The 224,277-nt window shown below is 56.3% G+C and carries 225 protein-coding genes and 17 pseudogenes; 108 read left to right on the top strand and 134 right to left on the bottom strand.

Annotated features, from left to right (window positions below):
* Positions 1 to 43 precede the first annotated feature (43 nt).
* Both FHS21_RS13240 and FHS21_RS13235 read right to left on the bottom strand, forming a co-directional pair.
* Positions 44 to 1,720 carry a M28 family metallopeptidase gene (locus FHS21_RS13240; RefSeq protein WP_183662189.1) on the bottom strand — a complete coding sequence of 559 codons (1,677 nt, stop codon included), beginning with the start codon at positions 1,718 to 1,720 and terminating at the stop codon, positions 44 to 46.
* A complete protein-coding gene (locus FHS21_RS13235) occupies positions 1,713 to 3,137 on the bottom strand; it encodes a M20 family metallopeptidase (RefSeq protein ID WP_183662187.1) in 1,425 nt (474 codons plus the stop codon). The genes FHS21_RS13240 and FHS21_RS13235 overlap by 8 nt, the downstream gene beginning before the upstream one ends.
* A gap of 164 nt (positions 3,138 to 3,301) precedes the next feature.
* Here FHS21_RS13235 and FHS21_RS13230 point away from each other — a divergent pair, with 164 nt between their 5' ends.
* The 4 genes from FHS21_RS13230 (at position 3,302) to FHS21_RS13215 (ending at position 5,344) form a co-directional block, all read left to right on the top strand.
* Positions 3,302 to 3,934, top strand: a complete 633-nt coding sequence (locus tag FHS21_RS13230) for a GntR family transcriptional regulator (protein WP_183662185.1) — start codon at positions 3,302 to 3,304, stop codon at positions 3,932 to 3,934.
* Positions 3,935 to 4,005: 71 nt separating this feature from the next.
* Positions 4,006 to 4,320, top strand: a complete 315-nt coding sequence (locus FHS21_RS13225; protein WP_112531932.1) for an ArsR/SmtB family transcription factor — start codon at positions 4,006 to 4,008, stop codon at positions 4,318 to 4,320.
* Positions 4,317 to 4,673 carry an SRPBCC family protein gene (locus FHS21_RS13220; RefSeq protein WP_112531933.1) on the top strand — a complete coding sequence of 119 codons (357 nt, stop codon included), beginning with the start codon at positions 4,317 to 4,319 and terminating at the stop codon, positions 4,671 to 4,673. The genes FHS21_RS13225 and FHS21_RS13220 overlap by 4 nt, the downstream gene beginning before the upstream one ends.
* A 38-nt stretch (positions 4,674 to 4,711) precedes the next feature.
* Complete coding sequence (locus FHS21_RS13215; RefSeq protein ID WP_183662183.1) at positions 4,712 to 5,344, top strand: ATP-dependent Clp protease proteolytic subunit; 633 nt, start codon at positions 4,712 to 4,714, stop codon at positions 5,342 to 5,344.
* Between the two features lie 218 nt (positions 5,345 to 5,562).
* On the opposite strand, the gene FHS21_RS13210 is transcribed toward FHS21_RS13215, so the two are convergent.
* The 3 genes from FHS21_RS13210 to FHS21_RS13200 form a co-directional block, all read right to left on the bottom strand.
* A complete protein-coding gene (locus FHS21_RS13210) occupies positions 5,563 to 7,395 on the bottom strand; it encodes an SLC13 family permease (RefSeq protein WP_183662181.1) in 1,833 nt (610 codons plus the stop codon).
* Positions 7,396 to 7,478: 83 nt separating this feature from the next.
* Positions 7,479 to 8,681: a M20/M25/M40 family metallo-hydrolase gene (locus FHS21_RS13205; RefSeq protein ID WP_376772103.1), complete on the bottom strand. Its 1,203-nt coding sequence runs from the start codon at positions 8,679 to 8,681 to the stop codon at positions 7,479 to 7,481.
* Between the two features lie 49 nt (positions 8,682 to 8,730).
* Positions 8,731 to 10,281, bottom strand: a complete 1,551-nt coding sequence (locus FHS21_RS13200) for an AbgT family transporter (protein ID WP_112531937.1) — start codon at positions 10,279 to 10,281, stop codon at positions 8,731 to 8,733.
* A 617-nt stretch (positions 10,282 to 10,898) separates the two neighbouring features.
* On the opposite strand from FHS21_RS13200, the gene FHS21_RS13195 reads away from it, so the two are divergent.
* The 6 genes from FHS21_RS13195 (at position 10,899) to FHS21_RS13175 (ending at position 16,578) form a co-directional block, all read left to right on the top strand.
* Positions 10,899 to 12,575: an alpha/beta hydrolase gene (locus FHS21_RS13195; protein ID WP_183662179.1), complete on the top strand. Its 1,677-nt coding sequence runs from the start codon at positions 10,899 to 10,901 to the stop codon at positions 12,573 to 12,575.
* 146 nt (positions 12,576 to 12,721) lie between these two features.
* Positions 12,722 to 13,213: a DUF1269 domain-containing protein gene (locus FHS21_RS13190; RefSeq protein WP_183662177.1), complete on the top strand. Its 492-nt coding sequence runs from the start codon at positions 12,722 to 12,724 to the stop codon at positions 13,211 to 13,213.
* A gap of 173 nt (positions 13,214 to 13,386) precedes the next feature.
* Positions 13,387 to 14,433 carry an AI-2E family transporter gene (locus tag FHS21_RS13185; RefSeq protein ID WP_246411011.1) on the top strand — a complete coding sequence of 349 codons (1,047 nt, stop codon included), beginning with the start codon at positions 13,387 to 13,389 and terminating at the stop codon, positions 14,431 to 14,433.
* A gap of 262 nt (positions 14,434 to 14,695) precedes the next feature.
* Positions 14,696 to 15,847 (top strand): helix-turn-helix domain-containing protein, encoded by a 1,152-nt coding sequence (locus tag FHS21_RS13180; RefSeq protein WP_183662175.1) that lies wholly within the window; start codon positions 14,696 to 14,698, stop codon positions 15,845 to 15,847.
* A 25-nt stretch (positions 15,848 to 15,872) separates the two neighbouring features.
* Complete coding sequence (locus tag FHS21_RS31190; RefSeq protein WP_281386096.1) at positions 15,873 to 15,998, top strand: hypothetical protein; 126 nt, start codon at positions 15,873 to 15,875, stop codon at positions 15,996 to 15,998.
* Positions 15,999 to 16,071: 73 nt separating this feature from the next.
* Complete coding sequence (locus tag FHS21_RS13175; RefSeq protein ID WP_158482296.1) at positions 16,072 to 16,578, top strand: hypothetical protein; 507 nt, start codon at positions 16,072 to 16,074, stop codon at positions 16,576 to 16,578.
* A 308-nt stretch (positions 16,579 to 16,886) separates the two neighbouring features.
* On the opposite strand, the gene FHS21_RS13170 is transcribed toward FHS21_RS13175, so the two are convergent.
* The gene (locus FHS21_RS13170) at positions 16,887 to 17,330 is read right to left on the bottom strand and encodes an SRPBCC family protein (RefSeq protein ID WP_112532430.1); all 444 of its coding nucleotides are present in this window, start codon (positions 17,328 to 17,330) and stop codon (positions 16,887 to 16,889) included.
* A 439-nt stretch (positions 17,331 to 17,769) separates the two neighbouring features.
* Between FHS21_RS13170 and FHS21_RS13165 the strand changes: the two genes are divergently transcribed.
* From FHS21_RS13165 to FHS21_RS13145, 5 genes are all read left to right on the top strand, one after another.
* A complete protein-coding gene (locus FHS21_RS13165; RefSeq protein ID WP_183662172.1) occupies positions 17,770 to 19,587 on the top strand; it encodes an SARP family transcriptional regulator in 1,818 nt (605 codons plus the stop codon).
* A 47-nt stretch (positions 19,588 to 19,634) separates the two neighbouring features.
* Positions 19,635 to 20,570 (top strand): phosphatase PAP2 family protein, encoded by a 936-nt coding sequence (locus FHS21_RS13160; protein ID WP_112532428.1) that lies wholly within the window; start codon positions 19,635 to 19,637, stop codon positions 20,568 to 20,570.
* A gap of 50 nt (positions 20,571 to 20,620) precedes the next feature.
* The gene (locus tag FHS21_RS13155) at positions 20,621 to 22,321 is read left to right on the top strand and encodes a S8 family serine peptidase (RefSeq protein WP_183662170.1); all 1,701 of its coding nucleotides are present in this window, start codon (positions 20,621 to 20,623) and stop codon (positions 22,319 to 22,321) included.
* Between the two features lie 97 nt (positions 22,322 to 22,418).
* Positions 22,419 to 23,051 (top strand): hypothetical protein, encoded by a 633-nt coding sequence (locus FHS21_RS13150; protein WP_183662168.1) that lies wholly within the window; start codon positions 22,419 to 22,421, stop codon positions 23,049 to 23,051.
* Between the two features lie 50 nt (positions 23,052 to 23,101).
* Complete coding sequence (locus FHS21_RS13145) at positions 23,102 to 23,857, top strand: response regulator transcription factor (protein WP_112532425.1); 756 nt, start codon at positions 23,102 to 23,104, stop codon at positions 23,855 to 23,857.
* Between the two features lie 209 nt (positions 23,858 to 24,066).
* Here the strand turns inward: FHS21_RS13145 and FHS21_RS13140 are convergent, their stop codons facing one another.
* From FHS21_RS13140 to FHS21_RS13115, 6 genes are all read right to left on the bottom strand, one after another.
* Positions 24,067 to 25,413, bottom strand: coding sequence for a ComEC/Rec2 family competence protein (locus FHS21_RS13140; protein ID WP_183662166.1), 1,347 nt, complete (start codon positions 25,411 to 25,413; stop codon positions 24,067 to 24,069).
* A complete protein-coding gene (locus tag FHS21_RS13135) occupies positions 25,395 to 27,260 on the bottom strand; it encodes a gluzincin family metallopeptidase (protein WP_183662164.1) in 1,866 nt (621 codons plus the stop codon). Before FHS21_RS13135 ends, FHS21_RS13140 begins: the two co-directional genes overlap by 19 nt.
* A gap of 8 nt (positions 27,261 to 27,268) precedes the next feature.
* Positions 27,269 to 28,102, bottom strand: a complete 834-nt coding sequence (locus tag FHS21_RS13130; protein WP_183662162.1) for a S1/P1 nuclease — start codon at positions 28,100 to 28,102, stop codon at positions 27,269 to 27,271.
* A 224-nt stretch (positions 28,103 to 28,326) separates the two neighbouring features.
* Positions 28,327 to 29,079 (bottom strand): SDR family oxidoreductase, encoded by a 753-nt coding sequence (locus tag FHS21_RS13125; RefSeq protein WP_183662160.1) that lies wholly within the window; start codon positions 29,077 to 29,079, stop codon positions 28,327 to 28,329.
* Positions 29,080 to 29,160: 81 nt separating this feature from the next.
* Positions 29,161 to 29,568, bottom strand: a complete 408-nt coding sequence (locus FHS21_RS13120) for a cupin domain-containing protein (protein ID WP_183662158.1) — start codon at positions 29,566 to 29,568, stop codon at positions 29,161 to 29,163.
* A 74-nt stretch (positions 29,569 to 29,642) separates the two neighbouring features.
* Entirely contained in the window at positions 29,643 to 30,398 is a 756-nt protein-coding gene (locus FHS21_RS13115) for an SDR family oxidoreductase (protein ID WP_112532420.1), read from the bottom strand.
* 419 nt (positions 30,399 to 30,817) lie between these two features.
* On the opposite strand from FHS21_RS13115, the gene FHS21_RS13110 reads away from it, so the two are divergent.
* From FHS21_RS13110 to FHS21_RS13090, 5 genes are all read left to right on the top strand, one after another.
* Positions 30,818 to 31,465 carry an RrF2 family transcriptional regulator gene (locus FHS21_RS13110; RefSeq protein WP_112532419.1) on the top strand — a complete coding sequence of 216 codons (648 nt, stop codon included), beginning with the start codon at positions 30,818 to 30,820 and terminating at the stop codon, positions 31,463 to 31,465.
* A gap of 27 nt (positions 31,466 to 31,492) precedes the next feature.
* A complete protein-coding gene (locus FHS21_RS13105; RefSeq protein WP_112532418.1) occupies positions 31,493 to 32,170 on the top strand; it encodes a response regulator transcription factor in 678 nt (225 codons plus the stop codon).
* Positions 32,171 to 32,220: 50 nt separating this feature from the next.
* The gene (locus FHS21_RS13100) at positions 32,221 to 32,661 is read left to right on the top strand and encodes a response regulator transcription factor (RefSeq protein WP_112532417.1); all 441 of its coding nucleotides are present in this window, start codon (positions 32,221 to 32,223) and stop codon (positions 32,659 to 32,661) included.
* 56 nt (positions 32,662 to 32,717) lie between these two features.
* On the top strand, positions 32,718 to 34,472 hold the full coding sequence (locus FHS21_RS13095) for an ATP-binding protein (protein WP_112532416.1): 1,755 nt from the start codon (positions 32,718 to 32,720) through the stop codon (positions 34,470 to 34,472).
* A gap of 280 nt (positions 34,473 to 34,752) precedes the next feature.
* Entirely contained in the window at positions 34,753 to 35,586 is an 834-nt protein-coding gene (locus FHS21_RS13090; RefSeq protein ID WP_162702133.1) for a class I SAM-dependent methyltransferase, read from the top strand.
* Positions 35,587 to 35,649: 63 nt separating this feature from the next.
* Here the strand turns inward: FHS21_RS13090 and FHS21_RS30670 are convergent.
* The 4 genes and pseudogenes from FHS21_RS30670 to FHS21_RS13075 all read right to left on the bottom strand — a co-directional run.
* Positions 35,650 to 35,979, bottom strand: a pseudogene (locus FHS21_RS30670) (ATP-binding cassette domain-containing protein); the annotation flags it as partial.
* 459 nt (positions 35,980 to 36,438) lie between these two features.
* A complete protein-coding gene (gene arsH / locus FHS21_RS13085; protein WP_183662156.1) occupies positions 36,439 to 37,167 on the bottom strand; it encodes an arsenical resistance protein ArsH in 729 nt (242 codons plus the stop codon).
* The gene (gene arsC, locus FHS21_RS13080; protein WP_183662148.1) at positions 37,142 to 37,564 is read right to left on the bottom strand and encodes an arsenate reductase (glutaredoxin); all 423 of its coding nucleotides are present in this window, start codon (positions 37,562 to 37,564) and stop codon (positions 37,142 to 37,144) included. Before arsC ends, arsH begins: the two co-directional genes overlap by 26 nt.
* Before the next feature lie 86 nt (positions 37,565 to 37,650).
* A pseudogene (locus FHS21_RS13075) lies at positions 37,651 to 38,007 on the bottom strand (winged helix-turn-helix domain-containing protein).
* 344 nt (positions 38,008 to 38,351) lie between these two features.
* Here FHS21_RS13075 and FHS21_RS13070 point away from each other — a divergent pair.
* The gene (locus FHS21_RS13070) at positions 38,352 to 39,461 is read left to right on the top strand and encodes an NADH:flavin oxidoreductase/NADH oxidase (protein WP_183662146.1); all 1,110 of its coding nucleotides are present in this window, start codon (positions 38,352 to 38,354) and stop codon (positions 39,459 to 39,461) included.
* Positions 39,462 to 39,482: 21 nt separating this feature from the next.
* Here the strand turns inward: FHS21_RS13070 and FHS21_RS13065 are convergent, their stop codons facing one another.
* From FHS21_RS13065 to FHS21_RS13045, 5 genes are all read right to left on the bottom strand, one after another.
* On the bottom strand, positions 39,483 to 40,943 hold the full coding sequence (locus tag FHS21_RS13065; RefSeq protein ID WP_183662144.1) for a sensor domain-containing diguanylate cyclase: 1,461 nt from the start codon (positions 40,941 to 40,943) through the stop codon (positions 39,483 to 39,485).
* 166 nt (positions 40,944 to 41,109) lie between these two features.
* The gene (locus FHS21_RS13060) at positions 41,110 to 41,829 is read right to left on the bottom strand and encodes a Bax inhibitor-1/YccA family protein (RefSeq protein WP_112532409.1); all 720 of its coding nucleotides are present in this window, start codon (positions 41,827 to 41,829) and stop codon (positions 41,110 to 41,112) included.
* A 22-nt stretch (positions 41,830 to 41,851) separates the two neighbouring features.
* Positions 41,852 to 42,625: an anti-sigma factor family protein gene (locus FHS21_RS13055; RefSeq protein ID WP_112532408.1), complete on the bottom strand. Its 774-nt coding sequence runs from the start codon at positions 42,623 to 42,625 to the stop codon at positions 41,852 to 41,854.
* Positions 42,618 to 43,151, bottom strand: a complete 534-nt coding sequence (locus tag FHS21_RS13050) for a sigma-70 family RNA polymerase sigma factor (protein ID WP_112532407.1) — start codon at positions 43,149 to 43,151, stop codon at positions 42,618 to 42,620. Before FHS21_RS13050 ends, FHS21_RS13055 begins: the two co-directional genes overlap by 8 nt.
* 75 nt (positions 43,152 to 43,226) lie before the next feature.
* The gene (locus FHS21_RS13045; RefSeq protein WP_183662137.1) at positions 43,227 to 44,249 is read right to left on the bottom strand and encodes an AI-2E family transporter; all 1,023 of its coding nucleotides are present in this window, start codon (positions 44,247 to 44,249) and stop codon (positions 43,227 to 43,229) included.
* A gap of 222 nt (positions 44,250 to 44,471) precedes the next feature.
* On the opposite strand from FHS21_RS13045, the gene FHS21_RS13040 reads away from it, so the two are divergent.
* The gene (locus FHS21_RS13040; protein ID WP_112532405.1) at positions 44,472 to 44,813 is read left to right on the top strand and encodes a PilZ domain-containing protein; all 342 of its coding nucleotides are present in this window, start codon (positions 44,472 to 44,474) and stop codon (positions 44,811 to 44,813) included.
* Here FHS21_RS13040 and FHS21_RS13035 read toward each other — a convergent pair.
* From FHS21_RS13035 to FHS21_RS12865, 35 genes are all read right to left on the bottom strand, one after another.
* A complete protein-coding gene (locus tag FHS21_RS13035; protein ID WP_112532404.1) occupies positions 44,801 to 45,286 on the bottom strand; it encodes a hypothetical protein in 486 nt (161 codons plus the stop codon). The two genes, FHS21_RS13040 and FHS21_RS13035, sit on opposite strands and share 13 nt — an antisense overlap.
* On the bottom strand, positions 45,283 to 45,699 hold the full coding sequence (locus FHS21_RS13030; protein WP_246411009.1) for a flagellar protein FlgN: 417 nt from the start codon (positions 45,697 to 45,699) through the stop codon (positions 45,283 to 45,285). Before FHS21_RS13030 ends, FHS21_RS13035 begins: the two co-directional genes overlap by 4 nt.
* Before the next feature lie 39 nt (positions 45,700 to 45,738).
* Positions 45,739 to 46,320 (bottom strand): rod-binding protein, encoded by a 582-nt coding sequence (locus FHS21_RS13025; RefSeq protein WP_112532435.1) that lies wholly within the window; start codon positions 46,318 to 46,320, stop codon positions 45,739 to 45,741.
* Between the two features lie 75 nt (positions 46,321 to 46,395).
* Positions 46,396 to 46,800, bottom strand: a complete 405-nt coding sequence (locus tag FHS21_RS13020; protein ID WP_112532403.1) for a hypothetical protein — start codon at positions 46,798 to 46,800, stop codon at positions 46,396 to 46,398.
* Positions 46,801 to 46,803: 3 nt separating this feature from the next.
* Positions 46,804 to 47,553, bottom strand: coding sequence for a flagellar biosynthetic protein FliR (gene fliR / locus FHS21_RS13015; RefSeq protein WP_183662135.1), 750 nt, complete (start codon positions 47,551 to 47,553; stop codon positions 46,804 to 46,806).
* A gap of 10 nt (positions 47,554 to 47,563) precedes the next feature.
* Positions 47,564 to 49,654, bottom strand: a complete 2,091-nt coding sequence (gene flhA, locus FHS21_RS13010) for a flagellar biosynthesis protein FlhA (protein ID WP_183662133.1) — start codon at positions 49,652 to 49,654, stop codon at positions 47,564 to 47,566.
* Positions 49,655 to 49,730: 76 nt separating this feature from the next.
* Positions 49,731 to 49,997, bottom strand: a complete 267-nt coding sequence (locus FHS21_RS13005) for a flagellar biosynthetic protein FliQ (protein WP_106718371.1) — start codon at positions 49,995 to 49,997, stop codon at positions 49,731 to 49,733.
* Positions 49,990 to 50,397, bottom strand: a complete 408-nt coding sequence (flgD, locus tag FHS21_RS13000; protein ID WP_112532400.1) for a flagellar hook assembly protein FlgD — start codon at positions 50,395 to 50,397, stop codon at positions 49,990 to 49,992. Before flgD ends, FHS21_RS13005 begins: the two co-directional genes overlap by 8 nt.
* The gene (flbT, locus tag FHS21_RS12995; RefSeq protein ID WP_183662132.1) at positions 50,394 to 50,834 is read right to left on the bottom strand and encodes a flagellar biosynthesis repressor FlbT; all 441 of its coding nucleotides are present in this window, start codon (positions 50,832 to 50,834) and stop codon (positions 50,394 to 50,396) included. The genes flgD and flbT overlap by 4 nt, the downstream gene beginning before the upstream one ends.
* 2 nt (positions 50,835 to 50,836) lie before the next feature.
* Positions 50,837 to 51,181, bottom strand: coding sequence for a flagellar biosynthesis regulator FlaF (gene flaF / locus FHS21_RS12990; RefSeq protein WP_112532398.1), 345 nt, complete (start codon positions 51,179 to 51,181; stop codon positions 50,837 to 50,839).
* 45 nt (positions 51,182 to 51,226) lie between these two features.
* A complete protein-coding gene (locus tag FHS21_RS12985) occupies positions 51,227 to 52,276 on the bottom strand; it encodes a flagellar hook-associated family protein (RefSeq protein WP_112532397.1) in 1,050 nt (349 codons plus the stop codon).
* Positions 52,277 to 52,278: 2 nt separating this feature from the next.
* Positions 52,279 to 53,745 (bottom strand): flagellar hook-associated protein FlgK, encoded by a 1,467-nt coding sequence (gene flgK, locus FHS21_RS12980; protein ID WP_112532396.1) that lies wholly within the window; start codon positions 53,743 to 53,745, stop codon positions 52,279 to 52,281.
* A gap of 31 nt (positions 53,746 to 53,776) precedes the next feature.
* Complete coding sequence (locus tag FHS21_RS12975; protein ID WP_112532395.1) at positions 53,777 to 55,039, bottom strand: flagellar hook protein FlgE; 1,263 nt, start codon at positions 55,037 to 55,039, stop codon at positions 53,777 to 53,779.
* Between the two features lie 139 nt (positions 55,040 to 55,178).
* Positions 55,179 to 55,850: a flagellar transcriptional regulator FtcR gene (ftcR, locus tag FHS21_RS12970; RefSeq protein WP_112532394.1), complete on the bottom strand. Its 672-nt coding sequence runs from the start codon at positions 55,848 to 55,850 to the stop codon at positions 55,179 to 55,181.
* Positions 55,851 to 56,089: 239 nt separating this feature from the next.
* Complete coding sequence (locus tag FHS21_RS12965) at positions 56,090 to 56,641, bottom strand: transglycosylase SLT domain-containing protein (protein WP_246411008.1); 552 nt, start codon at positions 56,639 to 56,641, stop codon at positions 56,090 to 56,092.
* The gene (locus tag FHS21_RS12960; RefSeq protein WP_183662131.1) at positions 56,613 to 57,833 is read right to left on the bottom strand and encodes a flagellar hook-length control protein FliK; all 1,221 of its coding nucleotides are present in this window, start codon (positions 57,831 to 57,833) and stop codon (positions 56,613 to 56,615) included. Before FHS21_RS12960 ends, FHS21_RS12965 begins: the two co-directional genes overlap by 29 nt.
* The gene (locus tag FHS21_RS12955; RefSeq protein ID WP_183662130.1) at positions 57,830 to 59,032 is read right to left on the bottom strand and encodes a MotC family chemotaxis protein; all 1,203 of its coding nucleotides are present in this window, start codon (positions 59,030 to 59,032) and stop codon (positions 57,830 to 57,832) included. Before FHS21_RS12955 ends, FHS21_RS12960 begins: the two co-directional genes overlap by 4 nt.
* Positions 59,029 to 60,273, bottom strand: a complete 1,245-nt coding sequence (locus FHS21_RS12950; protein ID WP_183662129.1) for a MotB family protein — start codon at positions 60,271 to 60,273, stop codon at positions 59,029 to 59,031. Before FHS21_RS12950 ends, FHS21_RS12955 begins: the two co-directional genes overlap by 4 nt.
* On the bottom strand, positions 60,263 to 60,928 hold the full coding sequence (locus FHS21_RS12945) for a hypothetical protein (protein ID WP_183662128.1): 666 nt from the start codon (positions 60,926 to 60,928) through the stop codon (positions 60,263 to 60,265). Before FHS21_RS12945 ends, FHS21_RS12950 begins: the two co-directional genes overlap by 11 nt.
* The gene (gene fliF / locus FHS21_RS12940; RefSeq protein ID WP_183662126.1) at positions 60,928 to 62,571 is read right to left on the bottom strand and encodes a flagellar basal-body MS-ring/collar protein FliF; all 1,644 of its coding nucleotides are present in this window, start codon (positions 62,569 to 62,571) and stop codon (positions 60,928 to 60,930) included. Before fliF ends, FHS21_RS12945 begins: the two co-directional genes overlap by 1 nt.
* 141 nt (positions 62,572 to 62,712) lie before the next feature.
* Entirely contained in the window at positions 62,713 to 63,504 is a 792-nt protein-coding gene (locus FHS21_RS12935) for a flagellin N-terminal helical domain-containing protein (protein ID WP_183662125.1), read from the bottom strand.
* A gap of 185 nt (positions 63,505 to 63,689) precedes the next feature.
* Positions 63,690 to 64,424 (bottom strand): flagellar type III secretion system pore protein FliP, encoded by a 735-nt coding sequence (gene fliP, locus FHS21_RS12930; protein WP_183662123.1) that lies wholly within the window; start codon positions 64,422 to 64,424, stop codon positions 63,690 to 63,692.
* Entirely contained in the window at positions 64,421 to 64,894 is a 474-nt protein-coding gene (locus FHS21_RS12925) for a flagellar basal body-associated FliL family protein (protein ID WP_183662121.1), read from the bottom strand. The genes fliP and FHS21_RS12925 overlap by 4 nt, the downstream gene beginning before the upstream one ends.
* Positions 64,895 to 64,902: 8 nt before the next feature.
* Positions 64,903 to 65,616, bottom strand: a complete 714-nt coding sequence (gene flgH / locus FHS21_RS12920; protein WP_183662119.1) for a flagellar basal body L-ring protein FlgH — start codon at positions 65,614 to 65,616, stop codon at positions 64,903 to 64,905.
* On the bottom strand, positions 65,613 to 66,146 hold the full coding sequence (locus tag FHS21_RS12915) for a MotE family protein (protein ID WP_312879871.1): 534 nt from the start codon (positions 66,144 to 66,146) through the stop codon (positions 65,613 to 65,615). The genes flgH and FHS21_RS12915 overlap by 4 nt, the downstream gene beginning before the upstream one ends.
* Positions 66,143 to 67,384 carry a flagellar basal body P-ring protein FlgI gene (locus FHS21_RS12910; protein ID WP_112532384.1) on the bottom strand — a complete coding sequence of 414 codons (1,242 nt, stop codon included), beginning with the start codon at positions 67,382 to 67,384 and terminating at the stop codon, positions 66,143 to 66,145. The genes FHS21_RS12915 and FHS21_RS12910 overlap by 4 nt, the downstream gene beginning before the upstream one ends.
* Complete coding sequence (flgA, locus tag FHS21_RS12905; protein ID WP_312879876.1) at positions 67,384 to 67,836, bottom strand: flagellar basal body P-ring formation chaperone FlgA; 453 nt, start codon at positions 67,834 to 67,836, stop codon at positions 67,384 to 67,386. The genes FHS21_RS12910 and flgA overlap by 1 nt, the downstream gene beginning before the upstream one ends.
* A gap of 38 nt (positions 67,837 to 67,874) precedes the next feature.
* The gene (gene flgG / locus FHS21_RS12900; protein WP_112551526.1) at positions 67,875 to 68,663 is read right to left on the bottom strand and encodes a flagellar basal-body rod protein FlgG; all 789 of its coding nucleotides are present in this window, start codon (positions 68,661 to 68,663) and stop codon (positions 67,875 to 67,877) included.
* A 9-nt stretch (positions 68,664 to 68,672) separates the two neighbouring features.
* The gene (gene fliE / locus FHS21_RS12895) at positions 68,673 to 68,990 is read right to left on the bottom strand and encodes a flagellar hook-basal body complex protein FliE (protein ID WP_112532381.1); all 318 of its coding nucleotides are present in this window, start codon (positions 68,988 to 68,990) and stop codon (positions 68,673 to 68,675) included.
* Positions 68,990 to 69,409, bottom strand: coding sequence for a flagellar basal body rod protein FlgC (flgC, locus tag FHS21_RS12890; RefSeq protein ID WP_112532380.1), 420 nt, complete (start codon positions 69,407 to 69,409; stop codon positions 68,990 to 68,992). Before flgC ends, fliE begins: the two co-directional genes overlap by 1 nt.
* 1 nt (position 69,410) lies before the next feature.
* Complete coding sequence (gene flgB, locus FHS21_RS12885) at positions 69,411 to 69,791, bottom strand: flagellar basal body rod protein FlgB (RefSeq protein ID WP_183662117.1); 381 nt, start codon at positions 69,789 to 69,791, stop codon at positions 69,411 to 69,413.
* A gap of 110 nt (positions 69,792 to 69,901) precedes the next feature.
* On the bottom strand, positions 69,902 to 70,468 hold the full coding sequence (locus FHS21_RS12880) for a hypothetical protein (RefSeq protein WP_246411007.1): 567 nt from the start codon (positions 70,466 to 70,468) through the stop codon (positions 69,902 to 69,904).
* On the bottom strand, positions 70,465 to 71,841 hold the full coding sequence (fliI, locus tag FHS21_RS12875) for a flagellar protein export ATPase FliI (protein WP_183662115.1): 1,377 nt from the start codon (positions 71,839 to 71,841) through the stop codon (positions 70,465 to 70,467). Before fliI ends, FHS21_RS12880 begins: the two co-directional genes overlap by 4 nt.
* A 13-nt stretch (positions 71,842 to 71,854) precedes the next feature.
* Positions 71,855 to 72,580, bottom strand: a complete 726-nt coding sequence (gene flgF, locus FHS21_RS12870; protein ID WP_183662113.1) for a flagellar basal-body rod protein FlgF — start codon at positions 72,578 to 72,580, stop codon at positions 71,855 to 71,857.
* Positions 72,577 to 73,359 carry a DUF1217 domain-containing protein gene (locus FHS21_RS12865; protein WP_183662111.1) on the bottom strand — a complete coding sequence of 261 codons (783 nt, stop codon included), beginning with the start codon at positions 73,357 to 73,359 and terminating at the stop codon, positions 72,577 to 72,579. The genes flgF and FHS21_RS12865 overlap by 4 nt, the downstream gene beginning before the upstream one ends.
* 161 nt (positions 73,360 to 73,520) lie before the next feature.
* Between FHS21_RS12865 and motA the strand changes: the two genes are divergently transcribed.
* From motA to FHS21_RS12830, 7 genes are read left to right on the top strand one after another with little or no spacing between them, the layout of a single operon-like run.
* Complete coding sequence (gene motA, locus FHS21_RS12860; protein WP_112532375.1) at positions 73,521 to 74,402, top strand: flagellar motor stator protein MotA; 882 nt, start codon at positions 73,521 to 73,523, stop codon at positions 74,400 to 74,402.
* 7 nt (positions 74,403 to 74,409) lie between these two features.
* Positions 74,410 to 75,348 (top strand): FliM/FliN family flagellar motor switch protein, encoded by a 939-nt coding sequence (locus FHS21_RS30665; RefSeq protein ID WP_112532374.1) that lies wholly within the window; start codon positions 74,410 to 74,412, stop codon positions 75,346 to 75,348.
* Positions 75,329 to 75,787, top strand: coding sequence for a BAB2_0123 family type IV secretion system effector (locus tag FHS21_RS12850; RefSeq protein ID WP_183662109.1), 459 nt, complete (start codon positions 75,329 to 75,331; stop codon positions 75,785 to 75,787). Before FHS21_RS30665 ends, FHS21_RS12850 begins: the two co-directional genes overlap by 20 nt.
* An 18-nt stretch (positions 75,788 to 75,805) precedes the next feature.
* Positions 75,806 to 76,159: a flagellar motor switch protein FliN gene (gene fliN, locus FHS21_RS12845; RefSeq protein ID WP_112532372.1), complete on the top strand. Its 354-nt coding sequence runs from the start codon at positions 75,806 to 75,808 to the stop codon at positions 76,157 to 76,159.
* A gap of 38 nt (positions 76,160 to 76,197) precedes the next feature.
* Positions 76,198 to 77,226 (top strand): flagellar motor switch protein FliG, encoded by a 1,029-nt coding sequence (locus FHS21_RS12840; RefSeq protein WP_183662107.1) that lies wholly within the window; start codon positions 76,198 to 76,200, stop codon positions 77,224 to 77,226.
* A gap of 17 nt (positions 77,227 to 77,243) precedes the next feature.
* The gene (locus FHS21_RS12835; RefSeq protein ID WP_183662105.1) at positions 77,244 to 78,308 is read left to right on the top strand and encodes an EscU/YscU/HrcU family type III secretion system export apparatus switch protein; all 1,065 of its coding nucleotides are present in this window, start codon (positions 77,244 to 77,246) and stop codon (positions 78,306 to 78,308) included.
* A 26-nt stretch (positions 78,309 to 78,334) separates the two neighbouring features.
* Positions 78,335 to 78,766, top strand: coding sequence for a BspJ family T4SS effector nucleomodulin (locus tag FHS21_RS12830; protein ID WP_183662103.1), 432 nt, complete (start codon positions 78,335 to 78,337; stop codon positions 78,764 to 78,766).
* A gap of 2 nt (positions 78,767 to 78,768) precedes the next feature.
* On the opposite strand, the gene FHS21_RS12825 is transcribed toward FHS21_RS12830, so the two are convergent.
* On the bottom strand, positions 78,769 to 79,560 hold the full coding sequence (locus FHS21_RS12825) for a helix-turn-helix transcriptional regulator (RefSeq protein ID WP_112532368.1): 792 nt from the start codon (positions 79,558 to 79,560) through the stop codon (positions 78,769 to 78,771).
* Positions 79,561 to 79,876: 316 nt separating this feature from the next.
* On the opposite strand from FHS21_RS12825, the gene FHS21_RS12820 reads away from it, so the two are divergent.
* Positions 79,877 to 81,031, top strand: a complete 1,155-nt coding sequence (locus FHS21_RS12820; protein ID WP_183662101.1) for a DUF3095 domain-containing protein — start codon at positions 79,877 to 79,879, stop codon at positions 81,029 to 81,031.
* Positions 81,032 to 81,043: 12 nt separating this feature from the next.
* Here FHS21_RS12820 and FHS21_RS12815 read toward each other — a convergent pair whose 3' ends face one another.
* Positions 81,044 to 82,381 (bottom strand): nucleotide sugar dehydrogenase, encoded by a 1,338-nt coding sequence (locus FHS21_RS12815; RefSeq protein ID WP_112532366.1) that lies wholly within the window; start codon positions 82,379 to 82,381, stop codon positions 81,044 to 81,046.
* Positions 82,382 to 82,813: 432 nt separating this feature from the next.
* On the opposite strand from FHS21_RS12815, the gene FHS21_RS12810 reads away from it, so the two are divergent.
* The 11 genes from FHS21_RS12810 to FHS21_RS12760 all read left to right on the top strand — a co-directional run bounded on the left by FHS21_RS12810 (position 82,814) and on the right by FHS21_RS12760 (position 98,486).
* Positions 82,814 to 84,157, top strand: a complete 1,344-nt coding sequence (locus tag FHS21_RS12810; RefSeq protein ID WP_112532365.1) for an adenylate/guanylate cyclase domain-containing protein — start codon at positions 82,814 to 82,816, stop codon at positions 84,155 to 84,157.
* Positions 84,158 to 84,174: 17 nt separating this feature from the next.
* Positions 84,175 to 85,113, top strand: coding sequence for a polysaccharide lyase family 20 protein (locus FHS21_RS12805; protein ID WP_376772105.1), 939 nt, complete (start codon positions 84,175 to 84,177; stop codon positions 85,111 to 85,113).
* 195 nt (positions 85,114 to 85,308) lie between these two features.
* The gene (locus FHS21_RS12800; RefSeq protein WP_183662093.1) at positions 85,309 to 87,198 is read left to right on the top strand and encodes an ABC transporter ATP-binding protein; all 1,890 of its coding nucleotides are present in this window, start codon (positions 85,309 to 85,311) and stop codon (positions 87,196 to 87,198) included.
* Positions 87,192 to 89,117, top strand: a complete 1,926-nt coding sequence (locus FHS21_RS12795) for an ABC transporter substrate-binding protein (protein ID WP_112532362.1) — start codon at positions 87,192 to 87,194, stop codon at positions 89,115 to 89,117. Before FHS21_RS12800 ends, FHS21_RS12795 begins: the two co-directional genes overlap by 7 nt.
* A 4-nt stretch (positions 89,118 to 89,121) precedes the next feature.
* Positions 89,122 to 90,120, top strand: a complete 999-nt coding sequence (locus tag FHS21_RS12790; protein ID WP_112532361.1) for an ABC transporter permease — start codon at positions 89,122 to 89,124, stop codon at positions 90,118 to 90,120.
* Positions 90,117 to 91,292: an ABC transporter permease gene (locus FHS21_RS12785; RefSeq protein ID WP_112532360.1), complete on the top strand. Its 1,176-nt coding sequence runs from the start codon at positions 90,117 to 90,119 to the stop codon at positions 91,290 to 91,292. Before FHS21_RS12790 ends, FHS21_RS12785 begins: the two co-directional genes overlap by 4 nt.
* An 86-nt stretch (positions 91,293 to 91,378) precedes the next feature.
* Positions 91,379 to 92,590 (top strand): glycosyltransferase family protein, encoded by a 1,212-nt coding sequence (locus FHS21_RS12780; protein ID WP_112532359.1) that lies wholly within the window; start codon positions 91,379 to 91,381, stop codon positions 92,588 to 92,590.
* A gap of 10 nt (positions 92,591 to 92,600) precedes the next feature.
* Complete coding sequence (locus FHS21_RS12775) at positions 92,601 to 93,845, top strand: glycosyltransferase (RefSeq protein ID WP_112532358.1); 1,245 nt, start codon at positions 92,601 to 92,603, stop codon at positions 93,843 to 93,845.
* On the top strand, positions 93,842 to 94,972 hold the full coding sequence (locus tag FHS21_RS12770; protein WP_183662090.1) for a glycosyltransferase family protein: 1,131 nt from the start codon (positions 93,842 to 93,844) through the stop codon (positions 94,970 to 94,972). Before FHS21_RS12775 ends, FHS21_RS12770 begins: the two co-directional genes overlap by 4 nt.
* Positions 94,973 to 95,218: 246 nt before the next feature.
* On the top strand, positions 95,219 to 97,933 hold the full coding sequence (locus tag FHS21_RS12765) for an ABC transporter ATP-binding protein (RefSeq protein ID WP_112532357.1): 2,715 nt from the start codon (positions 95,219 to 95,221) through the stop codon (positions 97,931 to 97,933).
* Positions 97,934 to 98,021: 88 nt separating this feature from the next.
* Positions 98,022 to 98,486 carry a cyclic nucleotide-binding domain-containing protein gene (locus tag FHS21_RS12760; RefSeq protein WP_112532356.1) on the top strand — a complete coding sequence of 155 codons (465 nt, stop codon included), beginning with the start codon at positions 98,022 to 98,024 and terminating at the stop codon, positions 98,484 to 98,486.
* Positions 98,487 to 98,522: 36 nt separating this feature from the next.
* Here FHS21_RS12760 and FHS21_RS12755 read toward each other — a convergent pair whose 3' ends face one another.
* Positions 98,523 to 100,292 (bottom strand): metallophosphoesterase family protein, encoded by a 1,770-nt coding sequence (locus FHS21_RS12755; protein WP_112532355.1) that lies wholly within the window; start codon positions 100,290 to 100,292, stop codon positions 98,523 to 98,525.
* 215 nt (positions 100,293 to 100,507) lie between these two features.
* Here FHS21_RS12755 and FHS21_RS12750 point away from each other — a divergent pair, with 215 nt between their 5' ends.
* On the top strand, positions 100,508 to 101,338 hold the full coding sequence (locus tag FHS21_RS12750) for an MBL fold metallo-hydrolase (protein ID WP_183662088.1): 831 nt from the start codon (positions 100,508 to 100,510) through the stop codon (positions 101,336 to 101,338).
* Here FHS21_RS12750 and FHS21_RS12745 read toward each other — a convergent pair.
* Genes FHS21_RS12745 through FHS21_RS12735 form a run of 3 tightly spaced genes read right to left on the bottom strand, consistent with a single transcriptional unit; the run spans position 101,335 to position 103,337 of the window.
* Positions 101,335 to 102,087 (bottom strand): polysaccharide deacetylase family protein, encoded by a 753-nt coding sequence (locus FHS21_RS12745; protein WP_183662086.1) that lies wholly within the window; start codon positions 102,085 to 102,087, stop codon positions 101,335 to 101,337. The genes FHS21_RS12750 and FHS21_RS12745 overlap by 4 nt on opposite strands.
* Positions 102,077 to 103,171 (bottom strand): glycosyltransferase family 4 protein, encoded by a 1,095-nt coding sequence (locus FHS21_RS12740; RefSeq protein ID WP_183662084.1) that lies wholly within the window; start codon positions 103,169 to 103,171, stop codon positions 102,077 to 102,079. The genes FHS21_RS12745 and FHS21_RS12740 overlap by 11 nt, the downstream gene beginning before the upstream one ends.
* The gene (locus FHS21_RS12735; RefSeq protein ID WP_183662284.1) at positions 103,077 to 103,337 is read right to left on the bottom strand and encodes a hypothetical protein; all 261 of its coding nucleotides are present in this window, start codon (positions 103,335 to 103,337) and stop codon (positions 103,077 to 103,079) included. The genes FHS21_RS12740 and FHS21_RS12735 overlap by 95 nt, the downstream gene beginning before the upstream one ends.
* Here FHS21_RS12735 and FHS21_RS12730 point away from each other — a divergent pair.
* Complete coding sequence (locus tag FHS21_RS12730; RefSeq protein ID WP_183662082.1) at positions 103,336 to 105,072, top strand: adenylate/guanylate cyclase domain-containing protein; 1,737 nt, start codon at positions 103,336 to 103,338, stop codon at positions 105,070 to 105,072. The two genes, FHS21_RS12735 and FHS21_RS12730, sit on opposite strands and share 2 nt — an antisense overlap.
* Before the next feature lie 82 nt (positions 105,073 to 105,154).
* Positions 105,155 to 106,027, top strand: coding sequence for an FkbM family methyltransferase (locus FHS21_RS12725; RefSeq protein ID WP_183662080.1), 873 nt, complete (start codon positions 105,155 to 105,157; stop codon positions 106,025 to 106,027).
* On the opposite strand, the gene FHS21_RS12720 is transcribed toward FHS21_RS12725, so the two are convergent.
* The 11 genes from FHS21_RS12720 to FHS21_RS12670 all read right to left on the bottom strand — a co-directional run bounded on the left by FHS21_RS12720 (position 106,007) and on the right by FHS21_RS12670 (position 116,516).
* The gene (locus FHS21_RS12720; protein WP_183662078.1) at positions 106,007 to 106,489 is read right to left on the bottom strand and encodes a class I SAM-dependent methyltransferase; all 483 of its coding nucleotides are present in this window, start codon (positions 106,487 to 106,489) and stop codon (positions 106,007 to 106,009) included. The two genes, FHS21_RS12725 and FHS21_RS12720, sit on opposite strands and share 21 nt — an antisense overlap.
* Before the next feature lie 108 nt (positions 106,490 to 106,597).
* The gene (gene repC / locus FHS21_RS12715) at positions 106,598 to 107,878 is read right to left on the bottom strand and encodes a plasmid replication protein RepC (RefSeq protein ID WP_183662076.1); all 1,281 of its coding nucleotides are present in this window, start codon (positions 107,876 to 107,878) and stop codon (positions 106,598 to 106,600) included.
* Positions 107,879 to 108,035: 157 nt separating this feature from the next.
* Complete coding sequence (repB, locus tag FHS21_RS12710; RefSeq protein ID WP_112532432.1) at positions 108,036 to 109,043, bottom strand: plasmid partitioning protein RepB; 1,008 nt, start codon at positions 109,041 to 109,043, stop codon at positions 108,036 to 108,038.
* Positions 109,040 to 110,263 (bottom strand): plasmid partitioning protein RepA, encoded by a 1,224-nt coding sequence (repA, locus tag FHS21_RS12705; protein WP_112532347.1) that lies wholly within the window; start codon positions 110,261 to 110,263, stop codon positions 109,040 to 109,042. The genes repB and repA overlap by 4 nt, the downstream gene beginning before the upstream one ends.
* Before the next feature lie 415 nt (positions 110,264 to 110,678).
* Positions 110,679 to 111,518 (bottom strand): transporter substrate-binding domain-containing protein, encoded by an 840-nt coding sequence (locus FHS21_RS12700; RefSeq protein WP_183662074.1) that lies wholly within the window; start codon positions 111,516 to 111,518, stop codon positions 110,679 to 110,681.
* The gene (alr, locus tag FHS21_RS12695; RefSeq protein WP_183662072.1) at positions 111,511 to 112,704 is read right to left on the bottom strand and encodes an alanine racemase; all 1,194 of its coding nucleotides are present in this window, start codon (positions 112,702 to 112,704) and stop codon (positions 111,511 to 111,513) included. Before alr ends, FHS21_RS12700 begins: the two co-directional genes overlap by 8 nt.
* The gene (locus tag FHS21_RS12690) at positions 112,701 to 113,459 is read right to left on the bottom strand and encodes an ABC transporter permease (protein WP_112532344.1); all 759 of its coding nucleotides are present in this window, start codon (positions 113,457 to 113,459) and stop codon (positions 112,701 to 112,703) included. The genes alr and FHS21_RS12690 overlap by 4 nt, the downstream gene beginning before the upstream one ends.
* A gap of 10 nt (positions 113,460 to 113,469) precedes the next feature.
* Positions 113,470 to 114,147 (bottom strand): ABC transporter permease, encoded by a 678-nt coding sequence (locus tag FHS21_RS12685; protein WP_112532343.1) that lies wholly within the window; start codon positions 114,145 to 114,147, stop codon positions 113,470 to 113,472.
* Positions 114,144 to 114,914 carry an ABC transporter ATP-binding protein gene (locus tag FHS21_RS12680; RefSeq protein ID WP_183662260.1) on the bottom strand — a complete coding sequence of 257 codons (771 nt, stop codon included), beginning with the start codon at positions 114,912 to 114,914 and terminating at the stop codon, positions 114,144 to 114,146. The genes FHS21_RS12685 and FHS21_RS12680 overlap by 4 nt, the downstream gene beginning before the upstream one ends.
* 136 nt (positions 114,915 to 115,050) lie before the next feature.
* Positions 115,051 to 115,947, bottom strand: coding sequence for an AraC family transcriptional regulator (locus FHS21_RS12675; RefSeq protein WP_183662070.1), 897 nt, complete (start codon positions 115,945 to 115,947; stop codon positions 115,051 to 115,053).
* A complete protein-coding gene (locus tag FHS21_RS12670) occupies positions 115,944 to 116,516 on the bottom strand; it encodes a helix-turn-helix domain-containing protein (RefSeq protein WP_183662068.1) in 573 nt (190 codons plus the stop codon). The genes FHS21_RS12675 and FHS21_RS12670 overlap by 4 nt, the downstream gene beginning before the upstream one ends.
* 368 nt (positions 116,517 to 116,884) lie before the next feature.
* Here FHS21_RS12670 and FHS21_RS12665 point away from each other — a divergent pair, with 368 nt between their 5' ends.
* Positions 116,885 to 117,106 carry a helix-turn-helix domain-containing protein gene (locus FHS21_RS12665; RefSeq protein WP_183662066.1) on the top strand — a complete coding sequence of 74 codons (222 nt, stop codon included), beginning with the start codon at positions 116,885 to 116,887 and terminating at the stop codon, positions 117,104 to 117,106.
* 443 nt (positions 117,107 to 117,549) lie between these two features.
* On the opposite strand, the gene FHS21_RS12660 is transcribed toward FHS21_RS12665, so the two are convergent.
* Both FHS21_RS12660 and FHS21_RS12655 read right to left on the bottom strand, forming a co-directional pair.
* Positions 117,550 to 118,746 carry an MFS transporter gene (locus FHS21_RS12660; RefSeq protein WP_246411016.1) on the bottom strand — a complete coding sequence of 399 codons (1,197 nt, stop codon included), beginning with the start codon at positions 118,744 to 118,746 and terminating at the stop codon, positions 117,550 to 117,552.
* A 119-nt stretch (positions 118,747 to 118,865) separates the two neighbouring features.
* Complete coding sequence (locus FHS21_RS12655) at positions 118,866 to 119,738, bottom strand: AraC family transcriptional regulator (RefSeq protein ID WP_210283504.1); 873 nt, start codon at positions 119,736 to 119,738, stop codon at positions 118,866 to 118,868.
* A 255-nt stretch (positions 119,739 to 119,993) separates the two neighbouring features.
* Here FHS21_RS12655 and FHS21_RS12650 point away from each other — a divergent pair, with 255 nt between their 5' ends.
* A complete protein-coding gene (locus FHS21_RS12650; protein ID WP_183662062.1) occupies positions 119,994 to 120,980 on the top strand; it encodes a class I SAM-dependent methyltransferase in 987 nt (328 codons plus the stop codon).
* 436 nt (positions 120,981 to 121,416) lie between these two features.
* Here FHS21_RS12650 and FHS21_RS12645 read toward each other — a convergent pair whose 3' ends face one another.
* Entirely contained in the window at positions 121,417 to 121,890 is a 474-nt protein-coding gene (locus tag FHS21_RS12645) for a helix-turn-helix domain-containing protein (protein ID WP_183662060.1), read from the bottom strand.
* A gap of 702 nt (positions 121,891 to 122,592) precedes the next feature.
* A pseudogene (locus FHS21_RS30660) lies at positions 122,593 to 122,750 on the bottom strand (thermonuclease family protein); the annotation flags it as partial.
* Between FHS21_RS30660 and FHS21_RS12640 the strand changes: the two are divergent.
* Positions 122,725 to 122,895, top strand: coding sequence for a hypothetical protein (locus tag FHS21_RS12640; protein WP_376772106.1), 171 nt, complete (start codon positions 122,725 to 122,727; stop codon positions 122,893 to 122,895). The pseudogene FHS21_RS30660 and the gene FHS21_RS12640 overlap by 26 nt on opposite strands.
* On the top strand, positions 122,892 to 123,272 hold the full coding sequence (locus tag FHS21_RS12635) for a hypothetical protein (RefSeq protein WP_246411006.1): 381 nt from the start codon (positions 122,892 to 122,894) through the stop codon (positions 123,270 to 123,272). The genes FHS21_RS12640 and FHS21_RS12635 overlap by 4 nt, the downstream gene beginning before the upstream one ends.
* Here the strand turns inward: FHS21_RS12635 and FHS21_RS12630 are convergent.
* Positions 123,248 to 123,484, bottom strand: a complete 237-nt coding sequence (locus FHS21_RS12630; RefSeq protein ID WP_183662283.1) for a hypothetical protein — start codon at positions 123,482 to 123,484, stop codon at positions 123,248 to 123,250. The two genes, FHS21_RS12635 and FHS21_RS12630, sit on opposite strands and share 25 nt — an antisense overlap.
* Positions 123,485 to 123,755: 271 nt before the next feature.
* Here FHS21_RS12630 and FHS21_RS12625 point away from each other — a divergent pair, with 271 nt between their 5' ends.
* The 3 genes and pseudogenes from FHS21_RS12625 (at position 123,756) to FHS21_RS12615 (ending at position 125,684) form a co-directional block, all read left to right on the top strand.
* Positions 123,756 to 124,958 carry a DUF1173 domain-containing protein gene (locus tag FHS21_RS12625; protein ID WP_183662059.1) on the top strand — a complete coding sequence of 401 codons (1,203 nt, stop codon included), beginning with the start codon at positions 123,756 to 123,758 and terminating at the stop codon, positions 124,956 to 124,958.
* Positions 124,959 to 125,056: 98 nt separating this feature from the next.
* A pseudogene (locus FHS21_RS31525) lies at positions 125,057 to 125,386 on the top strand (WGR domain-containing protein).
* Positions 125,387 to 125,405: 19 nt separating this feature from the next.
* The gene (locus FHS21_RS12615) at positions 125,406 to 125,684 is read left to right on the top strand and encodes an HU family DNA-binding protein (protein ID WP_183662058.1); all 279 of its coding nucleotides are present in this window, start codon (positions 125,406 to 125,408) and stop codon (positions 125,682 to 125,684) included.
* A 45-nt stretch (positions 125,685 to 125,729) separates the two neighbouring features.
* Here FHS21_RS12615 and FHS21_RS12610 read toward each other — a convergent pair whose 3' ends face one another.
* The 5 genes from FHS21_RS12610 to FHS21_RS12590 all read right to left on the bottom strand — a co-directional run bounded on the left by FHS21_RS12610 (position 125,730) and on the right by FHS21_RS12590 (position 130,626).
* Positions 125,730 to 126,041: a DUF736 domain-containing protein gene (locus FHS21_RS12610; protein WP_114431863.1), complete on the bottom strand. Its 312-nt coding sequence runs from the start codon at positions 126,039 to 126,041 to the stop codon at positions 125,730 to 125,732.
* A 563-nt stretch (positions 126,042 to 126,604) separates the two neighbouring features.
* Positions 126,605 to 127,534: an ArdC family protein gene (locus FHS21_RS12605; protein WP_183662057.1), complete on the bottom strand. Its 930-nt coding sequence runs from the start codon at positions 127,532 to 127,534 to the stop codon at positions 126,605 to 126,607.
* A 300-nt stretch (positions 127,535 to 127,834) separates the two neighbouring features.
* A complete protein-coding gene (locus FHS21_RS12600) occupies positions 127,835 to 128,416 on the bottom strand; it encodes a hypothetical protein (protein WP_183662056.1) in 582 nt (193 codons plus the stop codon).
* A 688-nt stretch (positions 128,417 to 129,104) separates the two neighbouring features.
* Positions 129,105 to 129,341 carry a hypothetical protein gene (locus tag FHS21_RS12595; RefSeq protein WP_183662055.1) on the bottom strand — a complete coding sequence of 79 codons (237 nt, stop codon included), beginning with the start codon at positions 129,339 to 129,341 and terminating at the stop codon, positions 129,105 to 129,107.
* A gap of 364 nt (positions 129,342 to 129,705) precedes the next feature.
* Positions 129,706 to 130,626 carry a DUF3991 and toprim domain-containing protein gene (locus FHS21_RS12590; protein ID WP_183662054.1) on the bottom strand — a complete coding sequence of 307 codons (921 nt, stop codon included), beginning with the start codon at positions 130,624 to 130,626 and terminating at the stop codon, positions 129,706 to 129,708.
* A gap of 244 nt (positions 130,627 to 130,870) precedes the next feature.
* Between FHS21_RS12590 and FHS21_RS31330 the strand changes: the two genes are divergently transcribed.
* On the top strand, positions 130,871 to 131,122 hold the full coding sequence (locus FHS21_RS31330; RefSeq protein ID WP_162702094.1) for a hypothetical protein: 252 nt from the start codon (positions 130,871 to 130,873) through the stop codon (positions 131,120 to 131,122).
* A gap of 251 nt (positions 131,123 to 131,373) precedes the next feature.
* On the opposite strand, the gene FHS21_RS12580 is transcribed toward FHS21_RS31330, so the two are convergent.
* Positions 131,374 to 132,696: an alpha/beta hydrolase gene (locus FHS21_RS12580; RefSeq protein WP_183662051.1), complete on the bottom strand. Its 1,323-nt coding sequence runs from the start codon at positions 132,694 to 132,696 to the stop codon at positions 131,374 to 131,376.
* 100 nt (positions 132,697 to 132,796) lie between these two features.
* Entirely contained in the window at positions 132,797 to 133,819 is a 1,023-nt protein-coding gene (locus tag FHS21_RS12575; protein WP_183662049.1) for an ABC transporter substrate-binding protein, read from the bottom strand.
* A 768-nt stretch (positions 133,820 to 134,587) separates the two neighbouring features.
* On the opposite strand from FHS21_RS12575, the gene FHS21_RS12570 reads away from it, so the two are divergent.
* A complete protein-coding gene (locus tag FHS21_RS12570; protein WP_183662047.1) occupies positions 134,588 to 135,907 on the top strand; it encodes a chloride channel protein in 1,320 nt (439 codons plus the stop codon).
* Between the two features lie 65 nt (positions 135,908 to 135,972).
* Here FHS21_RS12570 and FHS21_RS12565 read toward each other — a convergent pair whose 3' ends face one another.
* Positions 135,973 to 136,662, bottom strand: coding sequence for a haloacid dehalogenase type II (locus FHS21_RS12565; RefSeq protein ID WP_183662045.1), 690 nt, complete (start codon positions 136,660 to 136,662; stop codon positions 135,973 to 135,975).
* Between the two features lie 497 nt (positions 136,663 to 137,159).
* Positions 137,160 to 140,594, bottom strand: coding sequence for an autotransporter family protein (locus tag FHS21_RS12560; protein WP_183662043.1), 3,435 nt, complete (start codon positions 140,592 to 140,594; stop codon positions 137,160 to 137,162).
* 505 nt (positions 140,595 to 141,099) lie between these two features.
* Here FHS21_RS12560 and FHS21_RS12555 point away from each other — a divergent pair.
* From FHS21_RS12555 to FHS21_RS12535, 5 genes and pseudogenes are all read left to right on the top strand, one after another.
* Positions 141,100 to 141,238, top strand: a pseudogene (locus FHS21_RS12555) (cell division protein FtsZ); the annotation flags it as partial.
* 293 nt (positions 141,239 to 141,531) lie between these two features.
* The gene (locus tag FHS21_RS12550; RefSeq protein WP_183662041.1) at positions 141,532 to 141,852 is read left to right on the top strand and encodes a hypothetical protein; all 321 of its coding nucleotides are present in this window, start codon (positions 141,532 to 141,534) and stop codon (positions 141,850 to 141,852) included.
* Positions 141,853 to 141,923: 71 nt separating this feature from the next.
* Entirely contained in the window at positions 141,924 to 142,166 is a 243-nt protein-coding gene (locus FHS21_RS12545; RefSeq protein WP_183662039.1) for a hypothetical protein, read from the top strand.
* Positions 142,159 to 142,422 (top strand): hypothetical protein, encoded by a 264-nt coding sequence (locus FHS21_RS12540; RefSeq protein ID WP_183662037.1) that lies wholly within the window; start codon positions 142,159 to 142,161, stop codon positions 142,420 to 142,422. Before FHS21_RS12545 ends, FHS21_RS12540 begins: the two co-directional genes overlap by 8 nt.
* A 482-nt stretch (positions 142,423 to 142,904) precedes the next feature.
* A complete protein-coding gene (locus FHS21_RS12535) occupies positions 142,905 to 143,978 on the top strand; it encodes a sensor histidine kinase (protein ID WP_183662035.1) in 1,074 nt (357 codons plus the stop codon).
* A gap of 905 nt (positions 143,979 to 144,883) precedes the next feature.
* Here the strand turns inward: FHS21_RS12535 and FHS21_RS12530 are convergent.
* The 4 genes and pseudogenes from FHS21_RS12530 to FHS21_RS12520 form a co-directional block, all read right to left on the bottom strand.
* The gene (locus FHS21_RS12530) at positions 144,884 to 147,061 is read right to left on the bottom strand and encodes a sensor domain-containing protein (protein WP_246411004.1); all 2,178 of its coding nucleotides are present in this window, start codon (positions 147,059 to 147,061) and stop codon (positions 144,884 to 144,886) included.
* A gap of 226 nt (positions 147,062 to 147,287) precedes the next feature.
* On the bottom strand, positions 147,288 to 147,572 hold the full coding sequence (locus FHS21_RS12525) for a hypothetical protein (RefSeq protein ID WP_112532082.1): 285 nt from the start codon (positions 147,570 to 147,572) through the stop codon (positions 147,288 to 147,290).
* A 486-nt stretch (positions 147,573 to 148,058) separates the two neighbouring features.
* Positions 148,059 to 148,211: pseudogene (locus FHS21_RS30650) on the bottom strand (type II toxin-antitoxin system VapC family toxin); the annotation flags it as partial.
* A 14-nt stretch (positions 148,212 to 148,225) separates the two neighbouring features.
* Positions 148,226 to 148,417, bottom strand: a pseudogene (locus FHS21_RS12520) (type II toxin-antitoxin system VapB family antitoxin); the annotation flags it as partial.
* A 490-nt stretch (positions 148,418 to 148,907) separates the two neighbouring features.
* Between FHS21_RS12520 and FHS21_RS12515 the strand changes: the two are divergent.
* The 4 genes from FHS21_RS12515 to FHS21_RS12500 all read left to right on the top strand — a co-directional run bounded on the left by FHS21_RS12515 (position 148,908) and on the right by FHS21_RS12500 (position 152,226).
* Positions 148,908 to 150,143, top strand: coding sequence for an MFS transporter (locus FHS21_RS12515; RefSeq protein ID WP_183662033.1), 1,236 nt, complete (start codon positions 148,908 to 148,910; stop codon positions 150,141 to 150,143).
* Positions 150,144 to 150,286: 143 nt separating this feature from the next.
* Positions 150,287 to 151,084, top strand: coding sequence for a DJ-1/PfpI family protein (locus FHS21_RS12510; RefSeq protein WP_183662031.1), 798 nt, complete (start codon positions 150,287 to 150,289; stop codon positions 151,082 to 151,084).
* A gap of 63 nt (positions 151,085 to 151,147) precedes the next feature.
* Positions 151,148 to 151,900, top strand: coding sequence for an alpha/beta fold hydrolase (locus FHS21_RS12505; protein ID WP_112532128.1), 753 nt, complete (start codon positions 151,148 to 151,150; stop codon positions 151,898 to 151,900).
* 20 nt (positions 151,901 to 151,920) lie between these two features.
* On the top strand, positions 151,921 to 152,226 hold the full coding sequence (locus FHS21_RS12500) for a putative quinol monooxygenase (protein ID WP_112532085.1): 306 nt from the start codon (positions 151,921 to 151,923) through the stop codon (positions 152,224 to 152,226).
* A 36-nt stretch (positions 152,227 to 152,262) separates the two neighbouring features.
* Here FHS21_RS12500 and FHS21_RS12495 read toward each other — a convergent pair whose 3' ends face one another.
* The gene (locus FHS21_RS12495; RefSeq protein WP_183662029.1) at positions 152,263 to 155,040 is read right to left on the bottom strand and encodes an ATP-binding protein; all 2,778 of its coding nucleotides are present in this window, start codon (positions 155,038 to 155,040) and stop codon (positions 152,263 to 152,265) included.
* A 676-nt stretch (positions 155,041 to 155,716) separates the two neighbouring features.
* Here FHS21_RS12495 and FHS21_RS12490 point away from each other — a divergent pair.
* From FHS21_RS12490 to FHS21_RS12460, 7 genes are all read left to right on the top strand, one after another.
* A complete protein-coding gene (locus FHS21_RS12490; protein ID WP_112532087.1) occupies positions 155,717 to 156,145 on the top strand; it encodes a GlcG/HbpS family heme-binding protein in 429 nt (142 codons plus the stop codon).
* 425 nt (positions 156,146 to 156,570) lie between these two features.
* Positions 156,571 to 157,032, top strand: coding sequence for a (2Fe-2S)-binding protein (locus FHS21_RS12485; RefSeq protein WP_112532089.1), 462 nt, complete (start codon positions 156,571 to 156,573; stop codon positions 157,030 to 157,032).
* Position 157,033: 1 nt separating this feature from the next.
* A complete protein-coding gene (locus FHS21_RS12480; protein WP_183662027.1) occupies positions 157,034 to 159,292 on the top strand; it encodes a xanthine dehydrogenase family protein molybdopterin-binding subunit in 2,259 nt (752 codons plus the stop codon).
* Between the two features lie 9 nt (positions 159,293 to 159,301).
* On the top strand, positions 159,302 to 159,931 hold the full coding sequence (locus FHS21_RS12475; protein WP_112532091.1) for a hypothetical protein: 630 nt from the start codon (positions 159,302 to 159,304) through the stop codon (positions 159,929 to 159,931).
* A gap of 192 nt (positions 159,932 to 160,123) precedes the next feature.
* Positions 160,124 to 160,528 (top strand): GFA family protein, encoded by a 405-nt coding sequence (locus FHS21_RS12470; RefSeq protein ID WP_183662024.1) that lies wholly within the window; start codon positions 160,124 to 160,126, stop codon positions 160,526 to 160,528.
* 159 nt (positions 160,529 to 160,687) lie between these two features.
* On the top strand, positions 160,688 to 161,917 hold the full coding sequence (locus FHS21_RS12465) for an MFS transporter (protein WP_112532093.1): 1,230 nt from the start codon (positions 160,688 to 160,690) through the stop codon (positions 161,915 to 161,917).
* Positions 161,918 to 162,056: 139 nt separating this feature from the next.
* A complete protein-coding gene (locus FHS21_RS12460; RefSeq protein WP_112532094.1) occupies positions 162,057 to 163,757 on the top strand; it encodes an FAD-dependent oxidoreductase in 1,701 nt (566 codons plus the stop codon).
* Between the two features lie 109 nt (positions 163,758 to 163,866).
* Here FHS21_RS12460 and FHS21_RS12455 read toward each other — a convergent pair whose 3' ends face one another.
* Complete coding sequence (locus FHS21_RS12455; protein ID WP_183662022.1) at positions 163,867 to 164,052, bottom strand: nuclear transport factor 2-like protein; 186 nt, start codon at positions 164,050 to 164,052, stop codon at positions 163,867 to 163,869.
* A 128-nt stretch (positions 164,053 to 164,180) separates the two neighbouring features.
* Positions 164,181 to 165,020 carry an oxidoreductase gene (locus FHS21_RS12450; protein ID WP_112532096.1) on the bottom strand — a complete coding sequence of 280 codons (840 nt, stop codon included), beginning with the start codon at positions 165,018 to 165,020 and terminating at the stop codon, positions 164,181 to 164,183.
* 101 nt (positions 165,021 to 165,121) lie between these two features.
* On the opposite strand from FHS21_RS12450, the gene FHS21_RS12445 reads away from it, so the two are divergent.
* Positions 165,122 to 166,012, top strand: coding sequence for a LysR family transcriptional regulator (locus FHS21_RS12445; protein WP_112532097.1), 891 nt, complete (start codon positions 165,122 to 165,124; stop codon positions 166,010 to 166,012).
* Between the two features lie 299 nt (positions 166,013 to 166,311).
* Here the strand turns inward: FHS21_RS12445 and FHS21_RS12440 are convergent, their stop codons facing one another.
* From FHS21_RS12440 to FHS21_RS12430, 3 genes are read right to left on the bottom strand one after another with little or no spacing between them, the layout of a single operon-like run.
* On the bottom strand, positions 166,312 to 166,689 hold the full coding sequence (locus FHS21_RS12440) for a HipA N-terminal domain-containing protein (RefSeq protein WP_312879869.1): 378 nt from the start codon (positions 166,687 to 166,689) through the stop codon (positions 166,312 to 166,314).
* Positions 166,686 to 166,904 carry a helix-turn-helix domain-containing protein gene (locus FHS21_RS12435; protein WP_183662253.1) on the bottom strand — a complete coding sequence of 73 codons (219 nt, stop codon included), beginning with the start codon at positions 166,902 to 166,904 and terminating at the stop codon, positions 166,686 to 166,688. The genes FHS21_RS12440 and FHS21_RS12435 overlap by 4 nt, the downstream gene beginning before the upstream one ends.
* A gap of 59 nt (positions 166,905 to 166,963) precedes the next feature.
* The gene (locus FHS21_RS12430) at positions 166,964 to 168,229 is read right to left on the bottom strand and encodes a DUF763 domain-containing protein (RefSeq protein ID WP_183662020.1); all 1,266 of its coding nucleotides are present in this window, start codon (positions 168,227 to 168,229) and stop codon (positions 166,964 to 166,966) included.
* 1,159 nt (positions 168,230 to 169,388) lie between these two features.
* Between FHS21_RS12430 and FHS21_RS12425 the strand changes: the two genes are divergently transcribed.
* From FHS21_RS12425 to FHS21_RS12415, 3 genes are all read left to right on the top strand, one after another.
* A complete protein-coding gene (locus FHS21_RS12425; RefSeq protein WP_112532101.1) occupies positions 169,389 to 170,063 on the top strand; it encodes an SOS response-associated peptidase in 675 nt (224 codons plus the stop codon).
* A gap of 93 nt (positions 170,064 to 170,156) precedes the next feature.
* Complete coding sequence (locus FHS21_RS12420) at positions 170,157 to 170,507, top strand: hypothetical protein (protein WP_183662018.1); 351 nt, start codon at positions 170,157 to 170,159, stop codon at positions 170,505 to 170,507.
* Entirely contained in the window at positions 170,498 to 170,698 is a 201-nt protein-coding gene (locus FHS21_RS12415; protein WP_183662016.1) for a hypothetical protein, read from the top strand. Before FHS21_RS12420 ends, FHS21_RS12415 begins: the two co-directional genes overlap by 10 nt.
* Before the next feature lie 98 nt (positions 170,699 to 170,796).
* On the opposite strand, the gene FHS21_RS12410 is transcribed toward FHS21_RS12415, so the two are convergent.
* Positions 170,797 to 171,024: a hypothetical protein gene (locus FHS21_RS12410; protein ID WP_112532104.1), complete on the bottom strand. Its 228-nt coding sequence runs from the start codon at positions 171,022 to 171,024 to the stop codon at positions 170,797 to 170,799.
* Between the two features lie 11 nt (positions 171,025 to 171,035).
* Positions 171,036 to 171,215: a DUF3606 domain-containing protein gene (locus tag FHS21_RS12405; RefSeq protein ID WP_112532105.1), complete on the bottom strand. Its 180-nt coding sequence runs from the start codon at positions 171,213 to 171,215 to the stop codon at positions 171,036 to 171,038.
* A 388-nt stretch (positions 171,216 to 171,603) separates the two neighbouring features.
* Between FHS21_RS12405 and FHS21_RS12400 the strand changes: the two genes are divergently transcribed.
* From FHS21_RS12400 to FHS21_RS31775, 4 genes and pseudogenes are all read left to right on the top strand, one after another.
* Positions 171,604 to 172,287 carry a DUF1194 domain-containing protein gene (locus FHS21_RS12400; protein WP_246411003.1) on the top strand — a complete coding sequence of 228 codons (684 nt, stop codon included), beginning with the start codon at positions 171,604 to 171,606 and terminating at the stop codon, positions 172,285 to 172,287.
* A gap of 553 nt (positions 172,288 to 172,840) precedes the next feature.
* The gene (locus FHS21_RS12395; RefSeq protein WP_112532107.1) at positions 172,841 to 173,095 is read left to right on the top strand and encodes a hypothetical protein; all 255 of its coding nucleotides are present in this window, start codon (positions 172,841 to 172,843) and stop codon (positions 173,093 to 173,095) included.
* On the top strand, positions 173,092 to 173,523 hold the full coding sequence (locus tag FHS21_RS12390) for a hypothetical protein (protein WP_112532108.1): 432 nt from the start codon (positions 173,092 to 173,094) through the stop codon (positions 173,521 to 173,523). Before FHS21_RS12395 ends, FHS21_RS12390 begins: the two co-directional genes overlap by 4 nt.
* A gap of 154 nt (positions 173,524 to 173,677) precedes the next feature.
* Positions 173,678 to 173,793: pseudogene (locus tag FHS21_RS31775) on the top strand (IS30 family transposase); the annotation flags it as partial.
* A 460-nt stretch (positions 173,794 to 174,253) separates the two neighbouring features.
* Here FHS21_RS31775 and FHS21_RS12380 read toward each other — a convergent pair.
* Positions 174,254 to 174,469 (bottom strand): hypothetical protein, encoded by a 216-nt coding sequence (locus tag FHS21_RS12380; protein ID WP_112532111.1) that lies wholly within the window; start codon positions 174,467 to 174,469, stop codon positions 174,254 to 174,256.
* 284 nt (positions 174,470 to 174,753) lie between these two features.
* Here FHS21_RS12380 and FHS21_RS12375 point away from each other — a divergent pair, with 284 nt between their 5' ends.
* Positions 174,754 to 174,918: a hypothetical protein gene (locus tag FHS21_RS12375; protein ID WP_246411022.1), complete on the top strand. Its 165-nt coding sequence runs from the start codon at positions 174,754 to 174,756 to the stop codon at positions 174,916 to 174,918.
* A gap of 1,040 nt (positions 174,919 to 175,958) precedes the next feature.
* Here FHS21_RS12375 and FHS21_RS31520 read toward each other — a convergent pair.
* Positions 175,959 to 176,213, bottom strand: a complete 255-nt coding sequence (locus tag FHS21_RS31520) for a DUF982 domain-containing protein (RefSeq protein WP_112532114.1) — start codon at positions 176,211 to 176,213, stop codon at positions 175,959 to 175,961.
* Between the two features lie 424 nt (positions 176,214 to 176,637).
* Here FHS21_RS31520 and FHS21_RS31515 point away from each other — a divergent pair, with 424 nt between their 5' ends.
* Positions 176,638 to 176,955 carry a DUF982 domain-containing protein gene (locus tag FHS21_RS31515; protein ID WP_112532115.1) on the top strand — a complete coding sequence of 106 codons (318 nt, stop codon included), beginning with the start codon at positions 176,638 to 176,640 and terminating at the stop codon, positions 176,953 to 176,955.
* A 325-nt stretch (positions 176,956 to 177,280) separates the two neighbouring features.
* Here FHS21_RS31515 and FHS21_RS12360 read toward each other — a convergent pair whose 3' ends face one another.
* Positions 177,281 to 181,723: an autotransporter outer membrane beta-barrel domain-containing protein gene (locus FHS21_RS12360; protein WP_183662014.1), complete on the bottom strand. Its 4,443-nt coding sequence runs from the start codon at positions 181,721 to 181,723 to the stop codon at positions 177,281 to 177,283.
* Positions 181,724 to 181,895: 172 nt separating this feature from the next.
* On the opposite strand from FHS21_RS12360, the gene FHS21_RS12355 reads away from it, so the two are divergent.
* The 6 genes from FHS21_RS12355 to FHS21_RS12330 all read left to right on the top strand — a co-directional run bounded on the left by FHS21_RS12355 (position 181,896) and on the right by FHS21_RS12330 (position 184,140).
* Positions 181,896 to 182,228 (top strand): DUF982 domain-containing protein, encoded by a 333-nt coding sequence (locus FHS21_RS12355; protein WP_183662012.1) that lies wholly within the window; start codon positions 181,896 to 181,898, stop codon positions 182,226 to 182,228.
* A complete protein-coding gene (locus tag FHS21_RS12350) occupies positions 182,216 to 182,485 on the top strand; it encodes a hypothetical protein (RefSeq protein ID WP_183662011.1) in 270 nt (89 codons plus the stop codon). Before FHS21_RS12355 ends, FHS21_RS12350 begins: the two co-directional genes overlap by 13 nt.
* Positions 182,486 to 182,963: 478 nt before the next feature.
* Positions 182,964 to 183,200 carry a DUF982 domain-containing protein gene (locus FHS21_RS31510; protein WP_183662009.1) on the top strand — a complete coding sequence of 79 codons (237 nt, stop codon included), beginning with the start codon at positions 182,964 to 182,966 and terminating at the stop codon, positions 183,198 to 183,200.
* A 222-nt stretch (positions 183,201 to 183,422) separates the two neighbouring features.
* The gene (locus FHS21_RS12340) at positions 183,423 to 183,665 is read left to right on the top strand and encodes a hypothetical protein (protein WP_183662007.1); all 243 of its coding nucleotides are present in this window, start codon (positions 183,423 to 183,425) and stop codon (positions 183,663 to 183,665) included.
* Between the two features lie 105 nt (positions 183,666 to 183,770).
* Entirely contained in the window at positions 183,771 to 183,986 is a 216-nt protein-coding gene (locus tag FHS21_RS12335; protein ID WP_112532121.1) for a hypothetical protein, read from the top strand.
* Between the two features lie 4 nt (positions 183,987 to 183,990).
* On the top strand, positions 183,991 to 184,140 hold the full coding sequence (locus tag FHS21_RS12330) for a hypothetical protein (RefSeq protein ID WP_183662005.1): 150 nt from the start codon (positions 183,991 to 183,993) through the stop codon (positions 184,138 to 184,140).
* Between the two features lie 69 nt (positions 184,141 to 184,209).
* Here the strand turns inward: FHS21_RS12330 and FHS21_RS12325 are convergent, their stop codons facing one another.
* Positions 184,210 to 184,653: a divalent metal cation transporter gene (locus FHS21_RS12325; protein ID WP_312879868.1), complete on the bottom strand. Its 444-nt coding sequence runs from the start codon at positions 184,651 to 184,653 to the stop codon at positions 184,210 to 184,212.
* Positions 184,654 to 184,732: 79 nt separating this feature from the next.
* Between FHS21_RS12325 and FHS21_RS31505 the strand changes: the two are divergent.
* The 3 genes and pseudogenes from FHS21_RS31505 to FHS21_RS12315 all read left to right on the top strand — a co-directional run.
* Positions 184,733 to 185,068 (top strand): annotated as a pseudogene (locus FHS21_RS31505) (hypothetical protein); the annotation flags it as partial.
* Between the two features lie 32 nt (positions 185,069 to 185,100).
* The gene (locus FHS21_RS31500) at positions 185,101 to 185,253 is read left to right on the top strand and encodes an ATP dependent DNA ligase (RefSeq protein ID WP_376772104.1); all 153 of its coding nucleotides are present in this window, start codon (positions 185,101 to 185,103) and stop codon (positions 185,251 to 185,253) included.
* A gap of 1,173 nt (positions 185,254 to 186,426) precedes the next feature.
* Positions 186,427 to 186,681, top strand: coding sequence for a hypothetical protein (locus FHS21_RS12315; protein WP_112532523.1), 255 nt, complete (start codon positions 186,427 to 186,429; stop codon positions 186,679 to 186,681).
* A 436-nt stretch (positions 186,682 to 187,117) separates the two neighbouring features.
* Here FHS21_RS12315 and FHS21_RS12310 read toward each other — a convergent pair whose 3' ends face one another.
* The 5 genes and pseudogenes from FHS21_RS12310 to FHS21_RS31325 form a co-directional block, all read right to left on the bottom strand.
* Positions 187,118 to 187,348 carry a hypothetical protein gene (locus FHS21_RS12310; protein ID WP_158482309.1) on the bottom strand — a complete coding sequence of 77 codons (231 nt, stop codon included), beginning with the start codon at positions 187,346 to 187,348 and terminating at the stop codon, positions 187,118 to 187,120.
* A complete protein-coding gene (locus FHS21_RS12305) occupies positions 187,345 to 187,701 on the bottom strand; it encodes a hypothetical protein (RefSeq protein ID WP_112532521.1) in 357 nt (118 codons plus the stop codon). The genes FHS21_RS12310 and FHS21_RS12305 overlap by 4 nt, the downstream gene beginning before the upstream one ends.
* A gap of 113 nt (positions 187,702 to 187,814) precedes the next feature.
* Positions 187,815 to 187,910 (bottom strand): annotated as a pseudogene (locus FHS21_RS12300) (BA14K family protein); the annotation flags it as partial.
* 471 nt (positions 187,911 to 188,381) lie between these two features.
* A pseudogene (locus FHS21_RS31495) lies at positions 188,382 to 188,724 on the bottom strand (DUF2213 domain-containing protein); the annotation flags it as partial.
* Positions 188,634 to 188,843, bottom strand: coding sequence for a DUF2213 domain-containing protein (locus FHS21_RS31325; RefSeq protein WP_312879867.1), 210 nt, complete (start codon positions 188,841 to 188,843; stop codon positions 188,634 to 188,636). The pseudogene FHS21_RS31495 and the gene FHS21_RS31325, both read right to left, overlap by 91 nt.
* Positions 188,844 to 188,960: 117 nt before the next feature.
* On the opposite strand from FHS21_RS31325, the gene FHS21_RS12290 reads away from it, so the two are divergent.
* The 8 genes and pseudogenes from FHS21_RS12290 (at position 188,961) to FHS21_RS12255 (ending at position 193,918) form a co-directional block, all read left to right on the top strand.
* Positions 188,961 to 189,347, top strand: a complete 387-nt coding sequence (locus FHS21_RS12290; protein ID WP_183662001.1) for an ester cyclase — start codon at positions 188,961 to 188,963, stop codon at positions 189,345 to 189,347.
* Between the two features lie 434 nt (positions 189,348 to 189,781).
* Positions 189,782 to 190,143: pseudogene (locus tag FHS21_RS12285) on the top strand (VOC family protein).
* 110 nt (positions 190,144 to 190,253) lie between these two features.
* Positions 190,254 to 190,676, top strand: coding sequence for a hypothetical protein (locus FHS21_RS12280; protein WP_183661999.1), 423 nt, complete (start codon positions 190,254 to 190,256; stop codon positions 190,674 to 190,676).
* Between the two features lie 408 nt (positions 190,677 to 191,084).
* Positions 191,085 to 191,774, top strand: a complete 690-nt coding sequence (locus FHS21_RS12275; RefSeq protein ID WP_246411002.1) for a LexA family transcriptional regulator — start codon at positions 191,085 to 191,087, stop codon at positions 191,772 to 191,774.
* Positions 191,774 to 192,010, top strand: a complete 237-nt coding sequence (locus FHS21_RS12270) for a hypothetical protein (RefSeq protein WP_112532518.1) — start codon at positions 191,774 to 191,776, stop codon at positions 192,008 to 192,010. Before FHS21_RS12275 ends, FHS21_RS12270 begins: the two co-directional genes overlap by 1 nt.
* A gap of 5 nt (positions 192,011 to 192,015) precedes the next feature.
* Positions 192,016 to 192,315 carry a hypothetical protein gene (locus tag FHS21_RS12265; RefSeq protein WP_183661997.1) on the top strand — a complete coding sequence of 100 codons (300 nt, stop codon included), beginning with the start codon at positions 192,016 to 192,018 and terminating at the stop codon, positions 192,313 to 192,315.
* A 443-nt stretch (positions 192,316 to 192,758) separates the two neighbouring features.
* Entirely contained in the window at positions 192,759 to 192,971 is a 213-nt protein-coding gene (locus FHS21_RS12260; protein ID WP_112532515.1) for a hypothetical protein, read from the top strand.
* A gap of 761 nt (positions 192,972 to 193,732) precedes the next feature.
* Complete coding sequence (locus tag FHS21_RS12255) at positions 193,733 to 193,918, top strand: hypothetical protein (protein ID WP_183661996.1); 186 nt, start codon at positions 193,733 to 193,735, stop codon at positions 193,916 to 193,918.
* A gap of 42 nt (positions 193,919 to 193,960) precedes the next feature.
* Here the strand turns inward: FHS21_RS12255 and FHS21_RS12250 are convergent.
* The 3 genes and pseudogenes from FHS21_RS12250 to FHS21_RS12240 all read right to left on the bottom strand — a co-directional run.
* A pseudogene (locus FHS21_RS12250) lies at positions 193,961 to 194,344 on the bottom strand (cysteine hydrolase family protein); the annotation flags it as partial.
* A gap of 242 nt (positions 194,345 to 194,586) precedes the next feature.
* The gene (locus FHS21_RS12245; protein ID WP_112532512.1) at positions 194,587 to 194,856 is read right to left on the bottom strand and encodes a hypothetical protein; all 270 of its coding nucleotides are present in this window, start codon (positions 194,854 to 194,856) and stop codon (positions 194,587 to 194,589) included.
* 43 nt (positions 194,857 to 194,899) lie between these two features.
* Positions 194,900 to 195,047 (bottom strand): annotated as a pseudogene (locus tag FHS21_RS12240) (CsbD family protein).
* Positions 195,048 to 195,219: 172 nt separating this feature from the next.
* Here FHS21_RS12240 and FHS21_RS12235 point away from each other — a divergent pair.
* The 4 genes and pseudogenes from FHS21_RS12235 (at position 195,220) to FHS21_RS12230 (ending at position 196,240) form a co-directional block, all read left to right on the top strand.
* On the top strand, positions 195,220 to 195,636 hold the full coding sequence (locus FHS21_RS12235) for a GTP pyrophosphokinase (RefSeq protein ID WP_112532511.1): 417 nt from the start codon (positions 195,220 to 195,222) through the stop codon (positions 195,634 to 195,636).
* Between the two features lie 31 nt (positions 195,637 to 195,667).
* On the top strand, positions 195,668 to 195,772 hold the full coding sequence (locus FHS21_RS31320) for a DUF6766 family protein (RefSeq protein WP_312879866.1): 105 nt from the start codon (positions 195,668 to 195,670) through the stop codon (positions 195,770 to 195,772).
* 15 nt (positions 195,773 to 195,787) lie between these two features.
* Positions 195,788 to 195,874, top strand: a pseudogene (locus FHS21_RS31490) (DUF6766 family protein); the annotation flags it as partial.
* Positions 195,875 to 196,240, top strand: a complete 366-nt coding sequence (locus tag FHS21_RS12230; protein WP_183661995.1) for a hypothetical protein — start codon at positions 195,875 to 195,877, stop codon at positions 196,238 to 196,240.
* A gap of 123 nt (positions 196,241 to 196,363) precedes the next feature.
* Here the strand turns inward: FHS21_RS12230 and FHS21_RS12225 are convergent, their stop codons facing one another.
* The 8 genes from FHS21_RS12225 to FHS21_RS12190 all read right to left on the bottom strand — a co-directional run bounded on the left by FHS21_RS12225 (position 196,364) and on the right by FHS21_RS12190 (position 204,295).
* Positions 196,364 to 196,573 carry a cold-shock protein gene (locus tag FHS21_RS12225; RefSeq protein ID WP_162702154.1) on the bottom strand — a complete coding sequence of 70 codons (210 nt, stop codon included), beginning with the start codon at positions 196,571 to 196,573 and terminating at the stop codon, positions 196,364 to 196,366.
* Positions 196,574 to 197,370: 797 nt separating this feature from the next.
* Positions 197,371 to 197,559: a hypothetical protein gene (locus FHS21_RS12220; RefSeq protein ID WP_183661994.1), complete on the bottom strand. Its 189-nt coding sequence runs from the start codon at positions 197,557 to 197,559 to the stop codon at positions 197,371 to 197,373.
* Between the two features lie 220 nt (positions 197,560 to 197,779).
* Complete coding sequence (locus FHS21_RS12215; protein ID WP_183661992.1) at positions 197,780 to 198,136, bottom strand: hypothetical protein; 357 nt, start codon at positions 198,134 to 198,136, stop codon at positions 197,780 to 197,782.
* Between the two features lie 199 nt (positions 198,137 to 198,335).
* Positions 198,336 to 200,540, bottom strand: coding sequence for a xanthine dehydrogenase family protein molybdopterin-binding subunit (locus FHS21_RS12210; RefSeq protein ID WP_183661990.1), 2,205 nt, complete (start codon positions 200,538 to 200,540; stop codon positions 198,336 to 198,338).
* An 8-nt stretch (positions 200,541 to 200,548) separates the two neighbouring features.
* On the bottom strand, positions 200,549 to 201,568 hold the full coding sequence (locus FHS21_RS12205) for an FAD binding domain-containing protein (RefSeq protein WP_112532505.1): 1,020 nt from the start codon (positions 201,566 to 201,568) through the stop codon (positions 200,549 to 200,551).
* The gene (locus FHS21_RS12200) at positions 201,565 to 202,068 is read right to left on the bottom strand and encodes a (2Fe-2S)-binding protein (RefSeq protein WP_112532504.1); all 504 of its coding nucleotides are present in this window, start codon (positions 202,066 to 202,068) and stop codon (positions 201,565 to 201,567) included. The genes FHS21_RS12205 and FHS21_RS12200 overlap by 4 nt, the downstream gene beginning before the upstream one ends.
* Positions 202,069 to 202,335: 267 nt before the next feature.
* Positions 202,336 to 203,343 (bottom strand): phosphotransferase enzyme family protein, encoded by a 1,008-nt coding sequence (locus FHS21_RS12195; RefSeq protein ID WP_162713644.1) that lies wholly within the window; start codon positions 203,341 to 203,343, stop codon positions 202,336 to 202,338.
* Between the two features lie 25 nt (positions 203,344 to 203,368).
* Positions 203,369 to 204,295, bottom strand: a complete 927-nt coding sequence (locus FHS21_RS12190; protein ID WP_183661988.1) for a S66 peptidase family protein — start codon at positions 204,293 to 204,295, stop codon at positions 203,369 to 203,371.
* Between the two features lie 620 nt (positions 204,296 to 204,915).
* Here FHS21_RS12190 and FHS21_RS31180 point away from each other — a divergent pair.
* From FHS21_RS31180 to FHS21_RS12175, 3 genes are all read left to right on the top strand, one after another.
* Positions 204,916 to 205,107 (top strand): DUF4167 domain-containing protein, encoded by a 192-nt coding sequence (locus tag FHS21_RS31180; RefSeq protein WP_112532500.1) that lies wholly within the window; start codon positions 204,916 to 204,918, stop codon positions 205,105 to 205,107.
* A gap of 125 nt (positions 205,108 to 205,232) precedes the next feature.
* Positions 205,233 to 205,496, top strand: coding sequence for a hypothetical protein (locus FHS21_RS12180; RefSeq protein WP_158482313.1), 264 nt, complete (start codon positions 205,233 to 205,235; stop codon positions 205,494 to 205,496).
* A 946-nt stretch (positions 205,497 to 206,442) separates the two neighbouring features.
* The gene (locus tag FHS21_RS12175; protein WP_246411001.1) at positions 206,443 to 206,994 is read left to right on the top strand and encodes a L,D-transpeptidase; all 552 of its coding nucleotides are present in this window, start codon (positions 206,443 to 206,445) and stop codon (positions 206,992 to 206,994) included.
* Positions 206,995 to 207,092: 98 nt separating this feature from the next.
* On the opposite strand, the gene FHS21_RS12170 is transcribed toward FHS21_RS12175, so the two are convergent.
* Positions 207,093 to 207,965, bottom strand: a complete 873-nt coding sequence (locus tag FHS21_RS12170; protein ID WP_183661986.1) for a LysR family transcriptional regulator — start codon at positions 207,963 to 207,965, stop codon at positions 207,093 to 207,095.
* 389 nt (positions 207,966 to 208,354) lie between these two features.
* Between FHS21_RS12170 and FHS21_RS12165 the strand changes: the two genes are divergently transcribed.
* A complete protein-coding gene (locus FHS21_RS12165) occupies positions 208,355 to 208,540 on the top strand; it encodes a hypothetical protein (protein WP_183661984.1) in 186 nt (61 codons plus the stop codon).
* Between the two features lie 267 nt (positions 208,541 to 208,807).
* On the opposite strand, the gene FHS21_RS12160 is transcribed toward FHS21_RS12165, so the two are convergent.
* Positions 208,808 to 209,428, bottom strand: coding sequence for a DUF6064 family protein (locus tag FHS21_RS12160; RefSeq protein ID WP_183661982.1), 621 nt, complete (start codon positions 209,426 to 209,428; stop codon positions 208,808 to 208,810).
* Positions 209,429 to 209,498: 70 nt separating this feature from the next.
* Complete coding sequence (locus FHS21_RS12155) at positions 209,499 to 210,428, bottom strand: aldo/keto reductase (RefSeq protein ID WP_183661980.1); 930 nt, start codon at positions 210,426 to 210,428, stop codon at positions 209,499 to 209,501.
* A gap of 339 nt (positions 210,429 to 210,767) precedes the next feature.
* Here FHS21_RS12155 and FHS21_RS12150 point away from each other — a divergent pair, with 339 nt between their 5' ends.
* A complete protein-coding gene (locus FHS21_RS12150; RefSeq protein ID WP_112529940.1) occupies positions 210,768 to 211,631 on the top strand; it encodes an alpha/beta fold hydrolase in 864 nt (287 codons plus the stop codon).
* Positions 211,632 to 212,311: 680 nt separating this feature from the next.
* Here the strand turns inward: FHS21_RS12150 and FHS21_RS12145 are convergent.
* The 6 genes from FHS21_RS12145 to FHS21_RS12120 all read right to left on the bottom strand — a co-directional run bounded on the left by FHS21_RS12145 (position 212,312) and on the right by FHS21_RS12120 (position 217,203).
* Complete coding sequence (locus FHS21_RS12145) at positions 212,312 to 212,899, bottom strand: sigma-70 family RNA polymerase sigma factor (RefSeq protein WP_112529936.1); 588 nt, start codon at positions 212,897 to 212,899, stop codon at positions 212,312 to 212,314.
* Between the two features lie 261 nt (positions 212,900 to 213,160).
* Positions 213,161 to 213,298 carry a hypothetical protein gene (locus FHS21_RS12140; protein WP_162701924.1) on the bottom strand — a complete coding sequence of 46 codons (138 nt, stop codon included), beginning with the start codon at positions 213,296 to 213,298 and terminating at the stop codon, positions 213,161 to 213,163.
* 131 nt (positions 213,299 to 213,429) lie between these two features.
* A complete protein-coding gene (locus tag FHS21_RS12135; protein WP_112529934.1) occupies positions 213,430 to 213,684 on the bottom strand; it encodes a DUF6894 family protein in 255 nt (84 codons plus the stop codon).
* Positions 213,685 to 213,745: 61 nt separating this feature from the next.
* Positions 213,746 to 214,243 (bottom strand): YciE/YciF ferroxidase family protein, encoded by a 498-nt coding sequence (locus FHS21_RS12130; protein ID WP_112529932.1) that lies wholly within the window; start codon positions 214,241 to 214,243, stop codon positions 213,746 to 213,748.
* 292 nt (positions 214,244 to 214,535) lie between these two features.
* On the bottom strand, positions 214,536 to 215,186 hold the full coding sequence (locus FHS21_RS12125) for a Crp/Fnr family transcriptional regulator (RefSeq protein WP_246410999.1): 651 nt from the start codon (positions 215,184 to 215,186) through the stop codon (positions 214,536 to 214,538).
* A gap of 112 nt (positions 215,187 to 215,298) precedes the next feature.
* Positions 215,299 to 217,203 carry a hybrid sensor histidine kinase/response regulator gene (locus FHS21_RS12120; protein ID WP_183661978.1) on the bottom strand — a complete coding sequence of 635 codons (1,905 nt, stop codon included), beginning with the start codon at positions 217,201 to 217,203 and terminating at the stop codon, positions 215,299 to 215,301.
* 171 nt (positions 217,204 to 217,374) lie between these two features.
* Between FHS21_RS12120 and FHS21_RS30640 the strand changes: the two are divergent.
* Together FHS21_RS30640 and FHS21_RS12115 are read left to right on the top strand one after the other, a co-directional pair.
* Positions 217,375 to 217,618: pseudogene (locus tag FHS21_RS30640) on the top strand (plasmid stabilization protein).
* Positions 217,619 to 217,643: 25 nt separating this feature from the next.
* Positions 217,644 to 218,156: a cupin domain-containing protein gene (locus tag FHS21_RS12115; protein WP_183661976.1), complete on the top strand. Its 513-nt coding sequence runs from the start codon at positions 217,644 to 217,646 to the stop codon at positions 218,154 to 218,156.
* A 748-nt stretch (positions 218,157 to 218,904) separates the two neighbouring features.
* Here the strand turns inward: FHS21_RS12115 and FHS21_RS12110 are convergent.
* The 4 genes from FHS21_RS12110 to FHS21_RS12095 form a co-directional block, all read right to left on the bottom strand.
* Positions 218,905 to 219,069 carry an NUDIX hydrolase gene (locus tag FHS21_RS12110; protein ID WP_162701923.1) on the bottom strand — a complete coding sequence of 55 codons (165 nt, stop codon included), beginning with the start codon at positions 219,067 to 219,069 and terminating at the stop codon, positions 218,905 to 218,907.
* A 27-nt stretch (positions 219,070 to 219,096) separates the two neighbouring features.
* Positions 219,097 to 219,495: a hypothetical protein gene (locus tag FHS21_RS12105; protein WP_183661974.1), complete on the bottom strand. Its 399-nt coding sequence runs from the start codon at positions 219,493 to 219,495 to the stop codon at positions 219,097 to 219,099.
* Positions 219,496 to 219,614: 119 nt separating this feature from the next.
* Positions 219,615 to 220,067 (bottom strand): hypothetical protein, encoded by a 453-nt coding sequence (locus tag FHS21_RS12100; protein WP_112529955.1) that lies wholly within the window; start codon positions 220,065 to 220,067, stop codon positions 219,615 to 219,617.
* Between the two features lie 291 nt (positions 220,068 to 220,358).
* A complete protein-coding gene (locus FHS21_RS12095) occupies positions 220,359 to 220,910 on the bottom strand; it encodes a DNA-3-methyladenine glycosylase (protein WP_183661972.1) in 552 nt (183 codons plus the stop codon).
* 215 nt (positions 220,911 to 221,125) lie between these two features.
* Between FHS21_RS12095 and FHS21_RS12090 the strand changes: the two genes are divergently transcribed.
* Complete coding sequence (locus tag FHS21_RS12090) at positions 221,126 to 222,040, top strand: hypothetical protein (RefSeq protein WP_112529919.1); 915 nt, start codon at positions 221,126 to 221,128, stop codon at positions 222,038 to 222,040.
* Between the two features lie 271 nt (positions 222,041 to 222,311).
* On the opposite strand, the gene FHS21_RS12085 is transcribed toward FHS21_RS12090, so the two are convergent.
* Both FHS21_RS12085 and FHS21_RS12080 read right to left on the bottom strand, forming a co-directional pair.
* On the bottom strand, positions 222,312 to 222,527 hold the full coding sequence (locus FHS21_RS12085; RefSeq protein ID WP_183661970.1) for a hypothetical protein: 216 nt from the start codon (positions 222,525 to 222,527) through the stop codon (positions 222,312 to 222,314).
* Positions 222,528 to 222,582: 55 nt separating this feature from the next.
* Positions 222,583 to 223,745: pseudogene (locus FHS21_RS12080) on the bottom strand (MFS transporter).
* Positions 223,746 to 224,277 lie beyond the last annotated feature (532 nt).

Below are 224,277 nucleotides of genomic sequence, written 5' to 3'. Positions count from 1 at the left end.
GGAGGCTGCAAGGCCTCATTTATTCGCGGTTGTCAGGCCGCGTTCAGATCAGCACCGCCTCCAGTTCCGCATTCGCTTCCCGCAAGGCATGGGAAATGCGATTGCGCGTTTGACGCGCGTGCACCGCATAAAACGGCAGCTCGGCAGAACCTTCCGGATGCCGCGCAAGTTGCCTTATCCCCTCCAATGATGGCCAGGCGGGATGCGGCAACGCTGAATCGTGATGGAAGCGTTCGCCGGTCGTATAGTTGAGCGGGACAAGCCGGCGCGACGCGCGCACAAGCGCCGCATTGATACGCGAGGCTTCTGCATCCGTAACGCTCTTCGACGTCGCAAGCAGGCTTGCCGCATTGTCCCGGAGAGCTGACACACCAGTTTGGAGGGCGCTGATATCCAGCCTGTCGCCGAGCTGCTGCTTGAGGTGCGCGATTTCGTCAGCAAATGCACTGGCGTAAGCCGTATAATCATAAGGCAGGATAGGAGACGTCAGTAGCTGTCGCAGAACCCGAAGCACGATCCCTGTATCGCGAACAAGGTTCTTCGGATCGATGTGCTCGATCGTGTCATGCGGCGTATGCCACCACCAGCCGAGCGCCGTCAGCATTTTCACGGGTCCCGGCGGCTGATGGCTGAGACTCCCGAACATTGAAGGAATGCCAATGCCCCAGAACGACTGGTCAGCAGCCCGACCATGGCGACGCCCGGCATGTTTCTGCCCACTGATGGCCTCGACTGCATCGAAAGCCACTGCCTTCAACTCGTCGACCACACCTGAGTTGGTGAGCACGCTTGCTCCTTCACCGCCCGTCGAGTCCACATTGATGTGGGCGATACAGCGCTGCTCCAGCTCGTTCCAATACTCATCCGCATACCATGCCGAACCTGAATAGCGCCCATGCGAGTGGCCCGACCAGAAGCAGATGCGGAGCCCTCTGCGCCATTCGCCGCGATGAGCGGCAAGCAGGCGCGCAGTCTCCAGCATCGTCGCATTGGCGCCGCCATTATCCATGACGCCGTAGTGCCATGTGTCGTGATGGCCCGAGAAAAGCACGAACGGCTCATCTGCTTTGCCGGCTAAGGAACTCAATTCGGCGACCAGCAGGGGCGTTTTGCGCCAACCCGTATCGACCTCGGTCTGGATGGAGACATTGACCGCCTCCCCTAGCTCGCAGCGCCTGCGCAGTTCCGCCCCTACATCATTCGGTACGGAACAGATGACCGTGGACGGGAGATTTGGGCGTGTATGCTGTGAGGGGCTGCCCCACACAGGCGACACACACATTTCGTAGAGGTGTTCGTTAGGACTGATATGAAGCTGGCCGATCGCGCCGGCGGCGCTGGCGAGCGCAGCGACCTCTTCGGTCGCTATACCATCGACAAGGACGATTTTCCCGGCAACTTTCGCAGCGCTGAACTCCGCCGCCGTGCCTTCGCCTACGTAGAGCAGTTCAGCCGAAACGCCGGGCGTGGAAACGGACATCGAATGGGTGATGCAGGGCAGCATCCTGCCACCCACAATGACACGTGCCCTGCCCGGCAAGCTGATAAAGGCATCGTGCTGGACAAGCTGGGTATCATAGCCATACCCCGCGATCTGCGCTTGCAGATAGCGGAAGCTTTCAAGTTCTTCAGCCGTACCGGACAGTTTTACTCTCCGCGAAAACTCGCGAATATGTACCATCAGCTGGTCGGTGTCCGGTTCCAAGCCTGTCTCAGACATCCGTGTTCTCCGGCAATGGCGGCTCGACGTCATCCGGTATGGGATTGATGAACGGCGTGCCGTCCAGACGCTGCCGATGGTCGGCTTTGGCGGCTTCGATAAAATTCGGGTTGGCAAGCAGCTCGATGGCTGTCGCGGCCATCACTTTCGCAGCATGTTCCATGCCCTTGTGCGCTGCAGGCAGCTTGCCCTGGGCAACCAGCTGCCATGAATGTCCCGGCGTGCCGATAGCATATGTCGCCCCGCGCATCTGAACTGTCGGAACAACCCAGCTTACCGTCCCCACATCTGTCGAGCCGACGATCGATCCGTCGCCGCTTTCGGGGGGGAAAATGCTGTCACACAGCGCTTGGCCCTTCTTGGGAGTCACGTTAAACCGCTTGTAGGAGGATACGATGTCCTCTTGCGAGAACGTCTCCTGAAATTTCCGCGCAGTCTCATGATCGGCCGCATTGAAATCCGGGGGGCCGAGGCGCTCCAGCTGCGAATGCATCAAGGCTTCGAGCGGCGTGTTGCCGACAAGATTGGCATCGCCACTGATAATGCGGCTGCGTACGGTGGTTTCGGTCATTAGAGCCGCGCCATCCGCAACCTTCTTGACCCGCGCGACAAGGCTGTTGAGTTCGGGCAGGTCACTGGCCCGTACCAGGTAGCGTACCGTTGCCCGGGCCTGAACGACATTCGGAGCAGAACCACCTGCGTCGGTGACGGCATAGTGGATACGTGCGCTCGATGGCATATGCTCGCGCATGTAGTTCACGCCGACATTCATCAATTCGACAGCATCCAGGGCGCTGCGGCCCAGATGCGGCGTTGCCGAGGCGTGCGACGCACGGCCGCTGAAATGGAAATTGATTTCGTTGCAGGCAAGCGAGATCGGATTGTTCACGCCGGCGAAAGCTGCCGGATGCCAGGAAATGGCAATGTCGACGTCGTCGAATACGCCGGCACGCACCATAAAGCCCTTGGACGAACCGCCCTCTTCAGCGGGACAGCCGTAGTAACGTACGCGCCCCTTCAGTCCGTTTTTCACCAGATAGTCCTTGACCGCAGCTGCCGCCAGCATCGATCCCGACCCGAGAAGGTTGTGACCACAGCCATGGCCATTTCCGCCTTCGACCATTGGCCGCTCTTCGGCCAGTCCTGCAACCTGGCTGAGGCCGGGGAGCGCGTCGAATTCGCCGAGAATGGCGATGATTGGTCCGCCTTCTCCCGCTTCGCCCATGACTGCCGTGGGCAGATTGGCAATACCGCGGGTGACGCGAAACCCTTCCTTTTCGAGCAGGTGGGCGTGCTCTTCCGACGAGCGGTATTCTTCGTAATTCGTCTCTGGCGTCTCCCATACGCGATCGCTCAATTCAAAGAACGCATCGCGCTTGGCTTCAACGATTTCCCAGACCTCTCCCGAATTTCTCATGATTTCCCAATTGGCTGTTTTATGATAGTAACCAAAATTGGCACCAATTTAGACGCAAATATTTTTTACGCAACCTCTGGGTAAAATTATTTGTCTGGCGTACATCTCGTAAGGGACCACGGCCCTAAAGAAATATGCATTTCGATGGAATACGGGGAAGGCGAATGAGTGAAGCGAAAGCGAAAACAAAGTCACAGCTCAAGGTCGTCGATGTTACCGATTTGATCCTGCACGATATTCTTGCTGGCGTGCTCGCTCCGGGCGTGTGGCTGAAACAGATCGATCTCGAACAGCGCTACCAAAGCAGCAGACCGGAAGTGCGGCGCGCGCTCGACAGGCTGGTACAAAGACGGCTGGTCGAACATGTTCCCAATCGCGGCTACCACGTGTTCGAGCCCGATGGCCGCCAGGCAACGGAAGTGAGCGACATTCGTGTCATCCTTGAAACGGCGGTCGCGGACAAGATCGTTGCCAATGCCTCGGAACTGACTACGAAAAAGCTCCGCGACCTTGCACACCGTTTTGACGATCTTATTATGAGCGGAACGATGATCGAGCTTTACGAAGCCAATCTCGCGTTCCACCGCGAATTGCTTGCGCTCTGCGGCAACAGCGAACTGGTGAACCTTGTTACCGAAATCCGCCAAAGGACCTCGTCAGCGCCGGTGTCACAGTGGAAAACACGCGCGCGGATTGAACAATCGTCACGGGAGCATCACCAGATGATCGATGCTCTGGCAGCGAAGGATATCGAAGAACTGAAACGCGTGACCGTATTGCACATCAAGCAGATGTAACGGCCTGCGATCTGTCACATTTGGATATTGTCCCCGTTGCAAATCATATAAGTATGTGCTTATGTATTTGCATGAGCGAAACAGAGTTTTTCAAGGCGCTGGCCGACCCGACAAGACGCGCCGTCTTCGAACGGCTGGCCGATGGCGAGATGAACGCCACGGACTTGCGGCAAGGATTTGACTTGTCGCAGCCCGCCATGTCGCAGCATCTGGCTGTCCTGCGCACGGCTGGACTGATCGCGGAACAGAAACATGGCAGGAATGTCCTCTATCGGATCAACCCCGATGGCGTGGCCCGAATCCATCAATGGCTTAGCCGTTACAATGCGTTCTGGCCAAGCCGTGTGGATGACCTGAAGCAGCTTCTCAAGGAGATGGATCAATGACACGCAAGACCGATGCGAGCATAAATCTCACTTATGAACTGGAGGCTGCTCCATCTAAAGTGTGGCGAGCTTTAACCGTACCGGAATATGTGTCGCAATGGCTGAAGCGACCCGCGGGCAAGGACGATGCTCCGGAGAAAAGTACGCTGGAGCCATCCTTCGAACTCCATCTGATTTCCGCCGATCCTGATACGCGCGTGCGCTATAGAATCAAGGACAACGATGCCATTAGTGTCGTTACATTCCAGATCGGGGCGAATGGTACTGGCGGCACAACCTTCAGTATTGTGCATGAACTTGCGATGAGCGCAGCCAACAGCAATAGCCAGAAACTTCTGCGCGCAGCGGCCTGAAAAGTACCACTCTGAACACCACTGAAAGGAGGTCGCCGATGCGCGACATGATGCAACTCGTCCCTATGGTCGTGGAACAATCCAGCCGCGGCGAACGATCATTCGATATTTACTCACGCTTGCTACGCGAACGTATCGTGTTCCTGAATGGTCAGGTCGAGGACGGAATGGCGGCACTCATCTGCGCGCAATTGCTGTTTCTGGAATCGGAAAGCCCCACGAAACCGGTTTCAATGTACATCAACTCGCCCGGCGGTGTCATCACCAGTGGTCTGGCGATCTACGACACAATGCAGTTCATCACCTGCCCCGTCGCAACCTTGTGCATGGGGACAGCGCGGTCCATGGGTTCTTTCCTTCTTATGGCTGGTGAACCTGGTCAGCGCACTGCATTGGCGAATTCAAGTCTTCATGTGCATCAGCCACTCGGTGGATTTCAGGGACAGGCCTCTGACATCTTCATCCATGCGGAAGAAATGCGCCAGACCAAGCACCGAATGATCAGCCTTTACGCGCAGCATTGCGGGCGATCGTTCGAGGATGTGGAAAAGACATTGGATCGAGATCACTTCATGACCGCGGAGGAAGCCAGACAATGGGGCCTTGTTGACACGGTTCTGTCAAAGCGGCCTGGGGTCGAGCTCCCTCCCGCCGGCAGGCCCTTTGATTGATCCACTGCGTGTAGCAATGCGGATATACGTTTGACCGGAACCAGGTCCATTGCGCAAGTTCCTGTTCGATACCAGCAAGCGCCTCGACCTTTCGCTTTACGCAGAAAAAGCCCGATAGCCGACACACAGAACTGCACCATGCGAGTAGGTTATTTGCCTTTGCCGCTCATCGTTTCGGTGTAGACGCTGCGCCACTTGCCCACCTTCAAGACCTGTTATCAGAAACGCCAGATCAACGGCACGATGAAAACAGAAACCACAAAAAACCAGATCAGCAGCGGCAAGCCGAGCTTCCAGTAATCGCTGAATGCGTAGCCGCCCGGGCCCATAACCATCAAATTCGTCGGCGTGGCGATTGGCGTCAGAAACGCCGCTGCCGCCGCCACCGCCGTGCTCATGAGCACGGGTCGGGGCGAGATACCCATTGCCGTCGCAGCCGCGACACCGATCGGGATGACGATCAGTGCGGTTGCCGTGTTGCTGATGAGCTGCCCCATCACCGCGGTCAAAATAAACAGCCCCGCAAGCAGCGCTACAGGTCCGGCATCGCCGACGAAATTGACGAGATGTTCCGCCATCAGCTTTGCCGCCCCTGTTTCCACCATCGCAGTGGAAAGCGGCATCATCGCGCCCACGAGGATCACCGTCGTCCAGCCAATGGCACGATAGGCTTGCTCGACATTCATGATCCCTGACAGGACAATCGCACCGGCAGCAAGCAGTCCGGATACCGCCGGCGGCACAATGCCGGTCGCGAGGAGTAAGACCATTGCAATCAAGATAATGATAGCCTGGCGGGCGCCGGGGCCCATGGGGACGGCCTGACGACGAACCAGCTCCGGTGAATTGACCACAAGAACGTCTGGATCGTCGAGGTGAACGTCAAGGGCCTTCCAGGTTCCCTGAAGCAGCATGGTGTCACCCGCTTGCAGCTCGATACCGCCGGCGCCCTTGGCTTTGACGGCGGCGGTTTCCAGGCCCGGGCGCTGCACCGCCAGAACGATCAGGTCGCCACTTTCGGTGACCATGCCAGGAAAAACCTTCTCCCCGATAAGACCCGAGCGTGGCGGGATGACAACTTCAGCAAGCCCGGAGCTGCGATTGAACAGCGTGTCCTCGCCTTGGCCGGCCGCCTTCTCATCCCGAAATGCAAGATGCATCTGCGCCGCAAATGCTGCGGCCACGTCGCCTTCTCCGCGTATCAGCAGATGGTCTCCTTCGGCCACGAGGGGCCGGCGCAGTGGTCCGGCGGTTTCGCCCTCCTGTATGGCGACCAGCTGCAGCCCCGGATGCGCCGATAGGTCGATCCCTGACGACGGCACACCCACATAGGGTGAGCTTGCACGGACCCGCAGCTGGTAGATTCCGCTAGCAAGCCCATATTGCTCGACCAAGGTTTTGGCGTGACGGCTGAAATCGGCCGGCATGGTGGCGCCGTTGCGCTCGGGAAGCAGCTGCTTTCCGAACAGCACGATGATGGCCATGGTTCCAGCCAGAAGTGGCACGCCCACAAGCGCGAACTCGAAGAAGCCGAAGCCGCCCGCCCCCGCGTCAAGACCAGCTTCCGACACCAGCACGTTGACCGGTGTTCCGGTTAAGGCAAGCATCGAGCCGGCATGCGCGGAGAAAACCAGCGGCATGAGCAATTGCGACGAATTGCGCTTGAGGCGGACGGCGATCACAACCACGACCGGCAGAAGCGCTGCGACGGCGCCATTGACGCTGATCAGGGCGGTCAGCAGCGATACCAGCCCCATTTTCAGCAGCAAAAGGCGCGTCCGGCTTTCTTCGCCCGCACCGCGGATGAGCAACTGCCCGGCCCAGGCGGTGACCCCGGTGACCTCGAGCCCGGAGCTGACAACAAAGAGCGACGCAATGAAGATGACCGCCGGATCACCGAAGCCACCAAGCGCCTGGTTAATCGTCAGCACGCCGGTCGCCCACAGTGCCAATGCGGTCAGCATGGCCACAACGACGACTGGCAACTTGTTCCAGACGAACAAAACCACGGCAACGGCTATAATGGTGGCTGTGTATGCTATCGGGCTCAATCGTTCAGTTCCTCATTTGGCCCTGATCGGGCTGTCCAACCCGGACGCGCCAGCCACGCACGTCAGACGGCCTGGCAAGACCTCTAGTCATCGAGCGTCGCCATGAGCACGCCGATACGGCAGCCCTTTTCAAACTCCGCAAGGTTCACATATTCCTTGATGGTATGGATCTCTGCCTGGCCGGAACCGATGGTAATGGTGGGAACGCCATGCTTGTCGAGCCAGTTGGCGTCCAGGCCGCCGTTGGAGAAAACCAGGACTGGCTCGATGCCGAGCGCCTTGAGTGCCTTGGTTGCCCGCTGCACGATCGGAGTGTCCTTGCCGAGTTCGAACGGTGGATAGGAAGTCACATGGCTGAATTTCAGCTCCGCTGTGCCGCCAGCGTCATCCGTGACCTCCCTTTGCGCTTTGGTGAATGCCTCTTCATATCCCTTGGCGATTTTCGTCGCGAAGGCGGATTCAGGACTGCGCGCCTCACCCTTGATGAAGGCATAGTCGGTCACGACGTTCGTCGCGTCGCCGGCGGGCTTGTTGTCCTTGCCGCCGAAGATACCGACATTGCTCGTGCCCCGACCGTCTGACTTGACGACCTTGCCGAACCAGCCGGCACGCCGCGCTTCGGCAAGCGCCAGCGCTCCGACCATCGTTGCCGATATGCCCTTTTCGGGCGCAACACCCGCATGTGAGGCGCGGCCGGTGATTTCCGCTTCCCAATTCTCCTGGCCGACGGCGCCAATGATCAGGTCGGAAGCCATCTGGCCATCGACATTGATGCACATGACGGCACCGCCGAGATCGGCCGGGTTGAGCTCCCGCGCACCGTGCAGGCCGCTTTCCTCGCGCACGGTGAACAACAGCGTTATTGGCGGATGCGGCAGTTTGTTCTTGAGAAGTGTTTCGGCGACCACGACGAGAACCGCGACGCCGGTCCGGGCATCGCCGCCGAGCGCGGTGGTACCGTCCGAGACGATGCGGTCGCCCTCTCGACGCGGCTTTGCCCCTGCACAGAGCGGCACGGTGTCGAGGTGGGTGGAAAAGAGAAGCCGCGGTCCTGGCCGTGTTCCGGGCAGATCCACGATCAGATTGCCTGTTTCGGTCGGTAGCGGAATACGTTTGTTGGCGTCGTCGAAACGCATCGCCGACTCCGGCACGCCGACCTTCTTCAGAGCGTCGCTGACCGCAGCGGCAATGTTGGCTTCTTGTCCGGTTACGCCTTCGACCGAGAGGAACCGCATCAGGTGATCTTCCGCGGCCGCGACGTCGAGGGGAATAGAGTTGTTGCTCATGATATCCATCCGATCATTTTGTTGTAATCGATGAAATGTCCGTCGTTCGCTACAGGCCCCACGGCAGCCCGAGGGCCTTCCAGACCGCAAAGAGAGCCGTCCACAGCACGAACATCAAAACGACATAGGGAAGCATCAGTGAGACGATGGTGCCGACGCCCGCGGACTTGTCATATTTCTGGGCGAAGCCGACGACGAGCGCAAAATAGGCATTGAGCGGGGTGATCGCGTTCATCGGCGAATCGCCAACGCGATAGGCTGCAAGGACTGCTTCCGGCTCGACCCCGAGCTTCATGAGAAGCGGCACAAAGACGGGGGCGAAGATCGCCCACTTGGCAATTGCGCCGGTCAGCAACAGGTCGATGATCGCAACGACGACGATAAAGCCGATCAGCAGTGGCAGGGCGCCAATATTTGCCGCCTGCAGTGCGCCGGAAAGGCTGAGTGCCATGACCGTGCCTATGTTGGTGTAGGTGAAATAGGAGACGAACTGGCTGAGGACGAAGAACAGGAAGATTGTTCCGCCCATGTTCTTGATCGACTTCTCAATTGCGGCGATCACCTCCGATAATGTCCGCAAGGTGCCCGCGCCAATGCCGTAAGTCCACCCCGTCACCAGAAACATAAGCATGATAAGCGCGATCAGCCCATTCATGAATGGGGAATTGCCGATCAGCTCGCCGGTTTCAGGATTGCGCAACGGCGCCCCACTGGGAAGCGTCAACAGCAGGAATACCACCAGGAGGCCTATGAGGCCGTAGAGCGCAAACCGCAAACCACGTGATTCCTGCTCGGACAGCACGGCTCCTTGATCCGGAACGGCTCCGTCAGCCGACGCCTCCGGCTTGTATTCGCCCAGCCGCGGCGAGATCATGCGGTCCGTGATGAATGCGATAATGAAAGTCAGGAAGATCACAGACGCGATGGAGAACCAGACATTCGACGCCAGCCCGATCGATCGCGCGGGATCGACCAGCCGTGCTGCATCGTTGGTGAATTCCACGAGGACCGCATCGAGTGGCTTGATCAGCATGTTGACCGTAAAAGCACCGGCAACCGCCGCAAAACCGAGCGCCAGACCAGCCAGCGGATGTCTTCCGACTGCCATATAGGCGACGCCGGCGAGCGGTATAAGGACCAGATAACCGGCATCTGCTGCGATACTTGCAAGGATGCCCACGAAGGCCAGGATATAGGTCAGGGCCCAGCGCGGCGAAACGATGACGAGTTTGCGTATCAACGCTGTGACCAGACCGGACTCCTCGGCCACGCCCGCACCGATCATGGCGGCGATCATAAGCCCGACCGCCGTGAAACTCATGAAGTTGGGAATGAGCGAGGCGTAGAGGAAGCGGATGCCTTCCACGTTCAGAAGGCTGCGTATTTCCGTTGAAGCGGTTTCGATTTCGTGGGTGTCCGGGTTGATGCGCTCAAAACTGACCGCCGCCCCGAAGGCACCGAGAATGGCCGACAGGACGATAACAATGCCGATCAGGATGAGGAAGATGATGACGGGATGGGGAACCATGTTTCCCACTCTCTCGACGCCATCAAGCAGTCTTTGCATCACGGTCTTTGGCGCGGTATTGGCAGTGGTCATTTCAGGTCTCCCGTTAAGTCAACCGATTGCGCCCAGCTGTTCGAAGGACACCAGGTGTGATGGCGCGGTTTACTGGCTTGCTCAATCTGTGTCGCCAAGACGATAAGCTGCGGTGAACGGTACCGTCCCAGTATATTCCGCCGAAGCATCGCAGAAAATCGTTGGGGGGTTGGACCGCCAATGATCGGATCAGGTACCGATGCCGGCTCCCCTTTCAGTTATCGCACTTGCAAGCGACAGGCCGAAGATAAAACTAAACGCCTCCTCTACCCTTATGCGAAGGTCACCAATCTTGAGGCCTGCGACAAGTGCCGCAAGCACAGTGGCGCGAATATAGTGGTGCTCCAATCATCAGTGATAGGCATGGAATCCCAAAACCAAGCTCTCAGTTCAAATTTCCCGCATTCCATGCATTGATCCGCATCAAGGGTATTTCGCCTGTGTCAGGATCGTCTAATCAATGGCCATCGCTTCAACAACGAATAATTGACGACTGAATGGTTAATATCACCGTGACACCCGTTGGAAATTGACATCACTTCAACAAGACAGGGGGTCTATGCATTGCGTCACTGCGGTCGACTTCAAACTGCCATCTCTCGTCGAGGGGGAACACGATGAAAGCTTATATTTCAGTCTTGGCAAAGTCGTTCTCAGCCGTTGGTCTGCTTGTCGGTATTGTCTTCTTTGCCACATCCCTTACGCCTAGCCTCATGCCACGCTCTTTCCTGGTTCAGGGCGCACTCTCTGGATTCTGCGCAGCGCTCGGCTACGGTGTGGGCGTGGCAGCCGTGTGGCTCTGGCGCTATCTGGAAATTCCGGTTCCACGCGCGCCGGTTCAGAAAGCCGCCAAATGGATTGCTGTCATCCTGTGTATTGGAACCGCCGGCGTTTTTCTGTGGAAGGCAGCCGAATGGCAAAACACCGTGCGGCGCCTCATGGGACTTGGGCCGGTCGAAAGCGTGGAACCAATTGAACTTGCGGCCATTGCGCTCGGTATTTTTCTGGTGGTCATTTTGCTCGCCCGCCTCTTCAAGCGGACATTCCGGCTCTTCTCGCGCTGGCTGAACCGCCTCGTGCCGCGCCGTGTGTCCAAGGTCATTGGCGGTGTTCTGGCGATAGCACTCTTCTGGTCGGTGGCCCAGGGTGTCCTGTTCAAGGTCGTTTTGCGTATGGTCGACACATCCTTTCGCGAACTCGATGCCAGGATCGATGACGGCTCGATACGCCCCTCGGATTCCACAAAACCTGGCGGCCCGGGCTCGGTCCTCGACTGGCAGAACCTGGGACGGCAAGGGCGCGCGTTTATCGCATCTGGACCTACCGGTGCGCAGATTGGCAGTTTCTTCAACGCAAAAGCGCTGGATCCCGTTCGTGTCTATGTCGGGTTGAATTCCGCGGAGACGGTCGATGAACGAGCGCGCCTCGCGCTTGAAGAATTGAAGCGTGATGGCGGGTTCGAACGATCGGCGTTGATTATCATCGTTCCGACGGGAACAGGATGGGTCGATCCGGAGGGTATCGACACGGTCGAGTATCTACATCATGGCGATATCGCCAGCGTCGCCGTGCAATATTCCTATCTCAGCAGTTGGCTATCCTTGCTCGTGGAGCCGGGCTACGGCGCCGAAGCAGGCCAGGCGCTCTTTCGCGAAGTATACCGCCACTGGACTACGCTCCCGCGTGACAGCCGACCCAAACTGTACTTGTATGGCCTGAGCCTGGGCGCGATGAACTCCGAACTTTCGGCCCATCTCTACGATGTTATCGGCGATCCTTTCCAAGGCGCCCTGTGGAGCGGTCCACCTTTCCAGAGCCGCATCTGGAACTCCGTGACGGCTGGCCGAAATCCCGGTTCGCCGGCATGGCTGCCGCGCTTCCGCGACAATTCAATCATACGGTTCACCAACCAGAACAATGCGCTCGATATCCCCGGTGCCGTCTGGGGACCTCTTCGCATCGTCTATCTCCAATATGCCAGCGATCCCGTGACGTTCTTCGATTTTCACGCGCTCTATCGGGAGCCGGATTGGATGAAGAGCCCGCGTGGTCCCGATGTCTCGCCAAGCCTCCGCTGGATTCCAGGTGTCACAATGCTGCAGCTCCTGTTCGACATGGCAATCGCCACGACCTCGCCGATGGGATACGGTCATGTCTACGCCCCGGACCATTACATCGACGGCTGGGTTGCCGTTACGGCCCCGCAAAACATTCAACCGGAAGATGTTTCTCGCCTGAAGGCATTTTTCTTCGAACGGTCGCGCAGCGCCGACAATCCGCCACCAGGTGATTGACCGTTCAGGTGCGACCGCTCCTCAATGGAAAAAGAAACACAATGCATAGCTGTGGGATTCATGGCTAATCTCTTCGACCTGTCGGGCACGATATAGTTTGTTGCAGCGCGTCCCAGCGTTAGTCACCCTAGAGAACCGGAGGCAACATGTCTGATCTTATCGTGATCGTCTATCCCACCGAACCCAAAGCCGAAGAGGTGCGCAATCGGCTCCTCGAACTCCAGAAAGAATATCTGATCACGCTCGGCGACGCCGTCATCGCCACCAAGACAGATGCGGGCAAAATCAAGCTCAACCAGTTGGTGAGCACGACAGCAGCCGGCGCGGTATCCGGCAGTTTCTGGGGTTTGCTGATTGGCGTCCTTTTTCTCAATCCGCTGATCGGCGCCGCAGTCGGCGCTGCATCCGGTGCCCTCGGCGGGGCGTTGACGGATGTCGGCATAAACGACAACTTCATGAAGGATCTCGCGGCCAATATTCAGCCTGGAAACGCCGCCCTGTTCGTGCTCGTGCAGTCGATGACGGCCGACAAGGTCCTGAAGGATATTTCGCATTACGGCGGTGTTGTTCTCAAAACTTCGTTGGATGAAACCAAGGAGCAGGTTCTGCGCGACGCGTTGCAAAAGGCCACATCTTGACCTTTGGCAGTCGGACACAGTCCATGTGCTCACCTGCAGGACCCATCTTCGAGGGAATTATCGAGATGGTTTGGGGAGCCGTCGGCGAATGGCCGTGGTCCATTGGCCAAAGGTCTTCGCCTTGCGCTCCCGGGTAGGCCGGGATCATTGGCTATGGGGCGGGTAGGCAAGGCATGGCAGTTCAATATGCAAAACCGATGATCGGCTACCTCGCGACCGGCATCCTGGTTCTCGCGCTGCTTCGTTTCGGCCAGGCAATCTTCATACCGTTCGCCTTCTCCCTTTTCGTCATCGCCCTCGTTGCGCCACTCCAGCTCAGGTTGCAGTGCTGGATGCCCAAACTACTTGCCCTGTTTGTGACGCTCTCTTCAACAATCTTCATCATCGTCGCCGTCGGATCCTCGGTGACTTGGGGCCTGAGCAGGCTTGGCCAATGGCTTTTCGTCAATGCCCGCAGATTCCAGGATGTATATGTCCACTGGACCGGCTGGCTGGAGGAACACGGCATTGCCATCGCAGGTCCACTCGCCGACCGTTTCGACGTGACATGGCTGGTGAGCTTTACCCAGGGGTTGGCCGGGCGCCTCAATAGTTTCGCGGGATTTGCCTTGCTGGTCTTTGTTTTCGTCATGCTTGGCCTCCTGGAAATAGAGGATTTCGCCAAGCGTCTTCGCTCTCCTGCCCTACAACCGCAGGGCATGAACATGCTTCATGCCAATCGCGAAATTTCAAAGAAACTGCGCCGGTTCATGCTCGTGCGCACGTTTGCCAGCGTCTTGACCGGGTTGATCGTCTGGGCATTCGCCTATTTCGCAGGCCTCGATCTGGCGGCTGCCTGGGGCGCAATTGCCTTCACCCTCAACTACATACCGTTCCTTGGACCATTCGTGGCGACTGTCCTTCCGACGCTTTTTGCCATGGGCCAATTTGATTCCTGGCAGATGGCACTGGCTGTGTTTGTCGGACTGAACCTGATCCAATTTCTGATCGGTAGCTATCTTGAGCCCCGTTTAACGGGCGCATCCTTGGCAATCTCGCCTTTCGCCGTGATTTTTTCGGTCTTCTTCTGGAGCTTCATGTGGGGGGTTCCAGGCGCATTCATCGGCGTCCCCATTCTCATCGCGTTCATCATCTACTGTGAGAAATCCTCCGTGGCGAAATGGATTGCCGTGTTGCTGTCGGCCAGGTCTTCTGAAAATTCCGACAAAGCTTCGACCTAATATCCAACGTTCACAGGCACGTCCTGTAAATTATACAAATTGTTTCGTAACAGTTACGTACTGAACAGACCGCAGTGGTTGTGCCACACTTGTGAAGTCGAGCATTTGTAACTGCGCGATACCTTACTCTTGTGGTTTTTTGGAGCAGCCATGCCTGTACTTCCCCCAACAAAATGGATCGAAGTACTATTATGCTCGTCTCTAACAATGAGACAGCGCCCCCTATTTGCACGTTGTACCGGGTACGACAAATGGTGAAATCATGAACGCGCATGATCATATCGCGCCATCGGATGTATCGCTCGATCGAAACTTTGCACACGCGGCAGCGGGGTCTGCCATCAACTGCCCTCCTCCGCAACCGAAGCGGACGTCGTCCGGCGCATTTTCTATTCCCGCGTTCAAGTTTGATACCAGCGGCGTGCCGATTGACCATCAGTATGAATCCTGGCGCAATAGCTTCTCGTCGATGCTCGAGCTTGGCGAATGCAGGGACACGTCTCGTGGCTTTGAAGGGAAGCAGACGGTCTGGGATCTCGGCAGCCTGGCGTTCTCGCGGATCAGAACCAGCGCACTCGAGTTTGCAAGTGTCCCAGGTCACACGCGCAGGGAAACGCTCGATCACTGGGCATTGACCCTTCCACTCGACGGCTCGATCAGCACCGAGGGTCCGGCAGGAGGCTTTCAAGGCGGCGCCGGCATCGTCCAGGTCCATTCGCTGGGGCGCTGGTTTGAGGGGAGCGTAACAGATAGCGACATGCTGGTGCTTTTTGTTCCCCGAGATTCCGATCCAGAAGTGGCTCGTGCCCTCAGCGCGGCCGAATTCTCCTCTGTCGACACGGCTATGGGACGGCTATTGTCCGATTACTTTATCGGATTGGCCAAGCGGCTGCCGGCGGTCGAGGCCGACAATCTCCCTGAACTCGTGGGCGCGACGCAGGCGATGATCCGGGCGTGCCTGCTGCCATCTCCAGGCAACATCGAGGAGGCTCAGGCACCTATCGCCCGCGTGTTGCTCGAAAAGGCACGCCATATAGTGCAATCCAGATTGTTCGATCCATCATTCAATGCCAAGGTCTTGCGGCGTGACCTCGCGATTTCACGCACCGGGCTTTACCGGATGTTCGAGCCGTTCGGCGGCGTGATGCATTACCTGCAGCACCAGCGTCTCCTCGATGCACACGCAGCATTGGCGGACCCGAACGACAAACGCCGTATTATTGAGATCGCCGAGCAGCGCTGTTTCAGTGATGGCGCAGAGTTCAGCCGGGCATTCAAGAGGGAATTCGGCTATACGCCAAGCGAAGTGAGAGCAGGCCGCAAGAGCGGTGTGCCAAGCAGACCGGCCGGCGAAATCGCCACCGCAGCTCCGGAAGAACGCCTCGGATTGCTGCTACGCAAGCTTCACGGTTGATCTGTAACAAGCGATCGGGTTTTCGATGCGTCATGATGATCTGGACGAGCGGCTGAGAAAACTCGGCGTGAATGTTGGGCCCTTCACCTTCACCGTCGTGTTCCTGATCGGTGTTGCAGCTGCGATCGGTATCGGTTGGCTCCTGTATTAACGGTCGCGCTGCCAACGGTTGAAATTGTGCATTTTTGACCGCCTTGTCCGCAATGCCGAAGGGGATGATTCCAATGTTTGAAAATGACGACTGGAAGCTGGCTATCGAAGATACGCGATTTCGGCAGAATGCTATCGTTGCTCTCATATCTTCGAGCAATAACCAGGCGCTTGGACTTCTCCGGCTATTTTCTGTCATCGCCCTTGCCACGGCGACCGGCGCTGTTACGTCCCTTGCAGCAGGCGAGTTTTCTCCAACGGTTGGCTGGGAACTTGCGTCCTTGACGCTGGTTTTGGTGTGGTCGTCCTGGCAGTGCTTTCAGGCCCTCGAAGTCGGGGACATTGATCTGCCGGGTCGCAATGCCGAATTCTGGCTGCTCGCCGCCGATAACGAAAACGACCGGCCCACATTTTCCCGCCAATACCTCGAAATCTTCAAGGAGCGGTACCAGACGAACCGCCGGGTAAGCGAACGGCAAGCCCGCGCGCTTCGAAAAGCAAAGCTGGGGGGAATAATAGCACCGCTGATTGGCATAGGCGTGGGCGCGCTCCTGGCCTTCTTCCAAGCATATTCTCTTTGAACTTGGAGAAGGCCGGCGAGCAGTTGGCCTCTTTGACAGCGCTTTATCCCGGCGTCTGTGAGGAATTGAGCGACCTTCAAAAATACATCGCAAACAAGGGCATCAACTGGGGATGCGCAGGCGGTGAAGCCGCCTGCTTCTCTCCCAATGTATATGCTAAATGCTGGGTTGTGATGTCGCAACCTGGATCATTGCCGCTCATACGGCGCGTTCCCCTACGGTCCGGGGCATCCGCCGCAACTACCAGTTTGCTTTGAAATGGGTGCCGCGAACAGCCATTACCTCGCAGCCACTGCACGTCTGATGTGCTATTCGTTGATCTCCGGCTCGACGAGTCTTGCCAAGTTTTTCAGCGACTCCTGCCATCCGAGATAACAAGCCTCCGGTGGAATGACGTCCGGCACGCCGGCCTGTGTTATATGGAGCTCGGTCCCGACCGACACTTTGGTCAGCGTCACGGTTACTTCCATTTCGCCAGGCAGGTTGGGGTCGTCGAATTTGTCCGTGTAACGCAAACGTTCACCAGGAACCAGCTCGAGATATTCGCCACCAAACGCGTGGCTATTGCCAGTCGTAAAGTTCCGGAAGGACATTTTGAACGTGCCGCCGACCTTTGCTTCTGAGTGATGCACCGTACAAGCAAAACCGTTGGGGGGAAGCCACTTGGCGAGCGCGTCTGCCTCGATGAATGCCCGATAAACCTTGTCCGGATTTGTTGCCAGAACGCGGTGCAATCGTATGGTATTCGGCATGGTTGTCATCCTCCTGAATTTGCCGGAATAGGCCCTTAGGACGAGCGAGACTTTGCCAATCCGACATCGTTGTTGAAAAAATTTGCGCGACCGTAGACGAGCTGCCGGCGCTCTAACGAGTTCGCACCGCACCCACCGATCAAAAATGCTCCTGTAACCCACACCTCCTTATTTTTTTGACCACAATTCACGCTGGTTTCACGCTGGAATAACAGTGGAATTGTATTCCCCGTAAGTCAGCCAGCTTAGCTGACGTCAAGGAAATGATGGGAGCGGAATAGTGTACAACATTTCGGGAATAAGCATTCCTGTTTACCCGCGCGGGCTCCCAATACACGCAAACGTATTGCCAAAGTTGTGTTTTGTGCCAAAGTTAGAGCGAGAGCCCAAGCACAAGCAAGATAAAGCAATCCATGAGGCTACTCGGGGACCCACGCTGATGGACCGCAGTCAGCACAGCGAAGCGGCTTATCGCATGTACCTTATTGGACCCTTCGCGATCACTGATCCGGAGGGCAAGGTTCTGACGCCTAAATCCCAAAAGTCTCAAGCGATCCTTGCCATGCTGGCGGTCTCCCTAAGGGGATCACGTTCGAGAGTTTGGCTTCGTGACAAGCTTTGGAGCGACAGACCTGAAGACCAGGCCTCTGCCAGTCTTCGCCAGGCATTGCTCGATATCAGGAAATGCCTGGGTGATGCACGCGATATCCTGGTGGCTGACAAGAACACCGTCTCGCTTCGCATGGACCGCATACGGCTGGATATCGACGAAATCCTGACCGAGGGCCATACGGCAGGAAATGACGAACTGGCTGCTGAACATTTTCTCGAAGGGGTCGACGTCAGAGACCCCGAATTCGAGGAGTGGCTGACACTGGAGCGACAGGTCTGGCAGCGCCGATACGATGAGGGACAATTCCAGCAAAAATTTGAACCAAAGCTTGAGCTGGCGCGTCAGAACCAGGAACCGACGCCACTCGTTCCTTTAACGGCGATCAATCCGGGCAAGAATGGTGGAACGGCAAATGGAGCGGCGAACGATAGAGCTGGTGACTCGATTTCCAACGTCAATTCGAGACAATGGGTAGTCGCGATCCTGCCCTCGCGCATCGCCGGACAAAGCGAAAACGGACAGATTCTTGCGTCAGGCGTGACGAATCTCATCGCAAAATCGCTTGTCGAGGGAACTGATATCCGTGTCACTGATTTCTCCTTCGGCGGACGGCCTGGGGCGAACTCGTCGAATGGTAGCGAAATCTCGCTGGCAACACCCCTCGGCATACAACTGGAACTGACACTCGCCAGTCAAACCGCCCTTATCGTGGTGAGCATTCTGCGTTTGACCGATCATAGCCTGATCTGGAAAGACAGTTGCATCGCCGACCGCCTGCCCCTGGAAAGAGGCGAAACCAGTCAGTTGCATGGGCTAATCAATCACTTGATCGATGAAGTCAACGGTAGCTTTCTTTTCCGCGGCGAAGGAGGAAAGCTGGAGCGCGAAACCACTCTGATCGAGGCGGTCAACTCGGTCTTTCGATTGTCTCGGGAGGATCTTGATAGAGCGGAACGCATCCTTCACAACATTGCTGCTGAGCGGCCCTCCTCCTCGGTTTATGCGTGGCTCGCCTTTATCAGGACTTTCCGGGTTGGACAGCGTTTCAATGCCTACGACTCAACGATAGTCGAAGAAGCCCAATTCTACGCCCGTAAGGCATTGGAGTTGGACGCCAACAATTCCATCGCACTTGCTCTCGTTGGGCACGTTCATTCATTCCTGTTTTGCGAATACGACTATGCCGCGGGACTGTTCGAACGAGCAATCAAGCTCAACCCAGCACAACCACTCGGTTGGGACCTTTATTCCATGTTGCATTGTTACGCCGGGCAGCCTGAAAAGGCGTTGGCCATGGCCAACTGGGTTCAAAACCTGGGGTTTTACAGTGTGCACAAGTATTATTTCGACACGACAAAGTGCATCAGTGCGGCCCTCGCCGGTGATCACGCAGCCGCCATTTCTGCGGGTGAAGACGCGCTGAAGATGCGTCCTGATTTCAATTCTCTCTTGCGCTACATGGCAGCAAGTCATGCACATCGCGATGAGATGGAGTTGGCGGGAAAGTATGTAGAGCGGCTCGAAGCTGTCGAACCGAATTTCTCTATCGAGTCCCTCAAGGACAATCGCTACCCGCTGTTAAAAACTGGGGGAGGCAAGATGCTGATCGCCGGACTTACCAAGGCCGGTGTCAAGCTCCGGTAATTCTTCCTCAATCAAAATTCGGTTCGAATGGATGAAGGATACGCGAAATGGTCAACGTTGCTCCGCAATCACCGCTGATACAGTTCCTGAACAATTTTCGATTTGAGGTCGATGCCGATCACGTATCGCCCTGCCCACCTTTGCCGTTCGCCGAGGTTGACCCAGCGATGGATGGAGCCGGTATCGCCATCCCGGGCGCGCCCATAGCCGGAGCCGCCACGGCGAGCGGCGGTGTTGCCAACAAATCGGTACTGAACAAATCCTCCCTAAACAAAAACAAGAACAAGAACAAAACCTCATTCGGCGGAATCAGCACCGGCAATGCACAATTGATACCTGCATTCCAACTGCGAAGGCTCCACCAACAACCTTCCCGGAACGCTTTTACCGCCGCCGCTCGGTTTACGTGGGAAATGCTCGACATTACTCCACCACCAGGCCCCGACTTCACTCGTCTTGAAACCAAAGTGATGCTGTCGATGCAGAAGCGCGACCGCGAAAGGGCCAGACGACTCCAGGATATTCAACAGGAAGCCGCGCTATCGGTCGCCGAGTTTACACGGCCGCTCTATATCGAGAACATAGCAGGGTTCGAACAGACTGAGGCACTTTTTCAAAATATCCTGACAGCGTGCGAATATGTGGGTCTCATCTACAAGAACAAGTTCAATCGCCTGCGACCCAGTCAGTTTGAACCGCGGCTGCGACCCCTTCTGGCAGTCCCCGCGCACGAATCGTATCAAAGCAATCATGCGTTCCAATGCTTTTCCATTGTATTCGCATTCAACACGATCCTTCCCGAGCATCCCGCGACCGAAGAGTTGGCACGAATTGCCCAAAATGTTGCAGAAAATCGTGAATGGGCCGGCCTGCACTATCCGAGCGATACGAAAGCAGGACGTGATCTGGCCCGTCGGTTTGCACCTTATCTGAGAGATGCGTTCGCCGCGACGTATAACGCGGTACACAAGGAATGGGTGTGAAGGATGTGCATTCAGCTTCAGTGATTCCTCCAGCGTAAATGAGGTTAAAGATGGCCCTCCTCCAATCCGACAACACAAAGGCTGCACCTGCCGGCTATTATTATCTCTGGCATTTGGCTGCTCTGGGAGTGATTACCGCGGACTTCGGATCCTCGAGTGGTCTGATCCCTCCCAACAATGAAAGTGCGCTGCGCATCACGCCTTCTCCTGTTGTTTCCGGCTCTGTCTGGGACACCATTGCAGGTGTGGCTTCGATTTCGCCCGCAAGGGTAGCGCTCATTGACGTCGGCATATCTCCAGATCACCCGAACCTGGCAACCCGGATCGATCAGAATGCTTCTATTGACCTGGCAACGCACAGATACGGTGCGCGTGCGCTGGCCATCCTCGACGATACAAACAGTACCTATAAGGAGGAGAAACAGGCGTTCTTTGCCGAACTCGACATATCCGGACTCGGAAACCTCGGACTATCGGTTGATGACAAGGAATACCTGGACGATATTGTGGCGGAGTATGCCGGTTCATATGGCGTTCTGCGCCGGATCCTCGATTCGAACACGATGTTTGCAGCTCACGGCACCGCCTGTGCCGGTTTGATCGTGGCCGAGCCTGCCGCCTTGCCATCGGAGGACGGCGCTCCGTCTCTACCGGAAGACATCTTTACGAGTCCGGATTCGACCGGGACCCATCCCAACAAAAATCCCAATTTGTTACCGTATTTTGGCGCTGATCCTTTTTCGCGCCTCGTCAATATTACGACTTCGTTCGAAGACAATGCCGTACAGTTCATTGCCGCATTCCTTTATGCATATTCGCAGAACGTTGACGTCATTGTCATGCCACGCGGCATACCCGATCCGAAGCGAAGCGCCATGCAGCCCAAGAACGAATTGAAGGCGGACTTGGAACGCTGGGCCAACCGTGATGCTGCGGATCTATTCGCGCGCATCGCCCTGGCAGAACAGGGACCAGGGGAACTCGAGCCCAAGGCAACGCAGCTGGGTTCCAATCCGGACCGCATATGGACGATCCTCGAACATTTGATCATTGGTGTGAGCCGAAAGATTCCGGTGATCTGCGCTGCCGGCAACAGCGGCGAAAGCCAGCTCATCTATCCAGCGAGCCTTGCAGCTCCCGACAACGGGATTGTCGCCGTCGGCGCAGTCACGGTTGAAGGTTTCCGGTCCGGCTACAGCAATTATGGTGAAGGTCTAACCCTCGTTGCACCCTCTGATGATGGCGAGGTATTCAATCGCCATCAATTGCGGATCAATCGGCTGTCTCCCTTGATCGCCAAGCATGAATATAACGCGGATCCCGGCAAGGAATATTGCTATTCGCAGTTCAGCCTTCTCAGCACGGACCTTCCGGGTGTCTTTGGTTATGATGAAGGAAAAGCGCCTTGGTCCTCACTGCTTCCCTCTGCAAATAATCCCGGCATTGGTGGCGGTTACTATACCAGCTTTGGCGGTACGTCAGGGGCCGCAGCCTTGGTCGGCGGCGTCGCGGCTCTCGTGCAACGGGCCCATCGTGCCGTTCACAGTGGGTCAGGCAAGCTAGACGGTATAGCTGTCAAGTCTATCCTCGAGGAAGCGTCCAGCCGAAGCAGCAATGTTGGACCGGGTTTTCGTCCTCTCACACCCGACTGCATGAATGCGGACAACGAAGATGTCATCGATCCCAGGTATTTCTTTGGAGCGGGACTCCTTAACGCCGCCGCGGCTGTCGATGTAGTGCTGAACAGTTGACACAAAGCCCGACAAAACATCCAAAAAGGACCCGCCCGCGGGTCCTTTTTACGTTTTATCCTTCATTTTTGACGGTGCATTGACGGTCAGACAGCGCTTGAGCGACGCCTCCCCCGGTAATATCGACCAATACTCCGGTAACACAATAGATCCGGAGATCAATCGATCTGCGGGAGGAAAAACCGATGTCAACAGTTCTTACCAGAAAATACCGGTGGTCATCATTTGCCAGATTGATCAAGCGGCCGAAATTGCCAGCGGGCTTGTGCCTCACTTACAAAAGCGTCAAAGCATCCATGGAGCGGGAGATCCGACTTATTCATATCTCGATCTTAACTCCAGTGCAGAGACCCGTTTTTCGACCGTGTCCAATTGTCAACAACGTGACTGGGCAGCACCAGCAACGGACATGCCGCGGCAGTTCTCGCTATTTTCGATGAGCTCGACTGAAGCGAGTATCTGCCTGGCAATTCATAATCGGAGCTCGACGTACATGGTTTTAAAGCGTGAAATATCGATAGACGAATGGGAAGCACTGAACCGCCTGTCACAGGGCGAAACGATCCGGCGAATAGATGGTCGCGCGGTTCAACGCCTAACTGAGATCGGCGCACTGCGAAGCAGAGGAGGAGAAATCAAACTCTCCTACGCCGCAATGCAGCTTTTGATCGAACGCTCGGCACGTATTTGCCGCGCCCGAAACGGCGACAGCAAAACGTGGTGCAATTGAATTTCAATGTTGCAAGCACGTGTCAATGAGTAGTTTTTGGGGACAAGAAAATGTCAGGAATTATGTATGAACGAATACCGGATGCTGATCACGCCGTATACAATCGGCATGCGGCGGCCCGCCGTGCAGCGTTCCACATCGCATCGACAGAACCCCGTCCACAACGGACCCTTGCCATTATTGACGGACGTGCCATTGCTCGAGAGCAGCTTTCCAGGGGGCTTATATCGAATGGGCTTGGACTGCGCATGGCTACCTATGGCTCTGTCGAAGATATAGAGGCATATGAAGCGACGGCATTTTCGGTTATCCTTGTATGCGTCGACGACTCAAGATTCATGGATAATTCCATTGTGCTCGAAATCGGGGCGCTTGTTCGGAGATTTCCGAAGGTCCCAGTCATTGTTCAGGCAAAACTATGCGGATTTCAGCAAATCCTGAGCGTTCTCCAGCAAGGTGCCCATGGCTACCTTCCAGGCAATGCCGGAATATCTGTTTGCATCGAAGCAATATCGATGGCGTTGGCAGGAGGTGTTTTCGTCGCGGCCAAGAACCTGCATGATATTCAAAGCATCCTCGGAACCAACCACCATCAGTCCAAGCGTTTGGAAATGTTCACACGACGGGAACGTGAGGTCATCGAAGTCCTGCGGCAGGGAAAGGCAAACAAAACGATTGCCTATGCCCTCAGGCTTGCTCCAAACACTGTGAAAGTTCACGTTCGCAATATCCTCAAGAAGGTTCGGGCGACGAACCGGGCGGAAGCAATTTACAAAATCAACGCCATGTTTGATGAGATCGCATAGAGCGCCGTTCGGCAGCAAGAATAGAACGCCGTTGGGGGCGACGGGGGCCGCTCCTGCATCTGACCCTCCCCCTTTGTGGGAGGGTCTTTTTTCCACGCGCCTGTAGTACTATGACCACCTTGAGCGGAACCTGACCGCAGACCCGGTTTTCCAAAGTGCAGATACCAGACGGGCCATTGTGCCTCATCACAACGCCTTCAGGTACAACATCAAGCTGAAATCTCGATATCGATAAAGCCCCGATCGCTCAACATATCTTCCAAATCCGTGCGTAGAGGCTGTGGGGAGGCAAACCAGGTTTGCTCGAACTCGTCGAACTTGTTGATCAGCGACGTATTGATATGGGCGCTTTTGAACGCCCTGGCATAGTCTCGCTTGGTCGCAACCCGGCTGCCGAGCTCCACCAGCAAATCCGCCTTCGGTATGGTTTTGTATTGACCACGGCGGGTAGAAACGCCGGCGGACGCGATTGGGGTACCATTCTTCGGCAGGATGGCGTTCAGAATGTGGAGCGGCTCATTTGGCTTGGCGGGATCGCGCAGCGGATTGTCATTCCATGGTGTAGCGTTTTCGCTGCCATGGTGGCCGATTTTCAGAAAATCCAGCGGCTTGGCCAACACGGGATGTCGCTTGTTCCACATGACATTCCACGAACCGTTGGCCTCGCCTTCATCATAACGCGCGTCCCATTCAGCATCGCCGACAAATAGCAGCCGCTTACCCTTCCATTCTATGAGCAGAACGACGCTGGTATTGTTCGTCACCTTGCCATCGAGATCGGCGAAGGCGAGTGCTGTCGACAGCATTCGCGACTGCAACCGCCGGAAATCGGCCGCGGCGATATTGGTCGGGAGAGGCGTGGATTTTGAAGGCGCCGTGTTCGGCGCCGTGAATTTTGCAACGGCGTCCATGACGGACATGACACCGTGCATTGACGGGTTTTCAGGTTTGCCCAGATAATAAAGGTCAATGTCGTTTTCCGGTCCAAGAATCCGCAATGCTGCATTTTTCAAGGGCAGCTTGAGCTTATCATCGGTGTCCATGCCCGCATGAACATAGACCGGCTTGATATTGTTTTTTACGGGAATGGTCTTTTGCAATGTCTCCACCGCCACATCGTTCGTTGCTGCATAGGCCGCGAAGAGACCTTCCAGTTCCGGACTGAAGTTGAGGTGCTGCGCCTGCTTGATCATGCCGCCGGCGAAAGCATGGAGCTGTCGGGCGTTCCTGGCCTCCGGATGATCGGGATCCATCGCGGCGCTCATCCACAATGCGCCGACAGAAAAGTCAGCCCAGGGATCCGGCGTGAAACCCAGGATATGGTCCTTGTGCTGATGCGTGACAATGAGCAGATCAAGCCGCTTCTTGGCTCCATCGTCAGGTAGCATGATCTTCAGCTTTTCGAGCGCGGCCGTGAGGTAGTCCAAGCCGCTTAGCGAGCCGCAATCGATGAGAATGTGAAAATCGCGGCCGTCCTCATGCCCGTCGGGAATCCGGCAATAGATGCAGTCGCCAAGGCCGACGTCAAACATGCGTATCAGGAGCTTACCTGCCATTGCCGGCCTCCAATGTCGTCGTCCTCGATATCGTCGTGAATGGCAAAATGCGGCGAAAGCTGAAAACGCACTTCGCCGTCGACGCGGTTGAACCCGAATGGCGGGATGGCACGGGCCAGGAGACCAAGCTCGCCGCCGACGGTCTCGCCGATCATGCCCGATTTGATCCGTGCCGCCAGAGCATCGAGAAATGCCTCGCGACGCTTGCGCCCGGCGTTGCGCTCGGCGCGTTGCTCGCGGCTGTTACCAAGCTCCTCGCTGCCGGGTTTGCGTGCCCAATGGATCTGGTTGCCATTCTGGTCCAGGACGAGCGTTGCACCGCACAGCATACTCGTTCGCTCACCGGCAAAGCGGCCGAAGCGCTCGCCCTCGAGTGCGACATCTTCCCGCCATATGTATTGCACGACGATCTGGTCGGGAAGTTGCCGCGATTCCGTTGTCAGCTTTTTGGCGCGAACGATCTCGGTGATGATGAGGTCGGCGTTGGGGGGAATGAACAGATCGGCACGATTGTCATCGAGAAAACGATAGGCACCGCCGCGCGATGCACCGATCGAGTCGATGTCATGGTAAATGGTCAGTTCAGGGCGATTGAAGACAGCGTCCGGTTCCAAGAGGGACGCGCGATCCGCTTCATCGAGAATACCGCGCTCGACAAATACATTGAACATCATCTCGCGATAGCCATCGGGATCAGTTGGATTTGACACCTCTTCGGCGCGCAACACCGCCAAAGCATAGTCACGGAACGCAACTTCGCATGGCGGCAGAAAATCCAGCGGCTGTATCGCCATCATCTGCATGCGTTGGATCGTGTACCAGAAGGCATTTGGCAGTGATGGCTTGCTCTTCGGATTATCCTTAAAGCGTTGGTCCATCCGTTCCTTGTATTTGCCAAAGAGCCTGACCATGATGTCGAAACAGGCTCCCGTCAGCACCTGCGAAATGCGGTGAGGCTGGAGATCGTTCTTTATGTCACTCATTGTCAATTTGTTAGCGGCGGTGCGCAGATAAGGCTGACCGATGACCGCATTGCCGAACTCCTGTGCCAAGGATGACAACAGGGTTCCACCAGCAAGGTCAGCGCTCTCCTTGATCATCGCTTTACGGAAATCATTGTTGCGAAAGGCCATGAGAATAGCGGTCAGATCGCCAACGAACTCGTGGAAGCCTGCCGTTAGCGGCAAAACGGATTCATAATAACAGGGTCTCAACCCGTCCAGAACCGCGTGACCGAATTCGTGATTGACGATGTCGCTGGACTGGCAGGTGAAGATGCGCCCATCCTCCCCGTCGAACCAATAAAATTGCAGCGATTTGCTCTGACGATCATAGTAGGCGTTTTCGCCATAGCCGGCATGCGGCACCACAATCAGCCGGTTGCCTTCGAAAGCCCAGGTAATCCGGCGGCCAAGAGCAAAGCCGCTCTCGAAAAAGTCGAGCGTATGCTGGACGGTTGCCCACACGCTGAGCTGGCGAAACTGCGGTAGCTTGCTGGTGTTCTCGTCGAGGATACGCCCGTTCGGTGCGACAAAGGCATTGGCCTTGCTATCCCAGACAGCAGGCGCTTCCAGGGTGTTGGAAGTCGCATCGTAATCGACCACAGCAAAACGAGCACTGGTCGGTCCGTCCCGCAAGCCCGGCTCCCACGGCACAAAGAAGTTCTGATCAATGGCCGCGGCAGGATTGTTCTTCGCCACAAGCGGGTCTTTGAAATAGACATCGATCTGCAGGCGAAGGTCGGTGTCCTTCTGCACCTCCAATGGCAAGAAACGCCGTGCACCATAAAGCCTCCGGCGCGTTTCCGGCGAAAGCCGGTGCTTGTTTTCTGGGGTTTTTCTCGCCATCAGATCCCCTATTCCTGTCCCGCCGGACAGTCACCCTTAGCAAAGGCGTCGTTCAAGGTTTTGGCAAGGCGCAAACCGGCGCGACTGTGTTGTGTATCAAGAACTGGAAGATTTACCCGCCGATAGTCGTCGTCGCGCACACCATCGGCCGGGACAGAGCGCATGATATTGATAGCGAGCTGATGGCTCTCATTGGCCCAATCGATTGTCGTTCCGCAAGTCACTGAATTGGCGTCTGCGATTTTCAGCCAACTATTCTCAAGGCGTTCCACGTAGCTGCCCCATGACCATACGGTCTTGTCAATGAGAGTAACATCCCAGAGAGCATGAAGGCTGGTAGTGAAAGGAATATTGCCGTTGACGCCTTTCTGGGCGACGACCGTGACCTTGACGCAGTTGCCGCCTTCTTCGTCGATGGCGTGCAGGGGTTGGTGCAAGTCGCTGAGGAAATGCACGAGGAATTTTAGCGCGCGCCGGCGTGGTTCGAGTGGAAGAGAGGGACAGGCAACAATACCGAGCTGTCTATTTATAGCGGCGATAATGCACTCGCCATCAGACGCATCAAGAACGCAGTCGCCCGCGGGATCATAACCGGGAGCTGTTCGAGGGATATCGGCGAAGTGCCATCTGGTGGTGGTCTTGTCTCCAGCCCGTTCGTCGTCGGCCCAACTGGCACTCGAGGCCAACGATGCGCCGCTGCGAGGCAAGTCTGCGACATGCTGCAATGTCAGAGGGGCTAGCCGGGCGATTTCGGCGATAATGGAATGACCCGAAGGTCCCCAGGCGAAGGCCACATTCATGGCGGCGAGCAGAAGCGCGACAGTCAATGCAATGCGGCGCATTCCCGAAGCCCTCCGCTCTCTTAAATCATGCTCTGGAATACTCCCCCAAATAGTTCTCATGATCAAGCAGCTTGCAACTGCGGGCAGTCATGATTGTCGTCCAGAAGAGGATGAACTTAGCCGGCAAATCTGTTGTGGTGGTTTGGTCTGCATTGCCCACGAACGAGCCGTTCACCCACGCGAGAGGGAGACTAGCTCGAGCCATACACCTGGAACGTCAACCTCTAACTGGCCATCGAGCGGTACAGCCAGTCGCCGTAGCGCATCGAACCAACATGCGTGTCCTTGAGTGGAAGCAGTGTGTCGTCATTTAATTCGACGCCGTAGTAGCGCGCGCTGTTGTCAGTAATGACCTGGCGTGTGTCTTCGTTTGCTGCGAGGTGGATCCGAGCAATTTCATCGAGCCCAAACTGCTCGGGCCCGCTGATCTCCACGGTACCGTTCCTTGCCGCCCCCATCGCCAATTCTGTCAGCATTTCGGCGACGTTGTAGGCAGCTATTGGCCTTACCGATGCCGACGGGAGCCGAAAGGCATCTCCCTCTGCTCCCATGTCGACCACGCCGCTGATAAACTCGAAGAATTGCGTGGAATGGAGGATGGTGAAGGGTCTGCGCGCTGCCCGGATAAGATTTTCCTGCACCATCTTCGCACGGAAATAATCGCTCTCGACAAGGCGAGGTGTCCCCACCACGGAAAGCGCGACGTAGTGCCTAACCCCGGTCTCTGCTGAGACGGCCAACAAGTTCCGGGTAGACGTCTTGAAGAAATCCAGGGCCGAGCCATCACCGAACGACTCGGCGTTGGTGACGTCGATGACAACATCAGCTCCCGTCATAGCTTCCCTGAGACCTTTCCCCGTCACGCTGTTGATTCCGAGGGAAGTGGATGCCGCTGCCACTTCGACGCCTACCTGTTCAAGTTTTTCCACGAGGTGCGTCCCGACGCGTCCTGTCGCTCCCATAATCGTGACTCTCATCAACTTGATCCCTCTCGCAGCTGTTGCTAGGCGCGCCCGATACGAAGCGACGACCAGCAGACCATTGGATCCGCCATGGTGTCACTTCACCGGCATGACAACCGGAGCGTCCTTGGTCTTGAGCAAAACGACGATGAATTTCGCGGGTTCAGTCGTGCTCGCGTTGCGGCTGACCAGGTGAATGTCGGAAGGGCTTTCGTAGAAGGTGTCTCCCGGTGACAAGGTGACCTCCTTTTCTCCCTTGACCTGCATCACGATCGAGCCCTCGAGGACATAGACGAATGCATTTGCGTCGTGCTTGTGAATTGGTGAAGAGCCTCCACCCTCATACACCACCGATATCATCAGGCCCTCCTTTCCGGGATAATTCGGCAGGTCCTTTTGCATGAGGGGCGTGACTTTTGCACTATCTTCAGCAGCAATGGCTGGCAAGGTGCCGAGCACGCAAGCTGAAGCCGACACAAACAGCGCTAACAAAGCTGACTTCATTGTCGTAATCCCTTTGGTTGTTGATTCATGTGCGTTCGAAACCTGGGCTAAAGACAGGTTGTTCGATGGTTGGCTCAATTCGGCTGTTGAGAGTGACGGAGCCAATCCTCAAAGCCAACTTTGCCAAGCCGCGCACCGTTGCCGGGCACGATCGACTGATCGTTGAGTTCGGACCCGAAATAACGCGCATGGACATCTGCCTCGACCGTCCGCGGATCGTTGGCCGCTTTCAGATACCGGGCAATGATTTCATTCATGGGAGCTCGCTCGGGACCCGCAATCTCGATCGTCCCGTTGAGCGGCTTGCCGACGGCTACGTCTGCCATCGCGTCGGCAACGTCGTCCGATGCGATGGGCTGGAAGGCTGCAGGAGACAGGCGAGCAACGGTGCCGACGGTTGCTTCATCGGCAATGCCCTTCAGAAATTCCATAAATTGAGTGGAATGAACGATTGTGTATGGAATGGGCGATTCCTTGATGATCCTCTCCTGGGCAAGTTTAGCCCTGAAGTAGCCATTTTCCGGCAGCCGCTCCGTTCCCACGATAGAAAGGGCAATGTGGTGCTTTACACCAGCCTTGGCTTCTGCGGCGAGCAGATTGCGGCCCGATGTTTCGAAGAATTCGAGCACAGCCTTGTCTTCCCACGAAGGCGCATTTGCAAGGTCAACAACCACCTCGGCGCCGACCAGCGCATCCGCCAGGCCTTCGCCGGTGATGGTGTTGACACCGGTGTTTGGCGATACGGCGAGAACCTCGTGGCCTTCATTGCGCAGACGTACGGCGGTCTTGGATCCGATGAGCCCGGTTCCACCGATAATAACAATTTTCATAACTTATCTCCTCGTTTGGCCTTTGAGGCTAGTGACTCTATCGCTTCGGAGCATGGCTGGGGAGACAAAAACATTCCATCGTGCAAGGGGGTGGGTCGCTCTAATCGCCGGGGTTAGTCGACCCATCCTCAAGTTTAGGAACGTGTGACACGAGGGCTGGCGATCGGGACGCGAGCAGTCGATTTTCGTGATGTGTCTGCGTGATGTGTGGATTGCAGAAAAAAGGCCATAGCTGGCCATCGGATTTCATGGCGAGCGTCGTCCGCACCGGCTGTGTTGTGATATCCAGATTTCAATGCTGTTTTCGCCGGCCAGTTGCCTGGTATCATCGGATCCCCTTGTAGATTCGTCCGCTGAACGAAAGTCCGCAGCACAAAAAACTCTGGCGTTTTATAACACGGACGTGTAGGAGAGGTGTTATGAACACCAACCCGACAAAGCCCAGGGATCTCATTGATACAGCGGCCCACAGTGCCCGGCCGCCGAGCCTGTATGGCGCGACGGTCGAATATGGCATCCACTGCATGATGTATTTGATCCAGCCGCGTGCAAAGCCCGTGAGCAGCCGTGATCTTGCCGAACTGCAAGGCGTTCCAGTGACATTGATGGCGAGAATTATGCCGCGGCTTGAAAAAGCCGGGATCGTTGTTTCGACCAGTGGCATCAATGGCGGATATAGGCTTGCCAAAGAGCCACGGGAGGTAACGGTGCTCGATATTGTCGATGCCATCGATGGCCGCAAAAATCTCTTCGACTGCAAGGATGTGCGCGAGAATTGCCTTCTGTTTGGCGGCGCGCCGCCAGCCTGGATAACCAACGGCGTGTGCGGGATTCACGCCGTGATGCTGCGTGCCCAAAAAAGCATGCGCAAGGAGATGGCGCGCACGACGCTTGAAGACCTTTCGGGTGCCTTTGGTGACCTGGCTCCAGCACAGTTTGGCGAAGACGTCGGTGCATGGCTCGACAATCGCGCGACCAACCGGGAAGTTACGCGCATTTCGGCAGTCAAAGACAGTTCAAGGAAAAGAGTACGGCGCGGCCAGCAGAATTTGAAACCGCAGGCATAAGTCGTGCAACGTTTTGGAGTATGGCAAATGAACGTTTCGTTGGGAAATGCAATCGCCACCATTGAAGCTCGTCCCGAGACGGAACCCCTGGTGCTGGTCGTGGATGATGATGAATCGGTGCGGCTCTCGATCTGTGAACTGCTGGAATCGGTGGACATTGATACGGCGGGGTTTGGCTCCACCCAGGCACTGTTGGACGCGGACATTCTGGACAGACCAGGCTGCATGATTCTCGACGTGCGAATGCCAGGTGCTAGCGGTCTTGATTTCCAGACCCGCCTGGCCGCCAATGGTATCTCTGCCTCCATCATCTTTCTGACCGGTCATGGCGATATTCCAATGACAGTTCAGGCGATGAAGGCAGGTGCGATCGAATTTCTGACCAAGCCTGTGCGCGATCAGACCCTGCTCGATGCGGTAAACAAGGCCATTGAAATTGACAAGGAGAGGCGCGCCGAGCAACTCACAACCAAGGCGAATATGGCGCTTTATGCGACGCTCACCCTTCGTGAGCGTCAAGTCATGGAAGCCGTGGTGCGGGGTGCACTGAGCAAACAGATCGCATTCGATCTCAACATTTCAGAAATCACGGTCAAGCTTCATCGAAGCAGTGTGATGCGCAAGATGAAGACGCCCTTCATCACCCATCTTGTTCGCGCCTGGCAGTCGATACCAGCGGATATGCGTGATGACTACCGGGCCTAGACTTTCGTATGGATTTGATGAGGCAGTGATCAAGCAGATACTAAACCGCCGTGACGAAAGTCCACTGTGTGAAAGTTTGCGAATTGACCCTTACCCCAATCATTGCAGTCGTCGACGACGATTTGAGTATTTGCAACGCCTTGGCCGAATTGCTCGAGGTGTTCGATGTCAAGTGCCAGATATTCGACCGTCCGGAAAAGATTCTGGCTGCACATACAAGAGGGCGGTTCGACTGCCTCATCACCGATCTCAACATGAAAGGCATGAGCGGACTGGAGCTTCAGGAGAAGCTGTCTGCCGCCGATCCCGACTTGCCCATCATCTTCATGTCGGCCCAGTTAGCCCCCGAAGCAAAGGCCCGGGCATTGCGTCTCGGCGCCGTCGCCTTTTTGAATAAGCCGATCAGTGACGATGTTCTACACGGGCATATTATTTCAGCTCTCAATCGACGATCAATGGATAAGCCGGATGATTTGCCCCGAGAGCCGTAACAGGACCGTTTCATAGAATTAAATATCATCGACCATCGCTCGGAGAGAGGTCGCCAATGGAATCAGTCGATTATCCCACACAAGGAGGCCAACCGCCTACGCAGGCTGCTATCGGACAGGTTGCCTACTGGCAATTCAATGTGACGCGCGCACGAGCTTTGCTTGAAAGCATGGATGCAGCCTGCCCCGGCAGGGATCAGGAATGGCAACCCGATCGATTGGATATGTTGCTCTCTGCCGTCCGGATTTTGGACGTCAACGATGAAGCAATCCGTCTGTTCGGCCTGCCCGCAGACCGGGACAAAGTATTGGACCGTCCAATTGCAAGCCTCTGGCCCGAACAAAGCCGTGCTGCCCTCGGCGATCTGCTCACAACAGTCGCCGCCTCTGCTCATAAAGGAACGGTAGCACGAGAAATCCCCACCGTGGGTCGGTTGCAGCATGTCGTTCTGACAGGCTGGAAGGCTTTTGATCCAAGATGCGCGGACACCGTATTCGTCTCTGTCAGGGCAACCTTGAATGCACCGAATGCTGTCATCGAACTCGAAGCGAGCCAGAAACGCTATCGGAACATGATTTCCTCCCTGCCCATTCCTGTCTGGCAGATCGACGCCCGGCCGGCAGGGCGCATATTTGACCGCCTTCGCGCTAATGGCATCACTGACATGGCCTCATATTCGGATGAACATCCGGAGATCGTCAAACTTGCATGCGATATTGTACAAGTCTTCGACGTCAACAAAGAGGCCATGGTCCTCTTCGGCGGGAAGCACCGCTCAGAATTCATCGGGTCGGTAAAATACCTGTTTTCAACCACACCCGGCGCGACGAAACGCGTGATGCTGGCGCATTTTTCAGGTGTCAGGAATCATGTGGAAGAGTTGAAGGTAAGGACCTTCGATGGCCGGCTGCTCGATGTACTGTTGTTGATGACCTTCCCGGTACCAGGCGAGCGCCTCGATACGACAATCCTCATGATGATCGACAACACCGCTCGTCTTGAAGCAGAGGCAAAATTGCGAAAAATCGAAGCCGACTTTTCCCATGCAGCGCGTCTTTCCACATTGGGCGAAATGACGACCTCGATAGCGCATGAAATCAAGCAGCCGCTTTCGGCCATCCTGATGAACGCTCAGACGAGCCTGCGATATCTCAGGCGGGCCGAGCCAAATCTTGGCAAGGTAGACATCCTCACATCCCGTGTCGTTGAAAGCGCACAGCGCGCGGGCGATATTATCGGCCGGATTCAGGATATGGCCGGCAAGCGTGAGGCCACCTCTACTTTGCTTGATTTCAATGATGTCATTCGTCAGTGCGTGGTGTTCCTGCGCCACGAAAGCGAGGATAAGGGCGTTGTCATTACGACAAAGCTGCAACAGGATCTTCCCGCTGTCCGGGGTGATCGCATCCAGCTGCAACAGGTGATCGTCAACTTGATCGTTAACAGCATCCAAGCCATGAAGAAGGCTCCTCACGTGCACCGCGACATTTATCTCGAAACGCGACTGGACGTGAACGCTCGTGTCGTATTCTCGATCAGAGATACAGGGACTGGTATCCCGGTTGATCATTTAGATCAGATATTCGATGGATTCTTTACAACAAAGGAAGGCGGACTGGGGATAGGGCTGGCCATCTGCCAGTCAATTATCAAAGCTCACGGGGGCGAGATAGCTGCTGCAAACCGTCCGGAAGGTGGAGCGATGTTCGGTTTCTCAATTCCGACAACAGCCATGGGTCAACTCCAAAGTGCGCAGTCGCTCGGTACGTTCCCTGAGCGACAGGACGACATAGTCCCTCGTATAATTTAATCTCTCGTCACGCATCATCACAGCTTCAAACCGATATGGCACGCCAGCAGCGATGCCGATAAGGCCACCATTGAGGTCATCATCAACGATCACTTCACTTTCTTGTCCGATGGCATGGCGCCGACACATCTGCCTAGAAACAATCTCGTAGTTGAGCGATAATTACGGTGGCTAAACTGCCGCCATGGCGTGCTGATCATCCCGGACCATGCCCGAGAGCGAGGTATGTTCTCCAGCTATACCACGCCATAGGGTGCGGTCTAATAGCAGGGAGGTAATCATGAAGAAACTGGAGAACGCGGTAGCAAGTCACTACGGCAGAGCGGGACTGCTGGAGGCCATTTTAGCTGGACTGAAGACCCTTGGGGCTGATCTGGACAATCTCCAGCCCATTGATCTGGCACCAGTTGACGAGTTCCACACAGCCGGCCGGTTGACCACGGTAAAGGCGCTGAAGATGATGCCGCTCAAGGCAGGAATGCACGTGCTGGACGCCGGATGCGGCCTTGGCGGAACAGCACGGCTACTGGCGAAAGAATATGGGTGCCGTGTCACCGGTATCGATCTCACACCGCAATATGTCGAGGTTGCCCAAGCCCTAACCGACCGGATGCAGCTCACTGGACAGTGCGCTTTTCAGGTTGGCAGTGTCACCTCGATGCCGTTTCCGGATGCTGTGTTCGACGCGGCCGTGAGTTTTCATGCGGCCATGAATATCCGCGAACGCGACCGATTCTACGCCGAATTGGCCCGCGTGATGCGGTCCGGCGCACCGCTATGCGTGTTCGACGTCATGAAGGGTCCGTCGCCAGGTATGATCTACCCCGAGCCGTGGGCGGAAAGCGAGGCAACCAGTTTCCTCAAGTCCCCCGCGCAGACAAGTGACCTCCTCGTCGAGGCCGGATTTCTTATCGACAAAGAGGTAAGCCTGCGGGAGTTTGCCAGGCAATTCTTTCGAGAGGTCTTGGCGAAGGCTGCCAGTGCAAATGCTCCTCCACCCCTGGGGCTTCACCTTTTGACCGGAACCAATGCACCTGAAAAGTTCTCAAACTACGCAAAGGCGCTCGAGAACCATCAGATCGATCCGGTGATACTTATTGCACGGCGCAAATGATTTGCTTCGGTATTGGCTGAAGCCCGGCTGTCACGGTTCTTCGACGCCGCGCCATCAGCGGCCTCAACCAAAGCGACCCGTAATATACTCAAGGGACCTCTTGTCTTGCGGCTGGTTGAATATGTCGGTTGTCGGACCGAACGCGATCAGTTTCCCCGGGTGCATGAACGCAGTATTGCTCGATATGCGTGCCGCTTGCAGCATGTTGTGGGTGACACTGACGATTGTGAACTTGAGTATCTCGATCAGTTCCTCGATACGGGCCGTCGATCCAGTGCGGATGTGGACTCGCCGAGCAGAAGGACCTCAAGCCGTACGGCAATTCCGCGCACGAGTCCGCCTGAGAGGCTCAGGGCCGCTCGCCAGCAACTTGTCCTTGACCTCGTCCCATAGCGTTAACGGAAGTCGGGAGGACCCTTCAGTTGTCGTGACCTCAGCGAAAGTTGGTTGTCCAGGTCGACAAATGCCCCCAGAAAACTATCGCAGCGACTGCAAACGATGGCACTGGAATCGCACAAGTTGCGCCGCACCGCGATCATGATCGCTTTGCAGTTTTGACATTCGAACTCAGGATAATCGGAATTTGCCATAGGAGAATTTTATTACAGTTCTATACGATGCGCGATTCAGGAATTTGGGTTAGGCAATTCGGCTAGGATGCGCCAGGCCTGCCGCTTCGGGTGGCCGTATCGTCTGGAAGGCCCGACTTCTGCTCAGCTCAACCTGTCATTCTGTGTTGCGGCACTCCTGCTTGAAGGCGACGTTTTTGTCGAACAATTTGACGGCAGCTGCGTTACGGACGAAAGGCGCATCGCGCTTTCGCGGTACGATGCGAGGTCAAAGATTGAAGGCTCAGACTGCTAACCTGGAATTTACTCGCTGCTCAAGCTCTGCCGCACTTTCTTTACGTTCGCTATACCGGTCAGTCAGATAGCCCGACACGTCGCGGGTCAGAAGCGTAAACTTGACCAACTCTTCCATGACATCGACGACCCGGTCGTAGTAGGCCGATGGCTTCATACGACCCTGTTCGTCGAATTCCTGATAGGCTTTCGCCACAGATGACTGGTTGGGTATTGTAATCATACGCATCCAGCGCCCGAGTACCCGCATCTGGTTGACGGCGTTAAATGATTGCGAGCCACCCGAGACCTGCATGACTGCGAGCGTACGCCCCTGCGTTGGCCTGATCGAACCCATTGCAAGAGGTATCCAATCGATCTGCGATTTCATCACGCCTGTCATCGCCCCATGCCGTTCCGGACTTGTCCAGACCTGGCCTTCCGACCACAATGAAAGCTCACGCAGCTCCTGCACCTTGGGGTGATCAATTGGAGCGTCATCCGGAAGCGGCAATCCGGCTGGATCGTAAATGCGGATCTCAGCACCGAAATGTTGCAGCAGCCGCGCCGCCTCCTGTGTCAGCAAACGGCTATAGGAAATCTTGCGCAATGAACCGCAGAGCAAGAGTATTTTTGGCGCATGCGAGGATTTTGGTGCGGCCAACTTGGACGCATCGACCTTGTGCAGAGCCTGTTTCAAAGTGTTTGGCAGATCAGACAACGCGTCTTCCTTTTGCATCGATGACGGCCTCGCCATCCTCTTTGGTAAACGCCCCCTTTTGCGGCTGCGGCAGAATACCCAGTACCAGCTCGGATGGACGGCTCAATCGCACACCCATCTCAGTCACCACAAATGGGCGATTTATCAGGATCGGATGGGCTTCCATGGCATCAAGCAACTGTTCGTCAGTCAATGACATATCATCCAGACCAAGTTCAGCAAAGGGCGTACCCTTTGCGCGAATGGCTTCGCGGACAGTCAGCCCAGCTCTTCGAATCAAGTCTTTGAGTTCCTGGCGCGCAGGCGGCGACTTCAGATATTCGATGATCGTCGGCTCGATGCCCGCGTTGCGAATGAGAGCCAGCGTGTTGCGCGACGTGCCGCAAGAGGGATTGTGATAGATGGTAACGGCCATTAAACAGTCCTTTCGATTTTCTGGAAGTTCTGCACGTCCGCGCCGCGCTCGTGCCAATTTTTACTGCAACATCACCCGAACGTCGATCAGGACGCCAAAGCCGCCCCTGCAATCCGACAGGTCACGCATGAAGCCCCCGGTTTTCCTTTGGGACAGCAGGGAACGATATCGGCTAACAGCGGCGCACAGATATCGGGATGTCCGGCACAACAATCTTTCAGCAAGAAGTTAATTGCTTCGCGCAGGTTTATTGAACGGCTCTGTCGCTCAGAGGAAATCAACCCGCTCGCAACAGGATCGCGAGATGGGTAGACATGGTGTTCTGCGGAACGTCGAGGAGGCCAGACACCTCTCCAGCCGCGATCCCATCCGGCTCATGCATCCTCCATGCGGGTTGGCTGGGCAAGAGCCGAAAAAGCTTCGATTGTTTGTTCTTTTTTCATATATCTGGATTTATCGATGCGTTAGAAAATGTCAAGAGCGGATTGTCGGTCTTAGGTTAAAATCAACGGCTGCATTCTTGCGTTTTCTGATGCCAGACTCCCAGCTCAGAAGTCGGAGAGAAGGCGGATTGCTTCCACTTGACCGCTGAAGTGCCGGCTCTCAGGGCTTTTTTCTGAATCGTGCAGATGTCACTGCCGAGCACAAGCCGCTTCTGCTCATTACGAACCCGTTACTTGACTTCCGGCGGGCAGCATCCATTTGTTCAATGTCAAATTCAAAAGAACCTGCTGCGACGAAACTCCCAATTTCGCAACGCAGCTACTCGAAAAGTTGAGGTCATATAATGAGCCAGTTGTTTCAACCGCTGCGATTGGATTCGCTCGAACTCTCAAACAGGATCATAATCGCTCCCATGTGCCAGTATTCCGCCGAAGATGGCTCGGCGTCCGGCTGGCACATGATGCATCTCGGCCACCTTGCCCTGTCTGGCGCCGGCTTGCTGGTCACGGAAGCTACCGCAGTTACGCCTGAAGGACGCATCTCTCCCCGCGATCTCGGGCTTTACTCCGACGACAATGAGGCAGCACTCGGGCGTGTTGTCGCCGCGATCCGGGACTATTCGCCGATACCCATCGCAGTGCAGCTGGCCCACGCCGGGCGAAAGGCATCAACCCACGTGCCATGGGAAGGCGGCAAACAGATTGCGCCAAATGAGCCGACTGGCTGGAAAACCGTAGCCCCTTCACCGGTGCCCTATCTGGATGAGTACGATGTTCCAACGGCATTGGATGGCGCTGGTCTTGATCGCATACGGGATGCGTTCGTCAAGGCAGCGAAACGCGCCGACAGGATCGGTATCGACGGTATCGAAATTCATGGAGCCCATGGATATCTGCTGCACGAGTTCCTGTCACCGCTCTCGAACAGGCGCGAAGACAAGTATGGTGGAAGTCTGGAAAACCGAATGCGCTTCCCTCTCGAAGTGTTCGAGGCAGTACGGGCAGCGTTTCCCGCCAACAAGCCGGTCTGGATACGCGTTTCCGCTTCCGACTGGGTCGATGGTGGATGGGACGTCGAGAGCACCGTGATCTTTGCAAAGGAATTGGAGGCGCGCGGTTGTGCCGCCGTCCACGTCAGCAGTGGCGGTCTTTCGCCCCTGCAGAAAATGCCGGTTGAACCCAACTATCAGGTTCCATTCGCGCGGCGTATCAAGGCCGAGGTGAAAATGCCCGTCATTGCTGTCGGACTCATCACCGAGGCGAAACAGGCAGAAGACATTATTGCCAACGGTGACGCCGATGCGATCGCGCTTGCACGTGCAATCCTCTACGATCCCCGCTGGCCCTGGCATGCAGCGGCGGAACTTGGCGCGCAGGTGGTGGCTCCCGAACAATATTGGCGATCCCAGCCCCGGAATCATGCGGATCTGTTTAAAATCCCCCAAACGGCCTGAGTTAACCGCGGGCGTTCGTAACTAGTCGAGGTTGCGACGCTCGTTCTCTGACGAATAATGCGAACGCTTGTCTTCGTACATCAGCAGATCGGCGCGCTTGGCCACAGCTTCCATCTTCTCTCCGACATTACTGGTGGCCCAGCCGATCGATATGTTCAGGGGTATATTGGAATAATACTGGTTGTTGATTTCGATAAGGCTGCGGATTTCATCGATCATGCTTGCGCAGCCAAGCTCATCGACGGCCGGGAGCAGAATAGCAAATTCATCGCCGCCAATACGCGCAGCGTAGCAGGGAGGCTTGACGGCTCCACCCAGCACTTCTCCAACCCGCCGCAACAGACCGTCTCCGACGCCATGCCCCCACTGATCATTGATCACCTTCAATCCGTTGAGGTCGAGGATGATGATCGATACGGGATGGAATTCACGACGTTCGAGCCTGTTCAACTCGTCCACGTAGAACGCGCGATTGTAAAGCTTGGTGAGCACATCATGCTTGCCGAGATATTCGAGATAGGCTTCGGCCTTCTTGCGTGCTGTGATATCGGTCAAGGATATCTGGACCAATGACCAATCCTGTTCGTGGCCCGGCAGAACCGAAAATTGCAGCAGCACATGGCGTTCGGTACCGTCGAGCGCGTAATTTACGGTCTCGCGCTGATGGAAGAGGTTGCCATTCCAGAGTTCGATAAGCTGTTCCCTGAAATGCACATCCATCCCATCCCTGAAAATATCAGGAAGCCTGCGCAACAATGTCAATTTGTCGGGTGCGAGAAACAGTCTGAGCGTCTCGTTGTTGACATCGATGACGCGGATCTCGCTTGCACATTGTCCAACAAATTCAGGATGGACATCGGTAAACACACGAAAATCGGTAATGCCCTGCTCCCGCACTTCATCAAGCAAACGCTTGATGCGGCTGAAATCTTCCACCCAAAGAGATACAGGAGAATATTCGAACAACCCTTCCGCGTAGCGCTTGCTCTCAATCTGCTGCCGCCGCGCGTCCTCGCGCTCGGTTACATCTTCGATGGAAAGCAATACCCGCGTCCACGAACCTTCATATCCTGGTAAAACTGCGCCTCGAAGCTGAATATCCAGCCGGCGGCCCGCCAGCGTATAGTTCACCGTGTCACTGGAGAATTCGGTATCGCCATCCCACAGAGCGGACAGCTCCTGTATATGCGACTGCAGCATGTCGTCGCGAAAGATAGAGTCGAGATTGCCGGTCAGGTGGTTGAAGTCATTCGCTTCGAAAAGAGCAAGCGTCTTCTTGTTCACCTTGAGAACGCGGATCAGGCTTGAGCATTCCTTTATCCGGCCCTCGTCCTCACGCAGATAGGATCTGATATCGGTGACGCCCGATTGCCTCCATTTCTCGAACAGATGCTTGACGCCACTGAAATCCTCCAGCCATAACGAGATCGGCGCGAGATCGAATGTCTCGATATCGGCGTGATGATCGACATGCTCATTCATATAGCGCGAATCTCTCGGCTGGTTCCTCTACCAGCAGGTATCTATATGAACGATATTCACTGAACAATCGTTACCTTGTGCAGAACGAACGCGTAAAGAGCACGCCGATCTGCATCCCACTGTACAGACGCCTTGAGGGCGCCTGCACAGGATTGCTACCCTATCGCTATTCTTCCCGCTGACCGGTCAGGCTGAGCAGCAGCTGGAAGAGGTTAATGAAGTTCAGGTAGAGCGAAAAAGCCCCGAACACAGCCAACTTCTGCTGCGATTCCGAATCGTAGCTTTCGGCAAACTGTTCCTTGATTGACTGCGTGTCCCAAGCCGTCAAACCGATGAACACCAGAACGCCGGCAACCGAGACAACGAACTGCAGCATCGAGGAGCCGAGGAAAATGTTGACGACACTCGCCACGACAACACCGATCAGACCCATAATCAGGAACGAGCTGAACTGGGAGAGATCACGCTTGGTTGTATAACCATAAAGGCTGGTGGCACCGAACATCGTGGCCGCGATGAAGAATGTGCGGGCGATGCTGGTTCCGGTAAAGACCAGGAAGATCGACGCCAGCGATAGCCCCATGACCGCGCAGAATGCCCAGAACATGGCCTGTGCCGATGCTGCCGACATGGTTTGCATCTTGAACGAGAAGAACATCACGAAGGCGAGCGGCGCCAGCATGACGACCCATTTCAGAGGGGTCGAAAAGATGGGAACATAAAGCGCCGGTGTCGAGGCGACGACGAATGCAACAACGCCTGTCAGAACAAGGCCTAAACCCATATAATTGTAGATGCGCAGCATATGCTGGCGCAGTCCTTCATCGAACAATGCAGCCGACTGTCCGCGCGCTGTACCCATTTCATAGCGAAGTGGTGTATTCATGATTGTGGATCCTCTTGGTTAATCAATAAAGGGTCGTTACAAGCTGCGACGCAGCGGTTTCGAGATCGGTCGGGCTTGCATTCGAAACGAGCGCATAGGCAACATCGCCAATCTGGAAATAAGCCGCTGAGCTATCGCCCACGCGCACTGCTTTTGGCTTCACGACATCGAAACTGCCGGGGCGAACCGCGAAAAGCGAGAGCCGTCCCATGTCCGCGGATGTGATTTCCATCTCGACACTTGGCCCGAAAGCTGATGGGAAAAGCTGGACATCATTGACGATCCAACGGTCCAAAAGTTGTGGCATGGTGATAGCGGTGGCCGCACGTATTTCCGCAGGATCGTAACTATTCACCTCAGACTGCGACTTCATCTCTGCCCTGACCAGGGACGTCTTGTGGGCCATCACCGCATCCGAAACATAAGCTGGCGGCGGTGTCGAGGCAACGACCTGCGAGATGGTGAGCGGGCCAAAACCGGCATGTGCCAACCACCCGAGACCGACAAGAACGGCGACCGCGGCAACACGTTGTAAATTGCCAAGCAGCCGGTTTCGCATAAGGCCACGTTCAAGGCGACGCGCCGCTTCGCTCGTCTCCGGCGATCCCTTGCTGTGCATGCCGGTTAGCGCCAGCCGCAATTCGTCCCTCGCCTGCAGATCCGACATGACGCGGGCAGCCTGCTCGGGATGATGCGAGAGGTAACGGGCGATCTCGATGCGGCGGCCCGCATCCAGCTGGTCGTCGACATAGGCATCAAGGTCGGCCTCAACGACAGGGTCAATCGCGTCACTCATCGCGGCCTCCAACAATTTTCAGATGTGCGGCTTTGCCGGGTTGCTCGGCCTCGAGAGACCGCAGTGTCGCACGCGCGCGGCCAATTCTGGACATCAGCGTGCCAATCGGTATCCCCAAGGTTGCTGCGGCTTCTTCGTAGGAGAGACCTTCGATCGCTACCAAATGCAGAGCGGCGCGCTGCTCTTCGGGCAGCGAAAAGAAGGCATCCCTGACCTCCATTAACCGCATGGAATGCTCCTGCGGCGGCTGGAGGATGGTTTCGGCAATGACTGCCAAGGTATCCCCGCGGCGCGCTTCCGACTGGCTTGAACGCTTGCTGTCGATAAAACCATTATGCAGGATCGACAAAAGCCAGCCCTTCAGGTTTCCGCCATTGCGAAAATGATTGCGCCGCTCGTAAGCGCGCACCAGCGTATCCTGCACAAGGTCTTCCGCGTCGGTCTCGTTGCGGGTGAGCGAACGCGCATACCGGCGCAACGATCCAAGCTGGCCGACTACATCAAAACGGGGTTTCGGACTCTCCATAGGGCGTATACGGACCTGCGGCGGATTTATTCCCTGCCATCGGGAAATTATATCACGCGACCGCAAATTTGCGGCCTAGATCAGGCTCTGTTTTTTAAGTTCGTCCTTGAGATAGGCATAGTAAATCGGGGCGGCGATGAGGCCAGCGATGCCGAACCAGGCTTCCAGCACGATCATTGCGAGGAGCAATTCCCATGCGCGCGATTTTATTCGCGATCCGATGATCCTGGCATTAAGGAAATATTCGAGCTTGTGGATGATTACCAGGAAGGCGAGCGAACCCACTGCGGCAACAAAGGAAACACTGAGTGCCACGACGACAATCACAGTGTTGGAGATCAAATTGCCGATAACAGGAAGAAGACCCGCAATAAACGTGACCGCAATCATGGTCTTGACGAGCGGCAGGTGAACGCCAAAAAATGGCAGGATTACAACAAGATAGATGGCCGTGAAAATTGTGTTCAATGCCGAGATTCGAAGCTGCGAGAACACGATATTGCGAAATGCCGCGCTTAATAGCTCGATACGTTCCCGAAGGGCAATCGCGAGTGGGCCCGGTTCGCGTGATGCCGCAACGGAAGAACTGAGCGCGATCATTCCCCCGATTACCATTCCGACAATGATTCGAACCAGGAGAACGCCAAGTTCCCGGCCAACGAGCTGAAGCTGGCCCGCATGTTCCCGCAGCCACTTTGAAGCCAGCGTTTCGAGTTCTTCAAGATTTGACGGGAAATAATCGCGGGCCCAATTCGGCAGATGTAGCTGGGCGGTATCGATGATTTCCGCCATCTTTTGGAAAAGCGATATTATACCTTCGTCGGAACCATCGGTGAGCAGTGCCATGCTGCTCATGACAGCGGCGACAATCACCAAGATGAAGATCAGCGCCAGCATTGCCAACGCTATGGTTTTTGCCAGATGTCCGGAAATGCCCAGTCTACCGAGCAATGGAGCCGAATAATGGACGAGGTTGTAAACGAGCAGTCCTGAGAGGAGAGCCGATAGCAAGCCTAGTTCAAGCACAGCGACGAGCGCAATGAACGACAAAATGTAGGAGGCAATTCGGAGCCTGGTGGCGGTTGGCAAGTGTGTCACCTGAGGGGCTGTCAATATTCAGCTGTACGTACTCTTGAAAACGTCCGCGACGCAAGCACCATCGATGCAGGCACGCAAATCTTCGAAATCTTGAGCGGTGTATCCGATTAAAGCATAACGGATTTGCAATTGTTTGCCTCTACAAGCGACGAATGAACCGCCGGTATGAAAGTCGTCCGTGCGCCTTTTTTACCAGCTTCTATTCGGGCCAAGCGAAGTCACATGCCATTTTACCAAACGAACAGCAATGCGGAGAAGCGAGTCGAGCAGCGCAAGCGAACACGATTGCGCTCCGGCAAACTCGTCGCGCTTGATGGGCATTTTCTGACCGAATGTCATTTTCAAAACCTGGCCGGTGGCGGCGCCAAGATCAGGGTTGTCAGCCAAACCACCGTCCCCAGTCGCTTCTGGCTGTTCGATGATCAATATAGCGGCGCATTGATCGCGGAAGTCGTCTGGCGCCAGGACATGGAACTTGGCGTGCGGTTCGTCGAGGATCCTGACGTCACACCGTTGACGGACACAATTTTGCGCACGCTTGCCGGCAAGTACTATTCACTTTGAGGTGATTGACGCTCCAGGCCCTTGGTGTTCTGGTCGCGGATTTCCTTGGCAGTTATGTAATTGAACTGCTCAACGAGCAGGTCCTTCACCAATGGCTGCGGAAATCGTGCATTGATACCGTCAATGATCGATTTCTTGACATCATCGAACTTGACTTCCTGAATGTTCTTAACGTCCGAATAATGCCCGTAGAACTGGCTAAAAATCTCGTCATTGATGAAATAGGATACCGGAATCTTGAAGGACGCGTTCACGGTGTGGTCCAGTGTATAGGCGAGCTGAGACACTACATAACCCTGAACGGCGTTGTCCACGATGATCGGAACACTGAAGACTTCGGTCTTGCCATCATCCAGTGCCTCCTGAGCGTTGGGTGCAACGGCTGCTGTCGCCGAATTCTGCCAGACGGCAAAATACAGGGATCCCAGTGCAACGACGCCGATCCACAGACCGATCAGCACAATACGGATCATGCACCGAGCCCATTTCTGACCTGGCTCGCAGTATACGTTCCGTCGGCTTCCTGTGTCTCAAGCGCATCGCGGATAATTCCCGCGAGCTCCGTCACTGCGCGCAAATGCAATTTGATAGCATCGCAATTGCGATCAAGCTTCTGACGCAGGCTATCGAGAACCGGCTGGAGCGTCTTAAGTGCGCGCGTATCGACGGTCTTCACCGCCTTGCCCATCGCCTTGTTGAAATCACGTAGCCCGCGGCTCTTGTTGGCGTTGATATTTGCAAGATCTACCAACTGACCTTCGAGAAGCAGCCGTGTCTCGCGCTCCACGACATCTTCCAAACGACGGATGGCGAAAAGGACGGGCTCCAGCGCCGGTTCGGGCACATTGCTGCGGTTCTGATCATTGGTCATTATTTCTATTTCCATATCTATCTCTCCAATCTCATCGGCCTTGATAGTCGCGCGCTAACTCTGCCTCGAGTTGTCAACGCTTTCCGTTGATTTTAAGTGCTTGTGAATGAGCTGGCGTTGGATCTGGTACAAAATGACATTTGAATCCTGGTTTTGAAAATGTTGCTGATCTATGGACATCTCCGAAGCTGCTCCCTCAGCTTGCGCTGCGGCTTCAGACTTCGCCTTTTTGGCGCTCTGCTGCTCCAACATGCGGGCGACGCCTATGCCGCCGGCATCGGCCATCTTGTTGGCGACAGCTTCGGCCATCATCGATTTCCAGTAGTCTCCGGCAATTCCTTCGCCGAAGACTGCCTGATTGTCTCCCGTGAACATGGATTCGACAAAGGATTGCAGCATAAAAGCTTCGAACTTTTTGAATGCAGCGTTCGGTGCATGGGTTACGCTACCGGCAACAGAGCCACGTGTCGAAGCCGGTTGCTGCATGGAGGCAAAGTTCTCACGTGACAGCTGCATCTGTGCCGCGACGCGATCCGAAGCGATGCTTCGCAACTTCTCCAGGGAGGTTCGCAACGTATCCGGATCGGCTGCCATGGCAACATCCAATACCAGATCGGAAGGTGGATTAATGGCCATCGATTCCCGTTCCATCCTGTTTCATTGCATGCACCCTACCTTCCCAAACTTACGGGAGGCTTGAGCCTTGCGTCTTCAGATTGCAGGTCTGCCAAGCAGATGTCCCATATATTCGTCCGTTTCGTCCGCGACTTCTGCGCGCGATATTGCCTTCGCCAAATCATGAAGTCGGCTATCCAGCGTATCGAGCGTTCGCGACGTTTTCAGCAGATTCCGTTTGGCTTCGACCATCTGTTCTGACAACTGAGCCTGAAGTGACTTGTTGGCTTCAAGGCGCTTCATAATAATATGCACAGGAACAAACGCTGTTGTATCCACGGCAAAACGATCTTCCTGCATCCTGAAGAGAGCCTTATTCTCCTCCTGGATCGCAGCTTGCTTTGCGTTGAGGCGTGACAGCTCCAGCTCATGGCGCGCTTTGGCGAGCTTTTGCAGCCTGATCAATCCGAGATAGGATGTCCGGAATGCGTTCGTTGTCATCGCTCAAAAGTTCCTCAGATACATTCCGGCCTCATTGGTGAAAAAACGCAGAAGGTCGGACATGCTGAAATAGAGCAGCATCAGCCCGCCCGCGAGGACGAAGGGCAATGAAATGAAATAAACGGGAATCGATGGCGTGAGCTTGTTGATCAGTCCCACCGCAATATTGACCACGACGGCGAAGACGATGAAGGGCGCTGCGATGCGTATGGTGCTCATGAACGCCTTGGACAGCGTGTCGGTCAGGTTGACCATCGCCGTTGCCGGCTGGAAGATCCCGTCCACTGGAATTGCCGAATAGGATGAAAGCAGCGCACGCAACACCTCCAGATGCAGGTCTGATACGAAGAACAGACACAGCGCGGAGAGCGTGATCAGACTTGCAATGGCTGCCTGCGGTTCTTCCGATTCAATGGCGCGTTCTGGTGCGCCTGAATATCCGGTCGCCATCGCCATCGCATTGGCCATGAATTGCAGTGCCCAAAAGTAGAGGCGCGACAAAATGCCGATGAACGCGCCAACGATCGCTTCAATTACGATTATTCGCATCAGCATCAACGGGGCCGACTTTGCCGCTGGAGTGACCTGCGGCAGCACCAGCGGCATGACCATGAGTGAGCAGGCGAGCGCCAGGAAAAGGCGTATTTGCATGGGAATGCGTGGACTGGAAATGCCCGGCATGATCATCAGGCAGGCTCCCACGCGGGCAAAAACAAGCAGGGCCGCAATGATGCTATCGCTCAGTGGCGGCACGTTTAAAGCCTCACGAAATAGTGCCGAGGGAACGCACCTCTACGCCCCGCGCGATCTCGACATGCGACAGGACTGACAATGTCGCGAACAGGCGCTCGATGATCATTCTGATGTATGGCCGCGCTTCCGGCGAAGCGACGAGGACGAAGCGCTCGCCCGCGTCAAGGTGCTTGCGGATCGCCACACTCGCTTCATTGCCGAACTGCTCCAGCAGACGCGGATCGATGTCGAATTCCGTAATCTCCCCCTTGGCATCCCGTTTTAGGCTCTGGTGGAAAACCAGATCCCAACGATTGCCGAGACGCAAGACCGAAAGAACGCCATTGTCGGCAAGGTCGCCGCAGATCTGCTGGGCCATACGCATCCGCACATGTTCGACGATCATTTCCGAGCGGCGGATATGCGGCGCCACTTCCGCTATTGCTTCGAGGATGAGATTCAGATTGCGGATCGACACCCGTTCCGTCAGCAGCAGCTTGAGAACCGCCTGCAGGCCAGAATAGGAGAGATGCGCAGGGCAAATATCGTCGAGCAATTTGCGGTATTCGGGTCCAAGGCGGTCCAACAGCGCACGCATGTCCTTGTAGGAAAGCAGCTGCGCCAGATTGTTGCGGACGATCTCGCTGAGATGCGTCAGCAATACGGAGAGATTATCGACCGTCATGTAGTTGTCGCGCTTGAGGTCCGCGGCAAAGATTTCCGGAACGGAGTATGCCTTCATGCCGAAGGCCGGTTCCCTCACCTCTTCGCCCGGCACATGCGGGGGTGGCCGGTCACCGGGAATAACCAGGATTTCACCGACCCGCAGCTCATGCGAAGCCACAACTGTCCCATGGATTTTGATCCGGTATGTCTTGGGTGGCAGGAGAAAATCGTCTGTAACTTTGATCTCCGGGACTACAAAACCATACTCAACCGCAAATTTCTTGCGCATCTTGTTGACGCGATGCGCAAGTTCAAGCTGCGATGCGAGCAGTCTTGCCGAGATTTGCTTGCCAAGACAGAGCTCGATCTGCGCGGTTTCAAGCGAGGCCCTGACAGAATCCCGGTCTTCCTGTTCCGCATGTTTCTGCTTCAGCGCGATTTCGGCCTGTGCAGCAGCGGCCACCTTGGCGAGCTTGCGCGGGACAGATACGCCAATCGCCACAAGTCCAGCCGCAAGCACGAAAAACGGAAATGCAGGCAGCCCGGGCAAGATGCCGAGCACGAATAGTAGCAAGGCAGCGACGAAGAGCGCTTTCGGATAAGCACCAAGCTGACCAAAGACGGCCTTGTCGGTTGAACCGCGCGTCCCGCCTTTAGAGACGAGAAGACCGGCTGCCAGCGATACGATCAATGCCGGGATTTGGGTGACGAGACCATCGCCGACAGAGAGCTTGGTAAAGACATCGGCAGCCTCGCTGACTTCCATGCCATGCCGCGTCACACCGATGATAATACCGCCAAAGATGTTGACGGCGGTAATGATGAGGCCGGCAATGGCGTCACCACGCACGAATTTTGAAGCACCGTCCATCGATCCGAAGAAGGCGCTTTCTTCTTCGAGTTCGCGCCGCCGGTGCTGTGCTTCCTTCTCGTTGATCAGGCCGGACGAAAGATCCGCATCGATGGCCATCTGCTTGCCGGGAATGGCGTCAAGCGTGAAGCGCGCACCAACTTCGGCGATACGCGTGGCGCCCTTGGTGATAACGAGAAAATTGACGATGATAAGAATGGCGAAGACCACCAGACCGATGACGAAATCACCGCCCATGACAAACTGCGAAAAGCCATGGATGACCTGGCCGGCTGCGGCGTACCCTTCATCGCCATGTGTGAGGATGACACGCGTCGTCGCAATATTGAGCGACAGGCGCATCATTGTCGCAATCAGAAGCACCGTCGGAAAGGCAGAGAAATCGAGAGGCCGCTGGATCCACAGCGACACCATCAGGATGAGAACGGACAGGGCAATGGAGAACGCCAGACCAATATCGAGAATGATTGGTGAAACGGGCAGGAAAAGAACCGTCAGGATGATGACGATGCCGAGAGCAAGGCCAACATCGCTGCCCGTCAGATAGCCCTTGTCGCCCAATCGTTTTACTGCGGCTTGCTGCACGGCATTCTCCTGTTGTCACGGGGACAATAGATACCGAAGCTTGTGCGAAGCCAACGCGAGCGCGTGGCGGACCGCGTCAGAAACCTTTCTCTATCCGAGAATAGGTCAGCAGCGTCAGCGTGTTGATCTGTGAACCAACGAACGGAGCGGTCAATGCAAGAACCGCCAGGATGACGAGGATCTTGGGGACGAAGGTGAGTGTGATTTCCTGTATTTGTGTCAGTGCCTGAAACAGTGCAATGCAGACCCCGGCCAGCATCGCGGCCCCGACCGCCGGGCCAGAGGCAACGATGACCGTCCAGATAGCCTGATTGACGATATCGAGTGCGTCCGCCTCATTCATTGCCGGCCGAAATGACGATGCCGGCAGTGATTGGAAGCTGGGCGCCACCCACGAGTGTTGCAATCATGCCGTCACTGTAGATGCGCACGGACTCGACAACGCCCTTGACGGTACCGTCAGCGCTTGTGACGGTCCGGCCAATGATACCATCGGCCTGTGACAAAGACGAACTCGCAAGCAACTGGTCCAGCTTGGTGTTGGTCTGAACCGCTTGTTCAACACTCGAAAACTGCGCGAGCTGGGAGATTTGCTGCGTCGCATCCATCGGCTCGGTTGGATCCTGGTTTTTCATTTCTGCAACGAGAAGTTTCAGGAACGCCTGATAGTCGACGCCAGGTCCGGTAGCCTTGGACGTATCTGTCGTATCGGCCTGTGTTCCTACGGGAGGGATCGTGGTCATGCGGTTGCCTCCGGCCTGACGGCCTGTTGTGTTTGAGAGGAAATGGTCGGGTCTGCTGAACCGAAAAGAATCTGTGCTTCCAGCGCGTAGAGCAATCGGATCGATTTCAGAGCGTCGAACACACGTTCGTTGCACATCATCTCATCGATCAGCTTCAATTCTTTCAGCATCTGCGGGTTTTCGAACGTTGCAAGGAGTGACGCCAGCATACGCTTGAATGTGCGGTTGGCCTCCGCCTTCATTGCAGGATTGATCAGCATGATCTGTGCAGCGAAATAGAGCTGCCGCAGGGGCGTTGTCGTCTGATCCGCCTGCATGACGTGGCTTTCGAGAAGAAAGCTGACATCGTTCATGAATTCGATGGAAACCTTGCGGTCAACGCGCAAGACTGCCCCATTCACGTAGACTTTTTCACCGGCACGCAACGAGAGTTTCATGGTCAAAGCCCGTCGCGAATGGTCTTGGTGATATCAATAATGCTGTCGTAGTCTCGCGAGGTCTCCTGCCGGATGGCCTCCAGTTCCCGCAAAATGAACAGGCCGATCGAAATGAGTGATGCCCGCAATTGCTGGGGCAATCCATTGGCAGGACTGCCGAGATCTTCGATCACGATCATCCACAGACGCGACGTAAAATACACTGCTTCAACGCCTTTATAGGAATAGCCGCGTTCATCGCGAGCCGCTTCCAGCATTATGATCGACTGATCGAACAAGGAGCGTTCCCGCTCCTTGGCTTCGTCAGCACCATCGTTCATGATGTCGTCGTATCGGGCCTGGTACATGTGCTTTTCCGGCTTTTAACAAACGCGGCTATCGCATTCGTTGTTTTACTTCAGGTAATTGAGCAGGCTCAGGCTCTGGATCTTCACGGTCAAGGCATAGGAAGCATCAATCTGGGTCCTCAACGCCTCAACCCGGTTGGCGGCCTCAAACGGGTCCACCGCCTCCAGATCGAGAACCGAGCTATTGAGAACATTGATCTGTACTGTCAGCCGGTCAGTCGCGTCCTTTGTCCGGGCTTGGGCGTTGCCCAGGAAGGACTGAGCACCCGCCAGTAAAGTAGAGTTCTGGTTGGTCGTCTCAGCGACCTTGTCGATCACCGTGTCAAATGCTGCCTGATTGAGGCCGATGTCACCGAGTTCCGCCATCATTGTGTAGCTCATTGCGAGCTGGCGGAATCCCGCATTGTTGGCGCTAACCGACGTCTCCGCCAGCTCGGTTGGCGCAATCCGGCTCTTGACGAGCGTATCCGACGCCGAGGACCAATTGGCCGACCAGGAAGCGGAACCGAATTGCGCCGCGAGCGACGTGTCCAGGTAGGTTTTCATGTCTGCGGCGCTGATATTTGCTACCTGCGGGTCAGTGGTCGGGAAGCCGAAATAATCCTGAAACGACTGCAACACAGCGGCCTTGGCGGGATCCCCTGCGGAGCCGTAGTCACCCAGCGGCTTTACGTCAGTGTTCTCTCCCGCGAAAATATACTCACCATTATAGCTGGTGTTGATGAGGTCGGTGGCGGTCTGCAACAGGCCCTTCGCTTTGTCGACGATGATCGAACGGCCCTCGCTCGCCCCGCGCATCGCCGTCACATTTCCGAGAAAATCCTGCGATCCCTTGATGACATTGCTCAAGGCATCTTGAGAGGCTTTCATGCGTTCAGAAATCAGCCCATTGGTCTGGGTCAAAACTGTCAGCCGATCGTGCTCTTTGCGCAGAGAAATCGACTGGCCCGTGCGGCTTCCAAGGGTAAGCCCTGTGTCGAAAACAAAACCCGTTGTGGCTTCCTGATTCGCCTTGACCAGTTCTGCCTGGGCCTTGGCGATGATATTACGCGTCGAGTTGGAAAGCATATAGGATGAAACCGACTGGGTCTTCATATCTATCTCACCGCCTGAAAGAGTTCGTTCAACATGGCGTCAACCGCGGAGATGATCTGCGCCGATGCCTTATAGGAATGTTCGAGATCGAGCATCGACGCCATCTCCGTGTCGATATTCACGCCACTGGTATTGGAAATGGCGTCCTCGGCACGCGATGCCAGAACGGTGTTGTACTCATTGGTCTGGGTTATGGATTTGCGCTTGGTCTCAAGCGAACTGATCGTGGCCGCAGAAAAATCAAGGAGACTTTTCCCATCGCCGGCGGCTGCATCCGGATCGTAGTTGCGAGGCGCCGAGATAGAACCGATGAGATCCTGGAGGCGCGCTGAAAATCCTGCCGAGCCGTCGGGATTCTGTACGTAGTCTGCGCCTGCCGCCCCGCCATCGCGCAAAAGCGCGGGATTGCCGCCTTCGGTCAGGATGAAGGCGGCAGAAACCTTGATTGTACCGGCAATGCCCGGGAGAATCGCCGCGTCCGCCGGCATCGTCGGTGCACCTGAATAGGTGAACAGGCCGGGCACCGTCGGTAGCGTCGCCGGTGTCTTCTGGTCCTTTTCCGCGAACATGCTGACGAGGCTGCGCGCTATCTCGTCGAGCTGGTTTTGATAGGCCGGTGCCGTGTCGTCGCGCAATTGCAACAAGCCGCTGAGGCGGCCAGTGCCATAGGGCTGCTGAAATGTTCCATGCGACAGCGGTACCCCATCGACATAGACATCGTTGCCGCCTGTACCGGCGCTGAATGCGCTGGTCGGTGTGAAGCTGACCGTGCGCGGTGAACCTTCGAAAAGAGTCACACCGGATTCGGCAAACACCACCATGTCGTTATCGCCGCGGACGAGTGTCGTGATGCCGATCTCGCCTGACATCTGCTTCAGCAGGCCATCGCGCTGGTCGAGATAGTCCGAGACGTCTGTGCCGGAACGCGTACCGTTGATGATCCGGTTGTTGACGGTCTCGAACTGCGCCAGCAGCGCGTTCAGATTCTTCACGGAATCGCCGATGTCGTTGTCGGCATCCTGGCGCAGCTTCTGTGTTTCTTCCGTACCCTTGTTCAGCGCGTTGGCGAGTTCTGTCGCCTTGGTGACAGCAGATTCCCCAACTGACGTGTTGCCGGGCTGCGAGGCGTAGAGCTGCAATGAATCGCGCAAGTCCCCAAGCAGCGAACTTGGTGATCCGGATGCATCATCGGCCGAATAGATCCCCGACAGCCGGTCGAGACCAGCCTGCAACGTGTTGGACGCGTTATACTGGCTGTTGCTTTCAATGAATTTGGACAGAAGCGCGGAGTCGGCCGAGCGGGTCATGGAAAGATAGGTCGATCCGTTTGGCCCGCTCACGACGGAACCAATACGCCGCGTAAAATCAGGATCGTTGGCGCCCGCGATGTTCCGGGAGACCAGCGCTGTCTGTTTCGATACGGTATTGAGAGCACTCTGAGCAGTAAGGAGCGCCGAAGTTAGTGACATGCCCTGTGTCCATTCGCCATTAGAAGTTCAGCTATCTTTTCAGATTGACCAGCACATCCATCAAATCCGCGCCTGTCTGAAAGACCTTCGAATTTGCTGTGTAGCTTCTCTGGGATTCGATCATTTCCGTCAGTTCCTGCGCGATGTCGGCATTTGACTCTTCCAGCGCCCCGGATGTCAGCGTGCCAAAGCTGCCGCTACCGGCAAAGCCAAGCTGGACATCGCCGGATTCGGCGCTCGGGGAGAACACATTGCCTGTCATAACAAGCAGGTTGTCGGGACTTGGAACGTCGGCCAGCGCAATCTGGTAGATGGCCCGTTTCGCACCATTCTTGTAGATGGCGGTTACGGTGCCATCATCGGCGATGCTGACATTCTCGATTGGGCTTGGTGTATTGCCGTCGATCTTTACCTCGATAGGTGTGTAGTCACCCGCCAGCTGTTTTGTCGCAGAAAAGTCGATTTCCAGCGCCTGTCCGTTTGGCACAGGAACCGAGATCGACTTGTCAGCAGAAGTGAGCTTGCCGGTGACGGCATCGAACGTGTAATTTTCCGTCGCCAACGGTGCGGCAGGAGTATAGGGAAACCCACCGGCGGCCGAGGCATTGGCATGATTATAGGCGGCAACTTCCCAGGTATTGTCTGCGGTCTTGGTAAAGTAGAGATCAACGACGACGACGTTACCGAGATTGTCGAATGTCTGCACGGATGTCTTGGCCGTATATTGAGCTGACGCGGTGGCATTTGTCGGCGGGCGGTCAGCTGCGGCAACGATCGAAGCGCCGGCCGGGAGATTGGCCGTGAAGATCCCTGTCTTGCTCGGATCGGCGATCAGGTCATTTTGAGCGATGTTGACCTTTTCGAGCCCCTGAAAGCCATTGGCAACCGGATTGACGTTGCCGTTGACCACAGGATAACCCATCAGATAGTAGCCGGCCGAATTGACAAGGTTGCCTTGCGCATCAGGGACGAATGAACCGGCGCGCGTCAGATAGGGCGTATCGTCGGCATTGCCGACGATGAAGAAGCCATTGCCTTTCAGCGCAAGGTCGGTCGAAGAAGTCGTAAAGCGCTGCGAGCCATCATCCGAGATATGGTGGCGAACGACCGTTTCGACACCACCGGAATTATAAGCCCCGCCAGAGCTTGGCAACACCAGCGATGCGAACTGTGTGCTGGCGCGCTTGTAGCCGGTCGTGCTGGAGTTGGCGATGTTGTCCGCCACGGTCGACAGCCTGTTGGCCTGAGCATTCATGCCCGACACACCGGTTCGCATCATTCCATAGAGGCTCATTTCCGTCTCCTTGCACCGTGATTCCGTTCAAAATCGTTAGCGCGCAATACTTGCGCGAAGCTGACGTTCATATGGTGTCACTGGGAAATACTTGAATTTCGACTTGACCGCCGACGGCGGTCAAAGTTGCTCTGGCAGGTTAGTCCAGATTGATGCAGTAGCCGAGAAAGCGCTTGGAATCGATCGGATCATAACCAAGTTGCTCACGCAGCTTTTTGCGAAGCTTGCTGATGTGGCTCTCAACGACACTTTCCTCGACATCGCTGTCGAAAATGCCGTAGATCGCGCTGAATATCTGCGCCTTGTTCAGGCGCCGCCCGCGATTGGCAATCAAATATTCAAGTATTCGACGCTCCCGCCGCGGCAGAGAAAAATCAAGCCCATTGACCTGCGGATCGCGGCCGTCAGAAAATACCCGGATCGGGCCTACCTGCGTTCCCGCATCGCCACTGCCATAGCGGCGGCGAATGGCATTGATTCGCGCCAGTATCTCTCGCACATGCATCGGCTTGCGAACCACATCGTCGACACCCGCCTGGAAAAGCTCCAGCGTGTGTTCCAATGACTGCGTCTCATTGACAGCGATGACCGGCGCTGAGCAGCGCTCCCGAATTTTTTGTGGAAACTGGCTGCGATTGACACATTCTCCTATGAGAAATGCCTCGACCGCCATAATATCGTTTTTCTGAACTGTGGCGACCCAATCGCCAAAATCGTCCGGAGTAAAACCTGTTGTTGTTATGCCCTCACGGGCGAACCACGCCGAATACCCACTCGTCACCAGACTTCGTTCGTCGACGACTACAATCACTGCCCCACCTTCCGAATCATTTATTTTGCCCCAAGCAACACACAACTAGCGGGGTCGATGACTCGGCGACAATTCCCAATATATTGTACCTAATTTATTGGGAGACCTAAATAATTCGGATTAGATGAATTCTCGGGGAGATTGGCAGGTCCTGCGCCGGCAGGATCATTACCAATTTGAACTTTACAAAATATGACTATGAAGACAAATTCACGTTTTATTACCAAGTATTAACACCGTCACTTATCGCAAAACATTCGCGCCTTCGGCGTCCAGTTGCCGAAACCGGCAGCCACCATATTTTCCATTACCCGGCAAACATATTGCTTCTGGGCCGGGTCGTTGTTGGGCCCCGCGTGATAGCGCGCAACCGCCATGGTCCAACCGCCTTCGCGTGCTCTCAGCTCTTTTAGAAATCGCGCGGCGTAATCCACATTGGCGGCAGGGTTCAACATTGCCTCTACAGACGCGAATTTGCTGGCGTGAAAATAGTGATTGATCTGCATGCATCCGATATCGATGAGCTTTGCTCCCCGCGCGTGCGCCTCGTTGAATTTGGCAATGGCAGCTGCCGCTGACGGCATAAAAACTGCTTTGCCTTCTATATTCATCGCATAGGGCTGGAGCGAGTCCTTGCGCCCGGTTTCGGTCAAACCCACCGCGTAGAGAATCCCGATAGGAATATCGTACTTCGTCGAGGCATGCTGCATTTGCCGCTCGCAGAGATTTTCCGCCGAGGCAGGCTGCAACGCGAGAAAAAGGCTAGACAACCAACCCGCGTGAAAGGCCATACTCGATATCCGGACCAGTTGCCTTCTCCACATGCTCATCGGATCGCATCTCTCCAAAGGGCCATTGATTGCCGGAACGGTCACCGGGCGCGCCCTGGAATCCTGGTTGACCCTGACCGCTGGGTCGCCCACCGGACTGCTGATCCTGCGCGGACGGGTTCTGCTGCCCTGTCTGTGTGCTCGAGGCGGCGCCGGAGCGATCAATGACCGAGATGGTGACTGAGGAGGCATCATCTGCCGCACCCGCCCGCTGCAAGGCCTTACTGAGCATGTCATGGTCCTTGGCCAGATGTTCTGCCATAGCCGGGTTTTCTGCCATCAACTGGATATGCATGCCTTCGGGCGTCAGACGCATGCGCGCCGTTACCGTTCCAAGTTCGATGGGTTGAAGCTGAATCACCAGCGTTCTGACGCCCGGCATGCTGCGATCAGAAAGAACCTGGACATCGGTTATCGGCAGGCGGGAGGTTTGTACTGGCACCGAATTGTTCGACGCAGTCGCACCGGGTTTTGCCTCAGCGTGAATCGACGGCGACGGCGCGGACGTAGCCGCCTCAACAGGCGCGGTGTATTCCACCGGGGCGGCCTTGGTGCTCACCTTGGGTTTCGGTGCCTCAGGGGCCTGGGTCGCTGGCGCAACGTCCTGCCCGCCTTGCGAGACTAATTTGCCGGGTTCCTGTTTGTCCTGCAACGCAGCGGCTAGCTGCGTATCCGCGACGGCTTTCAGATCGGTCTTCCCGGGCTTTTTATCGGGCACGGATATCTCGGCCGGTTTTTCGCTTTGCTGATCCGCCTCGACGAATTGCATGGGTTCTGCAACCAAATCGGCTTTGGATGACGTCCTGGCGTTGGTGACGGATTGTGGCTCTTCGCCATTTTCGTGCTGCTGGCGGTCGAGCAGCTGTTCGAAAGCAAGAATTGCCTGCCCGAAGATGCCTTGAGCGGGAGCGTCCGGGATATCCTTTTTCTCGTCCGGCTGCGCGGTATCCCGCGATTCCGCCATGCTCTTGTCCGGCTTTGCATTCTCGTTGTTAAGCTTCAGCTTCGGGCCAATCGCCCTCACCATGGAATTGAAATCTGAACGTAGATCCTTGTCCCTTGCCGGCGTTTGGTCGGGCATATCGTCCTTGCCCTTGTCGCGGACAATGGCGTCAAGCATTGTCTTGAGTGGCATCTGAGCTCCAATGGTCATTTCCTGGCCTTCCCGAGAAGCGCGTCGATAGCGTCGAGTTTCTTGCGTGTCTCATCGATCATTGGATCGACGGATTCGACTGGAGCTGCCCTAGCGCTGCCAGGCTCGGCGGTTGCAACGGCATTGCCCGTGACTGAAGCCTTCTGCAGTCCATCCATCCCCGGAATTGGTTGCGCAAGAATCTTGTTTGCCATCACGATCGCAGCCTCCAGGAGATTGATGTCCCGACCATGCAGACGGTCTCGCGGCAGATTCGAAAGCATGAACTTGGCGTCGCCGGTCTTGTCGGATCCAACATTGCTGACCGCCAGATAAAGCTTGGCTTGCGTGTCGTCTGTTTTAAGCACAGTTGAAAGTGCGTCAGCCTGTTCCGACGCAAATCGTGCCCGCTGCATATCGCCATCCACGATCGCACCTCGGGCAATGCGCAGGTAGAAAGGCAAGCGGGCGCCGGGCCACGCCAAGGAGGCCATTTCTTCGATCTCCTGATTGCTGATCTTGTCCTTGATCACCATCAAAGCGTCGACCAGCTGGCGAAAGAAGTCCTCCGAATAGGGAGAGAGGGCGAAGCGTTGCAGATAATTCCGCGCCAACAACCTGACCTTGTCCTTGTCGCCAAGACGTGCCGCGATCATAAGCCCACGCCGTAGCGCCGCCTCCTCCAGCAGCGTTCCCGGTGCGTTGAGGCGTATATAATCGAGCCGCTTGAGTGCAGTGCCCGCGTCGATGCCCGCAAGCTGCGTCGCCGTGACCAGATAGATCGATGCGACAAGCTCGATGGGAACATTGGGCGGCAGTTCCTGGAAATTCTCGATAATGCGCAGCGTATCGCCCTCGGCATAAGCCAGAGACCCCGCCACGAGTTTGGGATCGACCTGACCGAGATTTGCCGAGGTCAATATGGTGCGAACGACCTCCGGATTGCCGCCATTTAGGAGATAAATGAAAATGGCGTAGACATTTGCCGGCTTCGACCAGACTTCCGGCCTGGCAAGCTGTAGCTGCTCAGCAATATGGCCGAGCACGCGATTGAGCATCGGCAATGCTTCCGGCTTTCCCGACGCCACCTGATCCTGCAGCATGCGCATGGACCGCACCAGCATGTAGGGCTCAGGTGAGGGCATGGCAGCATGCGCCGTCGTCAGCGGCATACTGATCAGGCCGAACAACAACCAGCGGATGGTTTGCCGTGCGATCATCTGGGAGCAGTCTTCAGAAAGATGTCGATGCGCCGGTTCTGGGCAGCGTAAGGATCTGCCGGAATCTTTGGATCGCGGTCGGCATAGCCTTCAACGCGCAGGATACGCTTGGCGTTAAGACCACCACGCGTCAGCATATAATAAGCCATGTGCGCCCGCGCGGATGACAGGCGCCAATTGTCATAGGTTTCGCTTTTGAACGGTCGCGCATCGGTATGTCCGCTGATGACGACGTCGCCCTTGCGGGTGGCAATGATCTTGGCGATTTCATCGAGCACCTGCACCACGCGCTTGTCGGGCTTGGCCGATCCTATGGCAAACATGCCATAATCAGCCTTGTCGGTGAGCTGGATCATGACGCCATCTTCAGTGGGGACGACCGAAATGTCAGGCGCTTTTTCATCCGGGCTTGCGCCCGTTTTCTTCGAAATCTCGGCTGCAAGTTCACGGGCAGCACTGATCTCAGCCGCGCCGGGCTTTTCGTCCTTCGCAGCCGCTGCCTTCCCGGCATCCGGCTTGACATCATTGGATGTAGCAGCTTTTGCATCGGCCTGCGGTTCGCCAGCGGCCATTCGTTTCTCCAGCGCCACCTGCTTTACTTGCACGTTTGCATCAGAAGCCTCATTCGGCTTTGGCGCCATCGCTTTGTCCTGGGATGGAGGTGACGTTACCGGACTGTCCGTCAGGGGGAAAATCTCATCCTCTACGCGGGTCGACCAGTAGTTGGGATTGAATGGGTCGCGATAGGCGTCTCCGCCCTCGGCACCTGTCGATGGACCGGCGCGATTGGAACCGCCCTCCCCCGCTGCAGAACGATTTTGCAGGACACCGGACTCCGTGGCGATCTCGGCAAGCACGGCATACGGATCTTTGAAAATCTGACGTTCTTCGGTCGCAGGCGGTGATTGAACCTGCTTTTCGTTGCGCGCACTTTTGGTTTCGGCATCGGTCGCATCCAGGCTTTCAAAGCGAACCTTGCCCTCCTGGTTGTCGGTTTCCTCGATGCCCTTCGGCCTCGACTGCCGGTCCATCAGTTTGACCGGATTGAAATAGGCGGCAACGGCGGCCTTCGTTTCCTCGTTGGCCGCATTGATGAGCCACATGACAAGAAAGAAGGCCATCATCGCGGTCATAAAATCCGCATAGGCTATTTTCCAGACTCCGCCGTGATGACCCTCTTCATGTTCACGGCCGCGCCGGACAATTATGATTTCACGGTGCGTTTCCGGATCAATGTTCATTGGCGGTGTCTCTCAACGCGTCGATGAGGCGGCCAAGCCGTGTCTCGACCACTGCATCATCCAGTTTCATTGACAATTCCGATTGGCCAGATTCCCAGAAGGTGCAACGCATCTGATCGATCTCCGGCCGCATACGAAGCACGTCGAGAAGATGGGATGGACCGGAAATTTCGATGCTGACAGCGGCGAATTGCTTGGTCATCCGTTCCACCTCCTGAGCAAATGCTTCGACAGTGCGTTCGCGCAAGCGCTCTTCGACTAAAGGCGCCAGAACAGCAGCGAGCGACCCCGAAAGGTCCGATGAAATTGCGGCCAGACCGTCGCCGATCTGCTCCGCCATGCGCGTGCCGGTTTGTTGCATGAAGAGCACTTCAGCGGCGGCCAGCTGATCCTGGAACTCCCTCTCAAGCCGGATTTTCTCGGCCTCGAACAGCACCGCGGCCTCCGCCTGGCCGGATTCGCGCCCCGCAACAAATGCCTCCTTGATCTTCAACTCGTAGTCGATAAGTTCGACAACATTCTCGGATGGCTCCTCGATCTTTGCCAACAAGTCGGCTCGTTCCCTGCTCACGGCCGCAAAGACAGTGACGCGGTCCGCTGGCACGTGCTTCGGCGTGAAATCAGTCAGCACACTGGCGACAGAGCGAGCGACCATCAGGCTGCCTCGTGAACCCATTGTTTCAGGATAGCCGCGACCCGTTCTTCATCCATGTCGATCATCTGCTCCAGACGATTTTGCGCGGGCACACGCATGCGTCGTCTGAGTTCGCTCAGATCATCATATGGCAGGCTGTGTTCCGCACGGGCCTGCGCCACGACCGGAAGATTAGACGCAGGTGCCAAACCTGGAACCGGAAGGTTCGAACTTGCGGCGAGTTGCAGAGCGTCTTGCGGCTTGTTCAATTCACGCATCAGGGGGCGGACTCCGAACCAAAGCACAAGCCCCACTGCAGCGATCAGCGCAGCGGCGTTGATGAAACTGCCGGCTTGGCGGAAGATCATCTCGGATACCGGCGTTGAAGCAGGCGCCAGCTGTTCGTCTGAAGCCTCCATGAAATTGACCGCAGTCACATTAATCACGTCGCCACGCTTCTGGTCGAGACCCGCCGCTGTTGCGACAAGTTCGGTGATTTTTGCTATCTGCTGCTCCAGGAATTTGTCCGGAGCCGGCGTCACGCCGGCCGTTGCCAGCAGGCGCGCCTGATCGATGACGACTGCGATCGAAAGCCGCTTGATCTGATAACTGTCGCTGGTCGTCGAGACTGTCTTCGAGTTCAACTCGTAATTGGTCAGTTCTTCTCGCTTGTCGGTCTTTTCTGTAGAACTGTCACCGTTCTTGCTGGCGATTTCTTCCTGCGGAATGTTCTGTTCGACACCCGTTGCATTGTCGCTGGTCGAATTCTTCGAATCGCCGCTCTCGCGCACCACCCGCACCGAACGTTCCACACGCGATTCCGGATCAAAGACCGTCTCGTTGGTCTGGCGGCGATCCGTGTCGAGCGCGACCTGAACGCTGGTCTGGAAATGGCCAACGCCAAGATAAGGCGCGAGCGCCTTGCGGATGTTCTCATCCACCGACGCTGAAACATTCTGTTCGAGCGTCGCCGACATCACTGCACCCGCATTCGTGCCGTCATCCTTCGAGGCAAGAAGACGGCCATTGGTATCGAGAATGGTGACTTCCGCAGCGGTAAGCTGCGGCACCGCGGCAGCAACAAGCTGGCGGATCGACTGTGCCGATTCGATGGCGAAGTCGCCTTCCGTACGAATGACAACCGAGGCGGATGGCGCCTGATCGCCACGCCGGAAGCTTCCCTTTTCCGGCAAGACGATATGAACGCGGGCGGCCTTGATACCGCGGATTGCCTGAATGGTGCGGGAAATTTCACCCTCGAGCGCTCGAACCCGGGTAATCTCCTGCATGAACGATGTGAGGCCGAGCGAGCCCATATTGTCGAACAGCTCGTAACCGGCATTGTTGCTGGTGGGCAGACCTTTTTCCGCAAGGTACATGCGTGCCTGATCCGCCTTGCCAAAGGCCACGAGAATGGAGGTGCCGTCGGATTTCACATCGAAGGGAATGCCGGCTTCGCCAAGCGCCATGCCCATGCGGTTAACATCGTCGCGGCTGAGACCGACATACAGCGTCTCGTATTGCGGCCGGTTGAGGTAAAGGCTTGATACAAGAATGGCGCTGAACAGCGTGATGCCAATGATCCCAAGAGCAATGAGCCGCCTTGCGCCAAGCTTCTGCATCGCCGTGCCGAGCTGCGCAAATGTCTGTCTTATGTTTTCCATCAATTCCCACCACCGTCGCGTGATGGAACCATAGAGCGCGAAGCTTGCGCGAAGTTAGAGCCTCGTGTCGGAGCGTTATTGCAAAACAAAAAGGGCCACGCGCGAGCGTGACCCTAGTCTGAATTAGAAAAATTATGGTTATTAGCCGCGGAACAGCGACAGGATGCTCTGGTTGCTGGAGTTGGCAATCGAGAGCGCCTGGATACCCAGCTGCTGCTGAACCTGAAGAGCCGACAAACGTGCGGATTCTGCGTTCATGTCAGCATCGACGAGCTGGCCAACACCGCGATCGATTGCGTCCATCAAATTGCTCGTGAAGCTCTGCTGTGTGTCGATGCGGGTCTTAACAGAACCGTAAGCAGCAGCCGCAGCTTTCATGTTGGTGATAGCCGTTCCCATAAGAACGGAACTATTCACGGTCGTGGCGTCGCCAATCTCAGTTTCGAGGTCGAAGGCGGCAACGGTCAGCGTGCTCACGCCGGTCACCGAATCATAGCCCGTCACGACGTCCTGGTCTGCTCCGGCTGCTGACAGTAGATTGACGCCCTGGAAAGTCGCGCCCTTCGCCATTTCGACGATCTGGGCCTTCATCTGAGCGATGTCGGCGTCGATGATCGTGGCGTCGGTGCCGGGAGTTTCCTTGGCGACATACTTCGCCTGGATCTTCTGGGCGAGGTCGATAGCGCTGGTCAATGCAGTGTAAGCAGTATCAACGATTGACGCGCCGAGGCCGAGACCGTCCTTGACTGCGGAAAGAGCGGAATTCTGCGTGCGCATGCCGGTCGCGATTGACCAGTAAGCGGCATTGTCGGAAGCCGTAGAAACGCGCTGGCCGGTAGCGATACGGTCCTGCGTGGTCGCAAGGTTCTTGTTGGTTGTGTTGAGTGTCTGCAGCGCAGTCATTGCTGATGCGTTTGTAAGAATGCTGGTCATAGGATGAAGCCCCTGATGAGATATTTGGATCGGGACATATCGGATTTTACCGATTTGACGGAGCGGCATGATGCCTATTGTCTTGATGACAACCCGTCATGGCGTGATGAGTACGACATAAGTATTACAGTTTCAATAACGCAAAACGTTAATTTTTTCTTCTTGGGTTAATGGCTGAAAACCGTTCAGGAAAACGAGCGGATCAGGCTGCCGACGAGGATATTCCAGCCATCGATGAGCACGAAAAACAGGATCTTGAAGGGGAGCGACAACACCGTTGGCGGCAGCATCATCATGCCCATCGACATTGTCAGCGTCGCAACGATGAGGTCGATCACCAGAAAGGGCAATACGATCAGGAAGCCGATCTCGAAACCGCGGCGCAGTTCAGAAATCATGAAGGCCGGAATGAGGATGCGCATGTCGACGACGTCATTGGCCTTGGTGCGAAATGACTCGTCCGCCAGGTCCTCGAAGAGGCGCAGATCCTTGTCGCGCACCTGTCGCAGCATGAACTCGCGAAATGGTGTGGCGATCTCGTTGATCGCCACTTCCTGGGTAATCTGATTGTTGACCAGCGGCTGGACGCCATTTTGCCAGGCTCGATCGAATACAGGCGCCATGACATAGAATGTCATGAACAAGGCAAGGCTGATCATCACCAGGTTAGCCGGTGTCGTCTGCAGGCCCAAGCCTGAGCGCAGCATCGAAAAGGCAATGGCGAAGCGGGTGAAGCTGGTCACCATGATCAAGAGGCCCGGTGCGATGGACAGCACCGTCAGCGCCGCCAGCATCTGCATGATCTGGCCGCTGGTCGATGCACTGCCGGGCGGGAGCAAACCGTCGAGCAGCGAGGTTTGCGCCATCGCGGTCCCGCTGAGTACCAGGAGTAACGCAGGCGTCAGATAACGTCTTTTCATTCCATCACCAGCGCCCAGATATAGACTTTTTCGATCTTGCCTTGGGAGCGTATCACCGCGCGCTCCTGCAAATCAGTCCTCAGATACTCGATACCTGCGGGACCACGCAGCTGCATCAAATTGACGGTTCTCATGAAAGCCGTGAAATCGCCAGCGACCGTGGCGGCAAGCTCATCGGAGACTTTTTCGCCAGGGCGCGCCACGACGCCAGCTTCGAGCCTGATCCACACGTCCTGCGGTATCTTGATGTTGGTGAGTATTGGTTTCAGCGGAACGACGCTGCCGGTAGGCATTTCCGCTGCGGTGGCCGGTTTTTCACCCTCGGGCTTGGCGGCTTCCGCAAGGCCAAGTCGGCCACCAAGCAACCATCCACCACCCGCTGCGATAAGCGTCAGCACCGCAACGACACCGATCAGCGCGACAATCGAAGGGCCTTTCGGGGCAGATGAAGTATCTTCAGAAACGCTCATTATCAATCCTAGATCGGCGAGACGGTGTCGAGTATCTGCTGGCCCCAAGGCGGCTGTTGCACCTCGCTCTGGCGTCCGCGTCCCCCATAGAAGATCCGCGCCTCGGCAATCTTGTCGTATGGAATTCTGTTCAGATTCGTGATGTCCCTGGGACGGACCACGCCCGCCACATTAAGAACCCGCAACTCGTTGTTGACACCGATTTCCTGCGAGCCCCGGATAACCATGTTGCCGTTCGGCAGAATAGCGGTGACGATCGCTGCAACCTGGAGATTGATCTTTTCCGACCGGTCGATCTTGCCTTCGCCCTTTGATCGGCTATCCGAATTCAGGTCGAGATTGCCGCTGATATCGCTCGGCGACACTCCGCTGCCGCCTATGTCAGCGGACAATCCATAGCCAGAGGATGCTACACGCGACCGGTCAGACTTGTTGTCCAGCTTTGCCTTGTCATCAATCGTGATGTCGACGGTCAGCACGTCACCGGGATTGGTCGCCCGCGGATCACGGAAGAAGCTTGCCTGACTATCCCGCCAGAGCGAATATTTTTGTGGCCGCGGTTGCGACGGGTAGTAAGCCGGGTCAGCAACATTGAAGCCTTGGCCAACGCCTGTGCCGACCGGTGACATTTCGGGCGCGCGATTGAAATCGCGCAGGTTGTTGGCGCAGCCTGCAAGACAGAGAACACCGACAAGAGCGATTGCTTGGGCCGCTTTTTTCATTGGGCGGTTCTTTCTGCTGCTGGAACAATGCGCGACCCGACGATAACCCGGGCAAGCTTCGATGATTTTTCCGCAGGCATTTCATTTAAAATGACACTGGAGACGCGGGGATTAAGTTTGAGAAGAAGTGCTGCCGCGGCCTCGTCGCCAAGCAGCGCCATCTGCGCTGCCGCTGCGTCCGGCCGCATCTTGGAGATGATGCCGACAAGGGAATCTTCAGCCTTGTCGATAAACTCGTCGCGCCGCTTCAGCCAGACTTCATATTCCTTGCGCTTGGCATCGAGCTGCTCGATGCGGCTGTCAATGTCGGCGCGAAGCTGTGCCAATTCGCGTGTCTGCATGGCATAGCGTTCATCAGCTGCCTTGTCGCTGATGTTGGTGCAATAGCGGTCAATCTCCTGACCGCTCTCTTCCTTGGCTGCCGTTTCCTGCGAAAGACCATGGGTAACAGGCAGCAACAGAGCCGAAGTGAAGACAAGTGCAGTAATACTCGACCTGATCGATTTCTTCCTGCCTGATACCATAATCATTGGACCACCAGCTCCGCATGCAATGCGCCCGCCGTCTTGATACCCTGCAGGATCGCGATAATTCCCTGTGGTTTGACGCCGATCTGGTTCAACCCTTTAACGAGACTTTCGAGATCGGTACCACCGAGAATCCCGAGCTTCGACGTCTGTGTTGCATCGATGGTCGTGTTCGGCTCGACTGCCGTCACGCCATCGGAAAAAGGCTCGGGCTGGACGATCGTCGGTGTCTCGGTGACGCGCACCGACAAGCTGCCATGGCTGATTGCAACACGCGAAATCCGCACTTTCTCACCGATCACCACCGTGCCGGTACGCTCGTCGACGACAACGCGCGCGACCTCATCAGTCACGACCGGCAGGCCCTCGATTTCGGCAAGGAACCGTGTTGCGGAAATATTCTTTGGCCTGCGCAGGCGGATCGACTTTGAGTCGCGTTCTTTCGCAACCGGCTGGTTGTAACGGCGTTTGGCAAAGGCATTGATCGTGTCGGTGATGCGTACGGCTGTCGTGAAGTCCGCCTCGCGCAATTCAACCACAAGCTCGTCCTGGCCGAAATTACCGGTCACTTCCTTTTCAACGAGCGCGCCGTTCGGAATGCGGCCACTGGTCGGAACGCCTTGGGTCAAGGTCTCAGCCTGTCCCGAAGCCACGAACCCGGAGACGACCATATTACCCTGTGCAACAGCATAGGTCTGACCATCGGCCGCGGCCAGCGGCGTCATCACCAGTGTTCCGCCGGCAAGCGATGTCGCGTCACCGAGGGAGGAAACCGTAATATCGATGCGTGAGCCACGTCCGGCAAAGGGTGGCAGGTTGGCGGTAACGATAACCGCCGCGACATTCTTCACGCGCGAGGACCCTGGAGGTGGGCTAATACCGAGATTGTCGAGCATGGCGCGCAAGGATTGTTCGGTGAAGGGTGCACTGCGCAGGCTATCGCCGGTCCCATTCAAGCCTATGACGAGACCATAGCCGACGAGCTGATTTTCGCGCACGCCCTGAATGTTGGCGATATCCTTCAAGCGGGCAATCGCCCCGCCTTCCCCCAAAGGCGACGCGGCACCGCCCCAGTGCCCGTCATCGCCTCTCTGCAGTGCGGCTTGCGCTTCAGCCTTTCGCCATGCAGCCTTGGCTTCGCCAGCTGTGCCATACAGTTTGGCGTTCGGCGACGGCTCCGCTGCCTTCACGACCACCGTACCTGCCAGTATGCCCACAAGGAGCGCGGCTGTAAAACGCATCATTGCATCCCGACCTGGATGCTGCCGTCAGCCAACACCGTGCCGGAGACGATGATGCCGCTGTCCATATTACGTACCTTGATGAAGTCGCCAGCGTGTCCGGCTTCCATCGGCGAACCTTTGGCGGTGATGACCAATGTGCCCGTGCTGTACACCAGAGCTACCGGAACACCGCGCTCGACCAGATCAGGCTCATTCAATGCATTGACCAGAATTGGCTGTCCCGGCAGCAGGGTACGGCGTGCCACCTTGCCGACAAGCTGTTGCGAAGACAGGACATATTGGCCCGCTGCACTTGCTCTGATGGTAAAGTATTTTTCGTGAAGTCCTGTGCCGCCGATTATTTCGCCCGGGTAGATAATCTGCGATGGAACGAGAAACGCTATGCGGTCGGCATAGGCGGCAAACGCAAACGGCCAGACGCAGCCGGCCAGGGCCACTATGCGAATGATATTTTTGGCCGAGTACGTTGCCACCTTCATCATGTTCCTTAGCGCAGGTTCTTTGAAACGACTTGAGCCATTTCGTCCGCAGCCTGAATCACCTTCGAATTCATCTCGTAGGCGCGCTGCGCCGTGATCAGATCAGTGATTTCCTTGACCGGATCGACGTTGGAATTCTCCAGATAGGCTTGCTTCAACGTTGCAAACCCAGGATCGCCCGGGACACCGACAACTGCATCTCCTGAAGCATCCGTCTGCTTGTAGAGATTGTCGCCAAGCGGTTCCAACCCAGCCTCGTTGGCGAAATTGGCGATCGTCAGCTGGCCGAGATCGACAAGTGCCGTCTGATCGGCCATTTTCGCAAACACCTGGCCCGTATCGGTAATTTTGACCTCGATCGCATCCGTCGGGACAATGATGTTCGGTTCGACCAGATTTCCATCGAGCGTCACCAGTTGGCCGGTACTGTTCGTGTTGAATGCGCCGGCCCGGCTGTACAGCGTCTCGCCAGCCGGGTTCTGGATCTGGAACCATCCGCGGCCGACCAGCGCCACATCGAACGGGTTGCCCGTTTGGTTGAGCCCGCCCTGGATATGCAGATTGCGCACTGCCGATGTCTGAACACCCAGCCCGACCATTGCCCCTTCTGGAATGATGCTTTGGTTCGCCGCATTGGGCACGCCTGCGGTACGTTCTGCCTGATACAGCAGATCCGAAAATTCCGCCTTGGCGCGTTTGAATCCCGTTGTATTGATGTTGGCGATGTTATTGGCAATCACTTCCAGATTGAGCTGCTGGGCATTCATGCCGGTTGCAGCAATAGTAAGCGCTTTCATCGTTGATCCTTAGATAGGCATGCGGCTGATTTCGAGATAGGCCTGGACGATCTTGTCACGGATGGCGATGGCCGTTTGCAGCGACTGTTCCGCATCCATGACCGCATTCACGACGTCGCGGGTCGGCACGTCACCGGTCATACTCTTCATCGAAACCGCTTCGGCACCTTCAAGCTTGTTACTGACCGATCCTGCCAGTTGTGACAGAACATTGCCGAATGAAGACGGGCCAGCGGTTGCAGTGGGGGACGCTGCGCCTGGGGCTACGGTCTCCGCCAAATTCGAGAGGGCGTTCCGCGTGGAAACACTGAGAAGTTGGTCTATCATCAGGAATTCCTCAAAAGGTCGACAGTCATGGCAATCAGTTCGCGTGCTTGCTTGACGACTTGGAGATTGGCTTCATAGGAGCGATTGGCTTCACGCATGTCCGCCATTTCAACGACCATGCTGACATTGGGCAATTTCACATAGCCATTGGCATCGGCTGCCGGATGGCTCGGGTCATATTCTTCGGTAAAGGCGGAGGTATCCTTGCCGACTTCTGCAATGCGTACTGTTTCGACGCCGGTGGCGCGATCAAGCTCTGTCGCAAAGGAAACCGTCTTGCGTCGATAAGGGTCGCTGCCTGCGGTCTTGCCCGTCGACTGTGCATTGGCGAGATTTTCCGAAACAATGCGCAGGCGCGTCGATTGGGCGGAAAGACCGGATGCGGCGACTTTGAGGGCGGCTTGCAACGGATCGGACATTCTAGCTCTTTACCGCCGACAGCATCATGCGGTGAAACGCTTTCACGATGCTGGTGTTGAGAGAGAACTGACGGTTGATCTCGCCGGATTTCACCATTTCCTCCTCGAGGCTGACCGTATTTTTGGAGTGATTCTGCTCGGTCACCGCATCCTTGCGCAGCGCTGTCGCGCTGATGCCGGACGCATTAATCTCAAGATGTTTGGGATCGGTCGCAGCCATGGTCAGCTGCGTTTGTTCCAGCACATCCTTGAACGGCTCGACATCGCGTGCCTTGAAGCCCGGCGTATTCGCATTGGCCACATTTCCTGAGATCGCCGCCTGCCTCACCGAGAGCCATTCAGCCTGACGTGATGCCAGCTCGAACAGATGGATGCCCTGCATGTCTTTCCTCGCACGTCTGACCCGGTTAATCTTGCCTTAACCTATGCTTTCAAACTTGCGTGAGACTTGCGGCCCGATCCGCCAGGAACTTATGTTCAAAACGAAGTTCACTAGTTGGTGCGAGCGATCACATCGCCGTCAGATGTCTTGATTTGCCAAGCGTCCTTGCCATCACCACGTTCAATAGCGACGAGCTTGCTTCCATCCGGGAGGGTTGCGCCTTTTTCGACGAACCAGTAGCCGGTATCGTCTTCGATCATAACCAGGCCACCAACGATTTCGCGTAACAGAAAAACCGGTTTGCGGGGAAACGGCTGCTTGCTGGCCTCTTCGATGCTGGTTGTCCGGTCTTCCTTCAGATCCGCGGTCGTGGCGGTTGTCATGGGATCAAGTTCCTCGCTCGGTTTGCCCGGCGAGGCTCCGTTCCTGCCATGGGTCTCACGTACGACCTTCTGATTGGTCCGGTTGAGCGGATCATTGACCTTTTTGCCCGAGGATTCGAGCCTCGGGCGCGCGTCGAGAACGTCGAAGTACATGACGAAGGGCAGCACGAAACTGGCGACCGCCAGCACGAACCCGGCGCTCTTCAAATAACCGTCAAAGCGTTTATCGCGCGGACGAACTGCCCTGGGCTCAGCGGCTGCCGATTTCGCGAGCGGCGCCTGTTGTTTCGTCATGATGGCTCCTTTGGTCGCAGCGATGCCGCAAGGTCGTTGTAAGGGTCTTGCGAGAGTGGCGACGTCGGCGTTTGCTGCATGGCGTCATAGATGAGAGGGACAAGATTGACCGCCTGATCGATGAGAACATCGCTTCCCGCCTGATACGCGCCGATCATGCGCAGATCGCGCGTTTCTTCATAACGCGCGACGAGGCCGCGCAGACTGGTCACCAATTTCTGTTGTTCTGTAGTCCAGTTATGCTGTGCAAGACGAGAGATGGAACCGAGAATATCGACTGCAGGGAACCGTCCCCGCGCCGCGATGCCACGATCAAGAACGATATGGCCGTCAAGCGTGCCGCGAATGGCATCGGAGATAGGATCATTGTGGTCGTCGCCGTCGACAAGAACCGCATAGATGCCGGTAATGGTGCCGCCGCTTTCGAGACCAGGTCCGGCGCGTTCGAGCAGGCGCGGCAACTGACTGAAGACGCTTGGTGGATAACCGCGCGATACCGGTGGTTCGCCCGCCGCGATGGCGATTTCCCGCGCTGCATGGGCAAAGCGCGTGATGGAATCAACGATCAGCAGAACATTCTCGCCGCGATCACGGAAATATTCTGCAATCGCCGTTGCCGTATTGGGTGCAAGCCGGCGCATCATCGGGCTTTCGTCGCCCGTGGCGATGACCGCGATGGTTTTTTCGCGCTTCCCGGCCATCGTGTCTTCAAGCATGTCCCGTACTTCGCGCCCGCGCTCGCCGGTCAGGGCCAGCACGACCGTATCGAAGTCGGTGGCTTTCGTCATCATGGCGAGCAGTGTGGATTTGCCAACGCCAGACCCGGCGAAAACGCCCATGCGCTGGCCGAAGCACATCGGCATGAAGACGTCGACGACATTGACGCCGGTGCGCAGTCCCCTTTCCACCCGGCCACGATTCATCGCTGACGGTGCCGGGCAATCCACAGGTTTCGGATCGGTTCCGGCTGATAATGGTCCCTTACTGTCGAGTGGATAACCCAGAGCACTGATCACCCTGCCCTTCCAGTCGGGTGCAGGAGCGATGCGCAACGGTCCTTCCGGGAAGACCGGTGTTCCAAGCGATGGCACGATGCGGTCATCGAACGGCTTGATCAGCACTCTTGTCTGTTCGAGCCGGACAACCTCGGCCGGGTGGAGCTGGCTGTCAGCACGGATTGCCACGATGTCGCCGAGTTGAACCTTGTCCGAAATCCCACGAACCCCGATGGCGGAGCGTGACACCTCATTGACATAGCCGCCGACAACAACCGGATTTCGCTCCTGGACAATCTGCGACACGATCCTTGCCAGCGTCTCAAGGCTGCCCGTCCGTTGGCGTATCGTAGGCAAGGCTGCTTCAAGCGACTGCATGGTCAAACGGCGATCACGTCTTCGATCCGAGCGTCTTTATGGCTTCGGAGAACGTATTCTCACTGCCGCGAAGCAAAGCGTCAACACGTTCGAAAGCGCGTGATACGCTCATCAACCGTGTCATTTCGCTGATTGCGTCGACGTTCGACCCTTCGATCGAACCCTGAATTACACCGGCATTGGGATTGTCGATGGCAGGCTGCGCCGCCACATCAGGAATGACCGAAGAATTGTCGAAATAGGTCAGCTTGGCGTTCGGGCTGATGGTAAAAAGACCGATCGCGCCCAGTTGCTTGCCGTTTTGATAGACCGCGCCATCCGAGGAGATATCCGGCGGTCCACCATTGGGATCGATCGTCAACGGCTGCCCGCCCGCATCGAGAATTGGATAGCCCTTCACGGAGAGGAGTTCGCCTGTGGTCGACATCTGCATACGACCATCGCGCGTATAGACCTGACCGGCCGGCGACTGGAGGGAGAACCAAACGTCGCCTTTTGCAGCCACATCCAGTGGATTGCCTGTCTGGGTGATCGGACCGGCTTCGGTCTTGATATAGCTCTCACCGGCCGTAACGAAACTTGAGTTTTCCGCGGCTTTCGACACCATTGCCTCGAACTTCATGCCTGTGGCGCGAAAGCCAGGCGTCGACATGTTGGCGACATTGTGAGCCAGCGCATCGAGCCGGCGCTCCAGTGAAATTTGTGCCGAAAGCCCAACATAGATCGAATTTTCCATCAACGACCACCCAGCTTGAAGGATTGCAGGGTCGCGAGAATGCTTGCCGATATCCCGATCGTTGAGGTTCCGCCGAGCAGCAAGGATGGTGCGCTCGCAGCGGTGGAAGGATTGTTCATCTCATACATGGCAGTGAACCGCGTCAACAGCTTCTCGAGTTTGGCTGGGTCCTTGAGATCCTTCAGATCAAGTTTGTCCTCGACCAGTTTGGCCTGCCGGTCGATGTCGAGATTGGACATCTGTGCCGGCATGTTGAAGGTTGCCTGGAAGACCTGCAGAAGCGCCTTGTCACCAAGTATCTCGAAAGCATTGGTAATGGTCGGCGCCTTGCGAGCGAAATACAGTGCCAGCCGCACGCCCTCATTCTGCTGACCCGTCTCGACCTCAAGCGTCTGGCGCACATATTTGTCGACGATGGGCTGCTTCACTTCAGGCTGGGCGGTTGTCTTGTCGCCAAGCTTGACGAAATTGAATCTCGTCGCGAGTTCCTTGTAACGGGGGTCCGTAAGCTTGTTGGCGAAACTGTCGGGATTGTCGATGCCTTCGGTGAGTACCTTGCGGATGAAGGCTTTGGCATAGGCCATATCTTCAAGCCCGAACGCCTTCAATGCATAATTGTACAGCTTCGTGTCTTTCATGAAATCGTCGAGGGATTTCACATTGCCTATATTTTTCAGATAGTAATCGCTCTCACGCTGAACGATCGGCTCCTTGGAGACGCGGGCGAGCGAGCGCGGCAAGTCGGCGGCAATGAGCCTATAGCCCGTCATCGTATTGATCATGATGCGCCTTTCCTGAAAACGTTTGGCTCCTATGTGTCAAATCAAGCTTGCCTGAAGCTGGCGGTACGGATCCTCGCGCCACAGGGCCAACTCCCATTGCTGCAAGGTTCACGCAAGCCGACGCTGTTAGCGCTCTATCGATAAACGTGCAGGAGAGCGTCTTGGGTATTCTTGTTGGACTCGTCGTGACGATGGGATGTCTTCTCGGCGGATTTATCGCAATGGGAGGCCATGTTGCCGTGCTCATGCAACCTTGGGAATTCGTCATCATCGGCGGCTCTGCGCTCGGCACCTTCCTGGTGGCCAATCCGTTTTCGGCGGTCAAGGATACAGGTCGGGCTTGTATGGAAGCCTTTACGAACAAGATTCCCAAGCAGCGGGATTACCTTGATGTGCTCGGGGTCCTTTACGCCCTGATGCGGGAATTGCGTGCCAAGTCGCGCAATGAGGTTGAGGTTCACATTGACAACCCAACGGAATCAACAATTTTCCAATCCTTTCCGAGCGTGCTCAAGAACCACGATCTGACCCATTTCATCTGCGATTATTGCCGTCTCATTATCATCGGCAATGCGCGCTCGCATGAGATCGAAGCCTTGATGGACGAAGAGATCCACACCATCTCCCGTGACAAGCTCAAACCCTATAATGCCATGGTCAGCGTCTCCGAAGGCCTTCCGGCACTGGGCATCGTCGCGGCCGTACTCGGTGTGATCAAGGCCATGGGTGCGCTAAACGAATCGCCGGAGGTGCTCGGCCATTTGATAGGCGCGGCACTGGTCGGAACCTTCGCCGGTATTTTTCTCTCCTATGGCGTCGTCGGCCCGATCGCCACCAAGATCAAGACCACCCGTGAGAAGCAAAACCGTCTCTACATGATCGTCAAGCAGACGTTGCTTGCTTATATGAATGGCGCTCTGCCGCAAATTGCGCTGGAGTACGGCCGCAAGACCATTTCCGCCTATGATCGCCCGTCCATCGATGTTGTCGAGCAGGAAACGCTGACGCCATCGGCCCCTGCCCCGTTACAGCAAGCGGCGTAAGACGATCATGGAGGTTGAAGTCGAACAGAGACGACCGGACGCACTCGCAGAGAACATTCTGCGGGCCGCAGGCCTCTCGGTGGATGACCTTAAATCGCTGGAAGCAGTCTTCCGCGATCTTGCGGGTTCATTCGGTTCAAGGGTTGCAGCTCAAACAGACGTCGCAATAGGTGCGGAATTCATCCGCATTGAAGCGCTTGAGAAGGATGCGATCGGCGAGAACCTCCTGCGAGCCAGCCTCGTCGGTATGGTTCCGGTTGCCAAGTGGGGATCACGCCTGATGCTCGCTGCAGATCGCAACTTTATCGACTGCGGTATTGAAGCACTGTTCGGTTCCGGCGCGAGTCCCGACATTGGCGCTGCGGCGCGCCCGCTGACCTCCGTCGACCTTGGCATCGCCGGACAAATATTCAGCGATGTTACCGCTTCGCTCGATCATATCTTCTCGGCCGGCGGCGAGCCGCTTTTCCAGATCGGCGACCTGGTCGAGACCGTGCATCTTGCACCAGGTGCGGTCACGGAAACACGCATGATCTGCTGCACGATCGCCTTGAAAGCTACGGGCCGCTCCGGTCAGATCCTGATCCTTTTGCCGCGATCCAGTTTCAAGCCAATGCAGGAAGCAATTGCCCGGTTGCTTCGCCAGCCTGCACATCATTCCGATCCTGCATGGGCCAAGAAACTGCGGCTCGAAGTCAGTCGTGCCCGCATTGATGTTGAAGCCTATCTGCAGCAAGGTTCGATGACGCTCGAACAAGTCGCCCTGTTGCAGCCCGGTCAGGTGTTGTATTTGCCCAAGGACGCAATCGACCAGGTCCGTCTGCGCAGCGGTAAACAGGCGCTCTACAAATGTCGGCTTGGCAAAGCGGGCAGCGCATTCACCGTGCGGATCACCGATTCCGTCAATGAAGAAGAGGATCTCCTCGATGAGCTTGCCGCTGATTAACTTCATTTCGATCGCGCTGACGGCGGTATCGCTCGTTGTCTTCTTTGCGGCGCTGCGCAGGGCCAACCGGCTCACAACTATGAGCCGCATCATGGCGCATCAAGTTGCCAGCTCTGCCGCAAACCTGCAGCAGGCGCTCGCGATCCTGCAGGCGGAGCGGGAAACCTGCCGCGACGAGAGCGTCCGGCTTGAGGCCAGGCTGAAGGATTCGGATCGTGTGCGTTCCGAAATCACCCGCGCCATCGACCTCGTCGAACGGGCCAAAAATGATCTCAAGGATAATGTCAGGGTGATGCCGATACCTGTTCAGCAATCAGATATTGCCCCGGCAATGCCCGCGCTCGTTGCCAAGGCCGCACCGGTGGCTTCCGCAAAGAATCTCCCTGTATTCGTCAACCGCATCGTGCGCAGTGCCGATGTGGCAAGCGCCGTCCTCTAACGCTGGGCTCTCCAAATCATGGCCATATCCGACAAGAACTCCATTGAAGACGAACTCAACGAAGCGATCGAAGATTTGAAGCGTGATGATCCGCAGCCAAACCGCAAATCGGGAGGCACGAAGCCCAACATCGATCTCATTATGGGCATCCCGGTGGATGTCCAGGTCGTGCTCGGCAGTACATCGATGCCCGTCGCCAATCTTATGAAGCTTGGCCGCGGCGCCGTTGTCACCCTGGACAAGCAGATCGGCGATCCGGTGGATATCGTCGTCAATGGCAGGGTTATCGCCCGCGGGGAAGTCATCGTTCTTGAGGACGATTCCTCTCGCTTCGGCGTCAGCCTCACCGAGGTTATCGGCAGCGGCATCTGATCCAAAATTCACACCACAACTCTTGGAAGCCGGGCCGCATGAGCGATCAAGAAATACCTCAAAGTTCAAGCGCCATCATGGATCTGTCAGGTCCCGAAAAGGTGGCGGCATTGCTCGTTGCCATCGGGCGGCCATCCGCATCGCGGCTTCTCAAGCATTTCACCGCCGATGATCTGCGTTCGCTAGCCGGCCACGCGCGCAAGCTCGAACCGATCACGCCGGGTGATTTCGAAGAGCTGGTCAAGCAGTTCGAAAACGCCTTTGCCGATGGCGCGCCGGTATCCGAGGCCGGGATGCGCTTCGAAGGACTGTTACGCGAAACGCTCTCAGCCGACGAGGCCAGCGCCGTCATCGAGAACCGGCGTCCGGAATTGGTGACGCAGGAGTCGGTGTGGGATCAGCTGCCACGCATTCCAACCGACGTGCTTCATGCCTATCTGACCGCACAACATCCGCAGGTAAGCGCCTATGTTATTTCCCGCCTGCCGTCGGATATTGCTGCCAAACTCCTGATTCGTTTCGATGCAGCTGCGCGGAGCGCCATCATACAGCGCACGTTGCACATTCGTCAGGTTGGCCCAGCCGTTTCGACAATGCTGGAGGGCATCCTGCAGCGCGAAGTCACCGGCAAGGACAATACAAGTTCCGAAAAGAGCCATCATGGAACGATCGCCAATATCATCAATCAGCTGGAAAAATCCGAAATCGACGAATTGCTTGCGGGCCTGACCGATCTGGGTGCTGACGATCTCGCCAAGATCAAAGCCAAGCTGTTCACCTTCGAGGATATCGTGCGCATATCACAGCGCGCGCGGCTTGTTCTCTTCGACGAAATCCAGACCGACGTGGTCACGACAGCCTTGCACGGCTGCGAACCGCAGCTACAGGAACTCATCTTGCAGTCACTGTCCACCCGCGGGCGGCGCATGGTGGAAACCGAACTTTCCAGCCAGACCAACATCAACGCCAATGCGGTGACAGAAGCACGGCGTACAATTGCCCGCACGGCTATTGTGCTCGCAGATCGTGGCGACCTCAAACTCGAAGCCGAAGAGCCTGCAGCGTGAGGCGAGTTCGCTAGCCAATGGCAGATACGGCCGACAAGGAAAGCAAAACCGAGGAAGCCACTGAGAAAAAGATCAGTGATGCAATTGAAAAGGGCAATCTGCCTTTCTCCCGGGAAGCACCAATCCTCGCGTCGATCATCGCTTTTCTCATCATAATGGTATTCGTCGTTGTACCCAGCGGCGCCAAGCTTGCCTTGTTTCTTTCAGAACTAATGGATAAATCCGACGATTGGCGGCTCAACAGTGCCGACGATGCGCGACAATTATTTGGCATTATCGGCTCCGCGGTCGGCTTGGCCTTGCTGCCGGTCCTCATCATCGTCCCTGGCGCAGGTATCCTCGCATCTGTCCTGCAGAACGCGCCTCGCATCGTCTTCGACCGCATCCAGCCGGAAGCGTCGCGCGTTTCCATCGTCAAGGGCTGGTCGCGTCTTTTCGGTTCAGCAGGCCGCGTCGAGTTCCTCAAATCCTTTTTGAAATTTGCCGCCGCGAGCATCATCGTCTTCATGATCTTCTTTAAGGACAGCCATTTCTTCATCGACGCGATCATCACCGAGCCGAACCAGTTGCCCGAACTCATCCGCACGCATATCGTGCGCCTGCTTTCCTCCGTAGCGATTGCCGTTACCGTGCTTGCGGCATTCGACCTTGCCTGGACGCGTGTTCACTGGCGCAGCGAACTTCGCATGACACGCCAGGAGATCAAAGACGAACACAAACAGGCAGAAGGCGACCCGCTGCTCAAATCGCGCTTGCGTTCACTTGGCCGCGACCGGGCGCGTCAGCGCATGATCGCATCGGTCCCGACTGCCACACTGATCGTCGCAAATCCGACACACTTCTCGGTTGCTCTGCGTTACAATCCTGTCAAAGACGGGGCACCCGTCGTTGTGGCAAAGGGTCAAGATATCATCGCCCTCAAGATCAGGGAGATCGCCGAGGCGCATGACATACCCATATTCGAGAATATCCAATTGGCGCGATCACTTTATAAGCAGGTCCAGGTCAATCACGTGATAGCTCCGGAATTTTATAAGGCGGTCGCCGAACTCATTCAATTTGTTAATGGACGCCGTAAATAATTGCCTAAATTCAAGCGGATCAGTATATGAAGAGAACACAATATTCCGTTGCCCGCGTCGAGATCATCTCCGTGCATCTGCAGGAAGTCATACACGATCTTCGCCTGGTGGATGTCGCAGACTATATCGCCTTCATTCGTTGCGAACTGTTCGGCAATATTGCCGACATCGTCAATTCTGCGACGGAACTGACCTTTTACCCCAATACACTTACCTTCGGCCTCGGTGGCGAGTACATACTCGACTGGAATTCAACGCCAAAAGTGATGCTTGATCTGGAATTCAGCAATATGGGCGTGAATGCTTATTTCAGATTGACCCTGTCATCCGATTCCAGCGAAATCGACTTGCATCACGTTCGATTTTCCGAAACGGGCAAAAGTCCGGCCGATAATACGGCTCTGCTCGCGGCAGCATTCGACAACGCCCGGCTGCCACAACTGACTGCACCCGAATAGTTTCAGAACCTGCTGGCGATGGCTGGCATCTCGATAACGCCCAGGGCCAGGGCCGTCGCCACCGTTGATGTACGATTGGAGCAACCCAGCTTGTTCTTGGCGTTCTGCAGATAGGTCACTACGGTCCAGCGGGCGATGTTGAGAATCTCGCCAATTTCGCCGTCGGTTTTGCCGTTGGCGGCCCAGTACAAACAATCCATTTCGCGTTTCGTCAACAGCTTCGCGACAACCGCTGCAAGACCCGGATTACGATTGCCATGCAGCACATTGTGCAGGCGCGTCGAAACGGTCGCCAACCGCTTTCGCATCCCGTCCACGAATGCAACTTCATGTGCCGGTTCAATGTCGAAAGTAAAAAGCGTAACGCCGCGAAAGCCATGTGCATTCGAAACATCGACAGCCAGGTAGAGATTACCCAAACCACGCAACTCGCAATCGCGCAGAAAGTGTCTCACCTCTAGCGACAATCCACCCTCTGCTGCGAGGTTGCGGATGGTGCCAGGTGCATTTCCATGTTGTCCAGATGCCCTTGCGGCCTGCATGATCGGATCAATCGAGAAGTAGTTCTTGGCTGCATAGCGCATCACCCATTTCGTCGGCACAGTGGTGAGCACGGATATATCCGGAGCAGGACCGCGATAAGGGCCAGGCTGATCGCTATGGCCAACATGCGTGATGTGGCGGCAATTCAGCTGCTGCCTGATGCCAACAAGCATTTCAAGGGTGTCGTGCTTGACGGCCCCACTTATAAAACCTTCTTCGAAATCCGGAAAGTGGGCCAGATTAAAATGCATCGTGGGAGTGAACCATTCCTCTTGGCAGCAAAAATATGCCAGTATCCTCGTTAAAATTTAAAAATTCGAACTGGTTGAAAAGGGCACAGAATCAATAATGTGCACATGGTTGCACTACCTTTGCCCGAGGCACAAGTCGATGAACTATTGTATTCTTGCTTTGTCACATTTTTACAACGCAACAGCAATCTCCCGTTGATAATCGCTTGTCCTGCTCTCTCGTTCAGGAGGCCGTTGTTTTTCCATTATAAGTCCAGACATCACACAATGCAGTTCGCCCATCGCTCGCCACTTTGGATTGTGCTAACCCTTATGCATGACCACAGAAACATCTGGCGACTTCTTCGAAACGCTCCCTGTCTTCGAACACTTCGAGGGTGTTTCGGACCCCGGCAACTATAAGCCACTCCCGGATGACTGGGTGTTGGCAACGGCCGATATTGTTGAGTCGACCCTCGCGATCAAGGCGGGACGCTACAAGGCTGTAAACATGGCCGGCGTGAGTGTCATCTCTGCTCTCCTCAACGTGCTCGACAGGAAAAACTATCCCTTTGTTTTCGGTGGCGACGGGGCATTGGTGGCACTACCGGCATTCACCGTTCCGCGCGCTCGCGAAGCGCTGGCAGCTGTACAATCCTGGGTTGCCGATGAACTACAGTTAAACCTGCGTGCCGCCCTTGTCCCCATGCGCGATATCCGCAATGAGGGTCTTGATGTGCGGGTCGCCCGCTTCAGGGTGAGCCCCGACGTTTCTTACGCGATGTTTGCCGGTGGTGGGGCGAGTTGGGCGGAAGCGCAGATGAAAGCAGGCGCCTACGCGATCGAACCTGCTCCTTCCGGTACGAGGCCTGACCTGACCGGTCTTTCCTGCCGTTGGAATCCGATTGAGGCACGCAACGGCGAAATCATGTCGATCATCGCAGTGCCGGGGCCATCAGGTGCCAGCAAGGAATTCCAGACGCTTGTCAGCGATATCGTTGCCGTTACAGCCGAGCAGAGCCGCGGCGCCCACCCGCTTCCCGCCGAAGGCCCGCCGATAAACTTGTTGATCAAGGGTGTCGATGTCGAAGCGCGGGCCACCGCCCCGGTGGGTAAACGCCTTTCGCGCAAACTCGCGATTATCGGACAGATTATTTTAACTTTTCTGCTCGACAGGCTCGGACTTACTGCGGGCGGCTTCGATCCCAAGCGCTACAAAATCGAATTGTCGCAAAATTCCGATTTCCGCAAATTCGACGACGGCCTCAAGATGACCATCGACATCGATGGCCAGCGTTCGCACCGCATCGAAATGCTGCTCGAAAACGCTGCGAAAGCGGGCATCGTTCAATATGGCTTGCACCGGCAGGATGCCGCGCTGATTACCTGTTTCGTGCCGACGCCACGCGCCCACGACCACATTCACTTTATCGATGGCGCAATGGGTGGCTATGCTATGGCAGCAAGCAATCTGAAAGCGAAAATGTCTTAGGACGCCGGTCGGTCACGCCTTTACAACATGCTCGGCCATTAGCCCCAGCCTGGTAAAGACATTCCGCGTATCGAGGATGAGAGGCGCCCATTTCGCGAGAGCGGCGTAGTCAACGCGATCATGATCGGTCGAGATCAAAATGGCATCGTAGGATCTGATTGAAGTCTCGTTGAGGTCCACCGACCTGCGACCCTTCAACGCCATGTATTCACGCGTTGTCGGGATTTCGTCAACGAAAGGATCATGATAATCCGCTGTTCCACCACGTTCCTCGATGATCTCGATCAGCCGCAATGACGGGCTCTCGCGGATATCCGGCACATTCTTCTTGTAGGCCAGTCCCAGGACAAGAATACGACAACGGCTGAGCGCCTTGCCTGCCCGAACATCAAGCGCCTCCGCAAGCTTGCTTACGACATGGCGCGGCATGGCGGAATTGATTTCACCGGCCAGCTCGATGAACCTTGTCGGTAGCTCATATTCACGCGACTTCCACGTCAGATAAAACGGATCGATGGGAATGCAATGGCCGCCGAGTCCCGGCCCAGGATAGAAGGGCATATAGCCAAAAGGCTTGGTCTTCGCTGCTTCGATGACCTCCCAAACATCAATACCCATTGCCGCGTAGACAGTCTTGAGTTCGTTGACGAGCGCGATGTTGACCGATCTGAAGATGTTTTCCGTGAGCTTGACCGCTTCCGCTGTCGCATTGGACGAGACCGGCACCACGGTTTTTACCGCCGCACCATAAAAGGCCTGCATCAACTCGCGTGCCTCCCCGCCGTCGCCCGCAACGATTTTCGGGATCGTGGCAGTCTGGAAGTCGCGATTGCCAGGATCTTCGCGTTCCGGCGAAAATCCGAGGAAAAAGTCCGTGCCGGATCTGAGACCGGTTTTTTCCAGGATTGTCTTGACCACCTCGTCGGTCGTGCCGGGATAGGTCGTCGACTCAAGCACGACCAGTTGCCCGGGGCGCAAGGCCGCCGCAATCGAGCGGCAAGTCGCCTCGACAAAGGAAAGATCTGGATCGCGATGTTTCGTCAGCGGCGTCGGCACGCAGATGATGATGACATCGCACTTTGCAAGTTCGGAAAAGTCACTTGTCGAGCCAAACCTTTTCGCGGCCATTTCGGTTTTGAGAGCCTCGTCCGTTACCGCTTCGATATAGGAGCGCCCCGCATCGAGCGAGACTTTCTTGCCCGGATCGATATCGAAGCCGGTAACGGCAAAACCGCTGCGCGCCAGAGTGATCGCAAGCGGCAATCCGACGTAGCCAAGCCCTATAACACCGGCGTGGGCCTGCCGCGTTGAGATTTTACCGGAAAGGTCGGAAAAAGGGGACGAAGCCAATATGTTCTTTCTTGTACAAGCGCCGCTGCCGGCTATCGGGTCGGTTTTAGATGGCCGCTACGACGTTGGCTGTCAAGCGTGGACGGTCGCGACCTGTCTCGAAGATTCTTCAAGAAATCAGGCCGCATGTCTGTCGACAGGTTGCTCACGATCAAGTGACAATTGCCTATTGTTTCGATCGGGCAAGATGCCCATTTGAGAAAACGCAAACAACGACTGACAGAGGACCTCCCGCCGAACTACCCGCCTGAGCTGTATCGGATCGGAGAGATTGCGGTGTTATCACCCTGTCGCCGACGTTGACACCACTATCCGATTCGCTCATCTTCCTCGCGTTCTCTGACAAGTCCGTGCGATCGATCACGCTTGCTTGGGAGCAACGACTGGGTGCGGGAAAGTGGACGTGGCTCGCATTTGCAAGGACGACAACGGATGAGCACGACCGAATTTGACGTATCCAGCATACTTCTCGACAAGGTAGCCGATTGGCTCACACAAACTTCGCTTGCCGGGGAAAATCTGGAGACCATTGTGCGCGGCTTTTGCGAACGTATCGCAGCGGCGGGCCTCCCGATCGCCCGCGTCAATCTCTCGTTTTCAATGCTGCATCCGCTCTACGATGCGTTGGGATTCACCTGGAAACGCGCGAGTGGCATGAGTGTTGAAGGGTACCGGCACGACCCGGCCGGAAAGCCTGAACGCTTCCTGCTCAGCCCCTACTTCTATCTTCTCAGCAACAATCTGGAACATTTGCGGCGACGCATCGACGTCGATGGACAACTCGAATTCCCGGTCCTCGACGAGTTGAAACAGGAAGGTGTCACCGATTATCTCGCTTTCTTGCAGCCTTTTGGCGGTCAGTCGACGCAGGGCATGATGGGTTCCTGGTCAACCGACAGCAAGGAAGGGTTTAGCGATGCCATGATCGCGGCGCTCCTGCGATTGCAAAACCATCTGGCAGTTGCCGCGAAAATGGCTGTCCTCGGCAAACTCGCTGATAACATGCTGACCACATATCTCGGCGGCAATGCCGGCAAGCGCGTCCTGAACGGCCAGATCAGGCGTGGTGATGGCGACACGATAAGAGCCGCTCTCGTCATGGGCGATATGCGCGAGTCTACCGTCCTGGCCGAAAAAGAGGGCCGGCAGGCCTATATAGATACGCTCAATCATTTTTTTGATGCTATTGCGGCCCCGTTCAATCGGGGTGGCGGCGAAATTCTCAGCTTTATGGGCGACGGCTTTTTGGCGGTCTATCCCTGCGGTCGTCACAAGGATCCGTCGAAGATTGCTTGCCAAACCGCTCTCAACGCGGTGTTCAAGGCGCAGGCCCGTGTCGCAGAACTCAACAAGGAGCGGCGCAAGGACGGTCTTGGCGATATTCGCTATGGCATTGGCCTGCACGTCGGTAACGTCATGTTTGGCAATGTCGGTCTGAAAGACCGCTTGACTTTCTCGGCTTTCGGCTCTGCCGTAAACGAAGTGCAGCGCTTGCAGGGCCTCACCAAAAAATATTCGCGCGAGGTTATCGCCAGTCAGGCATTTGCCACCTATTGTGGTGGCGACTGGGTCACCTTGGGCGAGGAAAAATTGCGCGGTGTTGGACAGAAAGTCACGGTTCTATTGCCAAAATCTTCTGAACAAACAGCCCAGCTTGACGATGCGTATGATCAGGTCACCTATGATGGCCTGTCAGATGCAGAACAGGTTATGCTGTTGCATCGCGATGCCAAGACCCAGGAACGGCGGCCCATGATAGACAAATTCATGCAATGACAGGAAAGATCATCGCGATGGCTCTCCTTGCCGCAACTCTCAACCTATCTGATGCGGCAGCAGAGCCAGGAGGCGACACGCTTTTCGATGGTTTCGACGGCAAGGATTTTGCGGCAAGTGGCGGACTTTACTACCGCAAGAATCTCGAGCAGCGGGCTGGTAGTTTCGAGTTCCAGTCCGACGTCAAGCAGACCGGTACGGGCGCCCTGAAGCTGAGCGTCAGGCCATTTTGCCCAAACGTCAAACAGAACTGCAGTGAACGGGCAGAGATCTGGGAGAAAACCGACCGTCGTGTGCCCTATAGCGAAGGGGTCTGGTATGGTTTTGCCGTCAAGTTCGCCGATCCAATTCCAGAAGGCGACCATCGCTATCTTATCGCGCAATGGAAGCGTGAGATCGGGCCCGACGCGGTCGGTGATTTCAGTCCTTTCCTGGCGCTGCGCCTGAACCAGGGCAAACTGTTCGCGACCGTCGAAACCAATTATGTCGCGTCTTCCAAAGCGGAAGGGACGGGTACTATCCAGGCCTGCGCAAACACCCAGACGCCGGTCTGGTTCCGGCCGGACACAAACCAGATGCGCGCACTCATAGCAACCGACGGGAACTGGACACCTCAGGACGGCAGCCAGTTCAATAGCTGCACCGATGCGATCACCGTGACCGATCATGGCAACAAACTGCCTTCGCCAGATTCCGGCTGGATTGATTTTGCCATTTACACAAAGCCCGGTCCTGACGGGTCCGGCCATATCGAGATTTTCGCCAACAAGAAATGGATCGTGACAGTCAAAGGGCATATCGGTCACGGCGACAACGGCCTTGGTAAAAATCAGTATTTCAAATTCGGTCCTTATCGAGCTGCCGATAAGACTGAGTGGACCCTATATTACGATAATTTCCGCCGCTCGCCGCGCTGTGAAGACGTGCTTGGTCCGGGGATTTGTCCCGCACCTTGATTGTTTTTAATAGATCTCGAATTTCCAAGACGCCATATCGCTTTGAATTCCGTGCAAAGCTGATCATCGCACAGCCTCCGCCAAAGGTATGCGATGCTATCGGCACATAGAGCCAGCTAGACTCCCCCAAAGCCGTGCGATAGGTTCAATTTTAAGTGAGCAACGAACAAGGCTCCGAGGGAACAATTGGCTGAAATGAAGTCGGAATCTGATCTGTTGCGTATCGAAAATCTCGGCATTTCGTTTTCGATGCTTGGCGGACGTTTGCAAGTCGTCAAGGGCGCCAACCTGCGCGTTCTCCCGGGAAAAGTAACTGCTCTGGTCGGTGAATCCGGTTCGGGAAAGTCTGTTATCAGTCAGTCCGTTATGGGAATCCTGCCCAATACGGCAAAGGTCACCGGGAAAATACTGTTCACTGATCCAATCGACGGCAGAAGCACGGATATTCTGCAATTGTCACGCGATGGGCCTGAAATTCGGGCGTTACGCGGCAGCCGCATGGCGAAAATCTTTCAGGAGCCGATGACATCGCTGTCTCCGCTGCACACCGTTGGCAATCAGATCAGCGAAGTCCTGGCCATCCACACCGACGCGACAAAGGACGAACGACGGGCCAAAACCGAAGAAATGCTTGGACTCGTCGGCTTTGCCAAGCCAAGTCGCACCTATGACATGTATCCGTTCGAGCTTTCTGGTGGTATGCGCCAGCGTGCCATGATTGCTATGGCGCTCATCTGCCGTCCTGCCCTCCTCATCGCCGATGAGCCGACCACGGCGCTCGATGTGACGATCCAGGCACAGATCCTCGAACTGCTGCGCGATCTCCAGCACAAGCTGAACATGGCAATGCTGCTCATCACCCATGATCTCGGCGTCGTCGCCAATATGGCCGACGAGGTGGTGGTCATCTATCACGGTGAGATCATGGAGGCAGGACCAGTCGAGGCCATATACCGTCGGCCGCAGCATCCCTATCTGAAAGGCCTCATGGCTGCCGTACCCCATTTCGACATGAAGCCTGGTGAACGCTTGAAGGCACTGCGCGAGGTCCCGGTCAATTCGAACACATTGTGGGCAAAGAAAAAGCAGATCGAAAACGCGCCGGAAATTCTTCTTTCCGTTCGCGACCTGGTGAAAGCCTATGGCATCCGCAAATCGGGCCTGTTTGGCAAGCAGGACAAGACCTTGGTCAAAGCGGTGGACGGCATCAGCTTCGATATCAGGCGCGGCGAATGCCTCGGTCTTGTCGGCGAGAGCGGCAGCGGCAAAACCACGGTCAGCAAAATATTGATGCGCGCTATCACACCCGACAGCGGCTCCGTCACCTTTGATGACGGCAGGGGCAAGATCGATGTTCTCAAGGCGCAGGGCGACGAGCTCATGGAGTTGCGCACCCGCATCCAGATGGTGTTCCAGGATCCGGTCTCATCGCTCTCACCGCGCATGACCGTGCAGAACATCCTCAGCGAACCGCTGGAGATCCATGGACTTGGCGACAATGCTTACCGTCTGGAGAAGGTGCGCGCGCTGATGCAGGCCATCGGTCTCGACCAGCGCTATCTCAACCGCTATCCACACAGTTTTTCCGGCGGTCAGCGCCAGCGCATAGGTATCGCCCGTGCTCTTGCGCTTGGGCCGCAACTCTTAATTTGCGACGAGCCCGTCTCAGCGCTGGACGTTTCAGTTCAGGCGCAGATCCTCAATCTTCTCAAGGACCTGCAGAAGGAACTCGGGCTCACTTATCTGTTCATTTCTCACAACCTTGCCGTTGTCGACTATATGGCGGACCGTATTGCCGTCATGTGTGGAGGAAGGATTGTCGAGATAGCACCGCGCGAAATAATACTTCGTGACCCGGTTCATCCCTACACGCGCTCGCTGCTGGCGGCTGTGCCTTTTCCCGATCTGGACAGGCCGCTTGACTTCGAGACATTGAAGATGGGTGGCGCTTCGGACCAACACTCCTGGGGTGCCCAGTTCGCCGGTGACGGCGACAGTGAGACCCTGGCTCCAGCCGATCTGGGTGGCGGCCATCTCGTCCTGGCGCACCGCAATGCCGATGCAAGGGAGTTACGTTCGTGGTAACGCGCCGCACTGTCCTTGGTACTTTTGGCCTCGGTGCGCTGGGTTGTGCGATGCTGCCGAGCCTGGCAAATGCCGCCGACCGCGATATTGAGCCGGAATATCTTGCGGAGCAATTGCGCGCGCGCAGTTTGCCCCCCCTTTCCCAACGATTGCCAAAGCGGCCGCGCATTGTGCGCCTCAAGCAAATGGGGCGCACCCCAGGGCAATATGGCGGAACGGTTCGCACGATCATCGGCAGTGCCAAAGATATACGGTTCATGACCATTTACGGTTATGCGCGGCTGATTGGCTATGACGAACGTCTGGTTTTCCAGCCTGATATTCTTGAGGGCTTTCAGTCCGAAAACGACACCGTGTTCACTTTCACGCTCCGCGAAGGCCACAAATGGTCGGACGGGTCTCCATTTACCGTCGATGATTTCCGCTATTGGTGGGAGGACGTCCTGCTCAATAAGGATCTGACACCTGGCGGTGGCTCCATGGTGTTGCGCGTCGATGGAAATCTGCCGCGCTTTGAAGTCCTCGACGAATGGACCATCCGCTACTCCTGGGACAAGCCAAATCCGGACTTCTTGCCAAATCTCGCCGGGCCGCAGCCTTTGGTTCTCGTCGGGCCATCAGCCTATCTCAAGCAGTTCCACAAGGACTATCAGGACCAATTCAGGCTTTCCGCCTTGATGCAGGAACAGCGGGTGAAGAAGTGGGCTGACCTTCATATCAAAATGTCACGAACCTACCGGCCGGAGAATCCCAAGTTGCCAACGCTTGATCCGTGGCGAAACACGACAGCGCCGCCGGCGGAGCAATTCATCTTCGAACGCAACCCGTTCTTCCACCGCGTCGACGAAAACGGCCGTCAACTACCCTATATCGACCGCTTCGTGCTCAATGTCAGTTCATCCTCTATCATTCCCGCGAAAACGGGCGCAGGAGAAAGTGACCTGCAGGCAACCGGCATCGATTTTGCTGACTACACCTTTCTGAAGGACGCGGAAGACCGCTATCCTGTGAAGGTTGATTTGTGGAAAATGACTCGCGGCTCGCGCGTTGCAATCCTGCCGAATCTCAATTGCGGCGATGACGTCTGGCGTGGGCTGTTTCGTGACGTGCGGGTGCGACGGGCTTTGTCGCTTGCCATCGACCGGCACGAAATTAATATGGCGGTGTTTTACGGTCTCGGCGTTCCCAGTGCTGATACACTTTTGCCCGAAAGTCCTCTGTTCAAGCCCGAGTATGCTAATGCGTGGATCGATCACGATACGGAACGGGCCAACGCGCTTCTTGACGAGGCCGGATTGCAAAATCGCGATGCGGACGGCATTCGCCTGCTCCCGGACGGCCGGCTAGCCGAGATCACAATCGAAACGCCGGGCGAGAGCTCCGTGGATACGGATGTGCTTGAACTCGTCACGGATCACTGGCGCAAGATCGGAATCGCGCTGTTCATTCGCACATCCCAGCGCGACATTTTCCGCAGCCGTGCCATGGGCGGGCGCATCATGATGTCGATCTGGTATGGCATGGACAACGGCGTGGCAACTGCCGACATGAACCCGGGACAGCTGGCGCCCACGATGGACGATCAGCTGCAATGGCCGCTCTGGGGAATGCATTACCTGTCGCATGGCAGCCAGGGCAAGGCAGCGGACCTTCCTGAAGCGATTGCGCTTACCGAGCTTTTGGGGCGCTGGCAGCGATCCGCCCACATGGCGGAGCGCACTGAAATCTGGCAGCAGATGCTGGCCATCTATACCCAGCAGGTATTTTCGATTGGGCTTGTCAATGGCACGCTGCAACCGATCGTGCGTACATCACGTTTGCAGAACGTTCCCGAAAAGGGCCTCTACGGATTTGATCCCACATGCTATCTCGGCATTTACATGCCTGATACTTTCTGGCTGAGCGGGGAGCAGGTCTAAAGAAATGCTGCGTTATATACTTTGGCGTATTGCTGCGATGATCCCCACCCTCTTGGTCATCTCGGCCCTGGTCTTTACCATTATCGAGTTGCCGCCCGGCAATTTCTTCGAAAGCCAGATCGCGGAGCTCCGTGCCCAGGGCGAAACCGTCAATCTGCAGGAGATTGAGGAACTGCGCCACCAGTATGGTTTCGACCGACCGCCTGTGCTGCGTTATTTTCATTGGCTAGGCGGCATGCTTCAGGGTGATTTCGGCTATTCCTTCGAGTACCAGCTGCCCGTGAGCGAGGTGGTGGGAGAACGGATGTGGCTGACAATCCTCGTCTCTTTCGTCACTATCTTGTTCACTTGGGTCATCGCCTTTCCTATCGGCATGTACTCAGCCACACATCAATACAGCTGGAGCGACTATGGCCTGACGTTGTTCGGGCTTCTCGGCATTGCCATCCCCAATTTCATGCTGGCGCTCATACTGATGTACTTCGCCAATATCTGGTTCGGCACATCGATTGGCCATTTGATGGATCAGAAGTTTCTGGGCGAACCGATGAGCTGGGAAAAAGCGCGGTCTATTCTTTCCCATCTGTGGATTCCAGTCATTATCGTTGGCACAGCGGGCACAGCCGGCATGATCCGGCGTTTGCGCGCCAACCTCCTGGACGAGTTACAAAAGCAATATGTGATGACGGCGCGCGCCAAAGGGCTTCACCCGTTCCGCACGCTGGTCAAGTACCCGCTTCGAATGGCGCTGAACTTCTTCGTTTCCGATATCGGTTCCATATTGCCCTCGATCATCTCCGGCGCTGAAATCACCGCGATCGTTCTTTCATTGGAAACAACCGGCCCGATGCTGATCAAGGCCTTGCAAAGTCAGGATATGTATCTTGCAGGCTCCTTTTTGATGTTCCTTGCACTCCTGACGGTCATCGGCGTGCTCATATCGGATATTGCGCTTGCCTTTCTTGATCCGCGCATTCGCTTGCAAGGCAGGAGTACCAAGTGACGGCACCGCTTCCTCCGCCCGGCGCGCCCCTGCAACATTACGTTTCCACCGCCCCGTTCGATCCCATGTCGATCGAGGCGATGACGGATGCGCAGGCGAAAATCCATCTTGCATCACAAGCGCGTTTGATGTGGTGGAAATTCAAGCGGCACAAGCTTGCTTTGGCATCCGGCATATTTTTGCTCGTGCTTTACGGCATGATCATTATTGCCGAGTTTCTGGCACCTTACAATTTGCACACGCGTAACGTCGACTTTATCCATTCGCCCCCACAGCGGGTGCATCTGTTCCATGACGGAAAGTTTGTTGGTCCGTTTGTTTATGGCCGGCAAATGAAACTGGATATGGAATCGCTCAAGCGTATCTACACAAACGATCGCAACGATGTTCAGCCGCTTCGCTTCTTTTGTCGTGGTGACAGTTACCGTTTCTGGGGGCTGATCGAGGGTAATGTCCATCTTGTCTGTCCGGCAAAGGACGGCCAGATGTTCCTGCTTGGCACTGATCGTCTCGGCCGTGACGTATTATCCCGCATCATCTATGGTGCGCGCATATCGCTGACTATCGGCTTGATCGGCATAACCATCAGTTTCGTTCTCGGCATCGTCATCGGCGGACTTGCAGGCTATCACGGCGGCTTGTTCGATCTGCTGGTGCAGCGCGTCATCGAAGTGTTGCAATCATTGCCTAGCCTGCCGCTATGGATGGCATTGGCGGCTATCATGCCGGTGACGTGGAGTCCTATCCTGATCTATTTCGGCATCACCATCATCCTTGGCATGCTGGACTGGACCGGGCTTGCTCGTTCCGTGCGCTCCAAGCTCCTTTCGCTGCGTGAGGAAGACTACGTGCTCGCGGCGCAGTTGATGGGTGCCAAGAGCGGCCGGATTATCGGGCGGCACCTGGTGCCCGGATTTATGTCGCACCTGATCGCCACGGCCACAATTTCCATACCTGGGATGATCCTCGGAGAGACCGCACTGAGTTTCCTTGGGCTTGGCCTCAGACCCCCGATCACCAGTTGGGGTATTCTCTTGACCGAAGCACGCAGCGTCAGCGTCATCGCTTTTTATCCCTGGCTGCTGTTTCCAATGATTCCTGTCATACTTGTTATCCTGGCGTTCAATTTCTTGGGAGATGGGTTGCGTGACGCTGCCGATCCCTACAGATAGGGAAACGAGAATCCGATGAGTTCGCATTCTCACGATCGTTTCGAATGCACTGCGCGGGTCAAACCGCAAAACAAGGGGGTTTGACCATGATGCGGCGTTTCGAAGATGCCCGGATCTTGATGTATAGCCACGACACCTTCGGCCTTGGCCATTTGCGGCGGTGCAGGACGATTGCCCATTCGCTTGTCGAGGACTACCGTGGGCTCAATATCCTGATTATATCCGGCGCAACGATCGCGGGTGCATTCGATTATCGCGCCCGCGTCGATTTCGTGAAAGTGCCTAGCGTAATCAAGCTTCGCAATGGCGAATACACCTCCCTTGCACGCCACATCGATCTGCATGAAACGCTGAAGATGCGCCAGTCGATCATCCGGCATACGGCCGAGACCTTTCAACCCGATATCTTCATCGTCGACAAGGAACCAATGGGGCTGAAAGGCGAAGTTGAGGAAACCCTCGCCTATCTTAAATCCCGCGGCACGACACTTGTCCTTGGCCTGCGTGAGGTCATGGACGCGCCGCATCTGCTCGAGGCCGAGTGGAAGAACAACAATGTGATGCGGAAGATCGATCAGTTCTACGACACGGTCTGGGTCTATGGTCCGCCGGATTTCTACGATCCGCTCATCAACCTGGATGTGCCAGTTACCCTGCGCGACAAGATGAAATTTGTCGGGTTTCTGCAACGGAGCCTGTCGAACGACAACACCCCAACCCATGTTCCCGAGGGCGATTATATTTTGGTGACGACGGGCGGCGGTGGCGACGGGGCCGACCTCGTGCACAATGTCATCCACGCCTATCAGCAAGATCCGACCCTCCAGCACAAGGCATTCATCGTGCTCGGCCCCTACATGCCGGCGAAGCAGCGGGCGAAACTGGTCAAGAAAGGCGGAAAAATTCCCTACATCCAGGTCATCGAGTTCGACAATCGCATGGAAGAATTGATCGCAGGTGCAAAGGCCGTGGTGGCAATGGGTGGCTATAACACCTACTGCGAGATTCTGTCTTTCGACAAGCCCGCACTGATCGTCCCCCGTGTCCTGCCACGCGAAGAGCAACTGATCCGGGCCACGCGCGCCGCCGAACTTGGTCTCATCGAGATGCTTCTACCAGAGGAAGCCGAGGATCCCTTGCGCTTTGCAGAGGTGCTCAAGCGCTTGCCGGATCGTCCCCCGCCATCGCAAACCGGCAAGGGTGAAGGCATGCGGCTGGAGGGTCTCGTGCATATATCCGAGATCGTCGGCGACTGGTTGGACGAACGCGAACAGCCATTGCCCGCAGTCGCGGAATAAGAGAATAAACTTGTCAGTACGCCTCAAGACATTGGTGATTCTGAAGGGCTATCCGCGCCTTTCGGAGACATTCATCGCGCAGGAACTACTCGGACTGGAGCGCGCAGGCTTCGACCTGACACTGATCTCCATGCGAAAGCCGACGGACAAGAAACGTCATCCGATCCATGATGAGATCAAGGCGCGCGTCGTCTATCTGCCCGAATATCTCCACGAAGAACCAATCCGAGTGTTCCGTGCACTGATGGCATCGCGGAAAAAGCCTAATTTCAAGCCGCTTCTCCTGCGGTTCTGGAAAGACCTGCGTCGCGATATGTCGCGCAACCGCATCCGTCGTCTCGGCCAGGCACTTGTCCTTGCCCATGAATGGCCGGACGCAGGCGAATGGCTGCATGCCCATTTTATCCATACGCCGGCTTCCGTCGCACGCTATGCCAGCATCATGACAGATGTGCCCTGGACCTGTTCGGCCCATGCCAAAGACATATGGACCTCCCCCGACTGGGAATTGATCGAGAAACTCGGCGCGGCGCGCTGGAGCGTCACGTGCACGCGCGCTGGCTTTGAACACATGCGTGAGCTGACAAATCGAAAGGAACAGGTGCATCTGAGCTATCATGGTCTTGATCTTGCCCGCTTCGGATATTTCTCTGGCGTCCGTCCGAGCCGCGACGGTTCGGACAGCTCGGATCCCGTGCAGATATTGAGCGTCGGCCGTGCCGTGCCGAAGAAGGGCTACGACATCCTTTTGCAAGCACTGGCGCTCCTTCCTGTTCGTCTACACTGGAGGTTCGTTCATATTGGCGGGGGCGATGAACTGGCGCGATTAAGGCCGCTTGCCGAAAAGCTCGGCATCGCCGACCGCATCACCTGGAAAGGCGCGCTTGCGCAGGAGGATGTTCTTTTGCACTATCGCAGCGCCGACATGTTTGCCCTCGCTTGCCGGGTCGCAGCAGATGGAGACCGCGACGGCTTACCGAATGTGCTTTTTGAAGCTTCCAGTCAAAACCTTGTCTGCATCTCAACGAATATTTCCGGCATACCCGAGCTTCTGACCGGCGGAGAAAACGGTTTCGTCGTCCCTCCGGAAGATCCCCGACTGCTGGCCGTTGCACTTGAACGCGCGATCCGCGAACCTGACCTTCGATACCGCTTGGGCAAGGCCGCCGAGAAACGGGTGCGTGAACACTTCGATCATAATTCGAGCATCCGCCAATTGACCCGCCTTTTTGAGAGCGAATGGCAAAAACCATGAGCGAACCGCGCGTCCTTTTTTACGTTCAGCATCTTCTTGGCATAGGTCATCTCGCCCGCGCCAGCCGCGTCGCCTCGGCGCTGGCCGCTGACAAGTTCGATGTCACGGTTGTAACTGGTGGATCGAAGGTTTCGGGTTTTCCAGGATCGGATGTCAAATCTGTCGCATTGCCCACAGTGCTTGCGGGCAATGGCGGATTTTCAGGTCTGGCAGATGAGTTCGGTAATTCGATTGACGATGAATTTCTGGCTCGCCGCCGCGATCTCCTGCTCGAAGCGTTTCACCAAATCAACCCATCTATCGTCATCATCGAAGCGTTCCCTTTTGGACGCAGGCAGATGCGATTCGAACTTGTGCCATTGCTGGGTGCCATCAAGGCAATGTCGCCGCGGCCGAAGCTTCTAAGTTCAGTCCGTGATATCCTGCAGGAGCGCACCAAGCCGGGCCGTGATGAAGAGACGGTTCGCATCATCAAGGCACATTTCGACCATATCCTGGTTCATGGCGACCCGTCATTTGCAACGCTTGCCGATACGTTTCCGCTGGCAAAGAAGATTGCCGACAAGATCATCTATACCGGTCTGGTTGCAGGTCCTGACCCGGTCGAACCATCGCAGGTCTTTGATATCGTTGTGTCTGCCGGTGGCGGGGCCGTGGGGTTCGACCTGATCCGATCAAGCCTGGAAGTGGCAAAGCAATCGGCATTCGCGGGATCGTGGTGCCTGATAACCGGACCCAATCTGCCGGAACGCGATTTTAATGCCTTGTCGGCACAGGCTCCCGGCAATGTGAGCGTCGTCCGTTTCCGCCAGGATTTTCCATCATTGCTCAAAGCAGCCCAGCTTTCAATTTCGCAGGCAGGATACAACACGGTATGCGATATTCTGCGCGCGCAGTGCCGTTCCATCCTTGTCCCCTTCGCGGCCGGTGGCGAAACGGAACAGAGTGTACGGGCCGCACGGCTGGAAGCCCTCGGCCTCGCCATCACCTTGCCCGAAAACGGCCTCAACGCCGGTATTCTCGGCAATGCCCTTGAGGCCGCGTTGGCACAGCCAAAACCATCATCACATAGGCTTGATCTCGACGGTGCCGAGCGCACGGCCGGGGTGTTAGGAAATCTCCTCTAGTCAAGCACTATCCTTCAGCGACAGCACCCGCGCTTATCCCTCGGACTTCCTGAAAATCATCTGTCGCAATGACAACCAGATGCCAACGCCTGCCAATTGACAACGCAACGTTCCGTCCCCATGTCATATAGCCTTCACGAACCTGATGCTGTAGGCTGGGACGATTCAATCATGGAGTTCGTCCATGTGCTCTTCAAACGTTTCAGTATTTGAAATTTCAGCTGAATTCACAGCCCACGGTCGCCCATGGAAACAAGTCTAACACGCTATATCTGGTCGAACACGCGGCTGCAGCAGATATGGATTCTGTTTGTCGTAGCCGTCTCGATGATTCCGTATTTCATGTCTTTCGACCTGCCAAAACAGATCGTCAACGGTCCCATCCAGGGGAACGGTTTCGAGACCCCAGGCGCGACCCGCACCTTCATGCATCTCGAATACAACCTTCCCGCTTTCGGCAAGGTGGTGTTTTTCGACGGCCTTGAACTCACGCGTTTCCAGACATTGATGGCGTTGAGCCTGGTTTTCCTGCTGCTCGTCATCATCAACGGTTTGTTCAAGCTCTATATCAACACCTACAAGGGCCGTCTCGGCGAGCGCATGTTGCGACGAATTCGCTTCGAGTTGATTGACCGCGTGCTGCGTTTTCCGCCGGCGCAATTCAAGCGGGTAAAATCGGCGGAAATTGCAACGATGATCAAGGACGAAGTGGAACCTATGGGCGGTTTCACGGGGGACGCTTTCGTTCAGCCGGCATTGTTAGGCGGGCAAGCTATCACGGCCCTCGTCTTCATCATCATGCAGAATTTCTGGCTTGGTATGATTGCCGCAGGGATTGTCGCGGTCCAGGGCGTCGTGATTCCCCGCATGCGCAAACGGTTGCTTGAACTCGGACGCCAACGTCAGCTCACGGCGCGCGAATTGTCTGGCCGTGTGGGTGAGATCGTCGATGGCATTGGTACCATTCACGGTAATGACACATCGAACTTCGAACGGGCCGACATCGCGTCGCGTCTGGGCCTCATTTTTTCGATCCGGTACGATCTCTATCAATGGAAGTTCCTGGTCAAATTCATCAACAATTTCCTCGCACAGGTCACTCCGTTTCTATTCTATTCGATCGGTGGCTTTCTGGCGTTGCAGGGAAGGCTCGATATCGGCCAGCTCGTTGCCGTGATCAATGCCTACAAGGATCTGCCGGGGCCGTTGAAAGAGCTGATCGATTGGGACCAGGCCCGTCAGGATGTCCAGGTCAAGTACAATCAGGTGGTAGAACAGTTCAACGTCGACATGCTTGTTGATTCGAAAATCCAGGCTCTGGCACCCGATCCCGTCAACCGTCTTGAGCATTCGCTGCACGCGGTCAACCTGACGCTTTCCGACGACAGCGGTGCACCCTTGCTCAGACATGTCACGCTGGAGATCAAACCGGGCGAAACCGCCGCCATCGTCGGCAACAGCGGAAGCGGTGCTGAGGCCCTCGCCGAGGCCTTTGCACGCCTTATCTGGCCCGAGCAAGGCCGTATCACCATCGATGGCAAGGACATCCTCGAACTGCCAGAATCAATAACCGGCCGCCGCATCGCCTATGCAGCATCTGATACGTACTTCTTCCACGGAACCTTGCGCGATAATCTGCTTTATGGCCTCAAGCATGCGCCCCTGACCAAGGTCGAGTATGACGGAGCAAAAGCTGCGAAGAACAAATGGAACATCAACGAAGCGCGCCGCGCGGGCAATCCCGAACTCGACGTTAACAGCGACTGGGTCGATTACGTCTCCGCGGGCGTGACAGGGCCTGACGATCTCTTCAAAGTTGTGCGCCCGGTCCTTGATGCGGTTCTGATTTCTCAGGACATTCTCGACATGGCTTTGCGTTCCAATGTCGACATCGAGACACACGCCGATTTGACCGATCGCATCGTCGAGTTGCGTCAGGCGCTGCGCAAACGATTGAAGAAGGAAGATCTCGACGATCTCGTCGTTCCGTTCAAGCTGGATGAATATAACCCTCAAGCCACCGTTGGTGAAAACCTGCTATTCGGCAGCATGAGGCGACCGATGATGACGAATCGAAAACTGGCGGCGCATCCCTATTTCCGCTCGGTGTTGCGCGAGAACGACCTTTACATCGATCTTTACAATATGGGTCTGGAGATCGCGGCCAATGCCGTCGAGCTTTTCGAGGATCTGCCGCCGGATCATCCGTTCTTCCAGCAACTGACCTTCATGACCGCCGATGATATCCCGGCCTATCAGGTGTTGCTGCAAAAATTGCAGGGCCGCGGTATCGACGCGGCGTCGGCAGACGAACGAACGAGTATAATCCGCCTGAGTTTCTCCTACATCGAGCCGAGGCATCGCTTTGGTCTTTTGAACAGCCAGCTCATGGCCAAGATCGTCGATGCGCGCGCACGTTTCCACCAGAATATGCCGGACGATCTCAAAGCTGTCATCGAACGCTATGATCCTGAACGTTTTATCTCTTCGGCGACACTTCTCGATAATGTCCTCTTCGGCAGGATCGGCTTCACCCAAGCCGATGGTTCGGATCGCCTACGTACCATTTTGCGCGACCTGTTCGACCGTCTTGGCCTGTTCGAAAGCGTCCTTTCGATTGGCATGGATTTCGATGTCGGATCAGGTGGCAAGCGATTGACCAATGTGCAGCGCCAGAAGCTCAACGTCGCGAGAGCCCTGCTCAAGCGTGCCGATTATGTGATATTCAATCGCCCATTGCCCGCACTTGATCAACGCGTGCAAGACCACATCACACACAACATCATGGAGGACTTGCACGAAGAGGGCCACGCGCCTGCGATCATCTGGGTTCTGTCAAACACTGCACTTGCCAATCTGTTCGATCGCGTGATTGTATTCGACAAGGGAACACTGGTCGAAGATGGAACACACGCGACTCTCCTTGAGAAAAACGGTATATTCAAGGAGCTGGTGTCATAAGGGGAACAGGAGATCTTTTGAGAATTCAGCTTTACGCCCGTCTGGCTGAAATTATCGAAAAGTCTCTATCAGGGGGTTGTGGACGTTGATGCTGCTGAAAGATGAAGTTGAAATGTTGCGGCGGGTACCGCTGTTTTCGGGCGTTGCGCCGGCCAAGCTCAAGCTTCTGGCCTTCACGTCCGAGCGCGTCAGCTACAAATCCGGCCAGACCCTGTTTCGCCAGGGTGATCCAGCCGATGCAGCCTATGTCATCCTCACTGGCGGTGCTGATATTCTTTCCGATTCCCCAAGCGGTGAGATCAAAGTTGCGGAGATAGAGCACGATTCCATCGTCGGCGAAATCGCGATCCTGTGTGACGTTTCGCGAACTGCGACGGTCCGGGCAAATTCGGCACTCGAGGCCTTGCGCATCAGCAAGGATCACTTTCTCAAGCTCCTGAGTGATTATCCGGAGATGACCATCGAGATCATGCGTGTTCTTGCCGACCGTTTGAGCCACACAACAACCGAACTCAGCGAAGCGCGCAGCAAGCAGAAGCAGGCAGCGAAATAGCGGGGTTGAACTGGCGGAATGCTCCTCCTCCTGCGTTCAATCATTGGCTGACTGGTCTTCGTTGCGCATGATTGACCCGCTGGTTAGATTTATCCGGAAGTCACGCGAGGGCAGACCCGACAGATATCGCCCCATCATGCGCAACAGGCGCGCGAATTTTCCCTGAGCGCCGCCAATCTCAAGTGCGCAAGAGCTCGCGTACATCTCGATCAGCAAACGATAGGCCGCAAGCCGATCCGGCGATATGCGATCCAATGCCAGTTCACTGCCCATACGCAGCCGGTACCAATCGCCGAGCAGATCGAGTACCGGGATAAGATCAAGGTGTTCAATTGCGTTTTCATTATAATCGTCGGAGGTTTTGCTGACGCGTTTTGCATGAATAAGTGCCTCGGTGTCCTCGATCGCAAATGGCTGGTCACATTGGCTGAGCACGTACAAATCCCCAAGATTGAGCCGCGCCATAGTTCTCGCCATGTTGTTCGGCCATTCGCGCCGCAAATAGCGATGCACAATCAACTGGTCCATATGTTCCGACAGGAAATCTCCATAGTCAGTGGCATCGAGCATACGACCGGTGTTCTTGCCTGTAACATTGATCTCAGTACGATAATGTCGATTGATCACAGGGTCGATCGGCAGATGCTCGATGCTGACCGTTTCAACCCTTAACTCCGTATTGTCCAGCGTTGCCACCTTGAAGGCCGGAGGAAAGGCAGTAAGCGACGGCACGCCGATATTGACGAGGAAATCGTTGCCGTGCCGCACCAGCGCCGTATCATTGATGTGAAGATGCCCGCTGAAATGAACTGAGATGCCTGCATGAATGGCCGCACGCGCCACCGCATCTGTCGGTGTCCGTTTCGTGGATATCGTTTCACCTATCAGTGACCGCTCGTCCTCTGCTGTGCCATTGAGCATATCCAGCAACGGATAGTGTGAGAATGTCAGCAGCCGCTTGCCGTCTCGCCTGGCTCTCTCGGCGACATCTTTTGCCCAATGCAGCGCGAAGCGCTTATGCTTGAGCATGGCATTCCAGCCGGCATTGGTGCTGTCGACGAATGCCCCCGCATCCCCTTTGGCAAAGACGCCGTTGCGCGGTTCGAACACATTGGCATCGATCATCAAAAGCCAGAGACCCGCAACCGGCTCTATCAGATAGGATGCATCCATTAACCGATACTGGTTCAATCCGTCGTCCGAACACACTGAATAAAGCCGCTTGGCTGGATCGTCATGGATCCCGAACGGTGTCTCCCAATGCAAATCCGATGGCCTGCGAAAGAAGCCGATATCCGGCACCGCCAGCAATCCGGCGGGGTATCCCGAGCAATACATCCTGTTGGTAACCACCATACCGTCTGCATCGTCATCGACGAATTCATCATCGCTGGCGACGATCGTATAGGTACCATCCGGATTAAGCAGGCGTTTGGCGTGGTGCTTGCCGTCTGGGCCGAAGATATCGTGGTTGCCCGGGACAGCGATAAAAAAAAGTCCGTGTTGGCGGGTGTAGCTGTCAAGCAGCTGCCGCAACGCTGCAAGCGTCGCAATCTGGCCGTCATCGGAATAGTCACCCAACAGAACGACATATTTGATGCCGCGGGTCACGACCTCGTCCAGTGCCCCTCGCAGAGCATAATAGCTTTCGTTGAACACCCGGGTAGAGCGCACCGTGTCGGTCAGCCGTCGCGCTGTCATTTTGCGCCCGCCAACATCAATGCCGTCGAAATCATAGTTCCCATAAAGATCGTGGAAATGCGCATCGGCGATGACAGCAATCGGCGGAAACGTCAAAGAAGACATGAATCATCCGTTCCGTGGTGAAGAAAGTCAGCATATTTATACGTTTGTATCAATAATTGTCATAAAGCTTAAAATCCAAATCGCTATCGCTTACATATGATCTGACGCAGATTTTTATTGCGCCGCAGATAAATTAATCGAAATCCAAGCCTCGCATAACGATTGCAGTTTGGCTACGATGCCTTGAAAAAGGGGAATTGGGTGTAAAGAGCATAATGAACGACGAAGTGTTTCGGGTGAAATTCTGGGGAACGCGAGGAAGCGTCTCCGTATCGGGTCCCGATTTCAAACGGTATGGCGGCAATACCGCATGTATCGAAGTTCAATGCGGCAAGCATCGTATGATCTTTGACGCCGGTTCAGGCATAAGGCAGGCGGGTGATGCTTTGTCACTGGAAGGCATTGACCACCTCGACATCTTTTATACCCATTGTCATTACGACCACATCATTGGCCTCCCCTATTTCATGCCGCTTTACAATCCGATGATGAATGTACGGCTCTGGTCCGGACATCTGGCCGGGATCATGACCACGCGTGAAATGGTCAAGCAGTTCATGCGCCCGCCGTGGTTTCCCGTCGAGCCTGAAATCTGCAAGGCCAGTCTGGCTTTTCGCGATTTCCGTTCGGGCGAAGTGCTGACACCATTCGACGGGGTCACGATCCGCACCGGCAGCCTTAATCATCCGGGCGGTTGCATCGGTTACCGCGTTGAATTTGCCGGCCGCGTCCTGGCGTTGATCTACGATACCGAGCATGAAGCCGGCAAGCTTGACCCGGTCGTTCTGCAGCTCATTAAAGACGCCGATCTCGTCGTCTATGACTGCACTTACACAGAAGACGAGATGCCGCGGCGTTTCGGCTATGGTCACTCGACGTGGCAGCATGGCGTCCTCCTGGCGGAGGCAGCGACGATCGGCGGACTGGCGCTGTTTCATCACGCGCCGGATCGCACGGATGACGAACTCGACGAATTCGAGCGCCTGGCAAAAGAACGCTTTACCGGTGCCTTTGCCGCGCGGGATTTTCAGGTGATCGATCTTTAGAGCAAATCCCGCAGCGAAACCCAGCGACCAGCGGGCGTTGCCGCCGCCACTGCGAACAATCTCCGCAAAAAGTCCCAAGCCGAATCATCATGCACAAGGTGGTGCGTGAGGATGCCGACAGGCTCATCACTGCTTATGAAGCGTAGCTGCAACTCCTTGACGATCGCTTCAACCAATTGCCCATGATCCCTGCAGCCTCGCGTTCCGTGCCAGTCCATCAAATCAACATGTGCGTTGATGACCGGAAGGACGCCCGTGAATTTCTCGTTTGGCGGACCGAAAACCGATAGTGCCTTGAAATCGAGATTTGGTAATTCATTCAGAAGCAGCGGATCGATCCGGTTCCACGGCGGCACCAACACCGGTACGAAGCGGTCGGGAAACAGTTTTTCAAGCAGTCTATACCCTTCACCGAGTTCCGCCGACATCACATTCAGCGCTCGATGCGGTCCCAGCTCCTGCTTTTTCTCGTTTGCCGATGCGTGATTTTCGTGCGACCAGCCATGCACCGCGACATTCACACCGACCTCGTGCGCCAATCGCCGGGCAAGCTGCTCTTTCACATATGCAGGGACTACTGCGAGCGTCAGCGGGACCTGGTACGCTTCGCGCAACATTAAAAGCCGTTCCAACGCAGCGGTTGGCGCGACCGCATCATCGTCGCGCAGCCAAAATCGGGCAATGCGGTTGGCTTTTGTCCAGCGGGCAAGCTCCTGTCGCAATGGCTGCCATGCGGCTTCATCCATCATGCACCATATTTTCCCGCAATAGCTGGTCCAGCCGCTTTGACGCAATCTCAAGCGATCGCTCTTCCAATACAAAACGTCGTCCCGCCCGCCCCATGGAAAGGCGGCGATCCTCATCGTCAATCATCTGCACAATGGCATCGGCAAAGGTCCTTGTATCTCCAGCCGTCGTCAAGGTACCCGTCACACCGTCCTTGACCACCTCGGGCACACCCGCGGTCTTCTGTGCCACGACGGGCAATCCCGCCGCCTGCGCTTCCAGATAGGCAATGCCGTAGGCTTCGCCTGTCCCCGGCCAGACAAAGGTGCCACCACGATAAAGCAAATCCACAACCTCCCCTGCCCGTTTCTCGCCAAGCCATTCGATGCGTCCGGCGTCAAACTCCGCAAACATCGCCTTCACTGCCACGCGCTCCGGTCCATCGCCTATAACGCTCAATTTCCAGGGCTTGTCACCGAGCAAGGCCAACGCCCCGGCGAGCATTCGATAGCTTTCGAGCTTGTCGCCCGCCCGCATCATCGCGATCGTCACCAGCCGATGCGGGTCATTCGTTGCCGGCTCAGCACGAAACACCGATGCATCGATAAAAGGCTGCAGTCGCGCCAGCCGCGCCGCCGGAATATGTGCGGCAAGTCCGATCTCGTCGCGTTTGGTAAAACAGATATTGACCACCGCGTGCCGAACTGCATCCACCACCACGGACTGCAGCCCAGCCCAGCCGCCGTCATCCCGCCGCTTCGAATAGGACGCTTCAGCGGTGACATAGGGAATGTTCAGCGCAGCGGCAAGCGGCGGCCCGATCAGGTCAGGCGCTTTATAGTAAGGATGATAGCAGAACCATAGATCAGGCTTTCCCTCGCGCCGCCATTGCCGCGACAACCGCTCGATCTCCTGTTTTGCCAGTTCCGCAACGCGTTCGCGTCCGGCGGCTTCGGGCGTCGCCGTAAAGCTGCGCAGCTGCGATATCACGTCGACGTCGTAACCCGCCAACTCAAGCGCTGCCATGAGTAATCTCGCCATCTGCCGATCGCCGGATGGCACCGGATGATTGGGTGATTTCAGCGGAGCGTAGAAGGCGATATGCATTATCTCTTTGTGCTTCAAACCAGGTGTATGAACAAGCTTTCAAATGTTCTTCCAATAATTGCAAGCGCGGCTTCATCTCGCCATTTTCGCGGCGGCATTGATCTTCTCGCCAAATCACCATTCGTCGCTTAAATTGATTCGGGTAGAAAATAATCCGGGTATTCATGACATCAATCGACACAGTGCCGCTTTTGTCCGAGCGATCCCTGCGCAGGGCACGATTGATTTCGGGGCTGATCCTTTTGGTCTTCGTGACGCTGCATCTTGCCAATCACGCGCTGAACCTGATCTCTCTGGATGCTGCAGAAAAAGGCCGGTTGTGGTTCACCGCCATCTGGCGCAATCCGGTCGGTACCGTCCTTCTTTACGGCTCGGTTCTCGTTCACATCGCACTCGTCATGCGTTCACTTTATCGGCGCCGCACCCTCGTCATGCCATTTCGGGAGGCGCTACAGATTATTCTCGGCATCCTTATCCCTTTGTTGATCATTGAACACGTAATTGCAACGCGCATCAGCTCCCAAATCATGGGCACGCAGGACGTCTATGCGTTAGTCATCCGCTCGCTATGGATCAACTCACCGATGAACGGTCTGCGCCAGTCGATTGCCCTTGTCGTGGTCTGGACGCATGGCTGTATAGGAGTCCATTTCTGGCTGCGCTATCGCCCGTGGTACGACAAGGTCGCACCCTTGCTTTTGACCTTTGCCATTCTCTTGCCGGTGCTGGCCCTGCTTGGATTTGCCAGTACGGGGCGCATACTCGCCAGCGAGCCACCGCAATCCAGCAGCGGCTACGGCCCGGCGGGTAAAAGCACCGGCTACGGCGGTTCGAAGAGCGATGACGCCGCATATTCGTTTGCAACGGCCGAAGTTCGCAAGCAACGGGTGCAGATGACGAAATACGCACTCTATGGCGGATTTGCGGGCACGTTGCTGACTGTTTTTGCCATGCGCACACGTCGCAGCTGGCGCGAACGGATTGACCAGATCGAAATCCGTTATCCGGAGGGGCAAATCGTCAACGTTCCGCGCGGCTTCAGTGTGCTGGAAGCGAGCCGGCTCGGGGGGATCCCGCATTATGCGGTCTGCGGTGGTAAGGGCCGCTGCTCGACCTGCCGTGTCCAGGTCGTTGAGGGCGCGGCATCACTCCCGAGACCTGAATCCACAGAACTGACCACATTGAACCGTATCAACGCAGATCCCGGCGTGCGCCTCGCCTGCCAGTTGCGGCCGCTAAACGACATTAGCGTCGTTCCGCTGCTTGTGCCGACCGTGGAAGGCACGCTTCCGGTCGGCAGCCAGCAAACCAATCCTGGACGCGAACAGGAAATCGTCATTCTCTTTTGCGATATCCGCAGCTTCACCATGCTGACCGAGGCTCAGCTTCCCTACGATATCGTCTTCCTGCTCAATCGCTATTTTGCCATTGTCGGTCAGGCCGTCGAGCACGCTGGTGGACGCCTCGACAAATTCATCGGCGATGGCGCCATGGCACTCTTCGGCCTGCGCGGTTCTCCGGAAGACGCCTGCCGTAATGCGCTCAAGGCAGCCGCCAGGATCGTCAGCGAAATAGAACGGCTCAATGATGAACTGTCCTCCGAACTTTCCATGCCGCTTCGTGTTGCAATCGGCATCCATAGCGGTCCGGCCATTGTGGGTACGATGGGATACGGCAATGTGAAGAACCTCACCGCCATCGGCGATACGGTCAATGTTGCCAGCCGGCTGGAAACCATCGCCAAGGAGCTGGACTCCGCGCTGGTCGTGTCGGAACCAACCATCCAGTTGGCGGGTTCCGACACCGCCAATCTCGAAAGCCAGGAAATCTCGATTCGCGGCCGGGCCGAACCACTGCGCGTTTATATCATTCACCAGCAACTGACTGCGAGGTTTGTCTGATCCCGGCAGCTGACCAAAACGTGTCGGGGCTTTACATGTCTTGGAATTGAGCTAGGAGTGATGTCGGGTAGGGCTCAATCAAATGCTGGACACAAAATCGATCCGCCGCCATCTCCGAAAAGCCCGAAATAAGCTGGCTTCCAGGCTTTTCGACACGCGCTACGGTCGGAATTTGTTGATCAATTCGCTTGGCCCGCGTGTTCAAACGATGACACTCGATTGTGGCGATCACGTCATGAGTTTTTCGCCCGGCGATTATATCGGCAAGAAAATTTTCCGGAAGGGCCACTTCGAGCGCGAGCATGTGGACCGGCTGCTCGGTATTTTAAAGGAGCGCCGTCTGCTGCGCGAGGGCACCACGCTGCTTGAGCTTGGCGGAAACATCGGCACCCAAACCATCTATTTTGCCCTGAGCGGGCAGTTCGCCCGCATCGTCACTGTCGAACCGGATCCGCGCAACTTCGATTTGCTTCGCGCCAATGTCACGCAGAACGGGCTCGAAGATTGTGTGACCCTGGTCAATTGCGCCGCCGGAGAGAACCAAGGCGAGATCGATTTCTTTCAACATCAGAGCAATCATGGCAAGAGCAGTGTTACCCGGCAGAATGCGTCCGATAGCAAGATTGTCGTTCCGGTCAAGCCGGTCGGTTCAATCCTCGCAGAAGCTGGAACAAATCCCGACGACGTCGGTCTGATTTGGATGGATATCGAGGGATACGAGCCCCTCGCCTGCCACTCGATGCAAGCTCTGTTCGCCCGCAAGATTCCACTTTACATGGAATTTTCACCGACATTCTACGGTCCAGACCAATCCGCCGCCTTCGTGCAATTTCTTGCAGGATTTTACGAGGACTGCCTGATTTTCCGTGAGGATGACAGTACGCTGGCGAAGGTCAGGGAAATTCCCATCAACGAAAAACAGTTCGACGTCCTGTTATTCGATGCGGCGATATAGGAAGTAGCGGCCCTTCTTGACGTTGTGTGGCAATGGCAGGCTTTCAAGCTGCGGATGGTCCAGTTCAAGTCCGCTGGCGACGATGCCGTTGGGGCCAAGCAGCGCAACCGCCAATTGCGGCAGCCAGGTCAACGTTATGGCATCCTTTTCCTCATAGCCTGTCCCGATATCCACATGCACAAGGGCCGCGTTGATACCTGCGAATGACTTCGCTGTCTCACGTATTTCTCCGACGATCAGGTTCTCCGGTTCCGGGGTCGAGGTCTTATGCGAACCGACAGCCCTATCGAAAGCGATGATCCTGCGCCCCGGAAAGTGGGCACGCAAGTGATCGAAGGTGCGACCGTTGCCAAGGCCGAGCTCGAGGACCGGCCCATCCAACTCCTTCACCCTTTCGCCAATATGATTGAGAACATCGCGTTGTGCCGTCATACGGCGGATGAAGCTATCGAGACGACTCATAAAATTCTATATCCGTGATTCTGTGCAGACCATTCGGGCTTAGCACCGGATCGACGCGAGGTCGATGCCTGGCATGCCGCGGGGACCATCAAGCTTTGCCATAGTTTTTTACCCTGCCCTCGCCTCATGCTGCTTTTGGGTTGCCTTCAACAACCCCATCAGCAAGGGACCTGAGGAGAACGAACCGGCACGAGCCTTGTCAGTAAGCGACCGGAGGTAGCCGCCGGGGCTTGTGATGGCTTCGCCCTTTTGCAGGATAGCCGCCACGACAATTGCCGCTTCATTGGCACCAAAGGTTTCGACCGCCTGGTTCCACGCGTCAGGGCTTATCCCGAGCGTCACCCGAACCAGATTGGCCGTCTGCACCAGATCCGGCCAGCTCTCAATGCCTCGCAGAGCGTAATCGACAATGTCCGGGCAAGCCTTCAGGATCAAGCCGAGCGGAAAGGCTTTTTGCGGTAATTTGTTGCGGGATTGTATGGGGTGGTTGGCCATCCCGCTATTCCCCTCTTCGCTGCTTTCCGGTTCGCTGTCATCGTTCCAGCCAGCTTCGGTATTTGCCCCCTGGTCTTTTCTAAAGCCGGGTTCAAGTTCAAATGAAGAGTCGGGATTTTGATTCTGTATGTGCCGTTCATTTTGAACGTCACTGGCGTTTGATTTTTTACAATTAACGTGAATTTCCAACAACTTCTCGACATCCAACCGTAAATCATCAAGCGCTGCGGCCAACGCGTCGAGTCCCCCGCGGTCAAAGCCACGCAATAGTGGTCGGGCTAGCGGGATAAAACGCTCACTGATGGCACTCCAAGGCCCATCCAATTCCTGCTCCTCGGCAAAAATTATCATCTTGGCAATGTCGCGACGATGCAGGCTGATACGTTCCCGCAACAGGCGTTTTACCAGGTCCTCCGCGCGGATGGCGGCAGCAAGTTGTTCAAGCTCCCCTGCCCGCGCCACCAGCGGCGTCAGATCGAACCCGAAAGCCGTTTTGACGTCGCCTTCCTGGTCACGGCGCACATAGCGTTTACCGTTTGGGCTGTCGCGGCGGATGATGAGGCCAGCCTCAACCAACGCCGCCAGATGCCGGCGCAATGTTACTGGCGCCATACCGTGAGCACGCATCGAAAGTTCGCGGTTGGACGGAAAGACAACGAGATTGCTTTCGCTGTCGAGTTCTCCCGGCTTGTGAAAGCTCAGCAGCGCATGCAGTACCGCCAGCGACCGATCGGACACACCAAGCGCCGGACGCGCCTCAGTGATCATACGGAACAATTTCCACTTGTCGGCGACCTGCGTAGCCGGACAAGCGCGCGCCGCAGTCTGTGCTTCCAGCATGGCATGCGACATCGGCCGCCGCCCAAAGGGCGTCGTCGTCATTTCCCTGTTCATAGCTTTCACCTTCAATCAGGCAAAAGAAATCTGCTCGCCGAAACGACGCTTAGTGCTTGACAGTGATTCTCGGAAATGCGATTCTCAAGCTGCTTAGACTTTGAGAGGGCTTCCGGGACTTGTTTCGGGGGCCTTTTCTTTTGTGATCTCTCTCCAGTTAGAGTTGTCTCATACGCGGTTCACTCTCCTCGCTGCGAAGATACGCAGCGTAGATTTCCGGCAAATGCGTTATCAGATAGTGACCAAACTCCGGCGCTGTTGCCTCGTCAACGATCACTTTCGTCTTGCCGTCGTTCTGCTCGATCCTGGCAAAGGGCACACCTTCGCCGGATTTCAGCGGGTAGATAGAGGGAGCGGACTTCCGCCTCGGCGTCAGGCTTTTCAGGAGCAGCGCAAATCGCGCATCGCTGTCGAGCCGCATGAAGCGCTGCATATCCACCCGCTCCTTCCAGGATCCGGACGTTTCCTGCAGCAGCTGCGACAGCTGCTCCCAGCGTGGCCGGCCGACCTTGGGTGCAGCTCCGACTGCCTGGATCAGATCCAGCGGCAGGGAGTTGGCCACAGCGATCATGGTCGACAAATTGCCTTTGTGAACCGATAGTGCCGCCATCAGCGCATGCCGCTCAATGCCATGCGCCTCAAGCCGGGCGGCGAACAGGGCCCGCTCAATGAAGGAGAGGTCCTTGCGCTCGAGGTTTTCCTTGCCTTGGGCAACGATCAGATCCTCATCGGAAAGATCGCGCACGATCGCTTTCACAGGGCGGCCAAGAGCCTGCAAGGCGGCAAGACGACGATGGCCATAGGCGACCTGATAGCGATTATCGACTTGCGGGCTGGGCCTGACCAGGATCGGAACCTGTTGACCGTGCTCCGCGATGCTTGCCTTCAGTTCTTCGAAATCCACCGTATCGAGATCATCAAGGCGATCGCGAATGAACGAGACGTCGATCAGACCAGGCTCGATGTCGATAACGTATTCGCCGGACTGGAGCTGGGCGCGCAGAGCCTGCGCATCCTCGGCATCGTCCGAAAGGCTTTGCAGCGACAGGCCCATGGCTTTCAGCGAGCCGGACTTCTGCGCCGGTTTCGCCAGCCGATGCTCATTCTGCGACGCCTCGTTGATCGGCGTCATCATGGCTTTCAAAGCGTCTCTGCGTTTGTTCATGGCGACCTGCCCCATGCTTCGCGCACCAGATCCTCGATCTCCAGATTGACCGCATTAAGCGCTTCGATGGCACGGTCATAGGTGGCGCGGGTGAAAAATTCGCGGCCGACCTCATAGAGCGTCTGTTTGGTCAGCCCCGCATCGGAAATGGCCGTCGACTTCAGCAAGGCGTTGGTCAAAACGCGCTCGCCGAACAGGCTCTTCATCAAGCCGACGATCTGTCCTTGCGGACCGTCGCTCGGTTCATAGCGGGTAATGACGTAGCGGAAGAAATCATAATCCGCATCGCCGCCCGCCTGCTCCACCACGTCGAGCAAGCCAGCTGTCATGTGCAAAAACTGCGACATGGACGCTACGTCGAGCATTTGCGGATGGATGGTGACAAGGACGCTGCGCGCCGCGCACAGTGCCGATAGCGTTAGGAAGCCCAGCGACGGCGGGCAGTCGAGCACGACAACATCGTAGCGGTCATCGACGGTGGCCAGCGCCGCGGCAATGCGCGAGAAGAACAGCCGCTCGGCACCACGGCGTTTTTCAGCAAGGATGCGCGGCGTGTCGTGCTCGAATTCCTGCAGTTCCAGATTGCCCGGAATGATATCGAGTCCATGAAAATACGTCTTGCGAATGATGTCGGCGAGGGGACGCTGCTGATCGTCATAGCGGATCGCGCCATAGATCGTGTCATTGTCTTCCAGATCGAATTCGGGCTGGATTCCGAACAGGGCCGACAGCGATGCCTGTGGATCGAGATCGATCGCCAGCGTGCGATAACCGCGCATGGCAAAGTACTGCGCGACATGAGCCGCTGTCGTCGTCTTGCCGGAACCACCTTTGAAATTGGTGACGGCAATGACCTGCATATGTTCATTGCCTTGGCGAACGGGCAGATAGCTTTTCTTCGACTTGGCCAAATAGCGGCGGATTTCATGCACCTGCTCAAGCGAATAGAGCCTGCGCCCGCCGGATGTCTTTTCCGCTTCGGGACCCTCGCCCGCCAATGACAAATGCCTGATATAAGCGTCGGTGATGCCGATGAGCTTGGCGGCTTCGCCGGAGGTGAATTTGCGCAATTCCTTTACGGCGGTCGGCGGAAAAGCGCGCGAGCGCAACTCTTGCAATTGGGCGCTGAGCAGGTCAGCATCCGCCTCAATCAGACGCGTCAACGAGCGCACCTTCTTACCGGTCCGGTGACTCTGGTCTTTTTCAGCTGGAGACAACATACACGCTCTAAATCCAATTTCTGAGATTAAAGCGTAAATTCAACTGAGTCTGAGTGAGTCGTCAAGCAATTAAAGGTTAACGAGAATTTCGCCTGTGCGCGGCTTGATAAAAAGTTCCGCCTCACGCAGGGCAGCATGCCTCCCTGATGGAAGCGCACGCGGTGTCTCGCTCCTGATGGCCACTGGGTCGGCTGGCATGGATCAAAAGGTGATCGTTGACCATGCACGTCTGGAAAGAAGGCTCACAAAGTCGCACGTTCACGGGAGTCCTTGGGGGTCGACACCCGTGTTCAAGCATCGCCTTGATTGGTGACGCTGGTCAGACGGCTGGCATTACCCACCTTGCGATTCCTTTCCGATGCACGTTGCTGCTCGTCGCTTGCAAACCCTCGGCCAATCCATCTCAAATGCTGGTTCAGTTCGACACCAGATCCGCACCGAACCATTTGAGGCTTATCGCTTTCAGCGAACCATCCGCTTCAATTGCTTCGATTGCACCATTGAACCGCTCGGCAAGGTCCTTGTCCTGCTTGCGCAAGCCGATGCCGACCCCGGGGCCGAAGGGGCCGCCCGAAATTCTCGGACCATAGAGCGCTGCCACCGCACCGTCCTTGGACTCCAGAAAAGCCTTCCAGACGGAGTAGTCTGCCAATCCAGCATCAATGCGGCCGGCAACCAGATCAAGATTCAGATTGTCTTGTTTGTCGTATGTGCGGATTTCAACGGTGTCGCCAAAATACCCCCGGACGAATGCTTCGGCGTTCGTCGATCCCTGCACGCCGATGATTTTTCCTTTGAGTGCGTCCTTCAGGCCTTGCAGAATGCCCCTCTCCTCTTCCGCTTGCGACGAGAGATTGACTTTCAAATGGCTGGCCATCTCAGCAAGACCCAGCGACTTTCTGACAACGAAGTAATTGGAGGTCAGGGCATAGGGTTTTGAGAAGGCGATAACCTGCTGTCTTTTTTCGGTGATCGACATTCCGGCCATGATGGCATCGAACTTGCCGACGTTCAGGGCGGGAATGATACCGTCCCATGCCTGCGTCGCAAATTCGCATGTTAATTTGGCCCGCTCACAAAGCGCCATGCCGACATCGATGTCAAAACCCACGGGTTTTCCAGAAGTGTCGACTGAATTCCAGGGTGGAGATGCGCCTTCAGTGGCGATCCTGATCGTTTTGCCGTCCCCGGCACGCGCCTGCCCGAATATCAAGGCAGCGAGAAGGAAAGACAGTGGTAGTTTGAACCTATTCATTGTGGATTCCCTTGTCAGTTGGCCTTGCGGTGTAAATCCTCGGGATATGATCTCTGAGCTGCGCATAGAGGCCGACGATATCGGTCCCCCAGAAAGTGGCTGCTTCTTCATGCGTGATGGATTGATCACCTTGACGGCCGAGCAGCACGACCTGATCCCCATAGCGAGCTTGTGGAACATCGGTCAGGTCGATACGTATGTGTTCAAGATGGGCGGGAGGCAGCAACCGGGCCCGCCGCCCCCGTATGAGCCCCACCGCACCGCTTGGAATGTGCCTCGGAAGCCCGTCTCCCCAGCCCATGCCAATCACCCCGAGGATCATTCCAGGATTCTTCCCGAAAAAAGCCGGTGCGGGTCCGAGTGACGCATCGAGGCGTTTGACCGAAACCAGGCTTGAACAAATGGATTTCAGTGCCGGGCGCAACATGACCCGGCGGGTCGGCTTGTCGGACTCTGGAAGCCCAAAAAACAGCGCTCCTGGATCAACGGCATCGAAGTCCATGTCGGGATGGTTTAGCACGCCCTCTGTACTGGACATCATCACCACGGCGGGGCGCCAACCGAAACCGCTGGCCTCGCGCAAGATCGCGTGCATTCTGGCAAGTTGCTTATCCGCATCTGAGGCTTGCATGGTCGGCAGCTCGTTCATGTGGGCGTAAATGCCCTCGACTTGCACATCGGCAAGACCTGCCGCTGCGGCCAGAAGTTTACCCGCATCGAAAGGCGTGGCCCCAGCGCGGAAGAACCCAAGGTCGACTTTTATGAAGACACGCGGTCTCGTGATGGCAGCGCGCCATTGCGCCAGCTCTGCAATACTCGAAACGCTGACGGTCAGATCAAGCGACTGAATTGTCGGCGCGGCCGCCGGCAGGGCACCTGGATAGAGCAGAAGCTGCTGGGATAGGCCTTCCTGGCGAATGGCGATTGCATCGAGCAGAGAAGCAACCGCGAAACCATCGACGCCCTCCTTGGCCAAAGCAGAAGCGACTGGCCCGGCGCCGCAGCCATATGCGTTGCGTTTAAGACAGGCATAGACCTTAACGTGACAAGGCAGATGGCTGCGGAGTTGCCGGTAGTTGTGGCAAATGGCATCAAGGTCGATCTCGTACCAGCTGCCGCGCAACATTGCGGCGCTGGACTGATTTGCAGCGTGTACGCCTGACAGGGGCACCGGAACGGTCCTCATGATGCCACTTTCTGCGATGCGGAGATTTTTGCGGCTGCCCTGCGATGTGATCGGCTGTTGTTCTTGAGTTTGGCGCGTTGCTGATGCTTTGCCATATGCCTTTCCAATCGGCCAAAGACGTGAACGATCAGGAATGTGAAGCCGAGATAGATCAGGGCCGCCGATATAAAGACCTCGTACGGAGAAAAGGTCTGCGCCACGATCTTGCGGGCCGTCCCGGTTAGTTCCATGAGAGTGATGGTGCTGGCGAGAGAACTTGCCTTCAGCATCAAGACGACCTCATTGGCGTACGCCGGAAGGGCAAGCCGAAAGCCGGCAGGAAGAACGATCCGTCGAATGCGCAACGCGTAGGACATACCGAGTGCTTTGGCAGCTTCGATTTCACCAGAGGGAACCGCCCGAATTCCTCCACGCAAAATCTCTGTCGTATAGGCGCCATTGTTCAGGGAGAACGCGATGAGTGCGCACCAAAAGGGATCTCTCAATATACTCCAGGCGGCGCTTGATCGTATCCACTCAAGCTGGCCGGCGCCGTAATAGATGAGAAATAGTTGTACCAGCAGGGGGGTGCCACGGAACACGAACGTGTAGAGGAAAATGGTATAGGAGAGAACGGAAGACGGTGATGTTCGCAACAGCGCAAGTGGGACCGCAATGAGAAGGCCGAACGCAACGGAAGCCGCCGTCAGTTTCGCCGTGAGGAACATACCTTCGAGAAGACGTGGCAGAACTTCGACAATGAGATGCAGGTTCATGACAAACGTCTCATTTCGCGAACCGCACGCCGCGATCGGCGCGTCGCTCAAGCCATGTCAGGCCGACCAGCGAAACGGAGGTGAACAACAGATAGAGACTGGCAGCGATCGAATAGAATGTCAGGGGGTCGTGGGTTGATCCCGCGGCGATACTCGACTTGCGCATCAGATCTTCGAGACCGACCACGGAGATCAGCGCCGTATCCTTAAGCAGGGTAAGCCACAGGTTGCCAAGCCCAGGCAGCGCGTAGCGCCACATCTGGGGCAGGATGACGAAGCACCACACGCAAAATCTCGACAGACCAAGAGCCTGAGCCGCCTCGATCTGTCCTGAAGGTACTGCCTGAATCGCCGCTCTGAAGACTTCGGTCGCGTAGGCTCCAAAAACGATCGTCAGTGCAAATACGCCGGCGGCGAATGCGTCGACCTCGACGTAGCGACCGAACACCGTTGTCAACGCAACGGTGCCGCCAAAGTACAGGATGAGGATAATGAGAAGTTCGGGAACACCGCGAACAATCGTGGTGTAACAGCCAGCGAGCCACCGGATAATCCGAACCCGGCTGCGTTTGGCCGCGGCTCCGCAGAGACCAACGCCGATACCCAGCGCCAGACTGGTGAGTGCTGTGCGAAGTGTAGTGAATGCGCCAAGGGCGATTTGATCGCCAAAGCCTTGCAATTCTGTCATTGGCCACGTTCCCCGAACTGTGCCGACAAGAACTGTTTGAACCGCGGTGAGGAGGGCTTGGTGAAAAGTTGGTCCGGATTGCCCTCCTCTTCGATCTGTCCCTGATGCAAAAATACGATGTGGTTGGATACCTGACGTGCAAATCCGAGTTCGTGCGTAACGATGAGCATCGTGCGTCCTTCATCTGCGAGCGCGCGAATGACCTTCAAGACCTCCCCGACCAGTTCCGGGTCTAGCGCCGAGGTCGGTTCGTCAAACAGTAGGATTTCCGGTTGCATTGCCAAAGCACGCGCGATCGCCACCCTTTGTTGCTGCCCGCCGGAAAGATGAGCCGGATAATCGTTTCGTTTGTCAGCCAGGCCCACTTTCAGGAGCAGCTCTTCTGCCCGAAGGCACGCGTCCCGTTTAGAAATGCCAAGAACATGGATTGGTGCTTCGATAATGTTCTCCAGAACAGTCTTGCACGACCAGAGGTTGAAGTGTTGGAAGACCATTCCCAGCTTGGCGCGCAAGGCGTTGACCTCTTGGTAACCCGCAAGACTTCCGCCCTTCCTGACGCGTCTGCCGGAAATCCAGATTTCACCTTCCGTAGGCTCTTCCAGAAAGTTCAGGCAGCGCAAAAAAGTGCTTTTTCCAGAACCGCTGCTTCCCAAGATGGAGATGACATCGCCGCGCTGCGCGGTCAGGGAAATCCCTTTGAGGACTTCGAGCGTCCCAAAGCGCTTCTTCAGATTTTTGACGCGCAGCGGGGCGTTGATGTCAGAAATGAGGGGCTGAATTTACCGTTATCCGATTGCGTATGCACTGGAGACCCTCGCTTGTTCTTCGCGAAGATGCGACAGCCAGCGCGAGGATGCTTGCAGTAAATTGATGCAGGTGCGGGATCTGATCAGTAAAACATTGCTATGCTTTGCACGGCCAGCTGCCGCGATATGCCACGGGGGTCGTGCCCACTTCCCGGCGAAAGGCATTGGAAAAATGGCTTGAACTGGAGAAGCCACACGACAGGGCGATATCGGTGACAGGCATGGAGGAATGGCGCAGAAAGTCCTTTGCCCGCTCGATCCTGCGCCGGATAATGAAGGCATAGGGCGGACAGCCAAGCGTTTGCCTGAACGCCCGGCAGAAGTGCGGAACGCTCAAACCGGCAAGGTCGGCCAGTTGCGAAAGCGACAAGTCAGCCGTGAGGTCATCATCAATTCTCTGAATCACCCGGTTAAGGTTCATCGGGGCGAGCCCGCCTTTACGGACAGCGGCCGGATATCTTTGCCTGCGCATCAGCTGGGCGAAGATTGTCGCCGTATAGCTCTCGACAAGCATGGCGCTGAGAGGATTGCGGTCATGGATCTCTGCGCCTATCCCGCGCGCTGCGTTCAGTATGATGGGATCCTCGAAGCCGAGATCCGGCGAGAGCGACGGCAGCGCGTCGAGCTGCACCCCGGCAAGAAGCTCTGCCACATGTGCCGGTTTGACCTGGATTGCCAGATAGGCGGCTGTCGAGGCGCCAGCTTCCCAGCCCCGCCAGCTGCATCCGGCGGGAACAAACAGGATTGCGCCGGGCTTTCGCGGTACAAATCCGGCGTTCCTGCCATCTATGAAGTATTCGCCGCGCTCGCAGTTGCCCTGCACATTAAGTAGGACAACGTGACGGCTGGAGGTGATCGCCGTCTCCTCCTTGGCAAGCCCGCTGCGCCGGACAAGGTCGGCCTCGAGGCGATGCCATGACCTCTTGTCACGGGAGATTGTCCTGCAGTCACCAACCTTGAAGGCAGGCTGCGGCTCGGAGATCGCCATGTTCATCCCCGATCCTCATCGGATGTAGAGCCCGTCCGCCCTGCCCCATATGTGTCCGGTGCCTTGCCATACCCTTTTTCTGTCTTCGGCAGTGGGCACGCCATGGCGCCGTTCAGAGCTGCCAGTTCCTCCCCCAAAGCGGCGATGAACGAGGATACGCGGCGGCGTGTGCGGGGAGGCAGCCGCATCACCCCTTCAACGAGGCGGCGCCCGTCACTGCTTGCTATGAAAGTGATCCGCTCGTCGACCGGCAGCGAGGCCACCTCGCCGCTTTGCTTCTCATTTCCAGGCAGACCTTCGAAAAAGCGGCTGACGGGCACGCCGAGGAATGTCGCGATTTCAAAGAGCATGGACGCACTGATGCGGTTCTTGCCGTTCTCGTATTTTTGCAGCTGCTGCGGGCTTATCCGGACAGCACGGGCGAGCGCAGCTTGAGTCACCTCGTATTGAACGCGCACGGCGGCAACCTGACGCCCGACATAAAGATCAGCAGCATGCGGCACCTCGCCCGCGGACGCTTGCAGGTGAAGTGGATCCGATGGCGTTTCTGGCTGTTGGACCTTCCGGTGCTGCATTTATTACTCCCCGTGGAGTGAGTTTCTCGCGGTGGTATGCTCCTGCGAGAGGCTCACTTGACTTTCGGAGATCAGCGGGTCCCAAACTGTGCCAGACGGAACAACGGCGTTTGGTGCCGGGGAAAATGGATCCAGCCGATCGGTTCCTCTGCAATCACCCCCTGCCCCGGCTTGTTCGGCGAGGATGGCGCCGACTTCTTGGGGCGAAGTAGTGCTGGAGTTGAAGCATCGTGAAGAAGGCCACCGCCATAAACGATTTCTGGCGGGGCAAATTTGGCAAGTCGTGCGTTATGCGAATCTGTCGCGAAGGACCGTAATACATATTATAGTTGATAACACTATAGTGTATAATTTGCCACCTTTTTTGCATGGATATGCGCAAACTGGTTGGCCAAAACTTTTCGCGGCTGCGGAGAGAAAAGGGGCTTACCCAAGAGGAAATCGAAGAGCGTTCAGGCTTCAGCCAACAATATCTCAGCGGCCTTGAAAGAGGGCAGCGGAATCCTACAGTCATTACAATATACGAACTCGCGCAAGCGCTTGGAGTTGATTATTTGGAGTTGTTGTCGCCGGCTACGCGAAACAAATAGCTGAAGCTAAGCACCTACAACCGACATCAGTTGTGGCAGCTAACCAAGGTGTTCTGGTAAATCCTTTGGCTATCGAAGGTGGTTACTTCTTGAAATCGAGCCATTGCAGGACTTGCTGCTCACAATATGGTTCATGCGATCGCCTCCTGTTAGGTGATGTAGATTGTAACCGGCCCCCACTGCACGCTAAGACCGACACCTTGCTACAGAAACCCGCCCATTGCTTTAAGCCACCAGCATTGTAGCTACGATGGTTGGGCTTGCGCTACCGCGCTCTCGGCCGCGAGTTAACCACTAAAAACACGCCGATAACGCCCGGATCGGTTGGGGAAGGACCGCGGCGCATTCACAGCTTGTTCGCCTCGAAAAGCGACCAATTGGCAAGCGGTAGAGCGAATACCTGCTAAAATGTTCCAACGCCTCATCAAGCCATCATTAGCCGTTCAGCTCTTTTGGTACCAATCGATCTGGATAATGGTGAGGGCGATTGTACTTACAGCGAGTATCCCAGCGAACACCAAGAATACTGTAGAGGGGCTTATCTCATCGGAAACCACCGCCCCCATTCCAAGTAGGATCAAACTGAGAAACATGCCGCTGCAATGCAAAGCGCCTTTTGCCCGGCCCAACGCTGCTCGTGGAACGCTTGATTGAAGCCTGACCTCAACGGCAACCCTGCCCAGATTGTGGAGTATGCCAAGTATAGCGAAAGCGAGTAGCGTCCACGGCAAATTCAAGATCTTTAGCGCTGCAAATGAGACAGCGGCAAGGGCAAGTATGACTAGTTGCAAGATTGAGATATCCATGGCCCGAATCAGCGGGACAAGAAGTATGGCACCTAGAATGGAGCCAACGGACCAAGCGCTTTCAAGCTGTCCAAAATCAATCGCGCTGCCTCCCAGTTCTTCAAATACAAAGCTCGGACTAACAACGCTTACCATCATGCCGCAAACGTACAGAAGCGTGTAGATGACAGCCAATAAGAGCAAATGGCCATCGAAATGCAATTCGGATCGTTTTGTATCGGCTGTATCACGGGCATCCTCGGCAGGAAGTGGTTCGCGTCGGACGAAACACAGGCAGCATACAGATAACGCAAAAGCCGGGGCTAAAGCTGCCAGTGTAACCATCGGGGTGCAGACATGGAGTAAGACACCAGTGAGAGCTGCTGCCAATAGACTTCCTGACTGCGTCAAGAAGCAAATGATGCAATTCGCTGTCGAGAGGGAATAAACAGCACTTACGGATGGTATCATGGACTGGGAAGCCGTAAGGGCGACCCGGTCACACATTGCGAAAGGGATCGTTGACAACCAGACCGCCCAATGCAGATCCGACGCAGTCATGATTGCCCCGAGCGCCGGCATGGCTAAAAAGCGGACAAAATCCGCGATCAGACAAAGGAGGCGTCGATCGTAGTGATCAGACATCCATCCTGCGAGTGGGCTCGCGATCAACTCTGCCATGCTCAGGGACGCGAAAAACACTGCTACGGCCGATACGCCGTGTCCCGAAACAACAAGGATCCAGGCACAGGCAAAGTTGTAGGAGTTCCGCCCGATGGCCGTAGCAAGGGTGCTCGCGAGGTACCAGTTGAACGACGGCGATCCATAGTCTGCGACGGAACAGAATCGTGGCATCGGTAGCTTTCGAGTTGGTTGTGCAATCATCGTTGGAAATTCAAGACAGTCGCGCTTTCAAAACCGTGCCGTGCTTTAGAAATTGTGCCAAAATATTCCCGGCACACGCATCAGCAGCACTACCTTTTTCGGAACTGCGACGGTGCGGCGCCAAAGGCTTGTTTGAAGGCAACGGTAAAATGACTTGAACTCGAAAACCCACATTCCAGTGCAATCTCGGTCGCCGGAAGATCGGTGGCACGAAGAAGGTCGGCCGCGAATTTCAACTGCTGTCTTAAAACATATGAATGAGGTGTTTTGCCTGTAGATTGCTTGAACGCGCGAAAGAAATGACGTCGGCTTACGCCACTTTCTCCTATGAGTTCATCAACGCTAGGAGGGTTCGCCGGTCGGCTCTCGATCATGGCGTTGATACGCTTAAGATTATGCGGTGATAGTCCACCCTTAACTGGCTCGAGACCGACGCCATTACGTCTGAGCAACTGCACGAACAGCTGAACGGCCTGACTCTTAGCCATACTCACACTGATTGGATCGGGGTTGTTGAGCTCGGTCGCGATCCGTTGAAGCGAGTGTTCGATCATAACGTCTCTAAATCCGATAGCGGGCTTTAAACCCACCAGGTGTCTGGAATCAATGCATTGGTTAATGAAAGTGGTGTCGACGGACACGAAGAGGTACGAACCGATCGCGTCTCCCTCATCCCATCCTTTCCATTCACGGTGAGCAGGTACGAAAACAACGGAGCCCGGACGGCGCGGGGTAAACCCAATCGAACGCCCTTCGACAAAATCCTCCCCAGAGCGTGCCCTACCCTTCAGGTTGATCAGAAACGAGTGCTGGTCACGGGCAATGTGCGTCTCCTGGCGTGCTAACCCGGTTCTTTTAACGATGTGGGCGCGCACCATGCCCCAATCGATGAAGTGGTGGACCAGAGTTTGATGAACCGAGCGGCGGACGTCGTCGGGTCGAGGTTGAGATGGCTCCGTCAAAGAGGCGATCCCTCCAAATAACTAATCAGAACGGATTATAGATTCATCTCAGGTTGTCAAACAATCGGGCGGCAACCCCTAGTTGGCGAAGTTGGCACTTTCATGAAAAAACGGCATGGCGGTGAAAGCGCGTCATCGAGCAGCCGTCTACCAACTATCGGACGACGCGCTGGCGGCAGATCGGCACTTTGCGCAATACCTCTTACAGTCCGGCGGCATCGTACCTTGGAGTGCAATCATGGAGGTGGTACCACGATGCAAGCTTTCACGGACTTTATCGCAGAATGTGACCGCGGTCCGCGTTTGAACAAACTCGCCGGATTTTTTGCGGAGACCGCGGCCGGCAAGGGTGGAATGCCTATTCGCAAACCCGCCGTCGATACGCGGCTTTTGCCATATGACACACTCCTTCTTCGGTTTGTCGAACTTCATTCACGCCGCCAAGGCTTCTTCGACCAACACTATCACAGCAGTATTCCGTACCGCCTGGAAGAGGAATGCCGCATGGCACATGCGCTCCTGCGTTACAGCCAACTGAACACGAATGACGTGTTGCTCTACAGTCTTGGCACTGCCGAAGGTACAATGGCTCGCACTCTATCCGAAATTAGCCGGGGGAGTATCCGATCCTTGTCTTGCAGCCCGAATGAGGAGAACTATAAGTGCTTCATGGCTTTTGGTGAGCCCACTTACGCCAGCTTTTTCCTCGGCCCCTTTCATCGGTTGACCAAAGAGCACCTCCGTTCCGATAAAAAGCTTGAACCGTTTTCGGAAGGGTTCGACTTCATCTTGGAAGACACGACGTTTCAGATGTATTCACCTAATCGGCACAAGCAAATCGAATTTGTCGCTCAACATCTCAAAGATGACGGCATTCTCTTATTGCTGGAGAAGTTCCGGGCCGTTGATCCCGGAGACTACCAGGGACGTGAATCTCAAAAGGACTTTGGCTTCAAGACGCATTACTTCGGCTCCAAGGAAATAGCGAGGAAGACGAAACTCGTGCTCACAACAATGCACGACGGCCAAGTGACCCTGGCGGAGATGGCGAGCGCCATATACGCACAATTTAGCCACTGCATCGTCACATGGAACAGCGGAAACTTCTATGGTCTGGCGGCCAGCAACAGCAGGGAGAATCTTCGGCGTTACCTGTCATTGATGGTTTATCCTGCGATACCTCTCGAATACGTCTATGAGCCGGAGCCTTACACCGACCTCGCGAGGTGGGTGAGCACCTGATGATCAGGCTCCTGGTTTGAACCCCTATCCATCATTCTGAGCAGTAGCAGTCACACTCGTGAGTAGGGAAACGGGCATGCAGTCGATATCCCGCAAAGCGCCAGCAGGAATATCGGAAAAGTGCCTGGACCAGGAGCTTTGGGCAATTTTGGATCGGCATGCTCGTCTATCGGCATCTATCCAAGCGCTGCAAACGAAAGTGCCCGCAACAAGCGAGGCCAGACACATCCTCGCGATAAAAATCCTTGAAGAACAGTTCCTCCGCAAGCATCTGATTGACATCCGCCCGTCTACGAACCACGGAGCCCAATCCAAATTGATATATCTTAGTCTAATGCTGGCAAAGACCCGCACCTCCATGAATGAAAGTACCGTTGCGCGAGTCATGAGATCGGTGGAACGTTTTCTTTGACCGAAACGTTGCGAACCGCCTCGCCTAAGTCTCGCCCGCCTTTGCCTGGAGAACTGCAACAGTCTCGAGCAGCGTTGTGACGGAAGCCATCGTTTCTGCAGGAAGATCCTCCAGCAATTTCATTATGCGGAGTCTGCGTTCAGCTTCCACTTCCGACGTACCCCATAAGTGAGGTGCCGTGCTGAACAGCATGGAAAGTGGTGATGCGCCCAGGACTTCGCTGAGGTGGATCAGTCGGCTGACGGTCATTTTAGATGAGTTTCGTTCATAACGTCCGTACACCTGCTCGCTTAAACCAACAAGTCTTGCTACGTCCGCCCTGCTGAGATTCTTTTTTTGACGACAGCGCCGCAGTGCTTCGCCGAGCCTATCATCCAGTTCTCCGAATGTCGCGATACCGTCGAAACCTGGCCTTCTGTAAACCGGTTTTTCATTGTCGGGATCAGTGGTTTGCACCAGTTCCAATTCCACGATGTGCTCTTTCAAATCCTTAGTCATTTCCCCCAATCACCAAAACGTTGCGCTGATGTCATACATCACGACGCCGCCCAAATGCTATGCATTTCATTCAAATAGGCGCTATCCATCACGGTAGTGCTTTTAGCGGTCGGGATCATCTGTCATTTTCGCAAGTTGAACCAGAACCGGGTGATTTGACCTGAGATGTCCTCCTTCATGTCGAAATAATACGGATCGCGCCGCAATGGCCTCTGCATGAATTCAGTGAAGGCGCAGGAACGACCATCTGAGAAGACCCGCGTCACACCGTCGTTGGAGGCCACCGTTCGGCTACCCGAGTATCGCGACGAACGATCGCCGGGCCGGCACGTCGTTTGGCGGCGCATGCATTCGGGCGGCTTCGCGGAGCCTTCATGGCGGACACTGTTACCGGCAATCGGCGTCCAGCCTTCCGGGCATTCTGCGTATCGTTCATATCCGGGCTCTCCGGTGCTGGCTCCCTGACAAATCGGCCAGGAGAACCCCGGCCTCTTCATGGCCGTGATCAGTTTCTCCATCGGGGGGCGGCAGCTTGCGACATCCTGCCAGGACGGGTTGGAAGACGCAGCGCACAAAAGGACTTCACACCCCCAATCGCTGGCTTGCGAGGGCGAAGTAAAACAAAGGGCAAATGGGAGTGCGAGCATTGATGCAAGGATAAATTTCACGGAAAATGTCCCCCTGAACCTGTTGTTGAAAGGCCTACCGGTCTCGGCGGCTTGGTTGACGGCGTGCATCGGCGAACGGAGGCGTGATCTCGCTTTGGCGCGCAGAAAGCAGGTTGATGGTTTGCGTCCGAGCGTCTTGTCCAATGCCTTTTGACGCCACTCCGTCATGTCGAGGACGTACGAGCGCAACATCTATCGCGCGATTCAAAATGGGCTCGGTACCTTGCAAATGCAGGAACTGACAGATCCGGTGCGAAAGGCAAGAATTGAGGTTCATGCACTGGTCGACGAAATCGAGCAGCACAGGAGCTTCGGGCCCATAGAGGGTGCAGCATGAGCAAGGCAGGGCTTGAGCTATCGGACCTTTCGATCGCGCCCCGTAGGGCGAAGCGGCAAACGCAGGTTGCGGCCAGCGCGGTCGCGTCCGTCACGCCTCCAGCGGCAGACAAAGTCGCCGCACAGATGTTGCCGAACCCGACTGAGACGCAACGTCGTGAAACGGCTGAGGCGCGCGCCATCGCGCAGGAGGATGCGCGCTACAGCCTCAAGAATCTAAAACGCTCCAAGCAGCGCAATGTCAAATTCTTCATCAACATTGCTCTCGATTACGAATTGAAAGCGCGGTTGCAACGGGCCGCTGCAGAGAACGATCTCAAAATGACCGCTGTGGTGAAGGCAGCGATCGACTATTACCTGACGGAAAATGGGTATTGAGGGCGCCCGACGATACCGGCGCCGGTCGATCCGGCGGTAGGATCGCACCCACGGCGGAAATCTGGTTTCAAGGCAGGGAGCATGTTCTCGCGCAAGGCATCGAATGCCGCGACCGCTGCGGCCAATTCCACCACGATCTGCCGCCGTTCGTCGCGGTCGACTGCATTGCGAAGGTCGGCGTGCAGTTCTTCGATATGGGGTTCGATCGTCATCTTCGTCTCCTTAAGGTTTGTGAAAGATGGAACCGACGCTGCGCAAGGAAAATGACGGGGCAAGGTTCGCGCCAGCGACCGGCGAAGCCGGCGCGCGGAGGAGCCGATTCTGCCGGAACAAAGCGCAGGCAAAATTGGAGGGGCTACGCGACCTTAGGCGGCATTGTTCTTGCGCCACACTCACAGATCTCGGCAGACAGGGCTGTTCTCTCGTGTGGCACGAGTATGGGACGGCGCGGCAAACGAGAGAGCGCTTGAAGGCGCATTTGGCATGAGCAGATGCTACCGAATAGGCCAAGCCATTGTGGCAGAGGAGGATCCAGCCTTCGGCGCAATCCTGACAGAGGCATATCGGACCCGACAAAGACCGGTCTGCCTGTGCTGCGACAAGGGCGTGGCAATGTATATTGCGCGTATTGGCGAGCAGTTTGTCGTCAAGCGTATGCCACTGTCAGGGTCTGACCACGATCCGCAATGCCAGTCCTATGAACCGCCCTATGAGCTCTCTGGCCTGGGATCATTGATCGGCGGAGCGATACAACTCGATCCGGCGAACGGCACGGCGACGCTCAAACTGGATTTTTCCCTCTCGAAGCGCGGCGCGCACAAAAGCGCGGGTGGATCGGCGCAAAATGAAGGACCGGTCAAGAATGAGATCAGGAAACTGTCGCTGCGCGCACTTCTTCATTACTTGTGGCACCAAGGTGGATTGACCGAATGGACGGCACATTGGGCGGGCAAGCGCCACTGGTTTCAGGTGCGCAGCCATCTCATGGAAGCCGCGGCGACGACGACGGTCAAAGGTTCGGCGCTATCGGAGCGCCTGTTCATTCCGGAGAACTTTCGACTGGAGGACAAGGCCGCCATCGAACAGCGGCGGGCTGTGGCTCTGGCTGACATCCGCGCGCCGTCGTCTGGGCCGAGAAAACTGATGGTTTTGATTGGCGAGGTGAAACAGTTTGCGTCAGCCCGCAGCGGCCAGAAGATCGTCATCAAGCACATGCCGGGTTTCCCGCTGATGATCGAAGAAGGCGCGTGGCGCCGGCTGCAGTCGCGCTATGCTGCCGAGCTTGAACTCTGGCGGGCCAACGACGGGTTCCATCTTGTCGTCATCGCGACGTTTGGCATGACGCAGTCCGGCCTCGCCACGATCGACGAGATCGCCCTGATGTCGGCAAGTGAACAATGGCTCCCGATCGAGAATGCCTACGAACAACAACTGGTCGAGCGCTTGTCACGGCTCAGTCTGAAAAGCGTCAAGGGTCTGCGGTTCAACCTGTCGTCAACGCAGCCGATTGCAGCGGCCACCCTTCCGCATCGCCGGCCGTCGCCGGCAGCGCTTTATATCGTGCCTCCGGATGCCGAGGAAGAATTCGAGGCCGCGCTTTCGGAGATGATTGCTGCGCGGGTCGATGTCGAACCCTGGATCTGGCGTGTGGCCGAAGGCGAGATGCCGCCCCTTCCTCTTGGATGATCTGACCTTCGATCGATATCACTGTGGTGAATTGATCAACGGCGACCGATTCAAAACACTCATTGGACGCGGAATCGCAAAGAGACGATTCTGGCACCATGATTGCCCAGCCCTATTATCTTTATGTCGAGCGGATCGATGCCGCGAAGAACATGACACGGTTTTATGCGCTCTCGATTCAGCCGACCTTGTTTGGACAAGCATCGCTTCTGTGATGCTGAGGCCGCATCGGTTGCCGCGGCCAGCATAAGGTTCATGTGTTCGAGCATGAGGATGAGGCCGTTGAGCTGTATCTCGAATTGCTTTCCGAAAAGCGCAAAAGGGCTATCGCCCGCGCACAAGCTGCGGAAACCCAGGGAATTCGGCGCGGTTTGCTGCGGCAGCACAATGACATCGCCCCGATTGGCTGTCACTCATTCCGACATTGATGACAATGCGGAGATTGACATGACGACAACAAACGAAATTGCCGACGAGCTTGCAACCGCGCACGGCCTGACCAAGGTTCAGGGAAAGGCTGTGGTTGAGGCAATGATTGCTGCCATTACCGAGGCGGCGATTGCCGGCAACGAAACCAGCCTTCCCGGCTTCGGGAAGTTCAAGGTGAAGGATACGCCAGAGCGCGAAGCGCGCAATCCGGCGACCGGCGCGACCATCAAGGTCGCGGCCGCCCGGAAGCTGGCGTTTACGCCAGCCAAGGCGCTGAAGGATGCGCTCAACAAGTGAAATTGGAAAAGCCCCGCTCGGAGCGAGCGGGGCTTTGTTGCTTGTTCAGCGGCGGGTGTTGCGCGACCAGATGAGCTGCAGACCTTCCTGGCCCTGGACTTCGGTGAGCGTCGCGTAGATCGGGGCAGGAAAGCTCGGATCGTCAAGCTTGACCGAGATGTAGTCACGCTCGGTTTCCCGGGCCTGTTTCTGCCAGCCTGCACCGAACTCGACATTGCCGGCAAGGACCCGGAAGTCGGGAGCGTCTTCGGAGGTGCGCTCGACCCGGACGATCTTTGCCTTGACGTTGAGGTTGAGGGTCTTGATGGTACCGGAAAAGCCGTTTTCCGAAGCGGTGAAAGAGCCGATTGTTGCCATTGTCCTATTCCTTTTCAGTTGCTCGGGCCGCGCCCATCGCGGCCTCGATGGCTGTCGATCAGACCGGGGGCGATCGGCCCGCACCTGAAAAGGCCGAAACGAAGTGGAGGACGGCCACGGGCCAAGGCTTTCTTGTTTCGCGAGGAATGGCGGTGTAGCCGCCAGGGGAAGAAAACGAGCCGGCCGTTGCGGATGCCGATCGAGCCGAACAGCGTGAGGCGGCCTTCGGTCAGACATGCCCCATCGAGACCGCAGTGGACGCGCCGTGCTCACATTGAAAGGAAAGGCATGGCGACATTCGGCGTTGCTCTGCCAGCGACAATGCCGCGATATTGATTCCCCGCCTCCCCTGAAGTATTAAGATCAACGTCACGAGCGCGCGACCCCCGCGAGCTTTCGGGCCGCAGCCGCCTGTTTGACGGTGCTGGCGGTGGCCTTGAGAAAGGCGGGGCTGAAGCTGCCAATCAGAATCGTCCGCGCCGTTCCGGATCGCCAAGCGCCGGGAGGAGCACCAGACCCCCTCCCTGCGAAAGCTGACCTAGCACATACGTCTTGGACGATGACTAGGCTGCATCACGTCGTGGCTCCGACTGCAGATCGTGAAGAAAAGCGACGGATCGTTGCGCATGGGCCGCGGCCTGAACAATAAAGCGCTTGTCATTCTTCAAGACCGAGAGCCACGAGGCGAGGTAGCTGGCGTGGTCCGGACGGGGTTCCATCTCCGGCACGATGCCGAGGTCCGCGGCGATAAAAGCGGCACCGAGTTCGGCGATCAACTCTTCCCGGGCACGCTCCGTGCGATCTTTTGCATACTTTGCAAGATCGCGGTTCAGCCGGTGGCTCGCTCCAGCCCAATGCACGCTTTCATGCGCCAGCGTCGCATAGTAGCTCTCGACGTCCCGAAACGTCTCGATTGGCGGCATCTGGATCAGATCCGGGCCCGGCGCATAAAAGGCCTTGTCGCCGCCCTGACGGACAATCGCGCCTGTCTTCGCGAAGAAGGCATCCACATGCGCGATCCTGTCGACCCGTTGAACAATCCCATCGCCAGACGCATCTGCGTATCGGTCCCCGAGGCCGTCGATCTGCTCAACGTTGAACACGCTGTAAGCTTTCAAAAATGGAATGTCGCGCTCGATCTCATGTCCCTCTCTATCGGTTTCCGTCCTGCTGGTGCGGTTTGCGTAGACCACCATCGAACTTGTCTCGCCCTTTCTGACACAGGCGCCGAGCTCCTGCGCCTGACGAAACGTCATCCAGGTCGACGAGGCATAGCCGCGGGCCATGGCTTCAGACCAGAGAAGCAGCACATTGATGCCCGAATAGGGTTCGCCGTTATGGCGCAATGGCCGGGACACGCGACCGGTCAGATATTTGCTGTTCCAGGGCTGAACCCAAGGGCGGACGCCCTCGTTCAATGCTGCAATCATCTTGTCGGTGATGCGCGTATAGATATCCATCCGCTGCTCGCTGGTCCTTTTATCCTTATTCATCGTCCTGTCCTCACTTTTTGCAAACCGCGCCAATCGCGGTTCGTCACGGCGGTCGTTGAAGCGGCAGGCGGAGGCGGCGCACCCGCTGAGAGAAAAGCTTGACCGTTGGAACCTTGGCGGACGGGCCGAAACGAAGTGGAGGACGGCTTGGCCGTTGCGACCGTCGATCTCCGGCGACGCTAGACCGCTCACCGGGATGTACCGTGATCGGCGCGACTGGCTTTCAAAACGAGACGAGCCGGCGCATAAAAAACGCGCCGGCTCTTGTCGGACGAAGGAAGGGGCTTCGTCCCCTTCGGTTCAATCGAAGGCCGACATCTGCAGCGACGCGGCCTTCTGGTCGATCGACGGCGCCGCGACAGCGGACCCGGCGCGTTCATAGGGCTTCCAGGTCTCGCCGGTGATGTCTTCGTAAGCCGAGACGGCACCTTCGGCTGCCATGCGGAGCACGTGCGCCTGCAACCCCATGTCGGCGGCAAATTCGCGCTTGCGTTGCGCCCGGCTGTCGAAGCCGACGGGACCGTCGAGATCTTCGTTGCGATCGTCATTGGAGAGCTTGGTGGTCAGGTCGCGCGCCTCGGTGACCGCGCGGCTGTAGAATTGTCCGGCGCCATAGGCGGAGCCGACGAAGGAGCCGACGATGCGCTGCATGTGGATCTGCATGGCCTTTTCGGCGAGGCCTTCTTTCAGTGCGTCGGCGCTGTCGATGAGCTGGCTGCGGTGAAGGTCGCGAATGCCGTCGCTGTCGACGATGGCAAGGCCGAAGCTTTCGCAGATGCGGCTTGCCTGGGGCGCGTCGGGGCACGCAAGGCGGACCATTTCGAGGGTGGTGGCGCGTTGTGCGGCCGGTCGGGTCTTGGAGGAGCGGTTGAGGGATGTCATGGTCGATGTCCTTGTGCGTGGTTGAGCAAAGCCCGGGTCTGCCGTTTTCCGGCACCGTCCCTCGGGTGCGGTCGACACGAACCGGGCAGGCGGCCTGGCCCAAGGTCAGGGCGATGCGATCGAGCGGGGTGGGGGTGCGGAGGATGCGGGCCGCGTCGCGGTCTGCAGCAACCGCGGCCGCGCCTTGCGAAGAGCGCATCGATTCTGCCGCTGCGCGGCGCGGAACGCGGCCTTTGACCAGGCCGACGTCTGGTTCAGACCGCAGCAAGCCGAGGACTGAGCCGGAAGCTGCTCGACGGCTTTGCCGGTCACCACGGCATCGCGCATGTCCGCCGCGACACACGGCCATCCGCCGCAGAACCGGCAGGCGGCGGGTCCTCCGGTTGTGCCCTAACGCGCAAACCGATGTGTCACTGCGGTTCGGCGGGACTGTTGTGCACAAGGCGCTGCATGGTCCGGGTAATGCCGCCGCAACGCATGAGGATCTGCGAAAGACAAACCGGCCCTGCACCAGCATGGTCTTCAGCCGACGGTTGCGGCGGTCGTCGGCTTGCCTCTGCGCCGGCCTCAGCGCGTGGCCGGTCCTGGCGTGCCGAGCGCTCTTTCCGGTTCGACGCCGCATCTCACGGCTCGCCCCAGCCAAGCAAGCTCGATGGCCCCGTATATTGGCGGTCACGGACCTCCTCGATCACGAACCGAACGCGCCGATGTCGTAGAGCGCCTCGTCGAACAGCAAGCGTCGTTGTTCGCCGGCCGGCGCGCGAAAACCGGTCGATCGCCTGCCGCCGAGCATGGCGATGCATTCGACGAATGCCTGGATGTTGCTTGGACTGGATGGCCAAGACGACCACCGATCGGCGTTGTCGCGGTCGAAGCGGCTTCGGTCCTTGACGCGGGACTGTCCGGGCTCCCAGAACCCGACCATGTCTTGCCTCCAGGCCTGAGGGTAGACTTGCGCAAGATGTCGTCAGCCTGGCGTTTTTCGATAGCGGCGAACAGTGCCGGAAAGGCAGTCGCCACCGCCCCCCAGGTGCTGGCAGAACAAGGCGGTCGGCAAAATGTTCGACCACGCCCGCGCGGGTGTCCTTCAGCTTGCTGCGGCCTGGAACACCGGCAGTTTCCGCCACGGCTTCCAGCGCAGTGCGCCAACAGGCATGGGACGAACTCCTCGCTCGCCATGTTGGGCAGGAACTGGCCAGCGGCTGCCGGCACTTTCTCAATCTCGGCGAGTTGCCTGCATTTTTGCGCCAACTCGCGGCGTCACCGCCACCGACAGATAGAATGCATAATCACCCCGGCGCGCAACGGCATGGTGGCGTATCGGTAGCGCGCAACGCTTCATTCCAATCTTCAGCCCAGGGCGCGAGGCGCAACCAGTCGCAACCAGCTTCATCGGCGATGCCGCGCAGGCGAGTGGCAAAGGTCTCTCCCTGACTGTTGGCATCGGTGGCGGCGACGATCCGGGCGCAGGGACGCGCGGCGAGCACGCGAACCGCCGCTTTCGTCGTCGGCGACCATCCCCCGCCGGTGCTGAGATAAAGACTGCCCTCCCGCAACCCTTCGAAGGCGGCAAGGCTCATTGCGTCGATTGCAGCTTCCGTGACACACAGACGAAGTGCGCCGGGGGAGCCAAACCGGAACAGTACCTTCGAACCCCCGCTTGAGAAGCCACGCCAGTCGGGACCACGCTCCTCCCACCCGGTGACCACACCTTCATCGTCGACGTGGGCTGCCCACATGCTGCCGTATGGGCCCTCCCGCAGCATATTACGACGGATGGCTTCGCGGATGATGGTCTCCGGCAGGCATCGTTCGGCGTGCAGATAGCGCCACGTCATCGACCCCCTCCATGGCTTGCGCCGGTTATCCCACCGTTGCGGCATGGAACTGGTGGGCACTGAATCGCGGGGCGGGCGGTTGCAGACCGGCTCTTTGGACATGATACCCACGAACGAGGCGACACGGTCAAGGGCTGTAACAAAGGACACCCCGTCGAGGCGTTGGGCGAGACGGAAGACGTCGCCTTTCGCGTCGGACAGCGGATCGAACCACCCCCTCCCCTCATGGATGACGATAATGATTTCCGCCCCGCGCCGGTATTTCACTGCCTTGCGGGTGCTTTCCCTCACGTCGACAGCAAAGTCGGCCTGCTCCAGCACGACGGCGCACGAGACGCGGTCCCGCAGTTCTTCCAGTTCTTCTCTCTCCATGCTTCCACCGGCGCTTGTGCGTCCGCCTTTCTTTACAGATTTCTCTTTTCCCGCAGTTTGCGGCACCGTTTCGGCGGCCCGCGAAGAGCAAAGGCGGCAAGGGGGCGGCTGAGGAGCTGCAGAGCTGCATCTTGTGCCAACCGGCCGCTCCAGCCGCGGCGAAGCTTCCCTTGCCGCCTGCCGCTCGCAAGCGGCACCCGAAAAGAAAAATGCCGGCTCAACGAGCCGGCCCGGGATCGAATGTGTGGACGATCTTCAGATCGTCTTCATCGTCGAGTTCGTGGCTCGGAAGGATGCTGAATTCTTCGCCGGACCTGAAAAGCGTGACCGGAACTATAAGTGTGCGGGCGAGTTGGAAGGCGTGGTTCTGCGCAAGCCGAAGATTGTTATTCCTGCGAGGATCGCGCATACGGCGTCAAGACTTAGACCGCACGTTTTCGCCAGCGGCCGAACGCCATCATCGGTGGGGTGGAGCTACGCAGCGACGTGGAAATAGTGCGCGCCGTTGCCAATGGATGCCTTAACACTCCGCAGGGAGGAACCGGCACAGCTCACGATGACGGCAACATCCGCCAGTGCCTGATCAATCATCCGGCCTCATCAAGCGCAAAAACTCGCGACTTCGCAGCGCGTTCGAAGGCGATCCGGGCAAAAAACTGCGTCGCTGCGTCCTGCGAGCACCAAAGGCGTGGCATGAGCTGTAGCATGTGCGCCATGCCACCGGTTTGGCTAAGTCGCTCCGAACAACTATAGTGCGGGGAACCGCTTGTTCGCCCAGTTGGCAACGTAATCGTAAAGATTGCGCGTTGCATTATCGTAGGAAACACCGGTTTGCTCCGAGCAAGGTTTGCATGGCGTCATCCCGTGAACCGCGCCTTCAACGACGACGAAATCCTTGTCTTTGCTAGCCGACAGATCGAAGATCGTCTCGCCGTCCTTGATGAAGTAATGCCCGCCCATCGCCATAACCAGCATCGGCACGCTGATCGATTGGACGGCACACAGCGTTGAATTGTTGCTGGAGCAGATATCGATGTCGTTAAGCGCATCCTTGGATCGGATGGCATTCGCACTGAGGAACGATTTTACGGTCAAGAACAATGCGCCGCCGTTCAGGCTCGTATCGACCTTGGCATTTTTAGGCGTCGAGACGCGTACGGAATGGACGACTTCCCTCGAGATGGAACCGTCGTTCTTCAACAATTTCTCCGGTCGCTCCGTGCAGCACCAGACATCCGTGGAAATATCAGAAAGTCTTGCCCTGTCGCGGAAGGCGATGAAAGGTGCATCGTCGCCGCGCTGATCCTTTCCGGATTTGAGATCGGCTTGCATTTGCTGGGCCTTGTCGATCAGCCGGTTCATACGCCCCGACTGCGCCTTGGAGTAGCGATCGATGAATTCTGCCGAATAGTGTGAATTACCTTTCGCGTTGAAGCCATTCTGCGGACTAAAGGGATCGAGGGCGGGATCAAGATCGTCAGGTTTGCCTTCGTTGGTCACGGCCGGATTGAGGCTACGCAGCGTATTTATGGTGTTGCCGGGATGCGCATCGAGAAGAACCATGCCGTCAGCCTTCGGCAGAGCGGCGACATCGTCATTGCTGCATTTGGAAAGCTTGTGCGGTCCGTTGCAGTAGGATGGTCCTTTTTCTGCCACGGCCTGATAGTAGGTCGTGCTCGGACCGCCCCCCGAGTGGCCGATCAAAATCACGGCCTTGATCCCCGGCTGCTGTTTGAGAAACTCCACGCCCTGCTTGATGTCGAGGGCGATTTCCTCGAAATTGACAGCAGCCTCGTTGTTGTCCGAGCGAGGGTTCATGCCAAGCACCATGAAACCACGTTGCGAAAGTTCCTTGGTCGCGATCATGCTCATGAAATTTGATGTACGGTGAATGGCAAGAAACGCCACTGGCGACGTCCTGCCGGAATCCGGCCTGTAGAGCGCTCCCTTTGTGGCGCTCGGAGAAAACTGGATATATTCCGGATGGCTTTGTGCCCGGGCAAGGCCACAAGCGGTCAAGCCGGCGGCAAGCACCAGGGCGAACTTCAGCATTCTATTGATGAAAAGCATGTGTCTCCTCCAAAAAATCGCCCAAGGCAAGTTCCATCATTCAGATCTGGGTAATGGGATTCCAGCAAACGGAGCGTTGATCACATCGAGGCCGCCGACGTCACTTGTTGTAAAGCGCATCGATAAAGCCGCTCTTGTCCAATTCGGTAACGAAGCTGGCATCGTAGAAATGTTCAGCTTCGTAGCGCCGCAATTCACGGTGGTTGAAGAGGCTCTTCACGAGCTTGATGCCGTCAACCGCTGGATAGGGCTTTTCCGGAGAGGCGACGACCTGCGCGTACATGTCGTCCTGCTGTTTGGTATCGTGAATGCCGTACCATTTTGCGAGCGCCGTCCGGACGACGTTCTCATCCGATTTCATCAGCGCGTAGGCTTCGATCGTCGCCTTGACGAAGCGCATGGCGGTGTCGCGATTGGCGGCAAGCCACTTGCGCTCGACATTGATCCCTGAGCCGGCCAGCGGGATATTGTAGTCTGTCAGATTGACGAGATCCTTGGCACCGTTCTTGTCGGCCATCGTATAGTAGATTTCACTACCGATAAACGCGTCAACCTCGCCTTGCTTGAGAGCGGAATAGGCCATGCCCTCACCCATCAGCGAGATGTCGTCATCAGCGCTCCAGCCTTTTTGCCGCAAGAATGCCAGGGCCATCAGATGACTGACCGAACCGTAGCTCGAATAACCGAGCCGCTTGCCCTTCAAATCATCAACCGAGCTCAACGCCTTTGAAGCGATGATATGGAAACGCGCTGTGCTGTCAGTGGTGGCGATGATAACCCGGTCGGTTGAACGAGCATCCGTGGTCATGGAAACTATCAGCGGACTGCCGCCGCCAATCGAGATTGGGGCACGCTCGTCCTCTTCATCCGTGCCGATGAAACTCTGAGGCACATTGATACCGCTGCGGCTGATGCGAGAGGCGGCATTCTTGGTGATGAACTGATGGATATGCAGATCATATTTGGCGTAGATTCCATTGTCAGCAGCGACAAGGAACGCGACTTTGTTCAAAGAGACATCGCCAAGCGCAACATCGATCCTTGTGAGGTCTTCAGCCCTGGATGCAACGACGGCCGATGTCGTTGCGACCAGGATCAGAAGGAAGCGCAAAACAGCTTTCATGATGACCTCCATATCATTTCAATTGCCGCGTTGACGCGAATGACGCTCGTGCTGGCTCGAGTGAGAAACCACATGGACGATCACATTTCTCTTCCACCGATCCGTTCCAACTTGTTCCACTTGTTCTTCTATACCGAACATCGGTCCATTTCTAGAAACGTATTTTCGTTTTGGACATCTGTCAACGCGGCGTGACACGCACTATGCGTTATTTGGCGATGTGATGGTTTACCGGTTTGGCGGATCAGATCTCATTCGTTGGGCGCCAGTGCAAGCTGGAATCGATATGGCATGTGACGTCCCGCAACTGGCGCGGGGTTAAGCTTGCAATCATAGAGGGAAAGACTTGCCCCCTGCTGTCCGTCTAGTCACCCTCGTCAAAGTTCCCGTCATCTGCATCTTGATCGTCATAATCCACATCCTCGCCTGCGTTGGCTTGTAGAGCGGATAGCACGACAACTGCGGGCACCTAAGCCATTCGCTGTTGAGATCGGCACGCTCGGTTCAGCGGGCCCTTCCTCATCGCGGCAAGGTTTTCCATCTTGTCGTTGCCCTTGACGGCATCGACAACCGAAAAGTTGAATAGCGCGGCGAAAGGCATGTTTAACTCATTCGAGAAATCGATCGGCGGACGAGACTAACGGACCCGCCCATACCCATCCGCGCTGGCACCCCACGGCATCCCTGTGCTAGGTGGAACTGCCGATAAACACTGCCATCGCGTAAAGTTCAGGATCCATTGTGCGCCCAATCTACCGAAAGAACTCTATGTTGCGCCGGTCTCAGGCGATGTGGGGAAACAGGCGGGTTTGGCGGCCGCGACTGGTGTTTTGGGCCGGGGCTTTAGCAATTGGTGTCATCAGTGTCGCTTTCTCAAAACTGGCCGATATTGCGCAACATCTCTTTCACGTCATGACCGGCACACATGGCTGGACGACATTTCTGCCGCTGATCATCACGCCGCTTGGCTTTGGCTTTTGCGCCTTTATGGCAATGCGGTTTTTTCCAAATGCCCAGGGGAGCGGCATCCCGCAAGCGATCGCAGCAAGGCACCTGACCGATGATGACGATCGGGCCCGTCTGCTCTCCCTCAAGATGGTCACCGGCAAAATTCTGCTGACCATCGTCGGTCTTTTTTGTGGCGCTTCCATCGGACGCGAGGGACCAACCGTTCAGGTCGGTGCATCACTGATGTTGCAGGCGGCACGCTGGGGTAAAATGGCACACGCGCGCGGACTAATCATGGCCGGATCAGCTGCGGGCATCGCCGCTGCATTCAACACACCGCTCGCCGGCATTGTCTTTGCCATCGAGGAGATGGGACGTTCCTATGAATCCCGTGCCAATGGTCTCGTTCTGACGGCGGTTATCCTGTCGGGTCTCGCCGCCATCGGGCTTGTGGGCAACTACACGTATTTCGGCGAGTCGGCTGGCGCATCGACCGGGTTTTCCGACTGGCTCCTGGTGATCATGTGCGGCGTTGGCGGCGGCGCCTTTGGTGCTGGCTTCAGCGCGGCCGCACTCAAGGCTTCTCGCAGGATCCGCCGCTGGGCGATATCAAAGCCGCTCCACCGGATGATCCTGCTGGCTGTCATCTGCGGATTTGCGGTTGCCTTAATCGGCATTTTGTCTGGCGGAATGACCTTTGGTACCGGCTATGAACAGGCTCGTGGCGCGGTGGAGGGGAACGCCCTGCCCTGGTACTATTTTCTCGAAAAATTACTGGCGGGTTTTCTGTCGATGGTCTCCGGTATTCCCGGCGGCATATTTGCGCCTTCGCTTTCGGTCGGCGCCGGTTTCGGAAGCGCCGTTGGACAATTGCTCGGCAGCAATATCGGACTTGCGGCAATCCTCGGCATGGCGGGCTACTTTGCCGGTGTCGTACAGGCACCGATGACGGCCTTTGTCATCATTCTCGAAATGACGGGAAGTCACAACAGCGTCATCGCGCTGATGTGCACCGCGATGCTCGGCTACGGCACGGCGCGGATGATTTCGCACGAACCGCTTTACCACGCCCTGTCCCGCGTCTTTATCGCTGATGCTATTCGGCGCAAGCGGGCGGAGCCAGCACCGCTGGCCGAATAAAATCCATCCAGCGCTTCAATCAGCCGAGGCGATAAAAATGCGCCAATGTCGGCAGAAATCTGTCCTCACACTATACCAATAAGGAGCGGTAGTTCCGCCAAGCTCTTGATGACTGCGTCGGGCTGTGCCGGCAAGCGATCAAACCGCTGATCGTAGCGATTGCACCATGCGACCTGGAATCCGAAATGCGACGCGCCAACGGCATCCCAGGAATTCGAGGACTGAAAGGAGATGCGCTCCTTGGCAACACCGAGCCTGTCAACGGCAAGCTGGTAGACGGACGGATGCGGCTTATAGACTTGGACTTCATCAACCGACAAAATAGCATCGAGGAAAACGTCGATGCCTGCATTGCGGCAGGCGGCTGTGATCATTTGAGGTGATCCGTTGGTCAGTATCGCCGTCTTTATCCCCGCTTGCTTCAGGATCTTCAATGTCGCGGCCACTTCCGGGAATGGATCGAGCGCGAGGTAGAACTGCATCAGTCGCTGACGCAATTCATCGTCGGCGATGGCAAGAGCTTCCATAGCATAGTCCAGCGCTTCGCCTGTCACTTGCCAAAATGGCGCATGGGCGCCCATCAGCGAGCGCAGCCACGTGTACTCAAGCTGCTTTTGACGCCATAGACTCGACAAAGCATCTGCGTTGTCACCGAGGGTGTCTTTCGCCCGCCCGGCAGCAGAATTAAAGTCGAGCAGCGTCCCGTAGGCATCGAAGACGCAGGCCTCAACGTTCTCAAACCTCGCTCCGCTCATTTCAACCCCTTTGCCTGATCCAGCTTCGGCGATTTCGATCACCGGAGCATACTAACTTGAACCCTTCGGGTCATCACTCACCGGTATATTTGCCGCATGACGGATAAATTCGTCCCTTTCCATTTTTTGCTCCTCTTTCTTGTGTTTATAGATCGCCCCACTATGGGCCGCCAAGGATAAGTTGGACCTTAGTCCGAGCCATCATGGGTCCTTGGTCCGTAGTGGCACCGCCGTTTTGAGAGTATTTTAGGAACGCTTGGTACACCCCCGTGCCTGGCGGGGCCTGCTAGAAGAGGCATCGTGCTTCTTTTTCACCAGCAGCCCCCTTCCGACGCCCGATCCTCCGGTAATTTGCGTTCCGGAGGTTCGGGTGCTTTTCCTTTTGTTAACCATGCAAGCGCACGCTTTTGAATGCTGACCATAGTGCCCACCGTGTCGGCACCCGGCCTGCCCTTCACATTGTGTATTGCGGTAAATCGCGACGGGCTCTGGTGCCCTCAGAACTTCACCCTGAACCCCGCAGTGCCATTGACACTGTAGCTGTCAGCGAAATTGGACAGGCTGGTGTTGATGGATACCTCGCTGTAGAGCGAATATTTGTCGTCATTCCAGTTATAGCTGCCGCCGGCGCCGATACCGCCCCAGGTGCGGTCATTGGCCGTGGCGAAGTTCACACCGGAGACATCGGTCTCGTTGCCATCGAGGAACTCATAATAAAGGTTGGCGATGCCATAAAGATTGGTGCGGGTCAGCTTGCCGGCACCATCCTCCCAGGCATTCTGGTAATCGGCGGAAAGCCCGACCCTGCCCTTGAGGCTGTCGCCGCTGCCAAACGACACGTCGGCGCCGAACGGGTCGGTGAAGTCGTCGATATCGACATTGGAATAGGCAAGCTGCGCCTGCGGCGTCAGGGTCCAGCTCTGGTCAAGATCGATCCGCTTGCCCGTCTCAAGGCTGAAGGCATAGCCGAAACCATTGTTGCCGTCGGTAAGGCTGGTGCCGAGCGTATCGGAGGTCAGATCACTGTCATACCAGGTCGCCTGTGCCTGCCCGTCGACATAAAAACCGTTCTGGCCATACCATGTCAGCGTGCCGCCCAGTCCATAACCGTCGGTGTCGATCGAGCCATCACCGAAGAACGAGGTAATGTCGGCCGAGGCATGGCCATAATGGGCGGTAAGACTGCCGATGAGCTTGCCGGCGTCGCTCTCGTAGAACTGGCCGTCGATGCCGGTTGTCAGCTTCCAGGTGTCGATATCGTAATCAGCGTCCGTGGTCGAAGTCCTTGGCTCGAACTTGCCATGGGCACCGTCAATCCGTGCCCAGATGCCCCGCGCATCGGTGACGGTATCGCCGCCTTCTGAAGGCATCGGGGCGGCTTCAACTGTTCCAGGGCCATCGCCTTGTGCAAGTGCGCTGTTGCCTGCGCCGGCCCAATAGCGATTGCCGACACGCTGCTGCAGGCTTGAGACACCGTTGAGGCTCTGCAGCACCTGTGCATAGGCTTCATAGAGAGGCGCACCGGGCTGGTAGATCGGACCGCCGGGTTCTCCAGGATTTTCGGGCTCGCCAGGTGCGGTCGGCGATGTCAGCTCGGAACGCAGATACCAGTCACCATCGCTCGGCGTGCTCACGCCATTCTTCTGCAAGGTATAGCCATAGGCTCCGGCAACGACCGCCTGTTCGCCATTGATCACATAATCGCCGAGCAGCGAGAATGTGCCGCTCGACGCGCCGCCGACATCGACGATCTTGATCCCCTCGACCGTCGCCGCACCAGTCCCGCCGACATTGATCACCTTGACATTGGTACTGCCCGCCGTGTCGCCGGTAACCACCAGCCGGTCTGTCGGCGAGGCATCGCCGCCAAGCTCGGTTTCTATCTCCAAAGTACCGCCGTTTCCGGTGTAATTGCCTGCCACCGTTAGCGTGCCAATGGAATTGCCCGGCGCTATAGTGCCGGTGTTGTTGGTATCGCAGACCGTGCCGATGCCTTGCAACCGTCCGCCGGCCAGCACATTCACATCACCGCACAGGCTGCCATTGACGGCAAGAGTGCCGGCGTCAACCGTGGTTGTGCCGGTAAAGCCGGAACTGTCTCCCGTCAGGTTTGTCAGGCCCGATCCCACTTGATGGATCTCTCCCGAGCCGGAAATTGTCCCGGCGAAGTTCATGCTGTTCAAGCGATTGAACGCAAGGGTGGCGTTGTTAACAACATCGCCGAGTATGGAGCCGGACGTGCCGCCGTTGCCAAGCTGCAGCGTCCCGGTCGAGATTGTTGTCCCGCTGCTATAGCTGTTGCTGCCGGTCAGCACGGTCGTACCGCTGCCAATCTGGTTCACTGTACCGGAACCGGAGATCGTTCCGGAGAAAGTTTGCGCATCGCTGCGGTCGAATGCCAGCGTGCCGTTGTTCAGCACGTCTCCGGCAATGCTGCCACTGGTGCCGCCGTCACCAAGCTGCAGCGTGCCGGCTGAGATCGTCGTTCCGCCGCTAAAATTATTGCTGCCGGTCAGCACCAGGGTCCCGGCACCCGTCATTGCCAGCCGGCCGCCGCCTGCGATATCCTGGTCGACGTTGAATGTGTTGGCCGCGTCGGCGATGTCGAATCCGCCGCCATTGGCGCCCCAATTTATCGTCCGATCCGTGCCAGTAAAGCCTGTGCCTGTCACCTGCAGCGTGCCGCCCTCAAAGTTGAGCGCACCGCTCGCATCCCCGAGATTGCCATCGGACGATACTGAAAGAGTTCCGGCGTTGAGGAACGTGCCGCCCGCGTACGCGTTGGTTCCGCTGAGCACTGTCGTGCCGCTGCCGATCTGGCTCACAATACCGGTGCCGCTGATCGTTCCTGCAAAGGTCATGGCATCGGTTCGGTTGAAGGAAAGCGCTGCGTTATTCGTGATGTTGCCTGTGACAGAGCCGCTCGTACCGCCATTTCCGATTTGCAAAGTACCCTGCTGGATCACCCAGTCGGTGGTTGCAGTGCCCGTGCCGGTCAGCGCCCAGGTGCTGCTGCCTGTCTTCTCGAACGTGTCAAAATTCTGATATTGCGGGCCGATGGCCGACACATCGAAGGTGTCGTTCGCTGCCCCGCCGAGGCGCAAAGTGTCAGTGGTTGCCGTTGCATTTGCAACAACATTACCGTTAATGACAGAGCCCGACTGCAACTCCAACGACAGCGTGCCCGTCGTTGCTCCAGTCATCCATCGAATTGCATCGACCTGTCCTGCTCCAGCGCTGATCGTGCCGCTGTTGATTAGGTTCAGCGATGCTGTGCCTGGCCGAACGATGATGGCAGCCGCTCCCACACCGCCCTCGACAGTCCCATTATTGATAAGGGGCATTATCGTCGGCACCCGCACGTGAATGCCAGCACCGTTCGCATTAACACCGTTAGTCGGGCCGTCCCCGCCGCGAATCGTTCCATTGTTGACGAACGATGTGGGTCCGACACCGGTGGTGCCGAGCTGCACGCCGGATCCGCCATCAGCATCCAGGCTGTTGCCGCCCACAATTACACCGTTGTTGATCGCGGACACACCTGTCCGCATGATGAGGCCACTTCCTGCAGTGCCGGCGGCGGCGTTCCCGCCAACAAAGTTGCCCTCCAGCGTGACTGGATCACTTGTTCCGCTATCTGTAAGAAAAAGAGCACCGTTTCCGGTGCTGATGTTGCCGGTGAGAGTGAAACCCTGAGTGTCAATCGTGATGGGCTTGGAGGGAGGAAGTAGGCTCGTAGACGAGCTCATCAGGATGTCCCCCGCCAGGATGATTGTCGCAGTGGCGTCTGGATCAGCGTTCGCCGAAAGGACCGCCGCACGCAGCTCCGCTTCATTGGACACCGTATATTCATCCGCAGATGCTTGCGATCCCAGGGAGAACGCCAAGGCCGAAGTGCACACCCCCGCGAGGAGCGCACTGCGCTTGTCCAAAATCCTACTGCTGATACTTGTTGCCACCGACCTTACCCCATATCCCTATACCCGAAGTCGCAAGCTATGGGATTCGATGGATACAACAACAGGTTGTAGAGGCAAAACTTCAGCGTTGCTTAAGAAAACTTGAATCTGTTGCAGCGCAGCAACGAAAAACTCTTCAATATTGAATATTGGCTATCTGAGGTTGCGGAAGTCAGCCTCGTCGTGCACCGTTCGGGACGAGCTAAAGCGCCCCTCCGCGAGTTGTAATCAGTCGGGCATTCAGCGGATTCAGAAATGTCGCCAAAACCGCACGAGAGAGATAGGCAACGACAGCACTCGCAGAACGCGAATCCTCCTTTGACAATGAAGGCGACGAAGGCCAATACAAGACCCGCAATGAATAGAATGCCTGAGATTTTTCGATCTTCTTTTCCAGATCGTCAAAGCGCTTATTTACGTTTACCGACTCCGGTTCATCGACCGTTCCGCCATATCAATCCTTGGCTGCCCTAACACCTTAGCCGCGGCCGAAGCGGCCATTGCAAGTCCGCTACTCGATATCGCTTCGATGAAAGGAGCTGAGGGTCCTGGTTTCCATTTCTGGCAGCCAGGATGTGACCTTGTTCGAAGTTGATGAGGCGGCCACGCGGATCCGCTAGGAAGTGGACGACGAAGCCAACATCATTCTGGGAGCCACGTTCGGCAAATGTTCTTGAGGGAACATTTCAGGTTCGGTTGTTGCATCGATCACGTTAATGGCGCAGACACAGTAGGTGCGTTTGGCAGTGGCAATGGGAACGTTTCGTTCTTGCCACTGCGCGCGCTGTAGCCAAGTGACCGCGTCTCCAATCAGGTTCTCGCTGTGTCTCGGTCGACTGTGACAATCCTGATGGTCCACAGCCCGATTGACGGCGAGCGTAGGCTCTGCGAATTTGTTGTGGGAGAGATCATGGCCATCGATTGGGTTCTAACGCTGCAGGAGCAGGCGGAGTTCGCCAAGCAGATCGCGGACGATGTTACACGAACGCTCGAGATTGCTGATTTGAGTACTGCTCAGGCAGTCAGGCTTTACCGCGTGGTCGAGCAAGGTGCCCAGACCTTCGATCGCATCCTTGACGAAATGGACCAGCACGACATTGACGATGACCTTGTCGGGGCGGCCGAGACGATCGCCGACATATGGACCAACCTGTCCGTCGCGACTGCGAACAAGCTTCGTGTCAAGCAGGGTCTTGCACCCATTGAGTTTCCGCCAGAGCTCACTGAATAGGAACGAGCCGGTTGATACGCTGCCGAGGTGGTGTTTGATGAAATGAGATATCCTTTGAGGAGAAAGATATCATGCCAATTCCAAGACCACACTATTCCAGAAATCATCCCGAGCGCTTTGATGCATGCCAGTTGGCGATTGAGGACAAACTGATAGAACTGGTCGGCCAAGCGTGGGACGTAGGCTGGCACAGGGATGAGATATTGTCGGCGATAATCGAAATAGCCGACAATCTGTCCTTGGCGCGGCGTGACGATATCGCGCTCGCGATAGAAACCCGGTTGGCGAAATTGATAAAGAAAAAGGATGTCTGAATTGGCTGACGCCAATGATCATCCCGCGCGTCTCATCGTTGTTGTCGCATTCAGCCGAGCAGACAATGGGCAACTTGTGCCGGCTTACGATCCGATGCAGTTCGACACCCCGGAAGACGCCACGCGAATGGCGCGCTATCTCGCGGGAAAATGTGTTGGCGTCCTGGCGTGGGTTCGCGATGTACAGCCTGATGTGGGAGGCTATGCGGCTCCGACGATCCTGTTTCAATCTGGCGACGTACCGGAGCTGGAATAACCATCAAGCTATCAAGATGACGTGGGAAGCAACCGTGCAAAACCTCGTCAAAATTGGGGCGGCCAAAATCACCCGGTGTGATGAAGCTGCTATTCGCCTGCGCCGACCCCAAAATCCGCAAAGGATATGGTTCTGGCCGAAGATCCGGGCTAGCCAGGAGCGAGCGGTCCTCCGTGCGGTGATGTCAGTATTCCGCAGTAAAGGCCGATCAAGGTCGTCGTGACAGCAGCTCGCATTGCTCACGCGTTCCGTGAGGGGTGTTTTACAAGCAAGAAAGAAGCTCTATGCAGGATGAGCGGTAAGTAATCGGTGTTGCGACAGAACCCGCTGCACGTCGAGACGTCCGGATGGAGTGCGGGGTCACTTCAGCCAACTAAATGGGTTGGCGACATTAACAAACGCTCGGTCTATACTCCATGAGGATCAAAAGGGCGCGCTCGTATCGAAGCCGTACCGGGTTCAGATTGGATCCACGCTTTGTCATGATCGACCTGCCTAATCTCGAAGACGCGCAAAAGCTTGCGCAAGCGATCGTCAACACCATTCCCGATCCCTTTCTCGTGCTAGACGATGAAATTCGGGTCCTTGCCGCAAGCCGTTCCTTCTACGAAAAATTCAAGGTCGACCCCGAGCGGACGCGGGGCCATTTGCTCTACTCACTTGGAGACGGCCAGTGGGACATCCCTGCCCTGCGCGATCTTCTCGAAACAATCATCCCGGAGAAGACAGCTATGGACGGCTTTGAAGTCGAACATGATTTCCCCAGTCTCGGGCGCCGGACGATGCTGCTCAATGCGCGAAAAGTGCTCTATGACGACAGCAGCCTCTCGACGATCCTACTTGCGTTTTCGGATGTAACCGATCGCCGCGCAATTGAACGCGAAAAGGAAGATCTCCTGCAGCAGACGGAAGAGCTTCTGCGTCAGAAAGATACGCTGCTACAGGAAATGCAACATCGTGTTGCCAATAGCCTGCAGATCATTGCCAGCATATTGCTTTTGAAGGCACGCGCCGTCACGTCGGAGGAAACACGGCTGCATCTGCAGGACGCGCATCAGCGTGTTATGTCGGTGGCAGAGGTGCAGCGGCACCTGCATACGTCGATAAGCGTCGACCAGATTGAAGTCGGGTCTTACCTGTCCAAGCTTTGCGCCAGTCTGGCGGCCTCGATGACGGGTGAAGACAATCCGGTCGCCATCGATGTGGTTGCGGACAAGGAATGGATCGGCTCGAACAAGGCTGTCAGCATCGGACTGATGGTAACCGAACTTGTGATCAATGCCATTAAATATGCTTTTCCAGTGGTTCGGGCAGATGACGCGATCGCTGTTACCTACGAAGTAGACAAGACCGACTGGAAGTTGGTCGTCTCCGACAACGGCATCGGCAAAAACACCGTTACCACCAGCGAAACTGCCGGCGGACTGGGGACTGCCATCGTTCAGGCATTGGTCAAACAACTTGACGCGAAGATGGATGTTGCCAGCAGCGCAAAAGGCACACGCGTGTCGATCACGCGGGCGACCTTCACGTCGCGCATGCCAAAGGCTGCATGAGCACAATCGGAACTAACGATGACGGCGACTGTTGTACGGAGATGGACAAATCCAAGTTTCCACCTCTGGCAATTGTGCTTCGAAAGCAAGTCGACCAATCCCCCTTCCGGATCGCCATGATGTCGCGCTTTACCATCGTCCCCACGACTGGAGTTTTTGCAGTACTCCTGATGCGCCTGGAGGAGAGTTAGATAGCGCACGCCCGTCTGGTGCGATAGCAACTTCTGCAACTTGTATGGCGCCGATTAACGCCCGAACGGCGTTCGACCCCACTATCCGTTTACGCAATTCTCACACGATGGTCAGCCAAACTAGATCGTTGTATCTACTTACCCGACTCCTTTGTCCCCATAGCTTGGTTAGCGGAACCCGGGCGGGAGGACCTCACTCCGATCTTCCAGACAGTTGATAGGAGTAAGGCCGTGGCATTCCGCAATCGAAGAAAAACGATTCGAGAGGCGGTTTCACGCCTTGCCCCACCCCTCCGGTTCTCAGACGAGTTTATGAGCCACAGCATTCCATTCGGCCATGGCCTAGCGGCAATGGACGAGGAAGCGGATCGGTGTACGCGGGATGGAACGGAGAGGTTGCGGACGAAATGCGCCTGGCCGTCGTAGGCTCTTTTAAGGCAGGATGCGCATAGGCTTGGTCTACGTAGGATCGTATTGCCGGAAAATCGCCGGCAGACATTGCCTTTGGTAGCCGAAACACGTTTGTCATCAAAATATCAGCAACAGTAAACTGTCCAGCGGCAAGCCGCTCACATGGGACCAGTACAGCTTCCAGGTACTTCAAGCGACGGAGCACAGCCGCGCAAGCAAATATCACCCAAGATAAGATGGCGAATGCTCATCAACCATAACCGCAAACGGAGCTGGCTTTATGCATGGAGCGGTCTTGCTGCACTAAATGTGCTCGAGGATCAGCTCTGGAGCATTAAGTAAATCAGCCATCGCGCCGGGGTCGACGGGTTTGCTGAAATGGTACCCCTGGGCCTCGTCGCACCCGTTGGCACGCAGGAAGGCAAGTTGATCTTCCGTCTCGACACCCTCTGCAATTACCATCATGTTCAAGCGCTGTCCGAGGGATATCACAGCAGATATGATGCTTCGATCATCCTCGTCATGTGCAAGGTTACGCACAAACGATTGATCGATCTTGAGACGTGTTACGGGCAGACATTTCAGCGTGCTCAGGCTGGAATAGCCCGTGCCAAAATCATCGATGGCAAAATGGACGCCCAGCTCTTGCAACTCTTTCATCGTTGCGATTGCCTGATCAACATTGCGCATCAACAGGCTCTCGGTCACTTCCAGTTCCAGATACTCGGCTTCAAGACCGCTTTCTTTCAATATCCGCCTCACCCGCTGCGGCCAGTCCTTTTCCTGAAATTGGAGTGCCGAAACGTTGACACTGACGCTGAGGTGCGGAAGCCCTGCATCCTGCCAGGCTTTGTTTTGCCGGCAGGCCTCGTTGAGGACCCAGTCCCCAAGCGGAACAATGAGACCCGTTTCCTCGGCGAGTGATATAAAATGAACGGGAGATAATACACCCAGAACGGGATGTCTCCAGCGAACCAAAGCTTCTACCGCGAAGATGTGCCCCGAGCGCAGATCGACTTGAGGTTGATAGTCGAGGTAGAATTCCGACCGCGCGATGCCCGAGCGTATCGCATCCTGCATTGCAAAGCGTTCGTGCGCTTTGGTATTCATCTCCGCGGTAAAAAACTGGAAGCTGTCCCGTCCACTATTCTTGGCCTGGTACATTGCCGCATCGGCGTTCATCAGCAACGCCTCTGCATCGTTGCCATCATGTGGAAAAGTAGCAACGCCCATGCTGCAAGTGATGTGGAATTCGTGGCCGTCAAGCGCAATCGGGTCAGTAATGGCTGCCCTGAGCTTGTGCAGGATTACAGAGATCGCATCGGTGCTTGCGGGCAGATCCACCAGCAGTATAACAAATTCATCGCCACCAAGCCGAACAACGGCATCGATCGGCCTCACGCAGCCCACCATACGACCCGCAACAATCTTGAGAAGCTCGTCTCCTGCCGTATGGCCCAGCCTGTCATTGACCGTTTTGAAATTGTCGAGGTCTACGAAGACCACCGATACCCATGGATTATGATTGTGAAGTTGCGTGTGCAACATCGCCTGGGTCAAACGATCCTTCAGCAAAATTCGATTTGGCAAGCCCGTCAGAGCGTCATGATTGGCCAGGAAAAATATCTCATCTTCGTTTTGCTTGCGCTCAATCGCGATGGCAGCAATCCTTACTACCCTTTCAGTGAGCCGTCTTTCAAAGGAACCTGGTTCCCTCACCTCGCCTGAATACAAGGCAAAGGTACCAAGGAGATCGCCCTGATGCGACAAAATTGGCGTCGACCAGCAGGAGCGCAGGCCGTGAGGTTGTGCCAAGTCCCTGAAGTTGCTCCAAAGTGCATCATTTGCGATATCCGCGACTATGACGCTCTCCCGCCGATAAGCTGCGGTGCCACAAGAACCCATGTTCGGGCCAATCGCGATGCCATCAATAGCGCGGGCATAGGTCCCCGGAAGACTCGGCGCGGCACCGTGCCAGAGGTGCTCTCCATCACTGTCAACAAGAAGGATTGAGGCAAACACGCCCTCCAGCTGCTCTTCGATCAGGCGCGTTATTTTGTCCAGGACATCCCTCAGAGGCGAGTTCATTGCGATCATTTCAAGTACAAGGCTTTGCTCGTCGCGAAGACGATCCGCCTGTCTACGAACGCTTATGTCACGCGATATCCCGACAAGTCCTATGATTTCGTTCTTGTCATTGTGCAGGGCGATTTTGGAGGTCGAAAGCCACTTTTTGCCTCCGGTGACTGCATCGACGACTTCTTCCTCCATGTCGATCATCGGGCTGCCGGATTGGATTATCGTCTGCTCGACTTCGAAAAACCTTGTCGCAAGATCGGCCGCGTGTAGATCAAAATCGGTTTTGCCAATCAACTCCTCCGAGTGGTCGTAACCGTGGATGCGCGCTACCGCTTGGTTTACAATAACAAAGCGATGATCCAGATCTTTCGCAAACAGATAATCGGGTACCTGATCTATCATTGCCCTCAGCAAATTCCGCTCTGCCGTCCACTCCGTGCTTGCAAAAAGGCCGTCATGGTTTCGCGCTGCCATCCCCCCGATCGTTGCGGTCAAACGATCGATCTGCAAGTCGCCGCTCTGGGGATTGGAACAGCCGGAACGTGTGCCATTTTCGTTCAATGGAGCACGGAGGAAAAGTCTCCGGAGCCAAGGCAATTGCATCCGGGTATAGTCATCGGCCACGGGGCTAGGGCCTTACGCCCGAGCGCGCGCGCACCGTTTGTTGGCGCATCTCTGTGCTAAAACCCATGGTGCGCTCCCGGTCCGCGGCCAGCGATGCGATCAAGTTGACGTCACGTTTTCCGTTGTTAAACAGCCGCATTACTTCACGTGCCAATCGGCCCGCGTTATGATTTCCATCATCCGATGCATCGAGCAGGAACATAGCCTGTTCATAGGCTGCCGACATGACGTGCCAGTTCACCTTGGTATATGCATCTTTGGAAACTGACGTTAAAATTTGAAATGACATGATTGCTCCCTTTGGGCGGGAGCTCAACTAATCTCTCCAGCGTCAGCGGCCGATCCAATGCCTGACGACAAGACCAGAGTCGTCCTTTAAGGCGAACAAGTCAACGTAAGTCATTAAATGCTGCATATTCCTTGGTTTAGATGAATGAAAAACAAGAACAGCGAAGACGAAATCAAGGCATATCCGGTTGTCCAAAGAACAGAACGCATGTTTCAATGACATGCCCGTCAACGCGGACCGACTTCATTGGCTTGCTGTTTTGATTTATACTCGGCCCGCGTGGAGAGCTTAAAAAGGTTCAGTCGCAACCACACGATAGTGAGCTAATCTGGATCGATGTAGTTATTTAACCGAATCAGGCGTCACCGTAGCTTCCCCGCGGAACCTGAGCGGGAGGACCTCACTCCGATCTTCCAACTGTTGATAGCAAGGCAGTGGCATTTCGCGATCTGGGGCGTTTAAAATAAGGGCTTTGGTTTGGCAATTTTAGTCGGGACGATTTACGGGTAGGTGCAGTGAAGCGCCTGCCCTTTCGGCCGCTGCTCTTAGGCGCTTGTCTCTGGTCCATAAGTTCGCTCGCTGGTCAAGAAGGACGGATGCCAGCAAGTGAGCATCGGTGTAGCCAATGCCGATGCTGAAAGACTGTGGCGATCCGCTGCGCTCCGGCGGCACGGAGCTGCCTTAGCATCGGGCATAGTTCCTCCGACCGCGATGAGACGCTTTCCCGACTCCACACGGACAAGCGTTTCCAACGCCTGGCGCACTAGGGCCGCAGTTTCATTTGTACCGGTCAACAACCTAGCCTTCTCCATAAGCGCGTCGTCGAGGTTAATAGTCGATCGCATGATGTAGCTCCCTAACTGAAGCGCGAAAAATAGCACCGTTGGTGATAAAATCCATGCCGTTGCAGCAACGCGTTCACTGATGTGGCATCGAAAATTTCTTACCCGAAGGGTCGAAGCTCAAGTGCTATTGACCATCTACATGCTGGCCGATCGAGCATGATAAATGTGCCGCTGCTGTGCCGAAAAACATCCGGTATGCTGCTTGTGAGGGTAGAAGCTGTCGGTCAGCACATGGCCCCGAAGCTGGCGTTTGGCGATCGTGGCGCGCCCGACCGCTATGCGCCCTCTTCAGGCCTGGATCCGGTAGCGGCTGCATCCTGAAAGCGGACATGCAAAAGGAGAGCACATTCACGGTTGACCGCATTCATCCGACCATATTTGCCGTTCTCGAGATTGTCGCAACCTTGCATGGTTGCAGACAGGGATACATTTGCGCATAGTCTTGCCCAACGATGCGATTGCCGAACTTTCGAAAAACAGGAAGTGCCCGTTGAAAGGAATAGACTTCAACGAGTTCAGGAACGGATGGCGGCTGGTGTTGGCCGGCTTGCTCGGAACGGCTTTGGGCATGCCCGCCATTCCGTTCTACACGATCGGCGTCTTTGCGCCGATCTTCGTGAAAGAATTCGGCTGGTCCTTCGCGATCATTTTTGGCGGTCTGTCGCTGTTGGCCGGTGCAATTTTCATCGTCGGTCCATTTTTCGCGACGTTGATCGACAGGTTTGGTGCGCGCCTGGTGGCGTCGATCTCGCTGCCGTGCCTGGGCCTGAGCTACATGACGCTCGCGGCATCGAACGGCTCTATCGAACGATACTATCTGTCGTGGCTGGCTATCGCGATCTTCGGGTTGGGAGCGACCCCCGTCGTCTTCACGCGGGTGATGAATAATGCGTTCGAAGAACGCCGCGGTCTTGCCCTTGGCATCGTGCTATCTGGCGCGGGCCTGTTCGCCTTCGTGGTGAAACCGCTGGCTCAGGTGTTGATAGAAACTGGTGGTTGGCGTGTCGCGATCTTGGTGGTTGGGGCAATGCCCATATTGATCGCGTGCCCAATGGTTCTCTGGGGCTTTGCCAGGTTGCCAAGTAGGAGCGCTGGCACGGAACCGGCGATGAGCAAGGCATCGGAAGGCATGACCGCTCGCGAGGCTTTCCAATCCCGCTATTTTTGGCTCTTGGCCATCGTCTTCGTGCCGATGTCGCTCGCTATCGCCGCGCCACTGCCCAACATCGAGAACATACTTCGCTCGCTGAGCCTGTCCCCCAGCGAAGTCGTTCAACTCGCCTCGCTCGTTGGAATAGCGGCCGTGGCCGGCCGACTGCTTGGCGGCATACTGGTCGATCGTTTCTGGGCGCCTGCAGTCGGTACGGTCATATTGACGCTGGGCGCGGTCTCCTGCCTTATCCTTTCGCTGGGCCATGTCAGCTTTCCCATGGCCTGCATAGCTATCTTGTTGCTTGGCCTCACTTCTGGAGTGGAATTCGACCTGATGGCCTATCTGGTCGCCCGCTATCTCGGGATGCGCAGCTATGCCACGACCTACGCCACGCTATACGGCATCTTCGTAGTCGGTGCTTTCGTGGGACCCAGCCTGTTCGGTTACGCGTTCGACAGCACAGGCACCTATTCGGGAATACTCAAAGCCTGTGCGCTGTTGCTCGCGGCTGGGGCGGCAACGATTCTTCTTCTGGGGCCTTATCCAACCCGAAAGACCCAGGCATTCGCCTGACGTCGCCAGGCGATCGCCATCTGCACCTATGTCGGTTTTACCTCTTTTAACCAGCCGTCGGGAGGTCGCCGCGATATCATCTGCCCAATTCCGGATGGTCGGCTTCGGTCCGCCACCGCCGCGAAACATCAGGAGGCGGCTTTATGAGCAAGGGAAAAGTGCTGGTGATGGGCTCGAACGCTACGCGTATCAAAATTCAGGGAGGAGGCACCGGGCCGACGGGACAATATCTAAATGAAACGGTGGTGCCCATGCTGGCGCTTGTCGGGGCAGGCTATGACGTTCTGCTTGCCACTCCTTCGGGCGCCAAGCCTTACATTGACCCGGCGTCGGACGCAGTCCAGCATTTCGGCGGCGACGAGGCGGCGTATCAGCGCGGCAAAGATTTCTTCGCCAACGATCCCTCGACGAATACGGGCCGCACTCTGGGATCTGTGATCGAGGAGGGGCTGGATAAATATGCCGGCGTATTCGCGCCAGGCGGCCAAGGGCCCGTCGTCGATCTGATGCAGGATCCTGACGCGGGAGAGATCCTTCGGCATTTCCACGCGGCCGGAAAGCCCACCGCCCTGCTCTGCCACGGCCCGATCGTCTCGATTTCCGCAATGCCTCGGGCGAGCGAATTTCGCACGGCGCTGATCCAGGGTGACCGGGTCAAGGCGGCAGAACTTGCAAAGGGGTGGCAATATGCCGGCTACAGGATGACGGTCTATTCGGCAAGCGAGGAAAAACCCATCGAGGAGACTATCCTGCACGGCAAGCTTTATTTCAATATGCCCGAAACCTTGGACTTGGCTGGCGCGAAGACGACAGTTGGTCCAGATTTCGAGCCTCATGTGGTCGTCGATCGGGAACTCATCACAGGCCAAAATCCTCGCTCTGACCATCCGATAGCGGCAAAGCTCATCGAAGCACTCGATCGCGCCAATGCGGCGCGTTGAACGAGAGCGCGGCAGAACGCCTCGCCTTCGACATCGTCAATTTCAAACGGAGCGGGTTTTATGATGCGCATCGCTTTAGTCCTTCTCTTGTCCTTGATCGCTCCTGCAGCCGCGTTGGCGCAGACGGGCGAAAAGCCCGTATCGATTGTTCTTGTGCATGGGGCGTTCGTCGACGGCTCCGGCTGGAAGGCGGTGTTCGACATACTCACTGATGAAGGATACGAGGTGCTCGTCGTCCAGAACCCGACGATCAGCCTCAATGGCGACGTGGCGGCCACGCAGCAGGTTATTGCAGCTGCAAGACACCCGGTAATCCTCGTCGGCCACTCCTATGGCGGAATGGTCATCACGGAGGCGGGTGACAATCCGAAAGTACGAGATCTGGTCTATATCGCAGCTTTTGCGCCCGACGCCGGAGAGTCTGTAGCATCGCTTGCCGAAGAGCCGGTACCGCCGGGAGAATCGGGCGCGCCGCTACTGCCGCCCCACAAGGGCTACCTGCTCGTGGATCCTTCAAAATTCCCGGGTGCTTTCGCCGCTGATGTCGATGCTTCGATTACACGTTTCATGGCCATCGCCCAGGTACCGTGGGGGCTGGAAGCGGTGCAGACAAAAATCACCAAGGTCGCGTGGAAGGCCAAGCCATCGCATTTCATGGTTACCACCAAAGACCTGATGATCCCGCCGACCTTCCAGCGGGCGTTCGCGAAGCGGGCCAGCGCCACAACCATGGAGATCAACAGCAGCCATGCCGTGATGCTCTCCCATCCGCAGGAGGTCGCAGCCTTCATAGAAACTGCGGGCAGCGCGAAATAGCCGACTGAGAGATCCGGATCATGGCTCACATCAAGATTATGGCGACTTTGCTGGCAAGGCCGGGCAAGGCGGGAGAGCTTGAGGCATTGCTCTTCAGCATGGCGCCCCACTGTAGGGCGGAGCCGGGAAATCTGCGATGGGACATCTGGCGGGACCAGACGAAAGCCGACCGCTATGCGCTGGACGAGCTTTATGTCGACAATGCAGCGGTGGCAGCCCACCGCGAGACACCGCATTTCAAGAACTATCTGTCGAAAATCCACGACCTGGCCGACCGCAATGCCTTTGTCCTCGAGCCCGCGCTGGTCGCGAACAAGAATGGCTGACGTGGTTTAAGAAGCACCATTGGACCGGGTTGTGTACTATCGCCTGAGAGTCTCGAGCAGGTGACGTGCCTTCGCTACATTCGCACAGGGCGGTACGTTATCGAATTCGGCGCAGATGGGCGACAGCAGATCAGCTGCTGCCACGTGCCGGTCGGTTTCCGCCCACAGTTCCGCCAGAGCCGTCGAGGCCCGCAGCCGGAAGAAAAGCGCACCGCTTTCTCTTGCAGTCTCCGTCGCCAGCAGCAGCGTTTCCGACGCGCCCGACAAGTCGCCATCCCGCCACTGCAGCAGCCCGCGCACCCGCTGCAGTTCCGGCTGGGACCAGTATTCGCCTTGGCGGTCGGCACGGTCGAAGGCAGCGCTCAGGCTGTCACGGGCGAGCGCGATACGTTTATGACGCAATGCGGCTTCCGCGAGCATGGCGAGATAGACAGGCACCCGGACGAGGAAATTGTTGGCAACGAGTTGCCCTATCGCCAGTTGCATCGCGTCGACACCCTCGCCTTCGCCGTCCATGCTCCTCACGGCGCCCTCGTAAAAATGACAGACGGGTCGCCAGATGGCGATATCGCGCAAGGCAAGATTGCGCGCCAGCAACGCAACATGTCGGCGCGCAGTTTCGGTCTCGCCGGACCAGAGCGCCAGAGGCAGGGCCGCCTGTGCAAGGGCGTTGGAATGTGAAACCAAGTGATCGAGCGCGAGGCTGTGGTCGAGTGCATCTTGCAGCGCCGTCGTCGCCTCGCTTCGATCGCCGGACACCCAGGCCGCCACCGCCAAAGCCACCCGGATCGATACGTACCGGTCCATCTGGAATCGGGCGACGCCCGATCGCTTCGCGGTGATCGCATGCTCGCGCACGAGTCTCCTCAGGTCATCGCAGGCAAACCGGACATCGCCGCAGTAAAAGGCGGCCATCAGCCTCACCCGCTCTCCCTCCGCTATGACCGCCCTTTCATTTTCCTGATCGGCGAGCTGAGCGAACTGCCTGAGCGTCATAATTGCCTGCCTGTGCCGTCCGGTGAAGCTTTGCAGTATGCCAAGTCCCCACAAGGTACGTAGCTGGTAATCAACGTTGCCGATCTCGCGCGCCAATTGGCTGGCCTCTATCCACGCCGCGTCGGCTTCGGGACCGAAATGGTCGGAGAAATTGAGGCCCGAGGCGTAGGACGCGATCAGTTTCATTTTGACAGCGGGTTCGCATCGCGACAGGGCTTCGACTGATTGCAGTGCCCGTTCTACGCGCCGGCGACTTTCAGCGACGGTCGACAACTCGTCCCAAAGCGGAATTGCAGCGCTGGTAAGACGCACGCCGACCTCGGGATCGGCGCCATCGCCCAAAGTCCAATCGATCGCGTTGAGCAAGTCGTTAACGCGCGGTTCGTAAGTGGCGGTCCATTGGTTCCTCGGCTGCCATTGCCACTCCATCTCGGCTTGCTCGAACACTCGTAGAAGATGGCGCGCAAGGTTGGATTGAGCGTCGACGGCTTCTCCACTCCTGTTTAGCCGCTCGGCCGCAAAGCTGCGAGTACTGTCGAGGAGGCGATAGCGTAGCGCGCCGGCATCGTACGCGACCGACAGGAGCGATTTCGCGGCGAGGCTTTCAGTGCACGCCGCTATCTCATCGATGCTTCCGCCCATGCGGCCGGCGACGCCGATCACATCGGATAGAAAGAAGCTTGCGGAAAAAACCGAAAGCAACCGCAGGAGCCGAGCCTCATCCGTGGAGAGGAGTTGGTAGCTCCAATCCAGGGTCGCAAGAAGGGTCTGGTGGCGCGGTAGAGTTTCGCGAGATCCCGCGTTGAGCGGCTCAAAGCTGCGTTCGAGAAGACCGAGCAAGGTTGCCAGATCCATAGTCGCCAGCCTCGACGCGGCGAGTTCGATCGCAAGCGCGATGCCGTCGAGACGTCGGCAAATGGTCGCCACCTTAGGCGCATCCATGTCATCTAACACGTAGCCACACGCCTCGTGTGCCGTCCTGACAAAGAGCTCGACGGCAGCAAAAGCCAGGGCCTCCTTTCGGTTGGTGCCACCGTTCTCGTCCGGATATGGGAGCGGAGACAAGCGATAGACATTCTCGGACCGCGAGCGGAGCGGTTCCCGGCTCGTCGCAATGATGTGGATGCCGGGAACCGCCAGCCTCAGATGCTCCGCGATGGCGGAGGCCGTGCTAAGAACATGCTCGCAATTGTCGAGCACGAGCAGCATTTCGCAATCCCGCAATGTTTCGACGATGCCGGCAAGCACATTGGTCCATTTGCCGCTGACGCCCAGCGAAGCCGCAATCGTCGCGGCTACAAGCTGTGGGTCACCGATGGTGGCAAGATCTACGAAGCAAACACCATCGCCATAGCGTTTCAGAAGGTGGCTCGCTGTGGCCAATGCGACGGTCGTCTTGCCGACGCCGGCCGGGCCGACAACAGTCACTAATTTTTCCGTCGCAAGCTTGGCTTCGAGCGCGGTGATTACTTGATCGCGACCAATGATCGGCGCAATGTTCGGCAGTTCTCTCGCTACCGCCTTGCCAGGTTCGAAAGCAGTCGGCGAGTGATCTCCTCCATAGACACGCAGCGGCGCGACAAAGCGATAGCCGCGGCCGCTTACCGTGGCGACGCACGACAGTCCTGACGCTTCTTGCCGAAGAGCACGGCGCAAGGCGGCGATGTTGACCTTCAGATTGCTTTCATGCACGAAGGTGTCGGGCCAGACGAAGCTCATCAGCCGATCCTTGCCGACGACTTCCCCCGCGTGGATAAGGAGCAGGTGAAGCAGATCGAGAGCCCGGGCTCCCACCCGCAGCGGTTTGTCGCCAAGCATCAACAGTTGTCGGTCTGGAATGAACCGATAGTCCCCGAAGCAATATGTCTTACCGTCTAGTTTGCCGGATCGTTCCATGCACCCCCGAATGGCTCCGTAATGAACACGCTGTTCCGAGTAGCGACTCCCGCATCTGCCAGAACGCACTCCAGGCTCGGCTAGGTGAGCTATGGCGTACCAGCCAATTTAACCTCTTTATCCGCTCGCGTATAGCATCGTGCGGACGCGGCGCCATTGGCCTTTGGATTGGTGTTGCGGACGAATGTATTCGGCCGGGCGACGGGGATGAGTTCGTTTTTGCTGAACGAGATGCCACGGCCTCTGAAGCAAAGGCATGCAGGAGGGGGTCCCGCGCGGGATACCAATCGAAGCGTCGTAGTGAAGCAGCAATGCGCGACCGGAGCGCTGGTCCTCCCTGCTGTTAAACTACCCAGAGAAAGCCCAGTTTGCAAACCTGCCCTACCAGAATTACCTTTTTTTACCCCCAATTTGGCTCGTTCGGTTGTAATGTGCTTCACACGCACCGTTGCTTTGCATACGGGACAATCGCGATGACCGTTCGGCTGCTACTCGGACCGTGGTTGCCTGGACGATAACAACTTGAGAGGCTTGCAACGAGCATGCCGCAAGAACTTGATTCAGTCGCCAAAACGGTAGCCTAAGCCGAGGAAAAACGATGCCTTGTTCTCGCACCACCCTCACCCTCTCTGATGCGAAGCGGATGCTGCAGGCGGGTGAAGCCAGAGCAGCAAGCTTCGGCGTTGCGTACAACATTGCCGTCGTCGATGAGGGTGGCGCGCTCGTGGCGTTTGCGCGTCAGGACGGCGCCCTCATCGGAAGCATTGATCTTGCCATCGGCAAGGCAGTGACGGCCCGTTTATTCGATAAGACCACCGCTTATCTGAGCGAACTGGCGCAGCCCGGTGCGCCGCTGTTTGGCATCGAGCAAAGCAATGGCGGGCGGGTCATCATCTTCGGCGGCGGAGTTCCGGTGCGCATCGACGGTGAAATCATTGGTGCGGTGGGCGCGAGCGCCGGAACGGTCGAACAAGATATTTCGGTCGCTGAGGCGGCAATCGCGGCTCTCAATTCAAGCAACGCCTGAACGAGACATCGGGGATGAAAGCGCCGCGCATCGCTATTCCACTGTCGCGTTAGATAGCCATCGTCAATAGGCGTTCGGCACACTGCTCATGCCGTGCGTTTAGGTTTCTGACGCAACACCAAGCCCGACCCTGTCGCTGTCATTGCCTCGACTGCAAACAGCGTTCGTTACGAACAGCAGCCTTGAAAAGTATAAACCCGCAGTCGAAATTTTACCAAGCGCAGCCTTTCCTGCTCATCATGGCGTTCGCAGAACACCTCGCCGGCCAAGATCTAAACGAAGAATCGGGCCCCACGTTGGCCGTTGTCGATGTCCAACCACCGGTTAAAAGAGGTAAATTCTGGCCAACTGTCCTTGCAGCTTCGGAAGTCTCGAGTACGGTTGCACGCAATAGCTAGGTCCTGGAGAATTGGGGAAGGCTTGCCATGTTTGATATCACGGTAAATGGCGTTAAGCATCAAGTAGACGTGGTTCCCGAGATGCCTTTGCTCTGGGTTTTGCGCGATGAGCTTGGCATAACAAGTCCTAAGTATGGTTGCGGAATAGCACAATGCGGCGCGTGTACGGTGCAAGTCGATGGAGCAGCCGTGCGCTCTTGTCAGGCACGTATGGCTGATATTGCGGGCAAGGCGATAATCACGATTGAAGCCGTGGGCAATGGCAAGCTGCACCCCGTGCAGGAAGCCTGGATCGAACATCAGGTACCGCAGTGCGGCTACTGTCAGACCGGCCAAATTATGCAGGCGATCTCGCTGCTGAAATCAAATCCCAAACCCACTGATGAGGACATCAACGAGGTCATGTCGGGAAATCTCTGCCGATGTGGAACGTATGAACGTATTCGTGCCGCGATCCACACAGCCGCTGAGAAGATTGGAGGGAATTGAGATGGGCGAGAAACCGGGTCTCTCGCGCCGTGCCTTCGTTTTCGGCTCCGTCGCGATCGCCGGAGGTGTGGCGTTCGGGCAGTATGGTCAGGCGCAACCGGCACTTTCTTCCGCTGTCGCGCCGAATCCGTTGACGGCGGACCTCGGTCCGAATTCGGTTACGTTCAATCCTTGGGTCGAAATCAGTCCAGAAAAAATCACCCTGATTGCCCAGCATGCCGACAAGGGCCAGGGCGTCGGTTCTATCCAGGCGCTCATGATCGCCGAGGAGTTGGACCTCGAGCCGGGCCAATTTGAAATTCACTTTGCCGGACCCAGTCCCGTCTATTTCAATACCGGCTTTGCCCACGAACTTGCGCCGTTCATGGCGGCAGACCAAAGCCCCGAAGCCGAAAAGGCTCGCGCGGCAGCGCTGGAATGGCTCAGGAAGGCCGGCCTGCAGATGACCGGCGGCTCCAGTGCGATTCCCGATACCTTCGAAAAGCTGCGCATGGCCGGCGCGATCGCCCGGGAAACGCTCAAGGCGGCTGCAGCCAAGCGGAGCGGACTCGCGGCCGCTGACTTGCGTACAGAGGCCGGAAGCGTGATCCTGCCCGACGGGACGAAAATTCCGTACGTCGCCCTTTCGGCCGATGCGGCGAAGATTACGCCGGTTGCGGTCGCCAAGCTCCGCGAACCATCACAATGGCGATTTATTGGCAAGCCGATGGAGCGACTCGATATCCGATCGAAAGTCACCGGCGAAATGAAGTTCGGTATCGACAGGACGATGGACGGCATGGTTTACGCCGCCGTCAAGCTGAACCCCAACAAGGGGCAGCCGATCAAGTCATACGACGCCAGCAAAGCTCAGTCGATGCCGGGCGTCCAGACCATCCTCAAGATATCGAATGGTATCGCCGTGATTGCGACAAACAGCTGGTACGCGATGCAAGCGGCCGAGGTGGTGGACTGTGTATGGGAGCCGAGCATATATCCGGCCGAGCAGGCTGACCACTGGAACGTCGTGGCCTCTTCCTTTGCTCCACAATTCCTCGGTAAGGAGTGGCGCAACGACGGCAAGATCGACGCTGGATTGAAAGATGGGACGCTGGTCGAGGCGGAATATCGCGCACCCTATGTGGGGCATCAACCGTTGGAGCCGCTCAACGGCATCGGCATCGTTACCGGCAAGGGAATGGAAATCTGGGTCGGACATCAAACGCCACAATCCGTGCAGTACATCGCTGCCACAGCGATCGGTATGAAGCCAGAACAAGTGACCTTTCATAACGAGTGGATGGGTGGGAGCTTCGGGCATCGCCTCGAATTCGAGAATATCAGAGCGCTTGCCGAGATCGCGAACCAGATGCGCGGGATACCGGTAAAGCTCATCTTCTCGCGGAAGGAAGACTTCCTGCAGGACATTCCCCGACAGATTGCGATGGGCAGGTGTAGGGGAAGTGTCAAGGATGGAAAGATAGTCGCGGCCGATTTGCAGGTCGCCGCAACAGCGCCATTCAAAGAGCTCTTGGCAAGGATGGGCGCGCCCACGAAGGACCCCGATGGCCAACTGGCGGTTGGCATCTGGAACGTGTACTACAACATTCCTAATTACCGGGCGACAAGCTTCGAAGTACAAGGACTGTCACCTTCGACGACCTGGCGGTCCGTAGGGGCTTCCGCCAACGGATTCTTCACCGAAAGTTTCATCGACGAGTTGATTTACGCCGCGGGGCTGGACCCGCTCGGGGCGCGCATCGAGATGTGCAAGATTCCGATCTACCGGAAGCTCTTGGAAACCGTTGGTGAGATGGCGGACTGGAAGGGCCCCCTTGGAAGCGGAAAAGGCCGCGGTGTGGCGTTTGTCGAGTCGTTTGGTACGGCTGTCGCTGAGATCGTCGAAGTAACTATGACAGGCGCAGGCATCAAGATCGACCAGGTCTGGGTGGCCGCTGATGTCGGTAAGATTATTGATCCTGTCAACTTCGAGAATCTCGTCCAGGGCGGTGTCGTCTGGGGCCTTGGCCACGCCATGAATTGCGAACTCACCTATGCCAAGGGGGCTGTCCAACAGACCAACTATAACCGCCACGAGGCCATGCGCATGTATCAGTGCCCGGTGATCGAAGTGCGTGGCCTGGAAAACGATTATACCGTCAGGGGCATTGGTGAGCCGCCAGTACCACCTGCAGCGCCCGCACTCGCCAACGCCATATTCGCTGCGACCGGCAAGCGTATCCGCGAGATGCCGTTCAACAAGTTCATCGATTTCGTGTGAGGGCCCGCCATGAGGATAACTCTGATCGCGCTCACGTTTGCCAGTTCATCAATCTTCGCCCTGATGGGAATGGTTTTGGCTAAAGACGGGGCGAAAGATACGCTGCCGCCTGGCAGCGTCAGCAGCGCCGAGGGACTGCAGGCCTGGAAGAGAATTGAAGCGGTGGTGACGCACCCGCGTTGTGCCAATTGTCACGTCGATGCGAAGGCTATTCCGATCTGGACACCGGCTGGCGAAAGCAAGCCCCGAGTGCACGGCATGAATATCCATGGAGGAGAAAGCCGCATCGGGGCAGAGACAATCCCATGTTCGACGTGTCACGTCACTTCGACCACGCCGAACGACCCCGCACCGGCGCCTTTGCATGCAGGCATCGACTGGCAGCTTGCGCCGGTGGAATTCATCTGGTTTGGCAAGAGTGGCGCCGAGATCTGTGCTCAACTGAAGGATCCCGAACGCAATGGCGGCCGCGACGCTGCCGGTCTCCTCGAGCATTTGAGGCACGACGCATCGCTTAGCGGATTTATTCCGAGAGCGTGGGCGCCGGGCGCTGGCCGCACGACCCCGCCGGGAACCTTCGAGGATCATGTCAAAGACATGGCTCTTTGGGGAGCCGCCGGCCAGCCCTGTCCGGACTAAGGAGGAGACTATGGTGTGGTTCTGTCAATCAGCGGATGATAGACTGGTCTTAGGTGTATCGGAGGCCTCGTCGACACTGCGATGTTTCCCTGAGTGTCCGGCGCGCAGACCGTATAGGGGTCGTATTGCGATAGCGCGCCGCCTCCTCGCACCCCCATTGCGGTGGTCATCTCACCATCGAAATACGCAGCTATGATCAAGAAACATACTGGCCGATGCGCATGCGGCGTGGTGAGATTCGGGTTCGATATCGATGCTGACTTTGTCGCAGTCTGTCATTGCCGCGACTGCAAAAGGGCATCGGGCGGCGAGGCGATGACACTTCTCGGCCTAGCTGAAGATGATTTCACGCTCCTAAGCGGGCAACCCAAGGCTTTCCACTACACTGCTTCGTCGGGAAAGGGGTTGGACCGGAATTTCTGTCCCGCTTGCGGCACGCGGCTGTTCACCAGCAACGCGGAAAGCTATTTGGGCATGGTCGTCGTCTCGATCGGCAGCCTGGATAATCCTGAAGGCGTAAGACTCTGTGCTGGAGAAGCACCGCTCGCCTGGGCCATTCCGCTCGATGTGCCGCAATTCGAGACCATGCCCGGATGAACGCTCGTGGTTGGCCCACACCTGGACTTCATGCACTTGTCGCGGACTTGACTTTCCGCCCGGATAAAATAGCGCCCTGGGCGGACAACTGGACATTTGGGCGGGTCACTTCGTGCCGGTCGGCACGATCCTCCCGGTCCGTTATGAAAGGAGGCAGGGATGCTGGAGAAAGCCTATCGTGGTCAATGCGCTGCCGTGAAGGTGCATTGCACGAACGAGGCGGAGCGGCGAAAGCGGGGCCTCACGTTGTTCGCCCTGGCACTCGGAAGCTTCTGCATCGGGACGTCTGAGTTTGCGAGCATGGGGATTCTCCAGCTGTTCTCCGCCAGCCTTGGAATCGACATCCCCACGGCAACGAATGCGATCGCTGCCTACGCCTTCGGTGTGGTGATCGGAGCTCCTCTCGTGACACTGGCGGCGGCTCGGCTCAACCGGAGAACCCTTCTCCTGTGCCTAATGGGCCTGTTCATCCTGGGCAACGTCCTGTCGGCGGTCGCCACCGATCTCGGCACGTTCGCCTTCGCCCGCTTCATCAGCGGCATGCCGCAAGGAGCCTATTTCGGTGCCGGCGCCGTGGTTGCGTCGTACATCGTTGGCCCCGGTCACGCCGGCAAGGCCTTTGCACTGGTCATGTCCGGTCTGACGATCGCGACGATCATTGGCTCGCCGCTGGCGACCTTCCTCGGCCAGAGTCTTGGCTGGCGAAACACCTATTTCAGCGTCGCCGCGGTAGCCGGTCTGGCGTTCATTGCCTTGTGGACCTGGGTGCCTCGAACCCAAGCGCTTCAGGGCGGACCCGTGACGCAGGAACTGGCATCTCTGCGCCGGCCGGCGGTCTGGGCCATGATGCTTGTCGCGGCACTCGGCGTGGCCAGCATTTTCGCTGTCTATACCTTTATCGGTCCCTTCGTTACCGACCTTGCAACGCTCGATCAAACATGGATACCGGTAGCGCTGGCACTATTCGGCCTCGGAATGACCGCGGGTAATTTGATAGGCGGACGGCTGGCGGATTCATATCCCGCGCGAGGATTGGTCGTGGGCTATGGCAGCGCCCTGATCGTGCTTTCGGTGCTGGCGGCCGGTGGCGGAAACGTGTGGATACTGATGCCAGCGCTGTTCGGCGTCGGCGTCACCATGATGGTCGCCATCCCCACGATCCAGGTGCGCCTGACGCGCGTTGCTCCGGAGGCCCCTACGTTGATGGGCGCCCTGAACCTTGCAGCGCTCAATATCGCCAACGCGATCGGTGCCTGGGCGGGCAGCCTGACTATCGCAGCCGGATATGGGCTACTCTCCGCCGTATGGGCGGGCTTTGGACTGACCCTTCTGGGTCTTCTCGTCTTTGCGCTCACCTTGCCGAAGGCACCTCAGCCGGCGCCTGCTTGACCCGCCATGGGTTGCATGGAAATGTCCGCGGCAGAAAGCGGCAAGCCTTAGGCTTTGGTGGTGCGCAGGATAGACTGACAAACTGATCGGGATACCGTCGCTCACGAGCACGAGCATAGGTCGATATGGAGTTCACACAATGGCGATCACCGATGCTCGGCGGGAGCAAGCATATCCAACACTTTCGACTTTCCAAATCGGGATGGCTCGACGCTTCGCGAGCGGCGAGCCGAGGCGTTTCGGCCCAGGCGACATCCTCTATGAGATCGGAACCCGCAACGTGCCTGCCTGGCTTATTCTAGAGGGCTCCGCCGATGCAATTCAGCGCGGCGGGGCTGGCAGGTCGTCCGTGATCGCCACCTACGGTGCCGGCCAGTTCACCGGCGAGACCAATCAGTTGTCTGGTCATGCAACCTTGGCGTCGGTGGTCGCGGGCGAGAAGGGCGTAACTGCAATACCCTTTGATGCCCCACATCTTCGCGCGCTTGTCATCGGGTCGGCGGATGTTGGTGAAGCGATCATGCGCGCCTATATCCTCCGTCGCGTCTCGCTGATCGAAGAAGGGCGGGTCGGCGGTGCAGGGTCGATTCTGGTTGGACGCCGGGATGCTCCCGACATCGTGAGGTTGTCTGGATTTCTCACCCGCAACGGCTATCCCCACTCCCTCGTCGCCGCATGCGAGGCCGAGGGGCGCGAGCTGGTCGAACGGCTCGGCATCGCACCTGACGATCTGCCATTGATGATCTGCCCAAACGGCACATTGCTCAGAAATCCGAGCGACGCGGATGCTGCGTCCTGTCTGGGCGTCGTGCCGGATCTCGATCCGAAGAATGTCTATGACGTGGCAGTCGTCGGAGCGGGACCGGCTGGGCTGGCCACCGCTGTCTATGGGGCATCTGAGGGACTGTCTGTCTTGGTTCTCGATTCGCGGGCTTTCGGCGGCCAGGCGGGCGCATCCGCCCGGATCGAAAATTATCTCGGCTTCCCAACTGGTATCTCCGGACAGGCTCTTGCAGGGCGTGCCTTCAATCAGGCGACGAAGTTCGGTGCCGAGCTTGCGATCCCACTGACCGTCGGAAAGCTGTGCTGTCATGGACCTGAGTCGGAAGCTCCTTTCTCTCTGGAGCTCAGCAATGAGTGTACCGCACGGGCGCGTTCCATCGTGATCGCGTCAGGAGCGCGCTACCGACGGCCTGATATCACCAATATCGAAGAGCTGGAGGGAGCTGGCGTCTCCTACTGGGCATCGCCGATCGAGGCCCGCCTCTGCGCCGGAGAGGAAGTCACTCTCGTCGGCGGCGGAAACTCAGCCGGCCAGGCCGTTGCTTACCTCGCACCACAGGTCAGGCACCTGCATCTCGTGGTCCGGCGACCACTCGAGCAGACTATGTCCCAGTATCTGATCGACCGGCTCGCGGTATTGGCCAATGTAGAACTCCATGTGGGCAGCGAGATTGTGGGCTTGCATGGCGACCGAGAGACAGGTTTGACCGGCGCCACCTTCCGTGACGTCCGAACCGGCGAGACCGAGGAGTGTGCCTCGCGCCATCTCTTCCTGTTCATTGGCGCCGATCCTAATACCAGCTGGCTTGACGGCTGTGTGGCGATCGACGGAAAGGGCTTCGTTCTCACGGGAGATGGTATAGGCCAAGGCGAGCGACTGCCGCTCGAAACGAGTTGTCCCGGGATCTTTGCCATTGGAGACGCACGCGCCGGCTCCACTAAGCGGGTCGCGGCCGCCGTCGGTGAGGGCGCGGCGGTCATCGCGCAGATCCATTCTTTTTTGGTGCGAAATGTGGGACCCGCGTCGATCGTGGCTCCCGCGCCTACCCCTGTCTAGGCAAGTGAGCAATGCACCAAAGAGCCCATTGAAGGCGACGCTGTCGAAGAAGGCAGAGGCTTCACGATCTGTTCTCCTGCAATTGCAAATGACACGTAAAAGTGTTGCGTCAGGCAGTGCCATCGCGGACCCCCTTGCCCTCAGCATGGAAGAATATGATGACCGTGTCACCATTAGCGTAAATATTGCGGATGGTGGGAACAAGCCGGTCCGAGATGCGCGTATTGAACGGGCGAATGACCGTCTCGATGAAGTCTGCCTTGCTCACGTAGAGCGCCGGCCGCCTGATCGTCATAGAGACTTCCGGTTCCGTTCTTTCAGGCATCGAAGCCTGGTTGAACTGTGGCCACAGAAATCGCGAATACATGGAAAGTGGATCGTCTGTTTAAGCATTGTATTGCTCCTTGTTTGTTAGATATTCGCTCAGCTGCCTGCCGGGAAATCAGTAGAGATCGCTAGATCCCGCCATGCGGCAAGCTCTCCGGCAACCGCGGTATTTTTCTTTTCGATTGCTGCCACCGTATCCGAGCCAAATGGCATGCGAAGCGGTGGATTGTCGGAATGGGCGACAGTGATCATGGCTTTTGCCAGACGGACCGGATCGCCAGGTTGCGCGTGATTGAATTGTGCAGCTGCGGATCGCATCTCGCCGGCGGGGGTATCGTCATAATCGGCAATGGCGCTGTGGCTGATGGAAAGCGAGCTTTCGTCGAGAAAGTCGGTGCGGAAGAAGCCGGGTTCGACGACAGTGACCTTAACCCCGAGTGGTGCGAGCTCGTCCGACAAAGCCTCGGAAAGGCCTTCCACCGCAAACTTCGTCGAGCAATAAACGCCCCATCCGGGATGGCTGACATAGCCGCCGATGGACGAAATGTTGATGATGTGGCCGGAACGCTGTCTGCGCATGTGGGGAAGCACAGCGCGGGTGACCTTAAGCAAGCCAAAGACGTTTGTGGCATAGAGCTTTTCAATCTCAGATGCTGTTGCCTCTTCAACAGCTCCGAGCAGGCCGAAACCGGCGTTGTTCAGGAGAATGTTAATCTTGCCGAAGCGCTTGATCGCCTGCTCGGCTGCCGCGTTGGCCTGTTCCTCATTGGTGACGTCCAGTGCGACTGGAAGCAGGTTCGGATGATCGCCAAACCGAGCAGTGACTGTTGCAGGCGTGCGGGCGGTTGCAACAACGGCATCGCCGGCTTTCAGAGCTTCCTCGGTGATCAGTGCGCCAAAGCCGCGTGATGCTCCCGTAATGAACCAGATGCGCATGATGTTTTTCCTTTCCTGTTGAATGCACCCAAGTTCTACCGCATGTAAGAAGATGAAATAATCGCCGTAAATTTCTACAAGCTAATGAGGAAAATTCATTAATGCGGAAGATTGGCCCTGCCGACCTCGCCATATTTCTTGCCATTGCGCAGCACCGCAGCTTTCGGAAAGCCGCTGTCGAGCTCGGCGTTACGGCTTCGGCATTGAGCCACGCATTGCGGAGCATAGAGGAGCGACTTGAGATACGTCTGGTCAACCGGACGACCCGAAGTGTGGCGCTGACCGATGCGGGGCAGCAATTGTTCAGCCGGGTCAACCCCGCGTTCCTTGACATTGAGGATGCGCTAGAGGATTTGAATGCCTTTCGCGGTCAGCCTTCCGGCAAATTGCGTATCAATGCAGCGCGGGCAGCGGCTAAACTGGTGCTCTTACCAATTATCTCGAAGTTCCTGCGGGCTTATCCCGCAGTAGAGGTCGAATTGCTGGTCGACGATGCGTTGGTCGATATGGTCGCAGAGGGCTGTGATGCGGGTGTGCGTTTCGGCGAGATGGTGGCGGCCGACATGATTGCAGTGCCAATCGGTCCAAGGCACCGCTTCGCCGTGGTGGCCTCACCCGGCTACTTTGTACAGCATCCCGAACCGGTAACACCGCATGATCTGAGCCAGCAGCCATGTATCCGCTATCGTTTCGCGGGCGGATCATTTTATCAATGGGAGTTCGAAAAAGGCGGAATTGAGCTGGAGATCGAAGTGGCAGGTCCTCTTACCCTTGGTGATCAGGATCTGATGATAGGCGCGGCACTGGATGGTGCAGGCCTTGCCTATCTTTTTGAAGAACAGGTGCAGACACTTGTTGCCGAGGGGCGCTTGCAGCGGGTTCTTGAGGACTGGTGCCCGTATTATCCGGGGTTCTTTTTGTATTATCCCAGCCGACGGCAGCTTCCGACAGCGATGCGGGCTTTCGTCGATTTTCTCAAGGTTGGCCGCTAAGCCAGACTGCGCATTTGGTGTCGAGTCCAACAAGCGCAGAGGCAAGGAAACCCGATCGGTGCGCACCAAGTCAGCCGGCAATATACAAGACCATCGGTTAAGGGTTTGATTCGAGCGTCAGCTTTGTGCCTTTCTGACCTTTAAGCTGCCTATGGGTCGTCGGACGGCCGCCCTTGGCTAGCCCGATAGTCTCTCCCTCAACACAGACAGCAAGCTTGTCCTGCGCACCGGAAAGGGACAGGCGTACCCCTTCCTCCCTCCTAACAGAGGGCGCTCACGCAGTTTGCCAAGGATTTCCTCTAGCCGTTCCGTGCTGAGAGATTCAACACCATCGTCATCCGATGATAACGGCGCCTCACCTGCGGGAGAGAGCGATAAGGCCCCGCGCATTCCCCGCCTATGACCTCCAGAAGGCCAAAGGCATTGCCTGAGGAAATCCCGAGCGCGCCCGAAAGGCGCTGTCGCGCGCCTTCATCTGGCAGCAGGCCGGAAAAGAAAGGGCGAACGATCCTGTCTCCGTAAGCCGCCTCCTGCAACGGCATGGAAAAGGAGATGGCGCTGGATGTGCTTCCTTCTAGATAACCAGCATCGTAAGCGAAGCTGAGCGCGCCACCATCTCCCTGGCTGAGCACGCCTGCCTTCTGTTCCCTGTAATAGACGTCCAGGAGATGCATCATGACGCGTGCTCCCGACGACTGCCGACGGAAACACGCAATCCTAAGGTCGCCGCCACCTGTAGGGCGCGCCCTATCTGGCAACTATCCTTCCCGGCTTCGAGCTCGCGCACGAAACGCACCCCAACTCCGGTCAGCGCTGCGAGCTGCTCCTGTGTCAGTTTCTGCGCTTTTCGCTCCGCACGGATCAGAAGTCCAAAGCTCTTACTATCTGCGATCGCAAATCATGAGCAGCCAGGCACATGCCCGGCGGACACGCGACTGCAGCGCTCCAACTTTAATCTTCGGACTTGCTGGAGGAAGCCACCGGCTCCCATCCATAAACACTTCGTCCACCCCACTCGGCGGACTGTTTAAATTCGCCGGCCACGATCTCCTGCAAGTCTGGTCCTATTGCGTATTGCTCTAGTTGCCGAGATTGATTATCCAACCGTTCAAGGGCATGCAGTTCCTCTTGCCGGCCAAGTTTTCCCTTCTGAACCGCCGACTTTAAAACCTCGATCGTCTCGTCGTAGACTTTCAAGGGGACCGGAAACGGATGGCGGTCCTTGCCGCCATGGGCGAGAGAAAAGCGCGCCGGATCGGAAAAACGGCAAGGAGTACCGTGGATGACCTCTGCCACCATCGCAAGCGCCTTGACTGTTCTCGCGCCAACGCCTGGGACAAGGAGCAGCGCTTCAAAATCGGCCGGAGCAGCATTGGCCGCCGCAGCCAGACTTCCATGCAACCGTCGCATCACGATATCGCTTTCGCGCACATCGTGATGCGCGGGCATAATCAGATGCGGCAGCATAAGCTGATCAGTCTGCTCAATTTCAGCATTCACAGTTGGATTTGGTTCGAGCGTCACAAGTTCACGGACAATTCCCGCTGGGTCGATCGTCTTCAAGAGGTTGATCTGACGGTTGCGGGATGCCGCAGCGCGACGGTCCGCCAGATTTATAATCTCTCCTTGTCCATGGCCTTCAATCGCTGCATGGGGAGAATCGACAAAACTGCTCAATCCCTCGGATAGCCAATGATAGCGGCGCGCCTGACGGCTGTCGCCATTCATTCCTTGCTGGATTACGACCCACTTGCCGTCATCAGCCACGATGAACCCGTGCAGATAAAGGTCGAAGCCATCCTGTACCGCGGCACTGTCTACCTTGGCAACCAGCCTGCTGGATTGCCCAAGTGCTGCACCATCGAACCCCACACGATCTCCTATCGCTGCCAATTCTGCAGGGGTTTTCCTGGAGTGAGCGCCCCGACCACCACACACATGAACGCCCAGTTCCCGTGACATTGGCGTCAGCCCGCGTTTCAACGCTCCAATGACGCTGGTGGTGATGCCCGAAGAGTGCCAATCCATTCCCATTACAGCACCGAATGACTGAAACCAGAATGGATGCGATAGCCGGCGTAGAAGTTCATCGCGGCCGTAGTGTTGAATTATCGCCTCGCACATGACCGCACCGAGTTTGGTCATGCGATCTCCGAGCCATTTGGGAACCCGTCCGTGATGAAGTGGAAGATCAGCGCTGCCGGCTCGTTTGGTCAATGCTCATTCCCTGCGCTTTGGCGTTGGAGTGCATTCTTCGATGGGTTGACCGAAACTTAAGCCCCATGTCACCTTGGAACAAGGACTCAAGCAACCGCAATGTCGAAACCCTACATGTTGAAGGACGTGTACGGTTATGGACAGAAATTGCGTTTGACTCTCAACATTAAAGGCATGGCGCATTGGCGATCCAAAGGTGATGTGCCTGCCCGCCATTTTCGAGGCGGCCGTAAGAAATTGTTATAAATCAACGAATGTTCAAAAAAATGACCGCCCGAAATTGAACTAAACAGGCGGAGTCTAGACTCTCTAGCGCCGAGGTCGACGGCTTAAAGTGTAGCGCCCCACGTGGCCTGCTAAGCGATTTCTCGCTCATCGGGATTTGAATAAGGATGTCGTATCGCGTACTTCAATTAGCGGTGGCTCCGTCAATGGCCGTACTGGTCCTGGCTTATCAGGGTCGGGGACAGGCGGATCATCCGGTAGTGGCGGGTACGGTTCTGGCTCTGGGGTAGGTATCGGATCGCCCATATCAGTGTCTCCTCGTGATGAGTTCCTAACGACTTTCAGCAAGGGAATGTTCCGCTCGCAAAAACCGTCTAATACGGCGTCGCGCTGAGACCGAGCTGCTTTGATCCACACGCCGAGCACTTCAGTTTTGGCGCCAGGACCTTGTGCATGGCGCTGTGGTTTCTCCCGAGCTCCTTTGCCAGCATCTGTAGATCGATTTTTGACGCGTGTTTGCATCCTAGCCGCTGACAGAATGCCCACAGCGTGTATCCGTGATCGATCAACCCACCAATGGTGCCATTTTCGCTGGTATCAATCTGTACCTGAACGGGTTGCGGCCTCGGTTTTGGTTCAAGATGTCTTCGTACGCGATCACCTCACAATCCGCGCTGTTACAGTCCTTGCACCTGAATCTGAGGCTTCTGATTTCGCGACCATGGCCAAATATCCCGGCAAGGCTGTCTGCTGTGAAGCTTGCAGCTTTGTTGCATTTCCGGCAGCGGGATCGCACGAGCATCCGATGGCGGGCAGCCTGGCCCAATGTTTTTATTGTTCTTGCCATGAGAACAAAATGGGAACATATTCTTGGCCGGTCAAGGGCGAAGATGCCGCAACTTGCGAACGATTGGGGATCAATTATCATTGAGCCATGTGCAATTTGTACAATGCCACCACCACCCATGAAGCGATGCGGCAGTTGTTCCTGCCGATCAACGACCTGACCAACCGGCTGACACCGCAGATGGATGTCTTTCCCGACTATCCCGCCCCGATTGGTCGCAAGGACGCCAATGGCGACCGTGAACTGGCAATTGCCCGGTGGGGCATGCCGACCCCTCCTCAATTTCTGAAAGGCGATGTTGACTACGGTGTGACCAACATTCGCAATGTGAAATCACCGCACTGGCAGGCTTGGCTTAATCCGGCAAACCGTTGCGTTGTCCCTGCGACAAGCTTCTCCGAATACGGGAAGGTTCCAGATCCTGTCACCAGGAAGAAGCCACTCCATTGGTTTGCGCTTAATGAGGACAAGCCACTGTTCTGGTTCGCTGGCATCTGGACCAGCTGGTACAGCGTGCGGAAGAAAAAGGAAGGGCCAGTGCAGGCCGACATCTTCGCATTTCTGACCACCTTCCCGAATGCCGTCGTCAAACCGTTCCATGAACAGGCGATGCCGGTCATTTTGCGCACTTCCGAGGAAATCGACATCTGGATGAATGCGCCGGCCGAGGAAGCCCTGCAGTTGCAAAGACCCCTGCCCGACAATGAACTGATTGTTCTGCCACAACCGAAAGCAGAGGAAGAAGAACCGTTGCTGCTCTAAAGCCTCAAGGGCACAACAGATTACGCGCATATGCGCAAGTTGATGAAACGAAAAGACCTCTGAAGTCCGTTGTAGACTGCAACCAAATCATCAATGCAGAGTTTGGAAGCCATGGAAATCAAATGGCAAAAAACACCTCCCGGACCAGACGGGCAATTGCAGGACTTTACCGCAACAAGCCGCAACGGCATCGATATCGGCCGGGTTTATCAAATCGATAGTGGTCCAGACCTCGGACTTTGGTTCTGGACTTTTCTCCTCGGTCATTCGCAGTTTCGTATGACTGACGTCAGTGGCGTTCAACGCTCAAGGCCAAACGCGGCCCAGCAAGTCGCACGGGCCTATCAGCGTTATCTTGGAACCGCTGGTAGTGACGGCGGCGGATTGAGCCGGATACCCGTAATCACCACTGCGAACAGCAACGGAAAGCCACCATGCCCATAATGCCGCCACAGGATGACCGGGACGACCTGGATTGCCAGGAAGCTTTGGAAGTGGAATTCCAGGCCCATGCGGGAGTGGCGTTACTGCAGCTATTGGAAGACGCCAAGTCGGTGGGTTGGCCCGAAGCGGAAGCGCGCAAAGCTATTATGCGGTTGATTGAGGTGCACCTGAACTCGGAACGCCATGCCTGATACTTATGCGACTTGAATAGGGTCGCGTCATGCAACTCGGCACCTGTAGACTTCCCCGAGGGGCATCACATTTGCTAAATGAAGGGTATCAGAAGATTTCAATCTGCGTAAAGAAGTAGGACGCCACCAATAAGGATCAGGGCGATTGCCGGGAGGTTTTTCGTCAAACCGAGAAACTTAAGTCCTTGGGCGCGAGGTTCCAAAGATGCCGAGTTTTGATTGGCAGACGATTGGGGCGGCTGGCTCAATTTGCGATGACTGAGCGCTGCCCAAACCGAATAGAGCACGCCAGCGATCACGAGAATTGCGCCGAGAGCCTTGAACATTGTCTATCTCCTCAGGAGTTTGAGAGTTCGGCCTCGATCTTTGTTCGACTTCCTGCATGTTTGATAATTAATTCGACAGCACGATACTTGCTTACGTCAAACTTGGTCATCAGATATTGGGCTTCATAGTCGTCACTGGACGACACTTTCGAACGATCCCGGTTATCCTGATTATTTTTATCGTCGGCCATCTAAATTCCTCCCGTTCTTTACTTAACTGCAAAACAATATTCGGTCGTTTTCGTTCCACATGAGATGAAGCCCTAGTAAGGCGTCGCGCTGAGGCCAAGCTTCTTTGATCCGCACCTAGAGTTCAGCTGTGGCGCCAGGTCCACGTGCATGGCGCTATGGTCTCTTCCGAGCTTCTGCGAGCACCTGAAGATCAATCTTCCGCGAGTGGTTGCACCCACTAACGGCTCTGCTGCCAGATGGCTGAGTGAAATGACTGGGGATACGATAATGAGACGGCGATGGGCGCTTATTGCCTCCTTTTGTGTTTTAAGCGGAAGTTCTTTAGCCCCGCAGGTTCCCGTGGCCGTCGATCTGGAATTGGTGATTGCCGTTGATGTCTCTTATTAGATGGATAGCGAGGAACAGAGGATTCAAAGAGAAGGCTATGTGAACGCCTTTCGAAGCCCGGAAGTCGTCAGGGCCGTGCTCGGCGGACCGCGGGGAAAGACCGCAGTGACGTTCGTCGAGTGGGGTGGCTCGGAGGGTCAGGTGGTGCCGTGGACGACTCTGATTGACGGTGCGGAGTCTGCCGCCCAATTTGCCGAGGAGCTGCGCCGGCAGCCAATAAGACGGATATCCTTTACATCGATCTCAAACGCGCTGGCGTTGGCGCGAGAGCTTATCCGAACAAATCAATTTCGGGCGAGCCGACACGTAATCGACGTTTCGGGCGATGGGCCCAACAATGCCGGGGCTCCGGTGCCGGTTGCCCGCAATGCGGCGATCGCGGATGGAATCACCGTCGATGGTCTGCCGACCAAGTTGAAGACCGGACCGGATTCGGCAGCGATCCATGACCTTGATGCATACTACGAGGCATGTGTCATCGGGGGAGACGGGGCATTTTTAGTGAAGGTGTCAGACGTCAATCAGTTTGCCGAGGCAATCCGCAACAAGCTCGTTGTCGAGATCGCGGGGTTCAAGCTAAGCGAAGTTCAGGAGCGACGACCGGTCGTCGCATCCGTGCAACACCCACAACCCTACAATTGCGTAATTGGCGAAGAGTCTGAGGAGCGTGCCATTGGAAAATGATTGCCCCTAAGCTGCTCGATTGTCAGCCGATAGGAACCGCAACAATCATCAGGCATCGAAGTAGCGAGTTCTCACGCCCTTTGGAGATAGTCCGGGAACCTTTCTGGAGAAAATTGCATCTAACGGTGAGGAGATTGGTGAGCCCGCAATTTCGATAAATAGAAGTACCGTATCCGATCGCTCAGGCGATCTCGATCTCGTGCGGCGTGCCCTGACCCGCGACGCTGATGCGTTTCGTATGATCATGCGAACACATAACCTCCGACTCTACCGGAGATCGAGCGCCTTGCGCAGGATCAATCCGAACTCCTCAAGGAAAAACGCGAAATCGACAAAGTCGAGGCGCAAAAGAAGATGCATCGCCCGAGACAATGATATGATGGCTGCAATATTTGCGTTGGCCGCTTATAAGTCATGTCATTTTCGGGAGACGGAAGTTTGGCGCTGCGTTGCCGGCTGTGAAAGATGACTCTGCCGGTGCATCTGATCAATCAACGCCACCTTGACATTTGTTGTAAATTACGTATTTTACACATACTCAATGGAGTTGGTTATGCCTCAAAATGTAACAGTCCGGGCGAGTGATTTTTCTCGGAACTTTGCCAGATATCAGGACGATGCAATCGCCGCCAAGGTCATTAATGTGACCAGTCATGGACGCGTAATAGGGGCATACTTGTCGGCTGCCGAACTTGCTCATTACGAACTGCTGAAACGCCGTGAACGCGAAATTCTTGTCGTCGGCGATCTCGATGACGAAACGATGTCGGCCATTGAGTCTGCCGAGTACGGTGCTGAATCGAAGTGAACATTCCGGCGCCGAAGCCGGGTCTTGTCATCCGTTATAGTTTTCTCTGGAGCCATGAGCGGGATCAAGGTGCGATCGAAGGCTCCAAGGATCGGCCATGTGCCATTGTTGTCGCCACGCCCCGTGACGAAAACGGACATATCCACACGATCGTCGCGCCGATCACGCACCGTCCGCCCGATGATTTAGGAGCGTCGCTCGAGATTCCCGCTGCAATATGCCGAAGTCTTGGCTTTGACCAGGGCCGCCACTGGCTACGTTTCGATGAATTGAACCGTTTTTTATGGCCGGGATATGATCTGCGGCCACGCTCTGGTGGAGGCTATGATTACGGAATGCTGCCGCCGCGTCTATTCGAGCAGCTACGCCGCGGAATTCTCCAATTGCAACATAGCCGCAAGGGTCAAATCATATCGCGCGACGACTAAAACGCATGGCATTAGCAAAGTCTTTTGACAATTGCTCTTTTAAAATCAATAGTTTAGTTCCATAACCCGCATTATGCCTCAAGCACTTGTAAGAGGGCACATTCTATTTTCAAATGCGACACGTACAAAACCCTCTTTGTTTCAGGAGGATGGAATGCCCCGCAGTTTCACGCAATTGACGATGAACGGCGTATCGTTTCGCAGATGCTGCAGGCCAAGGCACGCTTGGCCCAGATTGCATCAATTCTTGGTCGTCATCGCTCCACGGTTCCCCCGGCTTTCAAGAAAGAGTGATTGAGGTCGCAGCCCGTACCGGGTGTATTATGTCTTCATCTGACCGGCAGTTTCGCCCTCAATCTAATTGCTGGTCAGGAACTAGCCGGAAGCGTCCGAAACTGCACTCCATCTCAGTCCCCCCTGAACGTGAGTGCTTCGTCTTCCGGCTTTCTTTGTGTGAATAACCCATTGTGACGCCCGGCTTTTTTTGCCTGCTATGGGGGCAAAACTGCGAGAATTGAGGGTTTCCCATTAAGTCGAATGAACGACTAGGTTTTTCGGGTCTAGTTTGTAAGGTCTATCCTGCTCTACGGGGAATTTTGCCCAAACCTTCCCTTCCCGTATTAGCAGGGCTGGAGCCGCCAACCCAAGCCACCCTTGCGCTGCTCCAGCCTTTTCCCCATCCAAACCCGCTCCCCGGATTGCTCCGGCTCTCCTCAGGGCGGACATCGCCCTAATCGCGATCCTTTAGGCCGCTGGTTTTCCAGACCACACCATAGGTGCGCCACGCGTCCTTAATCCGCTCTTCGATTTCCACGACAGAGCGGTGCGGGAACTTCTCGTGGAGGTCCCTTGCCTCTCTCGTTATATAATCCAGGCTAAGATCAGCATCTTTGGCACGTTGAGCCCGAGCGTCGATTTCTGCCAGCAATTCCGCCTCTTTGCTCATTGTCCTGTCCTTCCGTTAGCAGCCGGGAACCTTACCACACTTCATATGAACTTCCGACTGGCCGGTACTCCCTGAAGGGCGCGGCGTGCTAGATGCTCTGCCACACAAATTCAGAATCGGTCCCTTGACTCTTCGCTTCGCCAGAACAAATATAGAACGTACACGGTAGCGACGGCCGTTCAACCAACAAATTGAAACTGATGAACCTCTGTCTGAAATGGGGCCGGATAGACTTGTCGTTAAGGGAGAGGCCAAGGAACGAACCGGCTCTGGAACATGACAGTGTGGTCGATAAGCTGATTTCCGATCACAATGGCGATGCCCATGCCGTCATCCTGACGCTGTTATCCGAACGTGAGTTTCTGTTGAACGAGCTCCAATACGCTTCCAGCGCTATGGGCCATGGCTTTGCCCGTGGCTGGAAGCCGAAGCTCACATCGATGTCTTGATCATGACGAGGAGTCGAGGCGAACCGGCTGCAGGACTGATTGACCGGAAATTGCCGTTTCAGGTTGCTCTGCCTGCCTGTGAAGTGTCATGGCGGTTCGACAACGTGTTATTTCTGTCGCAAAAACTCGGGTGCTGGCGACTCAACCATACCCTCTTTGTCGACGATGAACGCTTCATCATCTACTGTTTTCCTAAACGAGACAGCGCCGAATGCTTCTTGAAGGCATTTGACGGAGAATGGATCACACCGGCGGAGCGGAAGAAAAAGACGTGGTGTTCAAAGAATGTCCGCGTGAGGGTGGGCAGAGATGTCTTCCAAACGATCTCTTGAGTGTGGGCTCTTCGGCAGGGGCCTGGCGCCGACATACCTCTCCGGGTCAAAGCGTCTTGCCTCACCTTTTTGCACGCAACTGCCGGAACAAAACTGCACGATCATAGTTGGCAATCTGTCGGAGAGCGCCGAACTTTTCGGCCGAGGTCTGGCGTCGTTAGGGTGGTCGTGACGACGTCGGCCTCACCTATTTCAATTGCCTGACTGTTCAAGTGTGAAACGTAAGCGGAATGACGAATGAACGACGAACCAATTCGGCTCCCACCACAAACTTCTTATCCATCCCACATGGAGAAAGCTCCGGCTGGCCTGTTTGAGCATTACTGCATGCACTCCGGCTGCACATCGTGGGGATCGTTTGGGTTTGAAAAGCGCTACGGGCAGGAATGGTATTGCAGCGAACATAAAAGCGATGCGGAGACTTAACATCAATAGTATGTCTGCCAGCGGACACTTTGGAACGAACCTGCAGAGAGACATGGGGACGACAAGGTGCGCTTCATTCGCAGTTGATTAGCCCTCCGAAGTAGGTCCGGGCGCATCGTTCACGCCATCTTCGGTGGAGAGTTCCGATTGTGATTTGACGATTTTGACCAGTTTGAACATCCTGCCCATGCCTACCCCTTGAGGCCCGGCCACTCTCCAGAGGCGTCCTGCCCACGGTTGGGCCTCTCTTTCAGCATAGGACGGCAAGAAGGATGGTTCGAGCTAGAGGTGTTTTTGCCCGATATAGATCCTCGCTTCTCGCGCCGCGTCGATAAAGGCTTGTCGCGCCTGCGTGCACGTGATCCTACCCTCCAAGGCGGCCTGGCACGCGTGACGGGCAGCCATCAACTTTTCTCCATTGTGATCTGGCCAGTATAGGACGAGCCGTTCAGCCGCCTCGGCCACGGAGCTTATGTTTCGCGTCACTGCGGGACAGTCGGTTAAAATTGTCACGTATGGGAAAGACAGATCACGCATCTCTAGGAACGTTTGGTAGAGTCGGATCGTTCCTAACTACTTCCGGTGACTGGCAAATCATCCGGAAAGCGGAGTTTGCTGTAAAGAAATCGATGGAGGGGTGGAATTCTCTGCGCCCTCACTCCCTTGGAACTTCCGACATCGTGAACGGTTCATATCGCGCCGGGGAGCGTGGCGCTCTTCGGCAGGGGTCCGGTGCCGACATTCCTCTCCGGGGAAGCGTCGGACCCCACCACTACTGGCCCAGGGCGCAGGACAAGAAATGACGACCATTCCAGCTAATTTCATCCAGTTTTCTTATGTATCCCTAGCCGCCATAGTCCTCATCCTGACCGTTTGTGTAATGCGATGATACCCGTTTCACGGAAACCATAAGCAAATCGATGGGGTAGAATCCTCGTCGCCGCTATGCTTCTCTTCCCGCATGGAAGACTACAGCGCATTCGCTCCCGTAACCGTCTTAAGCAGCCAGCCTGGCAAAATGATAAGCATCAACTCGCCGGATGACGCGACGACGCTCGTATTGGAGCAATGGCCATTTGAACGCAGCGGACCTAAGCTAACCACAGCCAAAAAAATCCTGTTGGCGTGCCTCGCTGGCGAATGTTCAGTGGCAGTAGCGCGCGTTGCGTTCATCGAGGCTGCGAGAGAGGCCAACATATACATAACCCCACCCGAGAATGAGCCCGTGAAAGGCAAGCCGACGCGATGGCGCAAGGCAAAGGCGTGGCGGCGTGGCTAGTGTTGGAATTTCCAAGTTGGACCTTAGTCGGAGCCTTCATTGGCCCTTGGTCCGTAGTGGCACCGCCGTTTTGAGAGTATTTTAGGAACGCTTGGTACACCCCCGTGCCTGGCGGGGCCTGCTAGAAGAGGCATCGTGCTTCTTTTTCACCAGCAGCCCCTTCCGACGCCCGATGCTCCGGTAATATGCGTTCTGGAGGTTCAGGCTTTGCCTTTTGTTAACTATGCAGGCGCAGGCTTTGAATGCTGACCATAGTGCCCACTGTGTCGGCACCCGGCCTGTCTTTGTATTGCTTATCCGGCAGGTCGGGACCGATTCCGGTGACTCAAAACTTCACCCTGAACCCCGCGGTGCCATTGAGACTGTAGCTGTCGGCGAAGTTGGACAGGCTGGTGTTGATGGAAACCTCGCTGTAGAGCGAATATTTGTCGTCATTCCAGTTATAGCTGCCGCCGGCGCCGATACCGCCCCAGGTGCGGTCATTGGCCGTGGCAAAGTTCACACCGGAGACATCGGTCTCGTTGCCATCGAGGAACTCATAATAAAGGTTGGCGAGGCCATAAAGATTGGTGCGGGTCAGCTTGCCGGCACCATCCTCCCAGGCATTCTGGTAATCGGCGGAAAGCCCGACCCTGCCCTTGAGGCTGTCGCCGCTGCCAAACGACACGTCGGCGCCGAACGGGTCGGTGAAGTCGTCGATATCGACATTGGAATAGGCAAGCTGCGCCTGCGGCGTCAGGGTCCAGCTCTGGTCAAGATCGATGCGCTTGCCCGTCTCAAGGCTGAAGGCATAGCCGAAACCATTGTTGCCGTCGGTAAGGCTGGTGCCGAGCGTGTCGGAGGTGAGATCACTGTCATACCAGGTGGCCTGTGCCTGCCCGTCGACATAAAAGCCGTTCTGGCCATACCATGTCAGCGTGCCGCCCAGTCCATAACCGTCGGTGTCGATCGAGCCATCACCGAAGAACGAGGTAATGTCGGCCGAGGCATGGCCGTAATGGGCGGTAAGACTGCTGATGAGCTTGCCGGCATCGCTCTCGTAGAACTGGCCGTCGATGCCGGTTGTCAGCTTCCAGGTGTCGATATCGTAATCAGCGTCCGTGGTCGAAGTCCTTGGCTCGAACTTGCCATGGGCACCGTCAATCCGTGCCCAGATGCCCCGCGCATCGGTGACGGTATCGCCGCCTTCTGAAGGCATCGGGGCGGCTTCAACTGTTCCAGGGCCATCGCCTTGTGCAAGTGCGCTGTTGCCCGCCCCGGCCCAATAGCGATTGCCGACACGCTGCTGCAGGCTTGAGACACCATTGAGGCTTTGCAGCACCTGCGCATAGGCTTCATAGAGAGGCGCACCGGGCTGGTAGATCGGACCGGACGGCGGCGCGGTTGGCGACGTACCCGGAGGCGTCGGCGTCAGTTCGGAGCGCAGGTACCAGTCGCCATCGCCAGGGGTGCTCACGCCATTCTTCTGCAAGGTATAGCCATAGGCACCGGCAACGACCGCCTGTTCGCCATTGATCACATAATCGCCGAGCAGCGAGAATGTGCCGCCCGAAGCACCGCCGACATCGACGATCTTGATACCCTCTACCGTCTGCGCACCCCTGCCGCCGGTGTTGCTGACCTTCAGCGTCGACGTGCCAGACGTATTCCCGCCAACCCGCAACAGATCGGTCGCGGACGTGTCCGTGCCCAAGGCAGTGTCGAGCTGCAGCGTGCCGCCATTGCCAGCGTAGTCGCCCGCAACGTTGAGTGTTGTGCCCAGCGCCGTAAAGCGGACAAGCCCGGCATTGCCGAGCGCGGCGATGGTCTGGTCGTGGCCGCCAAGATCGATCGTTGCGCCGCCTAGGACGGTGTATGGCGAGGCTGCGCTGAGTACGTTGGCTCCTCCAGCCATCAACGTTCCTGCACTGACGGTGGTAGAGCCGCCATGGGAGTCAGTGCCGGTCAGCAGCAGCGTGCCTTGTCCGTTCTTGGTCAGGTTGCCTGCCCCGGTCAGGGTACCACTCAACATCAGTGTGGTCGCAGCATCCGTCAGCAGGGTGCCATGGCCGGTTGTGAAGTCGACAGACCTGCCCGTCGCAATGTCTGCTGTCGTGTGCAGGGTGCCGTTGTTGGTAAAGGCAAGGGCTCCCGCTGGCGCACCGAGATTGGCATCGCGGGCAATCTCGATCATCCCATCCCGGATCGTGGTGCCGCCGCTATAACTGTTGGTCCCGGAGAGAACCAGGGTGCCGAGATCGGTCTTGAGCAGCTGGGAATTGCCGGTGAGTTCCACATCGATCCTAGCCGTGTAGCCGATCCCCGCTGCCGTGCCGTCACCGACGCGGATAGTCGATGACGGCGCACCGGCCAGAGTGAGTGGGTCACCATTGACGACATAGCCGTCGGAGGCGAACTGCATGCCGTTCGCCCTGACCGCGCCAAGGCTGTTATCGACAGTGACCGCTCCGGGAGCTGCCATGAAGATCGCGAAAGTTGCATCGGCGAATGGAGCATTTACCGTGCCGTCCTGGTCCGTCCAGTTGTCGTTTCCGGCAATGTTCTGCCAAACACCGTTCCCGCCATTGACGGCACTGTTGTCCTTCGGGCCAGCGTCGCCGTCCCAAAAATTCAGCGCCAGCCCATTGGTGTTGACCAGATTGACCTGGTTGGCAACACCGGTCTGCACCAGGAAAGTCGGGGTCGGCACAGTGCCGACAGTAAGTCCGTTGTTAGTCAAGCTTCCATCATAGCTGATGACCCGGTAGACACCGGGATCAAAGGAGCCGCCTGGCGAGGCGACGACGTTGAGAGTGCCGTCCAATACGAGATCGCCGTTGACCGTCGTCAGGTCGTTGAATGGACCGCCCGCGACATTTGCCTGGCCGAAACTGTATTCGAGCGTTGAGCCGCTGGCCAAGGTGAGATCCTGGTTAATGGTCAGGGTGCCGGGCAGAACCCCGACGTCTCCAGGTGCCAACGTCGCGCCGCTGGCGATGTTGACGTCGCCGCCAATTGTGCCAATGCCGCCGAGGGTTGCACCAGCGTTGACATTGGTCGCCCCGCTCGCCGCTCCCTGATTGCCGTTGATAAAAAGACTGCCGGCATTGAGGGTTGTCGTGCCTGTATAGCTGTTCAATCCGGTCAGTACCGTCGTCCCGGAGCCGTTTTGATCGACCGTGCCGGTCCCACTGATCCGACCCGATAGAGCAAGTGTCCCGCTGCGGTTGAAGATGAGCGCTCCATTGTTCACGATATCGCCGACGATGCTGCCGCTCGTGCCGCCATTTCCCAGTTGCAGCGTGCCGGTAGCGATGGTTGAGCCGCCCGTATAGGTGTTGTTCCCGGTCAGGGTGAGCGTGCCTGCCCCTGCCTTTGTCAGGCCGCCGGTTCCCGTGCTCCCCGAGGCCATGGTCGCGTTGAAGCCATTGGTATCGACGGTGCCGCCCGAACCATCTATCCGAACCGCCCGTGTGGCGGCAGGATCAAACGCGGCCCCCAGACGTAAAGTACCGCCATTGAAGGTCAAGCCGCCGGTTGCGGCACCAAGATTGGCATCGCGCGCGACCTGCAACACCCCGCCAAGGAAGGTGGTGCCACCGCTATAGCTGTTGGTCCCGGTCAGAACGAGGGTGCCGGTGCCGCTCTTGGTCATTGCACCACTGCCCGAAACAACACCCGTTTGTGTGGCACTGTCGGTACCCTCGACAATCAGGCGGGTCAGAGCATTCAGTATGACAGGGCTGGTTATGACGACGCCATTGGCATAGGCGAAATCACCACCCGCAGCGGTAAGGGAAGTCAGGCCCAAGGAGGAACTGCCCAAGCGCAATGTCCCTTCCAATGCAGTCCAACTGGTTGCCGTTGCAGCGGTGCCGGTGACGGTCCAGGTGCCCGCTTCGATCTTCTGGAAAGTCTCGAAATTTCGGTATTGGGCAGCGGCGCCAATCTGGCCAATGTTGAAGCTGCCATTAAGGGCAATACCACCGAGGGCGAGAGTGTCTGTACCACCTCTGCCATCGACGAGGCCGGTGATGACGGAAGTGGGCTCGAGCGTCACCGTGTCGTTGCCATTTCCAAGCGCGATCGCTGTGCCGCCGGCGACACCCGTCGCGATAGTGCCCGCATTGCGCAGGTTGGTAACTTTGGTGCCACCGATATTCACGGCGACGGACACGTTCCCGCGAATTGTGGCGCCAAGGCGATTGTCCAATGTAAAGACGCCACCATTGGCAGGCATGTAGATGGTGCCCTCGCTCGCGCCGCCTGTCGCCGATATCGTTCCAAAGTTAATGACCGTGCCAGAAACATTTGCCACGAAATCGGTAATGGCATTTGAAACGGCATTGGGGTTGGTGCTGGCGATTATCCCCGTGGCGCCATTGACAATCATGAACCCATTGCCGTGGGCGCCAATCACATCGGCACCGATGTTGTTTGTATTCGTCAGCGTTCCGTTGTTGGTCAGTGTCTGGTTGGGACCCCCTATTGAAATAGCAGTGTTGCCATTAGCCCCCACGCTTTGATTATACCGGAATGTCCCACCACTTTGGAGCGTCGCCGTGGCGCCTGAGCCCGTCATGTTGATCCAGCCGTTAAGGGTGCCGCCGTTCTGGATGGTCAGCGATTGGCCCGCGCTCCCGAGCGTGCAGCCGGCGGTTTCATTGCCCGTGACCGTGGTGCAGTTTGCCAGTGCCACACGCGGGGCTAGCGCCAATGCAGCGGTCGATAATAGTAGAATTGAGCGGCGCGCTACTCCCACGCTTCCCCGAGGACTGTTGAAGTCCATGACGCCCACTCCCCATAACCAAGTCGGCATAGAGCCACAGACCCAAGATTTGATCGCAGAGTGCATCGAATCGGATGCGATTTCAAGGAAGCGCCTATTGTCTACCGCTATACATAGCCATGACGCTGTTTGACGTCACTCCTTCAATACCTCCGCCCAACGGACCTGAGTCGTGCAGAGAGTCGTTTCGTTCGCGATGGAAGAACGGTATTTCAAAGAAGTCCGCATCATGCCAAGCCATCCCGGCCGGATGCGGGTCGTCACCTCGGCACTTCAAGCCGCACAGCTGATTCTCACAGATTGGCCGATCGAGGAAAGCGAGATATTGACCGCTACAAAACACGCGCTCGTTGCCTGTCTTGAAGGCAAACTGTCAGCGGGATCGGCACGCTTTGCATTTATCCAGGCGGCTAAGGAAGCTGGCAATTATGTGGATGAGCCGGAGCGTGGTCCGTCGACAGGCAAGTCCTTCCGGTGGCATAAGAGCAAGCTTTGGCGGGCATGACCAATCCTAAATTACTGGAACCAAGTGCTCCACCGATAGTTTGGGCGTTGGTGCAACTGCTGGACTCCAGGCTTGGAAGGGAACGCTGTTGCTTTTTCGAAGAAGACAACGACCATCTCAGTATTGAAGCCAATGTTAAATACACCCAGTCAAACCTTCGGATCCGAAAGACTGACGATTTCGTTTTTCCCGCGCGTAAGGACATTCCCTGGGGCAACTACGGTAAAATCTTCATCAAACTAGAAGGCGCTGACTAAAGAAACGATGTCTGAAACACCCGAAAAACCCGCTTACCCTTCCCACATAGACAAAGCTCCAACCGGTCTGTTTGAGCATTACTGCATGCACGAAGGCTGTACGTCGTGGGGATCGTTCGGTTTGACAAGCGCTATGGGCTGGAATGGTATTGCGGCGAGCATAAAGGCGATGCGGAAATATAGGGAGCCCGCATGACAAAAGGCGATGATGTGACTGGGGCGGAGAGTAAGGCTAAGGTAGCAGCAAGGCAGCGTAAATGGCGGTCCGCCAATCCGCCCACTCCCGAGCAGAAAGCGAAGGCAGCGGCAAGGTCCCGGAAGTGGCGGCAGGAGAACAAGCAGCGCTACAGGGCGTATATGAAAGCTTGGCGCGTTGCTAATCGCGAACAATCCGACGCTTAGCGCCCAGGCTCTCGCCCCAAGGAATCGGCCTTTCGGGCTGCGCGTTTTATTGGCATGCGCGATCTACCGTTCCCTTATGGTAACCATTACCGATCAATTGGGTGAAACGAAGAACATTCGGTCTGTAATCGAAGCGGAGATATGGCTTGTTGCACATTGGCCGATGGGGAACAGCGACAGGCTCACGGCAGCAAAGCGGGCATGCTTGGATGCTCCGGCCGGGGGCGGCCACTTGTACGAGTTGAGTTGCATGGAAGCCTTAATTGAAGCCGCTAAAGAGACGGGTATTTACGTCACTCACACGCGGCTATAGGGCTTTCGACTATTGTTGACTAGGCCTTTGGTCCGATTTCACACTACGGACAGCATGTTAGCTTTATATCCCGGCACGTCCCGGTCGGGATGGCCCTTCAGGAAGGCCAATAGCCCGATCAGCTGAATTTACCTTCCAGCTGATCGGGTTTAATTTGCTATCGATGACTAGGCCACCTGCGATTCTGTTTCAATCCGGCGACGTACCGGACCTGGAGTGATTTTGACGCCAGAACGATTTAACGAATGTCTCAAACTTCTACGTTGGTCTCAACTGGATTTAGCAGCCGCCTTAGAATGCGACGTATTTTTGGTCAATGCCTGGGCAAATGAAATAGAACCTATCCCCGATGACATTGCACTTTGGCTCGACAAGCTGGCGAGAGCCCATGCCAAGGCCGGCATTCCCCAAAATTACAAAGGTGTGCAGTTGAAAATGAAGATCGCCAAATATGCGAAACACTGAGATACCAACCTACCAAAGCGCCATTTTGTCCGCCGACAGATACACGATTGTAGCAACGAAAATTAAGAGTGGAATTCGGTGGGGCCCCGATGTTGGAGGTGTCAGATGGATAAACGTCTAGACCACAAACTGGACTGCAAAGCTTGCGGTACAGTCTATCTGGAAATCCCTGAAGACGTCCAGAGCCACACTCCGATTTATTGCAGCTCCTGCGGAGGGCTCCTTGGCCGTTGGGATGAGCTCGAACGTGATTTTAACCAGCAAGGCGGCGGCAACGGCGTGTTCGAAATGCGCGATGGCCAAATCATACGCAGGGAATAGTCCCATGCGAATAGATTTCGGTGACGATCCGGAACACGGTCCGCGTGACCTGCCCTACTGTCTCTATGGCTTAGCATTTATTGTTGCGCTCGCCATCGCTGTCGCGATCGGGTGGTTCTTGTACGTGGACGACTTGGGAGCATACGCTGCCTGAACCTGGCACGGTGCCAACGGTTGCCCTGGGGCTGGGCACTTTGGGCCGGTAACAAATTGAATGACTGCTTCATAACGGAATGACATTGGTCACGATCATAGCAATAGCAGCCAATGCCATGAACACCGTCGCGATCCAGCCAAATATCTGAAGCGTCAGGCCAATGGTCTGTTTGCCCATGATACGTGACTGGGTGGCCATCAGCATCATAATTACCATCACCGGAACAGCGACGACGCCATTAATGACCGCGCTCCAATAGAGCGCCTGCATCGGATTGATCGGGGTAAAGTTGAGCCCGACACCGATGGCTGTGGCGAGGGCGATCGTTGCATAAAAAGCTTTGGCTTCTTTGGGCTTGCGGTTGAGACCTGTCGGCCATTCAGGGTCTCCCCGACTCCATAGGCAGCAGAACCTCCAAGCACCGGCACGGCCAAAAGGCCCGTTCCGACAATACCCAAGGCGAAAAGGACAGCGCGGGAAGCCATCGTTTACGCATTCGATCTGCTTCATTTCGATGGCCACGACCTTACCGGCATTGAGCTATCATCGCGCCGGTAGATGCTGGCGACCCTGATCGAGGACGCCGTAGGTGCAATCCGGCTTTCAGAAGAATTCGATACCGACGGAGAGCTCCTTTTGCCGAACGCGTGCAGGCACGGCCCTGAAGGGATTATCGCAAAGGACAGGAACCGTCTCTACCGCTCTGGCAGGGTCCGGTGATTGGCTCAAAATCAAATGCAGCAGCAGCGAGCGTTTTGCGGTGATCGGTTATAAGCGATCGGTGAAGGTGCTGGGCTCGATCGCCAGCCCTCTATTGGCAGCGAGACATGGCAGCGAGCTGGTCTACGTCGGCCATGTTGGAAGGGGATTTTCCGCAAAGCTGGCGCGTGATCTTCAGCTGCAACTGGATATCCGGCGAATTGAGAAGCCTCCAGCACCTGGCATCAAGGGAAAGAGATACGTTTTGTGCAGCCGACACTGGTCGCGGAGATCAACTATGGCGCCTGGACCCATGGCGTTAAACTGCGCCACGCATCTTTCAAGGGGATGCGTGAGGTAGCTGACCATGCTGAGGTTTTTGACCTGGAGGGCTTGAAGGTTTGGAATTGATGCTTTTATTTTCTGAGGAACATTCCGCCCGTCCTAGTGTTGTTAGGTGGTTGGGGGGCTTGGCACTCTCTCAGCAAGAGGCTCGATGTCGGACGGTGACCCCGATATCGGGCCTCACTTTTTGTTAACCATACGCGCGCGCTTTGGATGCTGACTATAGTGCCACTGTGTCGGCACCCGGCCTGCTTTCGTATTGCGTATCCGGCAGGTCGGGACATCAGGCTTGCCACTCTTTGATGCGCCTTATCGACCTTGCTGCCAGTGAATCCTAAACCGGGTTGGCCTCTCCTCACCTGGTGGAACTTCCGACATCGTGAACGGTTCATATCGCGTCGGGGAGCGGTAGCGCTCTTCGGCCGGCCCCGGCGCCGACATACCTTTCCGGGGAAGCGTCCGAGCCCACCAATTTACAACCCCGCGCGCAGGAACAAGAAATGACGACCATTCCAGCTAATTTGCTTTCATCCAGTTTTCTTATGTATCCCTTGGCTGCCATAGTCCTCATCGTAACCGTTTGTGTGATTTTTATCGTGCGGCGCCGGATGCGATGATGCGGTTTTCGGGGCCCGGTGCCGCCGTACCTGGTAAAATTTGACTAAAACACCTAGCAGAATCGGGGCTGATCGCTTCCCGTTTGGCGATGATGGAAGAAAGACGCTTCAAAGAGTTCGTATCATGACAAGCCATTCCGGGCCGGATGCGCGTCGTCACCTCGGCGCTTCAAGCGGCAGAAAATGATTCTCAAGAGTGGCCGATCGAGGAAAGCGAGACCTGACGGCTGCTAAACATGCCCTGCTATCCTGTTGGGAAGGGAACCTCTCCCCCGGATCGGCGCGCTTTGCATTCGTCCAGGCAACAACGAAGCTGGAAACTACGTCGACGAGCCGGAACGTGGACCCCCGACAGCCAAGTCTTCCGCTGGCACAACAGCAAGCCGCGGCGCAGAACGTAAAACGCAAAAAAGGCGTCGTACTATCCCGAAGGACGGCGCGGCGCTGTGTTGCAAGTATCAGCGAAATTTCAAAGACCGGTAGCAAAGTCCTTGCCGGTTGCCCTTCGTTTAGATTTAAATGTCGAAGTCCGGTGCCCACTGGACCGAGGCTCGACGGAAGTACCCCTCTAGGTATCGGCACTGTCGGGCCTCATTTCCATAAAACACGGCAGGCTTCGACGATGCTCAGGATCAAGCACGGGGTTCAAACGACATTTGGGGACATCCTGTGGGATGAACCTTTGCTGCCGATCTATGCAACTCGTGAAGAATGTATCGCCGCCATCGAAAGCTTCATTGCTGATTTCGATCATTATGAGGAGGAGCCAGCTAGCGATAGATGGTGTGCATGGAGTGACAGCAAGAAGAATGAATTTCATTATTGGTGGATAACGGTTGCCGAACGACCACTGACAGACGCGGGCGAAACTGTTTAGCCACTACGAGCTTTGGTTGGTTTGAGGGTCTGAATGTTGGATATCTATCCGGGATATGACTGGAATGGGCGTAGAGCTCGTCACAGGAAGAGGATCCGGACAGTTGCCGTTGTAATCTCCTGGTTGATCGCCCTTTTGTTTGTCATGGCGCTTTTGATGGTATTTTTATCTACGATTTCACAATGAAAAAGACCGCGCGGCGTTACCTGCATATGAAGGCGTGCCTTTCCATCGGCTTTTGATCAATCCCTTCCCGGCAGCCCTGACCGGCGGTGCGACTGCTATCTCTCAAACAGTCTGGATATCCACTCGATCGAGCTGGCAAGGCTGATACCGAATGCCGTGCAGGCAATCCCGACGACACCGACACCCTTGCCGTTTGGAACGCGATGGGCATGGCGGACTCGGCTGTCTCCGGCCGATCTCCAGATCTTCTTTACGTCAGATGCGGTAACCTTGCCGTTATCGATCTGCTGCCGCTTCGCGTTCTGGCTGGCGGTTCCTGCCGCGACGTGAGCACGATTATGCCACCTTCGCGCTTGCCTGTTACCCTGTTGATCGGGCCAACCACGTCAAGCGCAGTCGATCGAGGGTTTCCGCCTTGCGATAGACCTGTCTTAAGTGCCTGGCGGATCGCGACACGCTGATCGTCAACGATACGGGTCACGAGCTGCGCCGAATGATCGCGAAGGATGCTTCACCCTGCGGATTATAGACACCGAAGCGGAAGATCACACGATTGCCTTCAGAGTCTTTCAGTTTCGGCAGGTGGTTCTCGACCAGACTGATACCGCCTGGGTTGTAGGCGTCCGCGAAGAAGAGTTCCAGCACAGAGAATGCTTCACGTTCGACCTGGATAGCATCGATTGCGCCTGCGATGTCGCCCTTCTCCAGACGTTCGACCACGACGCGAAGGGTAACCTGCGATTTGATCGCATCGATGCCCTGAAAGAACGCTTCGGCAAGGGCTGCATCGTACTTGTCGAGTAGCTGCTCGAAGATGTTTCGATTGCTGGCCATCAGTTGAACTTCTTAAAGGTCGGAGGAGGCTTGGGCATTAATCTCTCCATACAAAAGGCGGCCCGCAAGGACCGCCTTCAGCTACTCAGAGCAGTGGACTATTTTTAGAGGCGGAAGATCGCCAATGGGTACCAATACCCGTCACTGTGACGCCGGTAGCCGCGGCGATGTTCGCGATAACCACGGTGGCCGTTCCAGTAGCCACGACGATCACGACGGTTTTCATACCGATCGTGGCGACGATCATGCCGCTCCCAACGCTTCTTTTCGTTCCGATGTTCGTATCGGCGTTTATCACTGTACTGTACCTGCACAACGTTCGAAGCGGCAGGAACCTGTATGGCAACCGGCGCTGCGGATGCCGTACCAAGCGATGTCAGGCCCATGAAGGCGGCCATGATTCCTGCAATAAATAGCGAGACGGTTCTTTTCATAGTAGCTCCTGTTAACAATGCGCTGAGTGGTGCGCCTTTGGGTGTTAATGGAACATGAACAGAACTTTTAGATTCGAGCCTGCATTTCGAAATAGACGTTGGTTCAGGCCGGGCTAAGCCGCGTGACGTCTCGCGGGCCGGATGGCACTTAACCGTCTTCAAGGTCATGATCTCCCATGCGCTCGCGTCACCGATGCGAACCCGTTTTCCGGCGCGGCCGTACGGCACGATGGCAACGTGGTTGAGCCGGATATTCTTTTGAATGGCGTCGTAGGCCTCGCCCGCTGGCGTGGTACCGGCGGTGAAATCGAGGTCGCAGGTGTACCCCGGCGCTCAACTCCTGCTTGCCCGCCTCGATGTCGATGATGGCGCTTTCAATGCTGACCATCAGGGGAACGCGAATGAAGATGCCTTCGCCCGTCACCTCGTCGCCCGTTTGTCCGACTGCATAGTCTTTCCAATTCTTGGACGTGACATGCTCGTCTGGATGATCGTTCGTCACCGGACGGTGGGCAGCGCCTCGCAAGGTTTCATCGCTGAACACCTCGGATCCTGGCTGATAGACGCGAACCAGCGCCATATCCGGCTGCCGACTTCCGAACCAAGATAGTTCTGAATACCGGTACGCGCGATACGAGCATCGGCAACAAGGTAGCCGTCATCACGCCGACGCTTTCCCGCGACAGTTACAGCATCTGTGAATTGCATGATTTGGGCGCCCTTCGGCTGTGGTTAAATTAATGGGAGCGTTGCCGGAGTTCAGGCGTTTTCAATCTAGCGCGGGGTTGTGCGAACCGAAGCGTCCCAGAAACAGGAGCAGTTGACGTGAGTGATCCGAAACTCTCAGATATCTATCGAGAATACATAGCCTGCTTGAATAGACAGGATTGGCCGAACCTGGAACTATTCGTTGACGAGAATGCGATCCATAATCGCCGACCAATCGGACTGATTGGGTATCGCGAAATGCTCGAACGAGATTTTGAACAAATCCCCGACCTCCATTTCAACATTCAACTGCTGGTCACAGACTCTTCCCACGTTGCCAGCCGGTTAGCCTTTGATTGCACTCCGAAGGCTGCGTTCCTTGGCCTTCCAGTAAATGGCAAGAAGGTTTCCTTTACCGAGAATGTCTTCTACGAATTTCGTGGCGGAAAGATCGTAGAAGTATGGTCGATGGTTGATAAGGCAGCTATCGAGGCTCAGCTTTAGGCGTTGTGGAAGCGATCAGCTCTTCTTCGCTTGGCTCTTGCTCGGACAGCTTCCCGTATTCGTCGATAAAGCCATCAAGTCCGGGTAAGCTGCCGTCTTCCGGAGAAGGTATTCACCAAACATCGGAGAGCGCTTCACGAGTTCATTATGTTTTGCGCCGGATTGGGATGACAGTTGTAGGCTTCCGTTACCTATCGTTTCCAACTCCCGACCAAAGTGCCAAGAATGCGTGGCTCGCAGACCTTGTAAACCATTGCAGATGGATGGGACAACTGTTGCTGGTAATTGCTATCGCTGGCCATCGCCTCGCCGTCTTAATCCGTTAGCCCCTCTGCCCTGGAATCACCACCATGCTCTATTGCATTGGCACGAGTATCCAATCCACACCGCTTGCTAGTGGCGGGTCATGGCTTCCCCATTGCATTTGGCGGTGACTGTTCTCAACGATCGGGTCCCCCCGCCTTGCACAAGCTTTCGAACTTGGCCTTGAGCTCGAAGGGCGGGCCACGATAAAAGAGAATGGCCGGACGTGTCACTGGGTTGGGCGATCAGCATGTCGAGATTGCCATGATGCGCACACCGGACGGCCACAACCGACTCGAGCTCTCACGCTTCGTTCCTCGGCTACCTCCGCTGCATGTTCACTGTAGACGACATAGACGAGACACTTGAGAAGCTTCACACGCGCGGCGCGCAGCTGGTAGGTGAAGTAGTCGAGTATAAAGACGTGTATCGGCTCTGCTACATCCGCGGGCCTGGTGGGCTTCTCATCGGACTCGCCCAAGAACTCAGCTGAGCGCAATACGAAGACAACTGCGACGAGTGCCAAGAATGCCGCGAGATTCATGACGGCTTGAACCACTTCGTTATGCTGCCTGGCTCAATGATGCCATGAAAGAACGGAGCGTGAGTATCGCCCGTCGCCTTCACGCCGATGTCAGAACCACCGTGTTCCTGCCACGTGGCAGGCATCAGTCCTTGTGCGAGACAAGGATGGGATCAGCCATCGCCTGCTCGGGTTCACCTTTGGTCCAGCGCATTGGTCACACCTATTGTTCAAACATTACAGATAAGTATTCTGAAAAGATGAACCTCAAACAGCACTTCGATACACTGATGGCCGTAGTCAAAGCTTCGATCAAACTCGGAGCGATCAAACCAAAACCCGAGATCGACCGGAGGCAGGGTGTCCCTTACAACAATGGGCTGAGAGACGCTCGCCGCTCCAGAGAAACTGGCGTCAAGCTGGACAATCCCTACCGCGAAAACTCACGCCACTGGAAGCAATGGAACGAAGGCTTCGAGCGGGCTAACAGAGATAAAATCTGAGGATCAATCACAATCGTTTTGCAGGAGCAAAGTTGCTTTGCCAGGCTCTAAGCTGGCCACTGACCAGTTTTCGCATCTGGCTTCAGCTGATCGAAAAATGTCCGATCCTAAGTTCAGCATCGCGCAACATTTTAAAGAAGAAGATAACCTGGATAGTCGCGTTGTGTGCCTTTGACCACCCATAATAGCCTTGTCTGTCTGGCGTCGGGTTCTGCGCTAAGGATGATAGTATTCGGGTGGCTGGCGTCAACTCACAAACAATTATGCACTCAAATGGCGTTTCGTTCGAAATATCAGTACTGATACCACCGTCGTTGTCGTTGACCTGCTTGCCCCCGGAGATCCTCGATACGCCCGATGAACTCCCGCGATCGAAGCGTCTGCCGAGGGCCGTCCAAGGGGTTCCTTATGGTGGTCCGAGCTGGTTACAAGCCTGAAAATGTAGCGAATAACGCAACAATTGCAAGCATTAATGTAGCGAATATGGAAAAAGACAGTTCAACAAAGAACCGCTATGCCTTGGGGATGTTGTCAGAATGGCTACAAACCGCCCTTAATGATTCTGGTGTTTCGCAATCGGAGCTTGCTCGATTGCTAACGGAACGCCTCGCCCGCTCCATCGACCGCGCAGCCGTCAATAAAATGCTTAAAGGCTCGCGCACGATATCCGGCGAAGAGCTCCTTGCCATAGAAGCTATTACCGGTATTACCGCGCCCAAAGAAATCCATGTGCCCCTGAAGGGAAAGGTCGGCGCAGGAGCGGCCGTCTTGGCAATCGACAATGGTGGCGATGATACCGTTGAAGCACCCGCTGATGCTCGGCACGGCACCGTGGCCGTCCAAGTGGCGGGAGATTCTATGTTCCCCGTCTACGAAGAGGGAACCATTTTATACTATTCGAAATTGCTTCCTCCCTCAGAGCTCGTGAACAAGAGAGCTGTGGTGCAACTGAGTGATGGACGGATCGTTGTAAAGACAGTTCGGCCAGGAGCAGATGAATCTAGCTGGACCCTTACAAGCATCAACGGACAGTATGCCGATATGGTAGACCAAATAGTCAAATGGGCAGCGCCAATTGATTGGATAAAGCCGAGATAATGGATCCCATTCGCCTCATAGTAGTCATGGCATTTGACCGATCGGATGAAGGCGAGCACGTCGCAGCGTTCGAAGCGATGCAATTCGACGTTGAAGAACGCGCTGTCCGTGCTTCTCGTGACCTGGCGCCAAAACATGCGGGCGTGATTGCGTGGGTGCGCGAAGCCGAACCGGATGTGGGCGAACACCCGCCCACTATCCTCCTCCAATCGGGCGAAGTCCCGGAAATGGAATAGAATATATGTTTCGCGATGGAATCAGTCGCGACTTAATTAATTGTGCGAAGGACGCGTCATCAAAGTCCGCAGAAGATAAGAGAGCGCTGCTTATGGAAGCGTCACAAGCCATTGAATGGGGTGCAAAGCTCGTAGCGTTGTCAGGCTTAATCGTTGAGGAAGGCGCTTTAGCCGGCAAATTGGCTAGCTTCGCGTATGGCATTGAGTTTCGTTACGACGATGAAACAGCCGAGATAATGCATGAGGCAGCAGCCGCAATCAGAACATTACGGCTGCTGCTCGGGCTACAAAGAGAATCCTATTAGGGCGTGCAATTTCGTACGCGCCCGGCCGCCGCGGGCGTTTTTCTCGTGTGAAATGTAAGGGCTTTGCCTCAACGAGCCGCTCGCGAGATTTGTTTCTATTATCGCTACAGGATCATTGAAACATTGTAGCGATATCAGCTACATACGTATCCGTCGACAACGGATGGACGCAACGAACTTCTTCAACCAGGAATTCAGGACACGCGAACAGGTCGAGGCCGAAACCGGCTTCACCATCGTAGCGCATAGCGGACGCGCTTCGGACCGTCATGAGGTTATTTGACGACGGACTTCGTGACGAAGACATGATTGCGGCAAAAGCCGTGAACCTGCAGTACGTGGGTTGACGAGAGCAAGTTCGCGCAAAGGTGTGACTAGACAAATTTGGAAACGCGGAATTTAATCGTGCTCGGCATTTGGCCGACACTACGGGGCATTTTCTAATGGAACGCTTGGATCATAAGCTGGATTGTAAATCTTGCGGTACGATCTATCTCAAGATTCCTGATGATGTGCGCGGTGTCACGCCGATACATTGCTCGTCATGCGGACAATTCATTGGCTATTGGGGAGAATTGGCGCGGGATTTTGACAGCCAAGGTGGACAAGATGGAGTGTTTGAAATGAAGGACGGGCAGATACTCCGCAAGGCGTGAGCCATATCTGCGGCGATGCTGAAAGAGTACGGCGGACAGTTTCCCACCCGCCACTTATCGCCATTTCGCTAGAATCAGAACTCCCGTTCGTGCGTTGTGGTCGAGTCGAGCTGGCCACGTCTCGACAGAGGCTCCGGCGTCGGTCATCCGAGCCCCAAGGAGGGCGCCGGGCCTCACCGAGCCCATTCGAATGAGTACCGGAGCAATTTTTCATCGAACACGTTGGACCCTTGCCGGAGAGCTCATGAGCTCCGGCCGGCCCGTCGTGTCACCGCCCCATTTAACGCCGCCTCGGGTCTCACCTAATCTTAACCCATTGGGAGCATGCTTTGATCGCTGAGCCCCAAATGTCAGCAACCCGGCCTGCCTTTTGTATTGCGTTTTTAGGCAGGTCGGGACATCGGGCTTGCCCATTCTGGGGTCTAATGCCTCTGCCACCGACACCATGTCAGACAGGGGCTCGGCAGATTTATCCACTATAGGATATTGGCAGCCGCCGAACCTTTTTTACAGCTACCCCAGCTGCTTCGCGCGCAAGGATTGGCTTGATGCCAACTGGCCCTTCTTGCCTCTTCCTTTACACCAGTATACCATTGCCGAGAGCCGCCCTTCCTTCGGGAAGTGGCATTGCTTTTCTTCCACACTTCATCCGGCAAGTTGCCATGGTGTGCAGCCAACGAGCGCATAACCGTTGCTCAAGGTGTGTGAGCGCCCCCTTATTGGACTTCGCGACCTCAACATCCCATGCGGAGGGATTTCAAATGGATGGAAGCAACCGCCTCGCTATTGATGACATTTGCGACATTCTAGTCGAAGTTCGCGATAGGGCCAGCCCTGAAGGTTATGGTCTTCTGGTACACCTGATCGATGAAGCGTTCGAAGAGGCTGCAAGCCTCAGATCGAGTATTGGCGAGGTCGACGAATCTTGCAGTTTGCCGCGGCCGTAACGTCTCGTGCCGAAAATGAGCCCCTTGAGGCAGGCTTCGGCACTACGGTTGCCAGATCAACGGCGTCGCTTCGAGGATTTCGGTCACCCCGGCTGTCTCGATCTGTTGGGACAGCCTTTGGTTAAAAAATAATTGTATCGCATCGTGGGCATCATCCGAAGAGCTGCACACAGCGTCCGTTACGACGATCACGCGATACCCGTGATCGACAGCCCCCAATATCGTTGTCAGCACACAAACGTCGGTTTCTCCTCCCGAGACGATAAGGGTATCGATTCCAGACTTCGTCAGAGCAGAGTGCAATTGGCCTGACACCCATGGAGAATAGGTATGTTTGTCGAACAGCCTCGCAGGCGGAACATACAGGGCGAGTTCCGGAACCAGATCGACACGCGATTTGTCGACCCGACTGAGGGTCATTTCGGGCCATTTCCCATAATAGCGCTTCCAAGCACCTCCCGCAGTGTCGGGGTCATGGGCGGGATGAACCTTGTGAAAATTGTTCGTGCTGCGTTGGTCTCTACGAGCTTGTGAATGTTGGGCAAGACGCGATCAAACCAGGGAACGGCCCACGGACTTCCCCGCGCAAACAATCCTTGCATGTCGACACATAGATGGACCGAGGTTTTTCTTATGGGTCCAAACCGTAAACCAGAAGCCAATGGCGTCTATGACCCGTCTCTGGCGACGAATTTATTGAAGCGGCTCATTTTGCCGTCGGCAGTCTTGTCCTGATAAAGAAAGGCGAGTCTGCGTTCGTCGAAGACCTTGAAGAAATCTTCCCAGGAAATTTTCTTCAAACCTTCTTCCGGTTTGCCGAAATCAATCCTCAGGATGCCGCCCTCGCCGCTTTCTGCCACTTTGGACGGAACACCTTTGCGCTCTTCAGACCACCGCTGAATTGTTTTGTGGTCGGTTGTTGTTTTGCTGTCTGTCATCCTCTTTTCTCCTCAATTTGCCGCAGATAGAGCGCTATGAAGCCTACCAGGCCTGAGTGTTGTACCAATCGTCAATCTCGCGACTGGCTTCGTCCTTCGCCTTGCCGTACCGTTCCTGGATCTTGCCTTCCAGCTGGTCACGCTTTCCGGCCATGACGTATCCAATTGCCTTCCACGCGATTCCAGTCCAGGACACATCTCCTTGTTGGTTGGACTGAAACGCACCAGCGAGTTGCGTGTTCCAAAGGAATGGTCAGCAACACCGTGCAGACGCCCGCGAAAGAAACCCATGTCAGATGGAACGCCTTGTACCCCGGAGAATTAGAGAGAGAGAGCTATCACCAAGCGCTGGGAGAAACCCACATGACCTCTTTGGAGCACGCTATCTCAATTGCTGCCAGCGCCCATGCCGGCCACCTTGCCGACGATAAAGAACCATATATCTTCCACCCTTTGAGGGTAATGCTCGCCCTGGATACGGAGGATGAGAGGATCGTCGGTGTCCTGCATGACGTTGTCGAGAAAACTGCGTTGACGCTCGACAGCCTGCGCGCGGAAGGACTTCCCGGCCATATCCTGGATGCCATCGTTTCAGTCAGCCGTCGCCAAGGCGAAGAGTATTTCGACTTTGTCGGGCGTACGCGAGAAAACAGCCTTGGACGGCGCGTTAAAATCGCTGACCTGAAAGACAATATCGAAAAGGTCAAATCGCACCTGGAGGATCCCAAAGCGCGGGAGAAGCTGGCCAAGTATGAAGAGGCATTGGCGCGGCTTTCGTGAACGCGATGGAGTCTCGCACCGGAGAAGCGATATGCGTATACTGCGCAACAACGGCTTGACGATTGCCCTTTTGACAGCGTTCCTCATTAGCATGATCGGAATGACTGTCGCTGGCCACTACCATGAACACACATAGCTGGCGCAATATGGCTTGGCTTCAATATCAATCGCCCAATGCTTAACCAACGAAAACTTCTTGTCGGCGCTGTTTGAAAATTGGGAGAGCGAGGGGTTACAAATGGCGACTTATAAGGCCGCTCAGCTTCATTATCCGAACGGCGACGCCGACGATACCTCCTTGCCTTCCGAATATCTGCCGTTACTCGAGCGTCCGTTGATAATGGAGGGCTATGGCATCCTCGCATTTACGGAGGTATCCGGGAAGCCGCATGCTGCTCTCGGCATGATCAACTACGTCTGGGGCAGATGGCGAGCGCCGACGCTTGCGGAGCTCGTAGCACCATGGGCTGCTCGTCATGAGCCCAAGCTGATGCAGCGTTCACGCGGATGGTGGCAGCCAACTTTGAGCGAGCTGCGATTGGCGCGGCAACGGGCGCGGTCAGTCGAGCGCCGAAGGCAGCGGTCGTCTCCAATGATCCCGTAATTTTCCTGCGTTTTTCGCAGCCTCCCCTGAGGAAATACCGGAACGGTTTGCTTGCCGGGACACGACAAGAAAGGCGGGACCGCGATCCCGCCTTGGCTGTTGTTTGGTGTTCGCTGAGACGGCTTAACCCGCGCTCAAATGATCGGCAGACATTTTGCCGGATTTGTTATCGCGCACCATTTCGTAGTTGATCTTCTGCCCGTCGTTCAAACTGCGCATTCCGGCGCGCTCGACGGCAGAAATATGGACGAAGACATCAGCGCCGCCATCATCGGGCTGGATGAAACCGAAGCCCTTGGTCGCATTGAACCATTTCACAGTACCTGTTGCCACGATGAATCCTCCCGGTAGCAAGTTCGAACAATATCGTTATCGTTCGACGCATCCTGTATCAAGCCTTGGAGCCGAATTGTTGTCGTTCGGAGTACTGTGACCAGAATGCTGGTCTTGCTGTGGAACAAATTCAATTCCTCGGCTTTCAGTGGGAAGCAAAAAAACCCGGCTTCGGGCGATTGCCCGCCACAGCGAACAGAATTACGCTTCATGTGTGTTGCGAACCGCGTCCAACCTGAGACCCGCTCGCAATGCGCCTATCCGATTTTAGTGACTGGCAAGTTCTCCGCGTTACTTGCACCCGCTGCAAGCACGCCGTTCTGCTCGCCCCCAAGGTCCTTTATCGTGCCGCGAAAAGCTCACCGGCGATGAGCCTGAAAGCCTTAGAATGCTCCGTTGCACCGCTTGCACACGCAAAAGGTGAGGTAGAAAATCGAAATCGGGCCCAAGCCGGGTGTTGGGGGTTAAAGCGACTGGGATGACCTTCGCCAAGTCGGCTTCGCGTTCAGAACTATCGCCGGAGTGTTTCGCGTCAATCCGAGGAACTTCAGCCCCTGCCCGCGAGGTTCCAAGGCGTGCGAGTTTTGATTGTCTGGTGATTGGCGCGGCCGGCTCAGTCGACGACTGAGCGCCGCCCAAGCCGAAGAGAGCAAGCCAGCAATCAGCAAAATTCCAGCAAGAGCCTTCAGCATCGCTCATCTCCATGGAACCTTGCGACTTCGGCCTCCCTTCATTAGACCGTCTGTCGGCAATCAGTTCGAGCGCCGGACTTTCTTGGTAAACATCGGAATTGCCGTTCAAAGGCCCTGCTTTTTTCCCGCGCTCTTGCCGTCGGAACTTTTCGAGCGTTCCTCAAAGCGATCTGCACCCTTGGCGAGGTCAGAACCTTTTTGCGACTCGACCCTCTTTTCATCCGCTGCGGCGCTCTTTCTCAATCCGCGCGCGGCTTGCCTGCCTTTTTCTGTTGGAGCTTGCTCGATACCCATCGCATGTCCTCCTCGTTACTTCGCCGAGCTCAACGGCCAGATTATACCTTCGTTCCGCCACCTCTCGTCAGCCGCGGCGTGGCTTTTGGTGTGCCTTGCTGTCTGCGCAGATACTCACATCGCAAAGGAGGCAGCAGACAGACTCTGCCGCAAAGCCAATTGTTTGTGGGACATTCTCCGTTGGACGCGTCATGGTCTACGTGTCCAACGGTTGCCAACTTTAGCTTTTGCAATCCTTGTCGGCATCGGCCGAAGCGGCGGCAGTCTTGTCGCCTTTCTGCTGGGCCTGGACATCCTGCTGCGATGCCGCCTGATTTTTGTCGGCCGCCATGGGCATCGCGTCGCCGGACTTTTGCTCGGTTTTGGCTGCCGTGCTGGAGCTTGTCGTGGTGCCCACACTGGCGGCTCCAGTCTGGGTCGTGCTGTTGGCGCTGTCCTGCATCGGGGCTTTCGTGCCGTCCTTCGCTATGCCCGCTTGGCTGTCTTTCTTCGCTGCGTCCGGGCAATCAGCCACGGCAGTTGACATCGCCATCGCGGAAATAGCGGCGGCGACAAAAATTGAAGCAATTGGTTTCATAACGGTCTCCTCCATAGGTGCCTTGTGACAACAACCGTTGTTCGGCAGGAAGGTTCCTGTTGGGATCGGATGAACGGGCAGATCAACTGCTGTTCCGCAAAATTTGGGTCTACGATGATTCCTTGAAATGCAGCGCGAGTTTCCTGAAGCACCCCGGCGCCGCCTCCCCGACAAAGAGAGAAGCTTTGCTCCTAGCTTGCTAAGAGGCACGGCTTCTGGCGCGAGCCAGACGATCGATGGTGATCGGCAGATCTCGCATCCTTTGTCCCGTCGCATGGAAAATTGCATTTGCGATGGCAGGTGCCACAGCAACGACTCCGATTTCGCCCACGCCCTTCACGCCAAGCGGGCTGACTTGGGTATCCGTTTCGTCGACGAAAACCACGTCTATGTCGTACACGTCGGCATTGGAAGGAATGTGATAGTCACCGAAACTGTGCGCCATGCAGCGCCCGAGGTTGTGATCGTAGGCGGTATCCTCGTGCAACGCTTTGCCGATCCCCATGACAGTTGCGCCGATAATCTGGCTGCGGGCAGTGGTCGGGTTCAGGATGCGGCCGGCGGCTACAGCACAAACGATGCGGGTGACCCGAACCACCGATAGCTCCTCGTCGACCCGGACTTCGGCAAACACCGCTGCATGGGTGGCACTGGAAAATCTCTTGCCGAACGGGGGGCTGAACATCGTGCCGGTGGCGCTTAGTTCGCCGCCGCGCCGGAGTTTCAACAAATCGGCAAGAGCAGAGGCCGAAAGCAGTTCCGTACCCGGCCGACGGTCCAGAACGCCCGCTTTTTTAGCCTGCGACGTGATTTTGGCCTTGAGCTTGCGGCAAGCGGACTGGACGGCAGCGCCAGAGGTTGCTGCCGTCCATGAGCCGCCCTGGATGGGATTGAAGGGTAACGCTGAATCCCCGAGCCGTACAACAATACGTTCAATTGGCGTCTCCAACTCGTCCGCTGCAATCTGGCTGAGGATCGTGTAAGTCCCCGTGCCAATGTCGGTGATGGACGATGTTACTTCAAACTTACCGTCGCTTCTGAGCCTTACTTCTGCCCGCGCGGGCGCTGGTGACATCGCAGCCTCCCAGGCTCCTGTAGCCATGCCCCAGCCGATCAGTTCTTTGTCCTCCCGCATCGACCGCGGCGCGTGACTGCGCTTGTCCCAGCCAAAGCGCTCGCTTCCCTGAGCGTAGCATTCACGCAGAGCCTTGCTGCTGAACGGGCGGTTTTCGCTCTGGTCGCGCTCGGTGTAGTTTGTGAGCCGCAGAGCCAGAGGGTCGGCCCCGAGGGCATAAGCCAGCTCGTCCATTGCGGATTCCAGCGCAAACATTCCCGTCGCCGCACCCGGAGCGCGCATGTCACATGGCGAAACGGTGTCGAGTTTCGCCAGTTCGTAGTTGAGTTTGACGTTGTCGCAGCGATAGAGGCTAGCAGAGAACAGCAGAATCGGATCCTGGGCATCCTCGAATTGCGAGGTGGCGGCAATGGCCTTATGCCTGATCGCTTGCAAGCGGCCTTTCTCGTCGGCCGCGAGCGAGACGGTTTGGACGGTGTTGGCTCGGTACCCGAGCGCAAACATGTGGTCGCGCGGCAGCACCAGCCGGACCGACCGCTTGAGTGACTTTGCGGCCATCACAGCCAGAAAGACCGATTGCTGGGGCCGCAAACCAAGACCGAACCCACCGCCGACATAGCTGCTGACAACCCGCACTTTGCGTCCGATCAAGCGGAACGCGACTTTTAGAAAGAGTTCCACGCTCTTTGGGCTCTGCGTCTTGTCGTAAACCGTGACGATGTTGTCACCCCATTCCACCGTCGTTGCAAACAGTTCCATGGGATGATGGTTTTCCGGAGAGGTGGTGTAGGCCGCCTCGATTTTCACGGGAGCACTTGCGAACGCCCGGTCGGCGTCTCCCGTCGGATGAGGGACAGGGGCGACGCCGATCCGGTGTTTCCGCGGTATGAACGCCGGCGATCTTGCGAGGTCGGTTGCATGTGGCTCGGCCTTATACGTGACACCGACCAACGCGGCCGCATCGCGCGCGGCCTCATAGCTTTCGGCTATAACCAGAGCCACGGGTTGACCGCTGAAATGCACGCGGTCGTCGTAGAGCGGCATGAACGGTTTTCCCGGCGGACCCGCTGCATCCTTATAAAGAAACGAGACCGGCCAGAACCATGGGCGATTTTTGTGCGACAGAATCTCGACCACGCCCGGGAATTGTCTGGCGGCAGAGAGATCGATTGACAGTATCCGCCCCTTGGCGATCGACGCCGTCACAACGTACGCATGCAGGAGATCGGGAACTTTATATTCGGCAGCATATTTGGCCTCGCCCCGAACCTTCGGCGGTCCGTCAATTCGGAAAATGCTCTTGCCCGTGACCGTCTGCTCTTGATCCATCTTTTCCCTCAATGGATTCGCTTGTCGGACTGCGACTGCGGCGTTCGTGATGCGGCCTGTTCCAGCGCTCGGACGACGGTTCTGCGAGCCAGGTCTATCTTGAAGTCGTTCTCCGACAACGCCACAGCGCCCGACAGCAGCATCGAAGCGAACTGCTCGAAGTTCACACGAGATGCGGGCCGCCCGATTAATAGTGCTTCCGCCGCCGTGTTCCGCCAAGGTTTGTGCGCAACGCCGCCCAAGGCAATTTGGGCGGTCGAAATCGCCGCTTCGTCGTCGATCGTCAGCCATACGGCAGCCGAGACGATGGCAAAGGCGTAGGACAGGCGATCGCGGATCTTCAAATAGCTGTATCGATGATGCTCGAGAACCGGGGGCAACTCGATACCAAGAATGACTTCGTTGCCGAACAGAGTCGTGTCTTTCTCGGGCGCGTCGCCCGGCAGTCTGTGAAAGTCAGCCAGAGGTATCGCCCGCAGTCCATTCGGACCTTGGACTATGATTGTCGCTCCGATGGCAGCCAGGGCGACGCACATGTCCGAGGGATGCGTTGCCACGCAAAGCTCGCTTGCGCCGAGAATGGCATGGTTGCGGTTCAGCCCTGGCCGAGCCGGACATCCGCTACCCGGCGCTCGTTTGTTGCAAGGCGTCAGCACGTCATAAAAATATGAGCAACGCGTTCTCTGCATGAGGTTGCCCGCAACCGTGGCCGCGTTGCGCAACTGGGCCGACGCGCCGGCGAGGATGGCGCTCGCCAGCAAAGGATAATGCCGCGCGACGGAAGGGTGGACGGCAACGTCCGAGTTTGTCACGAGCGCGCCGATCCGCAATCCTCCATCCGCGGTTTCGCTAATCTCACGGAGCGGCAAATCGTTGATGTCGATGATGGTTGTCGGTGTCGCAACGTCGTACTTCATCAAATCAACGAGGTTGGTGCCTCCGGCCAGCAATTTTGCGTCTGGATGGACGGAGAGACTTTCGATCGCCTGATCTATCGACACGGCTCGGACATATGTGAACCGCTTCATGGCAAAGACTCCGCATCGGATACAGCTGCCATGACTTCTTCGATCGCATCCACGATCCCGGTATAGGCACCACAGCGACAGAGGTTGCCGCTCATGCCTTCGCGTATCTCGTCCCGCGTCTTCGCCGTACCTTCCGAAATCAACCCAATGGCGGAGCAAATTTGCCCGGGCGTACAGTATCCGCATTGGAGAGCGTCATGTTTCACGAACGCCTCCTGCAGCGGATGAAGCCCGTCGGAAGTTCCAATCCCTTCGATGGTTGTGACAACGGAGCCGCTGCGGCTTACGGCGAGCACCAGGCAACTGTTGATCCGATGACCGTTCATGAGCACCGTACATGCACCACATTGGCCGTGATCGCATCCCTTCTTGGTGCCCGTAAGATCAAACTCCTCCCGCAGCAGATCGAGCAGCGTCACCCCCGGTTCGACTGTAGCTACCCGAATGACACCGTTGATGGTGTAGGCCACGCGATGTGCTGTGTTTGGTGCCGCAGCCATGATGTCACCGAAGCCCCATCCCCTTGGTGTTCGAGTGCGCTTCTTTTGCAAACACTAGGCGCGGATTAACCTCGTGACAAGTTCGATCCGTGCGCGCACACACAAGCCGGCTCTGGCCCAAAGGCGATGAGAACAGACCCATCCGAATCGATATACGCCTTCACGTAGCTGGCAACAAAAGGAAATGTTGCGTGGTTCAAAGTTGAGGGTTGAGTGTCTGCAATGGGTCCAAAAGCGGCCAATCACCAGATGGCACAAGGGAAGCGGTCAAGATGGAGTTAACAGAACGCTGGGCAACAGTTTGTCTTGTTCCCATTTCAGCATGTATTCCGTTTGCCTGGCCAGCCACTTCGCTGAAACCAGTTCAGAACCCCATTCGACTGTCTTGATGGCATAATTGCCCAACAGCCAGAAATGCCGGATCGGCACAAAGAGGTGTGTCGCCTCGAGATCGATTGGGTCTATCGGGCGAACGGACCGATACCCCTCGATGAAAGCGTGCCACTGAGAATATCCCTCCCGTTGGAGGGAAACGGACCACAGAAAGACGGCGAGATCGTAGGCAAGAAATCCTGGACCGCCGTCATCAAAGTCGAAGAAGATCGCCTGTCCTTTCAGAGGCCCATCTCTTGCAATCCGCGCGTTGCCACCATGGCAATCGCCATGACAGCGCACCCAGGTCAGGCCGCCTATGGCAGCGACGGCGGACGATAATCTCGACGCCAGAGCCGAGAGCGATTTGCGGGCAACATCGTCCAGGAGTTCCAACGCCAAAACGGACGCCAAAGGATGGTGAAGCAGATGGTCGAGATCGAGGCGGTGTCCGCCAACGTTCCAATGAGGAAACGTGCCTGCGGCCGCATGAATGCGGGCCATCGTGATGCCTTGTGCCTTCGCATCTTCTGCCGAGTGATGACCTGGTTCATCGCCGTCAACATAGTGAAACAGAACGACGGACCGCATTCCGTCGGGTGTTTCTATTTGGGTAGACAGCTCTCCGCTATGGGTGGGGATTGGCGCTGCTATCGGAAGTTTGTTTTTGTCGAGGAAAGCGAGAAAATTAGTCTCTGATTTGACGGATTCCGGACTTACGCGCGAACCCGACAATCGCAGCACACCCAATGTCTTGCTGCCCGTGCGGACCTCGAAAGAGTCATTAAAGCCACGGCGCAGAAACCTCACTGTCAAGGGCTCCGGCAGATCATAGCGATCGCGAAGCAACGCCGTTATGGTATCCACGTGCGGCGTCGAATATTGGATCGTGGTTGTTGTCATGGAGATATCTGCCGCGAGTTTCGTTTCAGGCACCTCGTGTAATTACCAATTCTCGGGCTGAGGTATCAAGGTGTGCCACAGCTCCCAGAATGGCGCTGACGGGATTGCTGCCGTGTCCCAACGGTAACCCTCCCAAAATCGGCACGCCAAAAGGTTCAAGATGTTCGCGCAACAGATCAACGATGGTGAAGTTATCGCTGCTTGGCTTGAAGTCGGTAAACTGTCCCAGTGCGACACCTGCCAAGCCGTCAAGATGGCCTGCGTTGCGCAGCATCGTCAACTGACGGTCGACCTCGCCAACATACATGTTGACGGCTTCGAGCAGCAGGATCGCTCCCTTCAAGTTCGGAAGGGCCCACCCGGCTGCGGTTGAAACCATGCTGAGGTTGCCGCCTATCAGCCTTCCTCTGGCAGATCCTTGCGTTGTGAGTGCGAAGGTATTTTCCACTTGCCGGGCCTTTATGGTGATGGTGTCCGAAGTCATCAACGCGGTACGAAGCGCATCCGTATTCTCCGCATTTTCGTGCCCAGAACGACCATTGAAAAGTGAGCCATGAATGCTCACCAAGCTGCATTTCTTCCACAGGTTCAAATGAATAATGGTGATATCGCTGAAGCCAATCAGGAATTTCGGATCCCGCCCTGCTGCCTCGAAATCCAGTCGATCTGCGATCCGGTAGGAGCCTTTTCCGCCACGCGTAGCGAAGATCGCGCGCACTGCCGGATCGCGCAGGGCCGCGTTGAAATCGGCAACACGTTCTTCGTCCGTGCCCGCCAGATACGACCGCTTCTTGAAAGCGTGCTGGCCATAGTCCACCCGGAGGCCCCAGCCTTCGAGTTTTCGTGCCCGTTGAAAAACGTCATCTCTATCCGGAGTGCTCGCCGGCGACACAAATCTCACCTTGTCGCCAGGCTTCAGTCCTGTTGGCCAAATCGCACCTTCGGCTTTCATGGCAACCCTTTTCAGAAGTTTAGGATGATTCCGGACATCACTCTATTGGCGATGTTTTGTGTCAGACTACCTTGAGGGAACAGCATCTGCCACCTTGAAGATTATAAGTAACTGATACTATGGGCTCTTAACACCGGGCTCCCAATGGAGACCCAAGCGCCTGATCCCTTGAAATACCTCTTCCTCTCACCCATATAAGGTTGGTCGACAAGATTAGTCCGGCCATTTCTGCAGGCTCCAATTGAGCGCAGAATCTTTACCGCACCATTCAAAGTTTGAATGCTGACATTTACGCAGCATGCCTCATCTTTGCTTGCATTCGACGTATTTTCAAAATGACAGGCTGCGGGCGATGCTGCGCAGCGAATGGATTTTAATATGCAAAACAATATCGAAATGAAACAAACCGCGGTCAGCCCGCGACCAATCGAACCCAAAATGCCGAACATGTTGCCGAGGAAAATCATGAGCGCGCACCAACTGCTAGCGTCGGGATTCACACGCGAGGAAATGCGCCAGATCGTAGCCGAGCAAATCGATTGACCCATCCCGAACCTCAACTTGCGACGTCAAGGCCGCTCCCTTCCAAAGGAGTAAGCCGCCAAGCGGCTCAGGACCGAATGAATATAACCCAAACTGGATCAAGGAAGAAGCCAGGCATAACCCCGCTGCCTCCTTCTCTCAATCAGAAGGCTCAACACAGCTATGAGCGATATCTTGCCCGCGCTCGCGACGAAGAGCGTGCCGGAAACAGAATAGAAGCTGAGAACTGCTATCAACACGCCGAGCACTATTTCCGGGCGATTAGATAGATTTCGGAAGTTCCAAATCAAGTACCACCCGTCACGACCGCCGGTTGACTAACGGATACGGGAAAAATTCCTAGTCCGCCGTGTCATCGACGCGGCGGAAACTCATCAACAAAGGAGCGGATTCCATGAATATTGTAGCTGTGAAATGGGCCAAAAACCAAAAGCGTTTCGACGAGACGCTGCCCTACAGTGATGATCATGTCACTGCAGTCCCACGGCCACCCTTGCGTGTCATGCAGGAACAACGCGCACGCGAGGCGGCAAAAGCTGTTGAGGAATACGCGGCCAGTGGACGCGCCACTGAAGCCAAGACCGAACGCCTGCGCGCACTTCGCCTGGCCAGAGAGGCCGCGAATGGTTCATCGAAAACGTCGAAAACAAGTCGTTAGACGTAACCAATTTTGTCGATTCCGACTTTCGCAGGTCCTCTTTGCCCGAAGGCTTTGGTCGTACACATTGAAGATAACAGACGATCCCGGTCGGCCAGGCAATTGGGAGGGAGATGCTAAAAAAACGCCGATGTGGGGCGGTATACTGGCCGCCGCGGTTTGTCCTTTTGTAAGATCCTTTTCACAGAGGTGGGTCGGATCGAGAAGTTGCCGGGCATGCCGGGTCACCATACAAGCCCAGTATCTCTATCCTCTTCTCGCTTGCCGCGAACAGCGTTGAAGCGATCACGAATTTGATGGAAGGGGGAGTCGGTAAATGCTGCGGGGATAAGGCTTAAAAACTGACCACGTGTTTGGGCAAACCATACCTATGTATACTTTCGCATCGGGCTGATTGTTTGTACCTCTACCACCGCGCCTGTCGAACTCCGATGGGCGAGGTAGTTCCCCCGGCTACCACGCTTCAGTTTCCCCCCGGCTGAAGCCCGGACATCCTCCCGTGTCCGCAAAAGACCGCCCGAAGCCCACCGGGCGGTCTTTTGTTGTCAACAGGCGGGAGACGACAAGGAAGAGAAAAATGAAGCTGCCACTTGCAATCGCTTTTCACTCGATCCTGATATCCGGTGCCTTGATCTCCGGATCATGGGCTTCTCCCCCACACACGAAGTTCACCATGGCCAAGTGCGAGGCCACATCAAAGGGACAGACATGAGACACCAGCTTTGACACAGCTATTTGCCCCAATGTTTCACAGGCACGCGAGTATAAACAAACACTCACCTGAAAGTGATGGATGAAAGAATTCTCCTAACTTGCATCTGTCACTAACAATAGAAATATCTGCGACACTTAGAGCGGAACGATACTGCGTCCTGATCCCAAATATCCTCCCACAAAGATGCGAGAATCCATGATAAGCAGACGATCATTATTGAGCGGATTGGCGATGGCTATGCTCACTCCTATTGCTGCTTCGGCGGCAACCAAGAAGTTCCAACTCGATCCCAAGTACCAGCCTCAGACCGTGCCTTATGATACGAAACTTCCGGTTGGCTCCGTAGTCGTCGATCCAAAAAACAAATTCCTCTATCTAATTGAAGACTCAACAAGCGCGCGCCGCTACGGCATAGGCGTAGGGCGCGCCGGCCTTGCATGGTCAGGCGAGGCAATTGTGGGGCGGAAGGCGACGTGGCCGCGTTGGATTCCAACCAACGACATGATCGAGCGCGAACCTGCGAAATACGAGAAATACGCGGTCGGTCTCGACGGTGGGCCCACGAATCCCCTGGGTGCTCGCGCCCTCTACCTCTACCAAAACGGCCGCGATACATACTATCGCATTCACGGCACCACTGACCCGTCGTCGATAGGCAAGGCTGTATCCAACGGGTGCATTCATATGACGAACGATCAGGTTATTGAACTCTATGATCTCGTCCCGGTCGGCACGAAGGTCGTGGTCTTGGATCCCGCCTCAATGCTCTCCCCACGCTCGTGATCCAATCCGTGTGACACGTCCGGTGATCCCGGGACTTATTGAAGTGGCTTAAATGGATCTCGGTGCAGACGATCAGGCTTGATCCAGAAGCATCGCGGTCACGACAGCGCGGCGCTGATGGGTCGAAACGCGTCCCTGATCATCGTGGCCATACCATCAATAGCGGCGCTTTTTATGCGAGGATTGCGTCTGAGAACCACATTCGAGCAATCAATCTGGGGGAAGCCGTCTGCTTCCGTCAGGGCGCGGCAACCTGCCGGGATATTGCTGCTGGCAAGTGGTGCGATCGCCAGACCCGATACGGCTGCAATCTTGAGTCCGCCGCTCGTGTCGCAACTATAGGCCACGCGATAGTTGATTTTAGCTTTGTCCAAGGATCCGACAGCAAATTTCTTGCACCAGCTGGAGCGCTCATAGATCGCAACCGGGACGACGTCATTTTCATGAACGCAGTGGACTTCCGACGTCACCCAAACCGTCGGATCAATAAAAAGCACCTCCCCGGTCGTCGGCTGCTCCTGATCGAAAATCACTGCAAGGTCGAGTTCGTCTGCGTCGATGGCCGCCAACTGTGCGGCCGAATATCCACATTTCACAGTCACTTCGACATACGGATGCTGGCAGGCGAAGGCTGCCAATGCGCGCGGCAGTACAGTGTAGCCATACTCTTCCGGAATACCGATCCGGACAGGACCGCCGAGCGGTTTCGCCCGTATCGCGGCGGCGGCCTCGTCCAGCAACCCGATGATCCTGTTGGCGCTGACGAGCAGGAGCTTTCCTTGTGGAGTCAACGCCACGCCGCGTGAACCTCGCTCGAAAAGGCTCTCACCCAAGGTCTCTTCTAGCTTCTTGATCTGAATGCTGACCGCGGATTGTGTTCTGCCGACTTGTTCTGCAGCGCGGGTGACATTCCCGGCCGCAGCCACGGCCACAAACGTACGCAGCAGTTCACTGTCCAATGGCGGATTCACAATGATGCTTTCGATAAAAATTTCAGATGGCAGCCATGATTTCTATTCGTTTGTTAAATGTCAAGCTGTGGCGAATCCTGTGTCTTGATCCAGGAGCGCCAAATGCACAACGTCCGACATCGCGTGATACAATTCTTCAGAGTGTGGCGGGCCGCCAGACATGAACGGCGGTTGTTGCTGGAAATCTTGAGCAAGCCAAGCGATCGACTGCTCATCGATGCCGGCATCACCAGGGAGGATGCACTTCGGCTCGTCCGCAGCGATTTGAGGATGCCGCTCTGGTGGCATTCGTCAGTCCCGCAGTGTATCTCCCAATACGCGCACCGCAGTTGGTCTGATTTCGATACCATTGAGCGGCTCACCACACTGACAAGTCCCGGAGGCCGATCATGGCAGCACAACACGTCCACGAAATCGATGCAGCGATAAAGGAACTCATCTCGTCCCGCCGGCAGGAAATTCTGCAGATTGCCCAAAACGGGGCAAACCCGGGTCCGTTGAAGAACGTGGTGGAGATACAAACGGCGATTGATGCCCTGTATCGCGCACGCGAGCAGGAGGGGACGTCAACATAATCAATGCTCTGCGGTCATCGGCTCAATTCCGCAGTTCAGAACACATCACTTTCTTACGCCGCGATGATATAGCCGCCGCTCAGTGCGGCGCGGACGTTCGCTCTTGAAAGATCACGATTTCGCAGCCAACAAACCTGTCCGTCTGTTTCGGGGCAAGGAATTTTGCCAACAAAACGCTCAGTAGTGCTGTTGTGACGAGAAGCGCCTCTCATGCGACGACGCCGTCATCATGATTACATGGCGAAGGGCTCAGCTGATTGATGGCGTTTAAACCCCACACCTCTTGGCGATCGCCAGTGAAATTCCGACGAGACACATGGTGAGCGGCACCCACCAAACGGGATCACCCATGGTGAAAAGCGTGATGCTGCTGACAACACACCAGAGCGTCGGAATACTGAACAACAGGACGTCGTAGCGGTTCCGGGTCGATGCCAGAAATCCGATCGTGGCGATCGCTGTCGGATCAGGCATTATGCCGAAGACTTCAGCAGTTCCCAATCCCCGACCTGCCATCAACGACAGGCCTGGATAGATCAGGACGGCCACCGCCATGACGATCAGCCCCGCGGGACCGCCTGCCAATGACGCTCCGGTTCCGCGCGGGATGACCTGAACGGCGAGCATAAGCATCGCCTGAGCCACAAAGCCACAAGCGGCGTATGTGGCGGCCCAGTTGACGCTTGACAGACGCGACCAGAAATAGGCCCAACCGACGAGCAGCCAAAGCGCAGCCAGAATTGTCGCAACGATCCTACTGGCATTCGGCCGAGCACGCGCGAGCAAGCAAACGAGGCCTACACCCACCAGTAACATCAGAATCTGAAGTGGCCAAAGGGCGAGGTTATAGCTCTCGATCTGCCTGAAATAGACCCGAGGCGAAAACATTAAAAAATCGGAAGGCCTATATGACCACCACTCTGTCACGAGGCATCCTCATTCGGGCGATTGACAGCCATCATAGGTTTTCCACGTAGTCGATGGTGCGTTTGCGCAAGGCCGGGTCTATGACGGTTCCGGTTGCCGCTTCCATGTTTTCCTGTACATGCGCCACGTTTGCGGTTGCTGGAATGGCGCAGGTAACCGCCGGATGCGAGATGATAAACTTGAGAATCAGTTGCGCCCAGGTCCTCGCGCCGGTTTCGGAGACCCAGTCCGGCAAGGGGTGGGCCGCCATCTGCGCGATGAGGTCGCCCTGCCTGAAGGGGCGATTGACGATGACGGCGATCTTGCGCTCTGTGGCGAGCGGCAGGATGCGGTCCTCCACATCGCGGTCCAAGACATTGTAAGTTATCTGGACGAAGTCGATCGGCTGCGACATCATGATATCTTCGACTTCAGAGTGGCGGCGTCCCTCCGAGGTGGTGATGCCGACATATTTAAGCTGGCCGGCGTCCTTCATTGCGAAGAGCGCCTGGAGATGCTCTTTCCAGCTCAACAGATTGTGGACTTGAAGCAAATTGAATTGAGGCACACCCCAAAACCTTTGGGACTGCCTGATTTGCTCCCTGCCGGACTGCGGATCGCTGATCCAGACCTTGTCGGCGGAAAACAACGTTTGAGGCCGCGACAGCTTTTCAAGGCCGTACCCGATCGTCTCTTGGGCCGAACCATACATTGGCGAGGAATCGATCAGCCTTCCTCCTGCAGCGAAGAAGGCCTGCATGACCGCAGTGCATTCATCTCTCAGCTGCATGTCGTCCCCGACGTTGAAAGTGATCCAGCTTCCGAGGCCGACGACGGGAAGTTCTTCTCCGGATGAAGGGATGGGCCTGGTCAAGACCGGCGCCCCCTGAGCCGACACCCGGTAAGGTAAGCCCGACAAAGCTCCGGCACCCGCTATCAAAGCGACAGCTTGCCGCCGATTTATCAAGAATCGCCTCGCCATCTCGTCTCCCCGTTGGCCAAGCCAGTTTGCCGATTATCGGCAAAGTATCGAGTATGCGCCGCCACTTGAAAACCCACAGCCGGGCATCAGCCACTCACATTGAGTTGAACCACTGTCCGATGACGCAGAGCCGGGAAGTCAGCTTTTGACAAAATGTACATGGCAGATCAATTAACAGTGCATAAAGGGCGTTGTTTTCCGGCTATGCGACTAATGCGAAAAAGGGGAACTGAAAGCCTTCGCGGCCAAGACGCTCTCGACACTGAAGGAACATTGGGCGGAAGCTCATAACGTGCACTGAAGCTTTGGCATTGACTTGAGAATCTGTGGAGGCGACCCATGTTCGAAGGCTTCGATCTCGAACTAATCTCGCTGCGGGACGCGACGCTGCGTGTCCGACATGGCGGAACCGGACCTCCCCTGCTGCTTTTGCACGGCCATCCTCGTACACATACAACCTGGCACAAAGTTGCGCCGCGCCTGGCACAGTCTTTCTTTGTGGTTTGTCCTGATCTGCGCGGTTTTGGTCAATCCTCGAAACCTGTGGACACACTCGATCACGCCGGGTCCTCCAAGCGAGCAAAGGCCAAAGATTGCGTTGAATTAATGCATACGCTTGGACATGAACGGTTCTCCATAGCCGGACATGATCGAGGGAGCTACACCGCTTTTCGGGCTGCCATGGACTACCCCGACACAGTCAAGTCGCTCAGTATCCTTGATGGCGTTCCGATCTTGGAGGCTCTGGAGCGATGCAACGAGAAATTTGCCACCGCGTGGTGGCACTGGTTTTTCTTTGCCCAGCAAGACAAACCAGAGCGCGCGATCCTGGCCGATCCGCTTGCTTGGTATGGAGGTTCCCCGGAAAAGATGGGAACTGGCAACTTCCAAGATTTTTGTGCAGCAATTCATGATCCGCAAACCGTGCATGGCATGGTCGAGGATTATCGCGCTGGCCTGAAAATCGACCGTATGCACGACGAAGAGGACCGCAATGCTGGGCGCAAGATTACATGCCCTACGCAGGTCCTGTGGTCGCAACATGACGATTTGGAATTTCTCTACGGCGACGTCCTGGATGTATGGCGTCTATGGACGACCGACTTATGCGGACATGGCCTTCCGTGCGGACATCACATGGCGGAAGAAATCCCTCAACTGCTGGCAAGTGAATTGGCTACGTTTCACCAGCGACATCAGTAACTTAAAACGAGTCTTGAATGTCGATCCAGGGGAAAAGAGCCAGGTCGGGCCGTCTCAGCCTAGCGAAGGTGGGTATCGCAAGTCTCATATGGGCCCATCTTCGATCCCTTGTCCCCACATCATCTCCATGTGGATGCCACCGAGACTGGAGTGCTCATCAGTCAGGTGAAGATTCACCGAGGGTATCGGCAACACGCCAAAGGCGATACTTAAGAAAATTCCACACAATATGCTGCCGAATGTAAAAACGAACGCAATCAGATTCAATCTCAAGAAGCTGCGGGTTTCTTTCTGTCCGTACGCGACGCTCGAAGCTTCGAATATGGCCTTGACGCATTGTTCGCGCTCCACAAGGCCACCGAAAGCCCGAGGAAGAATCCGAGTCGTTGGGTAGAATCCCAGCGAGAATTGATATGTTATCTGCAATCGTGCTGCGGTCTGCCAAAAAGCCGTACAACGATGTGAAAGCGGTGAGTGCAGGAAACAAAGCAAGAAGCAAACAGAATGCCTTCCATCCTAGCGGTGGAATTTCGGGCGGACCTCGGCGGCACGGCCCCGTCCAGCTTCCATGTCGGCCATTTCCGAGTTGCGCGTCGCCTTTGTGGCCCTGGAGTTTGGTTAGCATCGTACTGGACCTGGAATTCATTGTTGCGGCGTGACACCTCCCGAACCGCTGGCCACTAATGCCGGTGACGTGAGGCGTGATGCCACCCTGAGTGTTGGGGCGCTTCCAGAATTTCCTCACGGGACTTCTCACCCAACATTTCCAAGAGATGGGTCTTGGCCCGGTTTATTCTGCTTTTGATGGTTCCAACGGGGCAATCACAAATTTCCGCAGCTTCGTCGTAGCTCGCACCCATGACACAAACCAGCATGATTGCTTGCCGGAAATCCGGATCGAGTTGATGCAAAGCTATTTCAAGTTCATGACCCCGAATAGTCCATTCCTGGGATGCCGGCCGGGAGGGTCCGTTTTCAGCGATATCTTTTTCCCCGCCCGTGACCTCCCTCAGTCGATGCTTTATCGCTGTATTGAACGTATTTCTCATGATGGTGAACAACCATGACTTCATACTCGTCCCCGGAGTAAACTGGTGCAATGACCCAAGTGCCCGTTTGAGTGTTTCTTGGACGAGATCGTCTGCGTCATCGGGTCTGCGATAGAATGACCTCGCAAATGCCCTTAACGCCGGCACAAGAGCAACGAGTTCCGCTCTGCAGTTAACTTCTAACTGAAAATCTTGATAAACGGGATCGATCGCAACCATATCTTGTCCTTTCTGGATGAGAGGACAATGCGCCGAAGATATAACTCGTTCCTCCGTCGCCGGAACTGTACGCTATCGAACATTTGAGATTTTTTGAGTTGTAGAGACCAAAGTAATTACCAAGTCGTCTGTGGTCAGACGAGCACTGTCGGCTCGCATAGTGCAATTGAGAGCGCGTGCTTTCGGTGGCATGATTTGTTTGACCGCTCCAGGTCCGCGCAAAGTGGCCTAGCTACAGGCCACTTTGCTTGAATGATGAGGTCAGCGACTCTTGCTGCCCTCGCTGCCTTTCGACTGCTTGTCGGATGAGTTGCTCGATGACCCGCTCTTATCCTGCTTGTCGCTCGAGCTTTTTGAACCACCCTTGGTGCTTGATTTGCGGTCCGAACTATTTGGCATTTCTTTCCTCCATGTTGACTGGAAAAGTTCCAGTATCCAATCAACCCAGGCTGAGGAAAACTGTTCCGGCTCGCTGACCGTTGGTGCGATACCGCACCAACGGTCAGGACACGACTCTCCTTGGATTTCCATCAATTGCCATGTCGCGCCTGCGAATCCGCCTTTAGTAGATCCGCAAAAAATATGGTTCCGATCAGCTCACCTGGCTCGTTATAGACGCGAACGACCCAGCCGGTTGGGTCGAGTCCTTCGAGAACGCCATCAACAATAGTTTCTTGTGCCGCTAGTTTCGCCTCCGCCAGCGCGTGTTCGTAATCCGGAAGCTCGATCCCTTTTACGTCCTCAAGAACGACGTCCTCATGAAAAACAAAACGAAACAATGGCATGGGAGTCCCCCCGCTCTGATGAGGAAACGTGCTCATTTTGCAAAGTGAGCACGCCTGAACATCAAGCTGCTTTTTGGGCTTTGCTGTTAACGCCGCCTTCGGCGAGCTTGGTCAGCGCGGCATCGGTGGCGATTTCTTCCTCGAGGGTTTGCACCAGAAGTGCCGTCGCGTCCTTCATACCCAGTTCGTCCGCCCAACGAGCCAATGTACCGTACCGGGCCATTTCGTAGTGTTCGACTGCCTGAGCTGACGAAACCAATCCTGCATCAAGAGCCGGCTGGCCTTTGAAATCTTCCAGGACTTCTTCACCTTCCGCTATGATGCCTTCAATCGCATCACAGGTTTTGCCTTGCGCACGCTTTCCGAATATCTCGAAAACCTGCTGCAGGCGCTCAACGTGGACTTCCGTTTCATCACGATGCTTCTCGAATGCCGCCTTCAACTCCGGCGATTCTGCGCCCCTGGCCATCTTTGGTAGCGCTTTGAGAATTTTCCGTTCAGCGTAATAGACATCCTTGAGGGTCTCGTGAAATAAATTGTCCAATGTTTTTGTTACCATGCTTTTGTCCTCCGGTTGTTATCGCCGCACAATGTGACGGGTGAGCAAGGAACCACGCCAGACGATGATTGTTCCGCCTGGCGATAACGAATTAGTGGGATTTTTGTGACGGCGGAGAAATCCAGGAGGGTGAAGGTGGCAATTATCACCCCTGCGAATTTCTCGAGCAAGCGGCATTTTAAACATCAAGCCCTTTCCGTCTGACAACTGCAAACGGTAAGCGCTCCCACCTCATCGGTTTGTGTGATGCCCTGGTCTGATTCAGTGCGCCGCTCGGCCTTGCAACGCTTAACTACCGCAATGACCAGCCTGTCAGACGAACGGATTCTTCCTCGGCCAGACCATATGCCCCGTCCGCAAGTACCATTAAGCCTTCGCGGTCCAAAACGATGATCTCCGATCTCCTGGAACGGATGAGCCCCTTTCCCTCCAGGATGTGCAGAGCGACAGTAACGCCCGATCGCCGCACGCCCAACATGCGGGCAAGATGTTCGTGTGTAAAGCTCATGCTATCGCCGTCCACCCTGTCATGTGCGAGCAAAACCCATCTGGCCAGTCGATCCTCCAGCTTTGAATGCCCGTTGGCAATCGCCGTGGACCCCACCTGAATTGAAAGCGCACGCGCAAATCTTGTAAGCAATATTCTTATGGATTCTTTGGCGCGAACTGCATCCAATAAATCGGATGCGTCGATTCGAAAGGCGCTTCCATTCATTTGAACGACAGTGCGGTATGCGCTGCGGTCGTCATATTGGAGAAGCGCAGAGCCGGACATCCCATCTCTGCCGAATAGACCGACTTCCAGATCGCGGCCGCGCGGCAAGCTCGCCATCATCGAGGCGATACCGCTTTGAAGAAAATAGACGCGTTCAAGCTTTTGCGCGGGGGTCTCGATCTCCTGTCCGAGCGTCAACGGAACCATCCGCATTTTAGGCAAAAGCAAAGCTCTGTCCTCCTCGGACAACTTCGACAACAAATGATTGCGTATCGGAGGCAGTTGATCGCTTGCCACAGTCTTTCCTTCCAGGAACGACTTACAGGCCGTGACCTGCAAGTTATGAACTTTGGAGCATCACTTCGGAGACTTTTTGCGAGAGCTCGCTCTGCATAAACGGCTTTGACAGTAGGGATATATCCTTGCCAGTACCGTCAGGCAATTCTGAGTAGCCGGTAGCCAGGATAACGGGCATATCCGGCCACCCTGCCTGGATTTCCCGGATGAGCTGGGTTCCGGTCATGTTCGGCATTGCCTGGTCGGTCAAAACAAGATCAATACTGCTGTGGGACCGCAGAAGTTCGAGTGCCCGTCTACCGGAACCAGCTTCGATCACCGTATGGCCGAGTTCTTCAAGCATGGCGACTGTGTTCATCAGCACCAAGGCATCATCGTCTACCGCCAGAATAGTCAAGGATTGCAGCGCACCATGATCCTTCTGCGGCGTCGATACATCCTCAGCGGCCGTCTTCATTGGTTCTGATATAACCGGCAACCAGAGCTCCGCGCTTGTTCCCTTGCCAATCTCACTCTGAAGAACGAGCTGACCATCTGACTGCTTCATTATGCCATGAACCATCGACAGACCTAGCCCCGTGCCTTTTCCAACACCTTTGGTTGTGAAAAAGGGTTCGACGGCCCGTCCGAGGGTCTCGGCATCCATACCTTCACCTTCATCGTGTACAGAGAGACAGATGTAGTCGCCCGGCGAGAGCTCCGAGTTGGTATCGGTGACTTTTGCTCCGCGGGCTGCAATCGAGATGGTGCCACCATTTGGCATTGCATCTCGTGCATTGACCGCAAGGTTGAGAAGCGCAAGTTCAAGCTGATTGGGATCAGTCTGGACCTTGGCGAGTGACAACGGAAACAACGTCTCGACCACGACTGTCGAGCCGAGCGATCGCTCGAGAAGGTCTGCCATGCCCCGCACAAGAGCTGGGACGTCAACGGGCTCAAGATGCAACTTTTGTCTTCTGGCGAAGGCCAGCATCCGTTTGGTAAGAGTGGCTCCGCGCTGCGCGCCCTGCATAGCGTTATCCAGCAATGCCAAGGTTTTGGGATCATCGGGTAGTCTTTTCCGCACAAGTTCCAGGCTTCCAATAATTGCCATCAGGAGATTGTTGAAATCATGGGCAACTCCTCCGGTCAGTTGGCCGATGGTTTCCATTTTCTGGGATTGGAACAGCGCTTCGCGGGCTCTTGCCAGTTCTTGTTGGTTACGGTTTCGCTCGGTAACATCCCGGGTAACTTTGGCAAAGCCGACAAGCTCGCCATTTTCGTTCCTGACGGCGTCGATGATTATGCTCGCCCAGAAGCGCGTGCCGTCCTTTCGAACCCGCCAGCCCTCCTTTTCGAATCGACCTTGCTCGGCGGCAGTTTCTAAAGCCTTATTTGGGAGATCCCGATCCAAATCTTCCTGGGTATAGAAACGAGAGAAATGCTGGCCAATGATTTCGGAAGGATCGTAGCCTTTGATGCGTTGAGCGCCTGTGTTCCATGTTGTGACATTTCCCTTACGATCAAGCATGTAGATGGCGTAGTCAGTTACGCCTTGGACGAGTATTTTAAATTGCTCCTCGCTCCATCTCAGTGCCTCGTCCGGGGCCTTGTGTTCCGTTAGGTCTCGGGTGACGTTCGCATAGCCGACGACTTCTCCGGACAAGCTGCAGATGGGGTCGACTACGACATGCGCCCAGAACCGGCTACCGTCCTTCTTCATCCGCCAGCCTTCATCTTCAAATCTGCCGTCGAGCGCTGCCCCCTTCAATGCTATTGCAGGAAGACCAGAGTGTTCGTCCTCTTCTGAATAAAACCGCGAAAAATGCTCGCCGATGATTTCCTCTGCTCGATAACCCTTCAAGCGTTGCGCACCAGGGTTCCAACTTGTTACAGTGCCGCTGGCATCCAGCATGCAGATGGCGTAATCAGTCACCGCGCCCAAAAGCAATCGCTCATTGCGTTGCATTGATTTCCCTCTCGCCACGCGTAAACCCTTGATCTACTCGACAACGACAGTTCATCTTCAAGGTTCCGCCACGTTCAAATTTTGATGAAAATCGGTCGCTGCGAGGCTTGCGGAGGAACAAATTCAATTCTTCCGCTTTCAAAGCGACAGGGTGAAATGAAGAAGTAGGTGATGGCGCGAGGTGAAAAATCCAAATATACCGACAAGCGGAGGCTATGAAAAACGCGGCGTGTCCAAGGGCGAAGCAGAACGCCGGGGATGAGCTACGGTCAATAGGGAAAGCCGTGGCGGCAAGTCCGGATCGCGGCGCGGGAAGAAGTCCTCGGAGAAGGGAGGTCGCGTCGGCGGCGCTGTGTCGGCGTTGGCGAAGACGGCCGCAGCAACGCAAGCGAACGCAGAACACGCACATCACTGATGCTTTCGTCACTGGAGAGGCAACCATGACCGAACTGCGGCCGGAGACCGGCAAGCCCGAAACCTTGCAACTCGACCGAAACGGCTGGGTGCCCAACAACCCGCAGTTCCCGGTGCTGATCTATCACAACGTGACAGACCCAGAGGAAGAACACGCTCCGGAAGCGCTGGAGTGCATGTTTCGGCGCAACGGTTGGCCGCCACAGTGGCGTAATGGCGTCTATCCCTTTCATCACTATCACTCAACGGCACACGAAGTCTTGGGCGTTGCCAAAGGCAAGGCACGGCTAATGCTCGGCGGACCCCATGGACACGAGGTGAGTGTCACAGCGGGTGACGTGCTCGTGCTTCCGGTAGGCACAGGCCACTGCCGCTTGGAGGCGAGCGCCGACTTTCTTGTTGTCGGCGCGTATCCTCCAGACCAGATAGCCGATTTGTGCCGCGAAGCTGCAAACGCCGCAACGATTACACGGATAAATGATCTGTTGTCTCCACCGTCCGATCCGGTTACCGGATGCGAAGGATGGCTTGAAACCTGACCATTATCGAGCGGCCATCGTGGCAAACAAGGTTCTCAAAAGTCCATACCCAAGCCGGACAGCCTTCGGTGGCGTAGTAATGCGCAATCGGCTTCGCAGGAACTCTGGCAACCAGAGAATCTCGCTCGCACTTTAAGCTTTGCGTTCCGTAGACAAATGAACATCGATTAGTCGCACAATCGCTCTACGCGCCTCGTGGGCAGGCCAACCGATCGAAACAGCATCGTCCAGTAGCCGCTTCAATGCTGGTCCGGCGTGAGCCAAGAATTCGACCTCCAAGCTCTCTTGGCAATCCAGATCATCACGGTCGTCCTGAGGTGGCATTATTGGCATGGCGGATTCCCATTGTTATTTGCAGTCTTCTTGAGCGGTATCCTGCTCAAACCTCCGCCCTCACTGCCGGGCGTTTCGAGATATCGTTCATACGCCATTCGAACTTGGCTGGCTGCTCGCTGTCGCGACGATTGAACACCGCTCACTCCATCCAGCCGAAACTGCGAATGGCCGAGTAAAAATTTCCAGCACCACAGTTCACCTTCCGGGCCGTCATCAATGCGATAAACTCGGCCGACATCGATTCCGTTACGGTTCGTCGCCGTGAAATCCTGCGCCTGCTCTTCTAGTCCCCCGCGAGTTTTTTGCCATCTAATTTCCATGGCTTTCAAACTCTGAACAATTCAATTTGTTTCAACTTCCAATCACCTTAAATATCCTTTCTCTTCATCAATTTGCGCAATTTTGTCTCAACCTACGGCAGCACGTTTGGATGCACAGCCAGATTGGTATTCTCGGCAACCTCAATCATTGCAGCCAGGACCTCTTCCTTGTCCATCCGGCCACCTGGGCATCCCCAGTACCTCGAGCAGCCGATCTTCCACTGCCCGCTGACACTCATCGAAGCGATCAGGGTCACTTCTAGTGCGCTTCGGCTCTGGAATTGTCATGAGCCGTCACCTGTAAAGCACAGGGCGTTGTAGGGTGGGTCGCCGAAATCTTTCGCGCTGTAGAGCGCGATCAATTGCCCTTCACCTTCGTCGGGCACACCTAAAAAGAGAAATACCTCGCCGAGCTCGGGATGAAAACCGTGGGTGCCATTGAACGGGAACTCGTTTGGATCGGAGGATTCATGAACGGTCACGTCGTCAACAGGCTCCTCCTTCACGTGAATAATTATTTCTGCAGAACCTGACAGCTCTTGGGTATCCGTCAAAGCCTCCCTAACCTCAAATTCAAACTCCGGATCCCAGCCCTCATTGCCAATGAAATCCTTATCGCGGAACCTGACTTTCATGGCATGGCTCATCCTCCGATCAGAGCAGCAGCGGCTCTTCTTGCGCATTTGGCAGGCTTTCCAACAGTACGCCTCGGGTCATCACGCGTCTCTGACGAGCGCGATAGCTGTCAGGGTCACTTGGACCACGTGACCATCTCATGCGGCGTCGAATAACCGCGATGCCGTTAAATCTGCACTGGTTTGATAGTGTCCACACTGATTGACCCGGTCAAAACGCCGCGTACCAGATCGGTTCGATCCGTTTCAATTTTGATAACGGTGTATAGTTTATCGTCCCTGAAAGCACTCGCGTTGATCGTCGTCACATCGTCAGCCGGCGCTGAGTCGATTTCCATAAAGTCGAGTTCGCGCCCTGCGGCAACAATTCTGGCGTCGCCCGTGGTGCGGGCAGCGACAAGCACTTCCCCTTGATAGGGCGAGTTTTGCCAGCGCGGATCATGAGCGGGTGCCGTCGGTACTAGCCGATAAAGGTGGAGCGTCTCACCCATTCCCGGCAGGGGTGACGCTCGGCTCTCCGCGTCCGCAACTTGCGCACGGCTTTCCACAGAATGGCCAAAGCTTGTGGCACTACTTCTCTCAAATGCCTCATCACCATCCGCTTTTTTATCCTTCGACATCATATGCCCCCTTGCTGCGTTTGCCTCCAACCTCAAACGCCATGATGTCGGGAATGTTCCGCGCTAACCTCTGGCGGGCTGGGTGTGGCGCTCCAGCGACGCCCTGGCGCAGGCCGGGGATTGCAAGGACTGAGCAAATCAAGACAGGCGGTGAACCGCCGCTCTCTCTTTGTACGTATGCCTTGAATTTGCTCGCCGTGGGACCGACCGAGTTAACACCAGCGTCCTCTACCGTACCAGCGGCCTCTCCCAGAAAACTCGCAACCAGACGAGGCAAAGGCCAATATATGCTCACAGCTGAAACTTTTTGCTTACAAAGCGAGAACCGTGTAGCCCAAAACGCCAGGGTGTTTCGACCGCCCGGCTGATGCCGATGCGTATTCCACTGCAAACCTGGACCTGTTCATGCGTGCGAGCGAATGAAAATGGCCCCTCTAGCAGCGACATTCCGTCATGCGATTTTTGGAGGCCCAGTGCTTGTGCGACTTTACCAGGCCCTGAACACAGTTGGCCGATATCGTGCGTGGCTCGCCGGGAGCGCATCGTTTCGATGCCCTGAGTTGGTTCGACCGCCCTGATCAGAACGGCTGATCCGGGGATGCAAACCAGGTTCAGACACCAATGCATACCGTAAGAACGGTAGACATAAGCGTGGCCAGCCGCTCCAAACATGGTCTTGTTTCCGGGCGTTGGACCCCTGAAGCTGTGAGATGCCGGATCGTCTTGGGAATAGGCTTCAGTCTCTACGATGGGTCCACCAATGCCATCGACAAATATCGAGATGCCAATCAAATCCCGGGCCACCGCTTCAGCATCTCGGCGGAAGAACTCCGAATCAATCATTCCATCTTTCTGTTTTAAATTCGAGGGAACCAATTTGTCTTGTCCAAGCTTTATTGAATTGCGGCGGGGCCAAATCTTGCCTCCTCCGCAAATGGTAACGACAAAAAAACAATCTACAGGAGGTTTTTATGGGCCGCGGCATTCTTCTTTGGTTACTCGGAGTTCCGATTCCAATCATCCTGCTCCTCTTTCTGTTCATGCGATAGGAGAGCGTAATGTCCATCACCGATATACAAACGGATGTTGATGCATCCGAGGAGAGCAGTGCGAGCGCCGTCAGCTGGGGACCGATTTTTGCGGGCGCTGTGACTGCTGCCGCCGTAACATTACTATTGACCCTGCTGGGATCAGGTTTTGGATTGACGATGATCTCGCCGTGGTCATCTGAAAATCCCTCAGCTACGTCATTTGCCGTTTCCACCGCGATCTGGCTGATCCTCGTTCAGTGGATATCGGCCGGCGTCGGTGGTTATTTGACCGGTCGCCTTAGGACGAAATGGGCAGGGATCCATACCAACGAAATCTACTTTCGCGACACCGCGCATGGCTTTGTAGCATGGGCGCTCGCGACATTGTTGGTTGCCGCTGTGCTCGGGACTGCTGTTTCGTCGACAATTCACGCGGGTGTGCAGGCAGCGTCCAATGCTGCTGCAGGAGCCACAAATGCTGCCACAGCGGCGGCCAGCTCTGCCTCAAGCGATACATCTGTCTCCTACTTCGTAGATAGTTTGCTGCGGCCGGCCTCGCCTGCGGCGGCAACCCCCGAGCGCGCAGGGGATGCGACTGCAGAGGTATCACGCATCTTGTTGAACGCGGCAGCTACCGGAACGCTTCCTCCCGAAGATCGCACCTACCTTGACCAGTTGGTTGCGGCGCGCAGCGGCCTGAGCGAGGCGGATGCGAAGGCGCGTATAGACGCCGTCCTCGCACGGGCGGATGCTGCGAAAAAATCGGCAGCCGAGGCAGCAGACAGTGCAAGAAAGGCCGCGGCCGCCGCGGCGTTCATGGCAGCGTTCTCATTGTTGCTCGGGGCGTTTATCGCAAGTGTGGCTGCAGCTCTTGGTGGTAAACAGCGCGATGACGACGAAACACTTTATCTTTCGGCGTCAGGTAGAGCCCGTGTCACCTGACCGAGATTGATGGGATGGGTTGCATTCTACAATAAGGTGGCTCCGGACGACCAGGGAGGTAATGTCGGGGCGCAGTCTCGCCACCTGGTCAGGCGAGGTCTTGCTAACTTGCGCGGACGTATGCAGCAGGCACACAGGCACAAGGTGACGCTAACGACTGACGAGGTTGTGAATGGAAAGATGTTTCAACAAGGCCGCCACCGAATAGCCACCGCGTAGCCAGTCCAGGTTGCCTTCGCGGATGAACTGAGACTTGCCTCAGCAAGCTTGGTCAAGCCTTGTCGGTCGCTTCTTCCGCGTTCAACGTTATAAAGAGCGGCTCCGCGTCCTTTAATCCAAGGTCACCGGCCCACCGAGCCAAGGTGCCGTAACGCGTGTGATCGGCATGCGCGGCAGATGCACGTCCCGGGTCAATAGCTGGTTGACCCTTGAAATCGTCTGTTATTTCTTCGCCTTCGGAAGAAGCTGGCCAAGTATGAAGAGGCATTGGCGCGACTTTCGTCAAATCGATGGTACCGGGAATTTACACTTAAAGGCTTCAGTTATCGTCTGTCCTGCATGAATTGCGCTACGGCGAGCGCGAGGCAAAGCAGGCCGAGGGTTAGCGAAAATCCCTGGATGCCGACCAGTACCATGGTCGCGCCGGTGATTGGGGGTCCGGCGATGCCGCCGACACCCCAGACCATGGCGAACGCCGCGTTGCCGGCCATCAGCATCGGACCGGAAAAGCGTTCGCCTAGTTTGATCAGAGCCATGGTGTAAATGCCGAACGATGCTGCGCCCCAAACGAACGCGACGGGCCAGACAAACACCGAGTTGAACGACAGCGGCAACAGCAGACAGCCAAGTACGGTCGTCAGCGCGCAGAACATCAGCGCCCGGTTCGAGCCTTGCCTTTCGGCCAGCATGCCAAGCGGGATCTGTAGCGCGATATTGCCGGCGACGAAGACTGCCAGCAGCGTTGATATCCTGGCTTCCGGACTGCCGTAGCCTTGGCCATAGGCCGACATCAGTGCCAGCGTTACCTGCTCGAACGCGGCAGCGGTAAACACCGCAAATAGAAGCAGCCGCGCCTGCGGTACGAAACGCCGGACGGAAGCCTGTTGCGCATGGCCACTGTCGAACTTGGGCAGTTTTGGCAGCACCTTCCGCAGGCAAAGCCCGCACAGCACGAAAGCCGTGGTGCCGACCAGGAAAGGCGGCCAGCCTTGCGTTCCGACGACGGTCAGGGTGAGCGGCCCCAACGCAAAGCCGGCGGAAATTACTGACGTATAGACGCCCATGATGCGGCCGCGCTTTGCTTTCGGCGTCAGCGCGATCATCCAGGTTTCGCTGATCACGTAGAGCGGATTGACCGCAAAGCCGAGCAGAAAGCGGAGCGGAAACCAGAGGAAGACATTCTGCTGCCAGCCGATAACAGCGAGCAGCACAGCTGCCAGGCCGGCGCACGACAGCGCGGTTCGCCCTGCCCCGAAATGTCGTGAGAGCCATGGGATGAGCGGCGCCGACAGAATAAAACCAAGCGGCGTCATCGCGGCCGACAAGCCGATCGTGCCGGGCGACATGCCTTGCCGCTGCAGGATAAAACTGAGCAGAGGATAACTCAGCCCTTGCGCAATAGCGAAGACAGAAACTGTCGCTTAATGCCTGCCAGCGCTGCCCATGGCGTCGCGCTCAATTGATTCTGCACCTCTTCATTTGCCATGGATTTGCTCCAAAACCTTGGCCGGACAAACGCTCGGCTGGCCTTTAAGACTCACTTCACGACCATCGAACTTCCGACGAACCGATGGAATTGGCAAAGCGCGGGTTGTCACGCAGGCAAACATCCTCACCTGTTTCTTCGAAACCCTTATCCCAACTTCACCGAGTCGATCCAATCCTGCAATCGCGAGGATGTAGCCGCTATCAGCACCTACACGGATCCGGTCCCCAGAGGACGCATTATGCTAGTTTCAGAGCCCACACGGAGAATATCAGGATGGTTCGTATTCAAAAGTGGCGACCACTGATGGGTAAACGTTGGTTTAAAGAAACCGGAAATGCGTATTCGGATTGAATCGCGCCATAAACCAAGTGATACGTGCCGCAGCGATGCTCCCTCCCGGATCGGAGTCTATTTGCATGGCACCGCGCGTCACCGTCCTGCTTCCCTCACCACTCGCCTTCACTTACAATGCCCTCGCGACACAGAGGAGTTCCGCCATGAGCGAAGACGCCTTCAACATTTCGATCCG

Source organism: Phyllobacterium trifolii (assembly GCF_014192095.1).
Classification (GTDB): domain Bacteria; phylum Pseudomonadota; class Alphaproteobacteria; order Rhizobiales; family Rhizobiaceae; genus Phyllobacterium; species Phyllobacterium trifolii.
Note: the sequence above shows the minus strand (reverse complement) of the source record. Positions and strands in the feature narration are given on the sequence as shown.

What these genes read in the sequence shown, in the direction of transcription:
- FHS21_RS13240 (WP_183662189.1), bottom strand. Translation starts at nt 1,720, where the DNA reads ATGTCTGAGACAGGCTTGGAACCGGACACCGACCAGCTGATGGTACAT.
- FHS21_RS13235 (WP_183662187.1), bottom strand. Translation starts at nt 3,137, where the DNA reads ATGAGAAATTCGGGAGAGGTCTGGGAAATCGTTGAAGCCAAGCGCGAT.
- FHS21_RS13230 (WP_183662185.1), top strand. Translation starts at nt 3,302, where the DNA reads ATGAGTGAAGCGAAAGCGAAAACAAAGTCACAGCTCAAGGTCGTCGAT.
- FHS21_RS13225 (WP_112531932.1), top strand. Translation starts at nt 4,006, where the DNA reads ATGAGCGAAACAGAGTTTTTCAAGGCGCTGGCCGACCCGACAAGACGC.
- FHS21_RS13220 (WP_112531933.1), top strand. Translation starts at nt 4,317, where the DNA reads ATGACACGCAAGACCGATGCGAGCATAAATCTCACTTATGAACTGGAG.
- FHS21_RS13215 (WP_183662183.1), top strand. Translation starts at nt 4,712, where the DNA reads ATGCGCGACATGATGCAACTCGTCCCTATGGTCGTGGAACAATCCAGC.
- FHS21_RS13205 (WP_376772103.1), bottom strand. Translation starts at nt 8,681, where the DNA reads ATGAGCAACAACTCTATTCCCCTCGACGTCGCGGCCGCGGAAGATCAC.
- FHS21_RS13200 (WP_112531937.1), bottom strand. Translation starts at nt 10,281, where the DNA reads ATGACCACTGCCAATACCGCGCCAAAGACCGTGATGCAAAGACTGCTT.
- FHS21_RS13195 (WP_183662179.1), top strand. Translation starts at nt 10,899, where the DNA reads ATGAAAGCTTATATTTCAGTCTTGGCAAAGTCGTTCTCAGCCGTTGGT.
- FHS21_RS13190 (WP_183662177.1), top strand. Translation starts at nt 12,722, where the DNA reads ATGTCTGATCTTATCGTGATCGTCTATCCCACCGAACCCAAAGCCGAA.
- FHS21_RS13185 (WP_246411011.1), top strand. Translation starts at nt 13,387, where the DNA reads ATGGCAGTTCAATATGCAAAACCGATGATCGGCTACCTCGCGACCGGC.
- FHS21_RS13180 (WP_183662175.1), top strand. Translation starts at nt 14,696, where the DNA reads ATGAACGCGCATGATCATATCGCGCCATCGGATGTATCGCTCGATCGA.
- FHS21_RS31190 (WP_281386096.1), top strand. Translation starts at nt 15,873, where the DNA reads ATGCGTCATGATGATCTGGACGAGCGGCTGAGAAAACTCGGCGTGAAT.
- FHS21_RS13175 (WP_158482296.1), top strand. Translation starts at nt 16,072, where the DNA reads ATGTTTGAAAATGACGACTGGAAGCTGGCTATCGAAGATACGCGATTT.
- FHS21_RS13170 (WP_112532430.1), bottom strand. Translation starts at nt 17,330, where the DNA reads ATGCCGAATACCATACGATTGCACCGCGTTCTGGCAACAAATCCGGAC.
- FHS21_RS13165 (WP_183662172.1), top strand. Translation starts at nt 17,770, where the DNA reads ATGGACCGCAGTCAGCACAGCGAAGCGGCTTATCGCATGTACCTTATT.
- FHS21_RS13160 (WP_112532428.1), top strand. Translation starts at nt 19,635, where the DNA reads ATGGTCAACGTTGCTCCGCAATCACCGCTGATACAGTTCCTGAACAAT.
- FHS21_RS13155 (WP_183662170.1), top strand. Translation starts at nt 20,621, where the DNA reads ATGGCCCTCCTCCAATCCGACAACACAAAGGCTGCACCTGCCGGCTAT.
- FHS21_RS13145 (WP_112532425.1), top strand. Translation starts at nt 23,102, where the DNA reads ATGTCAGGAATTATGTATGAACGAATACCGGATGCTGATCACGCCGTA.
- FHS21_RS13140 (WP_183662166.1), bottom strand. Translation starts at nt 25,413, where the DNA reads ATGGCAGGTAAGCTCCTGATACGCATGTTTGACGTCGGCCTTGGCGAC.
- FHS21_RS13135 (WP_183662164.1), bottom strand. Translation starts at nt 27,260, where the DNA reads ATGGCGAGAAAAACCCCAGAAAACAAGCACCGGCTTTCGCCGGAAACG.
- FHS21_RS13130 (WP_183662162.1), bottom strand. Translation starts at nt 28,102, where the DNA reads ATGCGCCGCATTGCATTGACTGTCGCGCTTCTGCTCGCCGCCATGAAT.
- FHS21_RS13125 (WP_183662160.1), bottom strand. Translation starts at nt 29,079, where the DNA reads ATGAGAGTCACGATTATGGGAGCGACAGGACGCGTCGGGACGCACCTC.
- FHS21_RS13120 (WP_183662158.1), bottom strand. Translation starts at nt 29,568, where the DNA reads ATGAAGTCAGCTTTGTTAGCGCTGTTTGTGTCGGCTTCAGCTTGCGTG.
- FHS21_RS13115 (WP_112532420.1), bottom strand. Translation starts at nt 30,398, where the DNA reads ATGAAAATTGTTATTATCGGTGGAACCGGGCTCATCGGATCCAAGACC.
- FHS21_RS13110 (WP_112532419.1), top strand. Translation starts at nt 30,818, where the DNA reads ATGAACACCAACCCGACAAAGCCCAGGGATCTCATTGATACAGCGGCC.
- FHS21_RS13105 (WP_112532418.1), top strand. Translation starts at nt 31,493, where the DNA reads ATGAACGTTTCGTTGGGAAATGCAATCGCCACCATTGAAGCTCGTCCC.
- FHS21_RS13095 (WP_112532416.1), top strand. Translation starts at nt 32,718, where the DNA reads ATGGAATCAGTCGATTATCCCACACAAGGAGGCCAACCGCCTACGCAG.
- FHS21_RS13090 (WP_162702133.1), top strand. Translation starts at nt 34,753, where the DNA reads ATGAAGAAACTGGAGAACGCGGTAGCAAGTCACTACGGCAGAGCGGGA.
- arsH (WP_183662156.1), bottom strand. Translation starts at nt 37,167, where the DNA reads ATGCAAAAGGAAGACGCGTTGTCTGATCTGCCAAACACTTTGAAACAG.
- arsC (WP_183662148.1), bottom strand. Translation starts at nt 37,564, where the DNA reads ATGGCCGTTACCATCTATCACAATCCCTCTTGCGGCACGTCGCGCAAC.
- FHS21_RS13070 (WP_183662146.1), top strand. Translation starts at nt 38,352, where the DNA reads ATGAGCCAGTTGTTTCAACCGCTGCGATTGGATTCGCTCGAACTCTCA.
- FHS21_RS13065 (WP_183662144.1), bottom strand. Translation starts at nt 40,943, where the DNA reads ATGAATGAGCATGTCGATCATCACGCCGATATCGAGACATTCGATCTC.
- FHS21_RS13060 (WP_112532409.1), bottom strand. Translation starts at nt 41,829, where the DNA reads ATGAATACACCACTTCGCTATGAAATGGGTACAGCGCGCGGACAGTCG.
- FHS21_RS13055 (WP_112532408.1), bottom strand. Translation starts at nt 42,625, where the DNA reads ATGAGTGACGCGATTGACCCTGTCGTTGAGGCCGACCTTGATGCCTAT.
- FHS21_RS13050 (WP_112532407.1), bottom strand. Translation starts at nt 43,151, where the DNA reads ATGGAGAGTCCGAAACCCCGTTTTGATGTAGTCGGCCAGCTTGGATCG.
- FHS21_RS13040 (WP_112532405.1), top strand. Translation starts at nt 44,472, where the DNA reads ATGCCATTTTACCAAACGAACAGCAATGCGGAGAAGCGAGTCGAGCAG.
- FHS21_RS13035 (WP_112532404.1), bottom strand. Translation starts at nt 45,286, where the DNA reads ATGATCCGTATTGTGCTGATCGGTCTGTGGATCGGCGTCGTTGCACTG.
- FHS21_RS13030 (WP_246411009.1), bottom strand. Translation starts at nt 45,699, where the DNA reads ATGGAAATAGAAATAATGACCAATGATCAGAACCGCAGCAATGTGCCC.
- FHS21_RS13025 (WP_112532435.1), bottom strand. Translation starts at nt 46,320, where the DNA reads ATGGCCATTAATCCACCTTCCGATCTGGTATTGGATGTTGCCATGGCA.
- FHS21_RS13020 (WP_112532403.1), bottom strand. Translation starts at nt 46,800, where the DNA reads ATGACAACGAACGCATTCCGGACATCCTATCTCGGATTGATCAGGCTG.
- FHS21_RS13005 (WP_106718371.1), bottom strand. Translation starts at nt 49,997, where the DNA reads ATGAATGAGGCGGACGCACTCGATATCGTCAATCAGGCTATCTGGACG.
- flgD (WP_112532400.1), bottom strand. Translation starts at nt 50,397, where the DNA reads ATGACCACGATCCCTCCCGTAGGAACACAGGCCGATACGACAGATACG.
- flbT (WP_183662132.1), bottom strand. Translation starts at nt 50,834, where the DNA reads ATGAAACTCTCGTTGCGTGCCGGTGAAAAAGTCTACGTGAATGGGGCA.
- flaF (WP_112532398.1), bottom strand. Translation starts at nt 51,181, where the DNA reads ATGTACCAGGCCCGATACGACGACATCATGAACGATGGTGCTGACGAA.
- FHS21_RS12985 (WP_112532397.1), bottom strand. Translation starts at nt 52,276, where the DNA reads ATGAAGACCCAGTCGGTTTCATCCTATATGCTTTCCAACTCGACGCGT.
- flgK (WP_112532396.1), bottom strand. Translation starts at nt 53,745, where the DNA reads ATGTCACTAACTTCGGCGCTCCTTACTGCTCAGAGTGCTCTCAATACC.
- FHS21_RS12975 (WP_112532395.1), bottom strand. Translation starts at nt 55,039, where the DNA reads ATGAGCCTCTATGGAATGATGCGAACCGGTGTGTCGGGCATGAATGCT.
- FHS21_RS12965 (WP_246411008.1), bottom strand. Translation starts at nt 56,641, where the DNA reads ATGGCCTTTCACGCGGGTTGGTTGTCTAGCCTTTTTCTCGCGTTGCAG.
- FHS21_RS12960 (WP_183662131.1), bottom strand. Translation starts at nt 57,833, where the DNA reads ATGACCATTGGAGCTCAGATGCCACTCAAGACAATGCTTGACGCCATT.
- FHS21_RS12955 (WP_183662130.1), bottom strand. Translation starts at nt 59,032, where the DNA reads ATGATCGCACGGCAAACCATCCGCTGGTTGTTGTTCGGCCTGATCAGT.
- FHS21_RS12950 (WP_183662129.1), bottom strand. Translation starts at nt 60,273, where the DNA reads ATGAACATTGATCCGGAAACGCACCGTGAAATCATAATTGTCCGGCGC.
- FHS21_RS12945 (WP_183662128.1), bottom strand. Translation starts at nt 60,928, where the DNA reads ATGGTCGCTCGCTCTGTCGCCAGTGTGCTGACTGATTTCACGCCGAAG.
- fliF (WP_183662126.1), bottom strand. Translation starts at nt 62,571, where the DNA reads ATGGAAAACATAAGACAGACATTTGCGCAGCTCGGCACGGCGATGCAG.
- FHS21_RS12935 (WP_183662125.1), bottom strand. Translation starts at nt 63,504, where the DNA reads ATGACCAGCATTCTTACAAACGCATCAGCAATGACTGCGCTGCAGACA.
- fliP (WP_183662123.1), bottom strand. Translation starts at nt 64,424, where the DNA reads ATGAAAAGACGTTATCTGACGCCTGCGTTACTCCTGGTACTCAGCGGG.
- FHS21_RS12925 (WP_183662121.1), bottom strand. Translation starts at nt 64,894, where the DNA reads ATGAGCGTTTCTGAAGATACTTCATCTGCCCCGAAAGGCCCTTCGATT.
- flgH (WP_183662119.1), bottom strand. Translation starts at nt 65,616, where the DNA reads ATGAAAAAAGCGGCCCAAGCAATCGCTCTTGTCGGTGTTCTCTGTCTT.
- FHS21_RS12915 (WP_312879871.1), bottom strand. Translation starts at nt 66,146, where the DNA reads ATGATTATGGTATCAGGCAGGAAGAAATCGATCAGGTCGAGTATTACT.
- FHS21_RS12910 (WP_112532384.1), bottom strand. Translation starts at nt 67,384, where the DNA reads ATGCGTTTTACAGCCGCGCTCCTTGTGGGCATACTGGCAGGTACGGTG.
- flgG (WP_112551526.1), bottom strand. Translation starts at nt 68,663, where the DNA reads ATGAAAGCGCTTACTATTGCTGCAACCGGCATGAATGCCCAGCAGCTC.
- fliE (WP_112532381.1), bottom strand. Translation starts at nt 68,990, where the DNA reads ATGATAGACCAACTTCTCAGTGTTTCCACGCGGAACGCCCTCTCGAAT.
- flgC (WP_112532380.1), bottom strand. Translation starts at nt 69,409, where the DNA reads ATGTCCGATCCGTTGCAAGCCGCCCTCAAAGTCGCCGCATCCGGTCTT.
- flgB (WP_183662117.1), bottom strand. Translation starts at nt 69,791, where the DNA reads ATGCAGGGCATCCATCTGTTCGAGCTGGCATCACGTCAGGCTGAATGG.
- FHS21_RS12880 (WP_246411007.1), bottom strand. Translation starts at nt 70,468, where the DNA reads ATGACGAAACAACAGGCGCCGCTCGCGAAATCGGCAGCCGCTGAGCCC.
- fliI (WP_183662115.1), bottom strand. Translation starts at nt 71,841, where the DNA reads ATGCAGTCGCTTGAAGCAGCCTTGCCTACGATACGCCAACGGACGGGC.
- FHS21_RS12865 (WP_183662111.1), bottom strand. Translation starts at nt 73,359, where the DNA reads ATGATCAATACGATGACGGGCTATAGGCTCATTGCCGCCGACTTGCCG.
- FHS21_RS30665 (WP_112532374.1), top strand. Translation starts at nt 74,410, where the DNA reads ATGGAGGTTGAAGTCGAACAGAGACGACCGGACGCACTCGCAGAGAAC.
- FHS21_RS12850 (WP_183662109.1), top strand. Translation starts at nt 75,329, where the DNA reads ATGAGCTTGCCGCTGATTAACTTCATTTCGATCGCGCTGACGGCGGTA.
- fliN (WP_112532372.1), top strand. Translation starts at nt 75,806, where the DNA reads ATGGCCATATCCGACAAGAACTCCATTGAAGACGAACTCAACGAAGCG.
- FHS21_RS12840 (WP_183662107.1), top strand. Translation starts at nt 76,198, where the DNA reads ATGAGCGATCAAGAAATACCTCAAAGTTCAAGCGCCATCATGGATCTG.
- FHS21_RS12835 (WP_183662105.1), top strand. Translation starts at nt 77,244, where the DNA reads ATGGCAGATACGGCCGACAAGGAAAGCAAAACCGAGGAAGCCACTGAG.
- FHS21_RS12830 (WP_183662103.1), top strand. Translation starts at nt 78,335, where the DNA reads ATGAAGAGAACACAATATTCCGTTGCCCGCGTCGAGATCATCTCCGTG.
- FHS21_RS12825 (WP_112532368.1), bottom strand. Translation starts at nt 79,560, where the DNA reads ATGCATTTTAATCTGGCCCACTTTCCGGATTTCGAAGAAGGTTTTATA.
- FHS21_RS12820 (WP_183662101.1), top strand. Translation starts at nt 79,877, where the DNA reads ATGACCACAGAAACATCTGGCGACTTCTTCGAAACGCTCCCTGTCTTC.
- FHS21_RS12810 (WP_112532365.1), top strand. Translation starts at nt 82,814, where the DNA reads ATGAGCACGACCGAATTTGACGTATCCAGCATACTTCTCGACAAGGTA.
- FHS21_RS12805 (WP_376772105.1), top strand. Translation starts at nt 84,175, where the DNA reads ATGGCTCTCCTTGCCGCAACTCTCAACCTATCTGATGCGGCAGCAGAG.
- FHS21_RS12800 (WP_183662093.1), top strand. Translation starts at nt 85,309, where the DNA reads ATGAAGTCGGAATCTGATCTGTTGCGTATCGAAAATCTCGGCATTTCG.
- FHS21_RS12790 (WP_112532361.1), top strand. Translation starts at nt 89,122, where the DNA reads ATGCTGCGTTATATACTTTGGCGTATTGCTGCGATGATCCCCACCCTC.
- FHS21_RS12780 (WP_112532359.1), top strand. Translation starts at nt 91,379, where the DNA reads ATGATGCGGCGTTTCGAAGATGCCCGGATCTTGATGTATAGCCACGAC.
- FHS21_RS12770 (WP_183662090.1), top strand. Translation starts at nt 93,842, where the DNA reads ATGAGCGAACCGCGCGTCCTTTTTTACGTTCAGCATCTTCTTGGCATA.
- FHS21_RS12765 (WP_112532357.1), top strand. Translation starts at nt 95,219, where the DNA reads ATGGAAACAAGTCTAACACGCTATATCTGGTCGAACACGCGGCTGCAG.
- FHS21_RS12760 (WP_112532356.1), top strand. Translation starts at nt 98,022, where the DNA reads ATGCTGCTGAAAGATGAAGTTGAAATGTTGCGGCGGGTACCGCTGTTT.
- FHS21_RS12755 (WP_112532355.1), bottom strand. Translation starts at nt 100,292, where the DNA reads ATGTCTTCTTTGACGTTTCCGCCGATTGCTGTCATCGCCGATGCGCAT.
- FHS21_RS12750 (WP_183662088.1), top strand. Translation starts at nt 100,508, where the DNA reads ATGAACGACGAAGTGTTTCGGGTGAAATTCTGGGGAACGCGAGGAAGC.
- FHS21_RS12745 (WP_183662086.1), bottom strand. Translation starts at nt 102,087, where the DNA reads ATGATGGATGAAGCCGCATGGCAGCCATTGCGACAGGAGCTTGCCCGC.
- FHS21_RS12740 (WP_183662084.1), bottom strand. Translation starts at nt 103,171, where the DNA reads ATGCATATCGCCTTCTACGCTCCGCTGAAATCACCCAATCATCCGGTG.
- FHS21_RS12730 (WP_183662082.1), top strand. Translation starts at nt 103,336, where the DNA reads ATGACATCAATCGACACAGTGCCGCTTTTGTCCGAGCGATCCCTGCGC.
- FHS21_RS12735 (WP_183662284.1), bottom strand. Translation starts at nt 103,337, where the DNA reads ATGAATACCCGGATTATTTTCTACCCGAATCAATTTAAGCGACGAATG.
- FHS21_RS12725 (WP_183662080.1), top strand. Translation starts at nt 105,155, where the DNA reads ATGCTGGACACAAAATCGATCCGCCGCCATCTCCGAAAAGCCCGAAAT.
- FHS21_RS12720 (WP_183662078.1), bottom strand. Translation starts at nt 106,489, where the DNA reads ATGAGTCGTCTCGATAGCTTCATCCGCCGTATGACGGCACAACGCGAT.
- repC (WP_183662076.1), bottom strand. Translation starts at nt 107,878, where the DNA reads ATGAACAGGGAAATGACGACGACGCCCTTTGGGCGGCGGCCGATGTCG.
- repB (WP_112532432.1), bottom strand. Translation starts at nt 109,043, where the DNA reads ATGAACAAACGCAGAGACGCTTTGAAAGCCATGATGACGCCGATCAAC.
- repA (WP_112532347.1), bottom strand. Translation starts at nt 110,263, where the DNA reads ATGTTGTCTCCAGCTGAAAAAGACCAGAGTCACCGGACCGGTAAGAAG.
- FHS21_RS12700 (WP_183662074.1), bottom strand. Translation starts at nt 111,518, where the DNA reads ATGAATAGGTTCAAACTACCACTGTCTTTCCTTCTCGCTGCCTTGATA.
- alr (WP_183662072.1), bottom strand. Translation starts at nt 112,704, where the DNA reads ATGAGGACCGTTCCGGTGCCCCTGTCAGGCGTACACGCTGCAAATCAG.
- FHS21_RS12690 (WP_112532344.1), bottom strand. Translation starts at nt 113,459, where the DNA reads ATGAACCTGCATCTCATTGTCGAAGTTCTGCCACGTCTTCTCGAAGGT.
- FHS21_RS12685 (WP_112532343.1), bottom strand. Translation starts at nt 114,147, where the DNA reads ATGACAGAATTGCAAGGCTTTGGCGATCAAATCGCCCTTGGCGCATTC.
- FHS21_RS12675 (WP_183662070.1), bottom strand. Translation starts at nt 115,947, where the DNA reads ATGAACATGGCGATCTCCGAGCCGCAGCCTGCCTTCAAGGTTGGTGAC.
- FHS21_RS12670 (WP_183662068.1), bottom strand. Translation starts at nt 116,516, where the DNA reads ATGCAGCACCGGAAGGTCCAACAGCCAGAAACGCCATCGGATCCACTT.
- FHS21_RS12665 (WP_183662066.1), top strand. Translation starts at nt 116,885, where the DNA reads ATGGATATGCGCAAACTGGTTGGCCAAAACTTTTCGCGGCTGCGGAGA.
- FHS21_RS12660 (WP_246411016.1), bottom strand. Translation starts at nt 118,746, where the DNA reads ATGCCACGATTCTGTTCCGTCGCAGACTATGGATCGCCGTCGTTCAAC.
- FHS21_RS12650 (WP_183662062.1), top strand. Translation starts at nt 119,994, where the DNA reads ATGCAAGCTTTCACGGACTTTATCGCAGAATGTGACCGCGGTCCGCGT.
- FHS21_RS12645 (WP_183662060.1), bottom strand. Translation starts at nt 121,890, where the DNA reads ATGACTAAGGATTTGAAAGAGCACATCGTGGAATTGGAACTGGTGCAA.
- FHS21_RS12640 (WP_376772106.1), top strand. Translation starts at nt 122,725, where the DNA reads ATGTCGAGGACGTACGAGCGCAACATCTATCGCGCGATTCAAAATGGG.
- FHS21_RS12635 (WP_246411006.1), top strand. Translation starts at nt 122,892, where the DNA reads ATGAGCAAGGCAGGGCTTGAGCTATCGGACCTTTCGATCGCGCCCCGT.
- FHS21_RS12630 (WP_183662283.1), bottom strand. Translation starts at nt 123,484, where the DNA reads ATGACGATCGAACCCCATATCGAAGAACTGCACGCCGACCTTCGCAAT.
- FHS21_RS12625 (WP_183662059.1), top strand. Translation starts at nt 123,756, where the DNA reads ATGAGCAGATGCTACCGAATAGGCCAAGCCATTGTGGCAGAGGAGGAT.
- FHS21_RS12615 (WP_183662058.1), top strand. Translation starts at nt 125,406, where the DNA reads ATGACGACAACAAACGAAATTGCCGACGAGCTTGCAACCGCGCACGGC.
- FHS21_RS12610 (WP_114431863.1), bottom strand. Translation starts at nt 126,041, where the DNA reads ATGGCAACAATCGGCTCTTTCACCGCTTCGGAAAACGGCTTTTCCGGT.
- FHS21_RS12605 (WP_183662057.1), bottom strand. Translation starts at nt 127,534, where the DNA reads ATGAATAAGGATAAAAGGACCAGCGAGCAGCGGATGGATATCTATACG.
- FHS21_RS12600 (WP_183662056.1), bottom strand. Translation starts at nt 128,416, where the DNA reads ATGACATCCCTCAACCGCTCCTCCAAGACCCGACCGGCCGCACAACGC.
- FHS21_RS12595 (WP_183662055.1), bottom strand. Translation starts at nt 129,341, where the DNA reads ATGGTCGGGTTCTGGGAGCCCGGACAGTCCCGCGTCAAGGACCGAAGC.
- FHS21_RS12590 (WP_183662054.1), bottom strand. Translation starts at nt 130,626, where the DNA reads ATGGAGAGAGAAGAACTGGAAGAACTGCGGGACCGCGTCTCGTGCGCC.
- FHS21_RS12580 (WP_183662051.1), bottom strand. Translation starts at nt 132,696, where the DNA reads ATGCTTTTCATCAATAGAATGCTGAAGTTCGCCCTGGTGCTTGCCGCC.
- FHS21_RS12575 (WP_183662049.1), bottom strand. Translation starts at nt 133,819, where the DNA reads ATGAAAGCTGTTTTGCGCTTCCTTCTGATCCTGGTCGCAACGACATCG.
- FHS21_RS12570 (WP_183662047.1), top strand. Translation starts at nt 134,588, where the DNA reads ATGTTGCGCCGGTCTCAGGCGATGTGGGGAAACAGGCGGGTTTGGCGG.
- FHS21_RS12565 (WP_183662045.1), bottom strand. Translation starts at nt 136,662, where the DNA reads ATGAGCGGAGCGAGGTTTGAGAACGTTGAGGCCTGCGTCTTCGATGCC.
- FHS21_RS12550 (WP_183662041.1), top strand. Translation starts at nt 141,532, where the DNA reads ATGGCCATCGATTGGGTTCTAACGCTGCAGGAGCAGGCGGAGTTCGCC.
- FHS21_RS12545 (WP_183662039.1), top strand. Translation starts at nt 141,924, where the DNA reads ATGCCAATTCCAAGACCACACTATTCCAGAAATCATCCCGAGCGCTTT.
- FHS21_RS12540 (WP_183662037.1), top strand. Translation starts at nt 142,159, where the DNA reads ATGTCTGAATTGGCTGACGCCAATGATCATCCCGCGCGTCTCATCGTT.
- FHS21_RS12535 (WP_183662035.1), top strand. Translation starts at nt 142,905, where the DNA reads ATGATCGACCTGCCTAATCTCGAAGACGCGCAAAAGCTTGCGCAAGCG.
- FHS21_RS12530 (WP_246411004.1), bottom strand. Translation starts at nt 147,061, where the DNA reads ATGATAGATCAGGTACCCGATTATCTGTTTGCGAAAGATCTGGATCAT.
- FHS21_RS12525 (WP_112532082.1), bottom strand. Translation starts at nt 147,572, where the DNA reads ATGTCATTTCAAATTTTAACGTCAGTTTCCAAAGATGCATATACCAAG.
- FHS21_RS12510 (WP_183662031.1), top strand. Translation starts at nt 150,287, where the DNA reads ATGAGCAAGGGAAAAGTGCTGGTGATGGGCTCGAACGCTACGCGTATC.
- FHS21_RS12505 (WP_112532128.1), top strand. Translation starts at nt 151,148, where the DNA reads ATGCGCATCGCTTTAGTCCTTCTCTTGTCCTTGATCGCTCCTGCAGCC.
- FHS21_RS12500 (WP_112532085.1), top strand. Translation starts at nt 151,921, where the DNA reads ATGGCTCACATCAAGATTATGGCGACTTTGCTGGCAAGGCCGGGCAAG.
- FHS21_RS12495 (WP_183662029.1), bottom strand. Translation starts at nt 155,040, where the DNA reads ATGCTTGGCGACAAACCGCTGCGGGTGGGAGCCCGGGCTCTCGATCTG.
- FHS21_RS12490 (WP_112532087.1), top strand. Translation starts at nt 155,717, where the DNA reads ATGCCTTGTTCTCGCACCACCCTCACCCTCTCTGATGCGAAGCGGATG.
- FHS21_RS12485 (WP_112532089.1), top strand. Translation starts at nt 156,571, where the DNA reads ATGTTTGATATCACGGTAAATGGCGTTAAGCATCAAGTAGACGTGGTT.
- FHS21_RS12480 (WP_183662027.1), top strand. Translation starts at nt 157,034, where the DNA reads ATGGGCGAGAAACCGGGTCTCTCGCGCCGTGCCTTCGTTTTCGGCTCC.
- FHS21_RS12475 (WP_112532091.1), top strand. Translation starts at nt 159,302, where the DNA reads ATGAGGATAACTCTGATCGCGCTCACGTTTGCCAGTTCATCAATCTTC.
- FHS21_RS12470 (WP_183662024.1), top strand. Translation starts at nt 160,124, where the DNA reads ATGATCAAGAAACATACTGGCCGATGCGCATGCGGCGTGGTGAGATTC.
- FHS21_RS12465 (WP_112532093.1), top strand. Translation starts at nt 160,688, where the DNA reads ATGCTGGAGAAAGCCTATCGTGGTCAATGCGCTGCCGTGAAGGTGCAT.
- FHS21_RS12460 (WP_112532094.1), top strand. Translation starts at nt 162,057, where the DNA reads ATGGCGATCACCGATGCTCGGCGGGAGCAAGCATATCCAACACTTTCG.
- FHS21_RS12455 (WP_183662022.1), bottom strand. Translation starts at nt 164,052, where the DNA reads ATGACGATCAGGCGGCCGGCGCTCTACGTGAGCAAGGCAGACTTCATC.
- FHS21_RS12450 (WP_112532096.1), bottom strand. Translation starts at nt 165,020, where the DNA reads ATGCGCATCTGGTTCATTACGGGAGCATCACGCGGCTTTGGCGCACTG.
- FHS21_RS12445 (WP_112532097.1), top strand. Translation starts at nt 165,122, where the DNA reads ATGCGGAAGATTGGCCCTGCCGACCTCGCCATATTTCTTGCCATTGCG.
- FHS21_RS12440 (WP_312879869.1), bottom strand. Translation starts at nt 166,689, where the DNA reads ATGATGCATCTCCTGGACGTCTATTACAGGGAACAGAAGGCAGGCGTG.
- FHS21_RS12425 (WP_112532101.1), top strand. Translation starts at nt 169,389, where the DNA reads ATGTGCAATTTGTACAATGCCACCACCACCCATGAAGCGATGCGGCAG.
- FHS21_RS12420 (WP_183662018.1), top strand. Translation starts at nt 170,157, where the DNA reads ATGCAGAGTTTGGAAGCCATGGAAATCAAATGGCAAAAAACACCTCCC.
- FHS21_RS12415 (WP_183662016.1), top strand. Translation starts at nt 170,498, where the DNA reads ATGCCCATAATGCCGCCACAGGATGACCGGGACGACCTGGATTGCCAG.
- FHS21_RS12410 (WP_112532104.1), bottom strand. Translation starts at nt 171,024, where the DNA reads ATGTTCAAGGCTCTCGGCGCAATTCTCGTGATCGCTGGCGTGCTCTAT.
- FHS21_RS12405 (WP_112532105.1), bottom strand. Translation starts at nt 171,215, where the DNA reads ATGGCCGACGATAAAAATAATCAGGATAACCGGGATCGTTCGAAAGTG.
- FHS21_RS12400 (WP_246411003.1), top strand. Translation starts at nt 171,604, where the DNA reads ATGGATAGCGAGGAACAGAGGATTCAAAGAGAAGGCTATGTGAACGCC.
- FHS21_RS12395 (WP_112532107.1), top strand. Translation starts at nt 172,841, where the DNA reads ATGCCTCAAAATGTAACAGTCCGGGCGAGTGATTTTTCTCGGAACTTT.
- FHS21_RS12380 (WP_112532111.1), bottom strand. Translation starts at nt 174,469, where the DNA reads ATGAGCAAAGAGGCGGAATTGCTGGCAGAAATCGACGCTCGGGCTCAA.
- FHS21_RS31520 (WP_112532114.1), bottom strand. Translation starts at nt 176,213, where the DNA reads ATGCGTGATCTGTCTTTCCCATACGTGACAATTTTAACCGACTGTCCC.
- FHS21_RS31515 (WP_112532115.1), top strand. Translation starts at nt 176,638, where the DNA reads ATGGAAGACTACAGCGCATTCGCTCCCGTAACCGTCTTAAGCAGCCAG.
- FHS21_RS12360 (WP_183662014.1), bottom strand. Translation starts at nt 181,723, where the DNA reads ATGGACTTCAACAGTCCTCGGGGAAGCGTGGGAGTAGCGCGCCGCTCA.
- FHS21_RS31510 (WP_183662009.1), top strand. Translation starts at nt 182,964, where the DNA reads ATGGTAACCATTACCGATCAATTGGGTGAAACGAAGAACATTCGGTCT.
- FHS21_RS12335 (WP_112532121.1), top strand. Translation starts at nt 183,771, where the DNA reads ATGGATAAACGTCTAGACCACAAACTGGACTGCAAAGCTTGCGGTACA.
- FHS21_RS12330 (WP_183662005.1), top strand. Translation starts at nt 183,991, where the DNA reads ATGCGAATAGATTTCGGTGACGATCCGGAACACGGTCCGCGTGACCTG.
- FHS21_RS12325 (WP_312879868.1), bottom strand. Translation starts at nt 184,653, where the DNA reads ATGAAGCAGATCGAATGCGTAAACGATGGCTTCCCGCGCTGTCCTTTT.
- FHS21_RS12315 (WP_112532523.1), top strand. Translation starts at nt 186,427, where the DNA reads ATGCTCAGGATCAAGCACGGGGTTCAAACGACATTTGGGGACATCCTG.
- FHS21_RS12305 (WP_112532521.1), bottom strand. Translation starts at nt 187,701, where the DNA reads ATGGCCAGCAATCGAAACATCTTCGAGCAGCTACTCGACAAGTACGAT.
- FHS21_RS31325 (WP_312879867.1), bottom strand. Translation starts at nt 188,843, where the DNA reads ATGCAATTCACAGATGCTGTAACTGTCGCGGGAAAGCGTCGGCGTGAT.
- FHS21_RS12275 (WP_246411002.1), top strand. Translation starts at nt 191,085, where the DNA reads ATGGTGGTCCGAGCTGGTTACAAGCCTGAAAATGTAGCGAATAACGCA.
- FHS21_RS12270 (WP_112532518.1), top strand. Translation starts at nt 191,774, where the DNA reads ATGGATCCCATTCGCCTCATAGTAGTCATGGCATTTGACCGATCGGAT.
- FHS21_RS12265 (WP_183661997.1), top strand. Translation starts at nt 192,016, where the DNA reads ATGTTTCGCGATGGAATCAGTCGCGACTTAATTAATTGTGCGAAGGAC.
- FHS21_RS12260 (WP_112532515.1), top strand. Translation starts at nt 192,759, where the DNA reads ATGGAACGCTTGGATCATAAGCTGGATTGTAAATCTTGCGGTACGATC.
- FHS21_RS12255 (WP_183661996.1), top strand. Translation starts at nt 193,733, where the DNA reads ATGGATGGAAGCAACCGCCTCGCTATTGATGACATTTGCGACATTCTA.
- FHS21_RS12245 (WP_112532512.1), bottom strand. Translation starts at nt 194,856, where the DNA reads ATGACAGACAGCAAAACAACAACCGACCACAAAACAATTCAGCGGTGG.
- FHS21_RS12235 (WP_112532511.1), top strand. Translation starts at nt 195,220, where the DNA reads ATGACCTCTTTGGAGCACGCTATCTCAATTGCTGCCAGCGCCCATGCC.
- FHS21_RS31320 (WP_312879866.1), top strand. Translation starts at nt 195,668, where the DNA reads ATGCGTATACTGCGCAACAACGGCTTGACGATTGCCCTTTTGACAGCG.
- FHS21_RS12230 (WP_183661995.1), top strand. Translation starts at nt 195,875, where the DNA reads ATGGCGACTTATAAGGCCGCTCAGCTTCATTATCCGAACGGCGACGCC.
- FHS21_RS12220 (WP_183661994.1), bottom strand. Translation starts at nt 197,559, where the DNA reads ATGGGTATCGAGCAAGCTCCAACAGAAAAAGGCAGGCAAGCCGCGCGC.
- FHS21_RS12215 (WP_183661992.1), bottom strand. Translation starts at nt 198,136, where the DNA reads ATGAAACCAATTGCTTCAATTTTTGTCGCCGCCGCTATTTCCGCGATG.
- FHS21_RS12210 (WP_183661990.1), bottom strand. Translation starts at nt 200,540, where the DNA reads ATGGATCAAGAGCAGACGGTCACGGGCAAGAGCATTTTCCGAATTGAC.
- FHS21_RS12205 (WP_112532505.1), bottom strand. Translation starts at nt 201,568, where the DNA reads ATGAAGCGGTTCACATATGTCCGAGCCGTGTCGATAGATCAGGCGATC.
- FHS21_RS12200 (WP_112532504.1), bottom strand. Translation starts at nt 202,068, where the DNA reads ATGGCTGCGGCACCAAACACAGCACATCGCGTGGCCTACACCATCAAC.
- FHS21_RS12195 (WP_162713644.1), bottom strand. Translation starts at nt 203,343, where the DNA reads ATGACAACAACCACGATCCAATATTCGACGCCGCACGTGGATACCATA.
- FHS21_RS12190 (WP_183661988.1), bottom strand. Translation starts at nt 204,295, where the DNA reads ATGAAAGCCGAAGGTGCGATTTGGCCAACAGGACTGAAGCCTGGCGAC.
- FHS21_RS31180 (WP_112532500.1), top strand. Translation starts at nt 204,916, where the DNA reads ATGAATATAACCCAAACTGGATCAAGGAAGAAGCCAGGCATAACCCCG.
- FHS21_RS12180 (WP_158482313.1), top strand. Translation starts at nt 205,233, where the DNA reads ATGAATATTGTAGCTGTGAAATGGGCCAAAAACCAAAAGCGTTTCGAC.
- FHS21_RS12175 (WP_246411001.1), top strand. Translation starts at nt 206,443, where the DNA reads ATGGCTATGCTCACTCCTATTGCTGCTTCGGCGGCAACCAAGAAGTTC.
- FHS21_RS12165 (WP_183661984.1), top strand. Translation starts at nt 208,355, where the DNA reads ATGGCAGCACAACACGTCCACGAAATCGATGCAGCGATAAAGGAACTC.
- FHS21_RS12160 (WP_183661982.1), bottom strand. Translation starts at nt 209,428, where the DNA reads ATGTTTTCGCCTCGGGTCTATTTCAGGCAGATCGAGAGCTATAACCTC.
- FHS21_RS12155 (WP_183661980.1), bottom strand. Translation starts at nt 210,428, where the DNA reads ATGGCGAGGCGATTCTTGATAAATCGGCGGCAAGCTGTCGCTTTGATA.
- FHS21_RS12150 (WP_112529940.1), top strand. Translation starts at nt 210,768, where the DNA reads ATGTTCGAAGGCTTCGATCTCGAACTAATCTCGCTGCGGGACGCGACG.
- FHS21_RS12145 (WP_112529936.1), bottom strand. Translation starts at nt 212,899, where the DNA reads ATGGTTGCGATCGATCCCGTTTATCAAGATTTTCAGTTAGAAGTTAAC.
- FHS21_RS12140 (WP_162701924.1), bottom strand. Translation starts at nt 213,298, where the DNA reads ATGCCAAATAGTTCGGACCGCAAATCAAGCACCAAGGGTGGTTCAAAA.
- FHS21_RS12135 (WP_112529934.1), bottom strand. Translation starts at nt 213,684, where the DNA reads ATGCCATTGTTTCGTTTTGTTTTTCATGAGGACGTCGTTCTTGAGGAC.
- FHS21_RS12130 (WP_112529932.1), bottom strand. Translation starts at nt 214,243, where the DNA reads ATGGTAACAAAAACATTGGACAATTTATTTCACGAGACCCTCAAGGAT.
- FHS21_RS12120 (WP_183661978.1), bottom strand. Translation starts at nt 217,203, where the DNA reads ATGCAACGCAATGAGCGATTGCTTTTGGGCGCGGTGACTGATTACGCC.
- FHS21_RS12115 (WP_183661976.1), top strand. Translation starts at nt 217,644, where the DNA reads ATGACCGAACTGCGGCCGGAGACCGGCAAGCCCGAAACCTTGCAACTC.
- FHS21_RS12105 (WP_183661974.1), bottom strand. Translation starts at nt 219,495, where the DNA reads ATGCGCAAGAAGAGCCGCTGCTGCTCTGATCGGAGGATGAGCCATGCC.
- FHS21_RS12100 (WP_112529955.1), bottom strand. Translation starts at nt 220,067, where the DNA reads ATGTCGAAGGATAAAAAAGCGGATGGTGATGAGGCATTTGAGAGAAGT.
- FHS21_RS12095 (WP_183661972.1), bottom strand. Translation starts at nt 220,910, where the DNA reads ATGATTGATTCGGAGTTCTTCCGCCGAGATGCTGAAGCGGTGGCCCGG.
- FHS21_RS12090 (WP_112529919.1), top strand. Translation starts at nt 221,126, where the DNA reads ATGTCCATCACCGATATACAAACGGATGTTGATGCATCCGAGGAGAGC.
- FHS21_RS12085 (WP_183661970.1), bottom strand. Translation starts at nt 222,527, where the DNA reads ATGCCTCTTCATACTTGGCCAGCTTCTTCCGAAGGCGAAGAAATAACA.